197 protein-coding genes, 8 pseudogenes and 4 riboswitches (2 of these 209 cut by a window edge) are annotated in these 230,686 nt (G+C 36.1%); of the genes and pseudogenes, 37 read left to right on the forward strand and 168 right to left on the reverse strand.

From position 1 onward, the window contains the following. The 24 genes and pseudogenes from COB47_RS07675 to ylxM all read right to left on the reverse strand — a co-directional run. Window positions 1–358, reverse strand: the 5' portion of a protein-coding gene (locus COB47_RS07675; RefSeq protein ID WP_013290812.1) for a regulatory protein RecX. It extends 245 nt beyond the left edge of the window; 358 of the gene's 603 nt are visible here — the first part of the coding sequence; its start codon is at window positions 356–358; its stop codon lies beyond the left edge, outside the window. Next, window positions 342–1,412: a recombinase RecA gene (gene recA / locus COB47_RS07680; protein WP_013290813.1), complete on the reverse strand. Its 1,071-nt coding sequence runs from the start codon at window positions 1,410–1,412 to the stop codon at window positions 342–344. The genes COB47_RS07675 and recA overlap by 17 nt, the downstream gene beginning before the upstream one ends. Before the next feature lie 62 nt (window positions 1,413–1,474). Further along, window positions 1,475–2,710, reverse strand: coding sequence for a competence/damage-inducible protein A (locus COB47_RS07685; RefSeq protein WP_013290814.1), 1,236 nt, complete (start codon window positions 2,708–2,710; stop codon window positions 1,475–1,477). A gap of 10 nt (window positions 2,711–2,720) precedes the next feature. Further along, the gene (gene pgsA / locus COB47_RS07690; protein WP_013290815.1) at window positions 2,721–3,269 is read right to left on the reverse strand and encodes a CDP-diacylglycerol--glycerol-3-phosphate 3-phosphatidyltransferase; all 549 of its coding nucleotides are present in this window, start codon (window positions 3,267–3,269) and stop codon (window positions 2,721–2,723) included. Continuing rightward, the gene (gene rimO / locus COB47_RS07695) at window positions 3,266–4,591 is read right to left on the reverse strand and encodes a 30S ribosomal protein S12 methylthiotransferase RimO (RefSeq protein WP_013290816.1); all 1,326 of its coding nucleotides are present in this window, start codon (window positions 4,589–4,591) and stop codon (window positions 3,266–3,268) included. The genes pgsA and rimO overlap by 4 nt, the downstream gene beginning before the upstream one ends. 14 nt (window positions 4,592–4,605) lie before the next feature. Continuing rightward, on the reverse strand, window positions 4,606–5,475 hold the full coding sequence (folD, locus tag COB47_RS07700; RefSeq protein WP_013290817.1) for a bifunctional methylenetetrahydrofolate dehydrogenase/methenyltetrahydrofolate cyclohydrolase FolD: 870 nt from the start codon (window positions 5,473–5,475) through the stop codon (window positions 4,606–4,608). After that, window positions 5,423–7,291, reverse strand: a complete 1,869-nt coding sequence (locus COB47_RS07705) for a YgiQ family radical SAM protein (protein ID WP_013290818.1) — start codon at window positions 7,289–7,291, stop codon at window positions 5,423–5,425. Before COB47_RS07705 ends, folD begins: the two co-directional genes overlap by 53 nt. A gap of 9 nt (window positions 7,292–7,300) precedes the next feature. Further along, the gene (locus COB47_RS07710) at window positions 7,301–9,484 is read right to left on the reverse strand and encodes an FtsK/SpoIIIE family DNA translocase (protein WP_013290819.1); all 2,184 of its coding nucleotides are present in this window, start codon (window positions 9,482–9,484) and stop codon (window positions 7,301–7,303) included. Between the two features lie 78 nt (window positions 9,485–9,562). Then, window positions 9,563–10,177 (reverse strand): dipicolinate synthase subunit B, encoded by a 615-nt coding sequence (locus tag COB47_RS07715; protein WP_013290820.1) that lies wholly within the window; start codon window positions 10,175–10,177, stop codon window positions 9,563–9,565. Between the two features lie 4 nt (window positions 10,178–10,181). Beyond that, window positions 10,182–11,060, reverse strand: coding sequence for a dipicolinate synthase subunit DpsA (gene dpsA, locus COB47_RS07720; protein ID WP_013290821.1), 879 nt, complete (start codon window positions 11,058–11,060; stop codon window positions 10,182–10,184). A gap of 126 nt (window positions 11,061–11,186) precedes the next feature. Continuing rightward, window positions 11,187–11,546, reverse strand: a complete 360-nt coding sequence (locus COB47_RS07725; RefSeq protein ID WP_013290822.1) for a YraN family protein — start codon at window positions 11,544–11,546, stop codon at window positions 11,187–11,189. Between the two features lie 3 nt (window positions 11,547–11,549). Beyond that, window positions 11,550–11,828, reverse strand: a complete 279-nt coding sequence (locus COB47_RS07730) for an EscU/YscU/HrcU family type III secretion system export apparatus switch protein (RefSeq protein ID WP_013290823.1) — start codon at window positions 11,826–11,828, stop codon at window positions 11,550–11,552. 4 nt (window positions 11,829–11,832) lie between these two features. Next, entirely contained in the window at window positions 11,833–13,245 is a 1,413-nt protein-coding gene (locus COB47_RS07735) for a hypothetical protein (RefSeq protein WP_013290824.1), read from the reverse strand. Window positions 13,246–13,255: 10 nt separating this feature from the next. Next, window positions 13,256–13,876 carry a ribonuclease HII gene (locus COB47_RS07740; protein ID WP_013290825.1) on the reverse strand — a complete coding sequence of 207 codons (621 nt, stop codon included), beginning with the start codon at window positions 13,874–13,876 and terminating at the stop codon, window positions 13,256–13,258. After that, the gene (gene ylqF, locus COB47_RS07745) at window positions 13,857–14,705 is read right to left on the reverse strand and encodes a ribosome biogenesis GTPase YlqF (protein WP_013290826.1); all 849 of its coding nucleotides are present in this window, start codon (window positions 14,703–14,705) and stop codon (window positions 13,857–13,859) included. Before ylqF ends, COB47_RS07740 begins: the two co-directional genes overlap by 20 nt. A gap of 52 nt (window positions 14,706–14,757) precedes the next feature. Continuing rightward, window positions 14,758–15,147 carry a 50S ribosomal protein L19 gene (gene rplS, locus COB47_RS07750; RefSeq protein ID WP_013290827.1) on the reverse strand — a complete coding sequence of 130 codons (390 nt, stop codon included), beginning with the start codon at window positions 15,145–15,147 and terminating at the stop codon, window positions 14,758–14,760. 107 nt (window positions 15,148–15,254) lie between these two features. Then, the gene (gene trmD / locus COB47_RS07755; RefSeq protein WP_013290828.1) at window positions 15,255–15,992 is read right to left on the reverse strand and encodes a tRNA (guanosine(37)-N1)-methyltransferase TrmD; all 738 of its coding nucleotides are present in this window, start codon (window positions 15,990–15,992) and stop codon (window positions 15,255–15,257) included. A 2-nt stretch (window positions 15,993–15,994) separates the two neighbouring features. Beyond that, entirely contained in the window at window positions 15,995–16,504 is a 510-nt protein-coding gene (gene rimM / locus COB47_RS07760) for a ribosome maturation factor RimM (RefSeq protein ID WP_013290829.1), read from the reverse strand. Window positions 16,505–16,653: 149 nt separating this feature from the next. Further along, window positions 16,654–18,117, reverse strand: coding sequence for an IS200/IS605 family accessory protein TnpB-related protein (locus COB47_RS07765; protein WP_013290830.1), 1,464 nt, complete (start codon window positions 18,115–18,117; stop codon window positions 16,654–16,656). Between the two features lie 53 nt (window positions 18,118–18,170). Next, window positions 18,171–18,272 (reverse strand): annotated as a pseudogene (locus COB47_RS12130) (IS607 family transposase); the annotation flags it as partial. A gap of 100 nt (window positions 18,273–18,372) precedes the next feature. Beyond that, window positions 18,373–18,606: a KH domain-containing protein gene (locus COB47_RS07770; RefSeq protein ID WP_013290831.1), complete on the reverse strand. Its 234-nt coding sequence runs from the start codon at window positions 18,604–18,606 to the stop codon at window positions 18,373–18,375. A 29-nt stretch (window positions 18,607–18,635) separates the two neighbouring features. Continuing rightward, on the reverse strand, window positions 18,636–18,881 hold the full coding sequence (gene rpsP / locus COB47_RS07775) for a 30S ribosomal protein S16 (protein WP_013290832.1): 246 nt from the start codon (window positions 18,879–18,881) through the stop codon (window positions 18,636–18,638). A 34-nt stretch (window positions 18,882–18,915) separates the two neighbouring features. Further along, on the reverse strand, window positions 18,916–20,247 hold the full coding sequence (ffh, locus tag COB47_RS07780; protein ID WP_013290833.1) for a signal recognition particle protein: 1,332 nt from the start codon (window positions 20,245–20,247) through the stop codon (window positions 18,916–18,918). Beyond that, a complete protein-coding gene (ylxM, locus tag COB47_RS07785; RefSeq protein ID WP_013290834.1) occupies window positions 20,240–20,590 on the reverse strand; it encodes a YlxM family DNA-binding protein in 351 nt (116 codons plus the stop codon). The genes ffh and ylxM overlap by 8 nt, the downstream gene beginning before the upstream one ends. A 208-nt stretch (window positions 20,591–20,798) precedes the next feature. Here ylxM and gltX point away from each other — a divergent pair, with 208 nt between their 5' ends. After that, window positions 20,799–22,241 (forward strand): glutamate--tRNA ligase, encoded by a 1,443-nt coding sequence (gltX, locus tag COB47_RS07790; protein ID WP_013290835.1) that lies wholly within the window; start codon window positions 20,799–20,801, stop codon window positions 22,239–22,241. Between the two features lie 63 nt (window positions 22,242–22,304). On the opposite strand, the gene galE is transcribed toward gltX, so the two are convergent. The 7 genes from galE to lon all read right to left on the reverse strand — a co-directional run bounded on the left by galE (window position 22,305) and on the right by lon (window position 29,845). Further along, window positions 22,305–23,288, reverse strand: coding sequence for a UDP-glucose 4-epimerase GalE (gene galE, locus COB47_RS07795; RefSeq protein WP_013290836.1), 984 nt, complete (start codon window positions 23,286–23,288; stop codon window positions 22,305–22,307). A 33-nt stretch (window positions 23,289–23,321) separates the two neighbouring features. Further along, window positions 23,322–24,491, reverse strand: a complete 1,170-nt coding sequence (locus COB47_RS07800; RefSeq protein WP_013290837.1) for a galactokinase — start codon at window positions 24,489–24,491, stop codon at window positions 23,322–23,324. Further along, window positions 24,488–25,480, reverse strand: a complete 993-nt coding sequence (gene galT / locus COB47_RS07805) for a galactose-1-phosphate uridylyltransferase (RefSeq protein WP_013290838.1) — start codon at window positions 25,478–25,480, stop codon at window positions 24,488–24,490. The genes COB47_RS07800 and galT overlap by 4 nt, the downstream gene beginning before the upstream one ends. A 92-nt stretch (window positions 25,481–25,572) precedes the next feature. Then, complete coding sequence (locus COB47_RS07810; protein WP_013290839.1) at window positions 25,573–26,448, reverse strand: PocR ligand-binding domain-containing protein; 876 nt, start codon at window positions 26,446–26,448, stop codon at window positions 25,573–25,575. Window positions 26,449–26,472: 24 nt separating this feature from the next. Then, window positions 26,473–26,889, reverse strand: coding sequence for a DUF523 domain-containing protein (locus COB47_RS07815; protein WP_013290840.1), 417 nt, complete (start codon window positions 26,887–26,889; stop codon window positions 26,473–26,475). Beyond that, window positions 26,886–27,500, reverse strand: coding sequence for a ribosome biogenesis GTP-binding protein YihA/YsxC (yihA, locus tag COB47_RS07820; RefSeq protein ID WP_013290841.1), 615 nt, complete (start codon window positions 27,498–27,500; stop codon window positions 26,886–26,888). Before yihA ends, COB47_RS07815 begins: the two co-directional genes overlap by 4 nt. Before the next feature lie 17 nt (window positions 27,501–27,517). Beyond that, window positions 27,518–29,845, reverse strand: a complete 2,328-nt coding sequence (gene lon / locus COB47_RS07825) for an endopeptidase La (RefSeq protein WP_013290842.1) — start codon at window positions 29,843–29,845, stop codon at window positions 27,518–27,520. Between the two features lie 82 nt (window positions 29,846–29,927). Between lon and COB47_RS07830 the strand changes: the two genes are divergently transcribed. Then, window positions 29,928–30,491, forward strand: coding sequence for a glycerol-3-phosphate responsive antiterminator (locus COB47_RS07830; RefSeq protein ID WP_013290843.1), 564 nt, complete (start codon window positions 29,928–29,930; stop codon window positions 30,489–30,491). On the opposite strand, the gene COB47_RS07835 is transcribed toward COB47_RS07830, so the two are convergent. The 4 genes from COB47_RS07835 to COB47_RS12310 form a co-directional block, all read right to left on the reverse strand. Further along, entirely contained in the window at window positions 30,480–30,857 is a 378-nt protein-coding gene (locus COB47_RS07835; RefSeq protein WP_013290844.1) for a DUF1667 domain-containing protein, read from the reverse strand. The two genes, COB47_RS07830 and COB47_RS07835, sit on opposite strands and share 12 nt — an antisense overlap. 27 nt (window positions 30,858–30,884) lie before the next feature. Then, on the reverse strand, window positions 30,885–32,150 hold the full coding sequence (locus COB47_RS07840) for an NAD(P)/FAD-dependent oxidoreductase (RefSeq protein ID WP_013290845.1): 1,266 nt from the start codon (window positions 32,148–32,150) through the stop codon (window positions 30,885–30,887). After that, window positions 32,137–33,591: an NAD(P)/FAD-dependent oxidoreductase gene (locus COB47_RS07845; protein ID WP_013290846.1), complete on the reverse strand. Its 1,455-nt coding sequence runs from the start codon at window positions 33,589–33,591 to the stop codon at window positions 32,137–32,139. The genes COB47_RS07840 and COB47_RS07845 overlap by 14 nt, the downstream gene beginning before the upstream one ends. A gap of 154 nt (window positions 33,592–33,745) precedes the next feature. Then, window positions 33,746–33,916, reverse strand: coding sequence for a hypothetical protein (locus tag COB47_RS12310; protein WP_013290847.1), 171 nt, complete (start codon window positions 33,914–33,916; stop codon window positions 33,746–33,748). A gap of 149 nt (window positions 33,917–34,065) precedes the next feature. Between COB47_RS12310 and COB47_RS07850 the strand changes: the two genes are divergently transcribed. Both COB47_RS07850 and COB47_RS12985 read left to right on the forward strand, forming a co-directional pair. After that, complete coding sequence (locus COB47_RS07850) at window positions 34,066–35,160, forward strand: iron-containing alcohol dehydrogenase family protein (protein WP_013290848.1); 1,095 nt, start codon at window positions 34,066–34,068, stop codon at window positions 35,158–35,160. Window positions 35,161–35,175: 15 nt separating this feature from the next. Next, window positions 35,176–35,398: pseudogene (locus tag COB47_RS12985) on the forward strand (NAD(P)H-dependent oxidoreductase); the annotation flags it as partial. 350 nt (window positions 35,399–35,748) lie between these two features. Here COB47_RS12985 and COB47_RS07860 read toward each other — a convergent pair. The 5 genes from COB47_RS07860 to COB47_RS07880 all read right to left on the reverse strand — a co-directional run bounded on the left by COB47_RS07860 (window position 35,749) and on the right by COB47_RS07880 (window position 41,813). Further along, window positions 35,749–36,954: a hypothetical protein gene (locus COB47_RS07860; protein ID WP_013290849.1), complete on the reverse strand. Its 1,206-nt coding sequence runs from the start codon at window positions 36,952–36,954 to the stop codon at window positions 35,749–35,751. Between the two features lie 147 nt (window positions 36,955–37,101). Next, a complete protein-coding gene (locus COB47_RS07865; RefSeq protein WP_013290850.1) occupies window positions 37,102–38,076 on the reverse strand; it encodes a YncE family protein in 975 nt (324 codons plus the stop codon). A 510-nt stretch (window positions 38,077–38,586) separates the two neighbouring features. Next, the gene (locus tag COB47_RS07870; RefSeq protein WP_013290851.1) at window positions 38,587–39,321 is read right to left on the reverse strand and encodes a hypothetical protein; all 735 of its coding nucleotides are present in this window, start codon (window positions 39,319–39,321) and stop codon (window positions 38,587–38,589) included. A 21-nt stretch (window positions 39,322–39,342) separates the two neighbouring features. Continuing rightward, the gene (locus tag COB47_RS07875) at window positions 39,343–39,813 is read right to left on the reverse strand and encodes a zinc metalloprotease (RefSeq protein ID WP_237698881.1); all 471 of its coding nucleotides are present in this window, start codon (window positions 39,811–39,813) and stop codon (window positions 39,343–39,345) included. Window positions 39,814–40,526: 713 nt separating this feature from the next. Beyond that, on the reverse strand, window positions 40,527–41,813 hold the full coding sequence (locus COB47_RS07880) for an IS110 family RNA-guided transposase (protein WP_013289540.1): 1,287 nt from the start codon (window positions 41,811–41,813) through the stop codon (window positions 40,527–40,529). Window positions 41,814–42,435: 622 nt separating this feature from the next. On the opposite strand from COB47_RS07880, the gene COB47_RS12620 reads away from it, so the two are divergent. Together COB47_RS12620 and COB47_RS07885 are read left to right on the forward strand one after the other, a co-directional pair. Beyond that, window positions 42,436–42,675, forward strand: a complete 240-nt coding sequence (locus COB47_RS12620; protein ID WP_237698882.1) for a hypothetical protein — start codon at window positions 42,436–42,438, stop codon at window positions 42,673–42,675. Continuing rightward, window positions 42,587–43,732, forward strand: coding sequence for an IS110 family RNA-guided transposase (locus COB47_RS07885; protein ID WP_237698883.1), 1,146 nt, complete (start codon window positions 42,587–42,589; stop codon window positions 43,730–43,732). The genes COB47_RS12620 and COB47_RS07885 overlap by 89 nt, the downstream gene beginning before the upstream one ends. A gap of 532 nt (window positions 43,733–44,264) precedes the next feature. Here COB47_RS07885 and COB47_RS07895 read toward each other — a convergent pair. The 3 genes and pseudogenes from COB47_RS07895 to COB47_RS12000 all read right to left on the reverse strand — a co-directional run. Next, entirely contained in the window at window positions 44,265–45,869 is a 1,605-nt protein-coding gene (locus COB47_RS07895) for an ATP-binding cassette domain-containing protein (RefSeq protein WP_013290854.1), read from the reverse strand. A gap of 17 nt (window positions 45,870–45,886) precedes the next feature. After that, complete coding sequence (locus COB47_RS07900) at window positions 45,887–47,494, reverse strand: ATP-binding cassette domain-containing protein (RefSeq protein ID WP_013290855.1); 1,608 nt, start codon at window positions 47,492–47,494, stop codon at window positions 45,887–45,889. An 851-nt stretch (window positions 47,495–48,345) separates the two neighbouring features. Next, a pseudogene (locus COB47_RS12000) lies at window positions 48,346–48,624 on the reverse strand (MMPL family transporter); the annotation flags it as partial. Between COB47_RS12000 and COB47_RS12135 the strand changes: the two are divergent. Then, window positions 48,613–48,748: pseudogene (locus COB47_RS12135) on the forward strand (IS256 family transposase); the annotation flags it as partial. The pseudogenes COB47_RS12000 and COB47_RS12135 sit on opposite strands and share 12 nt — an antisense overlap. Here COB47_RS12135 and COB47_RS07910 read toward each other — a convergent pair. The 32 genes from COB47_RS07910 to COB47_RS08065 all read right to left on the reverse strand — a co-directional run bounded on the left by COB47_RS07910 (window position 48,690) and on the right by COB47_RS08065 (window position 77,074). After that, complete coding sequence (locus tag COB47_RS07910) at window positions 48,690–48,923, reverse strand: hypothetical protein (protein ID WP_237698885.1); 234 nt, start codon at window positions 48,921–48,923, stop codon at window positions 48,690–48,692. The pseudogene COB47_RS12135 and the gene COB47_RS07910 sit on opposite strands and share 59 nt — an antisense overlap. Before the next feature lie 49 nt (window positions 48,924–48,972). Further along, on the reverse strand, window positions 48,973–50,088 hold the full coding sequence (locus COB47_RS07915) for a THUMP domain-containing class I SAM-dependent RNA methyltransferase (RefSeq protein WP_013290856.1): 1,116 nt from the start codon (window positions 50,086–50,088) through the stop codon (window positions 48,973–48,975). Next, complete coding sequence (locus tag COB47_RS07920; protein WP_013290857.1) at window positions 50,085–50,396, reverse strand: YerC/YecD family TrpR-related protein; 312 nt, start codon at window positions 50,394–50,396, stop codon at window positions 50,085–50,087. The genes COB47_RS07915 and COB47_RS07920 overlap by 4 nt, the downstream gene beginning before the upstream one ends. 103 nt (window positions 50,397–50,499) lie before the next feature. Further along, on the reverse strand, window positions 50,500–51,396 hold the full coding sequence (ytxC, locus tag COB47_RS07925) for a putative sporulation protein YtxC (protein WP_013290858.1): 897 nt from the start codon (window positions 51,394–51,396) through the stop codon (window positions 50,500–50,502). An 88-nt stretch (window positions 51,397–51,484) separates the two neighbouring features. Then, window positions 51,485–52,237: a DUF6873 family GME fold protein gene (locus tag COB47_RS07930; protein ID WP_013290859.1), complete on the reverse strand. Its 753-nt coding sequence runs from the start codon at window positions 52,235–52,237 to the stop codon at window positions 51,485–51,487. After that, on the reverse strand, window positions 52,234–52,785 hold the full coding sequence (locus COB47_RS07935) for an ECF transporter S component (protein ID WP_013290860.1): 552 nt from the start codon (window positions 52,783–52,785) through the stop codon (window positions 52,234–52,236). The genes COB47_RS07930 and COB47_RS07935 overlap by 4 nt, the downstream gene beginning before the upstream one ends. A gap of 144 nt (window positions 52,786–52,929) precedes the next feature. Beyond that, complete coding sequence (locus COB47_RS07940; protein WP_013290861.1) at window positions 52,930–54,480, reverse strand: methyl-accepting chemotaxis protein; 1,551 nt, start codon at window positions 54,478–54,480, stop codon at window positions 52,930–52,932. 30 nt (window positions 54,481–54,510) lie between these two features. Beyond that, window positions 54,511–54,993 (reverse strand): chemotaxis protein CheW, encoded by a 483-nt coding sequence (locus tag COB47_RS07945; protein WP_013290862.1) that lies wholly within the window; start codon window positions 54,991–54,993, stop codon window positions 54,511–54,513. A 9-nt stretch (window positions 54,994–55,002) separates the two neighbouring features. Further along, a complete protein-coding gene (locus tag COB47_RS07950; protein ID WP_013290863.1) occupies window positions 55,003–56,904 on the reverse strand; it encodes a chemotaxis protein CheA in 1,902 nt (633 codons plus the stop codon). Between the two features lie 20 nt (window positions 56,905–56,924). Beyond that, window positions 56,925–57,278 carry a response regulator gene (locus tag COB47_RS07955; RefSeq protein WP_013290864.1) on the reverse strand — a complete coding sequence of 118 codons (354 nt, stop codon included), beginning with the start codon at window positions 57,276–57,278 and terminating at the stop codon, window positions 56,925–56,927. A gap of 138 nt (window positions 57,279–57,416) precedes the next feature. Continuing rightward, window positions 57,417–58,235, reverse strand: coding sequence for a purine-nucleoside phosphorylase (locus COB47_RS07960; protein ID WP_013290865.1), 819 nt, complete (start codon window positions 58,233–58,235; stop codon window positions 57,417–57,419). 17 nt (window positions 58,236–58,252) lie between these two features. Next, window positions 58,253–59,425 (reverse strand): phosphopentomutase, encoded by a 1,173-nt coding sequence (locus COB47_RS07965; protein WP_013290866.1) that lies wholly within the window; start codon window positions 59,423–59,425, stop codon window positions 58,253–58,255. Between the two features lie 44 nt (window positions 59,426–59,469). Then, window positions 59,470–60,132, reverse strand: coding sequence for a deoxyribose-phosphate aldolase (gene deoC / locus COB47_RS07970; RefSeq protein ID WP_013290867.1), 663 nt, complete (start codon window positions 60,130–60,132; stop codon window positions 59,470–59,472). A 20-nt stretch (window positions 60,133–60,152) separates the two neighbouring features. Next, entirely contained in the window at window positions 60,153–61,478 is a 1,326-nt protein-coding gene (locus COB47_RS07975; protein WP_013290868.1) for a pyrimidine-nucleoside phosphorylase, read from the reverse strand. An 18-nt stretch (window positions 61,479–61,496) separates the two neighbouring features. Continuing rightward, a complete protein-coding gene (locus COB47_RS07980; RefSeq protein WP_013290869.1) occupies window positions 61,497–61,667 on the reverse strand; it encodes a XapX domain-containing protein in 171 nt (56 codons plus the stop codon). Between the two features lie 28 nt (window positions 61,668–61,695). Continuing rightward, window positions 61,696–62,112, reverse strand: a complete 417-nt coding sequence (locus COB47_RS07985) for a cytidine deaminase (protein ID WP_013290870.1) — start codon at window positions 62,110–62,112, stop codon at window positions 61,696–61,698. Between the two features lie 3 nt (window positions 62,113–62,115). Further along, window positions 62,116–62,847, reverse strand: a complete 732-nt coding sequence (locus COB47_RS07990; protein WP_013290871.1) for a GntR family transcriptional regulator — start codon at window positions 62,845–62,847, stop codon at window positions 62,116–62,118. A 24-nt stretch (window positions 62,848–62,871) separates the two neighbouring features. Then, a complete protein-coding gene (locus COB47_RS07995) occupies window positions 62,872–63,801 on the reverse strand; it encodes an ABC transporter permease (RefSeq protein ID WP_013290872.1) in 930 nt (309 codons plus the stop codon). A 1-nt stretch (window position 63,802) separates the two neighbouring features. Beyond that, window positions 63,803–64,876 carry an ABC transporter permease gene (locus COB47_RS08000; protein WP_013290873.1) on the reverse strand — a complete coding sequence of 358 codons (1,074 nt, stop codon included), beginning with the start codon at window positions 64,874–64,876 and terminating at the stop codon, window positions 63,803–63,805. Window positions 64,877–64,882: 6 nt separating this feature from the next. After that, window positions 64,883–66,394, reverse strand: coding sequence for an ABC transporter ATP-binding protein (locus tag COB47_RS08005; RefSeq protein ID WP_013290874.1), 1,512 nt, complete (start codon window positions 66,392–66,394; stop codon window positions 64,883–64,885). Window positions 66,395–66,413: 19 nt separating this feature from the next. Then, complete coding sequence (locus COB47_RS08010) at window positions 66,414–67,148, reverse strand: S-methyl-5'-thioadenosine phosphorylase (RefSeq protein WP_013290875.1); 735 nt, start codon at window positions 67,146–67,148, stop codon at window positions 66,414–66,416. 112 nt (window positions 67,149–67,260) lie between these two features. Next, on the reverse strand, window positions 67,261–68,283 hold the full coding sequence (locus COB47_RS08015; protein ID WP_013290876.1) for a BMP family lipoprotein: 1,023 nt from the start codon (window positions 68,281–68,283) through the stop codon (window positions 67,261–67,263). A gap of 171 nt (window positions 68,284–68,454) precedes the next feature. After that, on the reverse strand, window positions 68,455–69,183 hold the full coding sequence (locus tag COB47_RS08020; RefSeq protein WP_013290877.1) for a type 1 glutamine amidotransferase: 729 nt from the start codon (window positions 69,181–69,183) through the stop codon (window positions 68,455–68,457). Between the two features lie 2 nt (window positions 69,184–69,185). Next, window positions 69,186–70,526 carry a Mur ligase family protein gene (locus tag COB47_RS08025; protein WP_013290878.1) on the reverse strand — a complete coding sequence of 447 codons (1,341 nt, stop codon included), beginning with the start codon at window positions 70,524–70,526 and terminating at the stop codon, window positions 69,186–69,188. Between the two features lie 92 nt (window positions 70,527–70,618). Beyond that, complete coding sequence (xerD, locus tag COB47_RS08030; protein WP_013290879.1) at window positions 70,619–71,494, reverse strand: site-specific tyrosine recombinase XerD; 876 nt, start codon at window positions 71,492–71,494, stop codon at window positions 70,619–70,621. A gap of 54 nt (window positions 71,495–71,548) precedes the next feature. Then, the gene (locus tag COB47_RS08035) at window positions 71,549–72,025 is read right to left on the reverse strand and encodes a hypothetical protein (protein ID WP_013290880.1); all 477 of its coding nucleotides are present in this window, start codon (window positions 72,023–72,025) and stop codon (window positions 71,549–71,551) included. A 139-nt stretch (window positions 72,026–72,164) separates the two neighbouring features. Further along, window positions 72,165–72,479 carry a hypothetical protein gene (locus COB47_RS08040; RefSeq protein ID WP_237698886.1) on the reverse strand — a complete coding sequence of 105 codons (315 nt, stop codon included), beginning with the start codon at window positions 72,477–72,479 and terminating at the stop codon, window positions 72,165–72,167. 8 nt (window positions 72,480–72,487) lie between these two features. Further along, window positions 72,488–73,618 (reverse strand): stage II sporulation protein P, encoded by a 1,131-nt coding sequence (spoIIP, locus tag COB47_RS08045; protein ID WP_013290882.1) that lies wholly within the window; start codon window positions 73,616–73,618, stop codon window positions 72,488–72,490. 97 nt (window positions 73,619–73,715) lie between these two features. Next, window positions 73,716–74,699: a GPR endopeptidase gene (gpr, locus tag COB47_RS08050; protein ID WP_013290883.1), complete on the reverse strand. Its 984-nt coding sequence runs from the start codon at window positions 74,697–74,699 to the stop codon at window positions 73,716–73,718. Between the two features lie 135 nt (window positions 74,700–74,834). Then, window positions 74,835–75,008, reverse strand: coding sequence for a small, acid-soluble spore protein, alpha/beta type (locus COB47_RS08055; protein WP_013290884.1), 174 nt, complete (start codon window positions 75,006–75,008; stop codon window positions 74,835–74,837). A gap of 78 nt (window positions 75,009–75,086) precedes the next feature. Beyond that, on the reverse strand, window positions 75,087–76,487 hold the full coding sequence (gene ypeB / locus COB47_RS08060; protein ID WP_013290885.1) for a germination protein YpeB: 1,401 nt from the start codon (window positions 76,485–76,487) through the stop codon (window positions 75,087–75,089). A 29-nt stretch (window positions 76,488–76,516) separates the two neighbouring features. After that, window positions 76,517–77,074, reverse strand: a complete 558-nt coding sequence (locus COB47_RS08065; protein ID WP_013290886.1) for a cell wall hydrolase — start codon at window positions 77,072–77,074, stop codon at window positions 76,517–76,519. Window positions 77,075–77,190: 116 nt separating this feature from the next. Here COB47_RS08065 and COB47_RS08070 point away from each other — a divergent pair, with 116 nt between their 5' ends. Next, window positions 77,191–78,303, forward strand: coding sequence for an MGDG synthase family glycosyltransferase (locus tag COB47_RS08070; RefSeq protein ID WP_013290887.1), 1,113 nt, complete (start codon window positions 77,191–77,193; stop codon window positions 78,301–78,303). A gap of 23 nt (window positions 78,304–78,326) precedes the next feature. Here COB47_RS08070 and COB47_RS08075 read toward each other — a convergent pair whose 3' ends face one another. Continuing rightward, entirely contained in the window at window positions 78,327–79,226 is a 900-nt protein-coding gene (locus tag COB47_RS08075; protein ID WP_013290888.1) for a M23 family metallopeptidase, read from the reverse strand. 153 nt (window positions 79,227–79,379) lie between these two features. On the opposite strand from COB47_RS08075, the gene COB47_RS08080 reads away from it, so the two are divergent. Further along, window positions 79,380–79,652 (forward strand): hypothetical protein, encoded by a 273-nt coding sequence (locus COB47_RS08080; protein WP_013290889.1) that lies wholly within the window; start codon window positions 79,380–79,382, stop codon window positions 79,650–79,652. 44 nt (window positions 79,653–79,696) lie between these two features. On the opposite strand, the gene COB47_RS08085 is transcribed toward COB47_RS08080, so the two are convergent. From COB47_RS08085 to COB47_RS08190, 22 genes are all read right to left on the reverse strand, one after another. Beyond that, window positions 79,697–80,968: a PDZ domain-containing protein gene (locus tag COB47_RS08085; protein WP_013290890.1), complete on the reverse strand. Its 1,272-nt coding sequence runs from the start codon at window positions 80,966–80,968 to the stop codon at window positions 79,697–79,699. A gap of 17 nt (window positions 80,969–80,985) precedes the next feature. Beyond that, window positions 80,986–82,179 (reverse strand): S41 family peptidase, encoded by a 1,194-nt coding sequence (locus COB47_RS08090; protein WP_013290891.1) that lies wholly within the window; start codon window positions 82,177–82,179, stop codon window positions 80,986–80,988. A gap of 15 nt (window positions 82,180–82,194) precedes the next feature. Beyond that, on the reverse strand, window positions 82,195–83,334 hold the full coding sequence (locus tag COB47_RS08095; RefSeq protein ID WP_013290892.1) for a murein hydrolase activator EnvC family protein: 1,140 nt from the start codon (window positions 83,332–83,334) through the stop codon (window positions 82,195–82,197). Between the two features lie 44 nt (window positions 83,335–83,378). Continuing rightward, the gene (gene ftsX / locus COB47_RS08100) at window positions 83,379–84,263 is read right to left on the reverse strand and encodes a permease-like cell division protein FtsX (RefSeq protein WP_013290893.1); all 885 of its coding nucleotides are present in this window, start codon (window positions 84,261–84,263) and stop codon (window positions 83,379–83,381) included. Continuing rightward, complete coding sequence (ftsE, locus tag COB47_RS08105; protein WP_013290894.1) at window positions 84,220–84,939, reverse strand: cell division ATP-binding protein FtsE; 720 nt, start codon at window positions 84,937–84,939, stop codon at window positions 84,220–84,222. Before ftsE ends, ftsX begins: the two co-directional genes overlap by 44 nt. 23 nt (window positions 84,940–84,962) lie before the next feature. Beyond that, the gene (locus COB47_RS08110) at window positions 84,963–86,057 is read right to left on the reverse strand and encodes a PucR family transcriptional regulator (RefSeq protein ID WP_013290895.1); all 1,095 of its coding nucleotides are present in this window, start codon (window positions 86,055–86,057) and stop codon (window positions 84,963–84,965) included. A 136-nt stretch (window positions 86,058–86,193) separates the two neighbouring features. Next, window positions 86,194–87,306 carry an ABC transporter ATP-binding protein gene (locus COB47_RS08115; RefSeq protein WP_013290896.1) on the reverse strand — a complete coding sequence of 371 codons (1,113 nt, stop codon included), beginning with the start codon at window positions 87,304–87,306 and terminating at the stop codon, window positions 86,194–86,196. Window positions 87,307–87,503: 197 nt separating this feature from the next. Beyond that, the gene (locus COB47_RS08120; protein ID WP_013290897.1) at window positions 87,504–87,779 is read right to left on the reverse strand and encodes a GlsB/YeaQ/YmgE family stress response membrane protein; all 276 of its coding nucleotides are present in this window, start codon (window positions 87,777–87,779) and stop codon (window positions 87,504–87,506) included. Window positions 87,780–87,840: 61 nt separating this feature from the next. Continuing rightward, window positions 87,841–88,476 carry a thiamine diphosphokinase gene (locus tag COB47_RS08125; protein ID WP_013290898.1) on the reverse strand — a complete coding sequence of 212 codons (636 nt, stop codon included), beginning with the start codon at window positions 88,474–88,476 and terminating at the stop codon, window positions 87,841–87,843. A 30-nt stretch (window positions 88,477–88,506) separates the two neighbouring features. Next, on the reverse strand, window positions 88,507–92,715 hold the full coding sequence (locus COB47_RS08130; RefSeq protein WP_013290899.1) for a PolC-type DNA polymerase III: 4,209 nt from the start codon (window positions 92,713–92,715) through the stop codon (window positions 88,507–88,509). Next, window positions 92,712–93,380, reverse strand: a complete 669-nt coding sequence (locus COB47_RS08135; protein WP_013290900.1) for a glycosyltransferase family 2 protein — start codon at window positions 93,378–93,380, stop codon at window positions 92,712–92,714. The genes COB47_RS08130 and COB47_RS08135 overlap by 4 nt, the downstream gene beginning before the upstream one ends. Before the next feature lie 20 nt (window positions 93,381–93,400). After that, entirely contained in the window at window positions 93,401–94,447 is a 1,047-nt protein-coding gene (gene ispG / locus COB47_RS08140) for a flavodoxin-dependent (E)-4-hydroxy-3-methylbut-2-enyl-diphosphate synthase (RefSeq protein ID WP_013290901.1), read from the reverse strand. Then, entirely contained in the window at window positions 94,444–95,493 is a 1,050-nt protein-coding gene (locus COB47_RS08145; RefSeq protein ID WP_013290902.1) for a M50 family metallopeptidase, read from the reverse strand. Before COB47_RS08145 ends, ispG begins: the two co-directional genes overlap by 4 nt. After that, window positions 95,493–96,659 (reverse strand): 1-deoxy-D-xylulose-5-phosphate reductoisomerase, encoded by a 1,167-nt coding sequence (locus COB47_RS08150; RefSeq protein ID WP_013290903.1) that lies wholly within the window; start codon window positions 96,657–96,659, stop codon window positions 95,493–95,495. The genes COB47_RS08145 and COB47_RS08150 overlap by 1 nt, the downstream gene beginning before the upstream one ends. A 26-nt stretch (window positions 96,660–96,685) precedes the next feature. Then, on the reverse strand, window positions 96,686–97,471 hold the full coding sequence (locus tag COB47_RS08155; protein ID WP_013290904.1) for a phosphatidate cytidylyltransferase: 786 nt from the start codon (window positions 97,469–97,471) through the stop codon (window positions 96,686–96,688). Between the two features lie 19 nt (window positions 97,472–97,490). Beyond that, window positions 97,491–98,237, reverse strand: coding sequence for an isoprenyl transferase (locus COB47_RS08160; protein WP_013290905.1), 747 nt, complete (start codon window positions 98,235–98,237; stop codon window positions 97,491–97,493). 98 nt (window positions 98,238–98,335) lie between these two features. Next, window positions 98,336–98,890, reverse strand: a complete 555-nt coding sequence (gene frr, locus COB47_RS08165) for a ribosome recycling factor (RefSeq protein WP_013290906.1) — start codon at window positions 98,888–98,890, stop codon at window positions 98,336–98,338. A gap of 1 nt (window position 98,891) precedes the next feature. Next, entirely contained in the window at window positions 98,892–99,611 is a 720-nt protein-coding gene (pyrH, locus tag COB47_RS08170) for a UMP kinase (RefSeq protein WP_013290907.1), read from the reverse strand. Window positions 99,612–99,742: 131 nt separating this feature from the next. Beyond that, on the reverse strand, window positions 99,743–100,357 hold the full coding sequence (tsf, locus tag COB47_RS08175) for a translation elongation factor Ts (RefSeq protein WP_013290908.1): 615 nt from the start codon (window positions 100,355–100,357) through the stop codon (window positions 99,743–99,745). A gap of 37 nt (window positions 100,358–100,394) precedes the next feature. Next, window positions 100,395–101,171, reverse strand: coding sequence for a 30S ribosomal protein S2 (gene rpsB, locus COB47_RS08180; protein ID WP_013290909.1), 777 nt, complete (start codon window positions 101,169–101,171; stop codon window positions 100,395–100,397). A 259-nt stretch (window positions 101,172–101,430) separates the two neighbouring features. After that, window positions 101,431–102,711, reverse strand: a complete 1,281-nt coding sequence (locus tag COB47_RS08185; protein ID WP_013290910.1) for a nucleotide sugar dehydrogenase — start codon at window positions 102,709–102,711, stop codon at window positions 101,431–101,433. Next, window positions 102,704–103,870: a glycosyltransferase gene (locus COB47_RS08190; RefSeq protein ID WP_013290911.1), complete on the reverse strand. Its 1,167-nt coding sequence runs from the start codon at window positions 103,868–103,870 to the stop codon at window positions 102,704–102,706. Before COB47_RS08190 ends, COB47_RS08185 begins: the two co-directional genes overlap by 8 nt. Before the next feature lie 166 nt (window positions 103,871–104,036). On the opposite strand from COB47_RS08190, the gene COB47_RS08195 reads away from it, so the two are divergent. The 4 genes from COB47_RS08195 (at window position 104,037) to COB47_RS08215 (ending at window position 109,557) form a co-directional block, all read left to right on the forward strand. Then, a complete protein-coding gene (locus COB47_RS08195) occupies window positions 104,037–104,555 on the forward strand; it encodes a DUF4330 domain-containing protein (protein WP_013290912.1) in 519 nt (172 codons plus the stop codon). 550 nt (window positions 104,556–105,105) lie between these two features. Then, a complete protein-coding gene (locus COB47_RS08205) occupies window positions 105,106–106,491 on the forward strand; it encodes an O-antigen ligase family protein (RefSeq protein ID WP_013290914.1) in 1,386 nt (461 codons plus the stop codon). Window positions 106,492–106,494: 3 nt separating this feature from the next. Further along, window positions 106,495–108,252 carry an Rqc2 family fibronectin-binding protein gene (locus COB47_RS08210; protein ID WP_013290915.1) on the forward strand — a complete coding sequence of 586 codons (1,758 nt, stop codon included), beginning with the start codon at window positions 106,495–106,497 and terminating at the stop codon, window positions 108,250–108,252. A gap of 57 nt (window positions 108,253–108,309) precedes the next feature. After that, window positions 108,310–109,557 carry a 6-phosphofructokinase gene (locus COB47_RS08215; RefSeq protein ID WP_013290916.1) on the forward strand — a complete coding sequence of 416 codons (1,248 nt, stop codon included), beginning with the start codon at window positions 108,310–108,312 and terminating at the stop codon, window positions 109,555–109,557. A 52-nt stretch (window positions 109,558–109,609) separates the two neighbouring features. On the opposite strand, the gene COB47_RS08220 is transcribed toward COB47_RS08215, so the two are convergent. Genes COB47_RS08220 through COB47_RS08235 form a run of 4 tightly spaced genes read right to left on the reverse strand, consistent with a single transcriptional unit; the run spans window position 109,610 to window position 114,124 of the window. Then, on the reverse strand, window positions 109,610–112,099 hold the full coding sequence (locus COB47_RS08220; RefSeq protein WP_013290917.1) for an ATP-dependent Clp protease ATP-binding subunit: 2,490 nt from the start codon (window positions 112,097–112,099) through the stop codon (window positions 109,610–109,612). Window positions 112,100–112,113: 14 nt separating this feature from the next. Then, entirely contained in the window at window positions 112,114–113,100 is a 987-nt protein-coding gene (locus COB47_RS08225) for a protein arginine kinase (protein ID WP_013290918.1), read from the reverse strand. 9 nt (window positions 113,101–113,109) lie between these two features. After that, window positions 113,110–113,622, reverse strand: coding sequence for a UvrB/UvrC motif-containing protein (locus COB47_RS08230; protein WP_013290919.1), 513 nt, complete (start codon window positions 113,620–113,622; stop codon window positions 113,110–113,112). Between the two features lie 43 nt (window positions 113,623–113,665). Next, window positions 113,666–114,124 carry a CtsR family transcriptional regulator gene (locus COB47_RS08235; protein WP_013290920.1) on the reverse strand — a complete coding sequence of 153 codons (459 nt, stop codon included), beginning with the start codon at window positions 114,122–114,124 and terminating at the stop codon, window positions 113,666–113,668. A 169-nt stretch (window positions 114,125–114,293) separates the two neighbouring features. Between COB47_RS08235 and COB47_RS08240 the strand changes: the two genes are divergently transcribed. Continuing rightward, on the forward strand, window positions 114,294–115,196 hold the full coding sequence (locus tag COB47_RS08240; RefSeq protein WP_013290921.1) for a polysaccharide deacetylase family protein: 903 nt from the start codon (window positions 114,294–114,296) through the stop codon (window positions 115,194–115,196). 42 nt (window positions 115,197–115,238) lie between these two features. On the opposite strand, the gene COB47_RS08245 is transcribed toward COB47_RS08240, so the two are convergent. Together COB47_RS08245 and fusA are read right to left on the reverse strand one after the other, a co-directional pair. Continuing rightward, window positions 115,239–115,535, reverse strand: coding sequence for a zinc-ribbon domain containing protein (locus COB47_RS08245; RefSeq protein WP_013290922.1), 297 nt, complete (start codon window positions 115,533–115,535; stop codon window positions 115,239–115,241). Between the two features lie 127 nt (window positions 115,536–115,662). Next, on the reverse strand, window positions 115,663–117,747 hold the full coding sequence (gene fusA / locus COB47_RS08250; RefSeq protein WP_013290923.1) for an elongation factor G: 2,085 nt from the start codon (window positions 117,745–117,747) through the stop codon (window positions 115,663–115,665). A gap of 262 nt (window positions 117,748–118,009) precedes the next feature. On the opposite strand from fusA, the gene COB47_RS08255 reads away from it, so the two are divergent. Continuing rightward, window positions 118,010–119,062 (forward strand): HD-GYP domain-containing protein, encoded by a 1,053-nt coding sequence (locus tag COB47_RS08255; RefSeq protein WP_013290924.1) that lies wholly within the window; start codon window positions 118,010–118,012, stop codon window positions 119,060–119,062. On the opposite strand, the gene tsaD is transcribed toward COB47_RS08255, so the two are convergent. Then, on the reverse strand, window positions 119,059–120,069 hold the full coding sequence (gene tsaD, locus COB47_RS08260) for a tRNA (adenosine(37)-N6)-threonylcarbamoyltransferase complex transferase subunit TsaD (RefSeq protein ID WP_013290925.1): 1,011 nt from the start codon (window positions 120,067–120,069) through the stop codon (window positions 119,059–119,061). The two genes, COB47_RS08255 and tsaD, sit on opposite strands and share 4 nt — an antisense overlap. 134 nt (window positions 120,070–120,203) lie before the next feature. Here tsaD and uppP point away from each other — a divergent pair, with 134 nt between their 5' ends. Further along, window positions 120,204–121,001 (forward strand): undecaprenyl-diphosphatase UppP, encoded by a 798-nt coding sequence (uppP, locus tag COB47_RS08265; protein ID WP_013290926.1) that lies wholly within the window; start codon window positions 120,204–120,206, stop codon window positions 120,999–121,001. Here the strand turns inward: uppP and COB47_RS08270 are convergent. Next, window positions 120,967–121,947 (reverse strand): hypothetical protein, encoded by a 981-nt coding sequence (locus COB47_RS08270; protein ID WP_013290927.1) that lies wholly within the window; start codon window positions 121,945–121,947, stop codon window positions 120,967–120,969. The genes uppP and COB47_RS08270 overlap by 35 nt on opposite strands. Before the next feature lie 93 nt (window positions 121,948–122,040). Between COB47_RS08270 and COB47_RS08275 the strand changes: the two genes are divergently transcribed. From COB47_RS08275 to COB47_RS08285, 3 genes are read left to right on the forward strand one after another with little or no spacing between them, the layout of a single operon-like run. Next, window positions 122,041–122,667: a DedA family protein gene (locus COB47_RS08275; RefSeq protein ID WP_013290928.1), complete on the forward strand. Its 627-nt coding sequence runs from the start codon at window positions 122,041–122,043 to the stop codon at window positions 122,665–122,667. Between the two features lie 53 nt (window positions 122,668–122,720). Next, window positions 122,721–123,926: an aspartate aminotransferase family protein gene (locus tag COB47_RS08280; protein WP_013290929.1), complete on the forward strand. Its 1,206-nt coding sequence runs from the start codon at window positions 122,721–122,723 to the stop codon at window positions 123,924–123,926. Continuing rightward, window positions 123,904–124,461 carry a uracil-DNA glycosylase gene (locus COB47_RS08285; RefSeq protein WP_013290930.1) on the forward strand — a complete coding sequence of 186 codons (558 nt, stop codon included), beginning with the start codon at window positions 123,904–123,906 and terminating at the stop codon, window positions 124,459–124,461. The genes COB47_RS08280 and COB47_RS08285 overlap by 23 nt, the downstream gene beginning before the upstream one ends. Before the next feature lie 65 nt (window positions 124,462–124,526). Here the strand turns inward: COB47_RS08285 and COB47_RS08290 are convergent, their stop codons facing one another. Then, window positions 124,527–126,254 carry an S-layer homology domain-containing protein gene (locus COB47_RS08290; protein ID WP_013290931.1) on the reverse strand — a complete coding sequence of 576 codons (1,728 nt, stop codon included), beginning with the start codon at window positions 126,252–126,254 and terminating at the stop codon, window positions 124,527–124,529. Between the two features lie 189 nt (window positions 126,255–126,443). On the opposite strand from COB47_RS08290, the gene COB47_RS08295 reads away from it, so the two are divergent. From COB47_RS08295 to COB47_RS08305, 3 genes are read left to right on the forward strand one after another with little or no spacing between them, the layout of a single operon-like run. Continuing rightward, on the forward strand, window positions 126,444–127,610 hold the full coding sequence (locus tag COB47_RS08295; RefSeq protein ID WP_013290932.1) for a GAF domain-containing protein: 1,167 nt from the start codon (window positions 126,444–126,446) through the stop codon (window positions 127,608–127,610). Further along, window positions 127,610–128,326 (forward strand): MBL fold metallo-hydrolase, encoded by a 717-nt coding sequence (locus COB47_RS08300; RefSeq protein WP_013290933.1) that lies wholly within the window; start codon window positions 127,610–127,612, stop codon window positions 128,324–128,326. Before COB47_RS08295 ends, COB47_RS08300 begins: the two co-directional genes overlap by 1 nt. Window positions 128,327–128,341: 15 nt before the next feature. After that, entirely contained in the window at window positions 128,342–129,550 is a 1,209-nt protein-coding gene (locus COB47_RS08305; protein WP_013290934.1) for a sensor domain-containing diguanylate cyclase, read from the forward strand. Between the two features lie 60 nt (window positions 129,551–129,610). Here COB47_RS08305 and COB47_RS08310 read toward each other — a convergent pair whose 3' ends face one another. After that, entirely contained in the window at window positions 129,611–130,030 is a 420-nt protein-coding gene (locus tag COB47_RS08310; RefSeq protein WP_013290935.1) for a hypothetical protein, read from the reverse strand. A gap of 131 nt (window positions 130,031–130,161) precedes the next feature. Continuing rightward, window positions 130,162–130,252: riboswitch (cyclic di-GMP riboswitch) on the reverse strand. A 126-nt stretch (window positions 130,253–130,378) separates the two neighbouring features. Here COB47_RS08310 and COB47_RS08315 point away from each other — a divergent pair. Together COB47_RS08315 and istA (COB47_RS08320) are read left to right on the forward strand one after the other, a co-directional pair. Then, window positions 130,379–133,858, forward strand: a complete 3,480-nt coding sequence (locus tag COB47_RS08315) for an adenylate/guanylate cyclase domain-containing protein (protein ID WP_013290936.1) — start codon at window positions 130,379–130,381, stop codon at window positions 133,856–133,858. Between the two features lie 591 nt (window positions 133,859–134,449). Further along, window positions 134,450–135,355, forward strand: a pseudogene (gene istA / locus COB47_RS08320) (IS21 family transposase); the annotation flags it as partial. Window positions 135,356–135,416: 61 nt separating this feature from the next. On the opposite strand, the gene istB (COB47_RS08325) reads toward istA (COB47_RS08320), so the two are convergent. Both istB (COB47_RS08325) and istA (COB47_RS08330) read right to left on the reverse strand, forming a co-directional pair. Next, entirely contained in the window at window positions 135,417–136,181 is a 765-nt protein-coding gene (istB, locus tag COB47_RS08325) for an IS21-like element ISCbe3 family helper ATPase IstB (RefSeq protein WP_013290938.1), read from the reverse strand. A 20-nt stretch (window positions 136,182–136,201) separates the two neighbouring features. After that, window positions 136,202–137,404: an IS21 family transposase gene (gene istA, locus COB47_RS08330; protein WP_013290939.1), complete on the reverse strand. Its 1,203-nt coding sequence runs from the start codon at window positions 137,402–137,404 to the stop codon at window positions 136,202–136,204. 98 nt (window positions 137,405–137,502) lie between these two features. Here istA (COB47_RS08330) and istB (COB47_RS08335) point away from each other — a divergent pair. Further along, window positions 137,503–138,066, forward strand: a pseudogene (gene istB / locus COB47_RS08335) (IS21-like element helper ATPase IstB); the annotation flags it as partial. Between the two features lie 69 nt (window positions 138,067–138,135). Here the strand turns inward: istB (COB47_RS08335) and COB47_RS12990 are convergent. The 9 genes and pseudogenes from COB47_RS12990 to COB47_RS12005 form a co-directional block, all read right to left on the reverse strand. Beyond that, window positions 138,136–138,633: pseudogene (locus COB47_RS12990) on the reverse strand (transposase); the annotation flags it as partial. A 618-nt stretch (window positions 138,634–139,251) separates the two neighbouring features. Beyond that, the gene (locus tag COB47_RS08345; protein WP_013290940.1) at window positions 139,252–140,583 is read right to left on the reverse strand and encodes a pectate lyase; all 1,332 of its coding nucleotides are present in this window, start codon (window positions 140,581–140,583) and stop codon (window positions 139,252–139,254) included. Window positions 140,584–140,938: 355 nt separating this feature from the next. Next, window positions 140,939–143,125 carry a helix-turn-helix domain-containing protein gene (locus tag COB47_RS08350; protein WP_237698887.1) on the reverse strand — a complete coding sequence of 729 codons (2,187 nt, stop codon included), beginning with the start codon at window positions 143,123–143,125 and terminating at the stop codon, window positions 140,939–140,941. A gap of 633 nt (window positions 143,126–143,758) precedes the next feature. Further along, a complete protein-coding gene (locus tag COB47_RS08355) occupies window positions 143,759–149,452 on the reverse strand; it encodes a glycoside hydrolase family 48 protein (protein ID WP_013290942.1) in 5,694 nt (1,897 codons plus the stop codon). Window positions 149,453–149,724: 272 nt separating this feature from the next. Then, window positions 149,725–150,720 (reverse strand): peptidylprolyl isomerase, encoded by a 996-nt coding sequence (locus COB47_RS08360; RefSeq protein ID WP_013290943.1) that lies wholly within the window; start codon window positions 150,718–150,720, stop codon window positions 149,725–149,727. Window positions 150,721–150,818: 98 nt separating this feature from the next. After that, complete coding sequence (locus COB47_RS08365; RefSeq protein WP_013290944.1) at window positions 150,819–152,357, reverse strand: WG repeat-containing protein; 1,539 nt, start codon at window positions 152,355–152,357, stop codon at window positions 150,819–150,821. Between the two features lie 15 nt (window positions 152,358–152,372). After that, a complete protein-coding gene (locus COB47_RS08370) occupies window positions 152,373–153,866 on the reverse strand; it encodes a hypothetical protein (protein WP_013290945.1) in 1,494 nt (497 codons plus the stop codon). Between the two features lie 28 nt (window positions 153,867–153,894). Then, a complete protein-coding gene (locus tag COB47_RS08375) occupies window positions 153,895–155,457 on the reverse strand; it encodes a phospholipid carrier-dependent glycosyltransferase (protein WP_237698888.1) in 1,563 nt (520 codons plus the stop codon). Window positions 155,458–156,021: 564 nt separating this feature from the next. Next, window positions 156,022–160,203 carry a glycoside hydrolase family 9 protein gene (locus tag COB47_RS12005; protein ID WP_013290947.1) on the reverse strand — a complete coding sequence of 1,394 codons (4,182 nt, stop codon included), beginning with the start codon at window positions 160,201–160,203 and terminating at the stop codon, window positions 156,022–156,024. A 456-nt stretch (window positions 160,204–160,659) separates the two neighbouring features. On the opposite strand from COB47_RS12005, the gene COB47_RS12795 reads away from it, so the two are divergent. Together COB47_RS12795 and COB47_RS13015 are read left to right on the forward strand one after the other, a co-directional pair. Next, the gene (locus COB47_RS12795; protein ID WP_272941020.1) at window positions 160,660–160,788 is read left to right on the forward strand and encodes a hypothetical protein; all 129 of its coding nucleotides are present in this window, start codon (window positions 160,660–160,662) and stop codon (window positions 160,786–160,788) included. Between the two features lie 63 nt (window positions 160,789–160,851). Beyond that, window positions 160,852–162,100, forward strand: a pseudogene (locus tag COB47_RS13015) (IS110 family RNA-guided transposase). Window positions 162,101–162,347: 247 nt separating this feature from the next. Here the strand turns inward: COB47_RS13015 and COB47_RS11810 are convergent. Together COB47_RS11810 and COB47_RS08395 are read right to left on the reverse strand one after the other, a co-directional pair. Further along, window positions 162,348–166,145: an endo-1,4-beta-xylanase gene (locus tag COB47_RS11810; RefSeq protein WP_013290948.1), complete on the reverse strand. Its 3,798-nt coding sequence runs from the start codon at window positions 166,143–166,145 to the stop codon at window positions 162,348–162,350. Between the two features lie 392 nt (window positions 166,146–166,537). After that, window positions 166,538–171,799 carry a glycoside hydrolase family 48 protein gene (locus tag COB47_RS08395; protein ID WP_013290950.1) on the reverse strand — a complete coding sequence of 1,754 codons (5,262 nt, stop codon included), beginning with the start codon at window positions 171,797–171,799 and terminating at the stop codon, window positions 166,538–166,540. 607 nt (window positions 171,800–172,406) lie between these two features. Then, window positions 172,407–172,496: riboswitch (cyclic di-GMP riboswitch) on the reverse strand. 269 nt (window positions 172,497–172,765) lie between these two features. Between COB47_RS08395 and COB47_RS08400 the strand changes: the two genes are divergently transcribed. Beyond that, window positions 172,766–173,908, forward strand: a complete 1,143-nt coding sequence (locus COB47_RS08400) for a helix-turn-helix domain-containing protein (protein WP_013290951.1) — start codon at window positions 172,766–172,768, stop codon at window positions 173,906–173,908. A 15-nt stretch (window positions 173,909–173,923) separates the two neighbouring features. Here COB47_RS08400 and COB47_RS08405 read toward each other — a convergent pair whose 3' ends face one another. Both COB47_RS08405 and COB47_RS08410 read right to left on the reverse strand, forming a co-directional pair. Beyond that, window positions 173,924–175,873: a tapirin gene (locus COB47_RS08405; protein ID WP_013290952.1), complete on the reverse strand. Its 1,950-nt coding sequence runs from the start codon at window positions 175,871–175,873 to the stop codon at window positions 173,924–173,926. Between the two features lie 200 nt (window positions 175,874–176,073). Further along, a riboswitch (cyclic di-GMP riboswitch) is annotated at window positions 176,074–176,163 on the reverse strand. Window positions 176,164–176,289: 126 nt separating this feature from the next. Beyond that, window positions 176,290–177,669 (reverse strand): transposase, encoded by a 1,380-nt coding sequence (locus COB47_RS08410; protein ID WP_013290953.1) that lies wholly within the window; start codon window positions 177,667–177,669, stop codon window positions 176,290–176,292. A 409-nt stretch (window positions 177,670–178,078) separates the two neighbouring features. On the opposite strand from COB47_RS08410, the gene COB47_RS08415 reads away from it, so the two are divergent. Further along, window positions 178,079–179,794 (forward strand): IS1634 family transposase, encoded by a 1,716-nt coding sequence (locus COB47_RS08415; protein WP_013290954.1) that lies wholly within the window; start codon window positions 178,079–178,081, stop codon window positions 179,792–179,794. Window positions 179,795–180,068: 274 nt separating this feature from the next. Here COB47_RS08415 and COB47_RS08420 read toward each other — a convergent pair whose 3' ends face one another. The 16 genes from COB47_RS08420 to COB47_RS08495 all read right to left on the reverse strand — a co-directional run bounded on the left by COB47_RS08420 (window position 180,069) and on the right by COB47_RS08495 (window position 195,893). Continuing rightward, the gene (locus tag COB47_RS08420; protein WP_013290955.1) at window positions 180,069–181,997 is read right to left on the reverse strand and encodes a tapirin; all 1,929 of its coding nucleotides are present in this window, start codon (window positions 181,995–181,997) and stop codon (window positions 180,069–180,071) included. Window positions 181,998–182,004: 7 nt separating this feature from the next. After that, window positions 182,005–182,853 carry a PulJ/GspJ family protein gene (locus COB47_RS08425; protein WP_013290956.1) on the reverse strand — a complete coding sequence of 283 codons (849 nt, stop codon included), beginning with the start codon at window positions 182,851–182,853 and terminating at the stop codon, window positions 182,005–182,007. Window positions 182,854–182,864: 11 nt separating this feature from the next. Then, a complete protein-coding gene (locus COB47_RS08430) occupies window positions 182,865–183,509 on the reverse strand; it encodes a hypothetical protein (protein WP_013290957.1) in 645 nt (214 codons plus the stop codon). Window positions 183,510–183,560: 51 nt separating this feature from the next. After that, window positions 183,561–184,094: a PilN domain-containing protein gene (locus tag COB47_RS08435; protein ID WP_013290958.1), complete on the reverse strand. Its 534-nt coding sequence runs from the start codon at window positions 184,092–184,094 to the stop codon at window positions 183,561–183,563. A gap of 40 nt (window positions 184,095–184,134) precedes the next feature. Beyond that, complete coding sequence (gene pilM / locus COB47_RS08440) at window positions 184,135–185,097, reverse strand: type IV pilus biogenesis protein PilM (RefSeq protein WP_013290959.1); 963 nt, start codon at window positions 185,095–185,097, stop codon at window positions 184,135–184,137. Between the two features lie 56 nt (window positions 185,098–185,153). After that, the gene (locus COB47_RS08445; RefSeq protein ID WP_013290960.1) at window positions 185,154–185,726 is read right to left on the reverse strand and encodes a prepilin-type N-terminal cleavage/methylation domain-containing protein; all 573 of its coding nucleotides are present in this window, start codon (window positions 185,724–185,726) and stop codon (window positions 185,154–185,156) included. Beyond that, a complete protein-coding gene (locus COB47_RS08450; RefSeq protein WP_013290961.1) occupies window positions 185,723–186,277 on the reverse strand; it encodes a prepilin-type N-terminal cleavage/methylation domain-containing protein in 555 nt (184 codons plus the stop codon). The genes COB47_RS08445 and COB47_RS08450 overlap by 4 nt, the downstream gene beginning before the upstream one ends. Further along, window positions 186,267–186,557 carry a late competence development ComFB family protein gene (locus COB47_RS08455; protein ID WP_013290962.1) on the reverse strand — a complete coding sequence of 97 codons (291 nt, stop codon included), beginning with the start codon at window positions 186,555–186,557 and terminating at the stop codon, window positions 186,267–186,269. The genes COB47_RS08450 and COB47_RS08455 overlap by 11 nt, the downstream gene beginning before the upstream one ends. Before the next feature lie 7 nt (window positions 186,558–186,564). After that, window positions 186,565–187,341, reverse strand: a complete 777-nt coding sequence (locus tag COB47_RS08460) for a prepilin peptidase (protein ID WP_013290963.1) — start codon at window positions 187,339–187,341, stop codon at window positions 186,565–186,567. 52 nt (window positions 187,342–187,393) lie between these two features. Next, on the reverse strand, window positions 187,394–187,831 hold the full coding sequence (locus COB47_RS08465) for a type II secretion system protein (RefSeq protein ID WP_013290964.1): 438 nt from the start codon (window positions 187,829–187,831) through the stop codon (window positions 187,394–187,396). A 35-nt stretch (window positions 187,832–187,866) separates the two neighbouring features. Continuing rightward, window positions 187,867–188,283 carry a type II secretion system protein gene (locus COB47_RS08470; protein ID WP_013290965.1) on the reverse strand — a complete coding sequence of 139 codons (417 nt, stop codon included), beginning with the start codon at window positions 188,281–188,283 and terminating at the stop codon, window positions 187,867–187,869. A 38-nt stretch (window positions 188,284–188,321) separates the two neighbouring features. After that, on the reverse strand, window positions 188,322–189,533 hold the full coding sequence (locus COB47_RS08475; protein ID WP_013290966.1) for a type II secretion system F family protein: 1,212 nt from the start codon (window positions 189,531–189,533) through the stop codon (window positions 188,322–188,324). 70 nt (window positions 189,534–189,603) lie between these two features. After that, window positions 189,604–190,659, reverse strand: a complete 1,056-nt coding sequence (locus COB47_RS08480) for a type IV pilus twitching motility protein PilT (RefSeq protein WP_013290967.1) — start codon at window positions 190,657–190,659, stop codon at window positions 189,604–189,606. Between the two features lie 53 nt (window positions 190,660–190,712). Then, window positions 190,713–192,425, reverse strand: a complete 1,713-nt coding sequence (locus COB47_RS08485) for a GspE/PulE family protein (protein WP_013290968.1) — start codon at window positions 192,423–192,425, stop codon at window positions 190,713–190,715. A 27-nt stretch (window positions 192,426–192,452) separates the two neighbouring features. Beyond that, window positions 192,453–195,650, reverse strand: coding sequence for a response regulator (locus tag COB47_RS08490; RefSeq protein ID WP_013290969.1), 3,198 nt, complete (start codon window positions 195,648–195,650; stop codon window positions 192,453–192,455). A 39-nt stretch (window positions 195,651–195,689) separates the two neighbouring features. After that, on the reverse strand, window positions 195,690–195,893 hold the full coding sequence (locus tag COB47_RS08495) for a DUF2273 domain-containing protein (RefSeq protein WP_013290970.1): 204 nt from the start codon (window positions 195,891–195,893) through the stop codon (window positions 195,690–195,692). A 747-nt stretch (window positions 195,894–196,640) separates the two neighbouring features. On the opposite strand from COB47_RS08495, the gene COB47_RS08500 reads away from it, so the two are divergent. Both COB47_RS08500 and COB47_RS08505 read left to right on the forward strand, forming a co-directional pair. Next, window positions 196,641–197,594, forward strand: a complete 954-nt coding sequence (locus COB47_RS08500) for a glycosyltransferase family 2 protein (protein WP_013290971.1) — start codon at window positions 196,641–196,643, stop codon at window positions 197,592–197,594. Further along, window positions 197,581–198,060 carry a GtrA family protein gene (locus tag COB47_RS08505; RefSeq protein WP_013290972.1) on the forward strand — a complete coding sequence of 160 codons (480 nt, stop codon included), beginning with the start codon at window positions 197,581–197,583 and terminating at the stop codon, window positions 198,058–198,060. Before COB47_RS08500 ends, COB47_RS08505 begins: the two co-directional genes overlap by 14 nt. A 324-nt stretch (window positions 198,061–198,384) precedes the next feature. Here COB47_RS08505 and aroE read toward each other — a convergent pair whose 3' ends face one another. After that, window positions 198,385–199,224 carry a shikimate dehydrogenase gene (gene aroE / locus COB47_RS08515; protein WP_013290973.1) on the reverse strand — a complete coding sequence of 280 codons (840 nt, stop codon included), beginning with the start codon at window positions 199,222–199,224 and terminating at the stop codon, window positions 198,385–198,387. Continuing rightward, window positions 199,221–199,730: a YqeG family HAD IIIA-type phosphatase gene (locus COB47_RS08520; RefSeq protein WP_013290974.1), complete on the reverse strand. Its 510-nt coding sequence runs from the start codon at window positions 199,728–199,730 to the stop codon at window positions 199,221–199,223. The genes aroE and COB47_RS08520 overlap by 4 nt, the downstream gene beginning before the upstream one ends. A gap of 173 nt (window positions 199,731–199,903) precedes the next feature. Here COB47_RS08520 and COB47_RS08525 point away from each other — a divergent pair, with 173 nt between their 5' ends. Continuing rightward, a complete protein-coding gene (locus tag COB47_RS08525; RefSeq protein ID WP_013290975.1) occupies window positions 199,904–200,803 on the forward strand; it encodes a hypothetical protein in 900 nt (299 codons plus the stop codon). Window positions 200,804–200,868: 65 nt separating this feature from the next. On the opposite strand, the gene COB47_RS08530 is transcribed toward COB47_RS08525, so the two are convergent. The 15 genes from COB47_RS08530 to acpS form a co-directional block, all read right to left on the reverse strand. Beyond that, a complete protein-coding gene (locus COB47_RS08530) occupies window positions 200,869–201,825 on the reverse strand; it encodes a C40 family peptidase (RefSeq protein ID WP_013290976.1) in 957 nt (318 codons plus the stop codon). A 4-nt stretch (window positions 201,826–201,829) separates the two neighbouring features. Then, window positions 201,830–201,992, reverse strand: a riboswitch (cyclic di-AMP (ydaO/yuaA leader). Window positions 201,993–202,093: 101 nt separating this feature from the next. Then, window positions 202,094–202,735, reverse strand: coding sequence for a lactate utilization protein (locus COB47_RS08535; protein WP_013290977.1), 642 nt, complete (start codon window positions 202,733–202,735; stop codon window positions 202,094–202,096). Beyond that, a complete protein-coding gene (locus COB47_RS08540) occupies window positions 202,732–203,982 on the reverse strand; it encodes an ABC transporter ATP-binding protein (RefSeq protein WP_013290978.1) in 1,251 nt (416 codons plus the stop codon). Before COB47_RS08540 ends, COB47_RS08535 begins: the two co-directional genes overlap by 4 nt. A gap of 4 nt (window positions 203,983–203,986) precedes the next feature. After that, complete coding sequence (locus COB47_RS08545) at window positions 203,987–204,997, reverse strand: FecCD family ABC transporter permease (RefSeq protein ID WP_013290979.1); 1,011 nt, start codon at window positions 204,995–204,997, stop codon at window positions 203,987–203,989. 23 nt (window positions 204,998–205,020) lie between these two features. Then, a complete protein-coding gene (locus COB47_RS08550; RefSeq protein ID WP_013290980.1) occupies window positions 205,021–205,971 on the reverse strand; it encodes an ABC transporter substrate-binding protein in 951 nt (316 codons plus the stop codon). 42 nt (window positions 205,972–206,013) lie between these two features. Next, window positions 206,014–206,334 (reverse strand): glycine cleavage system protein H, encoded by a 321-nt coding sequence (locus tag COB47_RS08555; protein ID WP_013290981.1) that lies wholly within the window; start codon window positions 206,332–206,334, stop codon window positions 206,014–206,016. Between the two features lie 29 nt (window positions 206,335–206,363). After that, window positions 206,364–206,861, reverse strand: coding sequence for a TlpA family protein disulfide reductase (locus tag COB47_RS08560; RefSeq protein ID WP_013290982.1), 498 nt, complete (start codon window positions 206,859–206,861; stop codon window positions 206,364–206,366). Window positions 206,862–206,895: 34 nt separating this feature from the next. Further along, a complete protein-coding gene (locus COB47_RS08565; protein WP_013290983.1) occupies window positions 206,896–207,543 on the reverse strand; it encodes a cytochrome c biogenesis CcdA family protein in 648 nt (215 codons plus the stop codon). A 17-nt stretch (window positions 207,544–207,560) separates the two neighbouring features. Then, on the reverse strand, window positions 207,561–208,211 hold the full coding sequence (locus COB47_RS08570; protein WP_013290984.1) for a hypothetical protein: 651 nt from the start codon (window positions 208,209–208,211) through the stop codon (window positions 207,561–207,563). Beyond that, window positions 208,172–208,615 (reverse strand): type II toxin-antitoxin system PemK/MazF family toxin, encoded by a 444-nt coding sequence (locus tag COB47_RS08575; RefSeq protein WP_013290985.1) that lies wholly within the window; start codon window positions 208,613–208,615, stop codon window positions 208,172–208,174. The genes COB47_RS08570 and COB47_RS08575 overlap by 40 nt, the downstream gene beginning before the upstream one ends. Further along, window positions 208,572–208,886 carry a hypothetical protein gene (locus COB47_RS08580; RefSeq protein WP_013290986.1) on the reverse strand — a complete coding sequence of 105 codons (315 nt, stop codon included), beginning with the start codon at window positions 208,884–208,886 and terminating at the stop codon, window positions 208,572–208,574. The genes COB47_RS08575 and COB47_RS08580 overlap by 44 nt, the downstream gene beginning before the upstream one ends. A gap of 115 nt (window positions 208,887–209,001) precedes the next feature. Next, window positions 209,002–210,174 carry an alanine racemase gene (gene alr, locus COB47_RS08585; RefSeq protein ID WP_013290987.1) on the reverse strand — a complete coding sequence of 391 codons (1,173 nt, stop codon included), beginning with the start codon at window positions 210,172–210,174 and terminating at the stop codon, window positions 209,002–209,004. Further along, window positions 210,171–210,692 carry a hypothetical protein gene (locus tag COB47_RS08590; protein WP_013290988.1) on the reverse strand — a complete coding sequence of 174 codons (522 nt, stop codon included), beginning with the start codon at window positions 210,690–210,692 and terminating at the stop codon, window positions 210,171–210,173. Before COB47_RS08590 ends, alr begins: the two co-directional genes overlap by 4 nt. Before the next feature lie 9 nt (window positions 210,693–210,701). Continuing rightward, window positions 210,702–212,237 carry a bifunctional ADP-dependent NAD(P)H-hydrate dehydratase/NAD(P)H-hydrate epimerase gene (locus tag COB47_RS08595; protein WP_013290989.1) on the reverse strand — a complete coding sequence of 512 codons (1,536 nt, stop codon included), beginning with the start codon at window positions 212,235–212,237 and terminating at the stop codon, window positions 210,702–210,704. An 18-nt stretch (window positions 212,238–212,255) separates the two neighbouring features. Continuing rightward, window positions 212,256–212,621, reverse strand: coding sequence for a holo-ACP synthase (gene acpS, locus COB47_RS08600; RefSeq protein WP_013290990.1), 366 nt, complete (start codon window positions 212,619–212,621; stop codon window positions 212,256–212,258). An 85-nt stretch (window positions 212,622–212,706) separates the two neighbouring features. On the opposite strand from acpS, the gene COB47_RS12325 reads away from it, so the two are divergent. Further along, entirely contained in the window at window positions 212,707–212,871 is a 165-nt protein-coding gene (locus tag COB47_RS12325; protein ID WP_013290991.1) for a hypothetical protein, read from the forward strand. A 2-nt stretch (window positions 212,872–212,873) separates the two neighbouring features. On the opposite strand, the gene pdxT is transcribed toward COB47_RS12325, so the two are convergent. Continuing rightward, the gene (gene pdxT / locus COB47_RS08605) at window positions 212,874–213,440 is read right to left on the reverse strand and encodes a pyridoxal 5'-phosphate synthase glutaminase subunit PdxT (RefSeq protein ID WP_013290992.1); all 567 of its coding nucleotides are present in this window, start codon (window positions 213,438–213,440) and stop codon (window positions 212,874–212,876) included. 3 nt (window positions 213,441–213,443) lie between these two features. Next, complete coding sequence (pdxS, locus tag COB47_RS08610; RefSeq protein WP_013290993.1) at window positions 213,444–214,334, reverse strand: pyridoxal 5'-phosphate synthase lyase subunit PdxS; 891 nt, start codon at window positions 214,332–214,334, stop codon at window positions 213,444–213,446. Window positions 214,335–214,426: 92 nt separating this feature from the next. On the opposite strand from pdxS, the gene COB47_RS08615 reads away from it, so the two are divergent. Further along, on the forward strand, window positions 214,427–215,815 hold the full coding sequence (locus tag COB47_RS08615; RefSeq protein ID WP_013290994.1) for an aminotransferase-like domain-containing protein: 1,389 nt from the start codon (window positions 214,427–214,429) through the stop codon (window positions 215,813–215,815). Between the two features lie 3 nt (window positions 215,816–215,818). Beyond that, a complete protein-coding gene (locus COB47_RS08620; RefSeq protein WP_013290995.1) occupies window positions 215,819–216,955 on the forward strand; it encodes a M20 family metallopeptidase in 1,137 nt (378 codons plus the stop codon). On the opposite strand, the gene COB47_RS08625 is transcribed toward COB47_RS08620, so the two are convergent. The 6 genes from COB47_RS08625 to COB47_RS08650 form a co-directional block, all read right to left on the reverse strand. Then, a complete protein-coding gene (locus COB47_RS08625; protein ID WP_013290996.1) occupies window positions 216,932–217,525 on the reverse strand; it encodes a type 2 periplasmic-binding domain-containing protein in 594 nt (197 codons plus the stop codon). The two genes, COB47_RS08620 and COB47_RS08625, sit on opposite strands and share 24 nt — an antisense overlap. 103 nt (window positions 217,526–217,628) lie before the next feature. Then, window positions 217,629–219,236 carry a peptide ABC transporter substrate-binding protein gene (locus COB47_RS08630; protein WP_013290997.1) on the reverse strand — a complete coding sequence of 536 codons (1,608 nt, stop codon included), beginning with the start codon at window positions 219,234–219,236 and terminating at the stop codon, window positions 217,629–217,631. Window positions 219,237–219,292: 56 nt separating this feature from the next. After that, complete coding sequence (locus COB47_RS08635; RefSeq protein ID WP_013290998.1) at window positions 219,293–220,258, reverse strand: ABC transporter ATP-binding protein; 966 nt, start codon at window positions 220,256–220,258, stop codon at window positions 219,293–219,295. 30 nt (window positions 220,259–220,288) lie between these two features. Next, a complete protein-coding gene (locus COB47_RS08640) occupies window positions 220,289–221,305 on the reverse strand; it encodes an ABC transporter ATP-binding protein (protein WP_013290999.1) in 1,017 nt (338 codons plus the stop codon). Between the two features lie 43 nt (window positions 221,306–221,348). Further along, window positions 221,349–222,326: an ABC transporter permease gene (locus COB47_RS08645; protein WP_013291000.1), complete on the reverse strand. Its 978-nt coding sequence runs from the start codon at window positions 222,324–222,326 to the stop codon at window positions 221,349–221,351. 22 nt (window positions 222,327–222,348) lie between these two features. Next, window positions 222,349–223,269, reverse strand: a complete 921-nt coding sequence (locus COB47_RS08650; protein ID WP_013291001.1) for an ABC transporter permease — start codon at window positions 223,267–223,269, stop codon at window positions 222,349–222,351. A 411-nt stretch (window positions 223,270–223,680) separates the two neighbouring features. Between COB47_RS08650 and COB47_RS08655 the strand changes: the two genes are divergently transcribed. Both COB47_RS08655 and rpsT read left to right on the forward strand, forming a co-directional pair. After that, window positions 223,681–224,625 carry an L-lactate dehydrogenase gene (locus tag COB47_RS08655; protein WP_013291002.1) on the forward strand — a complete coding sequence of 315 codons (945 nt, stop codon included), beginning with the start codon at window positions 223,681–223,683 and terminating at the stop codon, window positions 224,623–224,625. 122 nt (window positions 224,626–224,747) lie between these two features. After that, entirely contained in the window at window positions 224,748–225,047 is a 300-nt protein-coding gene (rpsT, locus tag COB47_RS08660; RefSeq protein ID WP_013291003.1) for a 30S ribosomal protein S20, read from the forward strand. A 48-nt stretch (window positions 225,048–225,095) separates the two neighbouring features. On the opposite strand, the gene holA is transcribed toward rpsT, so the two are convergent. The 4 genes from holA to COB47_RS08680 form a co-directional block, all read right to left on the reverse strand. Beyond that, on the reverse strand, window positions 225,096–226,103 hold the full coding sequence (gene holA, locus COB47_RS08665; protein WP_013291004.1) for a DNA polymerase III subunit delta: 1,008 nt from the start codon (window positions 226,101–226,103) through the stop codon (window positions 225,096–225,098). A gap of 7 nt (window positions 226,104–226,110) precedes the next feature. Beyond that, window positions 226,111–228,369: a DNA internalization-related competence protein ComEC/Rec2 gene (locus tag COB47_RS08670; protein WP_013291005.1), complete on the reverse strand. Its 2,259-nt coding sequence runs from the start codon at window positions 228,367–228,369 to the stop codon at window positions 226,111–226,113. Continuing rightward, entirely contained in the window at window positions 228,366–229,205 is an 840-nt protein-coding gene (locus COB47_RS08675; protein WP_013291006.1) for a PHP domain-containing protein, read from the reverse strand. Before COB47_RS08675 ends, COB47_RS08670 begins: the two co-directional genes overlap by 4 nt. A gap of 111 nt (window positions 229,206–229,316) precedes the next feature. Continuing rightward, window positions 229,317–230,686, reverse strand: partial view of an NAD(P)/FAD-dependent oxidoreductase gene (locus COB47_RS08680; RefSeq protein ID WP_013291007.1) — the 3' portion only. 19 nt of this gene lie beyond the right edge of the window; 1,370 of the gene's 1,389 nt are visible here — the last part of the coding sequence; the start codon falls outside the window, past its right edge — the gene reads right to left on this strand; it ends in the stop codon at window positions 229,317–229,319.

Genomic DNA, 230,686 nt, shown 5'->3' on the forward strand with positions numbered 1-230,686 from the left:
TCTTTTGATACTTATTTACAAGCTTTTTGGCAGCCTCCAGCTCATCAATGTATCCGCTGTTAACAAAATAAGCTACCGCTTTCAAAGCAGTAGCCGAATCATACCCGCGGGAAAGCAAATATTTGTAATATCCATATTCAGATTTGAGTGGATACCTTTGAATGTAGCTTACCAGCAACTTTTTTGCACTTTTAAGACCACTTTCAAATAAAACCTCTTCCAATTCTTTTTGGTCTATCTCATCTTTTGCATACAATTTTCTTTCAAGATAGACCTCTCTGTCTATCTCAACTTCTTTACCATCGTCAAAAACAAGCAAAGCTCTATTTCCAACTATCTTTTTATCCAATATCCTCATTAATTTCACCACTCAACAGCAAATCCTCATCAGAAATCTCTGCTGTTGTCTTTATCTTCTCAAATGCAAGGTTTGCATTCTGCCTTATCTTTTCAATTATCTCCTGCATTATATCAGGATTTTCTTTCAAAAACTGTTTTGCATTCTCTCTACCCTGACCAATCTTCTGACCGTTGTAGGTATACCACGCCCCACTCTTTTGAATAACATCGATGTTAACTGCAACATCTAAAACATTTCCTTCTTTTGAGATTCCTTCTCCATAAATCAAATCAAACTCAGCCTCTTTAAACGGTGGTGCAACCTTATTCTTAACAACCTTAACCTTTACCTTACTGCCTATCGGTTGCCCTTGAGACTTGATAATTTCACCTTTTCTAACCTCTAATCTGACAGATGCATAGAACTTAAGCGCTCTACCACCTGGTGTTGTCTCAGGATTACCAAACATTACACCAACCTTTTCACGAAGCTGGTTTATGAATATGACTGTAGTCTTTGTCTTACTTGTAATTCCAGCAAGCTTTCTGAGCGCCTGTGACATGAGCCTTGCTTGAAGCCCAACATGCGCCTCTCCCATTTCACCATCAATTTCCGCCTGAGGTACAAGCGCTGCAACAGAATCAATTACAATAACATCTATTGCATTACTTCTAACAAGTGCCTCCACAATCTCCAAAGCTTGCTCGCCACTGTCTGGCTGGGAAACAATAAGATTGTTTATGTCAACACCAAGCTTTTTAGCATAAAATGGATCAAGCGCATGCTCAGCGTCAATAAATGCTGCCTCACCACCCATTTTCTGCGCCTCTGCAATTATGTGAAGCGCAATGGTGGTCTTCCCAGATGACTCTGCACCATAAATCTCTACAATCCTGCCTCGCGGAACTCCTCCAACACCAAGCGCAATGTCCAACGAAAGCGCACCTGTAGGTATAACATCAATATTTTCTTTTGCCATCTCGCCAAGCTTCATTATAGCGCCTTTACCGTAAGCCTTCTCAATTTCCATAATAACCTTGTCTAAAGCTTTTTTCCTATCTAAGTTTTCCATTTTTAACCCCCATCTTTTCGAACATATGTTTAGAATTATTATATACTTTTGTCTCTAACATTTCAATAATCAATTATCTTTTTTCTCAAAATGTTGAGGGCAGCCTTTGAAGTCATATCTTTTATCCTTAATCTGTCACCTGAAAACCTAAATTCAAAACTCTCACAATTATCTTTTGTTGCAATACCAATATATACAAGCCCAACAGGTTTTGTTTCACTTCCACCGCCTGGACCTGCAATTCCCGTCACAGACAGAGCAATGTGTGCAAGAGAGTTTGAAAGTGCTCCCTGTGCCATATATTTTGCCGTTTGAGAACTTACCGCTCCGTACTCTTTCAAAACTTGTTCTGGAACACCAAGCAGTTTCATCTTAGCTTCATTTGAATATACTATGAATCCTCTGTCAAATACTTCGGATGCACCTGGAACGTTGGTAATTTTGTTACAGATAAGCCCTCCCGTGCATGACTCGGCAATGCTAACCTTTAATCTCTTTTCTGCAAGTAAACTTACCACAACTTCTTCCAATAGCTGCCCATCAACACCATAAATATACTCTCCTAAACGCTCTCTTATTCTATCTTCCATCGATTGAAGAAGTGATTTTGCTATTTCTTCACTCTCTTTTTTTGTTGTAATTCTCAGCTCAACTTCAAACGGCTTTGCATAAAGAGCTAAAGTCGGATCTGTCTGAGAGAGAATTAAATCCTTCAGAGCCTCTTCAATAGAAGATTCACCTATTCCTACAAATTTTAAAACTCTTGAGTAAATCTTTTGTTTTGAAAATCTCTCTAAATAAGGCAAGACTTGTTCTTCAAACATGGGCTGCATCTCAAAAGGAGGTCCAGGAAGTAAAATCGCAATCTTGCCGTCTTTTTCAATGATAAGTCCAGGTGCCGTACCATTTTTGTTGTGAAGAACTTTTGCACCTTCGGGAACGTATGCCTGTTTTTTATTAATTTCGGGCATATTTACCTGTCTGCGTTCGAAAAACTTTTCAATTCTTCTTAATACATCTTCATCCAGCACAAGCGTCAAACCAAAATAATCTGCTACTGCTTCTTTTGTAATGTCATCAGATGTTGGACCAAGCCCTCCTGTAAAAATCAATATATCAGCTCTTTTTACAGCTGTATCAATCGCTATTTTGAGCCTTTCCATATTATCTCCAACAGTTGTCTGAAAATAAAGATCAATACCAAGTTCAGCTAATTTCTGAGCAAGATATTGGCTATTTGTATTTAAAATCTGACCAAGTAACAGTTCTGTACCAACACTTATTACTTCAGATATCATGAATTTCTCCTCACTTTTTTGTAAAATCTATTACTTTCCAGTTAGTTTTTATATAATCAAAACCTGAATAAATTGTTAAAATTACTGCAATATATAACATTATTTTGTCAAAAGGAAATCCCATAAGAACAAAGGGATAATTGTCAATCAAAAGAAGCACAACTGCTATAATCTGACTTATCGTCTTGAGTTTCCCCCATACATTAGCAGAAATAACCATCCCTTCAGCTGCTGCAACCATTCTAAGACCTGTTACAATAAACTCTCTTCCAATTATAATCATAGCAACCCAGGAAGAAACCTTTTGTAGCTCCACCAAGCATACAAGTGCTGCTGTTATTAATAGTTTATCTGCAAGAGGGTCTAAGAATTTACCAAAATTTGTTACGATTTTTCTTGTTCTTGCTATATACCCGTCTAAACTGTCAGTAATTGCTGCTACTATAAATATAACTGCTGCAATCACCTTAGAATATGGTACACTACTGTAAAGCAAAAAAAACATAAACACAGGGATTAAAAATATTCTTACACTTGTTAGAATATTTGCAACATTCATAAAATTATCTCTCCTACTAAATCATACTCAAACGCATCTAGTATTTTTACCTTGACAAACTGACCAGCTGTCAATCTGTTTTTGGAAAATACTAAAACTTTCCCGTCAACCTCCGGGGCTTCAAACTGACTCCTACCAATGTAAAAGTTATTTCTATCTTTTGCTTCGATAACCACTTCGTATTCTTTCCCAATTCGTTTTCTGTTTTGTTTCTTAGAAATTTTTCTTTGGATATTTAAAACCTTTTCATATCTTCTCTGTTTTATATCTTCGTCAACCTGAGGAAGCTGCGAAGCAAGCGTCCCTTCCTCTTGAGAATACATAAAAGCACCAAGCCTGTCAAACTCTGCCCATTTTAAAAAACTGCAAAGCTCTTCAAACTCTTCGTCAGTTTCTGTGGGAAATCCGACTAAAATTGTTGTTCTTATGACAACCTCATCAAAACTTTCTCTTATTTTTTCTATCAGTCTTCTTATACTTTCCTTTGTTGATTTTCTGTTCATAAGTTTTAATATTCTATCGTTTACATGCTGAACTGGAATGTCAAAATAATTAACCACTTTAGAAGAAAATTTTACTACATTTACGAAATTTTCGTCTAAATCCTCAGGATAAGAGTACAAAAATCTTATCCATTTTATTTTTTCAATCTTTTCAAGCTCTTCAAGCAAAGCAGGCAACATTTTTTTACCATATATGTCTGTGCCATACTTTGTAGTATCCTGAGCCGTGAGAATAATCTCCTTATATCCTCTTTCTGCTAATTCTTTTGCCTCTCTTACTATATCTTCAATAGGTCTGCTTGTATATTTGCCCCTGATAAGCGGTATGGAGCAATAAGAGCATCTGTTGTTGCACCCTTCTGCAATTTTTATGTATGCATAATAACTGGGTGTTGCAATTACTCTTGGCATTGAACTAGAATATACAAACGATGATGCATCATTGAACACTTTTATCCTCTGCTTACCTTCATATAAATCTTTTATTACATCGGGTAGCTTCAACATTTCTTTTACACCAAGTATTGCATCAATCTCTGGCATCTGCTCTAATATTTCATCTTTGTATCTTTGCGTCAAACATCCTGTTACTATCAAAAATTTGCATTTTTTGTTCTTATATTCAGCCATGTCTAATATGGTGTCTATGGATTCCTGTTTTGCATCATTTATAAAACCACATGTATTTACAACAATAACATCAGCATCCTCTGCATTGGAGGTTATTTCAAATCCTGCCTCTACACATGCACCCATCATTATTTCACTATCAACAAGATTTTTGTTACATCCCAACGAGACAAATCCAATCTTTACCAACCCTTGGCACTCCTTTATATTAGATTGTTTTGAAGCATGGTAGCAAAAAGCGTGTTTTTCATAAGCATAGCAACTGTCATTGGTCCTACACCACCGGGAACAGGTGTAATAAACGATGCCACTTTTTCTACTGTTTCAAAGTCAACATCACCAACAAGTTTCTGGGTAGCATCGTCCCTGTTTATTCCAACGTCAATTACAACTGCTCCTTCTTTTACCATTTCAGATGTGACAAACCTTGGCTTTCCAACTGCAGCAACAAGGATATCTGCCTGTTTGCAAATCTCTTTTAAATCTTTTGTATATGAATGACAAATGGTAACTGTTGCGTTTTCTCTCAAAAGAAGCAAAGCCAAGGGCTTCCCAACAATATTGCTTCTTCCTATCACAACAGCATGTTTCCCTTTTATCTCTATATTTTCTCTTTTTAAAAGCTCAATAATCCCAAATGGTGTGCACGGTTTGATTGCTCTTTCAAACTCTATGCCAGTTGCAACCATTCCAACATTGAGCGGATGAAACCCGTCAACATCCTTGTGTGGAAGGATTTTTGTGCAAATCCTTTTCTCATCAAGTCCATTTGGCAACGGAAGCTGAACCAATATGCCGTTTATTTTCTCATCCCTGTTTAGTCTGTCAATTAAGCTCTCAAGCTCTTCTTGAGTTGTGTCTTTGCTCAGGGCAAACTCCACAGAATTTATTCCAACCTCGCTACATGCTTTTTTCTTGGAATTCACGTAGCTTCTGGATGCCGGGTCATCTCCCACAATCACAACAGCCAGCGTTGGCTCTATTCCTCTTTGTTTTAGTTTTTTAACCTCAATCTTTACTTCATTTTTTATTTCTTGCGCTATTTTTTTTCCGTCTATTATCTTTGCTGACACTTTTATTACCTCCATCTTCTGGTTTTGGTGGAATCAAGCAATCTTTACCATATCCTATCAAATCTTCTCTTTTTGCTATCTTCAAAGCCTCATACACTAAATCATAATTTTTTGGGTTGTGAAAATGCAAAAGAGCTCTTTGCATCATCTTTTCTTTTAATGTCTTTGGAACATAGACCTTTTCTAAGGTAAATGGATCTAATTCGGTGTAATACATTGTAGTTGATACAGTTCCGGGTGTTGGATAAAAGTCCTGAACTTGTTCTGGTACAAACCCATTTCTTTTTAGAAACACTGCAAGCTCAATTGCATCTTCAAGGGTTGTTCCCGGATGTCCTGACATAAGATAAGGAATGATATACTGTTTTTTATTCAGTCTTTTATTTGTCTCAAAATATTCTCTCACAAACTTTTCATACACCTCTTTAGGAGGCTTACCCATATATTTTAACACATTATTGGAGATATGTTCAGGTGCTATTTTTAACTGACCAGAAATATAGTACATGCAGAGCTTTTCCAAAAACTTTCTGTAGTTTTTGTCAAGTAAAAGGTAGTCATACCTTATCCCCGACCTTATAAATACCTTCTTCACACCTTTTATCTTTCTTATCTTCTCTAAAAGTTCAAAATATTCGCTGTGGTCAACTTCCAAATTTTTGCACGGCTGTGGAAAAAGACACTGCCTATTTTTGCAAGCACCTCTTTCAAATTGGAGACTGCACGCAGAATTTCTGAAATTTGCAGTAGGTCCACCAACATCGTGAATATATCCCTTAAAATCGGGAAGTTTTGTTAGCTTTTTTACTTCCTCTAAGATTGACTTCTGGCTCCTTTTTTGAATGATCCTTCCCTGATGAAAGTGAAGAGCACAGAAATTACAGCCTCCAAAGCACCCTCTGTGAGATACAATGCTGAACTTGACCTCTTCCAGTGCTTTTATACCGCCTTCTTTTTCATAAATGGGATGATAGTTTCGCTCATATGGCAGAGAATAAACATAGTCCATCTCTTCCACTGTCAAAGGCTTTGCTGGCGGATTTTGAACCACATATAAATTTTTATGTGGCTGAACAATTATCTTTCCTGTGTACGGGTTTTGTTCCCTGTACTGAATAGCAAAAGCACGGGCATACGCCATCTTGTCTTCTTTCACTTTTTCATAGCTGTCAATGATGATGTAGTCTTTTCCCTCAAGATGCTGAATATCCTTTGTTACATAACACGTCCCTTGAACATCTCTTATCTCTTTTATGTTCTCTCCTTTTTTGAGCCTTGGTAGAATCTCAAACAATGGCTTTTCACCCATTCCGTATATCAAAAGGTCAGCACTGCTGTCTATTAATATCGAAGCTCTCACTTTATCCGACCAGTAATCATAATGAGCAAACCTTCGCAAAGAAGCCTCTATACCGCCAATTATGATGGGAATATCACCATACTCTCTTCTTATCAAATTACAATAAACAATTGTTGCTCTGTTTGGTCTTTTTCCCCTTTTCATACCAGGCGAATAATAATCCTCGCTCCGTGGTTTTTTAAATGAAGTGTAATGTGCAACCATGGAGTCAAGGTTCCCTGCCGATACCAAAAAAGCAATCCGCGGTCTTCCCAACACTGTTATGCTTTTTGAGTCTTTCCAGTCAGGTTGAGGAATTATTCCAATTCTAAAACCATAATCTTCTATTATTCGTGATATTATTGCATGGCCAAAAGATGGATGGTCAACATACGCATCTCCGCACACAAATACAAAGTCAAGCTCGTCCCATCCACGCTTTTTCATGTCTTCCCTGCAAATAGGTAAAAAAGCCATTCTACTTCCTCACTCCATATTCATAAGCATCTCGTCAAACTGCTCTTTGGTTATTAAAACCTGGCGCTTGCCGGTAGAATCCATTTTGCTAATTATTCCTCTTTCCTCCATCTGGTCAATTAGCCTTGCCGCCCTTGAATAACCAATTCTGAGTTTTCTTTGTAAAAATGAGGTTGAAACATTCTGCGCTTCCACCACAAGCTGAATAGCCTTGATCAAAAGCTCATCAACCTTATCATCTTTAACATCTAAAACCTTGCTGTTTATCTCTTCAATCACTTCCTGATTGTACTCAATGTTAAAGTTCTGTTTTAAAAACTCCACAACCTTCTCAACTTCGCTTTCAGAAACATACGCACCTTGAACTCTCAGAGGTTTTGCCAAACCTATTGGAAGATATAGCATATCACCTCTTCCCAAAAGCTTTTCAGCTCCCGCCTGGTCTAAAATTGTGCGTGAGTCAACTTGGGATGATACAGCAAAGGCTATTCGCGACGGAATATTTGCCTTAATAAGACCAGTGATGACATCTACAGAAGGTCTCTGGGTCGCAACAACAAGATGCATACCCGCTGCTCGTGCCATCTGCGCAAGCCTGCATATACTGTCTTCAACCTCGGCAGGTGATACCATCATAAGGTCGGCAAGTTCATCTATAATAATTACAATATATGGAAGTTTTTCTTGTCCATTTTCCTCACACCACTTGTTATAACCTATAACATCTCTTACACCCGCTGCAGCAAAAAGTTTGTACCTGTTTGCCATCTCTTGAACTGCCCAACTAAGTGCGTTTGCAGCTTTTTTGGCATCTGTTACAACCGGTATTAAAAGATGAGGTATACCATTGTACAAACTCAGCTCAACAACCTTCGGGTCAATTAAAATCAGTTTTACCTCATCAGGCATGCACCTGTAAAGAATGCTTATTATAAGCGAATTTATACACACACTCTTCCCCGACCCTGTTGCACCTGCAATCAAAAGGTGAGGCATTTTTGTTATATCTGCTATCACAGGACTTCCTGCAACGTCTTTACCTATGGCAAATGGTATCTTGTACTGCAGTGTGTAAAAATCTGGACTTTCAATCAACTCTCTTATATAAACAGGTTTTGGTTCTCTGTTTGGAATTTCTATTCCTATTGCAGACTTGTTTGGAATTGGTGCCTCAATTCTAACAGATGGTGCTGCCAGTGCAAGCGCAATGTCATCAGAAAGATTGACAATTCTGCTGACCTTTACCCCCTGTCCCGGTTGCAGCTCATATCTTGTAATTGTGGGTCCAACATTTACTTCTGTCACCTGAGCTTCAATACCAAAGTTTTTTAACGTCTCTTCCAGCTTTCTTATATTTTCATTTATATCTTTTCTTGAAACCTGCAAATTATCATTTTGTTTTTTAAGATAGTCAATGGGAGGATACAAATATTGACTGCTTGATCGTAATGTTTGCTTTTTGGCTACAACCTTATTACTTTCCTTAGATTTTTTGGGTATATTTACAATGACCTCTTCACTTTTTTTTTCTTCTTCTATATCAGCATCAAGATTGAAGTTGTAAAATCCATTACTTTTTATCTTTATATCCTTTTCAGTTTCTTCTACCCTTTTTTCATTTTGCTGGTTATTTTTAAGCTTTCTCTGTTTTAAAAAATCCCTTATCGAAAAGCTGAAAACAATCATACTCATGATTATAAGCGTGGAAAAACAAATTATGAGCGTGCCTGTAAAACCAAACAACGATACAAAAGGGTATGTAATAGCCCAGCCGAAAACACCAAATCCCTTGAAGTTCAAACCATCAAAGTATGCATCTTTTAAAACTTTTATAAATGAACCAAAAGTTTTTATATTTGTTTGCATAAAGGTGGTAAAAATCATGAATATAAGAAGTATATAAGTAAATACAATTATATCCCTTTTGTCAAACACCCTTGGTCTTCTTAAAATTGAATCAAGCGACACATAGAGCATGAAAGCAAGGATTAAGAAAACACCTACTCCAAAACATCCTAACAAGGTTTTCTTGACAAAATCGCCAACTATTCCTACTTTATCTGTTGAGACTGAAAAAACAAGAAATAGAAAGACAAAAAGCAAAAAAGTCCCGTACACCTCAGCATTTAACCTGTCAAAAACCTCTTTTTTTATTTTATATCTCTTCTTTTTCGAAACTGCCTTTGCTCTCATAAATCCCTTCACTTCTTCTGTGCTTATTTTTCTAAGAATATTATAGCCTTTTTCCAAAAAAATAAAACCCCAAAATATCTATTTGCGGGGGTCTTCATCATTTTTTGTCCTGGGACAAAGCAAAAGTGGCTGAATTTGCTTGCCAGATACTGCTTCAATTATTGTAGGAATGAGAAGAGAGTATTCTGCAACAAGTGAATTTGGCTTTGCCAAAGGATCATCCTGCCTAAATGGGACAAAGTAAATATTTTTTGTGTTTAGAAGAAGGGCAATATTTTTGCAGTTAAGACCAAGCGCATCGTTAGTAGATATCGCAACAACCACCGGTCTTTGATTTCTAAGATGCGCTTTTGCGCACATAACAGGGGTTTCATCAACAATTCCATTTGCAAGCTTGGCTATAAAGTTCCCTGTTGCAGGTGCAACAACCAGTACATCAAACAGTTTTTTAGGACCGACAGGTTCTGCTTCCACAATATTTGTTATTGGCGGGTTTCCACAAATAGAAACTATTCTCTTCACAACTTCGTCCGCTTTTCCATAGCGTGTATCAGTTGTCTGTACTTTTTCACTGAATATTGGCGTTATGATTGCACCTTGTTTTTTGAGTTCTTCAATCACAGGTATTATTTGGTCAATTGTGCAGAACGAGCCTGTAATAGCAAACCCTATTTTCAGATTGTTCAAGCTCACTCTATCACCCCCAGATTTCTTCCAGCAAACTCAACAGTACTTCAGATATATATTTGGCAGCTGTAACTGGTGCCACCTTGCCAGGAAGAGAAAGCGCATGTACCACTTCAATATCCTTTTCCCTTGCATATTCAAAGTCTACTCCACCTGGTTTTGAGGCAAGGTCAATTACAAGAGTATCGGCTCTCATCCTATCTATCACTTCTTTCGTAACAACCACAGCAGGAATGGTATTAATAATCAAATCCATTTTATTTACATACTCTGCTATATCACAGAGGCGGACCGGTAGAAAACCAAATGCTTTGCACCATGTAAGATCTGAACTTTTCCTTGAAGCCACATATATGTTTGCTTCAAATCCTCTCAAGACCTTTGCAAGGACTTTGCCTATTCTTCCATATCCAAGTATTAAGATGTTCGAAGAGTGAAGGGTAATTGGCATCTTCTCAATTGCAATCATCAAACAGCCTTCAACAGTAGGAATTGCGTTCAGTATCGCAAGCTCTTCTTTTTCATAAAGGTCAAAAAATTTTATATTTTTCTCTCTGCAAAGATTCTTCACACTTTCAGGAATTACGCTTGCAATGAGCACAATATCTCTACAAGATAGCTTTTCTATTAAACTTTGTATCTCTACAGACTGCTGTGAAAGAGGTGCAAATATATACTTTCCATCCTGTGTGAAGGGAATTGGTCCTATTAATACCTTAGACTTTTCAATAACCTCATCCAAAGTCTCTGCAAAATTTATATTTGGACTATTGAACACCTTGCTTTTATCTGTTGCCCATAGCAAAACATCAAATCCTTTATCAGCCAAGCTTTTCGCCAAAATCAAAATCCTCTGGTCCCCACCAATAACACCTATATGTTTTTCCATCATTACCCCTCTTTTTTTGTTCTTGCTGTAAAGCTAATATAATCTATGTTTTAAGTTCAAAAAAGGTGCTTGGACAAAAAATAAAAGCCACTTTTATTAGTGGCTTTCTACCTCTTTCAACCTTCCTTAAAATGCATCTTTGATAAGATTTATTTTTGTCACATCATTTTTGCCATTTATAAATATCTCCACAACATCAAATCTGTACAAATACTTGCCCTGCGAAAGATGGTATGCAATGAAATACTCAGCAACCCTTTTTATGTGAAGCTGTTTTTTGAAGTTGACAGATTCTGAAGGCAAACCAAATTTCAAACTTTTCCTTGTTTTTACCTCAACAAATACAATAGTCTTGCCTTCTTTTGCTATTATGTCAATTTCACCAAGCCTACATCGAAAATTGATTCTCAAAATCTCATATCCTTGTTTTCTTAAAAAATCAACCGCTAGATCCTCACCAAATCTTCCCACCTGCTTTAAATTCATCTTTTACTTTTCCCCGTTCCTATTAATTTTATCAAGATACCCAATGAAAACTAATATCTGCGCAACAACCTCATACAAGTCCTCCGGAATATACTCCTGAAGCTCTAAATTAAACAGCTTTTCTGCCACGTTTTGGTCTTTATATACAGGAATGTTTTCCTGTTTTGCCTTTTCAATAATCTTTTCTGCAACATAACCTTTTCCTTTCGCAACAACTTTCGGTGCTATGTCTTTAAGATCATATTTTATAGCCACAGCTTTTTTTATCTTTTTCTTATTCATTATCTCACACCTTCAAATCAAGCCTGCTTAAGGTATTATCAAATATTAAATAGTCAACTGCAAGAGAAGAATTAGAGGTGTTATCAATTCTGTATTCAATATCAAGTTTATACCTATTTTCTTTTAGAAGCTCTAAGAGCTTCTGCTGGTTTTCTCTTATCAAATTCAAAGTTGACAGCCTTTCACAAACTATGATTGATTTGAAACTACCGTGGAAAACCTTTTTAACATAAATGCCTATTGTCCCAATGTTCTGCGTTGTCAGTTTTAGCATAATGGAATTTGCTTTAAAGTTTGAAACACCCTTTTTCTTGTTAACAAAAACTGAAATTTCATATTGGTGATTATTAAGCTCATACTTGAGATTAAAAATATTCATGTAAAAGGTATCAAAATCAAGTGTGATTTGCTGGCTTTGATTTGAGTTTATCTTCTCCAGCAGCTGTAACACCTTTTGTCCTGAAAACTCTGTGCGAGACCCAGCTATCTTGAAAAGTAAAAATTCATCTTTTTTATTCAAAGCAATATCTTGAATTTTTACTGCTTCTTTATTCTGAAATCTTTCAAAAAACTCCTTAATCTTTTCCCCAAACCTTATAAATTCACTTTTTTCTTTTATAAATTCCTCTTTTGACAAAGGCTTTTTAGAAAAAATCAAGCCCAAAAAAGCAAATAAGTCATTTTCATTATCTATTTTAATATCAAAATTTCTTATATGATCATTTAACATACTTTTAAAAAAATCCTTCATGAAATTCTTCTGAGGAACAAAAATCAATCCTTTCCCTTTTTCAAATACCACTATAAAACTCTCACTTTTGTAGTCAGAAAATTTCAGCTTTTCCAATATCCCATTTTCATTTTGACTTCCCAAAAAAACCTCTTTTTTAAATTCAAAGGTTTTATCAGACAACTTCAAAAAGACATTTTCATCTTTATCAATTTCCAAAGAAGCAACGAACATCTTTTCTTTCTCTGCAAACTCCAAAAATTCAGTTGCAAACTTATCTTCAGGAATGGTAAAAATCTCTTCTTTCTCTCTTTCTACAAGGTCAAATACGCTATTTAACTTCACAGCATCGAGGGTTTTAAATAAAGTCTCTTCTTGTAGTTTACCTCCAAAGTAAGATATACTATTAAAATCTTCTTGTTTAGAAACAACGTCCATTATCTTGAATGTAAGCTTGCCATCTTTCCAAACAGGATTTGCAAGACGCACCTTGTCACCTGGATTAAAAGAAAATGAGGAGCCATTTTGAGCTAAAATTATCTTTGAACCTACATTCAGAATAAGCCTATCTCCTTCAACTCCGACAACCTGAGCATCAAATTCTTTTGCTTGACTATCAAAAAGGTTCAGTATCTCTTTTATGTTATTTTGTGTTAAGAAAGTTACAAGATTATTTACTTGATTCATATTTTTCACCTTAAAGAGATAGAATATTTTTCAAAAACGAAATCCTGTGAATTTCGCATGGACCATATTTTTGCAAAATCTCTATGTGCTCTTTTGTGCCATATCCTTTGTGTTTTTCAAATTTATAGAGTGGGTACTTTGAAGAAATCTCTACTATATATCTATCCCTTGAAACCTTTGCTAAAATGGACGCACAGGCAATTGAATAGGATTTTCTGTCACCTTTTATGATAGCCCTTTGATTAAAGTTCAGGTTCGGAATTTCATAACCATCCACTAACACTATGTCGGGCTCAATTTTTAAGTTTTCTATAGCATTTTTCATGACCAAAAAAGTTGCATTGTTTATGTTTATCTCATCTATGATTTTGCTATCCACCATAGCAACAGAATAGGCTATGCTCCCTTTTATTATCTCTTCAAAGAGTTTTTCTCTCTTTTTAGGAGTCAGCTTTTTTGAGTCTCTCACACCTTCAATTATCCTTTTTCTGTCCATTACAACTGCTGCAGCAAAAACAGGTCCTGCCAAAGGTCCTCTTCCTGCTTCATCAACACCGCAGATAAATCTGTAACCTTCATTCAAAAGCTTTTCCTCTATTTCAAAATAGTTTTCATCTTCTGACAACCTCATCAAGTGTTATCCTCCCAATCTTTCCTTTTCTCAAATCATCCAAAAACATGGTTGCTGCTTTAAGAGTATCAATTTTTCCTTCTTTAAGTATACACCCTCTCTTCTTCCCAATTTCTATTAAGTACTCTTCCTCAGAAAGGGTAGAAAAATCTATTGAATACTTGGCTTTCAATAAATGAGAATATTCTTCTTTTATCATCCCAATTGTCTTCTTTGCAACAAATTCTTTATCAAAAAGTTCCTCCTTAACACTGCCTATAGCACAAAGCTTTATAGCAACAGTATCATCTTCAAGCTTTGGTATAAGTATCCCTGGTGTGTCAAGCATCTCAAAATAGTCGTTGATTTTTATCCACTGCTTTGCTCTTGTAACACCAGGCTTGTCACCTGTTCTTGCCTTGGCTGAATTTGTTATCTTGTTTATAAGTGTCGACTTTCCGACATTTGGTATGCCAAGAACAGCAAATCTTATAATTTTTCTTCGACCTCTTTGTTTTGCCTCTTCAATCTTGTCTTTTAATAAATTTTCGGCTATTTTCAATATACTCTTTACATTTGTTCCTTTTAAAGAGTCAATACATACAGCAACTTGGTTATTTTTCTGGAAATATTTTGCAAATTCGTGATTTTTCGTCTCATCGGCTAAATCTGATTTGTTCAAAACATAAATCTTAGGTTTATCTTTTATCAAAACTTCGAGCTGTTCGTTTCTGGAACTCAAAGGTGCTCTTGCATCAAGCAAAATTAGATACAAATCAATATACTTGTTTAGCTCTAAAATTTCTCTTTTCGCCTTTTGCATATGGCCAGGGTACCACTGAACGATCAAAGTAAAAATCCTCCTCTTTTTGTTGTAAATATAAAAAAGAGACTAAGCTTTTTTAAGCATTAGTCTCTTCGGTATTGTTATTCTCTTTATTGTTTGGCTGCTGAACAAGCTCTTTAATCTTTGCAGCCTTACCTATCTTTTCTCTGATGTAATAGAGTTTTGCTCTTCTTACTTTACCTCTTCTTATAACTTCAATCTTCTCAAGTCTTGGTGAGTGAAGAGGGAATACTCTTTCAACACCAATACCATATGAAATTCTTCTGACTGTGAAAGTTTCCGAAAGCCCTTTTCCTCTTCTTTTTATGACAAGCCCTTCGAAAGCTTGCACTCTTTCTCTTCCACCTTCAATGACCTTAAAGTAAACTCTTACTGTGTCACCAGGTTTGAAATCAGGAATATCTTTTCTTAACATTTCGCTTTCAATCTCTCTGATTATATCCATCTTCCACTTTCCCTCCTTCCAGCAATAAGGATGTTCTTGCAAACCATGTTTGCAGAGGACCATGTACTTTATTTACAAGAAAAAAGCTCAAAAATGAACATGTGTAATTATAACACAATTTTTTGCGTCTCACAATATTTTATTAAAAATTCTCTGTCTTCGTCGGTCAGCTCAAAATCTTTGAGCAAATCAGGTCTGTTTTTTATTGTTTTCAGTAAGCTCTGATACCTTCTCCACTTTCTTATTTTTTTATGGTCTCCGCACAAAAGTATCTCAGGAACTTTTTTGCCTCTGAACTCAAGCGGTCTTGTATACTGCGGATATTCCAAAAGCCCTGTTGAAAAACTCTCTTCTTGAGCTGACTTTTCTTCAATGACTCCTTTTACAAGCCGCGAAACTGAGTCGATCACCACAAGTGCAGCATACTCTCCTCCAGTTAAAACATAGTCGCCTATAGAAATCTCATCTGTTACAATCATGTCAATTACTCTCTGGTCAATTCCTTCATAGTGCCCACATATTATTATAATCTCTTTTTCTTGTGACAGCTGCTCGGCATACCGCTGAGTGTATGTTTTGCCTTGAGGTGTAAGATAAATAACTCTGTGAGGTTTGGTTGGTTTTACACTCTCATATGCATCAATTATCGGCTGGGCAGTCATAACCATTCCAAACCCGCCGCCGTATGGATAGTCATCTGTCCTCTTGTGTTTATCAAGTGTAAAATCTCGTATATTAATTGCCTCTATCTTTATCAGCCCTTTTTGCTGAGCTCTTTTTAAGATGCTGTAGTTTGTTGCAGACAAAATCACTTCTGGAAATAAAGTTAGAACTTTGAATATCATCTTCAATCCAACAACCCTTCAACAACCTTTATTTTCATATATCCCCCTTCGATATTGACCTCTTTTACAATGTCTTTCAAAGCAGGAATCAGTATGTCTTTCTTTCCTATATAGCTGTCGCAAATGTACACATCATTGCTGCCAGTTTTTAAAACATCCTTTATTCTACCCAGTTTTCTGCCATCTAAATCATACACTTCAAGCCCAATAATATCGCATATAAAATAAGTGTCCTTTGGCAGTTTTTTGGCTCTTTCTCTTTCTATCACTATATACCTGTTTTTCAGCTTTTGTGCTTCATCTATGCTGGAAATTTCTTTGAACTTGATTATCACAATATTATCTTTTACTCTATATCTTTCAATTGTGAGCTTTGTTGAAAGGTTATCTTCCAAAAAAACATATTCAAGCTCAGAAAACCTGTCAACCTCATCTGTAAGAGGTATTACTTTCACTTCTCCTTTGAGCCCAAATGTGTTCACAATCTTGCCAACCTGGAGGTACTTATACATAATCTACCTGGTCAACCGAACTGTGCATACTAGCACGAGTTCAGCAGCTGGGGTATTTATATTCCGCCTTTCAAGCTTTCCCAGCCCCAGCAGGCGGTATTTGGGAAAGCCATAGCCCCTGCCCTAAGAAGCAGGAACTTGCGCCCTTTTTAGCCGGGTCTCCCCACTTGCCCTGAAACCAAAAATGACTTCAGGACAAACATGTCCCGCAGAACTCTGCCAGGAGAGAGTGGTGTTACCACCGCTACCCTGAGAACTCGCCAGAGATTGCAGACTTTACCGCAGACATCAGAACTTGTTCCGTCCAGAGGTTCTGATGCCATCTCTGATTCACTCTCAGGGCTTTGTAAAAACTTTTTTACTCTTTCTATCTCTTTGAGTTGCTTTTTCCTTAAGCATGTGTTCTTAACTACCTTCTGTACGTATTCCTTCAGCTTATCCAGTTCATTTTCATCAAGCCTGCCAAGAAGTTGCATATAATTGTGCGGTATCCTTTCTCTCAACCCAAGCCCTCTTCTTGCTATCACATACGCTGCCCCAACGTCTTTGCTCACCATATACTGCGGTGCATACTTCAACATCCCTATCACTGAAGTGTATGCAGGGTCCACTTCTACAACTTCTATCCCTTCTCGCTTTGCTAAAAGTTTTACCTTCTCCAAAAGCAACCTGTATCCAAAATAGTGCCTTATCCGCCTCGATTTTCTCCCTGAAAAATCTCCTCTTCTGCCCCTGTCCTGTATGCTAAGGTTCTCTATCACTATGGCTTTTTGCTTTCCTTTTGCCATCTGTACTATCATGTGAGCATACTGCCACCTGTAATACTCTTTTTTGCTTAAGCTTCCGCTCTCAAGCTCTGGCATCGGTATCCTACCGTAACTCAAAAACTGTCCGTTCTCATCCGTTTCTACCCATGCTATGTGTCTTGGATATGCGTTAGTGTCTATACCTATAACTCCATTTGCTCTCGTTATCCCGGGCTTTGGAAAAACCTCTTCAACAGTAAAATAGGCATATACTACACCATTTTTTAGTTTCAACTCTACAGAATAAGGCTCTCCTGAGCTGCTTATTGCCTGCAGAAGTTGATTCCTGTCTGTGTACGTTTTTCCTTTTGTCTTCCATCCAGATTGTATCGTCGCATATACGTACTTCCTTTCCCCCACGTTGATTCTGAGCCTGGTAAAAACCCCATCTGTCTCAATCCTTGTGTTAAGATTCCCCTTCTTGCTCCTGTCTCCTCTTGAGTACAGATTCCCTTTCCTCTTCTCCTGCCACTTTCGTTGAAGTTCCCTGTACGCCCTACCATTTATGTGCCTCTTCTTGAGCTTTTCAAACAATTCTCTACCACCAAAGACAACCTTTTCTGGGTTTTCTCCTCTCTCTTCACAGGATTTTTTAATGCTTTCGGCTTTCATTATCGCATCATCAACATATCGGGAGTTCAGGTTGAAAACTCCCTGCAGGTCCCTTTTGAGTTCTTTCCTCTCATGCCCTTCCAGCAGTCTCTTATATGCATACCTCATACAAGACGACCATCTTCTCATTAGCTCTAATACTCTTTGCTTATCTTCGCTGCTATCAAAAGTTAGCTTGGCTTGAACTGTTACCATGTCTTTTAGCACCTCTTTGCCCATAAATCCTTGCTGCAAAAGATGTATAGTAGAGGTGTCCTGAGAGGTGTTATTAATCCTTCCTTTTCCCAGTTTATTAGTATTCTTCGGCAGATAGCATATATCTCTTTAACTTTTTGAATACTTAACAACATTTAACATCGCCTGGTCGGAATTATATCTTTTGGCATTGTTATTTTCAACTGTTGTGACCTCCTTTTTAAAAAAGAGTTAGGCAAGATACGCCTAACTCTTTTATTGTAAAATCTCAACTATAACTCTCTTGTTGTCTTTGTTTGCTGCAGCTCTGACAACTGTTCTTATAGCTCTTGCTATTCGTCCCTGCTTGCCAATGACCTTTCCCATATCTTCAGGAGCAACTTTAAGCTCAATAATTACTGACTGCTCACCGTGGATTTCACTAACCTTTACTTGGTCTGGATTGTCAACAAGAGATTTTGCTATGACTTCAACTAAATCTTTTAGCATGACAAACTACCCCTCCTTCTACATATGTTTTATTCAATCACACCAGCTTTTTTAAGTAGAATTTTAACTGTATCTGTTGGCTGAGCCCCGTATGATAACCATTTTTTTGCCTTTTCAACATCAACTTTGATGTCAGCAGGATTCTTCAAAGGATTGTAATAGCCAATTTCGTCAATTGTTTTTCCATCTCTCGGTGTGCGTGAATCTGCAACAACAATTCTATAAAAAGGATTGTTTTTGGCACCCATTCTCTTGAGCCTTATTCTTACTGCCACTTACATCACCTCCTCTTTTAAATGTTTTGATGTATTACATGAAAGGAAATTTAAATTTTCCTTTCTTGGCAAAGCTGGGATTTGAAAATTGCTTCATCATCCTTTTCATGTCTTCAAACTGTTTCAAAAGCCTGTTTACATCTTGAACAGTGGTGCCTGACCCCATCGCAATTCGTCTTTTTCTGCTGGAATTAATAATGCTTGGGTCTTGGCGTTCTTCTTTTGTCATGGAATTTATGATTGCTTCTATCTTCTTAAGTTCCTTCTCACCAGCATCAAAATCCACATCACCCTTTAGTTTAATGCCGGGTATCATGGAAATAATCTGAGATAAAGGCCCCATCTTCTTTATTTGCTTTAGCTGATCTAAAAAATCTTCAAGAGTAAACTGCATGCTTCTGAGCTTTTTTTCAAGCTCCTCAGCCTTTTTCTGGTCAATTGCCTCCTGAGCTTTCTCTATTAATGTCAAAACATCTCCCATTCCAAGTATTCTTGATGCCATCCTGTCAGGATGAAAAACCTCTAAATCTTCCATCTTCTCACCAACACCGGCAAACTTTATAGGCTTGCCAGTTATTGCCTTGACAGAAAGTGCAGCTCCGCCTCGTGTGTCACCGTCAAGCTTTGTCATAATAATTCCGTCTATGCCAAGTTGATCATTGAAAGCTTCTGCAACATTCACAGCATCTTGACCTGTCATAGCATCTACTACAAGCAAAATTTCTGTGGGTTTCACAGCATTTTTGATATTTTTAAGCTCATCCATAAGTTCCTGATTTATATGAAGTCTTCCTGCTGTATCTATTATAACAACATCAGACCTGTTTGATTTTGCAAACTCAATGCCATCTTTTGCTATCTTGACAGCATCTTGACTTGTATAATCTGCATAGCATTTTACACCAACCTTTTGTGCAACAACTTCTAATTGCTTTATTGCAGCAGGTCTGTAAATATCACATGCAACAAGCGAAGGATTTTTCCCCTGTTTTTTCAAAAGCCCTGCAAGCTTACCAGCTGTAGTTGTCTTACCAGAACCCTGAAGTCCTACCATCATATAGATTGAAAACCCGCTTGGTGAAAATGTAAGTTTAGTGTCACTACCACCAAGAAGGTTTACCATCTCGTCGTACACAATTTTTATCACCTGCTGAGCAGGAGTCAGGCTTTCCAAAACTTCTTCTCCCACAGCCTTTTGTGTCACAGTGTTAATAAAATCTTTTACCACCTTATAGTTGACATCAGCTTCTAAAAGGGCAAGCTTCACCTCTTTCATAGCTTCTTTGATATCCTTTTCTGTTAGCTTGCCCTTTCCTCTCAACTTTTTAAAGACATCCTGTAATTTTTCAGAAAGACTGCTAAACATTTTCTTGCCACTCCTGAATACTATTTATTATACTCATAATTTCTTCGTCTTTATATCTATCGTATATTCTCCTCAGTTTTTGCAATACTTCATCAATTAAACTTATGTTTTTATAATACCTATCCGCAAGCCTGAGCTTTTCCTCATATTTTTTCAAGACCATTTCTGCTTTTCTGAATGCATCAAAAACACCTTGTCGTGATATACCAAGTTCTTTTGATATTTCTCCCAAGGTTAAATCTTCATTTACATACAGCTCAATAATCTTTTTTTGTCTTTCGGTTAAAAAATCTTTATAAAAATCATAAAGAAGACTTAAATATACCTTACTTTCTTGTTGCATTTTCAATTTCATCTCTCTGTAAAGCTTAAAAACTTGACACTTATATATAATAATTGATCTATAATGTTTTGTCAAAAATTTTTTAAAGATTCATTTTAAAAAATCAAAACTCTCTCAACAGTATTTTGTGTTATAATACAATCTGTTATAAATAAAACAACTTATAATTCCAATCCAAAGCACAACTTAGCACGAAAGGAGTAAAAAGATGGTAAGAGTTAGATTTGCACCAAGTCCGACCGGTCAGCTTCACATAGGCGGTGCAAGAACAGCACTTTTTAACTACCTATTTGCCAAAAAACACAATGGAAAATTTATTTTGCGTATAGAAGACACCGATTTAGAAAGGTCAAGGGAAGAATGGGCAGAAGGTATTATGAGAAGCTTGAGATGGCTTGGAATTGAATGGGATGAAGGTCCTGATATTGGCGGTGAATTTGGCCCGTACTTTCAATCTCAGAGAAAGGAAATTTATCTTGAGTACATTCAAAAGCTTTTAGAAGAAGGAAAGGCTTATTACTGTTTTTGTACACAGGAAGAGATAGAAAGAGAAAGAGAAATTGCAAGGCAGCAAAAGATACCGTACAAGTACAGCAAAAAGTGCAGGAACATCAGTTTAGAAGAAGCAAAAAAGAGAATCGAAAACGGTGAAAAGGCAGTTGTTAGAATAAAAGCACCGGTAGAAGGAACAACAGTTGTGCATGATATCATTCGTGGAGATGTTGAATTTTCAAATGACCAGTTAGATGACTTTATAATCTTAAAGTCTGATGGAAATCCAACATACAACTTTGTTTGTGTAATTGATGATTATCTTATGAAAATATCGCATGTTATAAGGGCTGAAGAGCATCTTTCGAACACCCCAAAACAGCTAATAATATATGAAGCTTTAAATATTCAGCCACCGCAGTTTGCACATGTTCCCATGATTCTGGCACCTGACAGAAGCAAGCTGAGCAAAAGACACGGTGCAACTTCAGTTGAAGAGTTTTTCGAGAATGGATACTTAAAAGAAGCAATTGTCAATTATCTTTTACTTCTTGGTTGGTCGCCTGGAGAAGACAAAACTATCATAAGTCTTGACGAAGCAATACAGAAATTTGAACTTGAAAAGATTTCAAAAAATGCAGCTATTTATGATATAAATAAGCTGACATGGATAAATGGATATTACCTGAAAGAAATAGATATTGACGACTTATATGAAAGAATGAAATATTTTTATTCAAAAGTGGGAATTGAAATAACTTCGTTTGATAAAGAATATGTAAAGTCTGTTTTAAAGCTTGTGCGTGAAAAAGTCAAAACACTTGTTGAGGTAGTTAGTGCAAGCATTTACTTTTTTGATTCTAATTATGAATACGAACAAAAGGGTGTGGAAAAATACTTCACTCCTGATAACCTTAAAAATCTTCAACTTCTTCTTGATGACCTGAAAAATATAAAGCCTTTCTCAGCAGAAGAAATTGAAAAGCTTGTGAGAAGAAAGGCTGAAGAGCTGAACACAAAAGCTGCAAATATAATTCATACAATAAGAATGTGCATAAGCGGAAGAACTGTAACACCTGGTCTTTTCGAGATGATGGAAGTTCTCGGTAAAGATGAAGTAATAAATAGAATAGAAAAAACACTTAAAATATTTTCATAAACATCTAAAAAAAGGGTTGGAAGAAAAAATTCAAAAGCACTGCTTCCAACCCTTTTTCTTTGTTTATTCTTCATATCCATGGGGATGAGTTGAATGCCATTTCCACGCTGTAGAAATTATTGTCTCCAAACTATTATATTTCTGCTGCCACCCAAGAAGTTCCTGAGCCTTCTGTGATGATGCAACCAAAATTGAAGGATCGCCTGCTCGTCTTGGTCCAATTTCATATGGGATTTTCTTGCCAACAACTTCGCTTGCCTTTTCGATTACTTCCATTACAGAAAATCCCATCCCATTTCCCAGATTAAATATCCCACTTTTATCGTACTTCTCTAAATACTCCATAGCCTTTAGATGCGCATCGCAAAGGTCAACAACATGGATGTAGTCCCTTATACAAGTGCCATCTTTGGTATTGTAATCATTGCCATATACAATAACCTTTTCACGAATACCAAGCGCTGTTTGAAGTACTATGGGAATAAGGTGTGTCTCAGGATTATGGTCTTCTCCAATAATCCCGTCGGGGTGGCTACCTGCAACATTGAAATACCTCAGGGACACAAATTTTAGCCCATAGGCAACATCCATCCATTTTAACATTTTTTCAATTGCAAGTTTTGTCTCACCATAAGGGTTTGTAGGCTCTGTTTTGTCCTCTTCAAGTATAGGGATGTTCTCTGGTTCTCCATAGACGGCTGCTGTTGAAGAAAACACCAGTTTTTTTACATTGTGTTTTATCATTGTTTCAACAAGATTTAGAGTACCATAAACGTTGTTGTAGTAATACTTTATAGGATTCTGAACGCTCTCTCCCACCAAAGAAGAGGCAGCAAAATGGATGACTGCTGAGATGTCATTTTCCGCAAACACATTTTCCAAAAACTCTTTGTCTTTAAGATCACCACTATAGAACTTTCCACCTAAAACTGCTTTCCTGTGACCTTTTTCAAGATTGTCAACAACCACCACATCATATCCTTTTTCAAGCAAAAGCCAAACCATATGGCTTCCAATGTACCCTGCTCCACCTGTAACCAAAATCATCTTTCTATCAACCCTTCCCTTATAAAAGAATTTTTAAATCTCTATTTCCCTTGCCCCATCGTCAATTTCAAATGTATAAAAATCTGCCACAAGCCCTGTTTTTGTATAGTAATTTTCCCCTACTTTTCTTACAAACTCTTCTATAGCATCTTTATGAACAATTGAGACTGTGCAGCCACCAAAACCAGCACCTGTCATTCTTGAGCCAATTACCCCTTCTATCTTTAAAGCCTCATCAAAAAGTGTGTCAAGCTCAAGTCCTGTTACCTCATAGTCATCTCTTAGCGATATATGAGATTGTATCATAAGCTTGCCAAAAGCTTCAAGGTCTCCTTTTTGCAAAACGTCAATGGATTTTAAAACTCTGTCGTCTTCGTATACAACATGTCTTACCCTTTTTAGAATTATTTCATCATCAATCAAATTTTTATATTTTTCAAACGTCTCAACGTCAAGCTCACCAAGGCACGAAATGCTAAGTTCTTTTTTCAAAAGTTCAAGCCCTTTTTCGCACTCTAGTCTTCTTTCATTGTATTTTGAGTCTGCAAGACTTCTTTTCTTGTTAGTGTTGCTGATCACAATCTTGTAATCACCAAGTTTTAAAGGTACATACTTGTACTCCATAGTGCGTGTGTTGAGAAAAATGGCATGGTCTTTTTTCCCAAGACTTGAAGCAAACTGGTCCATAATACCACAGTTTACCCCCACAAACCTGTTCTCAGCCTTCTGACATATAAAGCTAAGTTCAATTTTGTTAAGTGGCTTGCTATTGAAGAGTGAGTAAACTGCAATTCCAGTTGCACACTCAATCGCAGCAGATGATGAAAGCCCTGCTCCGTGCGGTACAGTGTCGTGAAAGAGCATGTCAAGACCTCCAACTTCATATCCTGCCTCTTTTAGCTCTTTTATAACACCAAGCTGATAGTTTCCCCACCTGATATTTTTATACTCATCAATCTTATCGATGTCTGTTTCAACAAGCTCTTTTAGGTCTGTTGCATACAAGCAAATTTTTTTGTCGTTTCTTTTTCGGGCAAGAACAGTGGTACCAACATTGAGTGCTGCAGGGAAAACATACCCGCCGTTGTAGTCTGTGTGCTCACCAATTAGGTTTACTCTTCCGCTTGAAAAAAAGCACCTGATAGGCTCTTTGCCTTCACCATAAACCTCCTTGAATATCTTCAAAAGCTCTTCAATCTTCATTTCCTGTCTCCTCCTTGCATCTTTTCCATAAATCTTTTATAAGCCTGTCTCAGCTCTTCTGCCTTTTCCTCGGGTGAGGTGGTGTTACACGGTGCCCATGCCCCTGTTTCACTCGATGCATTGAACTTTTGCTTGTCTTTTGACCGCATGGGCGGGTAAAACTCTACATGAAAATGGTAAAATTTAGAATAGTCCTCATCGACATTGACAGGGAGCTGATGCATACACATCATGTACGGGAATTGATAGTCAAAAAGACTGTCCAGCGTTCCTGTAGTCTCTTTTAACATCTTTGCAAAGCTGTCTTTTTCTTCTTCTGTAAGGTCAGAAATAACACCAACATGTCGCTTTGGAGATATAAATACACCATAAGGGTATTCAGTAAAGAAAGGCAGGTATGTTACAAAATGGTCGTTTTCTATAATTATTCTCTTTTTAAACTCCTTCTCTTCCCTGTCAATCCTGCAGATTAAACACTCACCATGCTGCTCATAGTGCATCTTAGCACTTTCAAGTTCACGCAAGATTTTTAGTGGTATCCATGAATATCCATATATCTGACCATGTGGATGCGGCATTGTAACACCCACTACCTCGCCTCTGTTTTCAAAGATGAATATAAACTTTATGTTTTTATCTTTCTTTAGAGTTTCAAATCTCTCAACCCACAGGTCCACAAGCTTTCTTATATGAGAGACCTCAAGCTCGGGCAGTGTTATCGTGTGATTTGGAGAGTATAAAATCACCTCACACTTGCCGTACGCAGGTGCAACCTTATAAAAAGATGTTGTAACATCATCTGGCTGTGGCGGATTTTGCATAAGGGCTGGAAAGTCGTTGTCATACTCTAAAACATCATAATTATCTGGAACTTTTCCAGAGCCAGGACAAAACGGGCACCAGTCTTTGGGCATCTGAGGTCTTTCCTGTCTGTGCGATGCAATCATTACCCAGTCACGCAAAAGAGGATTCCATCTGAGTTCTGCCATTTTTTCTCCCCCACATCAAATAAAATTTTTTCTCCTTTCTTCCTAATTTTCATTCTAAAAAAAAAGAAGTGCAATTTGAATGCACTTCTTTTCTATGTATTAGCATTTTTTTTAGATGTATCGTAAATATATTTATCTTTCTTGTAATTCATCGGAGACACTCCATATTTTCTTTTAAAAAGCCTACTAAAATAGTTCTGGTCTTCTATCCCTACCAGTTTTGATATCTCTCCAATCGGAAGGTCTGTTGTTTCTATTAGCTCCTTAGATTTTTTTAGCCTTATATTGATGAGGTATTCCTTGAACGTCACACCAAGCTGCTTTTTAAAAAGATAACTCAAGTAAGTTGGTGACAAGTACACCATTTTAGCCAAATCATCAAGTGTTATCTCTTCCATGTAATGATTCTTGATGTATTCAATTATTCTTTCAATTGAAGAAAGTGAAGAAATTCTTATCATCTCAGAATCTATAATATATTTCGCTACAATATGCATCATATCAAGTACACTTTTAAGTTTTTCCTGGTCGATGAAGGTAAGCTTGAAAAAGCTCTCTCTTGCTCTTTGTATATCAACTGGCTGACCATCTAATTTTTTTGCAATTTGTTCCCACATCTTTTCTGATGGCGGCTCTAAAAGAATCTGACCAATAAAAAGTGAACCTATATAGCTTGTGTTGAAAAACAGAGGAATAACAGCCTCAATAAGCCCCATGTGACATCTGTAAACATGTATGCCCTTTTTCTTTTGAGCAGTCTGTGCACCGTTCAAATCAGATTCCCTGCACGCTTCACCATTTTTGTAATAGTTTTTCATGATGGTGCAGAACTCGCACGTGCCTTTCTTTTTATTCTCAACCCATTTGTTGTCAGCTGTCAAAAAGTTTGCTGAGATTCCTGTGATGTAAGAAAAGTTGTCTAAAACCGAAATCAAATCGTCGTACTTGATAATCTCTTTAAAATCCATATCCTTTTTACACCCTCTATAATCTTAATCAATACAGACCACTTTGATACCATTTTGCATGAAAATAGCTGCTGTGATGCCGCTTCCTTCAACCAGTTTTCCTGAAAAGCTTCCATCATAGATTTTGCCACAACCACAAGAAGGACTTTTAGACTTCAAAAATGCAATCTCTGCACCGAAAAACTTTGCAAGCTTTAAAGCCTCTATAGCACCTTTATAAAAATTATCGGTAAAATCCCTACCTGTTGTATCTATAACCCTGCCATCTTTTATCTCACATGGATTTCGTGGTGTTGGAAGTCCACCAAGCTGTTCAGGACAAATGGGAATAAGAATGTACTCATTTTTCAATCTTTCAACAACTTCTTCTCTCAAATTGTTTGTCCCATTATATTTTGTGTTAAGACCTATAAGGCAGCTGCTGATAAGTGCATACATCATTTTTTACCCTTCTCCTGCAATATTGCCTCTTCCATAAACTTAATTATGGCATACTGGACCTGCTTTACTCCCATGCCAGACTTAGCAGAAAATTGGTAAAACAGTTCCTTTTCAATCCCTAGTTCTTTTGAAATAAGTTCTGTATTTTTTGTAAGTTCATTATTTGAAAGTTTATCACACTTTGTTAGTACAATCATGATAGGAATTTCTTTTTTGTCAAAAAAGCTTAGCATTATTTTATCATCTTCTGTAGGAAGATGTCTTGAATCTAAAAGCAAAACAGAAAGTTTTAGTTCCTGCCTTTCAAGCAGGTACTCTTCAATCATTTTTCTCCATCTTCGTTTTTCTTCTTTCGAAACCTCAGCATAACCATAACCTGGAAGATCCACAACCCTGAACTTATCGTCTATATTGAAAAAATTGATTGTTCGGGTTTTACCCGGTGTTGACCCAACCTTTGCAAGTTTGTCTTTGAACACGGCATTTATAAAAGAAGATTTCCCCACGTTTGATCTTCCGCATATGCACATCTCTGGCATTTTAATCGGCGGATAGTCTTCTTTTTTCACAGCAACCTTTTCAAGCCTTGCATTGGAAAGATTGATTTTCAAATTAGCTTTCACCCCCTTTACTTTACAATTGCAATATCAAATACCTCATCAATTGTCTTTACAAATATAAAGTTCATATCTTTCTTCACATAGTCTTCAAGTTCATCCACATCCTTTTTGTTTTCAAAAGGCAGGATAACATTTTTAATACCCACTCTTTTTGCTGCTAAAACCTTCTCTTTTACCCCGCCAATTGGAAGTACTCTGCCGCTCAAAGTAATCTCACCTGTCATAGCAACGTCGTACCTTACTTTTCTCTGTGACAGTGCTGAAACCATTGCAGTTGCCATTGTCACTCCAGCAGACGGCCCATCTTTTGGAATAGCACCTTCCGGAACATGAATGTGAATATCGCAGTCTTTATAAAAGTTCTCGTCAATCCCAAGCTCCTTGGCCCTTGACCTTATAATGCTCACAGCGGCCTTTGCCGACTCTTTCATAATATCTCCAAGCTGGCCTGTGAGCTCTAATTTGCCGGACCCTGGCATCACAAGCGCTTCGACATAGAGCGTCTCACCGCCAAAAGGCGTCCATGCAAGACCTGTTACAATTCCTACCCTGTCTTGTTCAATCAACTCATCTCTTCTGTACTTTCGCGCACCCAAATACTTTTCCAAATTCTTTTTAGTGACTCTTACCATCTTCTTATTTTCTTCTAAGATTTCTTTTGCAACACGTCGGCAAAGCCTTGCAATTTCTCTTTCTAAATTTCTCACACCAGATTCTCTCGTGTAAAATGTTATGATATCTTTAATAGCTTCCGGGTCGCATCTTAACTGAGATTTTTTAAGCCCGTTTTGTTCCATTTGCTTTGGCAAAAGATATCTCTTTGCTATTTCAAGCTTTTCTTCTTCAGTATACCCTGTAATCTCTATCACTTCAAGCCTGTCAAGTAGAGGTCTTGGAATTGTCTCAAGTGTGTTTGCTGTTGCAATGAACATTACCTCAGACAAATCAAACGGAATTTCAATATAATGGTCGCGGAATGCAAAGTTCTGTTCACTGTCCAAGACCTCTAAAAGTGCAGATGCAGGGTCCCCTCTAAAATCGTGCGACATCTTGTCAATCTCATCCAAAAGTATAAGAGGGTTTTTTGTCTTTGCCTGACGAAGAGCATAAATTATTCTTCCTGGCATTGCACCAACATAGGTTTTCCTGTGTCCTCGTATTTCTGCTTCATCCCGAAGACCCCCAAGCGAAATTCTTACATAATTTCTGTTAAGTGCACGTGCTATCGACTTTGCAATTGATGTCTTCCCAACACCAGGTGGTCCTACCAGACATAAAATAGGTCCTTTCATGTCGTTTTTTAGTTTCCTTACAGCAATATACTCAAGTATCCTTTCTTTTACTTTTGTAAGCCCATAGTGGTCCTCATCAAGCACATTTTTGACCACATTTATATCAATCTTCTCATCACTTCTTACATTCCATGGAAGATCAACAACCCAGTCAAGATATGTTCTTATAACCCCCACCTCGGGCGAGTTTGGAGGCAATTTCTCAAGCCTGTCTATTTCTTTGAACACCTTTTGAAGACTTTCCTCACTTAGTCCTAACTTTTTTATCTGTTCTCTATATTCCTGGGCTTCAGAAAAAAGGCTGTCTTTTTCCCCAAGTTCGCTCTGGATTGCCTTTAATTGCTCTCTCAAATAATATTCTTTTTGGGTTTTATCAATCTGTTTTTTTACTTTGATAGCAATCTTTCTCTCAATTTCAATTATTTCTTTTTCTTTTAATATCATCTCATATAGCTTTACAAGTCTTTCTTTCAAATCTACCTTTTCAAGCAAAAGCTGTTTATCTTCAAGTTTCACAATAACATTTGCAGCTATAACATCTGCAAGCTGGTCAGGGCTTTGAATTGTAGTGACAGACAAAATAGCATCAGGGGGAATTTTGTTTGTAAGTCTTGCAAACTCTTCAAATGCTCCAACCACATTCCTTATAAGCGCCTCTAATTCAGGGTCATCTTCTAATTTGGCTTCACTTTCTTTATATTCTTCAACCTCAACTAAAAAATAGGGGTCTGTTGACAAATATCTTAATACCCGTGCTCTGTAGAGACCTTCAACAAGTATTCTTGAGGTCTCCCCTGGAAGTTTTAGCATTTGTTTAATCTTTACAATTGTTCCAAATTGATGCATGTCATCTGGCTCTGGTTCTTCCTGTTTGGGATCTTTCTGGGCAACAAGCAAAACAAGCTGATCATTCTCCATCGCCTGTTCGAGGGCTTTGAGAGAAATCTGTCTCCCAACATCAAAGTGAAGCATCATGTATGGAAAAACTACAAGTCCACGCAGAGGAATCACTGGTATTGTCCTTGTAGATACTGTGCTGCTCAAATTTTATCTGCCTCCGTTTTTATAATTTTACTTCTGGGTGTATAATTATATTAAAAACTCTTCAAAGGAGTTAGTTGCTATGATGGAAAACTTGATAGACAAACTTATTCAAAATCCTATTATACCAGCTATAAGAGACAAAGCAATACTCGAATATGCAATAAATTCTGAGTGCAAAATCATTTTTCTTCTTCACTCTTCTATTTTAACCATAAAAGATGAAATTAATATGATAAAACAGAAAAACAAAATAGTTTTCGTCCATATAGACCTAATTGAGGGTGTTGGAAAAGACGAAAAAGGGATTGAATTTATAATAAACTGCGGTGCTGATGGTATTATATCAACAAGACAAAACTTAATCAACTATGCTGCTTTTCTTTCTGTACCTTGCGTTCAAAGAATATTTTTGATAGACTCGCAGTCCATAACCTCCGGTCTTAAAATAATAGAAAATTCCAAACCCACACTAATCGAAGTTTTACCTGGTGTAATACCAAAAGCAATACAAAGGTTGGCTATTTCAACCACAGTTCCAATCATTGCAGGAGGTATGATTGAGACAAAAGAAGAGATAATCCATGCTCTGTCTTCAGGTGCTGTAGCAATCTCAACAAGCAAACCTGAGCTTTTTTCAATCATCTGACGAGTTTTTTTTGCTAACCCTTCTTGTTGCAATAACATCAGCACCAGTATCAAGAATATTTTTCATAATCACACTCTCTATTTCAACTGGTGCTGATATCTCTATGTTTTTTAAAATCAAAATGGCTTCAAAAATTTTATCTTTTGGAATGGGAATTTTAGTTCTAACAGGCACAAACTCTACCTCACCATCTTTAACATGGACTGTGGTTGTAAGAATTCTTTTAGGGTTTGTAAACTCCTCTTTTGCCCATTCAAGTCCTTTTTTACACCCAAAACCATTTAATTCAATTTTCTCACCTTGTACATTTCTTTCAATCGTGCAACCTCTTGGACAAAGAATGCATGTGACTTTATTTTTCTGCATCTTTGCTTCTTCTCTCCTTTTTAGTTTTCAAATGTTTTGCAAGCTTACCACAATATCATTAGAAAAATCCAGCTGAGAGAGAATCTTTTGTGAAATTTCTATGCTTTCCATCTCACCGGGTGTTAGAATGCTTTTTTTGATCTCAATAAGAATTTTGCCTGCATTGGAAATAGTCACAACAGCATCTTTATAAAAATTATCTACCCTAAACCTGAGAACAAAGGGCTGGACAAAATTTTTGTTTAGTTTTTGCGGCACAACATATCTTATACCATCTTTTGCCACTATATTTATATGAATGTTATCCTCAAAAAGCTCAGGGTGCTGAGAATATATTGCAGCATACCTTCCTGCTATCTGTGCTTCTTTCGTCACATTGTCCACAAGGTCATGAACATGAAGAACATTTCCACAGGCAAATATACCTTTTTGCGAGGTTGAAAATGTATTGTCAACAACTGGACCTCCTGTTCTCATATCAAGAACAATTCCAGCTTTTTTACTCAGTTCATTTTCAGGTATCAGCCCAACAGAAAATAGCACTGTATCACATTCGATAAACCTTTCTGTTGACGGAATTTCTTGCAGCTGAGAGTCCACCCTTGCAATTGTAACACCTTCAACTCTGTATTTCCCGTGAATTTTGACAAGCTTATGAGACAAAAGAAGAGGTATCCCAAAATCATCTAAGCACTGAACAATGTTTCTCCTTAACCCTGTAGAGTAAGGCATTATCTCTACTACTGCCTTTACCTCTATTCCTTCTAAAGTAAGACGTCTTGCCATGATAAGACCTATGTCACCAGAACCAACAATTACTGCTTTTTTGCCAATCCTGTAGCCTTCAATGTTTATAAACCTTTGGGCCTGACCTGCTGTGAAAATACCTGCAGGTCTTGTTCCAGGTATTATTATAGCACCTCTTGTTCTCTCTCTACATCCCATAGCAAGCACAATTGAATCTGCTTTTATCCTCTTAAGCCCTTTTTTATTGACAGCTACTATCTCTTTTTCTGGGGTTATATCTATCACATGAGTTTCGGTAAGATACTCTATCCGATTTTCTACTACCTGCTCAATAAATCTGTGGGCATACTCAGGTCCCGTCAGCTCTTCATTAAAATAGTGAAGTCCAAAACCAGGATGAATGCACTGGTTTAAAATCCCACCTAAAAACTTGTCTCTTTCTATAATTAGAACTTTTTTATCGCCTTTTAAATTTTTAAAACTCTCTAACGCTGCTGCAAGCCCGGCTGGACCACCACCTATTACAACTACTTTATATTTTTCCATTTTTATCTTCCCACCTTTTCTCGGTCAGAATATAAGAATTTTTCCCAAACTTTGTTATTTGAGTTTTGTCAATTTTTAGCTCCCTTGAAAGTATATCCATCACACGAGGTAGACAAAATCCTCCCTGGCATCTTCCCATCCCAGCTCTTGTTCTTCTTTTTATTCCATCTACAGTCGTTGCACCTCTTTTTATTGCTTCAATAATTTCATATTCAGACACAAGCTCACACCTGCATACAATGTTACCAAATCTTGGATTAAGCTTTATCATTTCTTCTCTTTCTTTATTAGAAAGCTTTGAAAACCTTTTTATATCTTCTCTATAAGGATTAAAATCAAGATTTCTTTTCGCGTTTAGCTTATCGCTAACCAGTTCAGCAACATACTTTCCTATTGCCATTGATGAGGTAAGACCAGGTGACTCAATTCCCGCAACGTTTATGAAGTTTTTGACATCTTCGTCTTCTTCAATGATAAAGTCATGAGTATCCGGCGTTGCTCTGATTCCAGAAAAGATTGTTATTACATCTCTCTTGCTCAGGCTTGGCAATACTTTCCTTGCCTTTTCAAATACCTCATCAAGCCCTTCTTGAGTTGTTGATGTATCATCTTTTGAATCCACATACTCAGAATTTGGACCAACAAGAACATTTCCGTCTACAGTCGGGGTTACTAAGATTCCTTTCCCTTTCTCTGTTGGTACCTGAAATATTACTCTGTTTACTGGTAACTTTTTTGGCTTGTCTAAGATATAATATTGACCTCTTCTTGGATATATCTTAAAGTTTCTTGCACCTGCCATTCTACTTATTTCATCTGCGTATACACCAGCACAGTTTATCAAAATCCTGGCTCTTACAACCCGATCGTCGGCTGAACGAACTATAAAGAAATCATCATCTTTTTCTATCCTGCAAACCTCAAAACCAAAAATAACCTCTGCACCATTTTGAATAGCATTTTCAAAAAGGGCGACTGTTAACTTATACGGATTTGTAATTCCAGAGTATGGTGCAAAAAGCGCAGCTTTTATGTTTCTGCTCAAATTCGGCTCATTTGCTAAAACCCACTCTTGACTTTTTATCTCAAGTCCTTTAACACCATTTCTCCTTCCTCTTTGTAAAAGCTCTTCCAATACATTTATCTCATAATCATCAAATGCAACCACAAGCGAACCAATCATCTTATACTCAACATCAAGTTCATTACAAACATCCGCAAATATATTGTTCCCCTCAACATTGAATCTTGCCTTTTTAGTTCCCTCAATTGGGTCATAACCTGCGTGCACTATTCCAGAGTTTGCTTTGGACGCACCTTCTGCAACATCTTCCATTTTTTCGAGGCTACATATTTTTAATCTGTAACGTGTTAGCTCTCTTAAAATTGACATGCCAATAACTCCTGCTCCTATTACAGCAACATCATAAATTCTGCTCATATTATCACCCTTTTCAAAATATGGTAAATAAAAAGCCTGCAAATAGCCCCTCTTTAAAAGAAGCTATTTGCAGGCTCTCCACATCTCTTGCCAAGCTTTATTTTAAGACAATTCAATCAAAAAATCAATAAAAATTTTTGACCCATTACAAACTCTATGTCTGGTCCATGCTGGTCAGAACGTTATCAAAATAGTTTATATTGCACTTTTTCCCGTCCCAGTGAATGCAGACATCACATCTTTCATCACCTTTGTGAGAGTAACCACCATCGTTAAACTCCGGACACAATTTTGCAACTGCTCTTTGCTGTTCTTTGCTTGACATATTCTGATCACCCCTGTTGCATATAAAATATAGTTTTTTTCTATAATTAATTTTCCTGTGAAGGTGAGATTTTATACATCTTTTGTAGAAATTATGTGCTATAATTTATTTTAAAGTACAAACAGCAATTTTGAAGGAGGCCTCAAAAAGTGAGCAAATTTTTTCTCCCCACAAAAGTAATATTCGAAAAAGAAGGTGTTCTGAAGAATAAAGAACTTTTCAACCTTGGAAAAAGAGCTTTCATCGTGACATCTCCATCTTCTCTGATGAACGGTTCTTTAGAAGATGTAACAACTGTATTAGAAAAGCTTTCTATTGAATATTCAATATATAGCAAAATTGCTCAAAACCCAAGTGTAGAACAAATAGACGAGGTTTCAAAACTGGCAAGAGAGTTTTCACCAGACTTTATAATTGGAATTGGTGGAGGTTCTCCTCTTGATTCATCAAAGGCAGTGGCAGTGCTGTGTGCTGAAAAAAATCTAAAAGCTCAGGACCTTTTCGACTCAAAATTTGAAAAGTGTTTACCTATAGTTGCAATTCCAACAACATGTGGTACAGGAAGTGAGGTTACTCCATATTCAATTTTGACATTGAAAACAATTGAAAATAAGAAAAGTTTTACATCAGAATTAATTTTTCCGAAAATAGCAATTGTGGATTACAAATACCTTTTAACATTGCCATATAACGTTATTGTAAATACCCTTTTTGATGCTCTTTCTCACGTAATAGAAGGTTACCTTTCTAAAGCGTCTGATAACATAATTGAAGCTTATGCTAAAAAAGCCCTGGAGCTATTTGAAAGCTCAAAAGATAATCTAAAAGAAAACGCTTTAAAAGAAGCTGATCTTGAAAAGTTTGCATGGATATCATTGATTGGTGGAATTATAATTGCACAGACAGGTACTCTTATTGTTCATCCTTTAGGATACAACTTTACTTATTACCATGACATCCCACATGGAAGAGCAAATGCAATCTTACTTTCAAGCTTCTTGAAACTTGAAAACAAATATTTAAAAGAGGAAGTAAACTTTGTTCTAAATTGCATGGGGTTTGATAGCATAGATGAGTTTTCTGAGTTTGTAAGATTTTTTGTTAATGATTCTATTCCAAATCTGACAAGCGACAGAATTGAATATTATGCAAAAAGAGCGCTTGAGTCCAAAAATGTGGCAAACTTAAGACATTCAATCTCGCTTGAAGAAATGATAGATGTTTTAAAAGGTTCGGTTGAGTAATTCAAAATAAATTCAGGAATTCATTTTCTCACTGCAGAAGATATCAACGATATATTTGCTCCAAAGACTGAGTTTTCTAAAAATCATCCTAATTTTAAAATATGCTTATCAGTTTGCTGAAGCTGACAAATACACAGTTGCAGCACCTATGTGGAATTTGAGCATTCCTCCAATCTTTAAGGCATATATAGACTACATTACAGTCTCTGGAATAACATTTAAATACACAGAACAAGGGTTTAAAAAAGAAAATTTTGGGGACAAATTAAAACAGGGGCTGTCAAGGAAATATTTTGATAGCCCCTGTTTTGAAATAAACAAACAGAACCTGCAACCACTTGAAAATAAAGGATTACGGGTCATTTAAGGTTAAAAGTCATCTTTTAGCAAAAGTATACTTTTATTACTCTGAAATTTTTGTTTTTTACCTCGAAGTTTTTCTATCGCCTTTTTACAGGTTCTTTTCTCCAATCAAAAGAGTCTTTAAAAATGTCTAATCTGTGACCATTAATTATAACTACATGTCCTAATTGCTTTTTAATCTTTCGGAGCATCAAAATAGTTGTTATACTGTAATTTTTTTAATTCTCAATGAATACTTGAAATTACATCATAACTTACAATACCGCCCTTTATTTGAAATAATAGCTCAACCTTTTTATTTTTTAGTCTATAAATATTGGTGTCAAAAATTTTATTAGGTACAAATGACTGATAGTTCCTGTCAATAAAATAAATTGCTTTATTGTTTCCATATATCGGCCAATAGGCATTAATGTCTTTGGGCACATCATTAACAATCTCCAGCTTTCCAGTATTAAGGTGAAGAATAACCGGCTTTGATCTAAACGGATCAATAATAGAAGAATAATCCCCAAATCCTTTGTATTCCGGTTCTCCCTGTGCAAACATGTATTTATCATTTGAAATAAAGAAACCTGGCGAGTTGCATAAACCCGTATTTTTAGAAAATTCTCTTACAGCTCCACTTTTTAAGTTCACAGCCACTAAATATACATATGGTGGAGATGCCGACGAGGAGGTACTAATTACAGCCCACTTATTATCCTCGCTTATAGCAGTAGAAAATATCAATCTGTAATCTTGTGTCAATGGTAGATTACCTATTTTTTCAGAGAAAATCTTTTTCTTTGTATTACTCTGCAAATCAATCAAAACAAATGATGTAGCTGAATAGTTTTCTTTATTGTTATTTTCCCCGCAAACTATATATCTGCTATCACAAGAAAGAGATGGCCAGCAAAATTTGCCTTCTGCTACGCGTTCCAATATAAATAAAGATTTTTTCTCATTACCCTGTTTTTTCTGATATTTCAATACATACAGTGCTTTTTCAGTGGCTATTACAAATTCTTCTTTTTCTCTATTTACATTAATAAACTCAATCCTCTCATTTAGTCCCTGTCTAAATACTTCTTTTCTGGTTTTATAATCAACCAGAATAACTTCTTTGAGATTCTGTGTATATGCCACATAATTTTTTCCCCATGCAAAAAATCGACGTGGAAATAGTGTAAAATTCTTGTCAACCTCAGCATCGGTTGTTTTAAATTTGAACAACAAATGGTCATTCCCACGACTGTCAACAAGTCTTCCCTCAAACTCTCTCCCATACAATAAATCTTGATTTTTGTTATTTAATACTTTTACATATCCTATTTTTTCAATACCTGATTGAAAATATGCATACAAAAATCCAAGTAAAACTATTGCAAATAATATCAGCCCAGCAAAAAGAAGTTTTTTTATAACAACTTTGTTATCTAACCTCATTATTCATATCCTTTCTTTTCCGATATAAAAGTTTAATTAATTTGACTTTAATACCAATTTCCTCGATATCTTTGTACTAAATTTTATTAAATTCTTAAATCTAATAATTTAAACTTAAATCGTATTGTCTTGCTTTTTGCTCACAAGTTAATTAGACTCTGTGTACTTCATATATTGTGCACTTGTCATCCATGAATCCACTTGTAATACATACACATTCTTTTCACACGGCAACAATACAAAGACATCACCATCTTCAAGTATAACATCGCGCACTGGAAAATAATATTTACCATCTGGAATCTTAACAAGTCCTTCAATATTCTGTGTTTTTGAATTTAATTTAACTATCCACTCACCGTAATCGTTAGTTATCTTCCAGAATTGAATAAAACCTCTCTTACCAATATAATCATAAGCACAATCTTCATTAATAAGCCATCTTGGAAATTCAAAAGTATCACTTGCATCTACGCTCGCTTTACAATCAGAAGCTTTTACTTCACTCACGCTTCCATCAGACGAAAATATTCCTTCTCTTTCTTCCGCTACATACAACTTATTTTTGTTGATATCCTTAGCTAAAAAAATTGTTTTCATTTTGCTTCCAGAAAGCACAACAAATGGGCCCTTATCATTTACCTCAAATTTATAAAACGGTTCCAATCTCAGTTCTTGATTTGTTGAGATATCAACTGCTCCCTTATTTATTGCAATTAAAGTATTTGTACCAGCATTAAACAAATATATTTTGCCCTCTTTATCTACTGCCATACCATGAATCCACTGTTCATCTGGTATATTAACCTTTTCAATCAAATTACCATCTCTCTTGCTGTATATAAGTACTCTGTGATGAACATTATCCAGAACGTAAACCTTATCACCTTTTACATCAAAAGCATTAGGACCTTCATGAGAACCATATCCAACCATTCCAGTATATTCGATACCATCTTTTGAAACAGGAATATTTACTATAGTTTTGAAGTTTAGAAAGTTAGTTTTTTGAATAGCAGAAGCTGAAATTGCAGCAGTTTTATGAGTTGAAAAATAGAAAATGCTTACTATCATTAAAGTAAGTATAATTGAAAATGCTAAAATCTTTTTTGGGATTTTCATTTTCCCATTCCTCCTACCTATTTTATTTTGCATCCTCTCATGAGCGCCCATGAAAAGTTGATGCCATTATAAGCTATAACCTCTCAAGAAATAATTTTAATCATATACAGGTTTAATACCAAATAGCAAATCAACCTGTTGGTATATAAACTATATTATTTTGATAAGACAATGTATAAATTGTTATATCTATTAATATCAACCTTACTATTTCTACCTAAACTTTACATTAGTAATTTTATTTTGTCAAACGCATTTTTGCTTTATTTAAATCAATTTTTTAGCAATTTTTATCTATCAGCTTTCTCTTTCTTCAAATATCTCTAAATTTTTTAAATTTTCTCATGTCTTTTCGCAAATAAAAAGCTCCCCCTTTCCTGGAGGTAGCTTTTACATTCTCTCAAAGATGCTTTTTTTAGACTATATTCCTTTTTATCCTCACCAGTACCCTTCACTTTTTACCTTCAAAATTTTATTAACCCTTTAGTTACTTGTGTTATGTCAATTTTCTTACTTCCTTATTAATTCCTCATACATCGTTTGCGATGCGTTTGGCGGCAATTTCTCAAACATAGGTGGATTCTTCACCTTTTCTGCTTCTTTAATTTCCTCTGCTAACTGTTCTATAGTAATATTCAAAAATCTTTTCCTGCTTTTTTCATCATACCACCAGCAAGCTGGATATACCGTGTTGTCATCGTTAACCTTGAAAATAAATCTTCGATCAGTGCTATGCCACCATATACCAGGTTTATCTGACTCCTCTAAAATAAAGACAAATCTTTCTCCTGGGTTCATTTTGAAGAGATCTTTATTGTTGTCACAAATCTTACTAAATTCAAGGATTAGTCGTTTATCGGCTTTTCCTTTAAGAAACTTTTCAACTTCAATTGTAACATAAAATCTTGGTATTTGAATAATTACAGGAAAATTTAAAGAGGGGTCTTTATTCATTATTTTTGATAATACTGCATGCTCGGGTGTTCCAGGTTTAGCTTCTATATCTTCAAGTTTTTTGTATTTATTAATAACTTTTCCAACAACTATTACTTTTGCATTTTGGACTCCATATTCAAATGTTAGTGGAATTGTTAAGCCAACTCTTGTTACTGCACCTGTGAAGAAAGGTTTTTCATAGGATTTCATTTTAATAGCATTTTTAACATAATGAACAAAGATGATAGATATACTCACAATCATAGTAAAGCTAAAAATCAAAGCTATAATTTTAGTTTTCTTTTTCATTCGATTTGCCCCCTTCATTTTCTACTTCCAATTTCGACAAGAAAAACCATACATTATTTCCACATCATATATATCATGTAGAGTTAGAAATTGGGCTAAGTAATTATAAGTCATAACACTTCTACCTGGTACTGTATAAGGTGGGTAAGGATTTAAAAAGTCATCGTAGTCTGTATGACCAAGTCCTATAATATGTCCCATTTCATGCATTAGGATATACGTTCTCTCAAATTCGCTTGTACTTGCAGTTATATATGGACTTACGAAAATAGAACCAGCACCAATGTTTCTGTTGTTAATTCCTATAACATTACTTTCTGTAATTTGAATCCCATCTGTATTTGTTATGAAAGCAAGTCCCGCAATATTCCCATTATTTCCAACGGTAGCTTTCCACCATTCTTTTGTCGGTGTCGCAAAGAACAGTTTAGCTGAATTGAAAGAAGTATTTTCAAACTTCACATGTGAGTATGTGTGTATTTTTAGGTTCAAGGATCTTGCAAAGCTATGATGATGAATTTAAGCTCCAAGCATTGTTCCAGTTGTTTAGTGCATTGTTGTATACCTCAACAAACGGTGATTTCAAATAATCGCTATTAGTTTTAATATAAAGCTCTTAGTAACTCCTCCTCTCTCAATATACCTTTGATTTTCTCAAAATATCTTTCGTTTTCTTCAAATTTCGTAGTTATAAAAATTTATTTAGTGCTTGTTATTTCTATTATTGCTTTATTCTACCACATGAAGATTAGATTCAACCTGCTTTTTGTATTAATTTAGATATTATACCATATTGCGGCGGGTATCCGTCCACAATAACCATGGTGTTTACCCTCTCATGTCTCTCAGGGTCTTTCTTACCTTGCCCTCAATTCCCTCGTCCCATCTACCATGGCGTGGATGTCGGTTATGCTCGTATGCAGGGTCTTCGCCCTTATGGTGATTGTACTCCGACTAACCCGCTCTCATTTTCCAATCGTCCTATAAAAATTCATTTAATTTAATCTAATTCTTCTTCCCTTCTATTCTTAACCTTAACATACTTTCTATGATTTGAATCCCTAATAAAAGGGGCGCTTTGCTACTCGACATGTCTTAACTCTTCTCGCAAAGCTAAGAAACTTTTACCCCCTCAAGATGTGTATTCTGCTAATCTTTCGCTCCTACTTTAAACTAAAATTTCTTAACTTATTTTTTTATTTCTTTTACGCTGTTGTTGCTAAAGCCTCTCTCTTTATATCGCTCAACATCTTGTTCCCATCATATTTTATCCCTTTTTTTAAAATCGCGTAAAATATCCTTATCAACTTACAGCAAAGCGCTATCAGTGATTGCTTCTTCTTCAATGGATTGTTCTGCCGCATAGTGTAATACATATGCAACTTCTTAAATTCTTCATTCTTTGCTACTATTGTAATCATAGCCTTAAATAAACTACTTCGAAGCCTCCCACGCCCTCTTTTGCTTATACACGTCTGTCCCTTATGCTTGCCAGAACTATTCTCAACTATATTCAGTCCCGCTAATTTCTGTATCTGCTTAGCATCTTCATATCTCATTATATCCCCAACCTCAGATATAAAACCAACTGCTGTCTTTACTCCAACACCTTTTATCTCAAGCAGCTTTTCTCCATTCGGAACATCTTTCAAAAGTTTTGCCATTTCATCTTCTATTCCTTCCAGCTGCTTTCTTAAAAGCTCATATTCTTCAAGCAAATATCTCATCTCTTGCCTTGCCAGCTTCCTACCTTCTTTCTTACCTATACTCCTTTTAGCAGCTTCCACTAATTCCATAGCCCTTTTGCGACTTATCGCTCGCTTGTCTACTTTGTCACGCCAACATTCTATAATCCCTTCCACTCCCTTTTCTACTACATCACAAGGCAATGGCATCTCTTTTAAAGTCAGTAGCGCTACCTTGCCTTCCCAATCAGAAAATACTTCTAAAAACTCTGGAAAATAGATATCCAGCCAGTTGATTATTTGATTTTTTAAAACACTCAAGCGCTTTTGTAGCCTTTCATATATGTTCATCGCTACTCTCATCTCAGCATATATACCCGCGGGTATATTTGGCTCTGTATATCTTCCATCCTTCACAAGCATCGCTATTGTTTTCGGATCCTTTATATCGCTCTTTGTTGGTGTATTATCATCAAGCTCCTTGCTCCTCTTCACGTGAAAAGGATTCACTAAAACCACTTTTATGCCATTCTCTCTTAAGTACTGCTCAAAGCACAGCCAGTAATGCCCTGTAGGCTCTATCCCTACTATCACGTTCTCTTTGCCATGGGCTTTCATTATCTTATTTGCCCAATCCAAAAATTTTCCCATACCTTCTTTTCTATTCTCAAACTCTATTCTCTTGCCAAGCTCCACTCCTCTAAAATCAAATGCTCTGCCAACATGTATCTCCTTTGCTATGTCTACTCCTACAACTAAAGTTTTCTCTGTCACTTGTAATATCTTCTCATTTTGTGTATACTTCAAAGAGGGTACCTCCTTTGTTGTGTTTTGTCGTAAGTTGTACAACTTACATTCTATATTTTATCAGGAGGTACCTTTTCTTTTCAAATCTCATTTCTCGTCATTTTCGCTCATTTTCGTTCATTACAGGAATGCTTGTATAATTATTTTCGTAAGGCACATCAAAAAAATTCTAATAAAATAACAACCAAAGGTTTGGTTAACATAAGATTTTGAGTCTCATCAATTAAAGTAACATTTCAAATACTTCCTCTTTGAGAGGAAAGCAGCCTAAAATCACTTCCTGCTGCTTGTGCCTTCTAATCTTTAGCCACTTTTAAAAGCATTATTTTTAACGCTGGCCTCTTGCCAGCCATGCTAACTTTGATATAATTCTTTCTATCTGGGCATGGAATTTATCTGCACTCGCCTCCTGGGAGCGGAAGCTTCCTTCCGTATACCCGCACAAAAGACTATTATTCCATTCCAGGTAAGTCTAAACTATTTGTGGCTAAAGGCCAGCTTAAATCTTAGTTTAAGCTGGTTCCTCTATCTACTGCCCAAGGTTGTATACTTACCTTCGCTCGGAATGGAAAACTCATGCCCTAATTCAATTTTAAAATCACTTGCGAGGAGGTCTTATGCTATGAATTTAAAACCTATTGCCGGGATTGATGTCTCCAAATATTTCAGTGAAATGGTGGTTATCTCTCCTGGAAATGAAATACTCGCTCGCTTGACTATCCGTCACAACAATCCCTCTGACTTTGATAGGGCTATTGAAATCCTTAAAAAAGTTGAAGAGGATTTCGCGGCTCGCCCTACCATCGTCATCTCAAGCCACAGGGCATTACCACAAAATCCTCTCCCGCTTCTTTACTTCTAATGGCTGGGATGTTGCAATTATCAATCCCATCCAATTCTCACCTCTATCAAAAATGCGGGAGGAAGTCAAAGTGAAAAATGATAAAATCGATGCCCTGTGGATTGCCTTAACCTTCAGGCTTACTAACTCTGCTATAGCACAACCTTCATCTGAAACCCTCGATTGCTTGAAAAACTTATGCCGTCAGTATTACAACCTCAGCGATGAGTTAACCTCTTACAAATACAGACTTATATCAACCGTTGACCAAATTATGCTCAATTTCAAAGAGGTCTTCCCTGACATTTGCTCTAAAACTGCTTTGACTGTACTTGAAAACTATCCTACTCCAAACGATATCCTAAGCGCTGACAGTGAAAAACTTATTTCCATCATTCAACAAACTTCTAAAAAAAGCTACCAATGGGCTAAAGAAAAATATGATCTACTCATCGCAAAAGCTAAAGAATTTAAGCCTTTTTCTATATCTGACTTGGCAAATGTTACTATGCTTAAAGTCTACATTAACATGGTCTTGACTTTGCAACAAAACATCGACAAAATTTTTGAAGCCATACATCAGCTTGTTCAGCAGTCTTCACAGACTCAACCTTCAATATCCGAAAATATTAACCTTCTTCAATCTATCCCCGGCATAGGTTTTCTCACTGCTGCAACTATCCTTGCTGAAATAGGTGATTTCAAAAAATTTTCAAAACCCAACAAACTTGTTGCTTTCTTTGGCATTGATCCTTCCGTAAATCAATCTGGGCAATTTGTTTCTACATCCAACAAAATGTCTAAACGTGGCTCTAAAATCTTGCGAAGAATCTTATTTACAATTGCTCTTGCCAATATCAGAACCAAAAGAGACTCTAAGCCTTGTAACCCTGTACTCTTCGAATACTATCAGAAAAAGTGCCAACAAAAGCCCAAAAAAGTTCTATTTTGTGCTGTTATGAGAAAGCTCATATGCATTATCTTTGCTGTTATGCGTGATAAAAAGCCTTTTGAACTTAGAACTCCTGAAGAACATATTCAAAAATGTTTTAACAAGACTGCTGTTTGTTGCGTATAAATAATTGTTTTATTAACAAAACATTGGTTAACCATAATATGCGCTCAGCCTCCATATATTATGTCAACTTCTAATAGAGGGCTTACCTTCTTATACCCTTTTAAAAGAATTTTTTACCATAAAATGTTATCAAAAATTTTTTAAAAAACTCTTGACTTTAATTAGCTGGTCTTTAGGAAATATTTCTGAAATTAACTTTAATGCAAATAGAACTTCACCTACTATATTTAGTTTTTCGGCATTTTTTAATATCTCCTTCCAAACAATCTTATTTCTATACTTATTCTCAAAAAGTAAAATATCTATAAGTAGTAATAATCTTAAGTATGGCTCCTTCCCTTCTGTTAACATAGAATAATAATCCAAGATAAAATCCTTTGAAAAATGATATAAAATAAATATAAAAATTATTGTTAACATCTAACCGATAGAAAATTTTCCCTTTAATTTTATATTGTTCTGCTTTGTTTATCAAGTAACTATATAAAACCTCACATACTTTCATTATACCATTCTCCTCCTAAAATAAAATTTAATTGAAATCAATTTGATAAATTTTATTAAAATATCCCAATAAGTTTTTTTCATGAGTAACCATAATAACAGTAGTGTTTGGATCTTCTAGTAGACTGGAAATAACTTTTTCCCCCTCTTCATCTAAATTTGCAGTTACTTCATCAAACAAATAAAATTGCTTCCCTTTGAGCATTGCTCTTCCAAGAGAAATTCGTTGTTTTTGCCCACCTGATAAATAAATCCCATTATCACCCGCACGTTTGTCTTTTATTTCTTCCAACATTAGTTTTTTCATAACGCTCTCTAAAGTATTTATTTCTTTGTTGAATTTCATCATCTTAATATTATCTTCCACTGAAAAGTTAAATATAAATGGCTGTTGAGAACAATACGCAATACTTTCTCTTAAACTCTCTAAATTTATTTCCTTGAGTTCAATCCCATTAATGTAAACTTCACCTTCATAGTCCTCATAAAAACCTAAAAGAATTTTTAAAAAAGTAGTCTTTCCAGACCCATTTTCACCTATTATTGCTACTTTATCTCCTTTTTTTATGTCAAGAGAAATATTCTTGAAAATATAATCTTTATCAAACCTATATCCTATATTTTTTATCTCTACAATTTCTATATCCTTTGTTAGTACTTTTCCTCCATATCTCTCTGGAGAGTTTATTAAATCTAATATCCTCTTTGAGAATATTTTAAGTTTATAAAACTGGTTAATCGTATTAATGATGTAATTTATCATTCCCTTTATCAAAATTGAATATCCAGTTATTTTTATAAAATCTCCCAAGGAAATTTCATTCCTTAACATAAAATAACTGCCCAAAATATACATAAATAACATTGAAATCTGAGAGAAAGTATCATCCATTGTCTTTAAAATAACTGAAGTTTTGATCTTCTCTTTTACATACTTTTCAATAAAGTCTTGGTAGCACTTTTTTATCATTTCCTCTATTTCCTTTTCTAATGAATGAACTTTAATATACAAAAAACTTTGAACAACTTGATTTTCTAATTCTCTTAATTCATCTTTCCTCTCCTGACCATATTTTGTAATTCTCTGGTTTTGTTTTTTTGTGATTAGAGGAATTATTATAGGAATTAAAACTAATATAAAAGATAATATTGAATAAAAAATTTCTATTTTTATCATTACATATAGTACGTAAAGTATGAATGTACAAGAAAACAAAATTTCAACAACATCCAAAATTGCAAATCTAAATAATCTTATATCATCATTAAATCTTGTCAGCACTTCCCCAACTGTCAATTTATTTAATTTCAAAAGCTTTTGACGCAAAAATTTTTTGTAGATATTAGTATCATGTAGGACTACTACCTTCCCAAATAATAAAGCTCTATATATAGAAGATATGCACGGCAAAACAAAAATAACAATACACAGAATAAATAGAAGACTAATTATGTTGTTTTTCAATAAATAAAAATCTCTTTCTAATGCTGCATCCATATAAACTCCTAATTTTGATACCAAACATATGTCTACAATATTTTGTAGAGAGAAAATAATTATATCACACAACAATACATACCAATATTTAACCAAAAAATCTTTAACTAATTTATTTTTTTCTTTAATCACCATAAAATACTACCTCACTGTTAATAAATTTCAGCAATTTCGTTTACTGATTGGTTTTCGATTCTCCAAATTCTATTTACACAACTTGCCAATTCAATATTATGTGAAACAATTATTATTGTTTTTTCACTTTTACAAAGAATATCTTTCAAAATTTCTATACTTTTAGTATCAAGATAATTAGTCGGTTCATCAATTATTAAGATTGAAGACTTTTTCAACAAGCCTCTTATTATTGATATTTTCTGTTTTTGCCCATCTGAAAGTTGATTAATTTTTTTTGATAAAATATCATCTAAACCAAACAAATGCAGTAAACTTCTTTTTCTATCTTCCAAATTATCTTGAATCATCATATTAAGGTTATTATCTATATCCTGTGTAAAGAAAGTAAAATTTTGAGGAATAAAAGAAATGTGTTTATTGAAACTCTTAAAATCTACTTTTGAAAGTGGTACACCATTAATAAGAATATCACCTTTAAAAGATTCATAAAGTCCCATTATAAGCTTCAAAAGAGTAGTTTTTCCACTTCCATTAGAACCCATAATCAATATTTTATCTCCTTTGTTGATACGAAAATTTATTTTGTTGAAGATACTCTTAGAATTTTCATAGGAAAACGAAACATTTTTAAACACAATATTTTCAATTTCATTTATTTGTATCATATTCTCATATTGATTTTCTATATCAAAATTTAGTATTTCACTAATTCTTTCAAAAGAACTTTTTTCAACCCTCAAATTTTGAAAACCTTTTGCTGCTACTTTAAAATTATCAATTACAATAGGAAAAAGTGATATGAACACTACAACCAAATCAGGAGTTATTAATTTTTTATATAAAAATAAACCTAACATGATATATGTACCAATTTTTGCTATATTGTTGCATAAATTGTAAAGTATATCTTCAATTGTTCCTACTTTTTCCATTTCATTTGCACATTTTTTGCTGACTTCTTCCAAGGAAAGAAATCTTAAAGAGACCCATTCATAAAGATTATAAGCTTTTATTACCTCAATTCCTTCAAAAGACTGTTTAATAAAACCTGTTAACTCATCATCTGCACGATGACTTTCCTCAACTATTTTATTCATATATTTTATTGTAAAAAACAGTGGAAATATAGGTAAAATCCAAAGACCAAAAAAAATAACTGAAAGAAAAAAATTTTTTAGACCCAAAAAAATAAAATAACCTGCTAAACATATTAAGGCTGAAAAAACTGAAGAATAATGAACATAAAAACACTTTACTATATCATTAAAGTCCTGCTCTAATCTATTTAAAATCTCACCTTGTCCATATTTTTCTATTAATGAATATTTGTTATTCAAGAACAACATAAATAACTTTTTCTTTAGTTCAATAATTCTATTCTCTTTAAAAAATTCAATTAACAATGAAAAAAATAATTTGCCAGAAATAATAATAAGATAAATTAAAAGAAAGGTAACTACATTACACATAAAAACCTCCATATCTTTTTGGATAGCTAATGAAAATAATTTAGCAAAGGTATTAGAAATATATATGTTTATGATACCCTCAATTAAATTTATAAAAACAATGAAAATAGTAGGTAATAATAATACTATTCTTACATAGTATTTAAAATTCATCCTTTTGCACCCTTTCCCAATAAATATAAGCTTATTCAATAATTCTACTCTGTATTGTTATATAAATTATCTAATAACCAATTACATGTTACTTTTGAATCAATCACCTTTTCTTCTAAATTCCAATCTGGCAAAAGTAATCTGTAATAGGTACATTTATTAGAAAGCTTCTCAAATAACTCAAGTGGAATGTACAAATCAACAATTCGTTTGTTAGGATTAATTTTATTCTTCAAAAAAAATATAACGCTTCTTTCCTATTTAATCTTTTTATTTTCGGTTCACTTTATTGGCACTTTTTCTATAAATATAACATAATCAATCTTTGAAAAAGCAATAAATTTATCTCCCAAAACCTCTCTTGCTTTATAATATGTTTGACAATTATCACAATATAATGGTTTATGATTATTCGTTAACAAAGACCAATAATTATACAATAAAACTTATTATTTCTATCAACCCTCAATCCTATGCTTTCATCAATACAATATCCAGTTATATCATTTGATATTATTAAGCAAATAAGATCATTTGATAACAGTTTGCCCCCCTCTCTCAATATACCTTGTATACCATCCTATTTGCATATAAACTATCTCATTTGCAAGAGGCAATATGCAAATTGCTATATTTATTAATATTCTCTTTGGAATTTTCACTTCAATTTTACTTTATTAATTTTCATCCTGTCAAACTCGTTTTTTTTAGTTAATTTTTTGCAATTTTTAGCTATCAGCTTTCTCTTTCTTCAAATATCTCTAAATTTCTTAAATTTTCTCTTGTTTTTTCACAAACAAAAAGCTGCCCCCTTCTCTGGAGGCAGCTTTCAAATTTTTTCGAAGTTCCTTTTATATTATATCCCTTTTTATTCTCATCAAAATATTGTACAAAAATGGAAGCAGGAAAAATGCAAGCAGAACAAGACCTATCACAACGCAGATGGAAACCTGCATAAGCGTCAGTATCCCAGATGGCAGCATTGCCGCAAATGTGCCAGCTAAAATTATCACTGCCGATGTCACAACATGCCCAATGTTTGCTGAGGTTAGCCTGAGCGCCTCGTTTATCTCCAAGTCTTTATACTCATAAAATCTTATTAGCAAAAATACACTGTAATCAATATTTACTTACAGCAAGAGAACTTACGCCGTACAAAATGGAAAAATGGAGTTCCCAGTATTAGAAAAATGCATCAATAACATAACCCAACTTTACAACTTACGTTATAAATTGGAAACACAAAATTCTTGACAAGTCTCACTTTAACCTCAAGGCTGGTAAGTCTCTTCTCTAAACCGTCCATTCTTTTTTCCATACTGTCAAGTCTTTTTTCAATACTTTCTATCTTTTCATTCATAGCTTCCATTGAACTGCTGAGAGCCTTGAGTGAAGAAACTACAAGCTCTAAGATATTATTTTCACTCATTTTAAATTCAAACTCCTTATTATGTTACTTTTGTTTTTAACTCATTTTATCATAACGTGAAATAGAAATAAAGATAGGTTTTTATCTTTCCATTATAAATCTTCCTGTTTTTATCTGCTTTTCTGCCAAATGCTTTTTCAATTTTGTTATAAGCAGATAACATAAAAAATCGCCAGTTATCAAAAGTTTTAAGACATCTGCCAAAATCCCTGTAAAGCTTAAATATATCCATATCGTCAATTCTCTCTCCATATGGCGGGTTTGTCACAATTATGCCTTTCTCTGATGGTTTTTTAATTTTCCTTGCATCTGCCCTGAAAAATCTTATGTCTTTATCTACACCAATCTCCTTTGCGTTTGCTTTTGCAATGTATATCATACTTTCGTCAATATCAGAAGATAGTATCTCAAACTTTTTTTGGTAATCAATCCTCTCAATTGCCTCAAGCCTTGTTTTTTTCCATTCCTGTTGTGAAATAAATCCATTTTTTTCAGCCAGAAAAGTTCTGTTAATGCCGGGAGCTATGTTTCTGGCAACCATTGCTGCTTCAATTGCTATGGTTCCAGAACCGCAAAATGGGTCCCAAAATACTTCTTCAGTGTCTTGCCATTTGGCAAGCAGGACTAAGGTTGCTGCTATGTTTTCTTTCAAAGGCGCTTTAGAAATAAGTTTTCGATAACCTCTTTTGTGAAGAGAATCACCTGTTGTGTCAAAAAGCAGATAAGCCCAGTCATTTATCATGGCAATTTCTATCTTGAAAAGTTCTCCACTCTCTTCAAGAAAGCCTACATTGTATTTTGATTTTAGTTTCTCAACTATTGCTTTTTTAGTTATAGACTGGCACGCTCTTATACTAAACAACTTGGACTTTTCTGTCCTGCCAGTTACCAAAATCTTTGCATCTTTGGGCAGTATTTCGTGCCAAGAGTAGCTGTATACGCCATCAAATAGTTCATCAAAAGTCTGAGCTTTGAACTTGTTTAAGATAGCAAAAATTCTATTTGACGTTCTTAAATTTATATTGAGTTTTGGAATGTCTTCAAGCTTAGCTGACACAAGAATCCTTCCATTTTCAACTTTTAGATTTTTATATCCCAGCCTTATCAGCTCTTCCTTTGCAACCGACTCTGTACCTAAAGGCGTGGCAATAAAAAGTTCTATCACTTTTCATCATCCAATCTTGATTTTTGTTTAAGTCTAGTAAGCACAGTTTTATAACCGTCAGCTCCATAGTTTAGACACCTGTTTACTCTGCTAATTGTAGCAGGAGATGCGCCAGTTCTTTTTGTAATGTCACTGTACTTTGCACCCTCAAATAGAAGCTTTGCAACCTCAAATCTTTGAGAAAGCTCCTGAATCTCTCTTACGGTGCACAAATCTTCAAAAAAATTATAACACTCCTCTATTGTTCTCAGTTCAAGTATTGCTTCAAAAAGATGGTCTGTCATCTCATTCTTGAGTTTCTCATTCATATTCCTTTATACACCTCTTTTAAGGCTCAGCTACTTCTATTTTTCTTTAAGATTATATCACTTTAAATAACTGAAGTAAATAGTGCAAAATAAGAGTGAGGAACTATTCCTCACTCTTGGACGAAAAACTCTCTGCATATTTTATATTACAAGAAGTACAAAATTTAATTTTTTTATCAAATACAAGAGAAAGAATTTCAAGTACATCCGCGGGAACAGTTATACCCTGGTGCTTGTGAAAAACAATATCTTGAGGGGAGAGCGAAATTAGTCTGCTTAAAAGTATATCTTCTTTTGAAAGACTTAACTTAAAATTTTTTGATAAAAGCTCATAAAACTCGTCTTTTATTTCATTTCCTTCTCTGTCAAGGAGCAAATACATTTTAGCAGTCGGGATAACATCTACATGTTCTATCTTTGATTCTTGAATGTCTGTAAAATATCTCAGAAGGTTTATAAACTGAAAGTACTCTCTTTCTAGAAGATATTTATTTGTAACATCTTCTACAATATCTTGAATTGTTTTTATATAATCTTTTAATCTGAAGGTCAAAAAACCTTCAAAATTAAATTCAAAGTTAGAGTCTAAAAAATCAAGCACTTTTTTTATTATTTCAAACTTAACCTTTGAAAAACTCTGAGCACTTGTTAGTTCATTCAACCTTTTCTGACTTTCTTGAAATATCTTTTTTGCTTCTATTTCATCTAAAAAATAATAATCTTCTTTTATCAGCTTAAAAAGAAATTTTTCTCTGGTGTACTCAATTATCACATTTGCTATTGCATCAGCAACAAAATATTTTACTCTGTCATATGCATTCAAATCAAAATTTTTCTTAAGTTCATCATCACTTAAAAAAATACCGTAAAACGTGATAGTGCCACATTGATTTGGCTCAATGGAAAGTCCTTTTATACTTTCATTCTTATCCAGCTGCCTTTTCAACCTCTCATATACAAAAACAGGGTCGTCTGCCACTCCCAAACTCAATATTTGCATTTTCTTCACATCCCTGAATATAAGCTTTAACTTTTTAGCACAATAATAAATATACCCTCAAATGCTCTTTTTCAATATGCTCTTTTTTCTACTCCTGACACAATGGAATGATAGAACCTATATCTGAAAGCTGCAAACCCGCAACATTCAAGATTTCAATATTATACTTTTTAAGAAAATTCTTTATACTCAAATAATCTGGATGCATTGAAATATCACCATTAAAAACCATCAGGTTTTTGCTGATTAACCCTCCACAGCCACCAATAAAACCATAGCTAAGCCCTTCCAATTTAATAAAGCCTGGCGATATAAGTAAGCTATCTATTCCATTTTCAATTGCCTTTTTGTTAATTCCTTTATCAGAGGTAATAATTGCATTTGAATTTACAATCAAGATTGAACATTTAGTATACCCCTGTTTTACATGAATCCTTTGAAGGTTATCTTCTTCTATTTTTTTTGCTACTATTCTATCAGTAAATTTAAAATTGTGAAAGACTTTTGTCCCAACTTTTGCGATATTATACTTTACATCCTCAGGATATTTTCCCAGAACAGCTTTCTCTCCAAATATTATATTAAATCCAAGTTTTTTCAGTTCCGCTGTTGTTTTTCTTGGCGAGTTGGGAGCGGCAAAGATTAAGTTGTCTTCATAGTGAAAATAAAATATATCAGGGTGAGAAGATATCGCAGGATAAAGGTCATCACAGCTTTCACATATCACTATTTTTATACCCAAATCTTCTAACGCATAGATAAACTTATCGTACGCTCTTTTGTCAAGTAAAACACAAGTAGCTTTACTTTCTGGTATATATGGTAATTTTAAGTATCTCAAGTTCTCATCTTCCCGATAAACTTATTATTATAAAGAGGTACAACCAATATTATGGAAATTATTGCTGACAAAATACCCTGCAGCAAATTAAAAGGCAAATTCGCAAGAGCAACTTTAAGTCCAAATTGTAAGTTTCTATTAATATTTAATGCCGATGATAGATATTTTAACACACAAGCTTCTGACAAAAAATACCCCATTGCCATAAAAATGCCACTGAGCATTGTCGAAATAATAAAAGATGCCCACTTCTTCTTTCTTTCTAATTTTTCGAAAATCAGACCACAGATAAAACCTTCAAGTCCTTTGATGACAAAAGTAAAAGGAGCATAAATGGTATAACCAGAAGCAATATCCGCAATGGCAGAACCAAAACTTCCGCTCATAAACCCTATGCTTTTGCCGAATAAAATAGAAGAAAGCATTATTACAACATCACCAATGTTAAAATACCCTGCCATGAGCGGTATCTTTATTGTAAATGTTAAAACAAATACAAGAGCAATCATTACCCCAGAAAATACCCAAAACTTTACTTTGTTTTTCATAAAACCACCTCTTTAAAAATATCTCTACTTGCCTAATTCTACACAAAAAGATTCAAAAATCAAATCTTAAAATCAAAACTGTATCGATACAAAAAATAAAAGGAGCTGGTTTCCCCAGCCCCAATTAGCTTTTTATGATTTTTATCAGCTTCTTGTTTTAAATCTTTCAACAAGGTTTTTAAGAACATCTGCCTGGCTGTAAAGTTCTTCTGAAGCGGCAGCTGTCTCTTGAGAGTTTGCTGAATTGCTCTGCACCACATTTGCAACCTGGTTTATTCCCTCTGTAATCTGTGCTATTGCTTCAGACTGTTCTTTTGAAGAATACATTATATCATTCATAATCATGGCCATTTTATCAATATTCTTTGTAATTCTATCTAACGAGGTGTATGTCTGCTTTGCAATACTATCTCCCACTTCAATCTTTTTGATGGTAGATTCAATAAGACTACTTGTCTCTTTTGCAGCATTTGCGCTCCTTGTTGCTAAGTTCCTGACCTCTTCGGCTACTACCGCAAATCCTTTTCCATAACTTCCCGCCCGTGCTGCCTCAACTGCAGCGTTAAGCGCCAATATATTTGTCTGAAAAGCTATTTCGTCTATGGTCTTTATAATCTTTGAGATATTTGCAGATGCCATATTTATCTCTTCCATGGCTTTCATCATATCTTCCATCTGCTGCATACCAACTCTTGCTTCATCCTTTATCTGATTAGCAAAATTTGTAGCTTCCTCAACATTTTTGCTGTTCTGTTTTGTCTGAGCAGACACCTCTTCAACAGAGGCATTTAGCTCTTCAATTGCGCTTGCTTGGTCTGTCGCACCCTGGGCCAAGCTCTGGCTTGCATCTGCAAGCTGCTTTGCTCCAAGCGCAACTTGCTCTGCAGAAGATTTTACTGAAAAAATCAGTTGAGAAAGCGAATCAATCATCTTCGAAAATGCCTCAGATAAAGTTCCAACTTCATCTTTTGAGTCATAGCTCACATCAACTGTTAAATCCCCTTCTGCAATCTTCTGGGCAGCAGAAACCATTTTAGAAAGAGGTCTGCTAATTGCAGAAGAAATAACCAGACCCAAAAAGAAAGAAATTGCTATGCACAGAATAATTATTATCATCATTGATGTTACTGTACTTTTTGCAAGGGCATTATTTTGAACGTTTAACTTTTCGATGTACTTTTTTTCAAGCTCATAGAGGGTATTTATTGAGTTTCGAACATCAGTTACAAGCTGAGCTAAACTTGGTTTGAATAAAAGTTCAGTAGCCGCTTTTTTATCACTTTTTGCAAGTTCAATTATTTGATTTGTTAGCCTATCATATTCATCAAATAAAGAAATCAACTTTTGATACTCTTGCTTTATGTCCTCTTCATTTATCAGTCTTGAAAATTCTTCAAGGTTTGTTTTATAAAAATTATTTATCTCATCGGTCTTCTGAAGATACGAATTCATCTCTGTGGCATTTCTCGCAAGCAAAATATTTCTGTAGTTAACACGCTGTCTTTCAAAACCTTCAAGCACATTGCCGATCGTAATAAATGCTTTTACATTAGTCTGATAAACCTTTGTATAGGCATTGTTTATTCTGTTGATGTTTGTAACAGCTATTATACCCATGAAGAGTATCAAAATCAAAACAATTCCAAATCCTGCCAAAATCTTAGCAGAAATCTTAAAATTATTAAAGAACTTCATAAACCACCTATCCCCTTTCATTTGTATTTTTTAGAGATTTATCCTATCAGGCTTGACAAAAGTTTCACAATCAAGTATCAATATAAGTCTTTCATTTAAGCTTGCAACACCTCTGAAAAACCTTTCATTTATCTTTTCATATGTTTGTGGCAAAGAACTAATTTGGTCCTTGTTTATCACAGCAACCTCGCTCACATGGTCAACAATAATGCCAGCCAAAAAATCATCTATGCTTGTGACAATTACACAGGTCCTTTCGTTGTACTCCTTTTGAGGCTTTGAAAGCCTCATTCTTGCATCAATCACAGGAATGATTTTGCCCCTCAAATTAATTATTCCTTTAACATATTCTTCTTGATTTGGCACATAGGTTATGGGCAAAAGACCTATAATCTCTATGACATACTTAATCTCTATTCCATAGAACTGGTCATCCACTTTGAATATAAGGTACATATCTTTCATAGCTTCTTCAAACTCATCCACTTTGCTGCTGAGCAATTCTTCCTGCACTTTTCTCACCTACCTTTCAAGCAAAGCATCAATATCCAAAATAAATGCTATATTCCCACTTCCAAGAAGTGTACACCCTGAAATGCCTCTTACCTGCTTTAAAATAGCAGGCAGAGTTTTTATAACTATCTGTTGCTGGGAAATCATATTGTCCACAAGCAAAACACCATTCTTCTCACCATTTGTAACAAGTATACCCAGATAAAAAGGTCTTCCTTTGGCAAGCATGTCCTTTCCATAAAACATCTTGTTCAAATCAATTACACTAAAACATATGCCTCTTCTGTACACAAACGGAGTTTCGTTTTCCAATACTATCTGCTGTTTTTCAAGTTTAAATGTCTCTACAATTGAGCTCAAAGGTACAACAAAGACATTGCCGTCAACATCAATTAACATTCCGTCAATTATTGCCAAAGTGAGAGGTATTCTAATTGTAAATCTTGTGCCCCTGTCCTTTTCAGACTCAACAAAAATTCTTCCACCAATTTTTTGAACGCTATTTTTCACAATGTCAAGCCCCACACCTCTTCCTGAGTATTCTGTCGTTTCTTCTTTTGTAGAAAATCCTGGCTGAAATATTAACTCCAAAATCTCATCTTCTCCAATATCATCAGGTGAGGTTATAAGGCCTCTTTCTAAAGCTCTTTGTAAGATTTTCTCTTTATTCAGACCTCTGCCATCATCCTCAATGCTAATAACTACTTCAGACCCGCTATTTTTAGCACTGATATACACATTACCAGTTGTACCTTTACCTTTTTTTAACCTTTCTTCTTTGTCTTCTATTCCGTGGTCCACAGCATTTCTAACTATATGAATCAGTGGATCTGTTAAGTGTTCTATCAAAACCTTGTCGAGTTCTGTCTCCTCCCCGGTGATATGAACATCAACGTGTTTTTGAAGTTTTGCAGACATCTCGATAATGGTCCTTTTTAGCCTTTGAAATGTGGAAGAAAGCGGTAGCATACGCATTGACATTGCAACTTCTTGAAGTTCTCTTATTAGCTTTGACATCTGGAGTGTTAAATTTTTGAAACTGCTATTCTCATCAGTTTTTATTTCTTGATGTTGAACAATCATGGAAAAGGTTATTACCACCTCTCCAATGAGGTCTATTAGTTTATCAACTTTTTCAATATTAACGTTTATTAGTTTATTGGTAGAGTGTATGGCATTTTGCCATGAACTTATCTCCTTGGTTAGGGAAGCTTTCTCAGATACCTCTTCAACCTTGATATCTCTTACCCATGCAAAACTTTCAAAAAGTTTTACCACATCCTCTTTTTTAAGTAGAGTTTCAATTGAAATAAAAAAACCCTCTTTTTTGATTTTTTCTGAAGATGCCATATTACTCTCAATATCAGAAGGTAAGTATTCCAGAACCTTCACATACTGTTTCAAATTTTGGATAATTAAAAAAGCCCTTAAATTCTCCATTTCCCAGCCTTCTTCAAAAAGCAGCCTTATATGATATCTTTTCTCATTTTCAGCTTGCATCTTATCATTTTCTGCCAAGCTCATTTCAACCTTTTCTAAAACCTCTTCGATATTTTCTGCATCTTGAGGCTGCTGTGAGTTTTCTATACGATTTATCTGGATGGTTAAAAAATCTATTAAATTTAACATGTCTAAAATAAAGGTATCTAAGCTGGTTGGTAGTTTACCTTCATCTCTCATACAAACAAAGATGTCTTCAACCCTGTGACAAACTTTGGATATGTCATCAAACCCCATCATCGCTGAGGAACCTTTTAATGTATGGAAAAATCTCAAAGCTTCTGCCACTGCTACATCAAAGTTTCTGTTTCCTTCTTTGAGTTCAATAAAAATCCTCTCAAGTGAACTTACTATCTCTTTTGCTTCACTGACAAATATTTCAAACACGGGGTCTTTTTGTGCCTCATTCACAGTCTCACCTTCTCATCTTTTTATAAAGAAGCCAAGACCTTTACTAAATGTTCTTCCTTGTACGGTTTTACAATAAACCCTTTTGCCCCATTTAATACTGCCTCTTTTACCTTTTCCTCTTGCCCTAAAGCAGTTATCATGACAACTTTTGCATTTTTGTCAATCTCCATAATCTTTTTCAAAACCTCTATACCATTCATCTCTGGCATCGTAATATCAAGAGTCACTATGTCTGGGTGAAGCTGCTGAAAAAGTTTTATACAGCTTTTACCATCACAAGCCTCACCTACAACCTCAAACCCATATTTTTCTAACGTTTGCCTCAAAGAATACCTGACAAATGCAGCATCATCTACAATCAACACCTTTTTCATACAGCATTTTTCCCTCCCTGCAGGAAAAATAATATCCTAAATTTATTTTTACCCGCTTTTTTTGTATAATAAACAAAAAATCCTACACCGCACAAAAACTTTGCAGTGTAGGATTTATAAGTATTTACTTTTCTTTTTTTAAATAATCTCTATTAAATCCTTAATTATTTTTATAAACTTTTCCTCAACCATCTTTGAAACTTCTATGACTTCTTCATGTGAAAGTTTTTTCTCAAGAATTCCTGCTGCCATGTTTGTAATACAAGAAATTCCAAAAACTCTTATGTTCATCTGCCGAGCCGCAATAACTTCTGGAACTGTTGACATTCCAACTGCATCAGCACCAAGGATTTTTAGCATCCTTATCTCCGAAGGTGTTTCATACGAAGGTCCTTTTAAAAATGCATATACACCTTCTTTATAATCAACGCCATTTTTCTTATAAACATCTTTTGCTTTTTCAATTATCTCTCTGTCATATGCATATGTCATATCAAAAAACCTTTCACCAAATCTTTCCGCTTCTGGCCCAATTGCCGGGTTTTCACCTGAAAGATTTATATGATCCCTTATAACCATTAAATCTCCAGGGGCAAGTAGTGGAGAAATTCCACCCGCAGCGTTTGTAACAATCAGTTTTTTCACTTCCAAAATTCCTGCTGCCCTCACACCAAATACAACCTCTTCAATCTTATACCCTTCATAAAGATGAAATCTTCCTTGAAAGGCCAAAACCTCTCTCCCTTTTACTTTTCCAAAAACCAAGTTGCCTTTGTGTCCCTTGACAGTAGACACAGGAAAATGAGGTATCTCTGAATATTTGATTTCAATTTTATCTTCCATTGTATCCGCAAAACCACCAAGCCCACTTCCCAGAATAATAGCAATCTCTGGCACACTTGGAATCTTACTTTTTATAAATTCTGATGCTTCTTTTACCTTTTGATAATATGACATAAAAATCACCTCAGTAGCTATTTTATCGCAATTTCTTTTAAAAAACTCTCTCCAAACTTTAAAGGTTTAACATTCAAATACTCTGCTATTGTCTGACCAATGTCAGAAAAACTTTTTCTTGTTCCAAGGTCATATCCTTTTTTGATATTCTCACCATACACCAAGATTGGCACATGTTCACGCGAATGATCTGTTGAAGGTGTTGTCGGGTCACAACCATGGTCTGCAGTGATTATTAAAATATCATCCTTTTTCAGCTTTTCCATGATTTCGGGAAGCCTTGTGTCAAAGTCTATCAAAGCCTTTGCGTAACCATGAGGGTCATTTCTGTGACCATACAGCATATCATAATCAACAAGGTTTGTAAAAATTAGTCCTTTGTCAACTTCATCCATCACCTTCAAGGTTTTGTCAACCCCGTCCATGTTTCCTTCTGTGTGAATACTCTTTGTCAGTCCTCTTTTGGCAAAAATATCCTCTATTTTACCTATCCCTACACACTCATAACCTGCCTCTTTAATATTGTCAAGCAGCGTATTATAAGGTGGCTCAACTGCAAAATCTCTTCTGTTATAAGTTCTAACAAAACTGTTTCTATCTTTCCCCACAAATGGTCTTGCAATTACTCTTGCAACAAGATACTTCCCAACAAGAAGTTGCCTTGCTATTTGGCATATCCTGTAAAGTTCTTCAAGAGGAATAACCTCCTCGTGAGCAGCTATTTGAAATACAGAGTCAGCAGAAGTATAAACAATTGGATAGCCGGTTTTTATATGCTCCTCACCAAGCTCTTTTATTATCTCTGTACCAGATGCAACTTTGTTGCCAAGAACTTTTCTCCCAATCCTTTTTTCAAATTCCTGAATCAAATCTTCAGGAAAACCATTTGGAAATGTCTTGAAAGGCTCTTCTAACACAACACCTGCTATCTCCCAGTGACCGGTTATAGTATCCTTGCCCTTTGACATTTCCTTGCTTTTACCAAAAACTCCAATAGGATTAGGATTTGGCGGTGTACCTTTTATGCTTGTTATGTTTCCTATCCCAAGCTTGTACATATTCTTAAGTTCAAGTCCACCAACTGCGTAAGATATATTCGAAAGAGTATTGCTCCCTTCATCGCCGTAAAGATTTGCATCCTCCAGTGCACCAACACCCACACTGTCAAGTACAATCAATATAATTCTCATTTTAGACATCTTACCTCCAAATACGAAGACTTAAAAGTTATTTTTTATTCGCCACCCACAATTGCAACACCATTGCTTGTGCCGATTCTGCTTGCGCCTGCTTGTATCATCAAAAGAGCATCCTCAAACGTTCTGATGCCACCCGACGCTTTAATTTTGACCTTGCTACCGACAGCCTTTCTCATAAGAAGTATATCTTCATACTTTGCACCGCTTTTAGAAAAACCTGTTGAAGTTTTCACATAATCAGCGCCTGCTGCGGCTGCAATTTTGCATGCTTCTATCTTCTTTTCATTGTCAAGTTCAGACGTCTCAATTATTACCTTTACTATTTTATTTGAATACTCTTTTGCAACATCAACAATGCTTTTTATCTCTTCGTAAACATAATCCGTGTCACCACTTAGCATAGCTCCAATATTTATAACCATATCTATCTCATCAGCACCGTTTTCAAAAGCTTCTTTTGCTTCAAACACCTTTGTTTTAAGAGTGTTTGCGCCAAGTGGAAACCCTATCACAGTTGCCACTTTGACATTTGACTCTTTCAAATATTCCTTACACAATTTTACATAATAAGGATTCACACAAACTGAAGCAAAAGAATATTTTAATGCCTCATCGCAAATCTTTTTTATATCTGCAGGTGTTGCAGAGGACCTTAAAAGTGTGTGGTCAATAAACTTTGCAATCTCTTCTCTGGTCATCATGTTCCCCTCCACGTAATTTAAAATTCAAAAACATTGTCTTTTGTTATCTTTGCAAATATTACTTTTCTTTTTGGAACAGGCCTCTTAGAAAACTCAAATGCAGTTTTCACATCTGAGATGGCTTCTTCAAGCCTTTTTTCATCATTTGCATAGATTTTAGCATATGGCATATTCTTGGCTATTTTATCTCCTATTTTACCAAAAAGTTGAATTCCAACCGCATAGTCAATTTTGTCTTCTTTTCTTTGTCTTCCTGCTCCAAGTTTTAATGCGCAAAGTCCAAGTTTGAGTGCATCAATATCTTTTATATACATATCTTCATCGCATTTTAGTTCATAAGTATATTTGGCTTGTGGCAGCAAAGAATAATTGTCAACTATTTCAGGGTTTCCACCTTGGTTTTTTATAATTTCTTTAAACTTTTCAAGAGCATGTCCTTTTTCAATGCTCTCAATTGCTCTTTCTTGTGCTAATTTTTTCTCCTTTTCAACTCCAGCCATAATTATCATCTCAGATGCAAATTCAATACAGAGATTCTTCAAATCTTCATGTCCTCTGCCTTTCAAAACTTCTATTGCTTCAATAACCTCAAGAGCGTTGCCAATCATAAGGCCAAGCGGCTGGTTCATATCTGTAACATAAGCGATGGTTTCTCTTCCTGCCAAAGTTCCAATCTCAACCATAGTATTAGCAAGCTCTTTTGCCTTTTCATACTCTTTCATGAAAGCACCTTTGCCAAACTTGACATCAAGTATTATTTTGTCGCTCCCAGCTGCAATCTTTTTGCTCATGATAGAAGATGCAATAAGTGGTATAGATTCAACTGTAGCTGTGACATCTCTCAAAGCATATATCTTTTTGTCTGCAGGAACAAGGCTTTCTGACTGCCCAACAATTGCTGCACCAACTTTATTTACAGCTTCTATAAACTCATCTTCTGAAAGCTCAGTTTTAAAACCTGGGATTGACTCCAACTTGTCAATTGTCCCACCTGTGTGAGAAAGCCCTCGTCCTGACATCTTTGCAACCTTTACACCGCAAGATGCTGCCAGTGGTATTAAAACCAAGGTGGTTGTGTCAGCAATACCACCACTTGAGTGTTTGTCAACCTTGATACCATCTATACTGCTCAGGTCTACCATCTTGCCTGATTTTGCCATGAGCATGGTAAGTGCTACAAGCTCTTCTTTTGACATCCCTCTAAAATATATAGCCATCAAGAAAGCAGACATCTGATAGTCTGGAATTTCACCTTTTACAAACCCGTTTACAATAAATTCAAGTTCTTCTTTGTTTAAGATATCTCCATCTCTTTTTTTCCTAATAATCTCTGTCACCAGCACGCCTTTCACCTTCTTGTTTTACTTTGCTAACAACTTGAGAATTTGCTCAACAAAAACAGCTCCCAAAAATATTCCAAATATACCCATTATACCTGCAAGTGCATTTGGGGCAGGAATTGGAAGCTTTAGAAGTTTAAATATAGCACCGACAATAAATCCTGTGATAAGAGAAAGAAATACTACTTTCACCTTGGATAATCTCCCTCCCACCTTAATTTCATCTTTCTTTCAAGTCAAATCCGTATGGCAAAAGCTCTTTGCTATTAGTCTCTATTACTTTTGTCATATCACAATTTGAAAGATAAATGGTGCTATTTCTTGCAAGTTCAAATATCACCTGTCTGCACGCACCACACGGCGATATAGGCTCATTCTCAGGACCGATTATATAAAGAGCTTTTATTTCACTTTCACCTTCTGATATCGCTTTAAAAATTGCAATCCTTTCTGCACACATGGAAAGTGGATATGAAGCATTTTCGACGTTGCACCCTGTGTACACTTTGCTACTGTTTCCAACAGCTGCTGCCCCAACCTTGAAACAGGAATACGGTGCATATGCCTTTTTTTGAGCTTCTTTGGCTAAGGTCAAAAAATATATAATTGTATCATCAACATTGTCCAAGTACTTCATTTTTTAAACCCTCTTTCTTACAATATAGAACCTGAATTTTTTAGGTGAAAAATAATTCGATGAATACAAAATAGGAACATCATTTTGGTCGAAGTGAATCTGGTCAAGTAAAAGAACAACATCGTTCTTTTCAAGCTCAAGCTTTTTATACACATTATTTTTCTCAGCAAGCATAGGAATGATATCAGAGATTGCATATGCAATATATATTCCCATGGTATCATTCAAATAGTCAAACAACGACTCTCCTACAAATTTAAAATCAAATGGAAACAACTTTGCAGGAAGTCTATCAACACAATAAACAACAGGAATATTCTCTGCAAGTCGAACTCTTTCTATTTTGATAATCTCTTCAGTTGTTGATATTCTAAGCATATGAGCTTCCTTTGCATTTGGATATGTTTTAGTAACAACTATATCCTTTGTGTGGGGTTTATACCCTTGCTTTTCCATTAGCTTCGTTATACTCTGGAGCTCTTCCATCCCAGATTGTAAAATTGGTCGTGATGATACAAAAGTTCCTACACCATGTTTTCTTACAACATATCCTTCTTCTTCTAATATTCTTAAAGCCTCTCTGAGCGTTGCTCTGCTCACGCCAAAAAGCTTTGCAAGTTCCAGCTCAGAAGGAAGCTTGTCACCTTCTTTAAATTTTTCTTCAATGAGTTGCTTTAACCTCTTTAATACAAGTTCATACCTCTGGGGATATCCTACTAATTCAAAACTTTCCATTGAGAGCGCACCTCACTCTCTTTTCTATTTTTTAGGCCTGTAGGGAATACCGTCGGCAGCAGGTGCAACGCTCTTGCCACCTATTCCAATCAATGCTAATATTGTAACTACATATGGTAGCATCATGATAATGTTTTTTGAAATTGAAGATTCTTGCAATGTATAGCTCAGAGCTGTTGCAAAACCAAACAAAAGTGATGCTAAAAATGAGCCAACCGGTGTCCATTTACCAAAAATCATGGCAGCTAAAGCTATATAACCTCTTCCTGACGACATCTCAGGTGAAAAACTGTTCAAAACACCAATTGATAGATAAGCACCACCAAGTGCTGAAAATGCCCCGCCCAGAATAACGCCTAAGTATTTCATCTTTACAACATCGATACCTGCTGTCTCGGCAGCTTCTGGATTTTCGCCCACAGCTCTAAGCCTCAAACCTATGGTTGTCTTGAACAAGAACCACTGGCTAAGTATTATCAAAACAAACATTATATAAACCATCACATTTTGTCCGCTCAATATCTGTCCAATTACAGGGATTTTATCTATCGCAGGTATTCTAACATCAGGAAGTTTGGGTGTGTCAAAAGGTGTTCCTTCAGGACCATATATAACATTAAAAAGATAAGCAGTGATACCAGATGCAAATATATTAAAAGCCATACCAAGGACTATCTGGTTTGCATACATTTTTGCAGCTGCCCATGCAAACACATATGCTACTAAAATACCAGAGATTACTCCCGCTAAAAGTCCAAGCCATGCATTGTGAAAGTATGCTGAAAATGCAACAGAAACAAATGCCGAAATTAGCATTATCCCTTCCATAGAAATATTGACAACGCCAGCTCGTTCTGAAAAAGTACCGCCAATTGCCGGAAGTGCAAGCGGTACTGCCATTGCAATGGTTGACGCCCACAAATATGGGTTTGTAAAAATACTGAGTATATTCATCTTATTCTTGCCCTCCTACCGGTTGTAACTTTGTTTTTCCGGTTCTAATCTTTTCCATAATAATCCTATAAAGCTCTTCAATTGCAATGAAGAATATTATAAGTCCCACAACAACATCGGCAAGCTGACCAGAGATATTTGTTTGCATCTGCATTTCCTGTGCACCTGTTGAAAGTCCTGCCAGGAAAAGTGCTGCTATTACAACACCTATAGGATTGTTGTTTGCAAGAAGTGCAACAACTATAGCAGTATAACCATACCCTGATGTAAAGCTATCATATAGTCTGTACTGAACACCCATTATCTGAACAGCACCAGCAAGACCAGCAAACGCGCCCGAAAGCCCCATAGCCAAAACAAGTTTTTGTGCAACGTTCATGCCAGCATACTTTGCAGCTTTGATATTAAACCCTACTGCTCTGAGTTCATAACCTAATGTTGTTTTGTACATGAGAATATAAACCACCACAACTGCCAGAATTGCAATGAAAAGTCCACTTGACAGCTGTGTATTTGGTACCAAAGTACTTAGCTTTGCACTGTTTTGAATCACTGGTGATTGTGGTATTGTTCCTTTATCCATCATTGGCCCGCCTTCTAATAGATAGTGGCTAAAATAGATAGCTATATAGCTCATCATCATAGTTGTGATAACCTCATGAGCACCAGTGTAAACCTTTGCAAGCCCAGGAACAAGCCCACCCCACAGTGCACCTGCTATCATAGCGCACACAATTATTAGGGGAATGTGTAAAAACCACGGAAGACCCTTTATCTGATATCCAAGATAAGTTGCAACAATTGCGCCTATCCAAAACTGTCCTTCAGCACCAATATTAAAAAGCCCTGAAGAAAATGCTATTGCAACCCCAAGCCCAGTTATTATGAGCGGTATTGCGTTTGTCAGGGTTGTTGCAAAGTTCATTAAGTTCCCATATGCTCCACTAAAAAGAGCGATGTATGCATAAATAGGATTTTGTTTTGCTGTGATTAATATTACTATCCCACCTACAATCATGGATATAAAAATAGCAATAAGTGGCATCAAAATACTTTGCAAAACCTTTTTTACCATCACCGTTTAGGCCTCCTTCTTTTTCTTGCCTATCATCAAAAGTCCTATTTGTTCTCTTGTTGCGTTTTTGCTGTCTATAATATCCATAATTTCTCCAGAATACATTACAGCAATCCTGTCAGACAGGTTCAAAATCTCATCAAGCTCTAATGAAACAAGCAATATAGCTTTGCCACTGTCTCGAAGTTCAATCAGTTTTCTATGGATGTACTCTATAGCTCCCACATCCATTCCTCTTGTTGGCTGAACGGCAATTAAAAGGTCCGGACTGCTTGAAAACTCTCTTGCCAAGATTACCTTTTGCTGATTGCCACCTGAAAGGTTCTTTGCAAACAGTTTGTAATCAGGAGGACGCACATCAAATTCATGTATAAGCTTATCAGCCTCTGAGATTATTGCTTTATAATTTAAAAAACCCCTATTAGAATATGGTTTTTTATAATACCTTTTAAGGACAATGTTTTCTGCCACTGTAAAGTTCAAGACAAGCCCATCCTGCTGTCTATCTGCAGGAATATAAGCAATCCCTTTTTCGTAACGTTTGCGGGTGGGAAGATTTTGAATCTCTTGCCCGTTGAAAATTATTCTCCCTGTTGATGAAATAAGGCCAACAATAGCTTCTACAAGCTCATTTTGACCATTTCCATCAACACCCGCTATACCTAAAATTTCTCCTCTTCTTACTTCAAAACTTACATCTTTGACCTTTTCAACACCGTTTTTTAATTTAACCGAAAGGTTTTCAACTTTTAGTACAGTCTCACCTAACCGTGGTTTATTCTTTTCAACAACAAGTTTAACTTCTCTTCCAACCATCAAGTTTGCAAGTTCCTGTTCGCTAGTTTCTTTGGTGTTCAGGGTCTTTATTGTTTTTCCTCTTCTCATAACAGTCACTCTATCTGAAATTTCCATAACCTCATCAAGTTTATGGCTTATAAACAGTATTGATATTCCCTGGGCTTTAAGGTTATTTATAATTTTAAAAAGCTCTCTTGTCTCTTGAGGTGTTAACATTGCTGTTGGCTCATCAAGTATTAAAAGTCTTGCATCTCTATAAAAAGCCTTTAATATCTCCACTCTTTGTTGCATACCAACGCTCAAATCTCCGACCTTGGCCTTCGGATCAATTTCCAAATTATATTTTTTCGAAATTTCAAGAATTTTCTTCTCAGCCTCCTGAACATTAAATCTAAAACCTTTTGGCTCAAATCCCAAAACAATATTTTCAGCCACCGTAAACACAGGTATTAGCATAAAATGCTGATGAACCATTCCTATTCCTTTTTCAATTACTTCATGAGGACCTTTGACCTCAAGTTTTTGCCCCTCAAAATATATCTCTCCAGAATCAGGAGTGTAAAGACCATAGATGATATTCATTAAAGTAGACTTTCCAGCACCATTTTCCCCAAGTATGGCATGTACCTCACCTTTTTTGACATCCAAACACACATTATCATTTGCTTGAATATTACCAAATCTCTTAGAAATACCTTTAACCCGTAAAATGTACTCCATATTCATGTCCCACCTGTCTTTATATTCTTTTTATTATTTCAATGATAACTTTTTTTAGCTTTTCTATATTTTCAGAAAACACTCTTAAAACCTCTTCATGTGAAACAGGTTTTATATTCGGGTCATCTTCTAAGCCAGCATCATAGTCTGTTACAAGAGTTATATTTAAATACTTTATTCCAAGCTCATTTGCCAAAGCTACCTCAGGATACTGAGTCATTCCGATAACGTCAAACCCCATCTTGGAATACCATCTGCTTTCAGCCAACGTTGAAAATCGCGGTCCCTGAATAACCACACATGTACCTTTTTTGTGAAATCTAAAACCAAGTTCTTCTAAAACCTTGATTGCAATCTCTCTCATCTCTGGGTCATATGGGTGAGCCATCGAAGTATGTCTTACACTCCCAATATCTGAAAATGTGTCATCACGTCCCCACGTTCTGTCAACAAATTGGTCAACAATTACAAAATCACCTGGTGAAATTTCTTTTTTTAGACTCCCACAAGCTGTTGAGGAAATAATTCTTTCAACGCCAAGCTGTTTTAATGCATATACGTTTGCTTTATATGGCACTTTATGAGGAGGATAAATATGTTTTTTACCATGTCTTGGTATAAAGGCAACTTCTTTCTCTCCCACCTTTGAAATTGCTATTCTATCACTTGGTTTACCATAAGGTGTTTCAATTTCTATCTCTTTAACATTTTCCAAAAAAGAGTAAAATCCAGAACCACCTATTATTCCTATCATATGGATTAGAACTCCTTTCTGTTTAACTCCCTATTCAGTATATTACTGAAAGGCCTGCTGTAAGATTATTCCCTGCCCAGCAGGCCTTTGAAAGTTACACAATATTACAATATTATTTTACTTCTGTTGGTATCTTTATCTTACCAGCTTTTATATCAGCAATTACTTTATTTATCTTGTCGCTCACACTCTTTGGGACACCTTTCATAAATGGAGCAAGTCCAACACCGTTGTTCTTAAGTTCAAAATAAACAATACCACTCTTAAACTTACCGTTCAATGTATCTTTTATAATGCTATATGTTGCAACGTCAACTCTCTTCATCGCAGAGGTCACAACAGTATTTGGTGCAACATAGCTTTGGTCTGAGTCAACACCGATTGCATAAACTCCCTTTTCTTTTGCAGCCTGGATAACACCAAGACCTGTCTGTCCTGCAACTTGAAATACAAAATCTGCACCTTGTGCTATCTCAGAAAGAGCAACCTGTTTACCTGATGCTGGGTCGTCAAACTTGCCAGTGTATTTGATTATAACTTTTGCATTTGGAATCTCGCTCAAAACACCAGCTTTAAACCCTGCAATGTACCTGTCAACCGGTGGAATTTTCATACCTCCTACAACGCCAAACACGTTCTTTCCAGTTGTCTTTGCAAACTTTGTCTTTTCAAGCGAAGCAACAGCAACACCTGCCAAATACCCAGCTTGTTCTTCCCTGAACATTGCCGAAACCACATTTGGAAGATCTGAAATTTCAGAGTCGATAATCAGGAACTTTGTCTTTGGAAACTGTTTCGCAACTGTAACAACTGCATCGTGCATCATAAAACCAACTGCAACGACCAAGTTATAATTCGCTTTCGCAAGCTTTTGTAGATTCGGAATGTAGTCTGTCATCTGCTTTGACTGAATAAGAGTTGTTTTGATTTTGAGTTCTTTCTCGGCCTTTTTCATTCCCTCATATGCCGATTGGTTAAAACTTCTGTCATTGACACCACCAACGTCTGTAACAAGCCCTACCTTGAAATTTGCATTTGACGTTGAACCACTTGCCTTGTTCCATGAAACATTTAAGCTCAACAAAAGCGCTGCAATTACAACCAGACTCAAAACCACATATAACTTTTTCTTCATAAAAACAAACCTCCTTTTTAATTTTTAGATGTCAGACATCTAATATCTGACATCTGACATTACTATTTTATAATCTTTGTTCAAAAAAGTCAATATGAAAATTTATAAAATTGTGAATTATAATTATAAAAGGCTGCCTCTGAATAGCAGCCTTTTGCCATAATTATTGTTTTACATATACAATTCTTTTACCTTGTTATGAGCCATATACTCTAATGTATCATTTAATCTCTGAAATTCTGAGCTATCTAAAGCATACTTTCTTTCAAGAACTTTTTTGAGCATAAGGTCTGCAATATGCGGATTCTTAGGAAGAAGAGGTCCGTGCAGATAGGTGCCTATCACGTTTTTATAAATCAGCCCTTCAAACCTATCCTTCCCGTTGTTACCATAACCTTTTAAGACCTTGCCAAAAGGCTGATAATCATGATAGGTTCTCCCACCATGATTTTCATATCCCACAACTGTTTTTGGAAACACATCTAAGCTTGTTTCAATTATAATATTACCAATAAGTCTTTTCCCTTCAGCCTTTGTTATAAAATCCAGGATGTGAAGACCTTTTATTGTTCTGCCACTCGAATCAACATAAGCCTCTCCTAAAAGCTGATACCCTCCACAGATTGCAAGGAGGCAAACTCCATCTTCAATAAGACTCTTTATAAGTTCTTTTAAATTCAAAAGATGTGAATACACAATAGATTGTTCCCTGTCCGACGCACCACCAAGCAAGATTATATCTGCATTTTTCAGGATTTCCTGGTTTGAGTCTAGATTGTATTCAAAAATGTTTACTTTTATACCTCTCCAGACACATCTTTTCTGTAGACAGATAATATTGCCTCTATCCCCATACAGGTTTAAAACTTCTGGAAACATATTTACAATATTTATCTCCATTTTCATCCCATCCTTTTTGAAAGCTCATCCACTATTTTCTTTACTTCAAAAAGAGCAGTGTATGTTGGAAGAATATAAACCTTCTTAATATCTTTTAGCTCAAAAACCTTGTCCAATTCTTTTTTGTAGTCAATAAATTCAAAATTAGCAAGCATATATTCACTATATTTTACTCTCAAAGCCATATCTTCTTTTCTCTTGCCACCAAAGTATAAAGCTTTGATGTTTTCTATCCTGCACAAGATATCAAAATCAGCATCCCAAATCCAAGAGATATCCTTGCCATCTGCAGCATTGTCGTTGAGGATAAACACAATTGCCTTAGGATCGGGGTCCTGGCTAATTACGCTAAGTGTCTCGCTCATGCCTATAGGATTTTTTACAAGTGATATTATTACTTTTTTGCCGCCAACTTCTTTCTTCTCTAACCTCCCAAGCTTATTTTCAAATGTTTCTATTCCTTCCTTTATTCTTTTCTCTTCAACACCAATTAAAACTGCTACCGAGATTGCTGCACAGACATTGTACAGATTATAAACGCCACCCATTTTCCATCTAATGTTCTCAATATGTATACCTGTTTCCCTGTCAACAAAGTCAAAAACAAACCCTGCCAAATCTTTTCTTATGTTTGTAATGACAAACCTGCTTTCAGGATTTTTATAACCACACACTAAGCATTTATACTTACCAAGATGTCCAACATTATAAAACAAATATTCAAGCTTGGTATTGCACATGGGACAGAAACGTGAATCTAATGTGACATTGGTTCTTCGGCTAAGCACGTTTTCATCAACACTATAAAACACCTTTTTTTCACCGCTAAAACTTGCCAAGTTTGGGTCGTCTGCATTTATTATAGCCAAAGCTTGTCCAATATGGCTTAAAATCAGCTCTTTTACTCTGTCAAGCTCACCGTATCTGTCAAGCTGGTCCCTGAACACATTAGTTGTAACAAATATATCTGGTTTTAAATATCTTGTTACAACTGGCAGTGAACCTTCGTCAACTTCAAAACATGCAATATCATAACTTGACCTGAAATTATTAATAAAAGAGCTCACGATGCCATTTGCCATATTTGAACCTTTTAAATTAGAAAGTACAATTTTATCATTACCAATTAGCCAGTTTATTATATTGTTTGTAGTTGTCTTGCCATTTGTGCCCGAGATAAGTATCTTCAGTTTGCTTCTTTTATCAATTTCTTTCATAATCCCTGGATAAATCTTCAGGGCAATCTTACCCGGAGCGCTTGTCGCATCTTTGCCAAAAAGCTTCAGCATAAGCTTAACAATCATCCCCAGCAAAATAGCAATGTAAAGTCTTATATTTTCCAATTATCTCATCTCCTACTTTCTGAAAAGATTTGCAAATATACAAAAAAGCAAGGCACTGCCTTGCCCCACATATTTTCGAAATAAAACTCCTATTATGCACGTGGATGAGTTTTTTGATACACCTCTTTTAGCTTAACATTTGCAACTTGAAGATATCTCTGTGTTGTGGAAATATCAGCATGCCCAAGCATTTGTTGAACAGCTCTCACATCTGCCCCATTTTCAATAAGGTGTATGGCAAAAGAGTGTCTTAGCACATGCGGTGTTATTTCCTTATCAATTCCAGCACTTTGTGCATAGAACTTTACTATCTTCCAAAATCCCTGTCTTGTCATTCTCTCACCGTTGAAGTTCAAAAACAGAGCTTCTTCATTTTTACTTTTTGCAAGGTAAGGCCGCGAATGACGTAGATACTTTTCCACTGCCGAAATGGCATATGAACCAATAGGAATTACCCTGTCTCTTTTCTTGTTTTTGCAGATGATATATCCGTGCTCAAGGTTTATATCATCAAGATTGAGGTTTATAAGCTCGCTTACCCTGATACCTGTTGCATATAAAACTTCAAGCATTGCTTTGTCTCTTATTCCCTTAATATCCTCTTCCTTTGGACATGAAAGAAGTTTTTCCACCTCGTCTCTAGTAAGTATCTGAGGTGGATTCTTTTCAAGCTTGGGAGGTTCAATCTCAATTTTCCCAATATCGATAATTTTTTGAGTTTTCAAAAAATCGTAAAATACCTTGAGTGAAACAATTGCTCTTGCAATTGTACTGTTTGATTTCCCACTCTTTTGCATACTGATAATATATGCTATCAAGGTTGCCTGAGAAGTATTTTCAAGTTTTATCTTCATGTTGTCCAAAAATTCTATGTATTTTTTAGCATCCCGCAAATATGAGCTTATGGTATTTTGTGAAAACCTATTCTGTTTTTGAAGATGATCACAAAAAGCTTCTATAATACTCATCTATCTTCAAATCCCCTCTTATTGGTAAGTTCCTGTATACAACTTATGGCAATCTCATATTAATCTACATGCAAGTTTTGCCACTATATTGTCAACCAACAATATCCCGCATACTAAAAGTAATATAACCAATCCTACCACAGCGGTTGACCTTTTATCTATTTTTACCATTCTGTCTTTAAAGAATAACATTATAAATGAATACAGAATAAGTATAATCAAAAATATGAAAACAATCAATTCTTTTAATAGTATATAAGACAAGAAGAATGCAAGCCCATGTATATTATACACATAAAAAAATATAGAGGTGGTAAGCCCAAAAGCAAATCCTTTAAATATTACAATTCCTATGTTCAAAAACTGCATGTACCTGTGAAGGTTGGAAAGTCCCCATATACACAGGCAGACCAATATTACCCCTGCTGAGGAAATCAAAACATTTTTCCAATAGGCATCTCTGTCCTGTTTAGCCATATTCATTGAAAGTGAAACAAAACTCGAAAGCTGGTTTTTCTGGTTTAAATCCATTCCTAAAAAAACTTTATGCCGAAAAATATACTAAGTACGTACAAAAGGAAAATAGATACAATTAAAAGTTTTATTTTTGTCCTCATTGTTAGCTTCTCTTTTGCAAGAGTTTATAGTAAAATAATATGTCAATCTCATTTTAATTATTCCCTACCAGAGAAAATAGATACCCTTTTGATTTAAAAATGAGATAGTTTGTCTTTTTATAGAAGCGGTTTGGCAAATTTTTGCTAATCTTGATTGAAAACCTTCCACCTGCGAATTTCAAATTAACGTTATCGTAGCTGAAAAGTATTTTGAGGATGTACTCATCGTGTGGCAGCAGTTTTTGCTTGCTCAGCTCAACTATAAAGAGCATAATCAAAAAGAAAACCACTACCAAAATCAGCCCTCTTCTTATCCTTTCGATAAAATTTTTATATTCACAATACCTTTTGTATCTACTTCTTCTCAAACCAACATTCACCTTCCCATGATGGTATTATCCAATGCATTTGCAATAATCTGACAACTTCTTAAAGCTTCTTCCAATGTATTGCCATTGCTACCAACTTCAATGATTATCGCATATGGTGATACATGTTGATTGTACCGCGCAGCAGAAAGGTTTATAGGTCTTGTAATCTGAGGGCATATTTTGCTGAGATTTTTTTGAAGATGTACAGCAAACAAAAGGTTTTGTCGCCAAAATGGATGAAAAAGACCAAGTTTGTCTGTCCCCACAACAAGCATAACTTTTGCAACCTCATATCCAAACACAACTGTTGAAACCTTCATCTTCTTTGAACCACTTCCAATAGCATCTCTGTGCAAATCTATAAAGACTTTTATATCAGGATGTTCACTTTTATATTTCTCTATTACCTTCAATGACCTTGAATAAGAACCCTTGTATTCTGGATAATCATTTATTTCCTTGCTGTGATAAACCTTATAACCATACTGTTTTTCCAAGATCTTCTTCAGCTCTTCCCCTACTCTCACAACATTGTAGTTAAAATCAAGCGTTCTGTCTGTTGACCCGGGTGTGTATACAAGGCTTTGGGAAAAAGTATTATAGCTTTCTGTTGTGTGAGTATGGTAAATCAAAATTGATGGTTTTTTACCATTGAAGATTTTGAAGCTCGTTTTCAAAAGAGTATCAACATCAACCTTATAATCTGTTTGGTTCATGACCTCTATGTTGTAAAATCCACTTTTTTGAGTGCTGTTTTCGAAGTATTTCTGAAATTCAATGTACTCATTTTGGCTTTCAATCTGGCCATTTTTTTGTGCTTTCTGAACATCCTGGTTATAATCTATTACAATGGCATCATCTTCATACGTAGGCGAATCCTCAATCTCTTGAACGCTTGTAGCTGCAAACAAAGGATAAGAAAATCTTATTAGGTTTTCAATCTTAAAAACTTCATTTGCGGAACCGTCAGATAAAATGGGCAAATTAAAAGAAATTATCTCTTTTGAATACCTGAAAATCACTGCTCTTGCTGTTTGGTTGAAAAAGATTAACCTTTCAACTAAAAAGCCAGTGCCCAGTATAAAGAATATAGTAGCTACCAATACTATCTTTTTAAAATCAACAACCTTAACCATTTAAGTTATTCAAAACTCCTTTTAAAACCTTTGCTTTCTTCTTAAAACTTTCTTCTAAAATTCTTATTCTTCAAGCCCCCCATTTATTACAATTCCATCAATTTACATATCTATACTCATCATTTTCTTTTACTTCTGGGTGAATTGCCATATTTATTCCGTCTGCAATCACAGTTGAAATGTTCTCAACAATCCTGTCGATGTCTTTTGGTGTCACAAAGAGATTACCATAGTAAGGGAATATAACCTCTTTGATAAGATTAAACCTGTCCTCTTCAGGAATACTCTCCAAAAGCATATAAAGCGGCGATGATCTGTCTGTTTCGTTTTTCAGCCTTTCAATCAGAAGGTCTATAGCATCATTTGCAATAATTGCTGCGTCAACAACCATAGGAACACCAATTGCCACCACCGGAACACCAACTGAATCTTTTGTAATACCCTTTCGTTCATTTCCAATACCTGAGCCGGGAACAATACCTGTATCTGCAATCTGGATAGCAGTTGATATCCTCTCAAGCCTTCTTGAAGCAAGTGCATCAATTGCAATTATTAAATCAGGATGTATCTTTTGAACAATACCGCTTATTATCTCGCTGGTCTCAATTCCAGTTATACCTAGAACACCTGGCGATATTGCGCAAACAGAGCGTATTCGCCTGTCTTGGACTTTTTCTGGCACAAACTCAAACAAATGACGTGTTATCAACACCTTTGACACCACTTTTGGCCCTAAAGAGTCGGGCGTAACATTCCAGTTGCCAAGTCCAACAACAAGCACAGTAGATTTTTGTGACACATTTATTAAGCTTTCAAGCTCGTTTGCCAGTATCTTTGAAACTTTTTCCTGGACCTCAAAATCTTCATCGCGCAGCCCATCAGCTTCGATTGTGATATAATTGCCCATAGGCTTTTGCAAAATTGCCTCACCCTTTATAGAGTTTATCTTGACCTTTGTGATCTTTATTTTATCGTCAAATTCTTTTCTCTCTTCGACCTCAACACCTTCTATCTCTCTTCCAATTCCTTTTTGGACAAGTTCTCTCGTCTCAAGAGCAAGGTCTGTGTGAATCTTGAACATTAGATTCCCCACCTTTTTTTAAAACTTTTCCCTACAAATTATTGTTTGCACTTTTGAGTTTATTTAACCAAAAAGCATGTTAAAAGGGAACTGCAAGATTATATTCTTGCAGCCCCCTCCATTTATAAAAGGGGGTTATTGCCTTTCTTTCAAGGCTCTTTCTGCCATCTCGATCGCTTTTCTGACAATGTTACCACAGTCGCGCGATTTTACTTCTCCCCAACCGTACTTCGATACTGTGTCGTACACTCCAAGTTCTTTTGCTATTTCCATTTTGAGCTCCTCTGACATGATCTTTTGCCTTGCCAGGTTAATCGCCCCCTTTGCGGTTTTATCACCGCATATCTTAGTTTGTTCAAAAACAATTCAATTTATTATTCCATTTACTTACATTGACAAAATTCCATTAGGGTCTTTAATTATCTCCAAGATATTTTCTTCCTTCCCAGTGGTTGCATTTATATAATCAGCAAAATATTTGCCATCGTATTTGCCTAAAAATTCATATGTGAAGACTTCTTTTCCAGAATCAAGTGGAATTATAGCAAGTGATACGCTTTGCACATCAAAATTTTTGCTAATAAAGTTTCTTGCCTGTTTTTCAGATATTGCAGGTTTAGGAATCTTCCTTGAAGTGTGGGACATATAATATGCTGTTGCATCAAACCCTACTATTTGTCCCGTGTCAAGAGCAACTCTAACTTTCACCATATCGGGGTATATCTTAACACCATTTTGCTGATAGATATAATTTATCAGGGCAGTGTTGTCCTGTTTTAGATAAAAGGTGTCAATCACGTTAGCAAAACCTTTTTCAATTAAAAACTTTTTAGCATTTTCCTTTGCTTTCGCAACACCTATTTTTGGGGAAGAGGAAGCCCTGTTGTCAATCATCCAAATTACTTTGCCGCCTTTTTTAGAAATAGCTATTGTAATTGACCTGTCGCGAATTCTTCTGTCAGGGATTATCTCAAAAGTATAAACCTTTATTCTATCTCCAGAAAGTCCTAAATAGTTGATTATATCAGCTCTTTTAAGATTTAAAAAGTTAAGTGCAATCTTCTTGGCTTGTTCTTTGTTTATAAGCTTTTCTGGAAGCCCTTTTGGAGTTTGGCGACTGATGTGGTCAGAAAAAGGTCCGTCATATATCAAAGTTGGGTAGTCTTTAAACCCTGCCTCAACTGCCAGCATCCTGCTGCTTGTAACATTCTGGGCAATCCTTTTGAATCTTGACGTCCCAACTACCCTGACTTCTCCCCATCTCAGTCTTCCCTGACTTATCTCAATTGCAAGCTCGTTCAGGTTGTTGCTGAGTTTATCTGCATATGTTCGAAGTTTTTTGAGCTGTTGTCTTTGAAGCAATGTCTCTTTTTTGCCGCTCATAAGCTGTTTTGAAAGTGAAAAACTAAGATCTCCAACTTGGGTAAGATACTTTGCTGTCTTTTCTAAGGCGACATTATTCTCAATAGGAAGCTGAGAAAGATTCTCCTGGGCTGCAAAAGCGTTTCGCCACACCTCGGTATACAAAACTGCTCTTTGCCTGTCATCGCCTGACACTTCAGCTTTTGAAAGAAGCGCTTGGATGTTTTGAACATAACCTACCATGTCGAAAAATGCTCTGTGCCACATATTGGTAAGATAGTTATGATAATTTGCTTTCCCTTTATACTGGTTTACTCCCCAAAGCGCTACAATAACTAAAATACCAAGTGTGATTGCCATCACGCTCCAGAGCCTAACACTTTTTAGTCTTTCCCTAAATTCTTTATATCCACCTAAAATGCTCAAGTTAATCTCACCTCTCTAGTTTATCGATTTTATTTTGCAAACCTGTGCTTGCCAATGACAAGCATAACTTTCCTACTCCAAATCCATTTGTTTGTTGTCTTTGCAGGATTGTAGTAATATATACAACCATTTGTCGGGTCCCATCCATTTAACGCGTCCCTTGCAGCTTTTAGCGCTGTTGGTTCAAGCTTTGCATTAATTTGACCGTCGGATACACAAGTAAAGGCACCCGGCTGATAGATAACACCGCTGATTGTCTTTGGAAATCCGGGGTGTTTTGTCCTGTTTATAATCACAGCCCCGATTGCAACCTGGCCTATATAAGGTTCTCCTCTTGCTTCACCATTTATAACTCTGGCCAGAAGATATAAATCTTTATTCTGGTAGCTTGTTGACCCCTGAGTTTCAACAGATTCTTTTAAAACCTCTTTGTCAGTGCTGTCTAATGCTTTTTCAAGCTTTCTCTCAATATTCTCATAGTTTGCTCTTTTTATATCGTAAATAAGCTTTGCAGAAAGAATACTTAGGATAAAGCTCATAAAAAGAAGCAGGATAAAAAGTGAATATCTTTTTAAGAGTTTACCCATACTGCAAACCCCCAAATATGAATTTTTCTAAAATTATTTTTTGTAAGCTCATTTTTATTATTCAAAATTAGCGGTAAAATAAACTTAAAGACTTGTAAGGGTGGAGGAAAAAACAAATGAAGGTTTTGATATTAAGTCTTGATGCAGGTGGAGGACATTTTGCTGCTTCAAATGCATTGAAAACTGCCATTTTACAAAAATACCCTGACTCACATGTGGAAATTGTGGATACCCTAAAAATTATAAGTCCCATACTGGACAAGCTTGCCGTAGGAACATATCTGAGGGCAATTAAATCAGTACCGTTTATCTACGGCCTTGTATATGACTCTACAGACAAAGAACCACCAACTCGTTTCAGCAAAACACTGTATGAAAAGTTCTATTTTGCCTTTTATAAACTCTACAATATTATCTCAGAGCTGAAACCTGATATAATAATTGGTACTCATCCATCACCTGTTGACATGGTTGCCCAGCTCAAAAAAAGAGGTAACATAAGCGTACCAGTAATAAGCATCGTCACTGATTTTACCATTCATCCATACTGGATAAACGATTTCGCCGATTATATTATTGTTCATCACCAAAACTTGGTGTATGAAGCGGTCAAAAAAGGTGCCCAACAAAACAAAGTAGTGCCACTTGGAATTCCTATAAACCCGTCATTTGCTCAGAAATATGACAGAAAACAAGTTGTCGAAAATTTGAATCTGGAAGATAGACCAACAATACTTATAATGGGCGGAAGTTTAGGGCTTGGAAACATAGAAGAGATTGTCGAAAAGGCCTGCACAATATGTGATAAAAACTATCAAATAATTGTTGTTGCAGGAAAAAATAAGGCTCTCAAAAATGCTTTGGAAGAAAAAAATTTTGGAAGAAAGATAATAGTATTCGGGTTTATTGATTTCATAGACAAGCTCATGGCAATAAGTGATATTCTCATCACAAAACCTGGGGGACTCACATGCGCAGAAGCACTATCTCGCAAACTTCCCATGATATTAATCTCGCCTATTCCTGGACAAGAAGAAAGAAATACTTTTTATCTTATAAACAACGGAGCTGCTGCGTACGTAAAAAATACTGAAAATTTTGATATAGTATTTAGCCAGATAATAAATAACCCTCAACGTTTAGAGCATATGAAACTTGCCTGCTCGTTTTTGGGAAAACCAAACTCGTCACTTGACATTGCGGAATTTATAAGGGGAATGGCAGGATAACTGCTCATTCCCCTCGCTTTTGTTCAATTTGTTTGAGGTAAAAATTTCAGCGGATTTTGATTTTCGCCATTGTAAAGTATCTCAAAGTGAAGATGTGGCGGGTCCATATACTCTATGTTAGAGCTTGTACCAACCTCTCCTATTTTCTCTCCTTGCCTTACAATGTCTCCTATCTGAATATCCTTTAAGTCTTTGAGATTGTAGTACTTTGAGATATACCCATCTCCGTGGTCAATCACAATATATTTGCCATAAAGAGGATCTTCTCCTAAATCAATAACTGTACCGTCAAAACAAGCTTTTACATCGCTACCTTCTTTGGCTTCTATGTCAATTCCAGGGTGTTCTGTCCACTCATCAAGAGTTTTTGAATATACAAGCGACTGGTCAGAAAACTCTCTTATTACCTTTCCAATGGTAGGAAAGATTGGCTTGAAGTCAACAGGGTTTATAATCTCAACATCATTCTGGCTTGTACCAGTTCCAATCTGGATGTTTGAATCCATCTTTTTGTTATCTTGTTTCTTAGAGAAGGCAGAAGAACTTTTGTTTTTATTATTGCTATTTTTAGAATTATTTTTTGATTGTGTAGGGCGGATAGTAGAATTTGAATTACTACTATTTTTATTATCTTCTCTTTTCTCTTTTGAACTTATAGATATAGAACCCTCTTTTTTCAAATCATCCTGTTTTGTTACCTCTGTAGAACTTTCCTGCAGCTTAGGTATCTCGGACAATTTAACCTGTTTGTTTAAAGACTGCTGGTTTTCTTGATTTTGTTCTACCTCGTATTTTGTAAAATCTGTAGTGGCAATGGTATAAACCGAAAATCCGATTACCAGCAAACATACAGCCACAATAATATAAAAACCTTTGGTATCAAAAAAATCTAAAAGCCTATCTTTCCAGTTTTTCTTGTTCACAGTTCTGCACCTCCTTCTATAAAAGTATTTTTGCCATCCATTGCTTTGGTTATACATAAATAGAAATTGATATCCATAAATTTTCTTTGAATATCTTCTTTGAGTTTGATATCATAACATTACAAAACAAGATTCCAAAGAAGGTGCAGAGAGATGGAAAAGGAAAGGGAAAAGGAAAAGAGCAGGAAAAGATTTTTGCAAAAAATCTCTACCTATTCAAAACAAATCTTGCTTATAATAAGCCTTATTTCCATTGTGATGGCACTGATAGGAATAAAGTTTTATATTTTGTCATTGCACTATGTATCAGATAAAGTAGACCTGAAAGTCTTGGCCCAAGGATTTTTGCAAAATTCAGTCTACATATTCATTGAAGGACTTGGTGCAGCAATCTTGGTGGACTTTCTTGCAAAAACAAAAAATTAAAGGGCAAAGACTTAAAGTCCTCGCCCTTTAATTTTTGCTGGATTTCAACTTTTGTTGAACAAAAAATTTTTTACTCTTCTTGCAATATTTTTTATAAATACAAAGTATCCATCAGAATCAAGTTGATAATTCGCATTTACACTTTTGGTAATAACTATTATTCCTAGATTTTTTATTCCATTCTCATAGTCCTGATAATATAGCTCTTTCATCTTTCCTCTTTTGTCCACAGCTTTTACCCACAGGTAAATCTGAGCGTCAGAAAATATTCTTTCTATATCCTCCTCCTTTTGAACTTGAATACCATTTATAGAAAGAATAACATCACCCGGTTTTATACCCATCTTGGCTGCTACACTGTTTTCTTCGACATATAACACCTTTATTTTATTTTCCTCTGCTTCAAATATTGAATCTCCTTCTTTTTGTCTCTTCTGCTGATACAGAATAATCCCTTCATGAGCAATGGGAGCAAACAAAGCCGCCACCCACTTAAAAGCATAGACTTTGTATGAAAGTGCGCTCATAGCAAACAAAATAACGCTGAAAATGCTTAAAATCCCTGCGCTTTTCCTGCTAATCACAGCTGGTTCATCTTCTACCGCCAAATCCCCGTATCCAAGTGCAGCAACAATAGGAGTCATAAGAAGCATAGCATTTGGCAAAAGATTCTGTGGTTTAAAAAGAGGCCACCATGAGGGTTCAAACAGCTCAATTTTTACAACCTGCGCGGTGGTCTGATAGTTATACGCAATTATTACCATCGGTATAGCCCAGAACCTTTGCATAAGGTAAGCACCAGAAGTTGAAAAAATACCTTCTTTTTTCCTTATTTCAATTACAATAGGTATTGCGCCACGAAAACCGTCCAAGAAAATTAAAAGACTTTCAACAAAATGAAGTATTGCCACAATCACCAGTATCCCTGAGATATCAACAGCTGGTCTTTTGAAGATGAGAGATATCACCGAAATAATTCCCGCCGCATACGAAAAACAAAGATATCTTGGATTTATTAGTGCAAGAATCAAAGCAATATACCAAAGATACATAAAACTATCCACATCCACTACTATGCCAAAAAACAAAGTAATTAAACTTACTATATAACCTCCTACAAGTCCTGCGATAGAAGACTCCACAACCTTGTAAAGAAGGCTGACTCGGTTGTGCCCGAGCACAGCCTGTTCAAATTCCTGTTCTCTTCTGTACAAAAAAGAAATCAAGATTATTACCACCCAGAAGTTCCAGCTAAAAAGAAGCCGAAATATGCTCAGTCCTGTCAGTTCAAATATTTGCCAGAAAAACTTTAACATCACATGCACCTCAAATTTTAAATCTTTCTCTTCGAAATCTCAGCCTTTAAAATCTCAATAGCTTTCTTCAACTGCAAGTCTTTACTCATTGGAACATTCATTTTGTCCTGATACTCTTTGGGCTGGGCTACTTTGACGTCTGGTTCTATACCCTTTTTGTGTATATACGCTCCGCTTGGCAAAAGATACTGGCTTACTGTTATTTTTATTGCAGAACCATCTCCCAGGTCAAATACCTGTTGAACAACACCTTTGCCAAAAGTCTTCTCACCAACAATTTTTGCTCTTTTATGGTCTTTTAAACACCCGGCTAATATCTCTGAAGCTGACGCCGAATATCTGTTTGTAAGGACAACAAGGGGTGTTACCGTGTCCCCATTTTTGTATGACTTGAAATACTCTTTATGATTGTATCTATCTTTAAGATAGACTATAAGCTGTCCTTTCTTGAGAAAATTGCTTGCAACATCAACAACAGACTCTAAAAGCCCGCCAGGGTTAAACCTCAGGTCAATGATAAGTCCACGGCAGCCAGAGCTTTTGAGTTTGTCATAGCTATTGTAAAAATCCTGAGGAGTATTTTCATCAAAGTTGGTAATCTTGATATAACCTATATCGTTTTCCAAAATGGAAGAAGACACTGTCTTTATTTTTATCTCATCTCTAACAATCTTAAAGTCGATAGGCTTTGAACTGCCATTGCGCAAAATTGTAACTGTCACGCTTGTTCCTTTTGGTCCTCTCATCAAACTTACTGCCTTTTCTATATCTTTGGAAGTCAAATTTATCCCGTTTACTCTTATAATCTTATCTCCAGGTTTTATACCTGCCTTGTACGCGGGAGAACCTTCAAACGGTGTTACAACCTCAATATAACTTTCACCTGGCTCTATTGTTACGCCTATTCCAAAATACGTGCCTTTGCTCTGTATCATAAACTCCTCAAATTCTTTTTTTGTAAAATACTCTGTGTATGGGTCATTTACGCTTGCGGCAATTCCATCTATGGCACCGTCTAAAATTTTCTGATCACTGATATCCTTAGGCTCATAATAGTACTCTTTTAAAAGCCTTATAACTTTAGACAACTTGGGATTAGTTACTAATTTGTTTGCATATATAGGACTTCCAAAATAGATATAAGTGGTCACAATATATGTGACAATTGCAGTAATTAGAATTATTGCAAAAGTTTGAAGTCTTTTTTTCATGCTCTTTTCAGCTCCTTACCTTAGGAAATTGAGCGGGTCAGTAACATCTCCGTTTATTCTAACCTCAAAATGAAGGTGCGGACCGGTAGCATACCCAGTTGCACCAACATTGCCGATACTTTCGCCTTTTTTCACTTTCTGTCCCACCGCTACGTTGATTGAAGAAAGATGAGCGTAGAGGGTTGAAATACCACTACCATTATCTATAATGATAGTCTTACCATAACCAGACACCCATCCGGCTAAAATCACATCGCCGTCTGCTGCTGCTAAAACACTTGCTCCATATGGCGCTGCAATGTCTATCCCTGTGTGCATTTTGTTCTTCTTCAAAATTGGATGAAACCTCATGCCAAAATATGATGTTATCTCATAATATCCCTCAAGCGGCCACAAGAGCTTGCCACCTTTATATATGCGTTTTGTCTTCTGTCTTGCCAAAATCTCCTTTATTTTCTTGGAAAGCTCATTTGAAATCTCCTCTAAACTATCCAGCATCTTTTCCAATTTGTCTTGCTCTTTTTCAAGTTCCGACAAAAGCTTCTTCTTTTCATTTTGCTCTGCCAAAAGAGAAGCTTGGTAGTTTTCAAGCTCCCTCTTTTCTCTACTCAAGTTTTCCTTTAGCAGAACAAGTTCTTCTTTCTTATTTTTGATAGTCTCAATGCTCTTTGTGTACTCATTTAGTATTTGCTTATCATATTCAATTATATCGTTAAAAAGATACATTCTTGTAAAAAAATCTGAAAGGTTTTGAGAGTCAAGCAGCATTTCAATATACGATACAGAGACAGTATTTAGCTCATAAATACATCTTATTCTCTCTTTGAACTTTTCATAATACATTTCTTTTCTTTTTTCTTCTTCTTTGAGCTCAGCCTCTGTCTGCAAAATCTTGTTTTCAACAGATGCAATGTTTGCTTTTAAACTTCTTATTTTTCCTTCCACATCATCAATCTTCTTATCAAGCCCATCTATTTGTGATAAAATTTGCTGCTGTTGTTTTTTAACCTCTACTATCTTCTGCTGTGTTCTTTGTTTATTCTTTTCAATAGATTTCAGCTTGTTTTGATATTCTTTTAAAGTGCTTGATACAGCAGTTTCAAAAAAGATAACAAATACAAGCAAAATAGAAAAAATTTTTAGTCTAATTTTCAACAGCCAAACCCCCTCTTTTACAAAAGACAAAAGAGGCTTGATTTTTAGGCTTTTAAGTATCTTCTTAGAGAAATTAAGCTTCCCAGTATACCTACCATGCTTCCTGTGAGTATAAACACTCCTAATATTTTGTACTTGTAAATAGAAATATTGACAAAATCAATAAACGTAATGGTCTGTGAAAGATATCTTATTGCATAGTGATAAAATAGCAAAACAATAGCATATGCCAAAATCGAACCCAAAATACCTATAATAAAGCCTTCAACAACAAAAGGTCCGCTTATAAACCTGTTAGTTGCACCAATATATCTCATAATTGAGATTTCTCTGCGCCTTGCAAAGAGGGTTATTTTGATAGTATTGGCAATTATAAATATAGCAACTATGTAAAGACCCAAAATCAAAAGTATGCAAAAAAGATTTATTATCTTTAAAATCCTTCTCAATTTGTCCACTGTCTCCGAAGGAAAATAGACCTGAGCAACACCATCTAAACTCTCCAATTCTTCAGCAAGTTCTTTAGTATATTCAATTTTTACAGGCTTTACTACAAAGTATCCCCGCAGAGGATTGTCCTTTTCAAGTCCTTCAAGCAAAAATGAGTTTTTACCAAGCTTGTTTTTCAAATCTTGAAGAGCCATCTGCGGACTTATGTATTTAAACTCTCGAACCAAAGCGTTTTTCCTCAAATACTCCTCAATTACAACCGCTTTTTCTTCCTGACCTTTTTGTAGAATCACTCTTATATCAACCGTCTTTTCTATCTGCTGTGAGATATACTCAAGATTAATCCCGATTGCAATAAATATCCCAACCACAGTTAAGGCTGCCACCACTATAGAGATAGAAGCAGCAGCCATGGTCTTATTTAAAAAAATGTTTTTAAACCCGTCTTTGCAAAAGTACTTGATTGTCTGAAGACTCATAGCTGTAAACTCCTTTAGGTTGATCTTTCACAATTCTGCCACAGTCAATTGCCACAACCCTTTTTCTCATGCTATCAACAATCTCTTTAGCATGTGTTGCAACAAGCACAGTTGTCCCTCTTCTGTTAATATCTTCTAAAAGTTTCATTATCTCCCATGATGTGTCAGGGTCTAAGTTACCTGTTGGCTCGTCAGCCACAAGCAAGTTGGGCTTGTTTACAATTGCTCGCGCCAAGGCAACCCGCTGCTGCTCACCGCCTGAAAGCTCGTGCGGGTAACATTTTGCCTTGTGCGCAAGCCCTACCAAAGACAGAACATAAGGAACCTGTCTTCTGATGATTTTTGCAGGTGCTCCTGTTATTTGCATAGCAAACTCCACATTTTCATATACTGTTTTGTTGGGGAGAAGTCTAAAATCCTGAAATACAATTCCAATCTTTCTTCTGTAATATGGTATTTCCTTTTTTGGAAGCTGTGTAAGCTTGTACTCACCAACAATAATCTCTCCCTCGGTCGGGTCAATCTCTTTCAAAAGAAGCTTTACAATTGTAGATTTTCCTGCCCCGCTTGAACCAACCAAAAATACAAATTCACCTTTTTCAATGGTCAAATTAATATTTGTGAGCGCAAGCACCCCGTTTGGATACCTTTTGCTCACATTTATAAACTTTACCATTCTTTGTTCACCTGCAATGCTTTTTAAAATGTAATGTTACCCTTTGTATACTCTAAATACTGATTTACAAGCATAGCCATTTTGAAGATAATAGCATCTTCGAACTTTCTGAGGTCAAGGCCAATCATTCTCTCTATCTTGTCAAGTCTGTAAACCAAGGTGTTTCTGTGAATATAAAGCTGTCTTGCTGTCTCTGAGACGTTCAAGTTGCATTCAAAGAACATCTCAACAGTCTGTATTAGCTCGGGGTCAAAATCAGAAAGTTTTACATCCTTGAAGACCTCTTCCAAGAACATCTCACAAAGTTTTGTTGGCATCTGATATATAAGTCTTCCAAGGCCAAGCTTGTGATAGCTCACAATATACTTGTCCTTCTCAAAGATGTAACCTATTTTGAGCGCTGCTTCTGCCTCCTTATAAGACATCGAAAGTTCTTTTATGTCATCAACAACAGAGCCAATTCCAATATATGCTTTGAGCAACAGCTCTGAGTTGAGTGTGTCAAGTATAATCCTTGCAACCTTGTATGCATCCTCATCATTTGAACCCGGTTTTAGTTCTTTTATGAAAACCAGGATATTGTTGTCAAGCTGGATAATAAAATCTTTTGTGCTCTTTGGGAATATGCTTGTCAAAATCTCACCGATATTCACATCTTTAATCTCTTTTGCATTTGGAATATAGATAGCAAACACAACTCTTGTTGCACCTGTTGCGATGTGAAGTTCTCTTGCCTTTGTGTAGATTTCCCCCGGCAGGATGTTGTCATACAAAAGATTTTTTATAAACAGCTTTTTATCATACGCAGAAGCCGGCTCTTTTGCCTTCATCACAACAAGGTTTAACATGTCCAAAAGCTTTTCAGCATGAGGTTCTGTGTTGTTTATATAAAGAACATAGGTGTCTGTCTGGCTTCTGTAAACCTTGTATGTGCGGCCTTCAAATATCTCAAGGTCCGTATCAGTTTTTATCATGTCAATTGCAACTGTGTTTATTCTGTTTTGAGAAAGAGGATTTGAGCTGTAGATAACTCTACCATCAGCTTCAATATATCCAAATTCATCGTCGATGATGTCTTTTGCCTGCTCTAACACATCAATAACCTTTTGTGTCATCATACCTCAATACCTCACCCTTTTTCATAGTATTTTATAAATCTATTATACTTTTTTTCTTTGCAGTTGTAAAAGGTTTTTGAAAACAAAAAGCCCCTGCCACAGTTTTACCCCATGGCAAGGGCTCATCTTTTTTTGTTTAGTGGACAATAGCCTTCTCTGTTTCTTTGTCAAACAGGTGAATTCTGTTGACATCAAATGCAAGTTTGATCTTGTCGCCAGCTTTTGCTTTTGACCTTGGATCAACTCTTGCAATGAGGTTAAGACCATCAACAACTACATAGAGAAGTGTTTCAGAACCAAGCATCTCAACAACATCAACATTTGCATCAACAACAGCATCCTGAGCTGTCTGCAGGAATATCTCTTCATCGTGCAAATCCTCTGGTCTTATACCCATTATAACTTCCTTTCCAACATAGCCGAGCTCTTCAACTTTCTTTGCCTTTCCTTCTGGAAGTTTTATTGCGTTGTTTCCAAATACAACATATAAGTTCTTATCCTTTTGTTCAATCCTTGATTCAATGAAGTTCATCTGTGGCGAACCAATGAAACCTGCAACAAACAGGTTCGCAGGTTGTTCATACAGAACCTGTGGTGTATCTACCTGTTGGATAAATCCATCTTTCATAACAACAATTCTTGTACCCATTGTCATAGCTTCTGTCTGGTCGTGTGTAACGTAGATGAATGTTGTTCCAAGTCTCTTATGAAGTTTAGATAGCTCCGTTCTCATCTGGACTCTCAGCTTTGCGTCCAAGTTTGAAAGAGGCTCATCCATCAAAAATACCTTTGGCTCTCTGACAATAGCACGACCTAAAGCCACTCTCTGTCTCTGACCACCGGACAGAGCTTTTGGTTTTCTGTCAAGTAAGTGCTCAATTCCCAAAATCTTAGCTGCTTCATGTACACGTCTTTTTATTTCATCTTTTGGAAACTTTCTAAGTTTGAGACCAAATGCCATGTTCTCAAAAACAGTCATGTGAGGATACAAAGCATAGTTCTGGAAAACCATCGCAATGTCTCTGTCCTTTGGTGGAACGTCGTTTACCAGCTTGTCCCCTATGTAGATTTCGCCTTCTGTTACCTCTTCAAGACCTGCTATCATTCTCAGTGTTGTTGTCTTACCACAACCGGATGGTCCTACCAAAACTACGAATTCCTTATCTTCGATATCCAAGTTAAAGTCAGAAACAGCTGTAACACCACCAGGATATCTCTTGTAAACACCTTTTAATCTTACACTTGCCACTTTTCTTTTACCTCCTACACAGTATTGTATATAAACTTGCAAAAAATCTTCTTCTAATATAGACTATACAATTATTTGCGATTAAAAACTATTGATTTTTTAAACAAACTTTTCAAAAACCTTTTAGATAACATGTCTAAACTATCTTACCAAAAACAAAGGCTGATAAGGAGTTGTACCTTATCAGCCAAATCTTACTACTGCTGTTGTTTTGTTGCCTCTTCGGCGCCTTTTCTGAACAGTCCCAGTACAAATATAAATATTGCCGCACCGAGGATGGTTGGAATAATAGGAATACCAGCAATCACAGGACCAAGTTTCCTGAAAAACGGAATATATGCTCCAATCCAAGACCCGACAAGCCCTGCAATCATAGCTCCAATAAACCCGCCTGGCATCTTGTATTTAGTCAGTGCATCGCCTATATACCCTGCAATTGCTGCAACAATCAGGGTCATTATAAAACCAAGCATAAGCTTTGACCCCCTTTTTTAAAGGAGCATCTATTCATTAGTATGATTACTTTTATCAAATTTAATCACGTGATAATATTACCAACAATACCCCATCTTTTACCTCAACAATTGCTTCATCTTCAATAATAACATTTGACACACCATAAGGGTTGCCAAACTCCATCACACCATCCTCTAAAGGATAATATAAACCTTTGGTATAAATACCACTCACAGTTTGTGTGTATGGAAGTAAAGAGAGCAAATGGCCTTTTTTCCCATGGATTTTTATTTTGTTTCTTGTCATCATGATTACATTATTTTCATCTACTATTGCGCCCTTTATATCGTGCTCAAGCAGATAATACAAAAGACTTATGTTGGCAAGAACATGGTCAAGTCTTTGACCTGTACAAGAAAGCATTACCACCTCATCAAATCCATTTTTTGCCAAATACTCAATGGCAATCTGTGTATCTGTTTTATCCTTTTCACAGGGAAATTCCATTATTTGTATGCCGTTAATTTTGAAATATTCTAAAACCTCTTTGTCTACAGAGTCAAAGTCGCCTATTATCAAGTTTGGCACAAAACCATATTTGTATGCTACGTTTGCTCCACCGTCACAGCAAATTATAAAATCAGCATCTTTTATATGTTCATCATAAAATGATTTACTTGCAACCTTACCACTGGAGATTACAACACCTTTCATGTCTTCTGTCCCTTTCCTGACAATAAATTTTTAGAAAAAGCTCAGCTGACTTGTTTGAGGCAAGTCTTTTAACACTTTATACTGAGTCAAAATCTCTATAACCTGCTTGTTTAGCTTTGCTCTTCTTTGAAGGTCATCCACAGACAAAAACCTTCCTTCTTTTCGCGCCTCCACAATGCTTTTTGCAGCTGCCACCCCAACATTTGGCAGAGCATTAAAGGGTATTAAAAGCCCTCCATCTTTTATGATGAATCTCTCTGCATCAGACTCATTCAAATCAACAGGGTAAAACTTTAAACCTCGTGCTAACATCTCATTTGCAATCTCAAGCACTGTCAGAAGGTTTTTGTCTTTCTGAGAAAGGCTACTTATCCTGTTTTCCAAATCTCTTATTTTCTGTCTTATAGCATCTCTTCCCTTGAGGATTGTTGCATAATCAAAGTCGTCTGCTCTGACTGTAAAATATGTTGCATAGAAAGCCTCCTTATAATGCACCTTGAAATAAGCAATCCTGAAAGCCATCATTACATACGCTGCAGCATGTGCTTTTGGAAACATGTACGTTATCTTTTTACAGCTCTCTATATACCAGTCTGGAACATTGTGAGCTCTTAGAAGTTGCTCATCCTCCGGCTTTAATCCTTTACCTTTTCTAACATCTTCCATGATTCTGAAACTGTCTTTTGGTGGAACACCCTTTTGAATTAAATATAACATAATATCGTCTCTTGTAGAAATTACCTCTTTGAGCGTTGCAATTCCATTTCTTACTAAATCCTGAGCATTATTTGTCCACACATTTGTGCCGTGCGAAAGTCCCGAAATTCGCACAAGTTCAGCAAACGTCTTTGGCTTTGTCTCAATTAACATCTGTCTTACAAACCTTGTCCCAAACTCAGGTATACCAAAAGTCCCTACTTCACAATCTATGTCCTCAGGAGAAATTCCAAGAGCTTCTGTGCTTGTAAAAATTGACATCGTATCTTTGTCATCAAGAGGAATTGAACGCGGGTCAACTCCCGTCAAGTCCTGAAGCATTCGTATGACAGTCGGGTCGTCGTGTCCAAGAATATCAAGTTTCAAAAGCCTTCCTGAGATAGCATGGTAATCAAAATGCGTTGTGATAACACTTTTGTCCTCGCTATCTGCTGGATGCTGGATTGGTGTAAAATCAAATATCTCTCTGTCTCTTGGAACAATCATAAGCCCGCCGGGATGCTGGCCTGTTGTTCTTTTTACCCCTGTGCAACCTTGAGAAAGTCTCAAAATCTCTGCTGGATGAAGACTCAAACCCTTTTCCTCAGCATATTTTGTTACAAACCCGTGCGCAGTCTTTTCAGCAACTGTTGAGATTGTACCTGCTCTGAAAACATAGCCTTGTCCAAACAGCTCCTCTGTAAACTTGTGTGCAATTGGCTGGTAATCACCAGAAAAGTTAAGGTCAATATCTGGTTCTTTATCACCATCAAATCCTAAGAAGGTCTCAAACGGTATATCATGCCCATCTTTTCTAAGTTTTTCTCCACAGCGTGGACAGTTTTTGTCTTCTAAATCATAACCACATCCAACAGAACCATCTGTTATAAACTCAGAATATTTGCAATTTGGACAAACATAATGCGGAGGCAGAGGATTTACTTCTGTTATCCCACACATTGTTGCAACAAGAGAAGAACCAACAGACCCTCGCGAACCAACAAGATAACCGTCTGACAAAGATTTAGATACAAGTTTTTGGGCAATCAAATACATCACTGCAAAACCATTCTTGATTATCGAATTCAGTTCCTTTTCAAGCCGTGCTCTTACAATTTCCGGAAGAGGGTCTCCATATATTTCGTGAGCTTTCTTCATTGTCATGTTGTATATTTCTTCCTCAGCGCCCTCAATCTTGGGTGGGAAAGTCTCATCGGGTATTGGTTTTACATCTTCTATCATATCGGCAATCTTATTGGTATTTTCTACAACAACTTCATAACAAGCATCTCTGCCCAGATATTCAAATTCTTTGAGCATCTCATCTGTTGTCCTGAAATAAAGCTGCGGATCATTTTCAACATCATCGTACCCTTGGTTATGTTTTAAAATCTGGCGCAACACTCTCTGGTGTGGATGACAATAGTGCGCATCAGATGTTGCAACAACAAGCTTGCCAAGTTTCTTGCCAAGCTGATAAATCTTTTTATTAATCTCTCTTAGGCTTTCTTCATCTTTTAAGTATCCTTCTCTAATTAAAAAAGAATTATTCTCAACCGGCATTATCTCAAGAAAATCATAAAATGCTGCTATCTTCTCTATCTCTTCCTCACTTTTCCCTTCCAAAAATGCCCTGAAAATTTCACCAGACTCACATGCGCTTCCTATCAGAAGTCCATCTCTCAATTGTATTAAAAGACTCTTAGGTATCCTTGGTCTTTTGTAGAAGTATTCTAAATGGGAATATGATACCAGTTTGTAAAGATTTTTTAAGCCTTGCTGGTTCTTTACAAGTATAGTTGCATGATAGCTGTGAGATTTGAGGTCTGCTTTTGCGTTTGACTCAATTGAATTAAGTTCTTTTAACCATTTGTATCCTCTTGCTTTTAACCTTTCCACAAGTGATATAAAGATATTAGCTGTTGTCTCTGCATCAGAATCAGCTCTGTGATGGTGTTTTAACTCTACATTTAAAAACTCTGCAACTTTGTTTAACTTATGAGAAGACAGATCTGTCAAAAGCCTTCTTGAAAGCTCCAGTGTATCTATATATGTATAGTCGAATATAATTCCACATTCCTGATACGCCTTTTTCAAAAATCCAATATCAAACTGAGCGTTATGCGCAACAAGAACACTACCACTTGCAAATCTTTCAAATTCCAAAATGGCATCACTCAGCTTTGGGGCTTTATCAACCATATCTTGGTATATGCCTGTTAGCTCTGATATCCTGACAGGGATTTTGCCTTCGGGGTCAACAAATGTAGAAAATCTCTCTGTTATTTGACCATTTTCTATCTTCACAGCACCAATTTCTATTATTCTATCTCTTTGACTGTCAAACCCTGTTGTTTCAATGTCAACAACCACAAAGGTAGAGTCAAATCCTTGTCCTTCCTTAGGATTGTAAACAACTGGCGCGCCATCATCAATAAGATAGCACTCCATCCCATAGATGACTTTGATATTATAGCTTTTGCTTGCTTCCTGTGCTTCCGGAAACGCCTGAACAACTCCATGGTCTGTTATTGCAACTGCTTTGTGTCCCATTGAAGCTGCCAATTTTATAATCTCCTCTGCAGAGCACACAGCATCCATAGCAGACATTTTGGTGTGAGCATGAAGTTCTACTCTCTTGTTATCGCTTGTATCAAGTCGCTGAGGTTTTTGACTTTTGTTTATGTTTTTAGCATTCACCACAACCGCTTTTTCAAAATCGTCAAATTCCACTCTGCCTTCAACCTTAACATAATCTCCAATAGAAATTGAAGTAGGAATTTTATCTTTCTTAGCAACAATTTTTACAAAGGTTGAATTTAAATAGTCCGTGATGTAAAGCTTGTATACGAGCACATTCTTGTTTTTAGTCTCTTTTATCTCAAGATTAAAAATTTCACCTTCGATCACGCAATCAGTGCCAACTTTGACAAAAGAAATAGGAGTTACTTCTTTCTTTTCATCTATCTTTTTGCCAAATATAATGGTTGGGTCTGTCTCAACCTCACTTTTTTCAATTGTAATTTTTTCAGTTTCTTCTTCCTTTTCCTCGCTAAGTCTGAGATATTTTTCTACTTCTTGGTTTGTATCAAACTGGATAAAAAAGTCTTTAATCTTAAAATCCACGTCGCATACTATTCCAAACTCTTCAGACAGTATTTGCTTTACAAGCACATCTACTTTTCTTTCAAAAAGAATATCTCTGATACCATTTGGAACCAAAAAATCTAAGCCGCTTGAACTTTGCACAATCTCGCATTCTCTCAAAAAATGGCTAAGACCGTTACATTTTTTTGAAATTTTATAAAACAAAAACCACCTATATTTTTTCAAAAGTTCGTCCAACGCCAGGTTTCTGCTTTTGAAAAGTTTTATCTCAACATCCCTGCAACTTTCTAAAAGAGACTTGAATCTTTGCTCAATTTCAATGAGGTCAATATCTTTCAGGTTATCAAGGCTCTCAACATAAACCTTAAGATCCATACTTGATTTGTCAAACTCAATCTTGACAGGTTTTACTGGCAAAAATAGAGCCTCACTCATTGCCCATCCCTACTTTTTTTGAGATTAACATAACCTTTTATTATATCTGAATACATCTTCATCCTGTGCTGAGCACCTTTTATAAACCCAAGCTTCTCTTCCTTCATCACATGCGAAACCTTTGGCAGTGGTACTGTCAATACTCTTAAGTTAAACTTTTTGGCATACTCAGTTAAAATAATCTCTATTGCATACCCCAAATCTTTTATATCCTCGCGCGACTCTAAAATTTTTTCAAAAACCCATCTTTTTATCCCTCTCTGGCCTGACAAAAAAGGCGAAATCTTCTGGGCAAGGTCGGTGGAAAACCTGCCGTCAGAAAAAATTCCAATTGTCATGTCAGCTCTGTCTTCAATCAAAGGTCTAATTAAATTTTCAACATCTTCAACCTTGAGATTTACAAGGTCTGCATCAAGCATCAATATTATATCTCCCTCTGTATTCTCCACACCGTAAAAAATAGCATAGCTCTTTCCCCTGTTTTTTTCAAGTCTTAAGACACTCACACCATTTTTTGCTGCTACTTCAGCTGTTTTGTCTTCCGAACCATCGTCAATTACAAAAATCTCATCTACAAGACTACATTTCTTTACAACACTAAGCACAGCACCTATTCTCTTTTCTTCGTTGTAAGCAGGAATAAGACAAACCACCTTCTTACACATATTTTCACCTCATCAAAAAATTAAGAAAGAGAATAGATTTCCTTTACAAGCTCATCCACAATCTCATTCTCTTTCACTTTCCTTATAATCTTGCCTTTCTTAAACAGAAGTCCTTCACCAACTCCACATGCCACACCTACATCAGCTTCTTTTGCCTCACCAGGGCCGTTTACTGCACAGCCCATTATCGCAACCGAAATGTCCAAGTCCAAATTTTGTATTCTTTTTTCAACATCATCTGCAATCTTTAAAAGATCAACATTACATCTTGCACAGGTGGGACATGATACTATCTTCACACCTTTTCTGAGTTTTAAACTTTTTAAAATCTCCTTTGCCACAATAACCTCTTTCTCTGGCTCATCGGTAAGAGAAACCCTTATTGTATCACCAATTCCCCTCAAGAGAAGATAGCCAATTGCAATACTGGACTTCACAGTACCTGCAACAAAAGTCCCTGCTTCGGTAAGACCAACATGAAGAGGATAGCTAAGTTTTTGGGATAATATTTCATAGCTCTTAATTGTAGTTAAAACATCTGAAGATTTTACAGATACAACAATATTGTCAAACCCAAATCTTTCAAGAAGTTTTACCTGATAAATGGCAGCTTCAACTATCGCATCTGGAGATGGAGATTTATATTTCTGTAAAATATCTTTGGGCAGTGACCCAGAGTTTGCCCCAACTCTGATGGCAATCCCATATCTTTTGGCCTCTTTTGCTATTTCCTGAACTTTTCTTTCATCTCCAATGTTCCCAGGATTTATTCTAATCTTGTCAGCGCCATTGTATATAGCTTCAAGCGCAAGCTTGTAGTCAAAATGAATGTCAGCAACAAGTGGAATGTGGATTCTTGACTTTATCTTACTTATGGCCTTAGCACTATCTAAATCAGGAACAGCAACCCTTATAATCTCACAGCCTAAACTCTCAAGCCTGAGTATCTGCTCAACTGTAGCTTCAACATCCTTTGTCTTTGTGTTTGTCATTGACTGAATTTTAATATCTTCCCCGCCACCGATATAGATATTCCCTATTCTAACCTTTTTTGTCAATAACTTCACCTTCCAGGCATTATAATATTTTTTATGTCATTGAAGGTAACAATTACAAGCAAAAACAGAAGAAGTACAAAACCAATTGTGTGAATCAGTGCTTCTTTTTCTCTATTAAAAGGTTTTCTTGCCACAGCTTCGTACAAATAAAACACAAGCCTGCTGCCATCTAAAGCAGGAAATGGGATGAGATTTATAACTCCCAAGTTTACTGAAATTAACTGCATAAGCCACAGAATATTCAAAAGCCCACTCAGCACGCTCTGTTTAAATCCGGCATTTGCAGCCTCGCCAATTGTCTTTACCATACCAACAGGTCCCATAATCTCAGATGCCGATACCCTTCCTGTTATCATCAGCACAACACTATATATGGTCTCTTTTATCTCTGCATATGTCCCAAATAGTCCATAATAGATGCTATCAAATAAATTTTTACGTGATATCTTTGATGAAACGCCTATTCTTTTTGTTTTTGTATTCGGATCATACTTTGGCATAACCCTGAAAATATATTGTTTACCATTTCTTAAAACCTTTATCTCTACTTCTCTGTCTTTGTAGAGCATATTGTGAACAGCCAAATAAAAGCTTACCTGGTCCCAGACATAAACTCTATTTTTGTCAAGCGCAACAATCCTGTCACCACTTCTTATCCCAGCCTCATATGCAGGCATGTTTGGCTCCACCCTACCAATGGTGTTGGTCCCAAAACCAATAAAATAACCAATCCCCATCATGATTATTATGGCAAGAACAAAGTTCATAACAGGTCCCATCAAAACCATCAAAATTCTTTTGTGAACCTTTGCGTTATTGAGTGCTCGTGGGTGGTCAATATCCTTATCTTCACCAAGAGGCTTTACATACCCTCCTATTAAAAAAGCTCTCACAGAATACTCTGTCTCTTTTCCTTTTATGCTAAAAAGTTTGGGACCAAAACCAATGGCAAACTCTTCAACAAGTACACCTGAAAGTTTACATACAATAAAATGTCCAAATTCATGAACAAGTATCACTATTGTCAGCACAATTAAAGCCAGTATAAGATTCATTAGCTTTTCTCACCTTCCACAAGATTTTTAAACTTCTGCCTTGCCTCTGCGTCGATTTCCAAAATGTCCTGAATGGATTCCACTTTTTGCCCCCTATGACTTTCAATAATTTTAGCCACATAGTTCATAATATCAACAAAGCCAATTTTCCCTTCCAAGAAATGTTTTACAGCCTCTTCATTGGCAGCATTGAGCACAATCGGGTAACTTTCTCCTTTTTTTGCACACTCATATGCAATTTTGAGCAAAAAGAATGTATCAAAATCAGGCTCTTCAAATGTAAGGTTTTTTATCTTTGCAAGGTCAAGTGGCATAGCTACTTCCCTGCCTCTTTCGGGAAAAGTAAGCGCATACTCAATCGGAAGACGCATATCAGGATAAGATAGCTGTGCTTTTATAGCTCCATCAACAAATTCAACCATTGAATGAATAATACTCTGAGGATGTATAACAACATCAATCTCATCACATCTTTTATCAAAGAAAAACATGGCTTCTATCACTTCAAATCCTTTGTTTATAAGCGTTGCAGAGTCAACTGTGATTTTTTTGCCCATGTTCCATGTAGGATGCTTCAGCACATCTTCTACACTGACATTTTGCAAGTCTTTGAGTTTTTTCCCTCTGAAAGGTCCTCCCGATGCTGTGAGAATTATCTTTTTTACATTTTTTTTGTCTTCACCTACAAGGCACTGAAAAATAGCACTGTGCTCTGAATCAACAGGAATAAGAAGAGGGAGAGAATCTTTTGCTTGTTTTTGGGAAAGAATCCTTTTTATAATCTTTCCACCTGTCACAAGGGTCTCTTTGTTGGCAAGAGCAACTCTTTTACCTGCCAAAATAGCCTCAACTGTTGGCACCAACCCAGATATACCAACAAGAGCATTTACAATCAAATCTGCTGCTGGATATGTTGCAACATTAGTTAGTCCTTCCTGACCTGCTACAACTATCTTATCAGGAAAATTTTCTTTTAATACAGTATAGTACTTTTCATCTACAATACATAAAATGTCAGGGTTAAGCTCTCTTGCTTGCTTAATCAAAAGATCTACATTTTTGTTCGCTGAAAGACCCACAACTCTAATTCCAAGTTTTTTTGCAACATCTATTGTCTGAACACCTATGGACCCGGTTGACCCTAAGATGCATATCTTTTTTGTCATTTACTTCGCCCCTTTAAAAGCAATAATTAAAATAGCCCAAATTTTGCAAGAAAATAGATTATTGGTGTGACCATAATTAAGCTATCAAACCTGTCAAGCACACCACCGTGACCTGGTAAAATAGAGCCAAAATCCTTTTTCTGCTGCTGTCTTTTTAGCATTGAAGCAAACAAATCGCCTGTGTGTGCAACTATAGATAGCATCATACCTTCTGCTGTGCTTATAAGCAGGATTGATAAATCAAAATTCTTGGCAGAAAGTCCAAACTGATAAAACCAAACAGCAAGCACACCTCCAACTATTGCTCCAAAAAAACCTTCTAAACTTTTCTTAGGACTTATATTACTCCATATTCTCCTTTTGCCAAGTGCAAGACCAGCAAAATACGCAAAAGTATCTGAAAGCCAGCATACAAGATAAGGAAGCCATATTAGCTTTTTCCCATTTCTAAATTCGCCTAAAAGCACTAAAAACAAAATGGGAAAAACTATATAAATGAAAGAGAACGCCACATAAATTATGCTTTGTGAAGCTATCCTGTTTTTAAAGCTTTCTATGAAGGCAAGGAGAAAAAGAAGTATAAATAAAACGAACATTTTGTTACCAATATTAACATCGCTGAGAACAAAAATGCAGCTCAATGTTATGCTCAAATATAGCATATATCTTTCTATCTTAAACAAATTGAAAAATTCATATAAAGCAGCTGCTGCAACAAGAGCACCAAAAATTTTAAGCCAAATACCACCAAGAAAATTTGCCAAAGCTACCAACGCTATTCCCCAGATAGCAGTTATTATTCTCTGTTTCATCCTATTTCCTCCAAAAAGGCTATTTAACTCCTCCAAATCTTCTGTCTCTTTTTTGATAATCTTCGATAGCCTTTAATAGATGCTCCTTTTTGAAGTCTGGCCACAGGACATTTGAAAACCAAAATTCTGTATATGATATCTGCCACAAAAGAAAGTTTGAAACCCTCATCTCTCCGCTTGGTCTTATCAAAAGGTCAGGGTCAGGGATATCCTTTGTGTAAAGGTATTTTTTAAAGAGGTCCTCATCAACATCTTCGATATCAATTTTACCACTCTTTATGTCCAAAGCCAAATTTTTTACCGCATTTATTATTTCCTGTCTTCCACCATAATTGAGGGCTATAACAACACAAAGTCCACGTTTGTCTTTGGTTCTTTCTTCAGCACTTACAATTCTCTCTTGAATATCTTTATCAAGCTTTGAAATATCCCCTATAACCCTGATTCTTATCTGGGTCTTGTTTATGAGGTTTTCTATCTCTGTATCAAAGAATTCTCTCAAAAGATTCATAAGATTTTCAACTTCATCTTTAGGCCTTTTCCAGTTTTCTGTCGAAAAGGCGTAAACTGTAAGGTATTTTAATCCTATTTCATCAGCAAAAAGGACTATCTCTTTTAGCTTCTGCGCACCAAACCTGTGCCCCGCCGAGCGTGGAAGACCTCTTTTTTTTGCCCATCTTCCATTTCCATCCATAATAATTGCAATGTGCTGTGGCATCTTTTCTTTTTCTATTTTTACTTTTTCTTTTTTTAAAAATCCTAACATTCTACTCCATACTCCCCATTTTATTTATATGATTAAAAAAATAACGGGGTTGCTGCCCCGCCAAACCCTTCAAAATTTTTACTATCGTCGCTAAAACTCTATACTTCCATAATCTCCTTTTCCTTTGCACTCAAAAGTTTCTCAATTTGCTCTATGTATTTGTCGTGAAGTTTTTGGACATCCTCTTCGGCATCTTTGAGGTCATCTTCTGTAATCTCATTGTTCTTTTTCATTTTTTTGTACTCATCAAGCGCCTCTCTTCTTATGTTCCTGATTGCCACCTTTGCATCTTCAGCCATCTTTTTGACCTGTTTTACAAGCTCTTTTCTTCTTTCTTCTGTGAGTTCAGGGAAAATAAGTCTTATAACCTTCCCATCATTTGTTGGATTTACTCCAAGGTCAGATTTTTGAATGGCTTTTTCAATTTCTTTGAGCATTCTTGCTTCCCATGGCTGGATAACAATCATTCTCGCTTCGGGAACGGTTATGCTTGCAACCTGGGGAATTGGAGTTGGAACGCCATAATAGTCAACCATCACCTTGTCCAGAATATGAGGATTTGCTCTTCCTGCTCTGACTGTGGCAAACTCCTCTTTTAACGTCTCTATTGCCTTTTTCATCTTCTCCTCTGCAACCTGAATAGGTTCTGCCATTTTACTTTGCCTCCTTTACATTTACAATTGTTCCTATGTTCTCGCCCATAACAGCCTTGAGAATATTTCCTTTTGCAAGCTCAAACACCAAAATAGGAATTTCATTGTCCATGCACATAGATGTTGCTGTTGAGTCCATAACCTCAAGCCGTTGATTGATGACATCTAAGTAAGTGATAAAGTCATACTTTTTAGCATTTGGATTTTTCTTCGGGTCACTGTCATAGACACCATCTACTTTTTTTGCAAGAAGTATTGCCTCTGCGTCAATCTCAGCAGCACGCAAAGCTGCTGCAGTATCTGTTGAGAAGAAAGGATTGCCTGTGCCACATGCGAAAATCACAACCCTGCCTTTTTCCAAGTGGCGAATTGCCCTGCGTCGGATGTACGGTTCTGCAATCTGTCTCATCTCGATTGCGCTCTGGACTCTTGTCGGAATGCCTCTTTTTTCAAGAACGCTCTGAAGTGCAAGTGAATTAATAACAGTTGCAAGCATTCCCATATAGTCTGCTGTTGCCCTGTCTATGTGTTCAGCACTTCTTCCTCTGAAGAAGTTGCCGCCACCAACCACAATAGCAACTTCCACTCCAAGCTCCCTTACTTTTTCAATCTCTTCACAGATGGTTTCAACAACCTGCCAGTCAATTCCAAAACCCTTTTCACCGCCCAAAGCTTCACCACTTAATTTTAATATTACCCTTTTGTACTTTGGCTTAACCATTTTTATCTTCTCCTTCTTTACGATAATATTTTACAAACAAAGATACCCGCATATCAAGAGTTTTTGCTCAAAAAAAGGGAACACCACTTTTCAATAAAATAGTGTTCCCTTCCAATGCCATATTTAAAATTTTAGCATGAAGCAGCCTTTTCAATTCCTTCTCCTCTTTCAAATCTTGCAAATCTTCTTATAACAATATTTTCTCCAATTTTTGCAATTTTTTCTGTGAGCAAGTCTTTTATCTTCATATCAGGGTTTTTAATCCAAGGCTGCTCAAGCAAGCAAACCTCTTCAAAGAACTTTTCAAGCCTACCCTCAACAATTCTGTCAACAACATTTTCTGGCTTTCCTTCATTCAAAGCCTGCTGTCTTAAAATTGCCTTTTCTTTTTCAATTACCTCCGCAGGCACCTCTTCTCTTGAAACATATTTTGGATTTGCTGCTGCAATCTGCATAGCAATATCCTTTGCAAATTGTCTAAACTCCTCATTTCTTGCAACAAAGTCTGTCTCGCAATTTATCTCTACCAAAACACCAATTCTACCATTTCCATGGATATAGCTTTCAACAATACCTTCTGCTGCAACACGTGAAGCCTTCTTTGCAGCCTTTGCAAGTCCTCTTTCTCTCAAAAGTTCTATTGCCTTGTCCATATCGCCGCCTGCATCTTCTAAAGCCTTTTTGCAGTCCATCATACCAGCACCTGTTTTTTCTCTGAGCTCCTTCACCATTTCAGCAGTAATCATGAAAAATCCCTCCTACAATTGTTTGATAAAAAACATATTATTCTTCATCTATGCCATCATCAACTGTTATCTCTACCTGTTCAGACGCTTTATCAGCCTCTTGAGATGAAGTATTAGCAGGTGTAAACTGCTCACCCTCTCTTCCCTCAATCACAGCATCTGCAATTTTAGATGTGATGAGCTTTACAGCACGAATTGCATCATCATTTCCAGGAATTACATAGTCAATCTCGTCAGGGTCGCAGTTTGTATCGACAATCGCAACTATTGGAATCCCAAGCTTTCTTGCCTCAAGCACAGCATTTCTTTCTTTTCGTGGGTCAACAATGTACAAGATGTCAGGAATGCGTGGCATGTTCTGAATACCACCAAGATACTTCAAAAGTCTTTCTTTTTCTTTCCTCAAGAGATTTACTTCTTTCTTGGGCAAAACATCAAATGTTCCATCTTCTTCCATTCGCTGAAGCTCTTTTAACCTTTCTATTCTTGTCTTTATTGTTCTGAAGTTTGTTAAAAGTCCTCCAAGCCATCGTTGATTGATGTAAAACATTCCGCATCTTTCTGCTTCTTCTTTGATTGTCTCTTGAGCTTGCTTTTTTGTTCCAACAAATAGGACAATCTTGCCCTCTGCTACCTGAGACTTTACAAACTCATAAGCTTCGTCCATTTTCTTTACTGTCTTCTGAAGGTCAATAATATAAATCCCATTTCTTTCAGTAAAGATATACTCAGCCATCTTGGGATTCCATCTGCGTGTCTGATGACCAAAATGCACACCTGCTTCAAGAAGCTGTTTCATAGTTAAAACTGGCATTTTTCTTACCTCCTCAATTCGGTTTTTCTTCGAGCCGGATAATAAGAAGGCTTTTTATGCCTTCCACCGAAGATTTCCGACTCTGCTTTTTTTACAAAGCCGACAATATTATAGCATAGGTTTATATTAATCACAAGACAATATTGTTTTTTTGCAAAAATTTTTATATAATCATATCTGCAAAACCCCCCAAATTTTATTTTGAAGGTCTATATCCAAAAAAAGAGGTCGTGGCAAGTTGCCGTGACCTCTTTTTTCTTTATATCTTTTCAAGCACAAATCCTTTTTCTTTTGCATCATTGTAAGAAAACACATTTCGTGTATCAATAATAATTGTCTCAGAAGGAGGAATGTACTCAAAAATTTCTTCAAACTCTATCCCATGCTGCTTTGCCAAAATCAAAACAAGCTGTACATCTTTCAAAGCATCTTGTAAAGTGCTTACCTTAAAATCATATTCAGTCTTCACTGCAGGGTCAAATGCTCTTACTTCAATACCTCGGTCTTTCAAGATTTTAATTATTTCAATAGCTGGGCTGAGCCTGTCGTCAGAAGAATAATCTTTCATCGCAATGCCAAGCACTGCAACCTTTTTTGAACATTTGTGTTTTTCAATAGTTTTCATAACAAGGTCAGAGATATAATAAGGAATACCTTCGTTGAACATTCTTGCCGTTTTAGAAAGCTTAAGCTCAACTCCCAGCTCCTGTGCCTTTGCATCTAAGTAATAAAATGCATTAGGGATGCAAAATCCTCCAACCCCAGGTCCAGGATACAAGAGATTTACCCTTTTGTGAGTATTTGCAACTTTTATTACCTCAAATATATCAAGGTTCATAGCCTTTGTAAATCTCTCAAACTCGTTTACCATCGCAATATTTATATCCCTTTGCAGATTCTCTATCACCTTTGCTGTCTCAACAACTTCAAACGACGATGCAACAATTATCTCTTCCTTACAAATCACCTTAATCAAATCAACAGCTCTTCTTACGCTATTTTCACAAAATCCTGCCAAAGCAGTAGGCATATTTTCAAACTCTTCAAAAGCTTTTCCCTCTGCAATCCTTTCTGAGGCATAGGCTAAATAAAAATCCTTTCCGCACCTCAAGCCATTCTCTTCTAATATTGGGAGAAATATGTTTCTTGTTGTACCCGGAACAACAGTTGAGCGCAAAAGTATTAACTGATTTTTTCTCAAATTTTTGCTTATCTCTTTTGCACATGAAATAAGATAATCAAAGTAAGGTTTCCCTCCATAAACAGGTATTGGAACCGTGACTATTACATCATCTACATTTTTAAGTGCCTGCTTGTAATCTACCGTGGGAATAAAGTTCCCATTTTCAAGCTGCTCCTTTAAAATCTCCTGTATAGTCTTCCCATTGTAACTTTCTAAATGGTGAGTCTCTCCATTTTTTAGTTCCCCTATCAATTTTTCATTGCTATCAACACCAAAGACTTTATAACCCTTCATTGCAAACGAAAGAGCAAGTGGAAGACCAACATATCCAAGTCCAATTACACATACGCTATTCAATGTTTATCCCTTCCCTCTTTAGTATATCAATAATTTGAGCTACTCTGCTATCCCAGGAGGTTTGCTTTGCATACTCTATTCTTTTTTCTATCTTTTCAATATTAGGACATTGTGCCTCCTGCAGAGCTTGAATGCACTTTGCAAGCACATCTTCATAGTTTTTGCCAATATACACAACATCAGAAAATTCCTCTACTTGAAGCATAAAAGTTGAAACAATTGGTTTCCCGGTTGCCAGATATTCATAAAACTTTAGCGGACTTACATTCTCTGATAGCTTGTTTGTTCTGAATAAATTCAAGCACACATCAAATTGAGAAACATACTGAGGAAGATCCCGGTGCTCAACCCTTCCGAGCAAATAGATATTCTTTAGTTTTTTTAAGTTGTCAATGTTCACACCAGCGCCTACAGGTCCTATCAAAACAAATGACCATTCATTTTTTTCTTTTGCTAAATATTCTATAAGCTGAGTATCAATCCATGTATGGATAACACCTACAAAACCAAAAATAGGATGGGGAATATTCTTCATCTCATCGGGTACAGGTAATTTATTTGAAGCTCTGTTAAAATGTTCAAACTCAGCCCCATTTGGCACAAGATATGTGTGAGGATTTAATGGTTTTAGTTTATTATAAAGTCCTTGCGTTGTTGTGAAAACTACACTGCTTTTTTGAGCAAGCTCATCTTCCATGCGCTCAACTAAAGTTTTGTCAATAAAGCCTTGAAACTCTGAATGTTTGTCTATACAGTCGTAAACTAAAAAACTGTAAGAAAGATGTTCAAGAAGATCAACCGTGTTTGGCATGTAAGTCCATATTATAGGAGATTTTAAATTAAAGTTTTGATAGATAATTTCTTTTACAAAATTTGCTATCATTTTTTGATTGAACTTGTTTATAGCTCTTTTTTTGTTATAAAAAGGAATAATTGGTGGTAGAGCAAATACAAAAAGGTTTTCTTTTATTCTTTTTGGAGACTTTCTAAATCTTGTGAGGTAAGGTCTTAAACTTGGATCTTTTAATGGACCTATCAGGGTCACAGGTGGGTCTAAATAAAATATTCTACAGTTTTGTGGCATTCTTTTCATTATCTGCTGCTTACGTGTTGGTATAGGATCCCACGGCGTGGTTGAAAAACAAATTATATCTATCATACTCTCTCAGTCCCTCAGTAATTTTTTTGAAACTCTTTTTACAAATCTTAAGATACAATATTTCTGGTAGCTCAGTCAACAAAAAATTCTAAAATCTCTTGACCAAGCTCAACAATTTGTAATACTATGGTCTTGATAAACTATTGTTGTGGAGGGAGAAACAAACATGAAAATAGTGGACCAAAAGGGAAGACTATTTGGTATCATTAACATTGTTGACCTCATTTTGATAGTGCTAATTGTAGCAATTGCATGGGTAGGGTTTGCCAAAATTTCATCCCATGCAAAATCGTCAGACAATACAGCAGAAAATGAGTTTGTGGAAATCAAGCCCGGTGAAGCGATCATCAATGTAAAAATTCCTCTTGCTGACCCTGTTATGGCTCAGTCTCTTCACAAAAATGATTTTCTGGTAACCGGCGATACTTTGACAAAATCATACATTCAGGACATTCAAATAAAAGATGGAATATATGAAAGAACATCATCAGACGGCAAAGTTATTGTTGCAACCCACCCATACAAAAAAGATATCTATCTTACTATTTATGGATACGTAAGTTTACAAGGTGCAACTATAAAGCTTGACAAGCAAACAGTCAGAGTTGGAAAAACATTTTATGTAAAAACAAGAACAACAGAACTTGTTGGAGTTGTAACTGGAGTGAAAATTGTAAAAGAATAAGGCTGGTGGAAATATGATTAAAGAAAGTTATTCTTATAAATTAGCTTTGCTACTAGCAAGATATCTAAAGGAGAGCAGAATATATGAGCTTGTCTCCAAGCTATTTTATTTTTCAAGATACTCAGCAGTTTTTGAACTTGTCAGAAAAAAGCCAAAAGAAGATTACATACAACAATCTATTTTTTTAAGGGCTCTCTCGAATTTTTATAGCAAAATTATAAAGGGCATAAATCGGGTACTGCTATCCTCAAAAAGTTTGTGGACACATAGTTTTTTGGTTTGTGTTGCCAGACAGCAGACAAGATTTATGACAGAAAAACCTGCCTTTTTTTGTATTTTTTACGCTTTTATCTTTTACACTGGCTTTATAGCTGGAAAAATTGTAAAAGGTGGGCTCTCAATAAAAAGTCTATTGTTGTGGGTCATCTTGCTACTGCTAAATTTCTTCTGCATTCAAGATGCCAAGAGGAAATTTTCAAAAGATAGTATAATTATCAAATTTCTTAGAGATATTTTAGCCTGAAAAATAGATTGTGAAAGGTGAAATAGAATGGTTGAAAAGAAAAGTTTATATATTACCTCTTTTTTGGTATTTTTATTGGGAGTTGTAAGCAGCTTGTTCTCTGCAAAATTTGGCATACTTGCGTTTGGCCTGTTTTTGCTTGTGCTAGCAATAGCAGAAGATCCTTCAAAACTGTTGTGGGGTGTTGTACTTTACGCTTTTGTGGATTTTCTTTTCAGAAAACTTTCTATTTTAAGCGGTTTTGCTTCTGTATGGGATGAAGCGCTATTTTTGATAATTGTCTTTGCGTTCTTATTAAACTCAATTATAAAAAATCAATCAAGCTTAAGACTTTCTCCTTTAGATGTATACATTCTGATCTTTTTACTTGTTTGTGTATTTTTGTTGCTTAAAAATTCTCCTGATTTGAGAATAGCAATAGAAGGGTTTAGAGTATACGCAGAGTATGCCTTATGGTTCTTTGTCGGACTGTGGCTTTTAAAAGATGCAAAGCAGTTTGAAAGGATTATTACAATATTTATCCTGATGATGTTCTTAATATCCATCTATGGCATATACCAGTATATTATTGGTGTTGAAATACCCTCAAGTTGGATTGATAGTAGTAGAGAGACATATATAAGAACAAGGGTATTTTCAATTATAGGAAGCCCAAATGTCCTTGGAAGTCTTTTGGCAATGTCAATCCCGTTTGTACTTCCCTATGTGCTTTATGAGAAAAATATTAAAAAGAGAATTTATTATTCGGCTGTGTTGATTTCAATGATTGCCTGCCTTGGGTTTACATTTTCAAGAGGAGCATGGCTTGCATTTCTGTTTTCAATGCTTCTTTTTGGTTTTTTCATAGACAAAAAAGTTTTGGGTGTTCTCTTTGCCATCTTTGTATCAGTCCCTATTTTAGCACCTTCAATTGTAATGAGAATACTTTATATGCTAAGTTCCGAATATGCCCAAAGCAGCGCAAGGGCAGGCAGAATTGCCCGCTGGACAAAAGCGTACGAAATTTTGACACAGCATCCCCTCTTTGGGGTTGGGTTTGGAAGATTTGGCGGTGCGGTTGCAAAGAGAAATATAGCCAATGCGTTTTACGTGGATAATTTTTATCTTAAAAGTGCTGTTGAAATGGGAATCATTGGAGTAGGTATTATGATTTTGGTGTTTATAGTAGGGCTTTTGCTTGCTGCAAGAACTGTAAAACATCTGCGCTCAAAAGAACTGAAGAATATAGCATGTGGAGTGCTCATTGGTCTTGCAACAGTCTTGCTGCACAATATCGTTGAAAACATCTTTGAAGTTCCAATGATGACAACATATTTCTGGCTGTTTTTGGGATTTTTGTTTGCTCTCAAATCAGCAGAAGACAAAAACCAAATTTTTGAGCAAAGCAATATTTACAACAATGGGGGAAGCTAAAAGATGCCATTTGACGGAGTTGTTCTAAGTGCCCTTAAAAAAGAATTAATTTCGGAGCTTGTAGATGGTAAAGTTGAAAGAATATATCAGCCAAATCAGTTTGAAGTAAACCTTTATATTTACAAGCTCGGCAAAACAAAAAAACTCATTATCTCTGCAAATCCTTCTCTCCCAAGGATGTACATCACAGAAAGACAAAAGAAAAACCCAGAAGTTGCTCCAAATTTCTGCATGATCTTGCGCAAGAACTTGCTTGGAGCAAGGCTTATCGGAATTTATCAGGAAGGGTTAGAAAGAATTTTGAAGATAGAGTTTGAGACAAAGAGTGAACTGGGTGACACAGAAGTAAAGTATATCATATTCGAAATGATGGGAAGGCACAGCAATATATTCCTGGTAGATTCCAATTACAAAATCATTGATGCGATAAAAAGGCTGTCATTTGAAGACTCACCAAGACCAATTCTACCTGGAATTAAATATTCTTTGCCGCCAGTTTTGACAAAGAAAAATCCTATTGAAGTTTCGTTTGATGAATTTGCTTCTTTTTTTAAATCCTCAAACAAAAGTCCAGAAAATATACTGACCGACAATCTTTCAGGAATTAGTAAACAATTTGCTAATGAAGTTATCTTGCGTGCACAAGTTTTTGAAAAAAGTCTTGAAAATGCGGATACAATTAAAAGGATTTTTGATTCTTTAAAAGAATTATTATATTGTATAGTCGAAAAAGGGGAGATACTTCCAACACTCTATACTGAAAAAGGAAATGTAGTTGATTTTTACGTTATTGACCTGAAATGTTTTTCTTCTTTTCCTAAAAAACATTTTTCAAATTTAAATTTGTGTATAGACGAATACTATTTTAAAAAAGAACAATATACAGTATTTATTGAGAAACGTCAATATCTTCAGAAGGTTATAGAACAAAACATAAAGAAGCTGAGCCAAAAATATGAGCACAACATTCAAAAAATACAAGAGGCTAAAAATGCTGAGGTTTACAAAAAATATGGTGACCTAATTTTAGCAAATCTTTACCAGCTTAGAGAAACAAATGAGGATTTTGTTGAGGTTATTGATTATTACAGTGAAGATTTGTCTACTATAAAAATTCCGCTTGAAAAAGACAAAGACCTAAAACAAAATGCCGAGAGATATTATAAGCTTTACAATAAGCTCAAAAAAGCCGAGGAATATGCAAAAGCTGAAATTGCCGAAATTGAGAGAGAACTTGAGTTTCTGCAAAGTTTAGAAGCACTGCTTGAAAAGAGCCAAGAGATAGAAGACCTTTTGAGTATTGAAGAAGAGTTGGAAAAGGAAGGCTATATTAAAACTCAGGCAGAAAATGCAGGTCAGCAAAAGAAAAAAGAAAATCAAAAATCAAAACCTCACCATTTTATCAGTTCAGACGGATTTGATATATATGTGGGCAGAAACAACCTGCAGAATGATTTTCTCACTCTAAGATTTGCATCAAGCCATGACATCTGGCTTCACACCCAAAAGATCCCCGGCTCTCATGTTATAATTCGAACAAACAACAAGGAAGTCCCGCAGACAACCTTGATTGAAGCTGCACTTCTTGCAAGCTACTTTAGCAAAGCCAAGCATTCAACAAAAGTGCCGGTTGACTATACATTTGTAAAGTACGTAAAAAAACCACCCAAAACCAAGCCAGGTTTTGTTATTTATGATAATTTTAAGACTATCATTGTTGACTCGCCTGAAAATATTGATAACTTTAACAAAGTTGAGTAATGGCTTCTATGTTTAACTATTGAAATAAACTAAAAATACAGACGGGAGGGATTTTGAATGCCAAAAGAAGGTAATTGCGTGGTTGCGCAATCAGGCGGACCAACTGCTGTCATCAATGCATCGCTTTTGGGTGTTATTGAAGAAGCTATGAAACAGCATCCGATCCGTGCCATTTATGGTGCTAAAAATGGAATCATCGGTCTTATTGACGAAGAGCTTTATGACCTCAGAATGGAAGATCCTGAAGAGCTAAAACTTTTAAAGACAACTCCATCATCTGCTTTAGGTTCTTGCAGGTATCAGCTCAAGCCTTTTGAACATGATGAAAAGGACTATATTAAGATTTTCAATGTATTTGAGGCACACAACATCCGTTACTTTTTCTATATAGGCGGAAACGATTCAATGGATACAGCTGATAAATTAACACGATACGCGCAAAAGATTGGGTATGACATCTGCATAATCGGAATTCCAAAGACAATCGACAACGACCTTGTGATGACAGACCACTGCCCGGGTTTTGGAAGTGCTGCAAAGTACATTGCAACATCCGTAATGGAAATTGCAAGAGATGCAGTGGTGTACCCAACAAACATTGTTACTATAATTGAAGTGATGGGAAGAAACGCTGGCTGGCTTGCAGCAGCATCTGCACTGGCGTCTAAAGATATAGGGGCACCAGATTTAATATACCTTCCTGAAGTTCCATTTTCAATTGACAAGTTTTTGGATGATGTAAGAAACATTCATAAAAAGACAGGTAAGATTACCATTGTGGTTTCAGAGGGTATAAAAGACAAGGAAGGAAAATATATTGCTGATATGAGCCACAAGTTTGGAATAGACGCGTTTGGACATGTACAGCTTGGCGGAGCAGCATTTGTTTTAGAAAACATCATCCGTGAAGAAGTGGAAAAAAGAGTAAAATCAATTCAATTCAACGTACTGCAGCGCAGTGCTGCTCATATCATGTCCAAAACTGATGTTGAAGAAGCGTACATGGTGGGACGCATGGCAGTAAGGTACGCTGTTGAAGGCGCTTGTGGATACATGGTAGCAATAAAACGCGACAGTGACAATCCTTATTCAAGTTCGACAGAACTTGTTGAGCTGAACAAGGTTGCAAACGCTGAAAAGCTTGTTCCTCTTGCATGGATCTCACATGATGGCAACTATGTAAAAGAAGATGCTCTAAATTATATCCAACCGCTCATTGAAGGTGAAGTTGAAGTCAAGTACGAAAGAGGTCTTCCTCGATATGCAAAGCTCAGAAAGATAATGGTGCCAAAGAAGGTTGTATAAATCACAAAAAAAGCGGGAGCTGGGACCAAAAGTCCTGCTCCCGCCTTAATTTTTACTGTGATTGAGCCTTTTCAGATGAAGATGTAGATGTCTTTTCTTTTTTGACTATTACTGTATTTTCATCAACAAAGTCCACTATAAACTCGTCACCCTGCTTTATCTTCCCTTCCAATATAGCCTCTGAAATCTTGTCTTCCACCATGGTCTGAATTGCACGTTTTAGTGGTCTTGCACCAAATACAGGATCAAATCCTTTTTTGGCAATTGCTTCTATTAATGCTGGGGTAAACTCTGCATAATACTCACTTGCTTTTATTCTCTCCTGCAAGTTTTTCAGCATTATCTCTACAATCTTTTTAACATCCTCTTCGTCAAGTGGATGGAAGACTATTATCTCATCAATTCTGTTCAAAAACTCTGGTCTGAAAGTTTTCTTAAGCTCAGCCATGACATTTTCTTTTATTCTCTCATATGTCTTTTGTTTTTCGTCCTCCGAAGTTGAAAATCCTAACTTTTTAGGGTTTGTAATGAGGTTTGCACCTATGTTAGATGTCATGATAATAACAGTGTTTCTAAAACTTACCGTTCTTCCCTGAGAGTCTGTAAGTCTTCCATCGTCAAGTATCTGCAAAAGCAGGTTGAAAACATCAGGGTGCGCTTTTTCTATCTCGTCAAACAGCACAACAGAGTAAGGTCTTCTTCTAACCTTTTCTGTGAGCTGACCACCTTCTTCATACCCAACATAGCCTGGAGGTGAACCAATGAGCTTTGACACATTGAACTTTTCCATATACTCCGACATATCGATTCTTATCATAGCATCTTCTGTGCCAAACAGTGCCTCTGCCAAAGCCCGTGCAAGCTCTGTTTTACCAACACCAGTAGGTCCAAGGAAGATAAATGAACCAATTGGTCTTTTCGGGTCTTTGAGCCCAACTCTTCCTCGTCTTATAGCTCGTGCAACAGCTTTGACAGCCTCATCCTGACCAACAACTCGTCTGTGCAAAACCTCTTCAAGCTTTAAAAGTCTTTCAGACTCATCTTCGGTAAGTTTATTTACCGGAATTCCTGTCCAGCTTGATACAATGTATGCAATGTCATCTTCTGTAACAATTGGCTGTGTCTTTTGCTGGTCATTTGTCCATGAATTTTTGATCTTTTCAAGTTCCTGACGAAGCTTCATTATTTCATCTCTTATCTTTGCAGCTTTTTCATACTCCTGAAGCCTTATAGCCTCTTCTTTTTCCTTCTCAAGTTTTTCAATCTTCTCTTCAAACTCCTTCACATGCGGTGGCAAAGTGTACATTCTGAGTCTCACTCTTGATGCAGCCTCATCAATAAGGTCAATTGCTTTGTCCGGCAAGTATCTATCTGTAATATATTTCGTAGACAGCTCAACAGCAGCTTTTATAGCCTCATCAGTTATCTTTACTCCATGATGAGCTTCGTATTTGTCTCTAAGCCCTTTTAAAATCTGTATAGCCTCTTCAGGTGTTGGCTCACCTACCAAAATTGGCTGGAATCTTCGCTCCAGTGCAGCGTCCTTTTCTATGTGTTTTCTGTACTCATCAAGAGTTGTTGCACCAATGACCTGTATCTCACCGCGTGCAAGAGCAGGTTTTAAGATGTTTGACGCATCAATTGCACCTTCTGCAGCACCAGCACCAATTATAGTGTGCATCTCATCAATAAACAGAATTACATTTCCTGCTTTTCGAACCTCTTCCATAGCTTTTTTGAGCCTTTCTTCAAACTCTCCTCTGAACTTTGACCCTGCAACCATAGCAGAAAGGTCTAAAGCCACAACCCTTTTATTCCTCAAAAGTTCAGGAACATTTCCTTCAACAATCTTCTGTGCAAGCCCTTCAACAATAGCAGTCTTACCAACACCCGGCTCACCAATCAAGCACGGGTTGTTCTTTGTTCTTCTTGACAAAATCTGGATGACTCTTTCTATCTCCTTTTCACGGCCAATTACAGGGTCAATTTTGCCCTCGAGCGCAAGCTGGGTAAGGTCTCTGCTAAACTGATTCAATGTTGGAGTGTTCTGTGTTTGGAAATTGATCTGCTGCTGAGGAGATACACCACCAACATTTTTTGCATCCTCGTTCAAAAGCTTCATGATCTCTTCAAAAAGTCTCTGCGGGTCAACACCAAGATCCATCAAAATCCTGACAGCAACACTTTCACCTTCTCTCATTATAGCAAGTAGTATATGTTCTGTACTGATATAACTGCTGCCAAGCCTTCGCGCTTCCATGAAGGCAATCTCAAATACTCTTTTTGTCCTCGGGGTAAAACCTGTTGGTGGCTGGGGAAGCTGATAGTCACCCCGTCCAATCAGTTCTTCAATTTCATCAATCACCTTTTCTTCAGTGACACCTTGACTGTGTAAAACCCTTGCTGCAATGCCGCCACCTTCTCTTATAAGTCCCAAAAGCAAGTGCTCTGTTCCAACATAGTTATGGCCAAGCTCGGCAGCAGCCTGCTGCGCAAGCATTATTGCTTTCTCAGCTCTTTCTGTAAACCTTCCTTGAAACATATTAATCTACCTCCCTATTCTAAAATTTTTCTTATGAGTTCTGCTCTTTTTATGTCTCTTTCTTCCGGTGTCATTTCCCTGCCAAAGTAGTCTTGGATAATAGCAGGCTGAATTAAATTCAAAAGCACATCCAGGTTATCGATTGTTGTCTCCTTTATTATCCCCATACTGATACCCATTCTCACATCAGATATGAGTTTTAAAGCTTCGTTTGAAGAGATATTCCTTGCATATTTCAAAATTCCATAAGCTCTGTAGACCTTGTCTTCAACAAAAGCTCTGTTTTCGCTCAAAAGCCTCAACCTTGCTTGCTGTTCCTGCTCTATTATCTGGTTTGTAATTGAAATTACATTTGCTATAATGTCTTCTTCAGGCTGTCCTAAAGTTATCTGATTAGAAATCTGATACAGGTTCCCTGCAGCCTCACTTCCCTCACCATAAAATCCTCTTACTGCAATACCCAGCTTTGTTATTGTATCAATAATTCCTTTCATGTACCCCAGAAGTGTCAGGGCAGGAAGATGAAGCATAAAAGATGCTCTCAAGCCTGTTCCAACATTTGTAGGACATGAAGTAAGATATCCCCATGTTTCATCATAAGCATAAGGAAGATGTTGTTCTAAAAAATCATCAATTCTGTTTGCATCTTCCCATGCTTTTTGTATTTGCTGTCCCCTGTAAAGAACCTGAATCCTCAAATGGTCTTCTTCATTTATCATAATACTGATGTTCTCATTTTGGTCAATTGCTACAGCGCTTTTTATTTTTGAGGACGCAAGTGCAGGAGATATCAAATGCTTTTCTATCAATACCTGACGTTTTATAAGAGGTAGTTTTTTCATCTCTAAAAAGTCAAAATGATACTGTTTATTTTGCATAATCACATTTCTTACCCTGTCTATAACATTTGCGGCATCATAGTCATTCATCTTTATTGGAAAAGGTATATCAGAAAGATTTCTTGCAAGTCTTATCCTACTTGTAATAACAATATCATTCATCTTAACAAATCACTCCCGTGAAAGCTTTTTTTCAAGCTCTCTTATTTTATCTCTTATTCTTGCAGCCTTTTCATACTCCTCATTCTTTATAGCAACATTGAGCTCTATTTTGAGCCTGTCAATTTCTCTTTTTATTGCTATATCTTCGCCCATCTTTGTAGGGATTTTACCAACATGTTTTGTATTGCCGTGAATTCTGCGGAAAATGGGATAGAGCTTTTCTGAAAAGGAACTATAACACATAGCACAGCCAAACCTGCCAGCTCTTCTGAACTCGTCAAATGTCATCCCACAACCCTTGCATGTAAGAGCAATCTCGAAAGAGGGCTTTAGGACCTGCGCTCCAAAAGCTGGCTCCAGTATTCCTGCCAAAAAGTTTGTTACAGAAAATGGTGCATCAAATTCTATACTGCCTTTTTGCTTTGCACAAACCTCGCAAAGATGCATCTCGGTCTTAACTCCGTTTATAATCTGGGTATAGTGTACAGTTGCCGGTCTTTTCCCACAATTTTCGCAAAGCACGATCTCTCACCGTCCTTTAAAAAGAAAAGCTTTCATTTAAATATTACCCATTCATAAGAGAAATTATCATTGCTTTTAGAATTAACATTCTGAGCGTATCTTTCAATGGCTGATTCACCGGCAATGTTTTATCATTGAGCGCAGCTTTCATTATACTTGCTTCCCTTTTTGATATTGCACCATTTTCAAGTAAGCACTCAACAATTTCGTTTGCCTGGTGCTGACTTACAGGTGAGTTTATATTGTTCAGAATATTTTCAAGCAAGTTAGAAGAATTTTCAAACTTGACTTTTACAATTCTAATAGACCCGCCACCACCACGTTTACTTTCAATGTAATACCCTCTTTCAATAGTAAACCTGGTGGAAAGCACATAATTTATCTGAGATGGTGCACAGTTGAAAAAGTTTGCAAGCTCATTTCTCTGAATTTCAACCTCACCATCTTTTTTTTCAATAAGTTGTTTGATAAACTCCTCAATGATGTCAGAAAGCCTCGGCATAAAAATTCCACCCCGCTTACTACCCAGCTGACTTTGACTATCTTTGACCTTACAAATATATTTTAATATATTTTTCTTTGAAATGCAATACATTTTTTCTTGTTAAGGTGTAAAAAAATATATTATAATCTTTTGTATAAAATGCTCGCATGAAAGGAAAGAAAAAAGGTTGAACCTCAAAAAGGCAGCGTATGTATCTTTTTTAATTGTTTTCGCTTTATCTTTATTTCTTATATCTTGGCATATAAGCAAAAACTTTTTTTCAGCAACAATTTTAAAACAAAATCATACTTACGTTCAAGAAGAAAAGATTAAGAATCTTGAAAAACCAAAAACTTCACAGAACCAAAAATTAGTTAAAAACGATATAAATAAAAATGACAATATGAAAAATATTATCAATTCTCAAAGTAAAGATGTAAAAGCCGAAAAGCAAGAAAAAAATGAAAAAATCATTTATCTTACTATTGATGACGGTCCTTCACCTGTTACACCTTTAATACTTAAAATCCTAGATAAAGAGAAAATTAAAGCCACATTCTTTGTTGTTGGCTCAAATTGTATAAAGTATCCACAATACTTAAAAGAAATCTATCAGAAAGGTCATTTGATAGGAAATCACTCATATTCTCATAATTACAAATATATATATAAAGATTTTAATCATTTTGTTGAAGACTTCAAAAAGGCACAAGATACAATATATAAAATTACAGGAATAAAACCTAAATATTACAGATTCCCCGGTGGGTCATTAAATAGAGTTTCAACTCAAATTAAAAAATTCCTTGACACAAACCAAATTGTTTACATCGACTGGAATGCAATTACTGGAGACTCAAACAAAAATCATGAAAAGCTTTCTCCCAGTCAAATATTAAAAATTACAATCTCCACAGCTCACAAAAGAAATGAAGTTGTTCTACTGATGCATGACAGCTTATCTAAGAAGAACGTCATTGAAGTTCTGCCAAGTATAATTAGAACTTTTAAAAAACAGGGCTATAAATTTGAAACAGTTGATAAAATGCAAAGACCAATTCAATTTAAAATAAAAGCCGCATCACATTGATGCGGCTTTTAACTTCCCCATTTTTATTTAAACCTGCAGTGGTTATCTTGCTGCTTTTATCTTGGAGAAACAATCACTGCAGTATATGGGTCTGTCGTTTCTGGGTCTGAACGGAACCTTTGTCTCTTTTCCACAAGCACTGCATACTGCATCGTAAAGTTCACGTCTCTGTGTTTGTCTACCTTCTCTTCTTTGCATAGCTTTTCTCTGGTCTCTGCACTCTTTGCATCTTGTTGGTTCGTTCTTGAACCCCTTCTGCGCGTAAAATTCCTGTTCACCCGCTGTGAACACAAACTCTCTTCCGCAATCCTTGCAAACTAAAACCTTGTCTTGATACATTCTAAAATTCCCCTCACTTCATGGATTTAGATTTTTCTGACGCCCATTGTTCCCTTGCCGAACAACTAACGTCTTTTTAATTATAACCCCATTTTAGCATTTTGTAAATAGCAAATTAAAAAATTTTTTACTCCTCTTCTTCCTCCTGCATTGAAGCCTTAGCTGCCTCTATTACCTTTTGGGCAATATGGCTCGGCACCTCTTCATACCTTGCAAACTCCATGGAAAAATATCCTCTTCCCTGTGTCATAGACCTGAGATCTGTTGCGTATTTGAACATCTCTGCAAGAGGAACCTCTGCCAAAATCTCTTCTAAGTGATTATCAAGCGGCTGCATACCTAGAACTCTTCCTCTTCGCCTGTTCAAATCCCCCATAATATCACCTGTGTAGTCTTGCGGAACTACAACCTTTACATTCATGATAGGTTCTAAAAGCACCGGGTTTGCCTGCGCAAGACCCTTTTTGAATGCCAATGATGTTGCAACTTTGAACGCAAGCTCTGATGAGTCAACTGGATGATATGATCCGTCAACCAAGGTTGCCTTCAAATTCATAACAGGATAGCCTGCAAGTACACCCTTTTTAATACACTCTCTCAGACCCTTTTCAACAGCAGGAATATATTGCTTTGGGACAGCTCCGCCAAATATCTTCTCTTCAAAAACTAAGTCTTCTTCCGGGCTTGGTTCAAACTCAATAAAAACATGCCCATACTGACCATGCCCACCTGTTTGTTTCTTGTACTTGCCTTCACTTTTTACTTTTTTTCTGATAGTTTCTCGATATGGAACTTTTGGATCAGACAAGACAACTGAAACGCCAAATTTGTTTTTAAGCTTGCTGACGATCACATCTATGTGCATTTCACCAATACCATAGATGATGTTTTGACCAGTCTCATTATTCTTTTCTATCCTGAAAGTGAGGTCCTCTTCCATAAGCCTGTGAAGACCGTTTGAAATCTTTTCCTCATCGCCTTTTGTCTTTGGCTCAATTGCAAGCATAAGCCAGGGACGTGGAAAATCAATTTCTTCTAACATGATAGGTCTTGACTGCTCGCACAGGGTTGAGTTTGTCAGAGTAGATTGGAGCTTTGTCACAACACCAATGTCACCTGCAACAAGCTCTGATACAGGAATCTGTTTTTTGCCTCTTATAATGTATATCTGGGAAATCTTTTCTGGCTTTTCAGACATGGTATTAAACAAGGTCATCTCTGGCTTTAGAACACCGCTTATCACTTTCAGATATGAAATCCTGCCAACAAACGGGTCAGCAACTGTTTTGAACACAAAAGCACAGACAGGCTGGTTTTTGTCAACCTTTATATTTAATTCACTTCCATTTTTCGTATCCTTTGCTTTATACTGCTTTGTATCAGCTGCTGGCAAGAGTTTACAGATGCTGTCCAAAAGTTCTCTTACCCCAAGGTTCTTGGCAGCACAGCCACATAATATGGGAAAGACTGACCTTTGTTTTATCCCTTCGCTAAGTCCCCTGTAAATTTCATCCTCAGAAATTTCTTCTCCTGCAAAATACTTTTCCATAAGATTTTCATCATTTTCAACCGAATCTTCTATTAAAGCATTTCTTATCTCCTCAATTTTATCACTCAACCCGCTCGGAACTTCTATTTCCTTTGCGGTGTTATCTTCATACCTGTAAGCTCTTTTTGAAATCACATCAACAAAGCCAATAAACTTTCCATTTTCCATTATTGGATACTGAATTGGGATTGCTTTTGGTGTTAAAACCTGATTAATTCTATCTACTACCTTTTCAAAATTGGCATTTTCCTCATCCATCTTGTTGACAAATATGAGCACTGGAAGTCCATGCTTTTGAGCAAGCTCCCATGCCTTTTCAGTACCAACCTGCACACCTGTTTTTGCACTGATTACCAACACTGCAGAGTCAGCGACATGCAGCGCTTCGCATACCTCTCCAACAAAGTCAAAGTATCCCGGCGTATCAAGAATGTTTATCTTGCAGTCCCGCCACTCAATAGGTTCTACTGTCATTGAAATTGAGATTCGTCTTTTTATCTCCTCCGGGTCAAAGTCTGAGGTAGTTGTACCATCTTCTATCCTTCCCATTCTGTCAATACACTTTGCGGCAAATAACATACTCTCTGTTAGGATTGTTTTTCCGTCCCCCCCGTGACCAAGTAAAACCACATTTTTTACATACTGTGGCGCATAGTCTTTCATACAGGCATTCCCCCTTGTAAATCAAAAAGATTTTAAATTTATGGATGATAAATAAGATATTCTACAATGATTCTAAAAATCCTTTTACTACTTTACTAATCTTTTCAGAAAAAATTTGAAAAAATTCTTGTATGAGCTTGAGATATGGTATAATAATTACAATTCTTAATTCTTATTGACGTATTAAAAAATATTGCTGTAAAATTTTATTTAGAAGCATTTGTTTATTCTCATCACAAAAACAAAGGAGCTTTAAAAGCACATGAAAAAAGTGACAATTGATCAGCTTGAAGAGGGTATGAAACTCGCTCAGGATGTGTTTACTGAAAGTGGAAAGCTTTTGCTTCCAGAAGGATTTATCATCAAACCCTCACTTATCCAAAAGCTTAAAGAACACAACATCGACAGCGTTTATGTAGAAGATGAAAAAGCTGAAAGTTATGTAAAAGAAGAGGTAATTTACCATGAAACCTTTGTTGCTATTCAAGACCTTATGCTGTCTGCAAAAGCAGGAGAAATTGTTGACCCATTTGTTGCAAAAGAAATTGTAAATGACATTGTGGCGCAAATAATTGAAGAAGAGGATGTGTTCTTGAGAATAGTTGGATTTAGAGATGTTGATAACTATACATATTTCCACTCTGTGGATGTAAGTATTTTTGCTGCTATAATTGGAAAGCTTTTAGAACTTGACAGAAAACAAATAGAAGATTTGTCTTTGGCAGCACTTCTGCACGATTTTGGCAAAATGAAAATCCCCCATGAAATATTAAATAAACCTGCAAAACTTACTGATGAAGAGTTTGAAGAGATGAAAAAACACACTATATATGGATATCAAATTGTAAAAAACATGGATGGTATTTCTGAACAGATAGCAGAAGTAGCACTTTTGCATCATGAAAGACTCGATGGGTCTGGTTATCCTCTTAAACTCAAAGGTGATAAAATACCTTTGTTTGCAAGAATTGTAGCAATTGCAGATGTGTATGATGCTCTGACTGCAGATAGAGTTTACAAAAAGAAAATTGTGCCCACAAAGGCGGCAGATTATTTAACAAAGTATGCTGGTGTTCATTTTGACAAAGATATTGTCCAAAAGTTTTTAAAAATGGTTGTAAAATATCCGGTGGGTTGCTTTGTTATTCTAAATACTGGTGAGATCGCAATTGTGTATGAAGAAAATCCTTTCAACAAGACAAGACCAATTGTAAAAGTTGTTGCAAAAAAAGAAGGTCCACCTGTACTTAAACCTTATTTTGTGGACCTTTCTCAAGATAATAAAAGAGAAATTATTGATGTAATTAATTATTAACTCTTTTTACTTACAAGACTTATATAAGGAACAGCATTTTCGCGGTAAGACGACACTATTCCTTTTTGCAGCTTAAAGTAGCCGCAGGATGCAATCATAGCTGCATTATCTGTACAGTACTTAAATTCAGGTACAAAAAATTCAATGTTGTGCTGTGTACATTTTTCATAAAATTCTTTCCTGAGCCTTGAATTTGCAGCAACGCCACCGGCAACTGCAATTTTTTTTATATCTGTCTCAAGTGAAAGATTGATTGTCTTTTCTACAAGTATGTTCACCACGGTTTTCTGGAAGGAAGCAGCAATATCTTCTATTTTAAATTTCTCACCATTTTGCAAAAGCCCATGAACATGATTTATCACTGCAGATTTCAATCCACTGAAACTAAAATTGTACCCGTCAATATCAGCAACAGGATATTTGTATTTATCCTCATCGCCTAGCTTTGCGACCTTGTCTATGGCAGGTCCACCAGGATATCCAAGCCCTAAATATCTTGCAATCTTGTCAAAAGCCTCTCCTGCTGCGTCATCTCTTGTTTTCCCCACTACCTCATATTCTTCAAAATCTTTTAAAATAATTAAATTTGTATGCCCTCCAGAGACAACCAGAACAATTAGCGGTGGCATAAGCTCAGGGTATGTTATAAAATTAGCATAAATATGCCCTTCAATGTGATTCACAGCAACAAACGGAAGTTTTTTAGAAAAACTTAATGCCTTTGCAAATGAAAGTCCAACAAGAAGCGAACCTACAAGTCCAGGTCCGTACGTTGCAGCAACAGCATCTATATCGTTTACTGTTAAACCCGCCTGCTTGAATGCCATGTCAACAACATATGAAATCTTTTCAACATGTTTACGAGAAGCTATTTCTGGAACAACACCACCAAACTGATGATGGATGTCAATCTGAGAGTATATCACATTTGACAGAACCTTTCTTCCATCTTCTACAATCGCAGCAGAAGTTTCATCGCATGATGTTTCAATTCCAAGTACAAGCATCTTTTAGTTCTCAGCTCCTTATTCAAACTTTAGCACCTTTTATTATACCAAACTCTCATAGAATTTTAATTTTTTCTAACACATATTTTTGATATAATAGATTAGTCTAAAATTTAATAGGGGAGGTCATACGTTTGACAGTATTTCAGGCAATCTTTTTAGGAATACTGCAAGGTCTTGGAGAATTCTTGCCAATTTCAAGCTCTGCACACTTGATAATCTTTCCATGGTTTTTTGGCTGGAAAGAGCACTCCCTTGTATTTGATGTTGCTCTTCATCTTGGAACACTCTTAGCGGTACTTGTATACTTTTGGAAGGATTACTTTGATATTGTAGTGCAAGGAATCTCAAAACCAAAATCTGAAAAAGGAAAATTACTCTGGTTTATTATAGTTGCAACAATTCCCGGCGCTCTTTTCGGATACTTTTTTGAAAATGTTATAGAAAATGTTTTTAGAAAACAATATCTTTTGATTGCAATTGTGCTTGCTGTATTTGGATTTATACTATATTATGTAGATTCAATTGCTAAAAATAAAGTTGAACTTTCACAGATGAATGTTTTTCATGCGGCTTTAATTGGTGTCTCACAGGCATTTGCTCTTTTCCCCGGTATTTCACGGTCTGGCATAACAATGACAACTGGACTTTTACTTGGTCTTAAAAAAGAAGCTGCAGCTAAATTTTCGTTTTTGATGTCAGCACCTATTATACTTGGTGCCGGAGCTGTATCGCTTTTAAAAAACATCAATCATGTTGCTGCAGAGTTTTCAAACTTTGCAATTGGCTTTTTTACATCGGCAATAGTAGGTTTTCTGGCAATTCATTTTTTGCTTAGTATTGTCAAAAAAAGTGGTTTTAAAATCTTTGCATATTACAGATTTTTCTTAGCTGCAGTTATTTTAGCATTCTATCTTTCGAAAGTAGTGTAGATAAACTCAACATTACTATAATGCCAAGACCTATATATCCCATGAGAGAATATAATTTTCTCAGTAATACCTGGAACTGATTAAAGCCCAAAAGAAGTGAAATAATGATAACAAAAAATTCTACTTTTGAGTTTTTGATAGAATAGCAAAGTCCCATGTAGTTTGCAAGAACTGTTGTAAGTATTTCTAAAAATGCACTTGCAACAAGAATAAACTGAAAAAACACACTCTTTTCAGCTTTTAAAAGAGGCATCTGAGAATTTTGAATACTGCTTTTTGAAAGCAAAATGGTATTTATAATGTTCAGAAGCAAAAAAATTAATATTGATGATATTACTATTGATAATTTTATCTCCTCTTTATGAAATCTTTCCTTTAGCCCATTTACTACAGGAAATGCTAACAATGAATTGTAAGCAGAGTAAAGTAGAGGAAAGGTAAGATGCTGGAAAAAATTTTTTGGTAAAGCGTACTTTAAACTTTCAAATTGAAAAATTATCTCATTTTTATGCACAGACCTTAGAAAAATAAAACTAACTGTTATAATTAAAATACTAACAACCACCTTATTTATATTTACAACTGCTAAAAGACCATGCTTGAAAATTGCAATGCTCAAGATAAAACAAAGCAGAGTAAATATATACCTGCTTACTCCCAAAAATTCTTCTCCAAGTTGACCAAATGCAGAAAACATAACTATTAGTGTGATTATAGAAAAGAGCAAGATGTAAGCCCTAAATATATTTAAAATCACTCTACTTTTAATCTTAATATCCATAAGGTAAAGTAAAATGAGAAGTATCAAAATGGAAGAAAGACTAATATAAAAAATGCTTGTTTCTTTGAACTGAGAGAAAAAATAGAAAATTTCCTGACCGGTGGAAAAACCGGCACCTATTATTGAGCCAAGGACGCTTGATATAATTGCAAAAATTCTTCCCATGTGCGATGGTTCTCCTAATACCCTCATATATTTCTCAACTTACATGATATTTAAATTCAAAATACTATATGAAAGAATTCTGGAGGAAGAAAAATGGAATTTATAAAACAAATATTTATATCCATTGCTGAATACCTTTCTCAATTTGGTCACTTGGGAATATTTATAGGAATGACACTTGAGTCTGCCTGCATTCCAATACCCTCTGAGGTCATATTGCCACTTGGTGGATACCTTGTATACAAAGGAATTGGAAGCGTGCTTTCCATGACTATTGTGGCAACCTTAGGATGTTTGGCTGGTTCTATAATAGCATATGTAGTAGGGTACTTTGGCGGAAGACCATTTATACTTAAATATGGTAAATACTTTTTTATATCAAAGCACGATTTCGAAAGAGCAGAAAAATTCTTTCAAAAAAGAGGAGAAATCACTATATTTGTAAGTAGACTTTTGCCTGTAATAAGGACTTTTATCTCACTGCCTGCTGGCATTGCAAAGATGAACTTTGCAAAGTTTTGTATCTATACAATTCTTGGGTCATTTCCATGGTGTTTGCTTTTTGTCTATCTTGGCAAAAAACTTGGAGATAACTGGAAGTCAATTGAAGAGCATTTAAAAGGGTTGGACTACCTTATATTTATTCTAATAATTTTTGCAATTGTAGGCTATGTTGTCTATAAAGTCTTCAAAGGCAAAAAATCAGTCGAGGTTGAATAAATATAAATTTTAATGTATAATTATTAAAAATCTTAAAGTGAGGGGCTAAGATTATGAAAATAGATGAAATAATCTCTTATGATTCACAGTACTATGTCAACGTATTTGGCAGTCGAATTCCAATTGCTTTTGAAAAAGGAGAAGGATGTATTCTTTATGACAGTCAGAACAAAGAATACCTTGATTTTATCTCTGGAATTTCTGTGTGCAATTTAGGGCACAGCCACCCAAAATTTGTGACTGCCTTAAAAGACCAAATTGAAAAGCTCATACACACATCAAGCCTGTTTTATATTGAACCTCAAGCACTGCTGGCAAAAAGACTTGCTGAAGTTTCTAAATTTGATAAAGTATTTTTCTGTAATTCCGGGGCTGAGGCAAATGAGGCTGCAATAAAGCTTGTGAGAAATTATTTTTATAAAAAAGGGCTTTCTAAATATAAAATCATTACACTTGAAAATTCATTCCATGGAAGAACACTTGCAACAACTGCTGCAACAGGTCAAAAAAAGTATCAAAAACCCTTTGAGCCAATGCCAGAAGGATTTATAAACGTTGAGGCAGACATTGAAAAAATAAAAAGTGTTATAGATGACAAAACAGCAGCAGTCATGATTGAGCTTGTCCAGGCAGAAGGTGGAATAAAGGTGCTTTCAAAAGAGTTTGTACAAAAACTTTTTGCTTTTTGTAAAGAACATGGGCTTTTGTTTGTAATTGACGAGGTTCAAACAGGTATCGGAAGGTGTGGTAGTCTTTTTTGTTTTGAGCAATATGATGTAACTCCTGATATAATTACTCTCGCAAAAGGGCTTGGAAATGGCGTGCCAATTGGAGCTATGCTTTGCAAAAAAGAGGTTGCCACATTTGAACCAGGTGAACATGGCTCAACTTTCGGGGGAAATTTGCTTGCAACAAGAGCAGCTCTTGAGGTGTTGAGAATAATTGAAGAAGAAAATATAATTGAAAATGTAAACAAAATGGGGGATTATTTAAAGCAAAAGCTTCTTGAGCTAAAAGAACAATTCGATTTTATGGTGGATGTCAGAGGTTTGGGTCTTTTAATAGGTGTTGAATTTTCTTTCCCTGTGAAAGAACTTGTAAAAGAGTTAGCTTTAGCCGGGCTTTTGACAAGCAGCTGCGGAGGTGGAAACGTCATAAGATTTGCTCCTCCTTTGATTGTTCAAAAAACTCACATAGATAAAGCCTTGGAAATCTTCAAAGACGTGGTGAAAAGGTATGCTGACATGGGAAGAGCTTGAAAATGCGTGTATTTCATGTGAAAAATGCCCTATTTCTAAAAATCGCACAAACGTTGTAGTAGGTGATGGAAATAAAAATGCAAAGCTTGTGTTTGTAGGTGAAGCTCCGGGTGAGGAAGAAGACAAGCAAGGAAAACCGTTTGTAGGAAGAGCAGGAAAGTTTTTAGACTTAGCTTTGACTTCTCTGGAGCTTTCAAGAGAAAAAGATTTTTATATCTGCAACATTTTAAAGTGTAGACCCCCAAACAACCGCGTTCCAACAGAGGTGGAGGCTCAAAACTGCTTGCCTTTTTTGAAAGCCCAAATAAAACTTATCTCCCCAAAAATAATTGTCTGCCTCGGTGCAACAGCTATGAAATATATTCTTGGCAAAGATCTTAAAATCACTCAAGACAGGGGAAAGTGGTTTGAAAAAGGTGGTTTTTGGATTATGGCTACATACCATCCAGCAGCACTTTTAAGAGACCCAGGTAAAAGAGAGGATTTTTACAGGGATTTGAAAAGTGTAAAGGAAAGGCTGGAGAAGATAAAGTAGTGACTAATAAATAAAAAATAAATTTAAGGAGCAGACCACCAGATGTTGTCTGCTCCTTTGTCTTTTTATGGTATCTTTACTTTAATTACATTGCTACCCACTACTCTATCTGAGTAGATAGCATAAACTGTAAAGTAATAGTAATGTCCTCTCTTGAGTTCCTTATATTCCCCATTGATCAAATACTTATCTTTTGCTTTGACATTTATTGAGGTAATGTTTTTATCTGATATTTCTGCCAGTAAACCGTCTTTATTGAAGTCAGGTGATGAGTTTGTATCAGATATAACAACTCTGTACCCTTGAAGCTTATCATTGTCTATTTTGTCCCATTTTAAGTTAATATACAATTGTCCATGCCATCTTACTATTTTTGCCTGCAACTTTGGTCTTAACTTTGCAATCTCTAAATTAGAGTAATAAATGGCCTTGATGCTATTCCCAGCGATAAATCTATCCTGATACTGAGCTGTTACACTAAAATAATATTCTTCACCATCTTTTAAATACTCGCCAACATCTCCATTTTTATAAGGAATTGTGTTGTCAATAACAATCTGAGTCGTATTTTTGTCATTGATAAAAACAAGATAACCATTGTCCGGATATTTAGGTTCTTTAGTTTTTTTGGATATCACAATCCAATATCCTATAAGTCGGGGATCATCTATCTTTTGCCAGCTTAAAACAAATTTATTATCTTTATATTCATACTTTACAGATGGTTTTTCAAAATAATTTGGTATAACTGGCATTCTCATTTTTATAGCATTACCTTTTACATATATATTCCCTTCATAAATTGCTGTAACACTGAAATAATACTCTTCTCCACTTTTCACATAAACTCCAAAGTCACCACCCTTATATTTTGAATTTACTCCAATCTCTATATAATTAGCGTTTCTGTCAGACAGTATGGTCAGACAACCATCTTGCGGATATCCCGGCTGGCTATTGTTCTTTGAGATAACAACTGCGTATCCTTTCAGTTTTTTGTCATTTATTCTATTCCATATCAGGACAACTCTGTCCCCCTTTGTATAGGCAGTAACATTGGGTACAGGATAAGTATATTGCTGATTAGAACCCGATGAAGAATTATCATCATAGGTAACTTTTTCTTCAGTTGCTTGAGCATTAATAACGTTGTACAACAGCACCGCTGCCTGAGCGCGAGTAAGAATTCCTTGTGGTTCAAATTTATATTGATTAGAATTTGGAACTGGGCTTCCTACCATAATACCTTTTGCAATAGCAATTGCAACATATTTAACAAGGTTCTTCGATATTTGGTCTTTGTCAATGTAGTTGTTCAAAACATTCATATCAACATTTTCATTCTGCAGCCCCTTTGCCTTTACAAGAGCAACTGCCATATCCTCTCTTACGGCATAATCAGATGGTTTAAAGTACTCGCCATTTTGAGTTCTAAAACCTGTTAAATAATATTTTGCAGTTTCTACATAAGGATATGCCCAGTGGTCTTTGGGAACATCTTTAAAGGATGGATTATCTGTCACCTTTATTGGAAGGTTCAGGCTAATTACCATAATCCTTGCAAATTCAGATCTTGTGACTGGATTGTCTGGTCTGAATGTTTTGTCCGGATAACCTGCTATAATTCCTCTTTCTACCATGAATTTTACTGCATTGTATGCCCAATGATTTTGAGGAAGATCAGAAAAAATTGAGTTTGATTGGTCTTGAGAAAATGAAACCATGCTAAAAATAGAAACTATAAAAACTATTACCAACAAACTTGTCAACAGCTTTTTATAACACCATTTCATACTCCTCAAACTCCTTTCTAAAATAAAATGATTTTTACACAATTACATTATATCCAACATTTATATAATTCACATTATGATATTATTACAAATCTATGTAAATTTTATTTTTGTTTTTCACATTGAAACCAGTCCAAATTTTTGAGATAATCTTAATATACACAACAGTAGAATCTCGGTGATTTTGACATGCTTGAAGCATATGAACAGATCACAAAGCTTAAAAATACAATTGAACGTTTTAGCAGTTTTATCATTAATACCTCTTCTGAAAAAGATATGAATGAAATACTTCTTATGACAATTGATTCCTGCTTAGAACTAACAGGAAGCGATGGTGCAACAATCTATCTAAAGGAAACGATAGACCAAGAAGAAAAGCTTGTTATAAGAGCTACAAAAAATCTGTCTGTTAACTTTGAATTTTATTTAGGATATTCCCTACCTATTTCCCCAATTAGCCTTTGCGGATATGCAGCAGTACACCAAAAACCTGTTGTAATAAACGATACTTTGAATTTGCCTGAAAATCACGAATTTAGACAGTTCAAATTCTTTGACAAGAGTTTACATTATGTTACAATTAATACTATAACTGCACCCATATTTGACTTTAGCAACAATCTGTTGGGAGTGTTGCAAGTAATCAATAAAAAAGCAAAACCAAATATAAAATTAGACGAAACCAATGCTACCCTTTTTACTATTAGCTACACTGAGACAGATGTAAAGCTCATATTAGCAATTTCTTCTTTTGTAGGTACTCTTCTTGACAGAGCTAAAGCTTATGAGAAATTTGAAGTATCTATTACTAATACGCAAAAGATGCTGGCTAATATGTTTGATTCTGTAAAAAAGTCTATTTCAGTTTTAAATGATATTTTAATAAGCGGGCAACAAAAATTTATAGAGTCTTTACAAACCAAAAAGAAAGAAAAAATTCTTTTACTTAAAGAAGGAATAGAACTTTTTAAAAAACAATACCAGCTTTCCAAAATTACTGAAACAATCATAAGTATAGCCTATCTGATAACAAGAAACATTGATACAAAGATGATAGATATTTTACACGAAGTTATTTCAACAGAAATCAGACTTTATGATATACCTTTAAAAATAAATGAAAGTGAATATGTTATTTTTCTTCACAATGTCGACATAATAAAAGCACGAATGATTGCCAAAAGAATAGAACGAAAGGTTTTTGAAAAGCTTAAAATCAATGAAATGCTATCTACCTCATTAAAATTTCTATGGAGTTTTTATGAATTAAAACCTGATGAAGAGAAAAATATTGAAGAAGTGCTTAGTTATTTACAAAAAATAGCTAAAGAGAATGAAGGTGAAATTACATAATGAAAACACCTGTATTAAATTTTTTAGGAATAGGAAGTGCCTTTAATCCTTACTTTAACAATACTTCTGCTTACTTTGAATTTGACACAGAATTATTTTTAATCGACTGTGGTGAAGGTATATTTTCAAGTCTTTATAAACTCAAATTACTTGAAAAATACAAAACAATTAACGTTCTTATAACTCATACTCACTCAGACCACATAGCTACTTTGGGACATTTACTTCTTTTTTGTTTCTATGAACTAAACAAAAGAGTTAAAATTTTTTTCCCAGAAGAATCTTTAATTTCTTCTTTGCTCAGTGGTATGGGTGTAGGAAAATATACTTATGAATTAATAAAGTTACAGAACCCATTTATATATAAAGAAATTTTGACGATAATATCAGTAGAACAGATACATGTTAATGAAATTCCTTGTTTTGGCTATTTAATTAAAACAAAAGAATGCTGTTTTTTCTATAGTGGTGATTCAAGAACTTTAAATCAGATAATTCTTGAAAAATTTTTGAAAGACGAAATTGACTTTTTGTACCAAGACACCTGTTTTGAAAACACAACTGAAAATCATCCTCATCTTTCATTATCAGAACTTTGTTATTTAATTCCACCAGAAAAAAGAAAACACGTTTATTGTATTCATCTTGACAGAAATTTTAATTTTAGCTATGCAAGAAATTTAGGTTTTAATATTCCTGAACAAATAAAAACCTGAAAGAAGGATAAAATCATGAATGAGCAAACAGTTTCTAAAGAACTTAAAGATTTAATAAGAAAGCTAAGTAAGATTGGTATTGCAATTTCACGTGAAAAAAATATTGATTCTATCTTAGAGATGATACTAATTGAGAGTATTGATATTACAAACAGTGATGGTGGAACTTTATACACTATTAAAGAAATCGATGGTCAGAAATATCTTGTTATAACCTTTGCAAAAAACTATTCTGTTAATTTTCAATTTATAGGTTACAAATTCCCATTAGATGAAAAAAGCATTGCAGGGTTTGTTGCCAAAAATGCTGTACCGGTTACAATAAACAACGTACCATCTGCTCAAAATTCTCATCTGCAACAATTTAAATTTTTTGATAAAACATTAGGATATACAACAATAAATGTAATGGCAGTTCCTATGATTGATTATCAAGGAAATGTCATTGGGGTTCTTCAGGTTTTGAACAAAAAGAAAAGCAAGGAAATAAAACTTACACCAGAAAACATAATTCAAAGCACTGTCGATTATACCAAAGAAGACGAAGAAATTGTTCTTTCTCTTGCATCCCAAGCATCGCTTTTAATTGAAAGAATTCATCTTTATCAGCGAATAGAAAAAAATATTGCAAACACGCGCTATGCTTTAATAAGTTTATTCAACTCCATGAAGCAGGTAATAGCCAATTTGAGCGAAGATATTCTCCTTGAACAGGAGGAATTCAAAAAATTTGCAACGCTTGATAGCCTTACAGGTCTTTTAACGAGAAATGAAGGAATGGTTTATTTAGAAAAACAAATCCAGCTTTCAAAGATGAATGAGTCACATTTCGTAGTGTGCTTTGTTGACGTTGATGGTCTGAAAGGAGTAAACGATACATATGGTCATCAGACAGGCGATGAACTTTTAAAAAATTTTTCACAGATTTTAAAGGAAAGCATAAGAAGTTATGACATTGCGTTCAGATACGGCGGAGATGAATTTGTTGTGATTCTCTCGAAAGCCACTTTAAAAGAAGCAAATATTGTTTTTTCAAGAATTCAAGATAAGATTAACAAATTTAATATTTCGTCTTCAAATACATATAAAATAGATATAAGCTACGGATTTGCTGAATTCTCCCCTGAATCAAATTTTACGGCTGAAGACTTAATAAAGATAGCGGACGAAAATATGTATAAAATGAAAAAAGAGAAAAAGGAAAAAAAAAGTTGCCCCTCTTGAAATTCTAAGAGGGGCAAAAATCTATTTTTAGGAGTTCGAGGGGTTATGAGGATAGAGGGATTATCTCGCCCAAATAAAGCGTGAAAAATGATCTGTTTTTAATTGCTGTTTTTTAATCTTTACAAAAATATTAATCCCCGCAGACCTGTCATAAATGTAACCTTCATATCCTAAACATCTAAGATGAACATCTTTTTTAAATTTAGCATCTGGTGAAAATTCAATATATACATCACCGTTTTCTGCATAGATTTGAGCATTGAATGTAATTGAGTCTATACCATCAGGTAGAGAATTTTTCTTGAAATCAATCTCCACAAAACCTACCTGGAATTTTCCTCCTTCATTTGTAACTGTAAAACTACCATTGAATAGCATAGGATTTTCGTTCTCAGCCAGCACAAAAGAAGTTGTTATTAACGAAAATACTAACACCACAATAGCTACTAAGACAATTTTCTTAACTCCCCGCCGCTTCATAATCTTCCACCTCCTTTTTTTACAGGCTAAGACTTCTATAACGCCCGTAAACAAAGACCTTCTAAAAACTCAAAGGCACCTGGTCATGCCAGGTGCCTTTATGCCAAAGATAATATATCTTCAGCACATGTTTCGGCAGCCTGGCAACCATAGGAAGTTTTCTCTTCCGACAGGCCCATGGCTTTGCGCCCCTGCCTTTCGACAGGTTTGCCTTTGTCGACATATGCTACTGTTTTTATTCTTTTGATTTTGATATAATTGATAATAAGTGCTCTCAGTAAAATTATCTCACACTATTTCTTTTTTTGCAATATTTTTTTATTTCTATTTATGGAATAAAAAGGTGTGATGGAATTGTTCTGTTTCAATTGTGGAAGTAAGCTGCAAGAAAAGTTTACCCAAAGGTGTGTTGTATGCGGAATTAAATTCAATAAGTTTTGTCAAAATTGCAGTTTCCCTATACCTTCTTTTGCAAATTTTTGTCCTAACTGTGGCAGCTACATCACAAAATCAAGCGAATATTTTAGAATGGAAGAACTCAAGAAAGTAGCTGTTATGTTTGCCGACGTCTCCGGCTTTACAAAATTTTCTGAAAATTTATCACCTGACGAAGTTAGAAAGGTGATAAATGAATTTTTTGAGTTTATTTTAAGACCCGTTTACAACTTAAACGGAACAGTAGATAAATTTATAGGTGATTGCGCCCTCATTCTTTTTGGATTAAAAAGTACTCAAATGGATGCTGCACTGAGAAGTGTTCAATGTGCAATGGAAATGCTAAAACTCTCAAAAGAATTTTCAAAAACAAAAAATATTGAGTTATCCCTTTCAATTGGAATAAACTATGGACTTGTTGCAGTGGGTAAAATTGGGAGTTTTTTTGACAAAGATTATACTGTTATGGGTGATGTTGTAAACACCGCTCAGCGTCTTCAAACAGCAGCACCCCCAGATACTATTTATGTTTCCGAAAGCATTTACAGAGAAACCTGTGAAAACATAGAGTATATTGGTCCTATCGAATTGAATCTAAAAAACAAGTCACAAACGGTGAGGTGCTATATACCAAAAAATATTAATAAACAAATTGATTACAATAAAGTTGTAGAAACCTTGACTGCTAAATACACAACCAATGTTATAAATAGTATAGTTAACAGAAATTCAGATTTTTTAGTGATGGTTTGTCCTGAAGGGTGTGGAAAACAATATATTTTTCAAAACATAATTTTTCAATTAGAAAGAAGTAATTTGAAGTATTATTTTGTTGTTTTGCCAAATAATAATTTTTCAAAACCATTTTACCTATTATCTTTACTAATATTAAAAATACTGAATATTAACTTTGAAGACTCTGTAATTTTGAAGAAGAACAGACTTATTTCTTTTTTAGAGTACCTTTTCAAAGAAGATTATAAAAAGACCGAAAGATGTTTCAACTATATTTCTCTTGTTCTTCAACTAGATTTGAATGAAGACTTTAAACAGTTTCTCTCTTATATGAGCCAAGAAGATATAGAATTTGAAATTTATGAGGCTATTTCCTCTTTCCTTAAAAAAGTTTTCGAGTTAGAATTTGCAACAGTTATAATTGACAACATTAATTTTGCAGATAAAGAATCATTTGATTTTATTCTTGAGTTTTTATCAAAACAATTGCAAAACAAACCATTTTTTATCTTTTCATCAAACTCAGAAATACATAGATTCCCAAAAGAGCTACATCTTAAAATACAAAAACTATCAAATGAAGAAATAAAAACTGCTGTGGAAATTCAATTCAACGCAAAAGACGTTGAAGAAGAATCTTTAAAGCTACTTATGAACATCTCTGAAGGAAAATTAGATTATTTTATAGAAACGTTAAAATGGATAGAAACAAATAAACTTTTCTCTCTTTCAAATAGTGTTTTTAAAATTAATCTTTCTCAGCAAAATATTGAAAGTATTAAAAGAAACATTATACTAGATAAACTTTCAAATATTGAAGATGAGGTATTAGAATTCTTAAAAATTGCAGCTGTGTATGGCTACAGATTTAGCAGCAAGGTTGTTTTGAATATTCTTCAGCCTACAATTGAACATTCTACTCTGATTAGCCAAGCGCAAAAATTAAATTTAATAAGGTTCATTGACACAATCTACAACTCAAATTTCAGCGATAAAATCTATGAATTCGTCGAACCAGAAATTGTAAAAATTCTTCTTGATTTTATCCCTCAGCAAACCAAAAGAATGCTCCACCAGAAGATTGCTACCACAATTGAAAAAATGATTTCTCAGGAAGATTTGCCCATCTACTACGAAACCCTATATTATCATTTCAAGGAAGCAGGGGAAGTTATAAAAGCTGCAAACTACCTTTTTGAGCTGGCAATGCAATACAAAAAGATTCAGCTTGGCAAGTTTGCTGTTAGATTGTTCCATAAATTGCTTGATGAAATAAAAGAAATAAATTCCCTAGATACTTCATCTATTTTTGTCTCTACTTTAGAACAACTTGCATGGTTGGAAAAATCTTTTGGAAACTATGAAAATGCTCTAAAATATTATAAAACACTTCTTAAGTTTGCTAAAACCGATGAAGAAAAGTTCTTTGTTGAAAGTGACATATGTGAATGCTTGATTCTTCAAAATAATTTCAAAAAAGCTGAAGACATTTTAAATAGTCTCCAAAAAAGGCTTTTGGCAAACAACTTAGCTAAAATAAAAGTTGTTTATCTTCAATGTCTTTATAAAAGCTATACAGGCAGTCCTGACTTACTTGTAATGATAAACCAACTTGAAAATATACTTAAAGAAAATAGCAACTTTGAAGATTTAGCTCAAATTTTAAATATAGTTTCTTACTCACTTTATACTTTTTCATTAGACATCAAAAAAGCAAGTCTTTATCTTAAAAAAGCTCTAAACTATGCAAATAAGTCCAAGAATTTGAACTTGAAAGCAAAAATCCTTACCAACCTTGGAATACTAAATTATGAAAATGGGAACTCTCTTGAGGCATTAAAGTTTTTAACCAGTGCTTTTGAATTTGCTAAAATTCTATCTAACCGTCACCTTCAGTTGATTCTGTTAAATAATATTGGAATTATCAATTTTGAAAAAGGACTTTTAAAAAAGGCTTTAGAATATTTTTCTGAAGCTTTTTCGTATGCCCATGAGTGGAAATTAACATACGAAGAATGCATAACCCTTCAGAATATTGCTGAACTATATCTTGAAAAAGGAAATATTATTGAAAGTTACAACTTGTTTTCACAGAGTTTTGATTTAGCAAATAACTTCAATTTCATTTCAGAAAAAGCTTTGTCATTGATAGGAATGGCAAAAGCAATGCTTGAAAAACCTAATCTATCGGGTGCAGAAGAATTTCTGAATGAAGCCTTAAACGCTATGTCAGAAAACAAGGAAAACAGGGTTGAACTGGAATATTTTTTAGCAAAAATCAAACTGCACCTTCTTCAAAATGACATTGAACAAGCTTATATGGCTGCAGAACAAGCAATAAAAATAGTAGAACCACTAAAAAATCCTTTTACCCGTATCAAAACATTTAGAATATATTCACAGGTACTCAAACACAAAAAAGAATTCAATAAAGCATTGGAAATTCTTAATATGTGCGAAAAACTCGCAAGTCAAATAAACTCTTACTTAGAGCTTGCAAAAACTTACTACGAAATAGCAAGTATCCACCTAATTTTGGGAAATAAAAAAGAATTTAAAGAAAGTATAAAATTAGCTTCCATGTGGGCTGAGAAAATAGACGATGAATGTTCTTTAAAATTTTTGATTATGTCTCTTTTAAATGAAGTAAGAGGCTAACTGCACAATTTTAAAAAGTGGCTCTATAATAAATATTGGGATGAGTAGATAGTAAAAAAATACAGCAATTTATTTGAATACCTGCTATAATTAAAATTGTTTTTAGGAATAAAAAACACACGAATAGCCGTTTGCAAAATGGTTGGTGATTGAAGGTAACAGATGCCAATACTAACATGAAATACTATCAAGATAAAAAAAGAAAAGCAAAATGACAACCAAATATTATCAATACCAACAAAAAATAATCAGCAACAAACATATGACAAAAATTCACAAGTTTAAAAAAGACAATAGTATCCTAAACCTTCTAGTTTCTTAGTTTTAGAAGGTTAAGTAAAAAACAAAGCCATAAATTTTTGGTAAGTTAATAATTCAAGAAAAATTGTAGTTTTAAGCGATAAGTTTTTTGAGTTTGTTAAGCTTTTTGATAGTTAATTTAGAACAATTGTTAATGATAAAATAAAATCATCAGAAATGATATAAAAAATTCCCCACCTGCCACTTAAAAAGAAGCCTTCTGTAGTGTAGAATGGGAAGTATGGAAGAACTACAGAAGGAGAAGATATTAAGAAAATGTTGGGGGTTGCAATGCACACAACAATCTACACTCTTTTCAAACAGGGATACAACAAGAGTCAAATAGCAAGGTTGTTAAACGTGGATAGAAAAACTGTTAGAAAAGTAATCCAAGACATTGAACAGAAAGGAGAAGTTGAGAGAAAATCGAAGAATTCAGTATTGGATGATTACAGAGAATTTATTGAAGCAAAAGTTCACAAAGGACTTTCAGCAAAAAGAATACATCAAGACTTGAAAGCGGAATTTGGTTTTGAAGGAAGCTATTCAAATGTAAGAAGATATGTTCATAATGTTAAACAAAAGATAGCAAATTCAAAGGTGTACATGGTTTTAACAACACTGCCTGCCGAAGAAGCTCAAGTGGATTTTGGATATATAGGCAAGATAAAAATTGATGGTAAATTCAAAAAAGCATGGGTATTTACAATGGTTTTAAGCTATTCAAGATATATGTATGCAGAGATAGTATTCGACCAGACAGTTGAAACATTTATGCAGTGTCATAAGAATGCATTTAAATATTTTGGTGGAGTAGTAGAAGTTGTGAAGATAGACAATTTAAAAGCAGGTGTATTGGATGTTGATTTTTATGAGGCGCAGATACAAAAGGACTATGCAAGTTTTGCAAGCCACTGTGGATTTTTACCTCAGCCTTGCAGGGTATATACACCGACTGATAAAGGCAAGGTAGAATCGGCAGTTAAGTATGTTAAGCGGAACTGTTTTGCTGGGGAAGAATTTAAGGATATTGATGAGGCGAGGGAGCATTTAAAAAACTGGCTTGACAACATTTCGAATGTGAGAGTACATGGCACAACCAAGAAAGTTCCCAAAGAAGTTTTCCTCTCAGAAGAGAAAGAAAAGTTAATAGCTCTTCCTATTGAGGAATACCACATATCAAGAATTTCAATTCACATGTAAATGTCAATATCAAAATGAACAAAAAATCGAAAATAAAAATGTACAAAAAATAAACTTAGCTTTGCTGGTTTGTGTTGCTAAAATATGCTGTTTTTGACTGCAATCTGTATGAAGGTCCTTTTATGAAAATCACGAAAGAATGATGGAGTAGCCTGTCTAAAATTGCATTTGCTATCGTCGCTCCACCAAATATTTCTCCCCACTCTGAAAATACAACATTAGTTATTATTATTGTGCTGCTCTTCTCATATCTGCTCGATATAAGTTGAAAAAATAAATTCGCTCCATCATTATCTATAGGCAAATAACCTATCTCGTCTATTATTAAAATTCTATATTTTGAAAAATGCTTAAGCCTGTATTCTAATCTGTTCTCCAACAGTGCCTTTTTTAGCTGGGCTATTAATTCTTGAAAATGTATGAAATATGTGGAATACCTCCGTTTTGCACACTCTATTCCTATTGCTGTGGCTAAATGCGTTTTCCCTACTCCTGGTGTTCCTACAAACAGTATATTTTCATTCCCTTCTAAAAATCTTAAACTCATTAAATCCATTATTTGTTGCTTGTTTATACTTGGCTGAAATGAAAAATCAAAATCTTCTATGCCTTTTATAAATGGGAAATTTGCCACCCTCACACATCCTAATATAGCTCTTTCTTCTTTTGCTTTTATCTCTAAGTTACTAAGTTCATACAATGCATCTGTCATACTTTTTTCTCCGCTTGCCACTAAATCTAAGTATTTGTCAAGATTATTCTTTATGTTGTGAAGTCCTAACTCTTCTAAGTTGTTAAGTAGTTTCACATAATTGCTCATTTTTAGATTTTCTCCTTTCTTTAAGTCTTCAACAGATTATCAAATTTCTTGAGGTTCTCCTCACATATCTTGTCAAGTTCTTCTTTTTGACCAACTCTTCTTAGCATTAGCTGTTTGTAGTCTTCATCGTGATAATTGATACTTTTTTCATCAATAATATGTATCCTTAACAGGTCTGTGTTATAATAAATATAAATTTTGTTTTCCACCTCCTTTACTCTAACTGTCTTTCCTATGTAATCGGGTGGAACAGAGTATCTACTTCCCTTGTAGTAAATCAGAGAGTCCTTTTGGACTTTTACTGATTTGTGAGAATCCAAGTAACTCTCTATTAACCTTTTATCTGGCAAGGGTAGTAAATACTCTTTTTCTTTTTGAAACAGAAGAGCAGGTGGGACTTGAGTTGTTTGATTTGGTTGTGTGTTAACCTTTGCGTTTATCTCTTTTATTATCCTTACTAAATCCTCTTCTGTTTCAAATTCACCCTGATATGGCAGTATCCAATCTATAAACTTGTTTGCTGCTTCAACTTTTCCTTTTGTGTACGAATGTCTGGGTTTGCAAAGTTTTATTTCAAATCCAAAGTCTTTCGCAAAGCTTTTAAATCTTGAATTTACTTTAATTTTCTCACCTGTTATATCAACAATTGCTGCTGCATTGTCAAATAAAATCTCTTTTGGTACTCCGCCTATATCTTTAAATATTTTAATTAGAGTTTCTATTAATTCTTCTTGAGTTTTTGTCCTGTTTATCTCAAAGCAGCAGTATCTTGAATAACCTAATTTAAAATCAAGAACATTAATGACAAATTCTTCTCCGCTTTTTGATACAAGCTTTATATTTTCTTTCCAATCAACCTGTGCTTGCTCACCTGGACCGGTCTTAAATCTTGGATGTCCTTTTACTTTCTTCTCTGGCTTCAGCCCTTTTTTCTTGATATACTTATTAAAATTTGAGTATGTCCCTATGTTCTTATCTTTTGATTTTAAATATTCATAAACACCCTTGACTGTAACTCCTTTGATAGCAAGCTTTGATTTTATCTCATCATAGTATTTGTCCAATTTGCTTGGTTTATTTCTATTCTTAGGTTTTCCTTCATAGCCTTCATAGTATTTCTTCACGGTTCTTCTATCAACTCCATATGTTCTTGCAAGTTCTGAAAAGTTAGGTTTCATTTTCATCGCCCTTATCATGTTTAAATGTGCTGTTAGGTTCTTCATTTGATATCCCTCCTCACTATGAGAAAGGATATCATATCAATGTACAATTTTGTACATTCTTATATTCCACTTTCAGTACATTTTTATTTTATCATCAACATCAACCTTCGATAAATAAGAGGTTTATATACAATTTGGCGACCTGTGAATTTGTCCGCAAGAAAGAGAATGTGGCCTTCATAGGACCGCCAGGGACAGGGAAAACACATCTTGCAATAGCGATAGGACTTAAAGCTGTAGCACTTGGATATAGAGTTTTGTTTACCACAGCAAACGAGATGTTAGAAGAGATGTATATTTCAAGGGCTGATAATTCGTATCAACAAAAGTTAAAAAACTATGTTAATGTGGACCTTTTGATAATAGACGAACTGGGTTTGCGGAAATTTAATCAAAGCAGTGTAGATGATTTGTATGAGATAATATCGAAGAGGTATGAGAGAGGAGCGATAATAATAACTACAAACAAGGTATTTGAAGAGTGGCCGAGGATATTTTATGATCCAGTTTTAGCGACAGCGATTTTAGATAGATTTGTACATCACTGTCATTTTGTAGTTATCAAAGGTGAAAGTTATAGGATGAAGCAAAGAGAGGGTGCCATAAAAGCTTTAACAGATGATTCCAAGAATGAGTCAAATCAGTTAGATAATGATAATTAAATTTTTTTGAAAACAGGTGGGGAAAAAATATTATCAAAAGTGGGGAAAAGGTATTGACAATAACACTTAGTCGATACCGAGGCAGGCATTGCAAGTAGCAAATTTGCTCTTACAATTACCTTAACTTCACTTTTGAATAACCATCGATGATAAGAGCAAACGCACTTGCAGGTAAGTTCTCTTTGTCTGGGAAACTCAAGCTCATTTTTAAGGTCTTCTTTGATTTTTAGTATTTCATTTTCGGAATATAGAAGATTCAAAGCCTTCAAAGTTTGAACAAGGGAATACTCAAGAATAACCATTGATATACTTGCAACATAAACAGATAAGTAGAAAACTATCAACTCTTTTGTAGGGGGAAGAAGAGGATAGAAGGTCGGAAATTAAAAGTAGTGTGTGCGAGGGACAGAGATTTCAAGACTTGAGGCAGGTGTTGCAAGTTTTACTTCAATAAAAACCATTGCTTTTGTCATTGTCATCTTTAGCAAGGCTACTTATCTTTCCGATAACATAAAGCAATCAAGCAAGTTTTACTTTAAGTTGCTTTATGGCTGGGCGGTTAGGATCATTCACAGGAAGTAAAAATCCTATATGGGCTTCGATGTCATCTGTACTTATGACCATATTTCTGTCTTCTCTGATTTTTTTACTTTCTGCAATTACTTACTCACTTTTGTTTATCCTTGCTCACAATGTCAAACTCTAATACTTTAAATTAACTATCAAAAAGCTTAACAAACTCAAAAAACTTATCGCTTAAAACTACAATTTTTCTTAAATTATTAATCTACCAAAAATCTATGGCTTTGTTTTTTACTTAACCTTCTAAAGCCAAGAAGCTAGAAGGTTTAGGATACTACTGTCTTTTTTAAGCTCGCAAATTTTTGTTATATATTTGTTGCTAATTATTTTTTGTTGTTATTGATAATATTTGGTTATCACTTTGCTTTTCTTTTTGTATTTTGATTGTATTTCATGTTATTATTGGCATCTCTTGCTTTCAATCACCACCCATTTTATAAATGCCTATTTTTTCTTTATCATCAATTGTAATAATTTACAAAAGACTCATCCAAAAAAATAGCGTGTGATAAATATAAATATTAAATTCATCACACGCCCTCTTACCTATTTTTCCTTTTTTTACTCACTAAAACGCCATTCCCCCTTTCTTAAAATGAACAACTAGTATTGGTGTATCTGCGATTTGGATGGAAATTCAAATAATGTTTTGCAATTATTTACATTCAAGTTGCGATACCACAGTTCTGATATTGGACTATCAGATTTTGCAACACAGCTTTTTACATTGTTTACTGTTATATCTTCAAGATAAATAACTACTTTGAAAGTAGTACCACCATTTTGTCTTACAAGTTTTCCTATATTTGTAGCTGTAAAGTTTTTCACTTTGAAAGTACATGGAGCATTAAGCTGAAAGACCTTGTCAGCTGCTTCCTTTGCTGAGCCACCAATAACTTCAACCACTCCTTCACCTCTGACGGTCAACGCATCCTCTCCAACATCTTCCCACACAACATTTTCAACTACATTATCACCATAACAATGTACACCGTCACAACCTGGCGCTCCAATTATTACATTTTTTAATTTTGCACCTTTTTCAAGTTTAAATATAGGTTTTTGATTTTCAGATTGACTTCCATCGCCCATTCCTTTAGCTATTATTTTTACTCCTTTACCATCATATGTCTGTCCAGCTTTAACAACTATTGTATCTGTTATAATTAATACACCACCAACATTTGGGGTTGGGGTTGGCGTAGGTGTTACTGTTGGAGTCTGTGTTGGTGCAGGTGTCGTAGTTGGAGCCGGTGTTTTGGTTGGCGTTGGTGTTGCTGTCGGTGCCGAAGTTGGCGTTGGAGTAGGTGTTGTGTTACCCAAACTTGAACTCACAACAACATTATCAAACTCAGCAACACACCTGTCGGCTATTAAACCTGCTTTACCACTCTCAATCGATGAATCACTCACATTCAATACTTGACTCCCATTAACATACCCAACTAACTTGCTCCCATTTACTTCTAATTTCACATTATACCAGGTATCCTGATTCAACGTAAACGACTTGAACGCCAATATACTTCTACTACCGTTTGCCTTCTTCACTATCTCTATCTTTGAATTTCTTAATACCAACGCATAAAAGTTACCTGAGTCCTTATATCTTACTATCACTCCCGCTCCTGAACTCGAATCCTTCACACCCAATACCTTAACTTTCGCTTCAACTGTATAATCACTCCAATCAGACGAACCAGTATACGCTCTCGCCTCAGATCCTGTGCTACTCTGCTTTAAAACCTTGCTCCCATCCACTACTACACTCCAACTACCGTTCGATGTCGACCATCCATCCCTGTTGCCATCTTCAAAATCATCTGTCAAAAGTGTCGCCGCCTTCGCAACTTCATTACGCAACCCAACCCCTGTAAACAATGATACAACCATTATCAAACTGACTATAATGGCTAAAATCTTCTTGTTACTCATCACTCAAACCTCCCTCTTTTTTTGTTAAAATAATTTGTGGCTTTGCACCAATTAAAGTTGTTGAAAAAAAGTCCTTTAATTGATTTTTATAAAAAATGTGTCAACAATTTTATCCCTCCCTTGCCATATTGTTATTTTTGATATTATTTTTTAGTGAGAAGAAATCTTTTCGTTCGATTCCCACCACTCCCTTGTGAGTATAAATATATGAATTTGATTTCTTTATTTCAAGGGACACTTTTTTAGTTTAATAACGGCTAAATAATATTTTATTTAACTGGTTTGTTTACTTTAAACAAAGAAAATTTTAATCTCTTTGGATTATATTAAGGCAGGTTTCAATATATTTAGGCATCTACGTATCTTCCTCATTTATGTTAAACATTTCACTTGGTAAATATCCTTTTACCCTTTTGAAGGCTCTTCTGAAGGTTTTAATATTTGTAAATCCTACCATTTTGCTTATTTCTTCTAAATTCCACTTTTTTAGCTTTATCAATTTACATGCTTCCTCTATTCTAAGCTTTTCAACATAATCACTAAACTTTACACCAACTGCCTCTTTAAAAATATGGGAAAAATAAGAATCACATAAATTAAACCTTTCAGCAACAAAAGATATACCCATGTTTGGATTAAATGCGTTTTTATTTATAAACTCTAATATCTCCTCTATCAACTTTTCTTTAGAAGCCTTCCTATTGCTCCTGATCTTCTCAGCTATATTAATAAATACTTGCTTTATATCTTCAAATAATCTGTCGATGATATTCTCTTCTATTACAAAACAAAGTTTTTTAACGTCACATAAATTCTCGATATTTAGTTTTGACCTTTTTGCAATTTTAACTATTGTTCCAATCAACTCAGTAATTAATAGATACTTCATACTCAATGATATATTCTTTTCTGCAAAGTTTTTATAATACAATAAGTTTAAAATTTCTTCTATTTCAGATGTTTTCCCTAAATTCGCTAATGACATTAATTTCTCTTCAATTTCTATTGGATACCAAATATCATTTTTCTCTTCAGTATCATAATACCAGACTACTCCTTTTTCTATATTTCCTGTTTTAGTAAATTTGTATAATTCAATAAGTTCTTTTGCATCTAAAAATGAAAGTTTACACTCGCTGAGGGTATCGAAAATTCGACCAACTGTCATTATACATTTTCCACACACTTCAATTTCTAACTTGCCCCCTATTGATTTTAACAACAGATCTACACTTTGTTTTACCTTTTCCTCATCATCCTCATCAAATGCCATAATTATAGCAAAATCATTATCTGTAAGTTGGTAAACATAATAAAACACTAAACTAATCCTCGCATCAATTTCAATATCTTTAAAGTCTTTTTTTATTATATCTTTGAGCCTAACTTGTTGGTTATAAGATAGCACTCTAATTATAGCAACCAGATATTTTTTCCCTCTTACTTTTAAGCCTACACTTTGGATATTTCTCTCCATTGTCTCTTCATTATGGAACCAACCATAAACAAGCTTTTCTATTATCATATCGTTTAATACTTCTTGTTGAAGGTTTATTATATTAATGATTTCACTATTGGTAGACTTATGATTTGATATCTCGTGTTCTTTTTCCTCTATCTCATTTAATTTTTCAAAGAAAATTGTTTTATTTTCATTTTCCATATTTACATTTTTTAAACTGGAAGTTAACTGTTTTATTAATCCTTTGCCTTTTTTGAGGTAAATAATGAACAAACCCATAAGTATTATGTAAAATGTAAATCCAGTTTGATATAATCTATAAATAGCTTTACTGCTGTATATTTCATTTTCTAAATTGTTGTACGGTACAAGGTAAATATAATCCCATTCACATACATTTGAAGTCAATCGTAAAAATACATACCTAATATTTTGGATTACCACTACATCATATGGGTTAGAACCTGAATTTTTCGCCACGTTTAAAATTTTTATAATGCTATTCTTTATTTTGTTAACGTCTGCTCTATTTGAAGCTAATATTTTCTTCTCACCTTTATCGTAAATAAAAATCGCTGAACCTTGCCTGCTTAATTCGTTCTCACTTAGCAACTTTTGAAACTTATTAATATCAATAATTACTTGAAGAATTCCTAAAAGATTGTCAGAATTATTAGAGGGAATGTCGAATGTTGTATACAATGCCGATATCTTCTTTCCATTAATTTGAAATTCATGTGACTTTAATTTGTTTTTGGATTTATCATTACTTTTATTAAATACTTCATTGTACCAAACACGGAAGTCCATTCTATAGGGTGAAAAGTAATTATAAAAATTTTTAAATCCAAAGGTAAAGAAAGAACCAAATTCTTCGGAAGTAAAATATATTATTTCTCCCTTGCGTAAAAAAAGTATCACGATAGGTTTTAGTTCTCCATTAATCCAATTAATGCATTCAAAGTGTTTATAATATTCAAAGTATTCCCATAAATCTGATGAATTTTCTCTTAAATCCCATAGATTCCCTACCCAAATTAATTTACCATTGGTGAGAACACGAGTAACTATCTCATTCATTTCTTTAAGCTCGTAGTCTACTTTGTCTCGAAGTTTATTTAGTAAAATTAAATTATTATTAATTTTGTCTTTTATAAGAAGACTTTTAGACAAATCTAATAAGAAAACTGACAGTAGAAAAGGAAGTACAAAAATCATAATTGATAAAAAGAACAATACCACATTTACATTTTTTTTAGAGCATAGAAAGCATTTCATTCTTCCACGTAAACCCCCTAACCCACCATATACTAAAAACTGTGTTGTTTACATGATTTCTAAATATTGTAATAAATAAACATATCAATTTTATTTGCTTCCGCCACTTATAATAAAACTTTATCAAGTAAATCGTCACAGAGTAAACAAGAAAGTTTTATTTCAGCTAGGAAAATTTTAAGCTTGTTTCTCATTTATAAAATATTAGCCCTCTATTTCATTGCGGTAATTTTGTTTATTAATAATATCTTTTACTAATTGAGTAATCTCTTTTCTTACAATTACGTTAATTAAAACATTTTCCATACTTAATCACTTTATCCGGACTATTTCACACAAACTTTTTAATTTTTCAAAATTATATATCTAAGTAAAAAGGGTAGCACACCATACCTATAGATGTGCTACCCCGCTAAATTTTCATTTACCTACTTATTATTGATTGCCAAACAGTATTTCATATGTTGCATTAGCTATTGCTATGTCGCACTGTGCCCAGAACCTGTGATATCTGAACTCCGGTACCTGCCCTGACTTGTATGCCGCCTCTAACTTCGGCCAATCAGGATCTTGTTTGTACTTGCTCCTTATGTCTATAAACTTAACTCCACTCTTTATTACATCTCCATTCGGCATCTTCCCTGTCCATCCTGCCGGTATATATACCTCTTGCTCAAAGAACCTCTTGTAGTCCGCTCTCTTCTCTGGCGCTGATAAACCTTTGTTATCCCTGTACAACTTCCACATCCTGTCCAGCAATTCCTTCGCTAAATTCTTTGCTTCCTCATCAAATACCCCATACTTCTTCGTCCCTGCACTATAGTACAACAACGCATTCGCTAGCGACGCTGTTATACCTAAATCTGTACCATAATCAACTACCTTAACGTGCAAATTCGGATTCCCTGTATATGTCCCCTTCCATGTATCAGGTTGTCCGCTCCAATCAAGCGTCGACGGTATCGCAAATGTCCCATCACTATTCAACTTCACTACACTCTTAATCCAGCTTACCCACTTCTCAAGCAGTGCACCTGCATCCTTATCTCCTGTCACATAGTAATACTCCGCTACCCTCTGCATCGACCATGCCTGGAATCCAAACCATGTGTTGCTGCCAGGATCTCGATATACCGGGTTCGGTTCATACGCCATTCCATAAAATGTCGCTGTACCTGCCGGATATTTCTCGTACCTGCCATTCCATGAATTTGTCGCGCCTCCTGCTATCGCTCCCTCCGCTGACTGCAACCACCTGTAAAATTCTATCTGCCTCTTCAAACTCTTCGCCCAGTCGTTCGCTCCGGTCGGCGACTTCGGCTTCATATCACTATCATTCGCTAATGCCCATGCCGCCATCGGATTCTGATATCCAAAGTGCGCATGGCTGCACCCTATCTTCCATGACCATGCTCCATCCAATGCTCCGCCCCATGCATAATACCATGACAGCAGATAATGTGCACTGTCATACCCTGTTCCTCCAGCCGCATTCTTGTCCTGACATCCTAATGGCTTGAAATACTTGTCAAACATCGCATACCTCAAATAGTCACCCATCTTCGCCGCCTTCGCTACATAGCTGCTTATCTCATTAAACTTACCTTGCTCCTTCGCCCATACCTTCGCCCAATATGTTGCTTGAATCGCTCTTGCATCCGCATCAGGTGCATCCGTGTATCTCCACTGCTTCGAATAGTTCTGATCCTTAATAAACAGGTCTAAAAATCCATTCGGTCCGCCCCACTTGAATTCCTCCCAGCTCGGATGCGGCACCGTCTCCCATACAGACTCCTCTGGTCCTCTCTGGAACGTATTGATAAATGATGCCCGGCTCACTCCGTCCCCTCTCTTGCCATATCCATACCAGTTGTCTACGTCCATCAACCAGTGCATACCATACATCAATGTGCTACCATATGTGCTCACAAGTTCATTATGCAACGGGTCTTTGCCAACAGGTACATTAAACTCCAACGGCGATGGATACTTGTCCGGTGTCTCCCACTCTCCTGCATATGTCGCTGGCTTGTTAGGATCATATGACCTTATCGGCTGATCTTCCGCTGACGGTATCATATACTTCTCTAATGTGTCCCATGCTGTCTTAAATTTGCTCCAATCCCCCGTCAACTTCCCATACACTGCCTCCAACCATACATAGTACGAAAATGCCTCACTCGTGGTCAAATGACCATAATCAGGTGCTTCGCATATCAGTGTCTCCACCGAATGATATGGTATCCCATCCTGGTTAAAATACCCGTTCGCAGGATCATGGATCTTGTTCCACAACCACATAAACCTCTGCCCATATTCGCCAAGCCCGCTCGGTGTGCTGCTAGGTGTCGGTGTAGGCGCAACTGTCACCGTCGGCGTTGGTGTTGGGGTTGGTGTTGAAGTAGGTGTTAGTGTTGACGTTGGTGTTGGGGCCGGGGTTGGAGTTGGTGTTGGGGTTGGTGTTGCTGTAGGTGCTGGCGTAGGTGTTGGTGTCGCTACTGGGGCTGCAGTCGCTCCACTCGGCTCCTGACCCCATACCAGCACTCCATCTATATACGCCGTTACCTTCACATTCTCTCCATAACTCGTCATGCTCTGTGCCCATGACCAGTCATTTCCCTGATTGTAATTGCTCCAGTCACTCTTGTTAAACCTTATCTGTATCTCCCCTGTGTCCTTCCCAGGCTGCAACTGACCCGCTCCACTCTTAAATCCTATCTCTAAATAATAGTCCGCTCCACTTACGCTACCACTCAGCTTCACAAACTTGAATGTCACATTGCTTGCTCCTATCTGTGCCCAGTCGCTTACCGCACTCTGTGTCTTGTCTCCATCTACCGTGTACCAGTACCTTATCGTTACCCTGCTCAAATCTATCGCACTGCTACCACTATTTACTACCTTCAACCACGGCCTTATCGTGTTCGTCGTAGCATTTGTCTCCATGTTCTTATACAATACCTTTATCTGCCCACCTGTTGCCGGACTGCTGCTCGGTGTTGGCGTCGGTGCCACCGTCACTGTCGGTGTCGGCGTCGGTGTTGGAGTAGCAGTTGGTGTTGGTGTGGGTGTGGGTGTGGGTGTTGGTGTTGGCGTTATTGTCACTGTTGGGGTTGGCGTTACTGTTGGTGTCGCAGTTGGTTTCGGTGTTACTGTTGGGGCTGGTGTCGCTCCACTCGGCTCCTGACCCCATACCAGCACTCCATCTATATACGCCGTTACCTTCACATTCTCTCCATAACTCGTCATGCTCTGTGCCCATGACCAGTCATTTCCCTGATTGTAATTGCTCCAGTCACTCTTGTTAAACCTTATCTGTATCTCCCCTGTGTCCTTCCCAGGCTGCAACTGACCCGCTCCACTCTTAAATCCTATCTCTAAATAATAGTCCGCTCCACTTACGCTACTACTCAGCTTCACAAACTTGAATGTCACATTGCTTGCTCCTATCTGTGCCCAGTCACTTATCGCACTCTGTGCCTTGTCTCCATCTACCGTGTACCAGTACCTTATCGTTACCCTGCTCAAATCTATCGCACTGCTACCACTATTTACTACCTTCAACCACGGCCTTATCGTGTTCGTCGTAGCATTTGTCTCCATGTTCTTATACAATACCTTTATCTGCCCACCTGTTGCCGGACTGCTGCTCGGCACTGGTGTCGGTGTCGCTGTAACAGTTGGCGTTGGTGTCACTGTTGGGGTTGGTGTTGTCGTTTGTGTAGGTGTAGGTGTAGGTGTAACACTCGCAGTTGGTGTTGGGGTTGGGGTGGATGTTACTGTTGGAGTCGGTGTTGGAGTAGGTGACGCAGTTGTTGATACCGGCGTTGATGTTGGAATTGTAGCACTATCAGCAATTTCACCCCATTTTATTCCTAAACCATTAGTAGCAACGAATACTCTTCCATATACTCTTGGATCTCCAGTAATGTCTGCATTAGCACAACCAAATTGATTATTATCATCATTTATTCTTACCCAACTTGCACCTGCATCATCAGATCTAAATATTCCTCTGATTCCATTTATCTTTGCATAAGTGTAGATTGCCGGATATGTTTTTCCCTCTGCAGGTTTACCAAACCCAATACTTGCTGCTTCCTCTACATTTGCAATTTTTGTAAATGTATAACCACCATCAACCGAATGCCACATTCCATTATTGCCGACTAACCATATATCACCTTCACGACCAGGAACAGCCTTAAAGTTCCCGCTTGTTGGCAAGCCAGAAGGTGGTGATTGAACAAAGGTTTTTCCTTTGTCACTACTAATGTAGAATTTCCCATCTTTAAAAGCATAAAACTTGTTTGGATTAACTCTATCAGAGTATACAATCGCTCCGGAAGGTACATTAGCACACTCATACCATGTATTACCATTATCTGTGGAATAGGATACAGGTGCACCTTTTGGTGCCCACACAACTACACTAGCATCAGCAGCTGCAGCAACTGTTCCACCTTCTGTCATTCCTTGAGGTTCTTGATTACCTTGGAACCATGATTTCCCACCATCATATGAAAAACCAATTCTGTTTGTGTTTGGATTCCATGTTTTGTCAACGTTCCCTACACGCACCATAAAGTTTGGATTCAATTCAGCGTAATCTATATCAGTAGTCGAACCCATATTGGGTTGAGTATATGTCCAGTTGGGTGCTTTCTCCAAATCATCATGTCTAAACCCTGCGATATCGTATATTGCACTAAATAAATGTGGTCCGATTGGTGGGCTCACTAATGCTGCAACTGATGTTTCTTCTATTCCAATTCCTTTTACTTTAATTGTTATCTTTTCACCTTTGTCCCATTTAGTTAAATCATCACACCCATATAACGTAGCACCTGTCCCATATAACATTCTATCAGAGTTAAATGGATCAATCTCAAGGGCTGCAACCATCCAACCAAGCTTTGGACTTGTCTCGGGAGGAATTGGATTCGTAATACCAAAATTCAACCATGGAGCTGCAGAAATATCCATAGTGTAGTGAAGCGTTCTGTTAGGATATCCAGCCCATTCCCATATACACTTCCATGTTTCACCACCATCTGTACTACGCCAAATATAAGTATCGGGCCACCATGAACTCAAAGCTGCTACCATTACCACTTTTGGATTTTGAGCGTCAACAGCTAATCCTCCATATCCAAAATAAGTATCTTTTGCTGGCATTGGACTTATGTTTTTCCATTCGCCAGTTTTAGTATTATATCTCCATACTTCTCCATCGTCACCGTTGTAAGGGCCCTGCGTATTGCTATATGTTATATACAGCATCCCATCTGAACTTAACTTTGCATGTTGTGGAAGTAAACCCGTAGGTTGTCCTGGCAATGCCTCCCATGTTTGCCCACCATCTTTTGTATAGTATATGCTTGTATTTTTATCGGCTACCCCTACATAAATCACTTTGCTTCCTTCTCCGGGTTTACCGCTCGTTGGATCAAATACAACCCATACTATACCTGTGATATGATTCAAATAATCATAAGGACAATTCGGATCTTCAACATATGTTCCTGGGTTCGGGAAGTTCTCTACTTTTTTCCATGTAACGCCATAATCAGTACTTTTCCATAGTCCATTTCCTTCGCGTGTACCTAAATATAAGATACTATTGTTATTCGGATCAATAGCTAATCTCTCTCCCATATTTCGACCGGGCATATTACCGCCCAATTTGAATGGTAAAGGAGTTCGTTCAAATGTATTACCTTTATCTTTTGAACGTAAAAGAACCCCATTCATATTTGTCCAACTATTTGTATAGGTACCTGCAGCAATATACAGTCGATTTGGATCAACAGGGTCAGTGGCAATACTCTCCACACCTAACAAATTCCACTCATCATAGCTTACCCAATTCATAAGCTGAGTCCATGTATTCCCACCATCTGTACTTCTATAAGCGCCACCAATATCTGTTCTTACATAAACTAGGTTCTTTTCTTTAGGATTGAAAACTATTCCTGTAATAAAACCGCCACCACCCTCAATCTTTACATTTTTCCAAATGTACTTTTGAGTAGTGACTACACTCTCCGCCCTAACTGGAATGATTAAGCCATACATAGTTGTGCATAAAAAGATAATTGCAATAAATAACGCTATACCCCTTCGCATCTTAACCCCCTCTTTTCAGTTATGGATTTAATAGTCTGAGTTAGGTAATTGAAAATTATACTTTATCTTGAGTTTCTATCACCTCACTTCTGTCTTTCGTATTGTATTAAATTTTATACACGCTTCCTATCATGTATCATTTTATATTTTTAAGGCAAATTAATTCTATCATTATTTTGCAAATAATTATTACAATATTGCTCTTTTTTATATTAACAATTGTTGCATTTTTCCTAAACTTCTATGCAAGTAGAATCAATTTAAATTTTTGCTTAAAGATCTTTTGTTCTATCCTTATAAACATTGATTTTAGATGACTTCTTTAAATTTTCAATGTATAACCTAAAAACTTGGTCTTTCTTTTGTTTCATCAACTTTGATTGAATTTCTCCTTTTACTTCATCAAGAGGCATGTATTTTTCATCAAGTACTTTTACTATATGATAGCCTTTTATAGTCTTTATTATATTACTGACTTGTCCAACGGCTAATTTAAACACTTCCTCTTCAAAAACACTACCATACTCTGCTTCTTTTTCGCCTTTCCTAAAGTAATCAATTATTCCTTTTGTTATCCCTACACTTTCATCCTCTGTGTACTTTTTGACTAACTTTTCAAAATCCTCTCCCTTTTTTAATTCAGATACTATCTTATTTGCAATTTCTCTTTTTTGAACATCCTCCTCCTCATTCTCCACCTTTAGAAAAATGTCCATGATTTTTATCTTCTTAAACTGATTTTTATTAGTATTATAGTAATTAACTATCTCTGAGTCACTAACAGTTGTTTTGCTTGTAATAGAACTGTAAAGTTTATTAATGATTCTAGTCTTATGCAAGTCTCTGTAAAAATGATTTTCATCTGAACCTATTTTTCGGAGATACTGGTTAAAGTAACTCCTCATTTCCTCGTTTGCCTTTAGTTCTTCAATATATTTTTTTATTTCTTCTTCTTCTTGCTTTGTGAGATAAATATTTCTTCTTCTGGCATCCTGTAAGCACAGCAATTCTTCTGTTAAAATCGTAAACAACTCATCTTTCAATAACTCTCTATATGTTTTTCCGTTAAACACTTGATCCAAGATGTCTGCACGTGAAGAAAATTGAATTGCATTCTCTTTCAGGGTATTAAACCTTATTTTGTACTCTCTTTTGGTAACTTGTTCTCCATTTACTTCTAACACTACCTTGTGATCATCAATTATCCTTGCAATTTTACCCTTAAAAATAAACAACGACAAGATGATTGAAATAAGCAATATACCCATTACCAAAAATAGATTTTTTTATTCATAATAAACCTCCTCAATTTAAAATTTTTTGCTTACTCATTTTTTGTGGGTTAATCATTATAACTATTTCATAATTATTTCTTTAGAATAATAACTTTCATGCCTTTCTTTGTAGTATATGCCCAAATATTGTCATTAATTCTCATCATAGAAAACGTTTTGAATCTGTAAAAGTATTTTTTATTATTCTTAATTACTATGAGAAACCAGGTATCATTTTGTCTTGCAAATATATAATTCCTTGTATGAAGTGTAATTTGGTCAAATTTCGGTTTCAGCAGTATCTTGCCCGTCTTTAGCAGCACACCCCATTTGCCATTTTTTAGAAATGCTACGTATCCATCTTTTACTTCGCCTATTAAATCATAGTTCAGTGGTGTTAAAGCTCCCCCGTTCATTTTCGCTAACCCCCACTTTCCATTGAGATAAACTACAATTATGTCTTTGTCTGCTATCCAGATAGAATCATACTTTGGCTTAATAACAAACTTCCCATTTTCTGCAATCAACCCCCACTTGTCTTTAACCTTGACTGCCGCAAAACCATTGTTAAATACTGTTATATCATGTGCTTTTATATCTATCGTCTTTCGTGAATCAAGATTTACTAAGGTTATGACTCCATTATTTTGTTTTATTGAAATCGTTTTGTTTGAAGAAACAACTAGCGAATCCCTTTTAAAAGCTTTAGCTAACATTTTACCGTCAGAAAACATAATGTACAACTTTTTATCTTTTTTAAGCTCCAACCAGCCTTCATTGTGGACCCATATTTCATCATAAATCGCCGGATAAACTTCTGATAATGTTTCAAGATTTAAAATGCCCCACTTATTGTTTCTCATAACAGGTAACATTTTCCCAATGTTTAATGAAAAGTTGCTATAGTTGTCTTTACTTTCCTTTTTGTTTGTGATCGATATTACTTTGTAACTATCTTTTTCTTTAGCAACAATGACACCCTTGTAATTCAAAATTTGTATCTCTTTGTATTTTAATGGTACAATTTGATTTCCTTTTTCATCGATAATTCCCCATTTATTATACTTTTTGGCTTGAATCATTTTGCTTGGATGTATAATTATGTCTTGATACTGAGGCTTTAAAGTATATTTACCTGACTTATCTATAATTCCCCACCTGTTGTTCACACACACAGCTGCAAGCTGGTTTGTAAATGCAGTTACATTGTCAAATTGTGGTTTTAGCTTAACTTTCCCATAGATATCAATAAAGCCCCATTTATTTTTAAGCTTGACTGGAATCATTCCCTCACTTTCTAATAGTATCCTTTCATATGTTGGCTTTACTATAATATTTCCCTTTATATCCATTATCCCCCATTTATCATTCTTTTCAAACATAACTAATTTACTATTGAGATATGCTACATTTTGATAACTTTCATCTGAGACTGAAAAAAATTGGTTAGCAATATTTTTTTTGATTACAATTGTTGTTGTGCTATATATTGTTGTTATCAATAAGGATAAAATTAATATGATTATAAAACTTTTTACAATAGGCAACCTCAAAAGTTCTTTGAACTGAATTTTCGTTTGCTGTTTTTTTTGCTTACCTTTTTGTCTTTTGTTTCTCTTTTTACTCTTCATTCTTTACCACCCCTCCTAAAGTATTTTCTTTTGTTTTCGTGTATTCATGCTATCATACCTACACATTTTTTTGTGCTTTAGCAGGCTGCTAGTAATAATATAAAGTGACACAATGAGAATGACAATATTCGCTATTGCCACTAAAAAATTTGAAAATTCTCTTTGAACAAAATAAACGTTTGACAGAGAAAGATTCAAAACCTTCGATATATTCATAAAGGTCAACAAGGAAATAATCATTGATATCCTTAACCATCTTATGTCATTAATCAGTACATATACCATTAGACAAAATAACCATGCAAATATCGAATATCTTTCATGCATACCTGTCATAAGGTTATAAGAAAGTAAGCCAATTACAAAACCACCTTGCAGGAGATACCTTAGTTGGATTAAATGATCATTTGTTTTTTTTAATCCAATGCCAATTAGCACCAACACCAAAATGTATGCAATTGCCAAAATAATTATATTTATGCAATTGTACATACCTCCTGTTTTGACCCAATTTAAGCCTCCTGCGTAATAGATATTAAATGCATTTACTGTGTAATAAGGATATTCTCCTGCTATTTTTATAAAGAACTTTGGAAGCCATAAAATCTCCTTATGAGGCATGAAAAGAAAATACAATCCGCCGCTTACAATGCTAAAAGAAATTATTTGTTTTATTATGTCCACTGTTCTATTTCTAAGCCAAAGATTGTATACCCAGTATAGTACTATTAGCGGAAAATATAGGATAAATTGAGGTTTTGTGAACAATAAATAGGCTGCTACACATCCAACTAAAATATGGGCATTGTAAACTAAGCTAACAAATAGCATAACCAACAACATGGATACAAAGCTGTCACTCTGTCCCCACATTGATGAGAGCAAAATTAGTGCGGGATTAAACAAAATTATTGTACTTTCCTCACGAGTTGGTCGACTTCCACACTTTTGCTTAAGGCCTAACACCATTACTCCAATGGCAATGTCAGCTAAGATGTTCGGTAATTTAATAAGTAGGTCATCTGAAATGGTACTGTGGACTATCGAAGCAATGTTTTTAAATAATTCTAAGATGATTAAATATCCTGGCAGGTAGTCAATAAAAACGTTCTTCTCATAAATGTTGAACATATCAGTTGAAGCAATGTTCATCCATGCCTTGAAACAATTTACATCTATCGGATGTCCTGATATTGCACCACCTAAAGCCAATCTTACAAAAAATGCGGTGAATAGCATCCATATGAATTCTATTCTTGAAATCTGCGATTTGTTGCAAAAGTTTAAATAGTAGCTGTAAAAAATAATTCCAATTATTGTTATAATACTCACTATTATTCTATTCGGCTGCCTGCTTTTAAACATCACTTCACCGAAATTAGCCATCCACCAGCCTAACGGCAATATTGTAATTAGTATACTGTATGTTATTATTGCTACAACTTTTTTATTTGCAACGTCAAGCTTCTTTACTGCTTCATACTTTCTATTTGACATCTTGTTTTCCATTCTCCCCTTCTCTATTTACACAACTTTGTTAGAATATCCAACTCTTCATTATCTTTAGCATATCAATGTATTTTGCTGACACAGTCAAACCGCTCACAGCAGGATAGTATATGATAAGCATAATCAGAGCTAAACTACTTACTGTCATTGCGACTTTTTCTTTTAATCCTTGCTTTAGATTTAGATTATCAATTGCCATAGCTATCGCTATGTAAAGCCAAGGTAATGCGAGGTAATAATGATATATGAACTTGATTCTACCTATAAACATCCATGGAACAATTGAAGATATATAGCTTGCAATTACTATAAAAGAACTCAAATTGTTTTTGGGATTTTTCAGAGCCACTATCAATAAATATGCCAGCGCTAACAATCCTAGACCCCACATAACTGGATTCCCTAAATATGCAATAGTCGAACGTAAATTACTTGGCAACGAATTGTCATAATAAGCCCATAGTGGTTTTGTTGACAATAGCCATTGATACCACTCAGAAGAAAATGGATGCGTTGCCACTAATGTCGAATGGTATTTCCAAATATGGTTTTGTAACATTACAAAATCACTTATGACTGCCCCTGGCAGGTTATGATATGGATATTTTATTGTTATTGGCAGGTATGTGAGATAATAAGGTATTATAAAAGCTATGATGGATAATAATCCATTCTTGATTGTCTTTATAACCCAATTTTTGTCATTACTTTTTATAAGATTATACACTCTATATGCGAATGAAATTGTTAAAATAGGTGTAATTGAATACAAAGCATTCCATTTACATGCAAATGCTAATCCTCCAGTTGAAAATGACAAAAAGTACGCTAAATTCGTTTTGGATAATTTTTCTTTCCTGTTTAGTATACTACTTATGTACGACATTCCAAAAATTGAACATAAAAGAATAAAAAACAAACTGAATGTATCGAGGTTCGCTGTTCTCGACAAGCTATTATGCAAAAAGTCACTTGCCATCAATATTATAACTGCTATTCCGCACCAAAATGAGGGTTTGTGTAGCTTAGTGAATAAAATTAGTATAAGAACCAACGCAATTGAACCAAAAATTAAATTAACAATTCTCCATCCAAATGGATTTACCCCCCATATTGCCATTCCAACTGATATTAACCATTTACCTAAGGGTGGATGAACTAAATCATAAGGCGGCAACCCCTTTAACAGTTCGTAGGCTGTTCTTGCATGATATATCTCATCAAAATATGAACTGTAACGGTAACTTACTATACTTTTCATTTTGGTTTGCTCATCAACTAAATTATAAGGATTTCCTGAATAGTTGAAGCCTTTTAAAATACCAATTGCTGCGTTTGAAAAATCTATAAACTGTTTGTCATCTTTTTTTGCTGCAATTTCTCTAATCTCAAGACCATTTCCATGTGTCACGATAAGCACTTTGTCAACGACGTTATTAACTGATATTACCTTACCTTGAAAAAAGGCTGATTGGACAGATTGTTGGAATATTACAGAGTTATCGTTCAAAAATTGTATATCAACTTTCCCATCTCCGTAACCAAAATAGATAAAGAAGTCCTTTATAAACATCTTGGGTGAAATTCTCACTTCAATTGTACTGCCCTCTTCTTTGGATGCCCAATATGTCGTTGGTATTTCTCTTGAGCCAATGGAAATAACCTGGAGAATAAAGTATCCCGTGGCAATCAGAATTGAGAGTAATAATAATACATTTTTGTTTTTCATTAATTTTTCACTCCTTTGCTTTTATTGTATATGTTGACAGCCAAACACTGCTTAGAAATTTTTTTAATTGTTTTATTTTTTTAATTGTTTTAGTAATTAAAAAAATATAACATTGGTTGCGTAGAGTTCTTCTGATGACTTTCTAATAATTATACACTTAACACTCTTCAATGCAACATTTTTAACAATCGATAATGCATAAAATTTTTATAGGATGGGTATTCTGGACAAATACGAGTATAAAGCATTCTATTCAGTTGTGATTAAGTTAATGGTTCAAATTTTTGATATTTTTTTGCATAACGTGTGTTTCATAAAATCAACAGGGCGGGCGTATAGAAGACCCACCCTGTCATTTGACTAAATAATTCATATATTAGTGCTAATTGGACTATCATATCTTTCAAATAATTTTCGCACTTCACTTTATTTAGCACCAATCGCATTAGTTTTATACCATTGTCCCCATGGAGTTGGATTATTGGGATCCCAATTGTTTACCATGTCCAAATAACCTACATAGCTCGAATTGCCACACCAAGACCAGCTAAAAAGTCCTATCTTGTATTGTTTTGCATACCTGACAATAGCTTCCTCGTCAGGATCACCATCTGTATGCTGATGCCCAAACTCCCCAATAACTAATGGCAGCCCTTTCTCCACAAATGACTTGATATATTCTTCTACCTTGCTTGCTGTATTGTATACACCGTACATATGAATCGAAAATACCAAATTGCGCAGCGGATCTGCTTCCATTATGCTCTGGGCATTGTCTCTCATAGTATTAGACCAATCCTGCCCCCAGTTCGGCGCATCCACCATTATCGTGTGTTTGAATCCTGCATCCCTTAGCGCTTTTATAGCATTCTTCGTGTCATTAACCCAGTTTTGATAGTTATTGTTCCCATACGGCTCATTACCAATGTTTATTATAACAAAATCCTCATTACCTTCTAACACACTCTTTATCTCTTTCCAGTATTCTACTGCTTGTGCCAATGAACATGCTGCCCCGTCCTCACCATATCCTGTCGTGTCGTGAACTTCTAATACAATAGCTCTGAACCCAAGACTTCTTGACAATGATATAATATTTGCCACTTCGCTTGCTGGTATCTTCGTCCATCGGTAGCCATTACTCAGCACTACCCTCACAGAGTTCATACCCCATGACCTTATTCCTCGCAATGCCGTCTCCAGTTTATCTCTGTACCAGCAATGTGCGTGATTGGTTCCTATTAATGTGCTAGTATCTATTCTCACTATCCCACTGCTCGGCGTTGGTGTAGGTGTCGGTGTAACTGTCACCGTCGGCGTTGGGGTTAACGTTGGGGTTGGTGTTGGAGTAGGCGTTGTTGTCACTGTTGGGGTTGGCGTTACTGTTGGTGTCGCAGTTGGTTTCGGTGTTACTGTTGGGGCTGGTGTCGCTCCACTCGGCTCCTGACCCCATACCAGCACTCCATCTATATACGCCGTTACCTTCACATTCTCTCCATAACTCGTCATGCTCTGTGCCCATGACCAGTCATTTCCCTGATTGTAATTGCTCCAGTCACTCTTGTTAAACCTTATCTGTATCTCCCCTGTGTCCTTCCCAGGCTGCAACTGACCCGCTCCACTCTTAAATCCTATCTCTAAATAATAGTCCGCTCCACTTACGCTACTACTCAGCTTCACAAACTTGAATGTCACATTGCTTGCTCCTATCTGTGCCCAGTCACTTACCGCACTCTGTGCCTTGTCTCCATCTACCGTGTACCAGTACCTTATCGTTACCCTGCTCAAATCTATCGCACTGCTACCACTATTTACTACCTTCAACCACGGTCTTATCGTGTTCGTCGTAGCATTTGTCTCCATGTTCTTATACAATACCTTTATCTGCCCACCTGTTGCCGGACTGCTGCTCGGTGTTGGCGTCGGTGCCACCGTCACTGTCGGTGTCGGCGTCGGTGTTGGAGTAGCAGTTGGTGTTGGTGTGGGTGTGGGTGTGGGTGTTGGTGTTGGCGTTGTTGTCACTGTTGGGGTTGGCGTTACTGTTGGTGTCGCAGTTGGTTTCGGTGTTACTGTTGGGGCTGGTGTCGCTCCACTCGGCTCCTGACCCCATACCAGCACTCCATCTATATACGCCGTTACCTTCACATTCTCTCCATAACTCGTCATGCTCTGTGCCCATGACCAGTCATTTCCCTGATTGTAATTGCTCCAGTCACTCTTGTTAAACCTTATCTGTATCTCCCCTGTGTCCTTCCCAGGCTGCAACTGACCCGCTCCACTCTTAAATCCTATCTCTAAATAATAGTCCGCTCCACTTACGCTACTACTCAGCTTCACAAACTTGAATGTCACATTGCTTGCTCCTATCTGTGCCCAGTCACTTACCGCACTCTGTGCCTTGTCTCCATCTACCGTGTACCAGTACCTTATCGTTACCCTGCTCAAATCTATCGCACTGCTACCACTATTTACTACCTTCAACCACGGTCTTATCGTGTTCGTCGTAGCATTTGTCTCCATGTTCTTATACAATACCTTTATCTGCCCACCTGTTGCCGGACTGCTGCTCGGTGTTGGCGTCGGTGCCACCGTCACTGTCGGTGTCGGCGTCGGTGTTGGAGTAGCAGTTGGTGTTGGTGTGGGTGTGGGTGTGGATGTCACGGTTGACGTCGGAGCTGGGATGGAACCTGCTGAACCGCCTGGTTCTTGTCCCCATACCAAGGTATCACCCTCATAAGCTGCTATGAATTTATTCTTGCTTAAATCTCTAGTTAATCCTGCATAAGATGGATCATTTGTTGGATCCCAAGGAACACCTTGAGGTACAGATATCTTAAATTGCGCTTGTTTCTTGTGTTCTACTTCTCCACCTGGATATATTTTTGTTCCTGTAAAGTCCACCAGTATATAATAAAGGTTTTTCGACGCGTTCCAAACATAAGGACCCGATATTTTAGCCCCTTCTGCATAATAAGTGTCTACTTTAACAACGTCAGCACTATACCCTGCATTGATTAGCTCACTAAGATCGATGAAGTATTTGAACTTTAAATTTTCTGTTACACGTGGAGGCCATCCTGTTCGATTGTAGATATATGAAATTATTTCCGTATAATTTGCACCTTGCGAATTACCAAATTTAGATTCAACAAAAATTTCATCGTTAGTTGGTGTCTCTATTGCTTTAAAATTAGGTATGGGTTCTCCTCCATACATAAGGTACATCTTTGCCAATGCACCAACAATGCCGGCATTGTAATCGCAAGCAACCTCGTTTTGTACGTAGTCTGTAATGTCGTCATTATAGCTGTCATCTGAGCCTGGGCCTCCCACTAAAGCACCATAAAGTATATGACGATGATATTCTGGTATTCGCATACTATTAGCCCATGAGCTATGAGCATTTCTATGATGTGGATGTTGTGGATAATTATGGCCAAATCCTACTAAAAAGCTTCTACCTGTTGAACCTAATGCATAGTTAATCTGACTCTCACCAAATTTTAGATAAGCTGTTCGCTTATATTCTGGACATCCCGACCAATCTGCATAAACAAACGCTAAGAAAGCAGCAGTTGTAGCATACCTAAGTGAGCCCCACCCTGTTAACCATGCAAGACCCTTAGGTGTATATGTTATGTTATATGTCCAATGATTAAGATTTCTTTCAACAGCACCTTTATATATGTCTTTATTAGTAATTTTTGCTAAAAGTAATATTGCTCCGTATCTTACATCGTCCCAGCACTGTGTCCATGTATTTGTGCCACCGGCATATTCTGCCATAAGCGCCTCAGCTTTATCTAAATATGATTTGTCATTTGTCGCAAGATATAACCACACTGCCGCCCAACCAAGATCATCTATGAAACCACCTGATGTATAAAAGCCCGTTGCTGCTATGTACCCTGTATCGCTGCGAGTTCTGTCTGCAAAATCAAAAAGATCTATCGCATGCTGTAAATATATGTCCGCTTTCTGTTTATTTCTCTCACGTATTACAATTGATGCAGCTGCTAAAGATGCTGCTGTCTCAGCAACAACTGAACTAGCAGGGTTATTCAAATCACACTTGTATGCAGGTCGTTTCATTTGCATTACTTCTGCCGGACCCCAGAAATTGTGGTCTTCAATTGGATCACCAACTTGATAATAGTATACATACTTTAATGGATGACATTTTACAAAGTAGTCGTTTACCCATTCTATCTGATTGAGTATATGTTCAAGCTGCCCGCTCTTCTCAAATGCTGTTCTGTACTCATAAACCGCCCATGCAAGCATTGATGCGCTATATGACATTGGAAGATTAAACTTTACATGATCACCTGCATCATGCCAACCACCAGTGAGGTCCAAACCAACATCTTTACCATCATTCAGACCTGAATCTCCACGCCAGTTGTTACGAACCCATGACGGTAGTTTACCCGACATTTGGAATTCGTAAAACATAATCGCCTTTTGAAGAGCTTCACCATAGTTAAATGTTGTTGCCGCTTTAGCCTTGTTGTAATTATTTCCATGAAAGAAAAGAATGACTTGTAGGAGAAACACTACAATTAAGGATACGGTTAACCCTCTTAGCACTTTTTTAGTTCCCCTCATTTTTACTTCTAACCCCCTCTTCTTTCTTTTCTAATAAATCTTTCTTTCTAATAAATTTCTTTGATTTTGATTTGACTTAAACTGTTTGTCATACTCTCTTCAATGTAAATTATTAGTAATTACTAATGATTTTGAACGCTTCACCTCCTCGTATCATATAATTATCAAATCACTTAAAACTTCATATCTCAATTGGTACATTAAATTATTAGTACCAATTGATTACTGGAAACTCACCTTTATAGCAAAGCTTTTCTTAAAACACTCACTTCTCAAAAATTGAATATTAAAATTGACTGCTACAACTTAAATTTGCCCTTTATCTTTGGTAAACTAAAATCAGAAAAAGTTTAAGCCTGATTTAGTTTATTTGGATATTTTTTGACCACCTCCTGCTGGACGTGCTTTGATATCTGCACGTCACAGCTCGCGGAAGACTGAACCCCAAAGGATTACATGAGTAATGTTTACTCGTTTGCTGTGCACGGTCAGTTTTCCACATCTGATTTGAGCATGTCAGATGTGTGCTACAGCATAAACTGCTCAAGTAGCTCTAATATCGGCGAGGCTGCTATTGTCATGTAATCCCCAGGGATAAAGGGCTTAATACTTTTTCTTACCACTACTTGCAAAAAGGAGGTCTTCAAATTGCCAAATACTTTAATCGTGGGCATTGATATCAGTAGTCAGTCAAATTCCATCTTCTTCATCGATGATGCCGGTAACCACTTGATTAAAAAACCTTTTTCCTTGCCTAACCATCAAGAAGGTGCTAACGAATTAATCAAAAGAGTTATTGACTGCCTCAGCCAGTATAATCTATCCTACGTTAAATTCGGCATGGAAGCAACTTGCTATTTCGCTTGGCATCTGCACTTGTTTCTTGCTTCTTCATCTGAACTGCTGCCATATAAACCAACTTTTTATGTCCTCAACCCAAGCGTTGTCAAAGGCTTTAAAAAAATCTACACTTTCTTGCCTAAAACAGATAACATCGATGCAATTATCATCGCTGAATGTGTCAGGTTCAGTAAGCTAAATCCAACACCTTTACCAGATTTCAAATATGCTGCACTACAACGCCTTACCAGAATGCACTACCACCTTGTTCATAATCTAACTCGTGAAAAAAAACAGAGCTCTAAATCTCATATACCTTAAATTCTCCACTTTCTCTCAAGATTGTCCTTTTTCCAATATCTTCGGTAAGGCATCTTGTGCTATCATCGAAAACTTTACACCTGACGACATTGCCTCCATGCCACAAGAAAGATTTAATTAAGTTCGTATCCGATAACGGCAACAATAGACTCTCAGATGTCAACAAAATCGCTGAAATACTTAAAACCGAGGCTCAAGCGTTCATACAGATTACATCCTATGTTGGCTGAGGCAAATGACTTAGCTTTGTCTATGACCCTTGAAAACATTAGATTTATGCAAGAACAACTTAAAAAACTCGACAAAGAAATCTCAAAACTTCTTAAAGCTTTCTCTCAAACCCTGACTACCATTCCTGGCATAGGTGATGTTCTTGCAGCTGCTATCTGCGCTGAAATCGGTGATATCAAGCGCTTCAAAAATGAAGCTGCTTTAGCTAAATACTCCGGCCTGGTCTGGACTCAATATCAATCAGGCAATTTCAATGCCCAAGATGTATCATTGGCTAAGTGTGGTAACCAATATCTGAGATACTATCTTGTTGAGGCTGCTAACTGTGTGCTGTAGCACACAGTACGTTACAAAGCTTTCTACAACAAGAAGTTCTCAGAGGTTACCAAACACCAGCATAAACGTGCCCTCGTCCTAACCGCAAGACGTTTGATTCCTCTGATCTTTGCCATGCTCTAGCCTTGGTCAAATATATCAAGAAAGAGGTGATGTTTACAATACTTAGTTAGTCCCAATTTTTTAATTTAATAATCTTCTCTAAACAAGCTGCCAGTTAAATTTTTCCATGCTGAGTGGCTCGGTATTCTATTGTCTTTTTTGCCCTAATTATCTAAAAAATTTTTTTAAAAACCCCCTTGACATTATACCGTTTGTCTCTCTTCTTTCATTTCTTTGCCCAATGTTTTGAATTTGTGGTAGCTTTACCTTCTTATTTTTCCTTGAATATACGTTACGATTGTTATATTTTTCCCTTATTTTGTGACCGGTACTGGTGCCGGTTCATTGTTATTATAGTATATTGTAACGTTAATATTCTTTCCATTCGTACCTAGAGGTCGCTTGTGATCTAATCCAACAAATCTACCTTGGCTGTCTTGCCACAGAGCAGGTTTTAAGAATGTGTATTTACTCTCATCCCATGTTGTGAAATCATACTCTACCAATCCGCCTGTATCACCTGAATTTGCGTTAAAGCACCAGAATGTATGATGTATATGATTTTCTATAATATAGTCACGCAAACATTTCATCCACTTTTCATTATCTCCTCCATCAAGGTATCCACCCCATTCTCCAATCAACAAGGGTGCTATATTTTCTTCCATAATGTATACCCAATTTGGACGCCAGCAGTCTTGAAGCAATGTTTCTTTCGTGAAGCCTGGATAGAACCACGGTTGTTGGTAAACAGACGGCCCATAATCATGAGGTGAATATACCACTTTGTTTTGATATTTACCAAGGTTAATTGGATATTTCCTTACACCTCGCAGGTTTCCACCCCACCACGTCGAGTAGTAATCGCTTGAGGATTTAGAAGTCCATGTCACATCATCTTTCGGATATGCTTCAATTCCCTCTATTACGATGAGAAGATTTGGATTTATGTTGAGTATTCCTTTCGCACACGTCTCAGCCGCATACTTCCAATTATTTATATCTGTTGAATCATCCCATTTTGCAAAAGTCGCATCTTGCCAAGGTTTGCCATGTGGCTCATTTTTTAGGTCGAAGGCAATTATTGTATCGTCATTTTTATATCTATTCGTAATCCATTCGCAAGCTTTGTAGAAATCTTCTGGGGTGTATTTGTCATCATACCATACTGGATATATATGTCCCATCGCATCTGTTTTTATGCTATGGATGTCCAACATAATTTTCAATCCGACCTCTTTACATGTCTGCACAACAATATCAAATACTTCAAGACTATTTTTACCCTCAAGCTCTGGATTTACATAGTAGTTTATGTTGGGCTTTGGATAAATACCTTGTGACCAGTTCAGAATCAACTCTGCAGAGATTGGTACTCTCAATAAGTTAAATCCTCTATTTGCTATTTCTGCAAGAGTACTTTTAAGATTACAACTCCAAACACCATCGAATACATTCGTTCCTGTATTGTAACCGAACCAGTTCACACCTGTTAGCCAAACAGGTCTGCCGTCTTTATCAACAATCTTGTTGCCGCTTACATAGAGCCAGTCATCATTCGTATCGTCCGAATATGCCGGTGTGGATGTTGGAGCGGGAGTTGGAGTCGGGGTAGCTGTGATTGTTGGAGTTGGCGTGATTGTTGGAGCAGCTGTTGGTGTTGCTGTCGCTGTCGGTGTTGGAGTTGCTGTAGGTGCTGGCGTAGGTGTTGGTGTCGCTACTGGGGCTGGTGTCGCTCCACTCGGCTCCTGACCCCATACCAGCACTCCATCTATATACGCCGTTACCTTCACATTCTCTCCATAACTCGTCATGCTCTGTGCCCATGACCAGTCATTTCCCTGATTGTAATTGCTCCAGTCACTCTTGTTAAACCTTATCTGTATCTCCCCTGTGTCCTTCCCAGGCTGCAACTGACCCGCTCCACTCTTAAATCCTATCTCTAAATAATAGTCCGCTCCACTTACGCTACCACTCAGCTTCACAAACTTGAATGTCACATTGCTTGCTCCTATCTGTGCCCAGTCGCTTACCGCACTCTGTGTCTTGTCTCCATCTACCGTGTACCAGTACCTTATCGTTACCCTGCTCAAATCTATCGCACTGCTACCACTATTTACTACCTTCAACCACGGTCTTATCGTGTTCGTCGTAGCATTTGTCTCCATGTTCTTATACAATACCTTTATCTGCCCACCTGTTGCCGGACTGCTGCTCGGTGTTGGCGTCGGTGCCACCGTCACTGTCGGTGTCGGCGTCGGTGTTGGAGTAGCAGTTGGTGTTGGTGTGGGTGTGGGTGTGGGTGTTGGTGTTGGCGTTGTTGTCACTGTTGGGGTTGGCGTTACTGTTGGTGTCGCAGTTGGTTTCGGTGTTACTGTTGGGGCTGGTGTCGCTCCACTCGGCTCCTGACCCCATACCAGCACTCCATCTATATACGCCGTTACCTTCACATTCTCTCCATAACTCGTCATGCTCTGTGCCCATGACCAGTCATTTCCCTGATTGTAATTGCTCCAGTCACTCTTGTTAAACCTTATCTGTATCTCCCCTGTGTCCTTCCCAGGCTGCAACTGACCCGCTCCACTCTTAAATCCTATCTCTAAATAATAGTCCGCTCCACTTACGCTACTACTCAGCTTCACAAACTTGAATGTCACATTGCTTGCTCCTATCTGTGCCCAGTCGCTTACCGCACTCTGTGTCTTGTCTCCATCTACCGTGTACCAGTACCTTATCGTTACCCTGCTCAAATCTATCGCACTGCTACCACTATTTACTACCTTCAACCACGGTCTTATCGTGTTCGTCGTAGCATTTGTCTCCATGTTCTTATACAATACCTTTATCTGCCCACCTGTTGCCGGACTGCTGCTCGGTGTTGGCGTCGGTGCCACCGTCACTGTCGGTGTCGGCGTCGGTGTTGGAGTAGCAGTTGGTGTAGGTGTTGGGGTTGGCGTAATAGTTGTAGTTGGAGCTGGTGTTGTTGATGCCCCTGATGCTTCTATTACTGCCCAATAAGCTGGTTTTGCACTGTAATCCTCAAAAAACAATAATGGCCAATCATTCTTGCCATTAAAAGATCTTAACCATGAATAATCATCTTTTAATCCCCAAAAAGTTACACTTTTTACAACATCCTTATACTTCTTCAACATTGTAAATAATTCTTTGTACTTCTGAGCTTGCTTCTGAAGCAAGTCCTGCGGTGGTGTCGAATAGTTTTCGCTTGATCCGTAATTGTATAAACTCATATCAAGCTCTGTTATATGAATTTCTATGCCTGGTATTGAACTGAATAACTTTATGCTATTCTCTATTTCGCTAACTGATGGCCAGTTAACATTTATATGGCATTGCATTCCAATACCATGTATTGGTATTCCTTTTGATTTTAAATTTTTAACCATGTTGTATATGAAATCTCTTTTCTTGGAAATCTCAGTATTATAGTCATTATAAAATAGCTTTGCGTTGGGATCTGCTTCATGTGCCCATATAAATGCTTTCTCAATGTATTCTGGTCCACAAATCTCATACCATGTCGAACGCCTATAACCATCAGACTGATTCTCATCAATAGCTTCATTTACAACGTCCCATGCGTATACTTTTCCCTTATACCTTCCTACAACATCATATATATATTGCTTCAATCTTGCTAACAACGCATCCTTGGTTAACCTTTGTCCACTGCTGTCTTTAAAAAACCAATCAGGCGTCTGGCTGTGCCACACTAAAGTATGTCCTCTAATTCCTATATTGTTCGTATTCGCAAAGTCTACAAAGGCATCAGCAGTGCTAAATCTATAATTTAAGCCTGTACTTGTTTGCCCAGCTAATAAACTTTCTGGCTTCATTTCATTCTCCGCTGTTAGACTGTTAAAATGTTTCAATACCATCCTTCTGTCTGTATCGTTGCTCAAACATTTTGCAGGTATTGCTACACCTATCCTAAAATCATTCTTATAACTCTCATATAAACTTGGAATGCTCCAGTCAGGTGCTGCTTTGGTTTCAATTGGATAATAACTCATTGTACCAAACAAACAAATACTTGCTATAAATATAATCAATGTCAAGCGAGCTACAATTTTAACTAATTTTTTCTTCATATTATCTACTAACCCCCTCTTTTTATTTTACCTTTTATTTTACATTTAGATGAAAAATATTCTAACAACACAATATCTACCGTTATATACAATCATTATGAAATAATATTCCTTACGTCCCAATAATAGCTACAATTCTGCGCTATAACTAAAGCCTGTAAAACCTAAGCTCTGGTGCCTGCCAAGATTCACACGTCAACTCTAACCATCTCTTTCCTATTTTTGTTTTTACTCTCATCATAAAACCTAACCCCCTCTTTTTTATGCATTTTTTCCATTATACCTCTTTATTTTTTGTACTATTTTTTGAACACCTCTATACAGGATTTTAGCGAGGTAGCACACCATACCTATAGATGTGCTACCCCGCTAAATTTTCATTTACCTACTTATTATTGATTGCCAAACAGTATTTCATATGTTGCATTAGCTATTGCTATGTCGCACTGTGCCCAGAACCTGTGATATCTGAACTCCGGTACCTGCCCTGACTTGTATGCCGCCTCTAACTTCGGCCAATCAGGATCTTGTTTGTACTTGCTCCTTATGTCTATAAACTTAACTCCACTCTTTATTACATCTCCATTCGGCATCTTCCCTGTCCATCCTGCCGGTATATATACCTCTTGCTCAAAGAACCTCTTGTAGTCCGCTCTCTTCTCTGGCGCTGATAAACCTTTGTTATCCCTGTACAACTTCCACATCCTGTCCAGCAATTCCTTCGCTAAATTCTTTGCTTCCTCATCAAATACCCCATACTTCTTCGTCCCTGCACTATAGTACAACAACGCATTCGCTAGCGACGCTGTTATACCTAAATCTGTACCATAATCAACTACCTTAACGTGCAAATTCGGATTCCCTGTATATGTCCCCTTCCATGTATCAGGTTGTCCGCTCCAATCAAGCGTCGACGGTATCGCAAATGTCCCATCACTATTCAACTTCACTACACTCTTAATCCAGCTTACCCACTTCTCAAGCAGTGCACCTGCATCCTTATCTCCTGTCACATAGTAATACTCCGCTACCCTCTGCATCGACCATGCCTGGAATCCAAACCATGTGTTGCTGCCAGGATCTCGATATACCGGGTTCGGTTCATACGCCATTCCATAAAATGTCGCTGTACCTGCCGGATATTTCTCGTACCTGCCATTCCATGAATTTGTCGCGCCTCCTGCTATCGCTCCCTCCGCTGACTGCAACCACCTGTAAAATTCTATCTGCCTCTTCAAACTCTTCGCCCAGTCGTTCGCTCCGGTCGGCGACTTCGGCTTCATATCACTATCATTCGCTAATGCCCATGCCGCCATCGGATTCTGATATCCAAAGTGCGCATGGCTGCACCCTATCTTCCATGACCATGCTCCATCCAATGCTCCGCCCCATGCATAATACCATGACAGCAGATAATGTGCACTGTCATACCCTGTTCCTCCAGCCGCATTCTTGTCCTGACATCCTAATGGCTTGAAATACTTGTCAAACATCGCATACCTCAAATAGTCACCCATCTTCGCCGCCTTCGCTACATAGCTGCTTATCTCATTAAACTTACCTTGCTCCTTCGCCCATACCTTCGCCCAATATGTTGCTTGAATCGCTCTTGCATCCGCATCAGGTGCATCCGTGTATCTCCACTGCTTCGAATAGTTCTGATCCTTAATAAACAGGTCTAAAAATCCATTCGGTCCGCCCCACTTGAATTCCTCCCAGCTCGGATGCGGCACCGTCTCCCATACAGACTCCTCTGGTCCTCTCTGGAACGTATTGATAAATGATGCCCGGCTCACTCCGTCCCCTCTCTTGCCATATCCATACCAGTTGTCTACGTCCATCAACCAGTGCATACCATACATCAATGTGCTACCATATGTGCTCACAAGTTCATTATGCAACGGGTCTTTGCCAACAGGTACATTAAACTCCAACGGCGATGGATACTTGTCCGGTGTCTCCCACTCTCCTGCATATGTCGCTGGCTTGTTAGGATCATATGACCTTATCGGCTGATCTTCCGCTGACGGTATCATATACTTCTCTAATGTGTCCCATGCTGTCTTAAATTTGCTCCAATCCCCCGTCAACTTCCCATACACTGCCTCCAACCATACATAGTACGAAAATGCCTCACTCGTGGTCAAATGACCATAATCAGGTGCTTCGCATATCAGTGTCTCCACCGAATGATATGGTATCCCATCCTGGTTAAAATACCCGTTCGCAGGATCATGGATCTTGTTCCACAACCACATAAACCTCTGCCCATATTCGCCAAGCCCGCTCGGTGTGCTGCTAGGTGTCGGTGTAGGCGCAACTGTCACCGTCGGCGTTGGTGTTGGGGTTGGTGTTGAAGTAGGTGTTAGTGTTGACGTTGGTGTTGGGGCCGGGGTTGGAGTTGGTGTTGGGGTTGGTGTTGCTGTAGGTGCTGGCGTAGGTGTTGGTGTCGCTACTGGGGCTGCAGTCGCTCCACTCGGCTCCTGACCCCATACCAGCACTCCATCTATATACGCCGTTACCTTCACATTCTCTCCATAACTCGTCATGCTCTGTGCCCATGACCAGTCATTTCCCTGATTGTAATTGCTCCAGTCACTCTTGTTAAACCTTATCTGTATCTCCCCTGTGTCCTTCCCAGGCTGCAACTGACCCGCTCCACTCTTAAATCCTATCTCTAAATAATAGTCCGCTCCACTTACGCTACTACTCAGCTTCACAAACTTGAATGTCACATTGCTTGCTCCTATCTGTGCCCAGTCACTTATCGCACTCTGTGCCTTGTCTCCATCTACCGTGTACCAGTACCTTATCGTTACCCTGCTCAAATCTATCGCACTGCTACCACTATTTACTACCTTCAACCACGGCCTTATCGTGTTCGTCGTAGCATTTGTCTCCATGTTCTTATACAATACCTTTATCTGCCCACCTGTTGCCGGACTGCTGCTCGGCACTGGTGTCGGTGTCGCTGTAACAGTTGGCGTTGGTGTCACTGTTGGGGTTGGCGTTACTGTTGGTGTCGCAGTTGGGGTCGGTGTTACTGTTGGGGCTGGTGTCGCTCCACTCGGCTCCTGACCCCATACCAGCACTCCATCTATATACGCCGTTACCTTCACATTCTCTCCATAACTCGTCATGCTCTGTGCCCATGACCAGTCATTTCCCTGATTGTAATTGCTCCAGTCACTCTTGTTAAACCTTATCTGTATCTCCCCTGTGTCCTTCCCAGGCTGCAACTGACCCGCTCCACTCTTAAATCCTATCTCTAAATAATAGTCCGCTCCACTTACGCTACTACTCAGCTTCACAAACTTGAATGTCACATTGCTTGCTCCTATCTGTGCCCAGTCGCTTACCGCACTCTGTGCCTTGTCTCCATCTACCGTGTACCAGTACCTTATCGTTACCCTGCTCAAATCTATCGCACTGCTACCACTATTTACTACCTCCAACCACGGCCTTATCGTGTTCGTCGTAGCATTTGTCTCCATGTTCTTATACAATACCTTTATCTGCCCACCTGTTGCCGGACTGCTGCTCGGCACTGGTGTCGGTGTCGCTGTAACAGTTGGCGTTGGTGTCACTGTTGGGGTTGGGGTTGGGGTTGGTGTTGTCGTTTGTGTAGGTGTAGGTGTAGGTGTAACACTCGCAGTTGGTGTTGGGGTCGGTGTAGCAGTTACTGTTGGTGTTGGTGTTGGTGTTGCTCCAGAAGTTCCTGGTTCCTCACCCCATACTTTTACATCTCCATCATAAAGTGGAATATATTTAGTTTTAACAACTGAACCACTTGAAACTCCCTTTATATCCTGGAATGAATAGTCGTTAGAATTATCCCACTGTACATTCTGTGGCGCTGCAATTCTAAATTGAACTTCTTTCTTATATTTGTCTTGGCCACCTGGATAAATCAATGTGCCAGTAAAGTCTACTAAAATGTAGTATATATTCTTGCTTGCATCCCATACATAAGGTCCACTTACTTTTGCACCTTGATTATAATTGGTACTCAAGGTTAATTGATTTGGTGAATATCCTGCTTTAATTAATTCGCTCAGGTCAACAAAATATCTAAATTTAAGCTTATCTGTTGCTCTGGCAGGCCAACCACTTTGGTTATTAACTATCGCTTTAATTTCAATAAAGTTAGTTCCGGATGCATTTATACCAGCTTCAACAAAGAATTCGTCGTTTGTTGGGGTTTCAATAGCTTTGAAGTTTGGTATTGGATTGCCACCATACAACAGATACATCTTTGCTAATGCACCCACAAACCCTGCATTATAATCACATGCAACCTCGTTGTTCACATAGTTGCTTATATCATCTGTGTAGCTATCATCAGAGCCCGGACCGCCTACAAGTGCTCCATACAATGTATGTCTATGGTATGATGGTATACTCTGACTGTCTGCCCACGAACTATGTGCAGTTCTGTGATGTGGTCTCTTGGGTGGATTTGTACCAAATCCTACAACAAAACTTCTTCCGGCTGAACCCAATGCATAATCTATCTGGCTTTCTCCAAATTTTCTATATGTTTCTTTTTTGGTGCTTGGACAGCCAGCCCAATCGCTATAAACAAATGCCAAAAATGCTGTAGTTGTTGCATATCTCAACGAACCCCACTGATCAAGCCATGCCAACCCTTTTGGAGTATACTTAATTCTTTCCCCATTGTAACCTGTTGTCCAATAATCTAAGTGCATCTCAATAATTTGTTTGTAAGTATCTTTTCCAGTAATTTTCGCTAACAACAATGCCGCACCATTATGAACGTCATCCCAGCAATGAGCCCACTTGTAGTCGATTGTATTGCTGCCTGAAATTTTGGGCCAGTTTTGAACGTATGATTCTGCCTTTGTTAAGTACGTTGAATCATTTGTTGCCAAATACAACCATACCGCTGCCCATGACAGTTCATCATAGAAACCGCTCCATGAATTATAATATCCATTTGCAGCTGTGTAACCCGAATCGCTTTTTGTAACTTCCGCAAACTCGTATAAATCTTTTGCATGTTGCAAATATGTCGCTGCTTTAGTGGGATTTCTGTCTTTCAAAACAATTGAGGCCGCTGCTAAAGAAGCTGCCGTCTCTGCTACTACAGTAGAACCTGGACTGCTTTGTGTAACTTTAAATGAAGGCCTTTCCATTTGCATAACCTCAGCAGGACCCCACCATGCATGGTCCTTGCTGCCATCTCCAACCTGGTAGTAGTATACATATTTGCTTGGATGGCATTTTACAAAATAGTCATTAACCCATTCGATTTGGTTTAAGATATGTTCCAATTGACCACTCTTGACAAATGCATCTTTGTATTCATACACTGCCCATGACAACATTGTACCAGTGTATGACATTGGAAGGTTAAACTTGACGTGATCACCTGCGTCAAACCAACCACCTGTCAAATCAAGTCCATTGTCTTGACCATCTTTTAATGCTGAGTCGCCACGCCAGTTGTTGCGTACCCAACTTGGAAGTTTACCAGACATTTGAAATTCGTAGAACATAATAGCTTTTTGTAAAGCTTCCCCATAGTTAAATGAACCAGCCCGAACCTCCTGCCATGGTTTAACCCCATATACCACTCCTAAAATAAATATGAAGGTTACAACCATTGCAATAATTCTTCTGTAACGCTGCATGAAATTCTAACCTCCTTATTCAGTTTACTATAATTTTTGATTTTATTATATACCAAAAATACTTGCATGCCAATTGATTTTTTTGTCTAATTTGTTTATTTAATTGTCAAAAACGCAATACGCTATTTCTATTTTTCATTCCTTATACACACTTTTATTCTTTATGCTCTTTTTATTACAAAATTATAACACATATGTTTCTAATATTTTGCATTATTTTGCTCTATGGAGGTCAAAAAAATGCAACAAAATAATTTGGTATTAAACGGAATTCATATGGATATGATCCGGTTAAGAAAAGATAGTTATATTCTTTTGAATAGCTTTATGATGTGGTAGAAACTTTTTTCAGTAGCTAAACAAAGTTAATATTGGCTGCCTCTGCACGGCAGCCAATATATATATAAGTATATATTGTAAAGAGGGGGTTAGGGGATAGCTTCTTTCAGCGTTACAGAAGAATCTATCTAAATTTTAGATTACTATCTTTATTTATACTTTAACATATGCCTATGAACCATTCTTTAATTTCATCCCAAAAATAAAACGGCGTCGCGCCAGACGCCGTTTTAACCTTTTCTCAACCCTCTATTAAGCCCGAGTAGGTTTCGGCAGCCTGGCAACCATAGGAAGTTTTTCTTCCGACAGGCCCATGGCTTTGCGCCCCTGCCTTTCGACAGGTTTGCCCTTTCGACCACTTACTTCATATTTAATTTTTTAATTTCTTTATTTCACATTTTAATAATATTGTAATACTAACACCAATGATTTGTCAACTACTTTTTCATTTTAGGACTCGAATAGGTGTAAAGATATTTACCACAGCGAAAGAATGTACGAAAACAATAATGAAAAGCCCATAAAAAGAATTGTGGCTGCCTCCCTCCTGTTTGATATAATAAAAAAGTGTAATATTCCATTCAAAAGAAACATCAAAAAACTACCAGGATGGGAGGGCAGCCTACTATGAATATTATACCATATCATGAACTCAGAAAAATATCTCCTGAAAAGGCCAGAGAATTAATTCGAAAAGTATTTGAGGCAAATAACAAAAACATATCAAAAACTGCTAAAATATTAGGTGTATCAAGACACACTGTAAGAAGAGCAGTATATGGTCCTGTTGAGGATAAGTCTAGAAAGCCTAAAACTTGCCCTAAAAAACTTTCTTCTGAGCTTGAAAATCTCATTATCCAAGAGGCTAAAAAAACAGGATTCAGATACAGACGTCTTTCTCTTTATTTATTCAGAAAATATGGCGTTAAAATAAGTGAAAACACGATAAAATCTATTCTCAAAAGAAATAGTGTGCCGAGAAAGACAAGAAAGACGAAAAAGGGAGAAAGAAGTCTTTACGATTATGAGTCTCTCATCCCATTTTCTGAATTTCAGCTTGATACGAAACATCTTTTAGACAAAGAAAGCCTCCCAAAAGAAGTATATGAGCACATGATAAAATACAATCTACCGTGTTATGAGTGGAACATGATAGATGTTGCTACAAGGACAAGATTTACAGCTTATTCATATGAGCTTTCATCTACTTTTGGTTTTATGTTCATAACATTAGTAGTTTTATGGCTTAGGACACATAATGTAAGAAACCCAATAAGGATAAGATTAGATAATGGAGCAGAGTTTTGTGGTGGGAGCGAAAAAAAGCTAAAGGAGTGGAATGAGATGTTGTCATTTTTGGGAGTAGAGCTAAATCCTATTCCACCAAAAGCAAAACACTTGATGGGTATAATTGAAAATTCACATAGAGCAGATGATGAATATTTTTTGATGATTCATGCTGAAAGATGCATAACAAAAGACGAATTTATGACAAGAGCTCAAAAATGGCAGGATACGTGGAATTTTTATAGACCTCACAATGGTAAAGGAATGAATGGGAGGACACCTTTCGAAAAGTTTAGAGATTCAAAAATTCTGGTCTCCTCCCATGTATTTCAATTTCCTACTTTACTTCTTGAAGACTTATTAAAGAAAGTGGGGACTTTTTATTCTCTGTTCTGTAATAAATTAGGTGGTAAATATGTCTTCACCACGTGCCTTTTTCATTTTAGGATAGTAGAAAAAACCTTTACATATCCGTGTTACTAAGGTTTTTCATAAATATTATCTTACAATAATATTTCTTCTTCTTACACTATATAAAGTATCATTTTGAATTGCATTTGTTTGGTTATATATTGTTGCCGGTGGAACATACCCAGTAGTATTTGTTACCTGATTCTGAATGAGTGAACTCGGCGAACCATATATTAATGTTACACCATCAAATGGACTCCCGCCTGAACTATTTATATTAAGAGTATTACCTAACGCAATCAATTGACCATTTAATATTCTCGTTCCCACTGAAATAGTAATGTTGTTCCTTGCAAAAACATGCAATTGGAGTGGACTTGGAACTGGCGAAACGCCCATGCTTGCTAACCTGTTTTGAATCTCAACTTCAATTTCACCTGCATTACAATTTTCTCCAATAACAACAACTTGCGGAGGTGATTTAGAAATATCTGCAGCACTGTCAATTGAGGCTGGTGGAACTGGATCATGGGGTGTTATCGATGGTATACTTGTACTATTAGGAAAACTAAAATTTCTTATCTCATTTAAAATTTGTGGCAAGGGCGGATACGGAACTGAAGACACTACATTTATAACCCCACCTGAATTAACAATCCGACTATAGTCAGGCGGCATCCTCGTCACAATGGTTGCGCCATTTTCTATTACTAACGTAGTTGGATTGTTCAAAAACTGAATCGAATCGCAATATACTACCGCACCAGATTTTATTGTAACTGTCCCTTGATCCTGTATTCTTAACGCACCCCTGATTACTCCTATTTTCTTTATTACAACATCTACCGCATTTGCTGTACTACCTTTAACTATGACATTCCCATCGCAGTATAACTCATCAAACTCATATCTCCCTCTACCATATAATTCCGCATTTCCCCCCACGTACGTTATACCCATCTGCAAGCTAATATTTCTATCTCCAACACCCGTTCTTCTCAAATTTGACCTAATATAAGTTACATTGTTCACTTTTACATTGTCTTCGCGAACTTGTGGATTACCGTTCACACCCAGTGATAACTCACCCATTACCACCAAATTATTAATGTCAGTTTGCAAACCGCCGTGTGATTGTATGTCACCGCCTGTATGTATATTCCCGCCTATTATGGTAAAGTTAACATTTGCCACGAAGCTTCCATTTGTGTATAATGCATAATCAAACAAGTTAAATACTGAGGATGCAGCAGTAGTAGTTGCACTCGATACGCTACTTTCCAGCCCATTAGGCTTGGTTGCAAGTATTTCAACATCTAACCGCAATGTTCTCTTTATCTCTTTATCTGACGAAGTTCCTGCTCTCTTTTTAGATACATCAATGTAAATTGTATATCCATCAGGAAGAGACCCACTTGTCGTACCTGACCATGCATTAACTGTAATATCATCAAGTTCATACCCAGTCAGGCTCTCATAATGTGGCTTTATATACAACTCTACTAAGTCAGATAACTTCTTAAACTCCGGCAGCGACAGAGATTCAACCTTTATGGAAGCATCACTACCCACGTCATTCATAAACCGGCTTACCTCATCCCTTATAATCGCTTTCATACCCTCATACACTTTATCTTCAGCTACATCTCGACTTATCCTCCCATGTCGCAAATCATCCAATATCTTCCCCGGCTCATAGCTCTCATCTCCCAATAACCATCTCACTCGACCAGGACATATATCTTTTAGTGTCCCATCTCCCTTGTAATAATAACCATACGCTATATTCTTTGCATCCTCTAACAGTTGATTAAAATAATACAAAAACTCCTCTGCTGCACTTTCAGCTCCATAGCCTGTTGCAGATTTCTGATATATAGATGTGCTCTGGTTCAGCGATGCTAACACAGCCGACATCGCTCCCAGTAAGACTGTGCTTAAAATAGCAATTATTATTATCACAATAATTAAAGCACTTCCACTCAAATTTATTTTGAATACTTTTTTACTAAAGGTCTTCCAATTTGTTCTCAACATTTCACACACTTCCTTAAACTCTTAACTATAGTTAAATACAACGCTAACAATAATTTTCCCTCTTAACTCTCTCCGTACTTCCCACTTGTTCATTAATTCTTTGCTACTAAAACAACAATGGATATAAAAATAAAAGCATCTGGCTGTCGCCAGATGCCATTTGCCAATGATTAAATATATCACTCATCTCTTGGCATATTTTCGGCAGCCTGGCAACCATAGGAAGTTTTACTTCCGACAAGCCCATGGCTTTGCGCCCCTGCCTTTCGACAGGTTTGCCCTTTCGATATATGCCTTTACTCTTTTGACAATCACAATCCTCTGTATATTATTATCTCACAAAACTTAGAGTTTTTCAAGCACATTTTTCAGCTCCAACTGCAATTCGGAATTTGAACAACAACTCCTTTTTCATGTTATACTTTACCCAGAATCGAATCTAAGCGCTGCTTCACTTCTGCGTTGCATGACGCATACAACTGAATAAACTCCAGAAATCCAAAGATACCAAAGTACTGTCCAGCATATACAATAACCGATTTTGGCCCCTCTTCCACATACTTCTTTGCTGCTACAGGCAAACTTTTTCCCTCACATCTCTTCCCTTCTTCCATATCTCTGTATAGCTGGAAGAACAAATATCCTATCAGTACCATCACAATATGAAATGCTATAAAATTGTACTTCGTGCTCTTAAAATCTTCAATCTTCCAAAAATCCTTGATCTGTCGGTAATCTTCCTCAATCTCAGGCCTTAATTCATATGTCTTGATTATTTGTTTTGCTGTCTTCCCAAGATCTGTAGTCACAATTACAAAATATTCATCCGTCTTTGTGTCATGTACTACACACCCATTTATCTGTACGTCATCTTCAGGCTTGGCACTCCTCCAATAACTACCCAGTGATTCTACAAAAGCAATCTCCTGCCTCTTCCTTTTTTTGTTCGGGTGAGCTTCCCACTTGTTTTCTTCTTTTGCTATCATTACTGCCTGCTCATATGCCTCCATATTGCTTTTCAAAGGAATGTACGTATCCACTCCTCTCTTTTGTTTTAACTGGTTCATAAGCTCCCTCGAAATAAATCCACGGTCATTAATTAAAATGTCCCCAAATTTTAACATTTTGCTTTTTAGTACCATCTCTCGGCTTAATTCAAGGTCATGTACGTTAATACTACCTATTTTGATTTCTTCCAGTATACCATTATCACCTGTAATACCTCGTAGTGTAGACATCTTATATCCTCTACGCATTCCATCTTTATCTCTTACCACTTCTGAACCTTCATAATTGCTATTCTCCAGTAATACTTCAAGCTCAGTACAATCAAGAATATGAATATCAGGTACTATCTCCTTCTTCGGAAATACATACTCTTGAACATATGTATTATATCCTTGTATTAACTCTTCCACCGTGTATTTCTTTACTATGTTACGAAGGGTACCTTCGTCCATCAGCCCTTCTTTCAACCCTCTCTTATTGTCCCATATGTTCCAGCCAATTTCTGATAATGTCTCCGCATTGCTTATAGCAAAGGGTATATCTGTCAAACTGGTCTTTAGCTTCATCTTCGCTGTAATGGCTAATGTCAGCAATATGTGAAAAGGTATATTCTTATTTGCTGATCGTTTGTCCAAAAACGCATGCTCTAATAGCTCTATTATCCCTTCTCGTTTCATTTTAAGAATTATTGCATCTATCAAATTAGGAAAGCTTAAATCCGCTGCATCTATTGCACCTTTTCTAATAGCTTCTAATACTCTTTCTTTGTCTTTTTTACTTATTACCATATAATGAAACCTCGAAATATTATTCTTAAGAATTATCTTAATACTATATTCCTATATTGTCCAGTTATGCTATCCCTAATTACTTCTAATATGCTTAAAATAGCAGCTTTAAGCTCTCATTTCCTTTATTTAACTCCAAATTCCGAATTGAAGTTCAGCTCCTGTATTCAAGTGTAATTAAATTTATTAATTTAAAGCTGCAAAGACTACCTCCACAACCATCTAACTGAGCATTATAATTAACCACATTCCCGAGTTTTGCAGCAAAAAATTATTATCAAATTTTAAACAACTTGATTTTACTGAGATAGAAGGTCAAAAAATTTTTAAAATTTTAGCAAATTTTTATGGCGTTTTCTGGCGAAATGTGGTATAATACTCTTAAAATATTAATTACGAGGTTGCTAAATTGTATCTTAAAAAAAGTACAAACCGTAAAACTGGTAGAACTTATCTGTCAATCGTAAACAGCTACTATGACAAAGAAACTAAACAATCTCGAACAGCTACCGTCCGCTCCTTAGGTTATCTTGACGAACTTCAAAAACAATATGATGACCCTATCGCATTTTTCACCGAAGAAGTTCGTAAAATGAACGAAGAATTGAATAAAGAAAATTCTGAGCTCAATCTCAAAATTTCATTAAATGAAACTATGCCTTTAAATTATAGTGCTCGAAAAAATTTTGGTTATGCAGCTTTAAGTAAAATCTATCATGAGCTTGAAATAGACAAGTTCATAAAAAATAAACAGCGCTACTCACAAGAAGAATACGATGCTAATAGTATTTTAAAACTTTTGGTATACTCTCGCTTGCTTTTCCCCGCATCAAAAAAGAAAACTTTTGAAAATAAAGATATTTTCTTTGAAAAATTTGATTTTTCATTAGACGACGTATATCGAAGTTTATCTTTTTTCAATAGACATTGCGAGCAACTTTTACTTTGGATTCATGAACATATAAAAAAGCTTTATAACCGTAATACAGAGCTTGTTTACTATGATGTCACAAACTATTATTTTGAGATTGACAAACAAGATGAACTAAGGAGAAAAGGCGTATCAAAAGAACATCGTCCAGATCCTATTGTACAGATGGGATTGTTTATGGATACAAATGGCATACCTATTACATACAAACTTTTTCCTGGAAATGCGCCTGATAAAACAACTTTAATTCCTGCCTTGCGAACAATTCAAAAAGAATATTCCTTAGGCAGAATAATTGTAGTAGCAGATAGAGGACTAACAACCGGAGATAATATTTGGTATATTTTATCTGCCAAAAATGGATATATACTAAGTTATTCTATCAGAGGTGCTGACAGAGATTTTCAGAAGTATGTACTTGATGAAAAAGGATATGTTGAAAAATCCAATGGATTTAAAATAAAGTCAAGACTTTATCCAAGAGAGATTCAAATAACAACGGCAAGTGGGAAGAAGATGAAAAAAGTAGTAGATGAACTTCAAATAGTCTTTTACAGTCCGGAATATGCAGCAAAAGAAAAACAAGAGAGAGAAGCAGCTTTGATAAAAGCGATGGATTTGATTAAAAATCCAGGGAAATACAACAAAGCCACAGCTTATGGTGCAGCCAAGTATGTAAAGAATCTTGCATTTGACCCTAATACAGGTGAGATATTGGCAAGTGCTCAGAGGAAGCTATCTTTGGATGAAGAGAAATTAAAAGAAGAAGAAAAATTTGATGGATACTATGCTATTGTTACAAGCGAGTACAAAGAATCACCGGAGAAGATAATAAACATATATAAAGGACTTTGGAAGATAGAAGAAGCATTCAAGATAACAAAGAACGAGATAGAAAGTAGACCTGTTTATTTATCCTTAGAAGAACACATAAATGCTCATTTTTTGACCTGTTTTATATCATTAGTAATTGCAAAAATATTGGAATACAGGTTACAATGGAAATACTGTGTTACAGAGATTTTGGAGAGTTTGAGGAAAGCATCATGTAGCCATATTAAAGAAAACTATTATGTATTTGATTTTTTTGATGAAGTACTTGAGGAAATTGGAAAAGATTTAAACATAGATTTTAGTAAAAAATTTATGAGATTGAAGGAAATAAAAAAAGTTTTAGGTGAGACAAAAAAGTGATTTTTCACTATAACTTTTTGATAAAACTTAAATAGCCTACAATCCTTTATTCCCAATGGATTGCAGGCTATTTTTATTCCAATCATCTGCAAAAGTCAGGTTATTATCTCACAAAACTTAGAGTTTTTCAAGCACATTTTTCAGCTCCTGTATTCAAGTGTAATTAAATTTATTAATTTAAAGCTGCAAAGACTACCTCCACAACCATCTAACTGAGCATTATAATTAACCACACTCGTCATTGTTTTAAATAAACTTATTATCCTCACATTTACTACTTTATGACAATGTTTCGTCTTAAAATGTTATATAAAGTTTTTCTTCCAACTGCATCAGCCTCCGTATATATTATTTGAGATGGTTGAATACCTGTATTATTCTCAATGTCTTGTTGTATGGAAGGACTTGGCGTTTGATACTTTAGCGTAAGCCCAGCATATGGATTCTCCAAGCAGTTTACATCTAATGCATTACCAAGCGAGATTATCGAACCATTTAAAATAGTCATACCACCACCCACGAATGTAATGTTGCCCCGTGAAATTAAATGCAGCTGGAGTGTTGAGAAATCAACAGTGGGTAAACTTAATCTACCCAATATTTCTAACCTTGCTTCATTATCGTTAATAAAGGATTCACCATATATTACTATCTGCGGGGGTGTTTGAGTTATGTCTGCAGTGCTGCCAAGCTGAGGACTACCAACACTATCAGCTGGCAATGGTGTTATTAGCAAACCACTGGTATAATCCCGATTTCTTATTTCATCTATCTCAGCTGGCGTAGGTGGATATGAAAAAGAAGAAGAATACGAAATTGTCCCACCATTATTTTGTATGGATATTATCGTGGATGCATCGGGAGTTGTTGCTACATATAATTTTGCTCCATTTTCAAGAATCAAGCGGGAACCATTGCGTACTACCAATGAATTGCAGTAAACCGCACTGTTGCTTTTTAACGTTACTGTTGCTCCATCAATAACCTCAAGTGTCCCTCTTATACTTGCTAACGCTGAAACTTCCATGTTCACACCCGGTCCAGCTAGCTTTACATTGCTATCAGAAAACAATTGTACAAACTTATAGCTACCGGCCCCATATAATTGCATTTCCTGACCAACATAAATTGTTTTTGCATCAATATTAGTTGAGCGTGGGGATATCCTATTTGCTTTCAAACTTTTTTCTACATAAATTATATTCCTTACAACTATATTGTTGTCACGACATCGCGAGTCACTATCTTGATTTATCATCATCTCACCTTTTGATATCAAATTGTCAATATTAAACACCGCACCACCGTGTATCGTTAGGTCACCACCTGAATACACACTTCCATTTTCGACAGTAAGGTTTTTGTTAGTATTAAGAGCACCCTTTGAAAATATTGCATAATCAAGCGGTGATGAAGGAACAGGCGTTGGTGATGGATTCAAAATTAAGTTCACTGAACTTCCACTGTCATCAGCTATTCTAACATCTAATCGCAATGCTCTCTTTACCTCTTTATCTGACGAAGTTCCTGCTCTCTTTTTAGATACATCAATGTAAATTGTATATCCATCAGGAAGAGACCCACTTGTCGTACCTGACCATGCATTAACTGTGATATCATCAAGTTCATACCCAGTCAGGCTCTCATAATGTGGCTTTATATACAACTCTACTAAGTCAGATAACTTCTTAAACTCCGGCAGCGACAGAGATTCAACCTTTATGGAAGCATCACTACCCACGTCATTCATAAACCGGCTTACCTCATCCCTTATAATCGCTTTCATACCCTCATACACTTTGTCTTCAGCTACATCTCGACTTATCCTCCCATGTCGCAAATCATCCAATATCTTCCCCGGCTCATAGCTCTCATCTCCCAATAACCATCTCACTCGACCAGGACATATATCTTTTAGTGTCCCATCTCCCTTGTAATAATAACCATACGCTATATTCTTTGCATCCTCTAACAGTTGATTAAAATAATACAAAAACTCCTCTGCTGCACTTTCAGCTCCATAGCCTGTTGCAGATTTCTGATATATAGATGTGCTCTGGTTCAGCGATGCTAACACAGCCGACATCGTCCCCAGCAATATTGTGCTCAGAACAGCAATAACTATTATCACAACAATCAAAACAGATCCGTCAACCTTTTTAATAAACATCCTGTCTTTTAAACAACTAATTTTTTCCAGCATCCCCTTTTTACCCCCTCATAAAAAATTTGTACTCCCTCACTTTTCTATTCTTTTGTTCGTTCCAAATTTCCATGGTTACCTCAAAAAGCTGATGGTAAAATTTTGAATTGGTGTACGAAATAAATTTCACTGTGGACCTTTGTGTGGTAAAATTACCAGCCGGACTTGCTGTCGGACTTGGTGTAGGAGATGCCGCAGAACCTACTGTAAAGCTTTTAGACCATACTTCTAACAGTTGAGTGGTGTAATTTGATGTACGAATTCCCCCGTTCATTTCAAAGACACCATCAATATTACAATTTACAGTAGAAGTATTGTCAATAAAGTAAATTTTAAAATTGGGATTAGTAACTATTAATGGTATATTGTTGAATCTGTACTCAGCCCGGTCTATTCCGCTTATTTCCTTATAAACTTCTATATTTACCACTCCACTTAAACTCGGAGGAATAGATAAACTAAGGTCATATTTCACACCACCATAAGTTGCATCGTACACTTTTTGGTATACTGACACTGTATTTGAAGCATTAGCTACAAGTATTAAATCGAAATCACAATCAATCCTTTTTACAGTATATTTTACTTTATATTTGTCATTGCCAAATTCCAGTTCACTACCACTATAGTCTGGTAATGAATATACTACATCCGCAAAATGACTATCATCATTTCCCATATCAGCGTACATTTTTTCCATTGCTTTGTTCAAAACCTGAGCAATATCCATATTCTCTTTTGACTTTGAGGTTACCCTCATCGATTGGTTAAACGCAATTCCAATTGGAATCAAAATTATAGCAAATATAGCAACAGCAACTATAACCTCTACCAACGAAAAACCTTTTAACTTCATTTCAACTCACCTTATTTAAACAAATTACTTTTTCCAGTCGGACTAATTTTAATTGTCTTATTCAAAACAAACTCACGCGCTGGACTTTGCGGGTCGTTAAATCCATAAAATTTTATCACTGCATTTACCGTTAACTTGTTTTCTGCCTTTGTCATGTTCAGCGAATCAATTGTAAATAAAGGTGCAAAATTCGGTTGTGTATCAAGAATTGTGTGTATTTTTTCATATTCACAATTCCAGGTTTGGCGTGATAATAGATAATATGGATAAAACTGGTCGCCCATATCTTTTGTATTTCCAAGCTCAATTTTCTGTGAAGGCTCAAACATATATGAAGAAGTACTAATCTTCACTGTTTCTAAGAGTCTTTTTAAATCTACAACACAAAACAAAGCATTCTGATTTGGCGGAATAATATCTTTTAATTTAGCATACTCTTTTTTCACATTTTCTATTTCTGCCTTGTGTGCGTTATAATTGCTTATTATCATATTCAACCTTGAAAGCTCTGCAGTAAGGGTTTCATACTGTGTTTTTAAATTCTCTAATCTTTGAGACAAGTTACTATATATAAATGAATAAAAAACCACTCCAATTATCACTATTAACCCAATAATCAGTAAATTTTTTTCTCTACTGCTCAGTTTATAACCCATTGCTACCTTTCCCCACCTTCATTAAACTGATCTTAAAATTCTTAAAACTTCTTATCTTATATCAGCACTCACATCAGCTTTTTTGATACCTTCCACATCATTTGCACCATTAAATACTACATTTGCAAAGTGTGGATCATTAGATAGACTGTAAACAAACTGAACTACACTCTCAACATTCTTGCTTGCCACTCTGCAATTAAGTTTATTATTTTCTATCTGCAGCATCTCAAATGTCAGATTTTGGGGAGTTAGTTTCTCAAGAGTAGTAAGCAATTCCTTTAACTTTCGGTTTTCATTTTTCTTTTGATTAACAAACCCAATTTTTATATCATATGCCTCTTTTATCTTTAAATCTCTCTGTATCTTGTTCACAATTGTCCTCTTCGAGTTTATTTCTGTCGTAGTACTGCTGATTTTCATGGAATAGGAAATTATCTGAACAAACATAAGTACAGATACCAATATACACACACCAATTACTGATATTAGAGCAATTATTAATGCACCGCTTGCCTTCTCTTCGCTCACTTTATATTGCTTACTGTATGCCTCTAACAAATTTATATCCTTTAAAACTGGCACTACCTCCTGCCTCCTTTGCCCTCCAATATCACTGTGTCTTCTAAATCAACCCACTGAAAGCTGTTGCATATGCAAACATCACACTTTTTTCCTGTGATTCAATCTTTCTGACAGACTTAAAATCGCTCACAAGTTCTACATCCATATTCAGTCTTCTTCTCAAAAGACTACTAATATCAATATGTTGACATACCTCTCCTGTTAAGTATATTTTCTTTATGTTTGTTATAGGTTCTTCCCTTGTTCGTACAAAGTCATAAAACTTAATTACGCTTTCAGAAATAAGATCTTCAATTAAGCTAAATTCATAATCATAAGATTGCTCAGAATTTTCTTTAAACATCTCTTCAAGCTGAACAAGCGAAAATAGCTTTGTGGCACAAAGTTCATTGTTCGCAACAACAGAAGTAGAAACTCCATTTCGGGTGATATTCACTATCATGTATGAGTTATCATCTTCTTGTTTGTTCAGCTTTCTTTCGTTTTTGAATAGTTTAACAATTGAATTTGGCTCAATATCAATCTTAGATATTTTTATTCCTGCATTTTTAAAGGCATTTATTACACCTTCTATTAAAAATCTATGTACACCAACAATAAGTATCTTTTGCTTTTTAATCTTCCCTTCGTCAAATATTTTAAGTTGCTTATAATCAAGTATATAACTATCTATGTTTATTGGGAAATATTGTCTTGCCTCATGGCGTATCATGTTGTATATTTTATCATCGGCAACGTAAGGCATTTCTAATTCTCTTATCAAAATGTTTGAAATCCCTGAAAATATAACATTAACATTTTTCTTGCCAACCTTATTTTGATTGAAAAGGCTTCTAAGTTCTATCTGCAAAAGAACATCGTCAACCTTAATATCCTCTTTGATTATGTTATCATCGAGATTTTTTTCAAAAAATCTATTGATTTCTATGCTGCTATTTTGAAACTTACCTTCGGCCACTCTTATGTAGTTTTTTCCTATTTCCACAACTACTTTTTCACTCATCAGATTCACCTCGAATAAATTTCAAAAAATTTCTGCCTGTATATTCTTTCGTTACATCAAAAGGTGCGAAAAACATGTTCTATTTTGTATACTCTTGTTATTAGGTTAGAACCACGCTTGTTTATAACAACCTCATATTCAATTACTATCTTTGAACCCGAAACAAAAATACAATCAAATCTGGTAACCAGCCCATCTAAAAAGGTGAAGGCTATAGGTGATGGGACAGTGGGACTACTTGAAGATGCCAGAAATATCTTCTCAATACTAATTTTTTTAGAACCACTATCATACACAAGCTTTATTCTAAAATCAGGTCGGGCAGTTGGTGCTGGCAAGTCGCTTTGATATACATCCATTGTTATTACTTTTGTTGTGCCAACAACCGAATACTGAATACTGGCCTGGTCAGACATAGACAGCCACTGCTTTACCTGATCGTTTAATCTTTTTGCTTCACCCTCAATCCTGGCTATGTTAATGTTCTCCTGTGCAACTTTGAAGTTCTGAATAAAAAAGGAATAAATTGCGCCAAGGATTATTGCAACAATTGCAACAACTACTATCAGCTCAACAAGCGTCAAACCTTTTAATTTAAAATCACTTTTTATTTTCAAATTACATCTCATTTAACTTCAACACTCCCTGGTGGCATTACCCTGACAATAACCTTTTTTTGATAACCGCCTGTTATCCCTCTTATTCTTACAACAAACACCTTATTTGCATTTGGAAAATAACTTTCATTGCTCCTCCCACCCGGTGAACCTGAAAAACGCCACAATATTCCTTTATTGTCATAATATAGATAGGTTGCAATTGGTCCAGCTCCTGTAACTATCACGTCAGAGTCTAACTCAGCGCTCTTGCTTTTTAGTTCCTTTAATACCTTTTCCGTTCCACTTTCATATTTTACAAGCTGGATCTGTAAATACGTCTCACCTGTTACCGGATCTGGCACAATATGGTTATTGATTTTGACAAAGTATTTATCAAATACTACTTCTTTGTCTTCATACTCGTAGAGCATTGACAGCATATCAGCAAGCCCATTGGCAACGTTTTTGACTTCTGCCCGGCGAACAGATGCCAGATAAGCCGGTATCCCAATTGCTAACAATATTGCAATTATCGCAATGACAATTATCATTTCGCTTAGGGAAAATCCCTTACATTTCATTCTTACAATCCCTTTCTTCATGCCTTATATTATTTTTAACTATATACGCCGCTGCTGCCAGCGCAGCAATTATGTCAACCTCAAACTGAATTTCTAACTCTTTTAATTTAACATACATCTTACCTTCTTCTGTCACGCAATATCGAGGTGGAAGTCTATTCAGTGCCAACGCCATAACGTCAGCTTTGCACTTTTCGCACCTGCAAACATCCAATTCATCAATTATTTTCTCATAGTATTTTTGAACAACCTCTTCCATCAGATTTTTTACAACATACATCAAATACCTACCTCACTATTATTAGCTGATAGTAAAGATCAGCAATCCTTTCACCTGCCACTGTTGACACAAATATGCCAATTGATATGAACGGACCAAACGGAATCTCCCTCTTTTTCTCGTTTCCCTTTAAAATGCTTTGAACAAGCTTCAAACCTAAAACATATAAAAATGCTACCAAAAATGCCACGAAATTGCACACAATTGCCTGTCTTACTGTAAATCCTACACCTCCTGCCATCAAAAGCAAAACATCCCCTAACCCCATTGCATTGCCCCGGGTAATTAAGTATATAAGCCCTACCAGAAGAGCATTTAAAATTGGTCCAAGCACCACAAACGTCATTGAGGTTTTTAAAACCCCTTTTAAACTCACCTCAAACCCAAACTTTAAAATGGCAAGCAAAAGAATACTTGTTACGCTCATCTCGTAAGTTTTGAAATCTACAACTGAAATGTATATCAGGATACAGCCAATCAAAAATAATAAAAAAGCTGATACACTCAAACCATACACTCTTGTGCTTGCTATTGCAAGCAAACAACACACAGCTTCAACAGCCGGGTATAAAGGTGAAATTGGGCTTTTGCAATATCTGCACTTTCCTTTCAAGATAATAAAGCTTAAGATGGGAATTAAATCAAACCATCTTATCTTTCTTCCACAATTTGGACAATGACTCGAGGGGAATATAATTGATTCCCCTCGAGGTATTCTATATATGCATACATTCAGGAAGCTACCAAACACCAATCCCAACGCTCCTACTATTGTCTCTAACATCTTTGGTATACTCCTTCAAAATGAAATAAGAATACCAACTAATTCACATACATTACTTGTAGTTTGGATCTGGAGACGGATAGAGCTCCACAATATTACCAGCAGAATTTTCAGCACCTATTTTCAATACTTGATTATTCGCATCATATGTGTAATAAAAATCCCCATTTTTTAACTTCGTCTTTGGAAGTCCACTACCCAAGTAATCTACTATACCGTTACCAGTGTTAACAGGAACGTTATTTTCTATTTTCACCCAGCTAGCTGTATTATTCAACACATTTCCCTCTGAAACCCACTGCTGAATAGCTGTTGCAATATTCTTTGCATTTGCCTTATCAGCCTCAATTTTTGACTTGTTTATCTGTTTTAATACTTGAGGTACCGCAATTGCAATCAAGATTGCAATTATTGCAACAACTATAACCATCTCAATTAATGTAAAACCTTTGTGCTTTCTGTTAACCTGCTTTACAAGCCAAGCCATCATCTTTCAAATCGCCCCCTCTTAGTTTTCTAAAATTTTTAGTAACCTGGATCTACATTTGGAAAAAGTTCGTAAAAGTTAGTTCCATCTCCACTATAAACCTTCAAAACACTATCAAGTTTATAGTAGAAGTAGTAGGAACGTCGGTAAACTGGCTTTGGCACGCTTCCTGAAATATAATCGCTGAGCTTAAAACTATATTGAGGACTTAAACTTACAACATCTGAGTCAATTTTGTGAAAATTGTTATCAGGTATCAGCACATTTAAACTTTTCCCGCTATCTTCCTCGAAAAGGTAAAACGCATATGCAATATGCCTTGCATTTTGTATATCAGCTGACTTTCTTGCCTTATTTATATTCTTTAAAACCTGGGGAACGGCTATAGCAATAATCACACCCAGGATAGCAACCACTACCACCAGCTCAATCAAGGTAAATCCTTTTCTTTTCAATTTAATTTTCCCCGCCTTTTTATACATCTTTGAGTTTTTTACGCACCAACACTTCCATACAATTTGAATATCGGCAAGATTATTGACGCCAGCAAGAAACCAACCATGATAGCAAGCAACACAATCATTATCGGCTCAAATACCGATGTGAGCCTTGTCACCTGATTTTCAACCTCATTCTCATAGTAATCTGCTGCTTTGTTGAGCATATATTCCAAATTACCACTTTCTTCACCGGTTCTTATCATAATTTCAACAAGCCTTGGGAAAATCCCCACATCAGCAATAGGATAGCTCAAACCCTCTCCCTTCTGCACCCTTTCAATAACCTCTTCAAACTTCTTCTCCACAAATACATTTGTCATGACATTTTTTGTGGTCTCAAGAGCTATCACTATACTAACACCTGCCGCTGTCATCGTGCCAAGCGTTCTTGTAAACCTTGTTACAATTTGTCCAAGGGTAATCTTACCTATGACTGGAATTTGAAGTTTGAACTTATCTATATAAAATCCACCTTTGTCTGTTTTTCTAATTACCTTGTAAGCTACCACTAATAAAATGCATACTATAATTATTAAAATAAAATTGTTTCTCATAAAATTGGAGCTAGAGATTATGAACCTTGTGGTTGCAGGCAGCTCAACATTAAGCTCGCTAAAAATCCCTACAAAAGTCGGTACAACAAATGTGAGCATTATTATTAATACACCTATTGCAACAAGAATAACAATTGCCGGGTATATCAAGGCATTTATAATTTTCTGGCGTAATTTTAACTCCTTTTCAAAGTGGGTAGCCATCCTATCAAGTGCCTGATCAACAGAACCTGACATCTCACCAGCTTCAATCATATTTATCAATATTGTTGGAAAACACTCAGCCTTTTCTGCTAAAGCTCTCGACAACATCGACCCACTTTGCACTTTCTTATGTATATCCTCTAATACCTTTCCGAAATATCTGCCTTTGAACTGCTCAGCAATGACATCTAACGCACTTACCATTGGTATACCCGCCATAAGCATTGTTGCAAACTGGCGACAAAACACTGCTAAGTCTTTTATAGGTATCTTTTTTCGCAACTGAACTGAAATATCTTTCTGCCATACTCCTTTTTCCCGCAAGTCTATTATATACAACTGACGCCTCTTCAGGCTTTCTGCTGCAAGCTCAATTGTATCTGCCAATATTGTCCCCTCAACATTTTTCCCACTGCTATCTACCGCTTTGTAAACAAACTCCGGCATACCCCACTACTCTCCTTAACATCCCAAATTTATTCGTCACACCACCAAACCCAAAAAGCATTTGAAAAGCTTATGCACTGAGCAGTCTTTGCATAAAATCAAAGTCAGTAGCATAGTTGAACGCATCTTCACGACTGATAAGTCCTCTTTTGTACAAGTCTATGAGTGACTGTTCCATTGTTATCATGCCCTGTCGCTGATGCGTCTGAATAATTGATTGAATCTGATACGTTTTAGCCTCCCTAATGAGGTTTCTTATGGCCGGATTTACTATCATTACCTCTGTTGCAACAACCCTGCCTTTACCATCACGACGGGTCAAAAGCTGCTGAGACACAACTCCCTGCAAAACTGTTGATAGCTGAATTCTTATCTGCTGCTGTTGATGCGGTGGAAAAACGTCAATGATACGGTCTATTGTCTTTGCCGCTCCAATTGTGTGAAGTGTGGAAAACACCAGGTGTCCTGTTTCAGCAGCCGTTAAAGCTATCGCAATTGTCTCCAAATCCCTCATCTCACCAACCAGGATTACATCAGGATCTTCTCTCAAAGCCGCCCTCAGCGCGTCTGCAAAGCTGAGTGTGTCACTACCTATCTCTCTTTGATTGATAATACTCTTGTTGTGCCTGTGCAAATACTCTATGGGGTCCTCTAATGTGATTATATGTACATCTCTTTCTTTGTTGATTATGTCAATCAGCGATGCCAGTGTTGTTGACTTACCCGAACCAGTTGGACCTGTAACTAAAACAAGCCCTTTATTCAATTTTGTAAATTCTTTCAAAACTGGTGGAAGGCCAAGTGTTTCAAACGGTGGTATATTTACAGGAATTATTCTAAAAGCTATAGAATACGAACCTCTTTGTCTGTAAACATTTACCCTGAATCTACTTACTCCCTTTATACTGTACGAAAAGTCTATCTCTCCTTTCTGCTCAAGAATTTTAAACTGGTTTTCGTTTGTGATCTGTCGCACAAACTCCTCCACCATCTCAGGTGTCAGAATTGAATCATCTGTCCGTACTAATCTGCCGTGTATTCGATAAATTGGAGGAACACCTGGCGTAATATGTATATCTGAAGCCTCCTTGAGAAATGCTTCTTTGAGAATTGAATTAATATCCATGAGTATTTGCTTCCTCCTTCCCCTAATCTCCCCTCTTGTACTTACTCATAATACTATTCAAGTGCATAAGTAATCTTCAGATATTCTTCAACTGATGTAATTCCATTCAAAACTCTCTCTTTGCAAGCTTGTCGCAGTGTCTTCATCCCCTGTTTGACAGCAAGTTCCTTTATCTCCTCACTGCTGACATCTTTTTTGTTTATAAGTTTTCTCAACTCTTTTGTCACAATCAGAATTTCATATACACCTGTTCTACCATAGTAACCTTTTTTATCACATATATGACATCCTCTCTTTCTGTATAATTTTACATTCTCATCTTGCTTTATGTCAAGAAGAATTTTTTCTTCCTCTGATGGCTCATAAGGCTCTTTACAGTGTGGACATAGTTTTCTTATCAATCTCTGTGATATTACTCCTACCAACGACGAGCTTATCAAAAAGTTTTCTATCCCCATGTCAACCAACCTTGTAATTGCACTTGCTGCATCATTTGTATGAATGGTTGACAACACTAAATGCCCTGTAATAGCAGCCCTGATTGCCATGTCAGCTGTCTCTCTGTCTCGGATCTCACCAATCATTATTATGTCTGGGTCCTGTCGCAAGATTGATCTCAGCGCCGCTGCAAATGTTAACCCTGCTTTGGTATTGACCTCAACTTGATTAATACCTTCTATAGTACTTTCAACAGGATCCTCAACGGTTATTATGTTGCGCGTTCCAGTGTTAAGTTCGTTTAAAATAGTATAAAGCGTAGTAGACTTACCACTACCGGTAGGACCACAGACCAAGATTATCCCATGTGGCGCAGCAATCAGCTTGTTATATTTCTCTTCGTCTTCTTCAGTCAAGCCAAGCTCAGTTTTAGAACGCACAAATGCACTTTTGTCTATCACACGCACAACAATCTTTTCGCCATACACACAAGGCAAAGATGAGATTCTCATGTCATAAATCTTATCCGAAAAAATGTAAGTTGTTCGTCCATCCTGTGGTATCCTCTTTTCTGCAATGTCCATATTACCTACAATCTTAATTCTGGCCACCAGTGATGGCAATATCCCAATATCTAACTTCAAGACATTATACAATACACCATCAATTCTGTATCTAACTTTTATCTCGTTTTCAAACGGTTCAATGTGAATATCACTCGCACGTGATGTAATAGCTTGTTCAAAAATGGAATTGACAAGTCTTACAATAGGTCCTTCTGTTCCATCTTCCAAACCAAGCTGGAATCGAGGCGTAACAGTAGCTCTTTTGGCTTGGTTGTCCTTTTCGCTACTTTCTTTTTGCAACTCTTCAACTGCTTTTAAAGCTTCTTGCTTACCATAGAATCTTTCAATCGCACGTTTAATATCGGATGCCTTGGCAATTCGTGGCCGCACTCTTCTGCCTGAATAAATCTCAATATCCTCCATTGCAAATATATTAAGCGGGTCCGCCATTGCCACAATCAGGCTTCCATCTTCAGCAAAACTTACCGGCAAAACGGTATGCCTTCGTGCAATCGACTCAGAAATCGTTTCAACTGCCTTAGGATCAATCGGATATACATCTAATTTTATGTGCGGTATCCCTAACTGAAACTCTAAAATCTCTATTAACTCATCTTCTGTTATATAACCTTTCTCAACCAGTATCTCTCCCAATTTTTTATTGGTCTGCTTTTGAATTTTAAGTGCTTCTTCTAGTTGCTGAGGTGTAATTATCTTTGCCTCTACTAAAACATCTCCAATTCTCTTTCTTTCTCTAGGCAAAACAATCTCCCCTCTTTTCCCTTATTTCTATGTTCCTAATTCACTCTCAGCAAAATTGTTTTTTTTCGCGGTTATTTTTATCATTACGTCATTATTGTCAATTTCTGACTCAAACATCATGTTTGGTTTATATAATACGTAAACTTTCCATTCTGTTTGATTTATATCTTGCTCAATTGCAGAATACAAAACATTATTTGAAGCTAGTTTGAGAGAATTAGAAGTTACAAAAGCTGCGCTTTGTGGAATTATAGTAATTAGCAAACCATTATCTTCAAATTTCAAGATTTGCACTTTATTGCTTTCAACATTTTGTATTTTGATATATTCATCCTCAACCAAGATTTCACAATGTTTCACTTCAAAAATAAGTTTTATAACATTGTTCTCTACTACTACTTGCCAAAATGCATAACCATGCTCTATGGACAAAATAAGTACTTTTTCGCTGCTTATATAATCTATACTTTTAACAACTTTCCTTGATTTGGTATTCCACACAATATCTTTTTCTTTAGTTAATACCTCTCCTAACAAGATGTTAAGCTTTCCATCTTCTTTTTCAACCTTCTGTGGTTTAATTTCACCTCTGTTGAAATGCAACTCAACATGCACCAGCTCTTCGTTAACTTCTTTAACTTCAACCTTTTCAAGAACAGGGCATTTTTCAACTGTCAAAAATATTTTACCTTCTTTCTTTTCTACAGAGTATCTGACTTCGTCAGCAGTATCAATCAACAGTTTATAACCATTTTCCTGAGCTACCTGATATCTTTTGACAACCTTGCTTTGCAAATATTTGATTCCTTTTTCAATGTATATATCCCTTCTTCTTATTTTTACGATTAACATATTATTTTCATCGTCTTTTATAACTTCTACATCATCGTAATCTATCCGGGACAGTTCAAATACCACCATATCGTCTTCAATAACTGGATTAACTGTTACAACTTGTGCTTCAAACTCAACAATTATGTTTGAATTCTCTAATCTTACATTAAAGTCTTCCACTTTGCTATAAATGTTTATTATCACATCTTCCTCTTGCTCATAGAACTCTACCCGTTCAATACAGCCTTCTCTGAATTCAACTATTGGTTGCTCGATATTACATAAAGAAGCAGTTAAAACTTTAATAGTAACAGCACCCTTTTCTTTGTCTCTTTCTGCTAAATACTTTATTTCTCCCTCACCCTTGAGAGTTAAAGATGCTTTTGGACCATTTTCTTCATATTCAAATGCTTTGATTTTATTCAACTTTCTATATGGTATTATAAATAGGTTTGTCGACGTCCTATCTTTTGACAGCGCAACCTCGATTTTGCTTTTATTTTTAAGAACAATTGTTCCGCTGTATCCCTTTCCCACTCTTTCTATCTCAATAGAACTGAATGCTTCAAATTGCTCACTGTTTAAAATAGGGTCTTTCAACAAATTTACATATTTGTTATTTATATGAAACTCAATTGTGTTTTGAATTTGGTTATGGTTAATTTCAATCTCTTCAGGAAGTATATTTTGAAATACAATGCATTCCTGGAATAAATTGTAGAGCACAAAAGCTTTGTTAGGTTTTATTGAAATAAACGTTCTGCCTTTTTCTTTTACAACCGAAATCCTTTTTACTGGTGAGCAGATAACAAGATACGACTGACCTTTTTCCCTAACTTCAACTATTTTAAGACTTTCAAGATACTCCTCTTCGAATTCAAAGCTTCTCTCAAGCAACGTTTTTGCCACAATATAACCATGCAAATAGGCGTATGCAACCCCGTTCTCGGTATCATGCTCCAATACTACAGGCACAGAACTTGAGTTTGTTACAAGTTCTATTAGTGTTTCCTCGTCAGAATGATGTATTAAGACATCTTTCAAAATATTTACTTCCACAAATTTTATTCCAACCGATGTTCTTCCTTCAATAATTTCATATCTTGCTTCCTTGTATAAAATAACTTTTACATCATATCCCTTTTCACTCTTTTCTACTATATATCTGTCTACTATTAAATCCTCTATTTTAGTTTCTCCCTCATTAAATACTATGTCATTGGTAAAAATCCTGATGATATATTCTTTCTCGGAGATAGCATCAACTTGAATACTGGAAGGCACCACATTATCTATCATTATGAATTTATTATTTTTATTGTAGGAAATAACTCCCTTGCTTTTTCTGAGAACTATTGATATTTTCCCTTCTCTTTCACGAATATCAAACTTTTTAGCTTTTGTTAGAACCATAATATATACATTTCCATTTATTTCTTTTACTTCTACTTTCTCAACAAGACTATTCTCAAATGTATACTCATGTTTGACACTTGATGCTACAAAGCACTCCTCGATAGTAACTATTACTCCATTCCCTAATTTCATTCTCCCCACATTGTAAGCTATTTCTTTGTTTGTACAAATTGAAAGGATATCTTCTCCACCTTTCTGCTCAAATTCAATATTAGTCACAATACCAACGTCTATCTCCTCACCTTTGTCTTCGTCGTAAAAAACACTTGTAGTACTTCCTTCTTTTTCTTTTTCATCCTCAAGAAACTCATCTGACACACCCATCTTTGTCTCTATCAAATCTGAAACTTTTTCGCTGATTTCTTGCTGATTATTTGTTTCATTTCTTTTTTCTGAGAGATCTTGGGTCAATTCTGGAGCATCTGAAATTTCAGTTGTATCAACTTTACTTTTACCTTCCTCACCTTCAACTTTTACGAATTCATCAATTTTAGCAACTTCCTCGTTTTTGCTTTCATTCTCCACACTAGGTGTTTCAATTGTCGCTTGACTTAATTCTTTCTGACATATACTTTCCTCGTTTGTTATATTTCTTTCAATCTGAGACAATGCTTGAATATTTTTCTCTACTTTTTTCAGAACCTCTTCAACTTTTTCTCGGGAAAACGGTTTGGTGATATAATTTGTGGCTCCAACTTTCATCGCCTCTTTTACAACCTCATGATTGCTAATTGCTGTAATCATTACAACCTGCGTAGAGGATGAAATTTCTTTTATTTTTCTTAAAAGCTCTAAGCCGCTCATATCTGGCAAAGTAATGTCTAAAGTCACTACATCAGGTCTGTATTCCTTAACCATTCTTAAAGCTTCGTTTCCACTTGAAGCTTCTCCCACTACTTCTTCTCCTAATTCTTGTAATATTCCCTTTAAAACCTTTCGTATAAAAACAGCATCATCTACAATTAAGATTTTCACTCTGATACACCTACCCCTCTATTTGAACTTTCGGTTATTTTAATTCTTATCTTTCAGAAGTTCTTTTATTTTATCATACGTTATAAACTTTTTACCTAATATTATTCCAACAATGACAACTACTGTTATCAGGATAGCTTTGACAATTCCAACTTCTAAAATAAACAGAATCAAAATAAGAGCTAAAGCTCCGCCTACCAACATTCCCACATTTTCTTTTATGAATTTTTCTAATTTATTCAATCACCCACACCCCCTCGAATATTTTTCATATATTTTTGTGAACCTTTTGCAAATAAATTTACACATTTTCTTACTTTTTATTATACTACGCTTAAATTAATTGCGCAATTTAAAAAATTTTTGGATAGTGCTAAACGTTGTTAGTTACTTTTTTATTGAAAACTGCCTCTATCTAAGAAATTACAACACCATAGAGATTCTAAAGTTTTACAGAAGCTGGCAATTCTTTCCATTACTTTTTTTATATTATTTGTTTAATTACTTCACTTTTCGTGCTCCCCTCTTTATACGCTGTTCTAAAATCAGGAAGATTAACCATTGAGCGAATTCCTTGTTATGTTAAAATACATATAAATAGTCCCAGAAAGGAATTAAGTATTATTCGCTCTAACAATGCTGTCAAATCTTTAACCTCTAATTTGCTTTTTGAAATTTTCTTTTTCATTCTGTTACTAAGAAAGAAAATTTTTTAATGTCTAACATCCGGAAGTGGTATTGATACTTTTAATTACTTGGTTACATGGAAGTAGTCTGCTGAGTTTTTATTTTTTTATTACCAAAAAGGTTGAGAAATTCCTGCATTATTCTTACAGAAGATAAAGTATTAATGATTATTCCGAATAATTGGTTATTTCTGAAATTTTATATCCATTAAACAGAATAGTTTTCTTTCAATAATTATAAGTTGAAGTTCTGAAAAAGGTGAGATATAATTTAATAAAAATTCACGAAGAAAGGATTTATACCATGCTACCAAAAGTATATTTTGTAATCCCATGCTACAACGAAGAAGAGATGCTTCCTTATACAATTGAGAAGATGCTGCAAAAGTTTGACGATCTTTTGAAAAAGGGACTAATATCCGAAAACAGCAGAATTGTCTTTGTGGATGATGGGAGCAAAGACAAAACTTGGCAGCTAATAAAAGAGGCAACAAAAGACATAAAGTTTGTTGGTGTAAAACTTTCGAGAAACTGTGGCCATCAAAATGCTTTGATGGCTGGAATGAGCTATGCTCTGAAGTTTTGTGACTGTGTAATTACATTGGATGCTGATTTGCAGGATGATATAAACGTGATTGACGAGTTTATCAAAAAGTTTGAAGAAGGCTATGATGTTGTGTATGGTGTTCGAAGCAACAGAAAAACTGATACATTTTTCAAAAGGTTTACAGCACAGAGTTTTTATAAGCTGATGCGGGTATTTGGAGTTGAAATTGTGTATAACCATGCTGATTACAGGCTTTTGAGTAAAAAAGCCTTGGAGTTTTTGATGCAGTTTGAAGAGAGAAATTTGTTCTTAAGGGGGCTAATCCCACTGATTGGGCTCAAATCAACAATTGTGTATTATGAAAGACAAGAAAGAATTGCAGGTAAGACAAAATATCCACTCAAAAAGATGCTTTCTTTTGCCTTTGAAGGAATAACCTCATTTTCTGTAAAGCCAATAAAATATATAACTTTTGCAGGCTTTTTGATGTTTTTACTCAGCATTGCAATTTTGATATATGCAATAGTTCAGAAGATAAGAGGACAAGCCATTGCAGGTTGGACCTCTTTAACCATTTCAATTTGGTTTATAGGCGGGCTTCAGCTTGTTGCACTGGGATTGATTGGTGAGTATATAGGGAAGATTTATAAAGAGGTAAAGAGACGACCGCTATATTTTATTGAGGAGATAGCAAAAGATGAACATGAGTAATGTATCCCTCAAAAGAAAGTTTATTTTAAAAATTCATTCAAAGGTCAATCAATTACTTGAACTTGTCAAATTTTCAATTGTAGGGGTTATAAACACAACAATTGATTTTGCAGTCTTTTTTGTTTGCTATTCTATTTTGCATTTTAATTCTTCTTTCAGTCAGGTTTTTGGCTACACGGCTGGTATGGTCAACAGTTTTTTGATGAACAAAAAGTGGACATTTGAAGATAGCACAAAAGGACGTATAATAATACTAAAAGTAGTAAAGTTTGCCTTTACAAATATTATCTCATTGCTACTCTCAATTGTAATGATAAAACTTTCAAGGCTATATCTGTCAAACTCAATTTTAATTGCAAAAATACTTGCAACTTTATGTGCTCAAGGGGTAAACTATATTTTATATAAGTTCTGGGTGTTTACTAAAATGGAGACAAATAATGAGAGTATTCAAAAAAACATGTAAAAAGATTTTTGAGTACATTGTCGCTTTATTGCTGGTATTTCTCTTTTTGTTATCCTAATTACTATAGATTTTTGCTCTAACAAGAAAAAGTTTTAGGATATAGTTCCCGAAAGTGTTAATATTCTGTGTTTTCGAGGGATGTAATAGCTTGTTGAACAAATGATTTTCCATTAATATAAAGGTTATTGCAAATTGTATTAGCATATTTGGGAGAAATTTGAGACTTATCGTTTTTTGGTACATACCTCTCTTAAATGAGCAACCCACCTCCAATCTACATGCCTCTTGTATGTCTTAATACCCTATAACCTTATATTTTCCAAGCTATATTTTTTTCTCGCACTCCTTTAGGATTTCAAGTAAAAAACTTGGAGAAAGATTTACTATATCAAACCAAATCTTTTCAGCTTCAACTGCCTGGTACACAAGCATCTTAAGACCATTTTCAGTTTTTGACCCTTTCTTTTCGGCTTTTTCCAAAAAAGTGGTCTTAGGAGGATTGTATATCATATCATATACAAAAACTGGTATGCCAGCCACATAGTTTTCAAAGTCAAAAGGACTGCTTTCAATATTCGGATACATTCCCACAGATGTTGTGTTAATAATTATATCGTATTTAAACTCATATCTTCTTAGCCATTCTACTGGAAGGATTTTCAAAATGTCTTGAAAAACCTCTCTTAACCTTTCTGCCTTCTCATATGTCCTGTTTGCAACAAACACCTCTTTTGCACCCATCCTGTAAAGTCCATAGATGCAGGCTTTTGCTGCACCACCGCTACCGAGCACCAATATTTTTTTGTCTTTTACGTCAACCCCTATATCCTCCAAGCTTTTTTTAAACCCTATCCAATCGGTATTGTAAGCCAAAAGCTTCCCTTCCTCTTTCTTCACTGTGTTTGCCGCTTTTATTATTCTGACATCTTCTGAGACTTCATCACAAAACTCCAAAATATCTTCCTTGTAAGGAATTGTTATGTTAAATCCAATAACATCCTTATCTTTTCTCACCATCTCAACAAATTCTTTTAGTTTTACAAAATCAGAGAGTTCGACATTTGAATAAACCGCGTCAATGCCCAATTCAGACAAAATTTTGTTATGAACAAAAGGTGAAATTGAGTGTTTTAAGCTCTTACCAATCAAAAAAAGCTTTTTCATTCCCTCTCATCCTTTTCGTAGTACTTTAATATTTTCTTTTCAAAAATCCTGTTTATCCTTGTTACAAAAAACTCCTTTTCTTTTAATGGTCGGACCAATATCACAAAGAGTTTTAACCTTTTTGCGCCTATAACATCTGTGAAGAACTGATCACCTATCACAGCTGTTTGATGATTTTTCTTGCCTTGATGAAGCAACTGCGATGCTTTCAAAAATCCAGACTTTAAAGGTTTTTTAGCATTATAGATGGCAGGAATTCCAAGCATGCTTTCTATTTTTTTGACTCTATCTTTCTGGTTGTTCGAAACAAGGCAAATTTTAAATCCCATCTTTTGAGCCTTTTTAAGCCACTCAATAATCTCGTCTCTTACATCAAACTCTCCCCATGCAACTATTGTGTTGTCTATGTCGATAATTAGATAGTTTATTCCTCTTTTTATAAGACTTTCAAGATCAATATTCAATATACTTTGACATATCATATCAGGTTTGAACTTTTTTAGCATCTCTATACCCTTTCTCTCCCTTTTGCCATCTAAAAATTGTCAAACAAAAAATGAATCTACACAACTTTTTTGTTTTTTGATTTGTGAAAATACAACCTGATAAGGTATAATTTAATTATATTCTAAGCCTTTATATTTTTCAAAATAAATTGAAAAGGGGGAAGAGATTAAAAATGGTTGAGGTAAAGAAAGTTGAGTATATGGGCTGGGAAAACTGCTACAAAATTTCTAATGGAAAAATCGAAGCAGTTGTCACAACAGACGTGGGACCAAGAATAATTCATTTTGGATTTGAAGGTGGCAAGAACGTATTCTGCGTGGTGGAAGACCAGGCAGGAAAAGTTGGTGGCGATGAGTGGAGAATATATGGTGGAACAAGACTGTGGCACAGTCCCGAAGCTATGCCACGCTCTTATTTTCCTGACAATCATAAAATAGACTTTGAAATTGTGGAAAATGGCATTGTACTGAAACAGCCCACCGAAACTACAACTTTTTTGCAAAAGACAATTGAACTGAAGTTTCACCCAACAGAAGCGGAGGCTTATGTAACATACAAAATCAAGAACAAAGGTCTTTTTGAAGTCAAGTTCGCAATCTGGGCACTTTCTGTAATGGCACCTGGTGGAGTTGAAGTTATGCCAATTCCAAAGATTGATACAGGACTTTTACCAAGCTATCCTTTGGTCATGTGGCCATATACAAAACTTAACGACCATAGAGTCTTGTGGGGTGAAGATTTTATTATCCTAAGACAGGATAAAAACTGCAAGCCACCGTTTAAGATTGGATATCCAAATTTAGACGGCTGGGCTTGCTATTTAAACGATGGAAACTTATTTATAAAACAATACAAACATATAGATGGTGCAGAGTACCCTGACTTTGGATGTTCTTACGAAACATATACAACCGATTTCATGCTTGAGATGGAAACTCTAAGTCCACTTTACACTGTCGCTCCGGGCAAAGAGATTTCTCATCTTGAGGTTTGGCAGCTCAAGAAAGTTGATGCTACTATTGAAAATGAAGAAGATGTCAAAAACCTGATTTTGCCTTTGATAAAAAAGTAAAAAGCATTTTTAAACTTGAAAGGGGCTTTTTCCTCTATTTTTCAGGAAAAAGCCCCCTTTTACTTTCATCTTATGACCCTTTTTGCCATCATAAAAAATCTTCCATAATATGAATTCAGGTCAGTCTCTGTTACACATCCCCTTGCACTCGATGCATGAATGAACTTGCCACCGCCTAAATATATGCCAACATGATTTATATAATTTTTCCCGCCATCTGTGTCAAAGAAAAGCAAATCTCCCGGTTCAATTTCACTATACGAAATTCTCACACCATTTGTCCTTGCCATGTCAGCTGCTGTTCTTTCCAAATGTATTCCAAAGTTCTTAAACACAAACTGAACAAATCCTGAACAGTCAAAACCTGTTGATGGCGATGTTCCACCATATGAGTATCTTATACCACGAAATCTTTGAGCAAACTCTAAAATTCTCTGTGCCAGGCTAAGATTAAAAGTTTCTGCTTGAGTTCTTTCAAAACCACCACGTGACACTGTTTTTGATGCAAGCTCAAATGGCATCTTCAAAAGATAATAAGCCATATATCCTACTGTCCCATCAAGCGTCTTTACCTTTACCCAGCCATTTTGCTCTCTTGACAGGACATAGACTTTGCTGCCACTTTTTAATGTCTTTAATACCTTTGATGAGGTTGACATATCACTTCTCAAACGCGCATTGTCTTTTAAAACTGTAGCTTGCGCAGCTTTAGCAGTCGTTTTTTCTGTACTTGCCCTTGAAGTATTTGAAACTGTGCTCTTTTTTTCATTTGTAATAGTTATGTAATCAGACTTTACATACCCAACAATTCCATCATACGAAATCTTTACCCACCCGCCTGCATTTGACAAAACTTGAGCTTCAAACCCTTTGGGGAAAACCCCTAAAATCTTACTATTTGTTGAAGGTGCACTTCTTATATTTATTGTGGAATTCGCCTGGGCTGACTGGGCAAAAGCTTTTGCAGAAAAAAACATCAGAAAAATTCCAAGAATTATAGCTATTAAACATCTAAAATTCATACAAAAACTCCCTTCTTGAGGCTTACGGGATTAGCTGACGGGTTCGGGACAAGAAGGCTATCCCTACGGCAAGTTCTTTCTTGCCGATTCACCCCAATGGCTACTGTGGGTCTCCCGCTGTCTGAGCAATTTTTACAATTTGCTCAGACATTCAGCCTATTAAGTTTATCATTTTGATGTTATTATTTTATTACAAGTCACTTTATTCTGTCAACCCTTTTTTACAGAATTGTTACGCCAATATTTCTAAAATATTACAACCCCTTCTTTAAAAGCCCAAGTCTTCTTTGACCAGCACAACCTTAATCCTGCCCTTTGCTGGAGACCTTCTTGTTACAACAATATGGCTGCAGATGCTATCGCTACTTAAACAATCATGGCATTTTCCGTCCTGGGTGCAAGGCGTATTTTTTGAAAGTCTTTTTGAGTTCATGGGAGATGCAATATTTCTTACCCTCAGCAAACCTTGCTCCTCGTTTAAAACAAGCTTGTTCTTGCCGGCAATCACTATTACATTTTTAGGACCAAAAAGAAGCGCTGCAAGCCTGTTGCCGTTTCCATCTATGTTTATGAGCTTTCCGTCAAGTGTTATTGCGTTTGTTGACATAAGATAGTAGTCAGCCCAGAAAGATTTTCTGTAAATCTCACCAAGCTCCTCAGGCGTTATTCCTTCTTTGTATCTGTCCAAAAAGCTGTAATTGCCATTTCTCAGAAAATCTATCACACCACACTCAAAAAGTGTCATTGACCCACCGCATGATACCACACTGCCTTTTGAAATGAGCTTTTCTAAAAGAGGCACAACATCTTCTTTTTTCTCGACAACAAAACATTCAAAGTTTCTTGCTTCCAAGTTTTTCTTTACAGTTTCAAAGTTTGTATCTATCCACCATGCCTTGTTTGGATTCATTTTAAATCACCCCTTGACATTTTATCGTTTGTCTCTTTTAAGATATAATCTTTCAAGCTCTCAATGTTTGAAACAACTAACGCTTTTTCTTTCAACTCATTGTAAAGATTTGTTGCCAAACCGCCTGTAAAATCGCGCTTTGAAATATCCTCCTCTTCAATTATGCAAAGCTTATTAGCATATCTCAGCGCCTCCAAGTTTTTCAGGTTCTGAACACCAAACGGGATGTTGCACAGCACACACAGGTCTGCTTTCCTTATAAGTTGGACATTTTCAATGTACTCTTTTTCTCCAATTGGCATAAAAGGTTTTGTAAAAACTGTATAGATGGAAAAAAGCTGAGCTGTTTCAAAGTCTGTGTCATTTGTAGAAAGAACACCTGTTGTCACCATGCATCCCATTTCAACCAGCATCCTGTAAAGAAGTTGTGCGCTCCCACCTCCTGCAACAACATGAATGTGCAAAGCTTTTGGGTCTTCTCTCTGGATAAGTTCTATATCAAATATTCCGAAAGGATTTTTGTAAACTATTGCATCAACACCATACACCCTCTTTATGTTTTCCCTATTTAGAACTTCATCTGGTCTTCCAATATCTACTATCTTGCCGTCTTTCATTATAACAATACTGTCGCATACTTTTGTTGCAATTTTTAGATTGTGAATTGCCATTATGACAACCTTGCCATCCAACGCTTCTTGTTTTGCAATCCTTAAAATCTTTTCCTGGTGAGAAATATCAAGATTTGAATTTGGCTCATCCAAAAGCAAAACTTTGCTACTTTGAGCAAGCACACGTGCAAAGGAAGTCCTTTGTCTTTCACCACCTGAAATCTTCAATATATTCGAAAGTTTTTTGCTGGAAAGTTCAACTTGCTCTATTTTCTCCTCTGCAATTTTTTTGCTCTCGTAGGTAGCAAAGAACCTGCTCTTTTCATAGGGAAATCTTCCCATCATCACAACATCAAGAACTGTAAACGGAAAGCTTGAAAAGATGTGCTGTGGCATGTACGAAATAAGCTTTGCTCTTTCTATGTCAGAAAACTTGCTTATCTGCACATCACCAAAACAAATCTTGCCTTCAAAAATTTTGACAAGCCCTGCTAAAGCCTTTATAAGTGTACTTTTACCACTTCCATTTGGCCCAACAAATCCATAGACTTTTCCTTCTTCGAACTTAAGCCTTCCATCTATCTCAACAATGGGATAAGAGTAACCGCATTTAAGGTTTTCAACAAAAAGAGGCATTATTCTATACACTCACCTCATTTTCACGCTTTTTCAGAAGGTACAAAAAGTATGGTACCCCTACTAAAGAGGTTATAATCCCAACCTTTACTTCAACCGGTGAAAACAATGCTCTTGCAATTGTATCACACACAATTAAAAATATTCCACCACTTAAGATTGAAGCAGGTATTAGCCTTCTATAATCGCTTCCAACAATGAATCTTAGCATGTGGGGGACAATTAGCCCAACAAAACTAATCGGTCCTGAGACCGAAACTGATATCCCTGTTATAAGCGAAACAAGAAAAAGCAAACTTCTTTTTAACTTTTCTGGATTTACCCCAATTGTAAAGCTTTCTTCTTCTCCAAGTATCAAAATGTTTATCCTCTTTGCAAAAAGCAAAGAATACAGTATTAATATACAAAGAGGAACAAAGCTAATCTTCACATGTACCCAGCTTCGACCGTCTAAACTACCGAGCATCCAAAATATATATTCGCTTACCTGATACTGATTTATGTTTGAAAGAATCAAAGAGTTTATGGAAGACACAAAAGTTGAAACTGCAATACCAATTAAAATGAGGTTTGTAATGGGCGTTTTGTTGTTCTTGGTTGAAAGCCTATACACTAAAAACGAAATCAAAAGCGCACCTGCAAAAGCAAACAATGGTAAATAAAATATATTTATGGTGTTGAGCGAAAAGGCTATACATAATATGGCACCTAAACTTGCCCCGCTTGACGTTCCAATAATTCCTGGGTCTGCCATAGGATTTCTGTAAAGTCCTTGAACAAGCGCACCTGCTAAGGCCAAGCTCATCCCAACAATCATAGCAATTATTATTCTTGGAAGTCTTATTTGCCCGACAATTGTCAAATCCGTATCATTCACCCAACCTAAATTGATACCTATGAGCGATAAAAGTGCCTTTAAAACACGAAGGGGAGGGATAAAAACACTTCCCACCCCTATGGATATTATAAACACTGTCAAAAGCAGAAAGAATAAAATAATCAAAACCTTTTTCAACTGCACCACCACTTATAAAAGCCTTATTTGAAAAGATATGGATACGCAGCTTTTGCCAAGTCATAAATACCTTCAACAATATAGTGCGAAACTGTTTGAACATGCCTATCATCAAGAATAATTACACTGTTGTTCTTCACAGCTTTCAGGTTTTTGAAAGCAGGGTCTTTTTTGAACTCCTCTACGTACTGCTGAGAAGTCTTTTTTGGATTGTACGACGCAGATGGAATAACAATGATGTCAGGGTCCCACTCCAAAATTTGTTCTTTTGAGATAGTTGGCCAGCCTTTCAATCCCGCAACAGCTGCTATATTTATAACTCCTGCATACTTTGCTATCTCATGCTGGGTTGTATTTTTGCCATATGTTGAGTTGAAATAGTATGTGTAAAAGAGCACATACTTCTTTTTTCTCAAGTATTTTACCTTTTTTTGCACAAAGTTAATTTTATCGTCCATGTACTTTATAAGAACCTGGCCTTTCTGGATTTCACCAGTTAGCTTTGAAAGATTTATTATCTCTTGTTTGATATTTGCAATCGAATTTGGATTTAAGCTGACATATATAGGACACTTAAGACCTTTCTTCAAAAGGTCGTACTTTGACTTGTCAATGTAATAAGGCACTATCACAAGGTCAGGGTTTGCCGCAATTATCTTTTCAATGTCGTTGCTCGAATATCTGCCTTTTACATTCTTAGCAAGATTTACGACATTCGAATTGTTCTTGTCATCAGCAAATATAGAAAGCCCAACGATTCTGTTAGCAGACACCATATTGAGCAAAATCTCATCTGTCTGAAGCGCAAGCGACAAAATCCTTTGAGGTTTCTGTTTTACAGTTATGCTATACCCCTTTCCATCCTTGACTGTGACAGGAAAGTCAGCAGCATGAGAATAAAATGGAATTAAAGCTACCGCAAATGCAATTAAAACAACTATTGCAACTAACTTTTTAGAAAACTTCATCAGCATATTCAACCCCTTTGTATGTAATAATTTGCTTGCATTATTATATCACACAAGTTGCTGGATGTCTATACTAATTATTTCTGTTTCTTCTGGTAATAAATTTAATAAAGTAGGATCAAAAGGTAATTCGCGATTTACCCACCTTATATAACCACTGACAGGAGACTTTAAAGTGTATGTCTTATAGATTGACTCAATTCTTGCAAACTCCTCTCCTTCTTGGATATATCCTGATGTCTTGAAGAATTCAAATATAACAATGTCACCAAGTTCCATCTCCAAATTCTTAGTTATACCTACCGAAGCAACCGAACCATTAACTTCAACCCATATGTCTCCAAAAAGAAGCCTCTCTCCATACAGCATCTTTTTTCTTCCTCTTCCTTGAAGTATTTTCATTTACCAGCAAATTTTTTAAGCTGCTCATAAGTCATCATACCAACGTTTTTGGCAACTATCTTGCCATTTTTGTCAATCAAAAATGTTGTGGGTATTCCTTCAATCCCAAATTGTGCAGAAACCTTCCCATCCCTGTCAAGAAGTACTGGGTACGTAACTCCCATTGAACTTAAGAATTCCTCAACTGTTGCTTTATCCTCTTGAATGTTAATGCCAATCAAAACAACATCTTTGTTTTCGCGATGGAATCTTTCAAAATCGGGTATCTCAGCCCTGCAGGGTGGACACCATGTTGCAAAAAAATTGAGCAAAACCTTTTTGCCCCTAAAATCTAATAATGAATACTCTTTACCATCTACTGCTAAAAGCCTAAAATCAACTCCATCTGTAGCAGCTTTCTCTTTTGAGTGCGACATAATCTGGTATACTAAAAGCCCAATCAAAATGGCGCTTATCAATATAAAGATAACACTTTTGCTTCTATTATTCAACATAAAATATTCACCTCTTCTTGAATTTTTTTATCTTTCATCTGAAGAAATTTATCTTGTCAAAAAACGCAAGCATGCCAAATGCAATCAAAAGGGTTCCTGTAAAATACTCTACTGCCCTGCTATACCTATTCAACATACCAAAAAAAGCTTTTAGCCTGTCTATTAAAAAGCTTGAGATCAAAAACGGCACGGCAAAACCCATCGAATAGATAAAAAGCAGCATCGCTCCTTTTAAAAACGTCTCAGATAGTGCCGCCATGCTCAAAATAGACGTCAAAACTGGTCCTATACAGGGTGTCCAGCTTATACTCAAAACCATTCCTAAAATTAGCGGTGAAACATTAATATCTAAATTACCTTTACCTTGTATTGGTATAAAAAACTTTTTTAAAAAATCTGGTGACAAGTCAAGCATCACCAGACCCATCAAAACAATAATCATTGCTGCTATCTTCTTCAATAGAAAACTGTACCCAGAAAATACGCTACCTACCGCAGCCGCAACCACTCCAAGTACAACAAAGACAATTGAAAATCCCAAAACAAACAAAAGGCTACTTTTCAACTTGCTACCCTTTTGAGAAAAAAGATATAAGATATACACAGGAATAAGTGGCAAAATACAGGGTGAGAAAAAAGACAAAAAACCGGCTATCGCCGCCGCTAAAATATCTATTTTCATTATTTTCTGCCCCTTTGCTATTTGATTTTGTACCCTCCATTTACAATTACCCACACGTCATCAACTGCTTTGAATCCTCTGCCATCGCTTCTTGCTACTAAATAAAAATGGTTAAATAAAAGTTGCTGGTTTGCCCCCACATCTTTTGCGCTTGTCAAATCAATAATTGTTGCCCCTTTTGGCACAACAGAAATAGCTTTTCCAACCCGCACAACAAACTCTGTTGACGCATCAAACAAAATGGTCTTGCTTTTGGGAACTTTAATAACCTCATAACCTTTGGTGTATATAAAATCACCTTTTTTTACTCCTGAAGAACTTGATATATCTTTTAATTTGGCATCAAGCTGTGCAGTTTGCAATTTTAACTTTTCAATCTCAGAAGACAAATTTGCAACTTGGCTCTGCAGCTTTGAAATATCCTGTGCTTGCCCTGCAGAAACATTTGCATCTTTTATCTTCTTATCCAGCTCATTTATTTTATTGTCTATGTACATCTTTAACTGGTCAACCTGCTTTTTAAAAAAACCATATGTGACAAGTGCGCTACTGTCAATCGATGTAGAAGAGGCAAATATAACCCCTATGCTCAGTACTCCTGCGGCCAGAACAACAAGTATCAAAAAATTTACGCCTTTTTTAAACCTGCGCCTTCTTTCTTTTTCCAATCATATCCCTCCGCTGTCCATTCTATTAGCCCAAGGCTTATCAGAATTGCCTGGTTTACTTTTTCCATGACCTCATCAGAAAGCTTGCCAACTTTATTTTTGAGACGCACTTTATCAATTGTTCTTATTTGCTCAAGTAAAATGACAGAATCACGCGAAAGACCAAACTCACCTGCACGAATCTCAACATGCGTTGGAAATTTAGCTTTGCCAATCTGTGAAGTTATCGCAGCCACAATCACAGTTGGGCTGTATTTGTTCCCTATATCATTTTGAATTACCAGAACTGGTCTTATGCCGCCCTGCTCAGAACCAACATGTGGAGCAAGGTCAGCATAAAATATGTCTCCCCTTTTGATTTCAAGTGGTGGTTGATTTTGATTTTGCTGTATCACTTTCTCCACTCTCCGCTATCCTACTTTCTTCTATTCTATAAAAATCATACCCAAAATCATCGTAAATTATATTCTCATATTTTAAAAGTCCTTCAAAGTCAAGTGCAAGCCATTCGTTTGCAATGTTTCTATTTAGCTCTGCATACTTTTTATAACAACTTTCGAGATCTCTTTCAATCTTTTTCAGCCTTCTTTTTTCAATAACTGTCCTCATAAAACCGTCATCATAAGAATTACTTTTATACTGCAAAAGGAATTTCACAAATCGTATTTGCGGCATCTCATTTCCCCCTTGCAAAACAAAATATAAAAAATAAAATTTAAAGCGTAGGAATGAGCGGATGAGCTTATTATCATTATACGGTCTTTGAAAAGAATAAATCAATGTAAATTTTTCATAAGATATAGTTTAATATTTTGACAACTCGCCCATCCTTGATAAAAACCCGTGGAATTCGCTTGCTAAACGAACACACAACCTCATAGTTTATAGTGCCAATCTGCTCAGCCAAATGATCAGCCAAAATCTCATTTTTCCCTTGTTTCCCTATAATGACAACCTCATCACCAATCTTCACATCCTCGATATCGGTCACATCTACCATGCACTGGTCCATACATATACTCCCAACAACTTTGGCAAACTCACCTTTTATGAGAACATGCCTTTGACTACTTCCAACACGCGTAAAACCGTCTGCATAACCGATAGGTATTGTAGCGATTTTACTTTTGCGTGTGGTTATATATCTTCTGTTGTAACTTATTGGGAAGCCTTCTGGCACCTCCTTTACATTGATAACTCTTGCTTTGACAGACATTACAGGTTTTAAGTTTATATGTTCTTTCAAACTGCTGTTTGGATAAAGCCCGTATAGAATAAGACCAAGTCTTACAACATCAAGTTGATACTGGGGGAAACGGATTGCCGCACTGCTATTTGCAATGTGCTTATATTTAAAGTATACCCCATTTTTATTGAGTTCTTTCACAAAGTTTTCAAATTTTATAAACTGCTCATGCGTAAAATCATCCGAATCTGGGTCGTCTGCAGATGAAAAATGAGAGAATATCCCCTCAAGTTCGATGTTTGGCAGCTTAGCAATATTTAATATGGTGTTTACGCTCTGTTCACAGCATAAAAATCCTATTCTTCCCATTCCAGTATCAACTTTGATATGTATCTTGGCTTTTTTACCTATTTTTTGGGCTGCCTTGCTAAGATAATATGCCTGCTCATACGTATAAACTGTTTGGCTTATCTCGTTTTCAACAACCTGTTCGGACAGTTCAAAAGGAGTAAAACCCAAAATTAAAATTGGAACATCAAAATTGAAATGTCTCAGCTGCAATGCCTCGTCAATTATTGCCACAGCGAGCATACTAACACCATTTTTTACAAGTACTCTTGAAATTTCAACCGCTCCGTGTCCATATGCATCAGCCTTCACAACGGCCATTATTTTTGTTTGTGGTAAAATCTTTTTCTTGATATTTTCAAGGTTGTACAGTAAATTGTCAAGATTTATTTCTGCCCATACCCTGTTGTAGAGCGACAATTTGGTCATCCCTTTCTATACTTTTTATATTCAGTCAAGTAAATGGTTTTCATAAATCTTTTATCTTGGTATATTACTCCTATCTTTTTCAGCTCTCCATTTGCAAAGTAGAAGTGAAGGTACCTTATATCACCTTTCAGCTCCAATGTGACAATTGTTTGATTCTGCTGAGCTACAATTGAGTACTTTTCGGCATTTATCAGCTTATCTATATAGTAGTCCAAAAATATGTCCTGGGCAATACTTTTTATGTTTTTGCCATCCATCAAAACATTTCCGTCCTCTTTTGTCAATCTTATTTTTCTTGTGCCTTTTACAAACTCCGCCTCAACCCTCCCATTAATTCTCTTTTCTAAAAATGAGTACTTTGAAACACCATCTCTTGAAGAGATTTCTACATAGCCTTTTGCAATATAGTTGGTAAAAACCTTCAAAGAAGGACTTTGGACCATCCTTTTACAACCAGAAAGTTCAAAAAGCAGCATAACTACTATACACAGCCAGAGTTTTTTGGACAAAAACTTCATCCTTTATATTTAACCTTCAATTAGTCTCCTAATAGCACTGTCCAACCCCTCTATAACATCTGAGGGCAAAATTGTCTGCATTGTCTTTTTTTCAAGCAAGATATCTGCTGAAAGAGAATGAAGATATACCGAAATTTTTGCCGCCTCAAAAGCAGAATACCCTTGAGCAATCATAGACAAAATAATACCTGTGAGAACATCTCCGCTTCCGCCTTTTGCCATGCCAGGATTGCCAAGAACATTTATAAAAACCTCATCTCCGTCTGTTATTATTGTTCTTGAACCTTTTAGTACGCATATAGACTTAAATTCTCTTGCAATCTTTTTGGCAGCATCAATTGGATTTTTAGCAACATCTTTTACATCAACGCCAAGAAGCCTTGCAGCTTCCATATAATGCGGAGTTAAAACTTTTTGAGATTTATAGATTGCCAAGAGATTTTTTGCTTTTTGGCTTGATGCCAAAACATTTAGTCCATCTGCATCTATTACAATAGGTATTTGGAAATTCTCCAAAATATGAATCAATATCTTTTCAACTTCTTCATTCTTCGTAAGCCCACAGCCAAATCCTAAAACGTCAAGCTTAGCAAAGTATTCCTTAAATTTCACAAAACCATCAAAAGATATAACACCTTCTTTACTTTCAACTGGCAAAACTATTATCTCCGGTTTTCTTAAACTCTGAAAATAAAGTGTTTCTTGGGGAGTTATCAAGTAGCAAAGTCCACAGCCGCTTTTAATAGCAGCATTGCTGCACAGAACCGCCGCACCAGGATAATACTTTGACCCGGCAACTATTCCCACCTTGCCATAATCGCCCTTGTGAGAGTCAGGATATCTGTAAAATTTGGATACTTCTAAATCCTCAGCCGTTAAAATCTTTACCTTGATATCTTTGATAATCTTCTCAGGAATACCTATGTCTTTCACAATGACTTTACCACAATAATAGCTACCAGGATACAAGATATGACCTACTTTGGGGTAAACAAAGGTTACTGTCTTGGAAGCACGTACAGCACAGCCTTTAACCTGAGCTGTATCAGAACAAACACCACTTGGAATGTCAACTGAATATACATCAGCGTCGCTACTATTTATATACTCAATTGCCTTTTTGTAAAGTCCGTCAATGTCTTTTGAAAGACCTATTCCAAAAATTGCGTCAACTATTATGTCAAATCTCTGGGTTTGGAGGGATAATAATAGTTCTTCTGACAAAATGCTAACATCGACTTCCAGCCTTTTCAATATATCAAGGAAAACTTTGGATGTCAAAGTCACATTTTCATCGAATAAAAATACCTTTACATTTGGACAAACCTGGGCAAGATACCTTGCAACAACAAAGCCATCGCCGCCATTGTTGCCTTTTCCGCAAAAAACTGCAATGTTTTTATCTTTTAGCACCCTAAAATCCTTCTTTATCTCTTCAAAAACACAAAAACCAGCATTCTCCATCAACACAACTTCAGGTATCCCTATTTCCTGCGAAGCTTTCCTGTCAATTTCCCTCATCTGGGATGAAGTCAAAACAAACATTTATCATCCCTTCTTTTTTTATTTTTCAGCAATGGCAACTGCAACTGCAACCGATTTTTGGTGAGATATACTCACCACAATATTTTTAATTCCAAGCTCAAAACAAAGAGTCTCAGCCCTGTTATAAAGCTTTACCATTGGACAGCCAGTTTTCCCTTTTTGTATTTCTATGTCTTTGAAGCAAAAAACAATTCCTGTTGAAAGTGCTTTGGCAACTGCTTCTTTTGCAGCAAAATACCCCGCTATTGTCTCTGGGTTATATCGCCTTTCTTTTATATATTCAAGCTCATTGAAAGTAAATATTCTTTTTAAAAACTGGTCGAATCTTTTCATATTTTTGAACCTATCAACTTCAACAATATCAATTCCAATATTAAATATCATAAATTATTTTCCCCTTCTGAGTTAAATATTACATAATTTTTGCTTGAAAAACAGCAAAAAATATAAATGAAAGGAGGGACTAAACATGAGTTTTATAAGCTGCTGGTATCCCTGCAAATATCAAAAAGATGGATACTGTTTAAAAACCCACGTTTGTCCACCCTCAAAATACTGTACTGAATTTTGCCTATTCTTTGAACCGGGAAAAAATGTCAAGGGAAAAAAAGAGAAAGAAAAAGAAAACCTTTAGAATTATTTTACCACATTCTCCACAAAGAAAGAATGCCAATAATTTTGAGATGTAAGCTCAGGATGAAATGTTGTAGCTAAGATATTTTTCTGCAAAACTGCAATTGGAGTTTCAAGCTCTGCTAAAACCTCAACAGTTTCTGCTACCTCAACAATTTTCGGTGCTCTTATAAAAACACACTCTGTAGTTATGTTGAACCTCGGAACAAAAACTTCTTTTTTAAAACTGTCAAGCTGGCTTCCATAGGCATTTCTTTCTATCATTATGCTAAGTAGAGGAAGCACACCACTTCCCTGGTTTTTGATATTTTTAGAAAGCAAAATTGCACCGGCACATGTTCCCCAAACTGGCATACCTTCATATATCAAGTTTAAAATATGGTCTTTTAAGTCTGTTTCAATCAAAAATTTTCCAATTGTAGTGCTTTCTCCCCCAGGCAAAATCAAACCATCAAGTCCTTTCAAGTCCTCTTCTTTTTTGACAAGCTGAGGCTTTGCCCCAAGTTCTTCTATCTTTTTCACATGTTCTATAACTCCGCCTTGAAACGCCAAAACTCCTATTGTCTTCAATTTTTAATTCCCCCTAAACTGCAAAAGTTCATGCTCAGAAAGATTTCTCAAATCTATACCTTCCATCTCTTCGCCAAGGTCATATGATATTTCTGCCAGTATTTTGGGATCATTGTAATATGTGGTTGCCATCACAATTGCCCTTGCTCTTTTCTCAGGATTTTTGCTCTTGAAAATAGCAGAACCGACAAACACACCATCTGCTCCAAGCTGCATCATTAATGCTGCATCAGCCGGTGTTGCAATTCCGCCTGCTGCAAAGTTGACAACAGGAAGACGTTTGAGCTCGGCTGTTTTTTTCAAAAGTTCATATGATACTCCAAGTTCCTTTGCATATGCATAAAGCTCATCGTCACTTAATGATGCAGCATAACTAATTTGCTTGTTTATTCTGCGAAGGTGTCTTACCGCTTCAACAACATTTCCTGTCCCAGCCTCACCTTTTGTTCTTATCATGGAAGCACCTTCTTGAATTCTTCTCAAAGCCTCACCCAAATCTCTTACGCCACACACGAACGCAGCTTTGAACTTCCACTTATCAATGTGATGCTCCTCATCAGCAGGTGTCAAGACCTCGCTTTCATCAATATAGTCTATGCCAAGTGCTTCTAAAATTTGAGCTTCAACAAAATGTCCGATTCTTACCTTTGCCATAACAGGTATTGAAACAGCACTTTTAATTTCCAATATTATTTTCGGGTCAGCCATCCTCGCAACCTTGCCTTCTTTTCTAAGGTCTGCCGGAACTTTTTGAAGAGCCATAACAGCAACAGCACCTGCTTTTTCAGCAATCTCAGCCTCTTTTGGAGATGTCACATCCATGATGACACCGCCTTTTAACATCTGTGCAAGGCTTTTGTTAAGTTCATATCTTTCATTTACAATCTCGCTCATAATTTAGCACCTCCGTATCGATATAATTTGTTGAAGTCTTTTGTCGACTTTATTATAATTAAAATAAACTGTGTGTAAAGACGGGATGAACGATGAGTGCATCGATACAGATTGACAAGGGCTCAAAAAAGCCTCTTTACCTTCAGCTTTATGAAGACATAAAGCAAAAGATTTTGTCAGGTGAGATTAATTATATGCAGAAGCTTCCATCTGTGAGAAATCTTTGCAAGATGTTAAATGTGAATCTTTCCACTGTGACAAAGGCTCTGAGCAAGCTTGAAAATGAAGGCTATATTAAAGCAACCCCTGGAAGCGGCTATTACGTTGTATACAGTGAGTATCAGGATAAAATCATTTTTGAGGAAGAAAACCTTATAGATGCTGAGGGGTACATTAATTTGGCTTCATCAAAGCTTCCATATAGCCTATACCCCATCGAATGGTTCAAAGATTCTTTAAACTGTGCAATTGAAGAGTATTCACCGCAGATTTTTGATTATATCGAACATTTTAAAAATCCTCTAAAGGAGTACTTGGTAGAGACATATCTTAAAAAGCTTGGGATTGTTACAAGCCCTCAAGATCTCACAGTCGTATCAGGTGCTCAGCAGGGAATTGAGATTACAACAAAAAGTTTTTTAAAGCCCGGCGATACAATATTTTTAGAAAATCCTTCGTACCTTGGTGCATATCATATCTTTAGCAATATGCACCTGAACATTGTCGGAATTGATATTGACCAGATGCAAAACATAGAAGATTACATTAAAAAATTTTCACCAAAGGCCATATACATTATTCCTTTTTCGCAAAATCCAACCGGGGTTTCGTACAGCAAAGAGTACAAGGAGTATCTGTGTGAAATTTCACAAAAATACGATTTTTACATCATTGAAGATGATTTTTTAAGTGATATAGTTGTGGATGAAGGAATTTTACCAATCAAGGCATATGACAAATACGACAGGGTGTTTTACATAAAGAGCTTTTCAACTGTTACAATGCCTGCCTTGAGAATTGGATTTGTTTTAGCACCAAGGCACTTTAGCGAAGAGGTGGCATATTATAAGTCAATGGCAGATATCTCAACATCGCTTTTGATACAGGTATCTTTTTATTATTTTTTGAAAAACTTCTTTGACAAGCACATAGAAAACTTGAAAACATACATAAACCAAAGACAAAAGCTATTTTTAAGATTGGCAAAAGACTTGCAAATAGACAACAGGCTGCTTACTCAAAATGTTCAGGGAATATTTGTTTCTTTCTACCTTCCACCAAATATATCATCTGCCACTATTTATAACAAACTCAAAACACAAAGGGTTTTAGTTCAGCCCCATACATGTTTTTATCATAAACCTGCCTCTACAAACTTTTTCAGAATAAGTTTCTTAGATTGTACAGAAGATGAACTTCAAATTGCTATGCAGAAAATTCAAAATGTTTTGAATTCAGCTTACCAAAAAGAGGAGGTATGAAAAGTGGAATTTTGTACTGAAAAACTTAAAGATACTATCAGAAAAAATATGGAACTTTTCATTAACATCAGAAGAGATTTAAATAAACTTGCCGAACTTTCATATGAAGAGTATAAGACACAAAAATATATCACAGAAAGACTTTCAGAGTGGGGCATTGAAAACTTTCCAATAGCAAAAACAGGTGTGATTGGAATTATAAATAGGTCTGAGGAATGTATTGGAATAAGAAGCGACATGGACGCAATTTTAGTGGAAGGTCAGCCAAGACACTGCTGCGGTCACGATTTTCACATGGCAGTGGTACTTGGAACAGCAAAGGTCCTTGTTGACATTGGCTTTGAAGGGTGTGTCAAGTTTATATTTCAGCCTGCTGAGGAAGGTCCGGGAGGGGCAAAAAGAGTAATTGAAGAAAGCGGACTTGAAAATCCAAAAGTGACAAGGCTTTTGGGATTTCACGTGTGGCCAGGTGTTGATGTTGGAACAATTGAAGTTTCAAGTGGTGCTATCATGGCAAGTGTAGACGACTTTGAAATTGAGTTTATTGGAAAAGGTGGACATGCTGCAATGCCAGAAGTAACCAAAAATCCAATTTATCCTGCCACCGATTTTATTCAGAGCGCAAACAACTTTTTTTGCGCGTTCTCAAATAAATTATTGCCTTTTCATCTCTCTTTCTCATCCATCAGCAGTGGACAGACTTTCAATGTAATTTCAGAGAGGTGCAAAATAAGAGGAACTGTAAGAACGTTTGATAGCAGTCTTCAAGAATTTATTTATAATAATATAAAAAAACTTACAAAACTTTCTGCTCAAAAATATAATTGCCATGTAAATATAAATTATTATTTTCAATATCCACCTTTGATAAATAGTTATCAAGCTACCGAAGAGTTTCTTGATGTAGCAAAAAAACTTCTTGGTCCTGAAAATGTAAAAAAGGCTATCCCAAGCTTTACAGCAGAAGACTTTGCATTTTACTGCCAAAAGGTTCCCTCAGTATATTTTAGACTTGGTATAAAAGAAAAAGGCAAAGGAGAAAATCCTTTGCACTCACCATATTTTGATGCATCAGAAAACAGCATATTTTACGGTATACTTATCTTAGCAGGATATTTAATTGCTGTTCAAAAGAGCTAACAAAACTTTTTGTGCACGGGAGAACTTATTGCTTCTGATATATATTGCAATATATTTATTTTCTGTATCAAATCCGTATTTTTTGAGTATAGAGACACTGTCTGCTTTAATGCCATATAAATCTGTTTTCGATTTGTCTTTTTCTTTCACATAACATGTATTATCTACAAATTTATCCAGTTTATTTTTGCTCACAAAAGACTTTAAAGAATAAAATGCTCCACTTTGGGCATAGTTTGTAAATAATTTTTTATCAAGTATATAAATATCTCCTTCTCCTGCTGCAAGCATTACCATAAGTTTTTGCATAAATGCAAATTCTTGTTCGGATTTTGGTTTATCGCCCGTGTAAAGTATCTGGTCAACGTAAATTTGGTCACCTGATTTTTTTTCAAGTTCTGAAATCAATTTTTGAGCATTTTCATCACCAATGAAATTGCCAACAAGCACAATCCTTACTTTTTTATTTATATCATCTTGACTGCTTGAACACCCTGTTAAAATAAACATTAAAAAACTCGCAAGGCTAAGTACTATTAAAACTTTTTTAAATCTCAATGCAAATTTCATTGCTCATCTCACCTGCCCGAAATTCTTAATTTTTAAAATCAAAAAAGGGAAGAGCAAAAAAATCAATTTCTGCCCTTCCCTTATTATTTTACTCCATTCTAATTTACTTTACAATCTTAGCATACATGAAGTAATTAAATCCAAGCGGAGAAATGTAATAGTTCTTTACGTAATCTTTCAAAAGATATACTTTTGTATAGAAATAAATTGGAATTATTGCATAATCCTGCATCAATATTTTCTCTGCTTGTATCATATATTGCATTCTCTTCTTAGTATCAACTTCTTTTTTGGCTTTTTCTATCAAAGAGTCATATTGCTTGTTACTCCAATTTGTGTTGTTATTACCACTATATGAAGTAAATAAATCCAAGAAAGTCATAGGATCATTGTAATCGCCAACCCATCCATCTCTTGCTACCATATAGTCTTTTTTCTGTCTTCTTTCAAGCAATACTTTCCATTCCATATTAGAAAGCTTTACATTTATACCGAGCTGTTTCCACATATTTTGAATTGCTTCAGCAACCTTTTTATGACCTTCGTCAGTGTTATAAATAATTTCTATCTCTGGCATACCTTTACCGTTTGGATATCCTGCTTCAGCCAACAATTTCTTTGCTTTTGCCAAATCAGCAGTAACTGGCAAGAAGTTGCCCGACTCTTCTCTGAAATCCTTAGAAATTCCCTTAATACCATACGGAACAAAACCTGTTGCAGGTTTTTGCTCAGCTTTTAAAAGATTAACAATACGTGTTCTATCAATAGCAAGAGACAAAGCTTCTCTTACTCTCTTGTCAGTAAAAGGTGGTTTTTTGCAATTAACAAGATAATAATATGTCCCTATTAAAGGTGCTATCTTAATCTTTCCTTCTCTTTTTAGCCTTGGAATTTCTTCAGTAGGTATACCTTCAGCACCATCAACTTGCCCAGCAGTAAAAGCCATCAAGTTGGCATTGTTGTCATTAGATAACTTTAAGATCATCTTTTGTAAAGTTATAGATTTCGCATCCCAGTAATTATTGTTCTTTTCGAGTTCGATATATGAGTTATGAACCCACTTTGTCATTTTAAACGGACCATTACCAATATATGTCTTTGGATCTGTTGCCCATTTATCCCCATATTTTTGCACAATATCTTTTCTTACCGGGAAGTATGTCGGGAAGTTTGTAAGATCAATAAAATATGGAGTTGGTGCTTCCAATGTAACCTGTAAAGTTGTACTATTTAAAGCCTTGACACCAACATCAGATGCTTTTGCTTTACCTTCGTAAAATTTTTGACCATTCTTGATATAGAAAAGCTGATAAGCATATTCTGAACCTGTGTTTGGATCTAATGCTCTTTTCCAAGCATATTCAAAATCATATGCAGTAACAGGTTTACCATCTGACCACTTCGCATTTTTTCTTATATAAAAGGTATAAGTAAGTCCATCTTTTGATACAGTCCATTTTTCTGCCATTCCAGGCACAGTTCTACCTTTAGCGTCAACTCTTGTTAAACCTTCAAAAACATTGATAATTATGTTTGCAGCATCAAGAGCAGTATTTAGACCGGGGTCAAGATATCTTGGTTCAGAGCCATTGATATAAGTAAATACTTGCCTTGATGATGCAACCGCTGCATTTTTAAAATTAACGCCTAAAAATAACCCCGTCACAAGAAAAGCAACCAGAATAAAAGTAGCTACAATACGCTTTTTCATAAATAAATCTCCTCCTCACATAAAAATTTTTATTTTTTATCTTTACGTGACCTGCCTTATTTTTTATCCATCAAGTGGCAGGCCACGTAATGACCACTACCAACATCCCTAAACTTGGGCTCCTCTTCCTTACACCTGTCAAACGCATACTTGCATCTTGTTCTAAACCTGCAACCGGTTGGCGGATTGAGAGGGCTTGGAACGTCTCCTTCCAATATAATTCTTGTCCTTTCTTTAGAGATTTTCGGGTCAGGTATTGGTATTGCAGAAAGCAGTGCCTGTGTGTACGGATGCAAAGGATTGCTGTAAAGCTCGTTACTTTCTGCAAGTTCCACAAGCTTTCCTAAATACATTACACCTACCCTGCTGCTTATATGCTTTACCATTGACAGGTCATGAGCAATAAAAAGGTAGGTAAGGGAAAACTTTTGCTGCAAATCTTCCAGCATATTCACAATCTGAGCCTGTATCGACACATCAAGCGCTGATATTGGCTCATCGCATATGATAAATTCAGGCTCAACTGCTAAAGCCCTTGCAATACCAATTCGCTGTCTCTGACCACCAGAAAACTCGTGCGGGTACCTGTTTGCATGCTCGCTGCTGAGTCCCACAAGTCTTAAAAGTTCTTGAACTCTTTCTTTTTTTTCATTGCCCTTTGCAATGTTGTGTATCTCAAGCGGCTCACCTATAATATCACCAACTGTCATCCTGGGATTAAGTGAGGCATACGGATCCTGGAAAATCATCTGCATGGATTTTCTATAAGGAAGCATGTCTCTTTTTGTTATATCTTCTCCTTTGAATATAATCTGCCCGCTTGTTGGCTCATAAAGCCTTATGATGGTTCTTCCTGTTGTAGATTTTCCACAGCCGCTTTCACCAACAAGTCCCAATGTTTCTCCTTTTTTTATGAAAAAGCTCACATCATCCACCGCTTTTATATATGCTTTTTTCCCCAGTCCCATCTTTACTGGAAAATACTTTTTTAGATTTTTTACTTCAATCAAAACCTCATTCAACTTCTCCACCTGCCTCTGTTTACTACTTACTTATTCGTTTGCAGTTTTCACCTTTTCTAATAAACTCTGTGGAGCATACTGGTGATTCAGCCAGCACCTTGACCTGTGCCCGTCTCCAACTTCGAAAAGTGGTGGTCTTACTTGTAAGCAAACTCTCATTGCATATTCGCACCTTGGCGCAAACGGACACCCTTTTGGCGGCTTTAGAAGATCTGGCGGCTGACCTTCTATTGGCACAAGCCTTTTCTTAAGACCTAAATGCATCTTTGGCACAGACCTCAAAAGCCCCCATGTATAAGGATGCTTGGGGTTGTAAAATATATCATCAACAGTGCCTTCCTCAACAATGATTCCACCATACATTACAATTACTTTTTGACATATATCTGCCACAACACCAAGGTCATGAGTAATAAGTATAATTGACATCTTAAGCTGCTGTTGAAGTTTTTTCAAAAGGTCTAATATCTGAGCCTGGATGGTAACGTCAAGTGCAGTTGTTGGCTCATCTGCAATTAAAAGCTTGGGGTTGCACGAAAGAGCCATAGCTATCATAACTCTCTGACGCATACCACCCGAAAACTCGTGAGGGTACTGCGAAAGTCTTCGCTCAGGGCTTGGAATGCCAACAAGCTTTAACATTTCAATAGCTCTTTTTTTAGCCTGAGCTTTCGAAACTTTATTGTGAATTTTTATAGCTTCAATTAGTTGATTTCCAATTGTAAAAACAGGATTTAAAGATGTCATTGGGTCCTGAAATATCATACTGATTTTGTTTCCTCTAATATCTCTCATTTCTTTCTCAGAAAGCTTTAGTATATCCTTACCTTCAAATATAATCTGACCGTCAACTATTTTTCCAGGCGGTGCAATAAGTCTCATGATGGACATTGAGGTCACACTTTTACCGCTTCCAGATTCACCTACAATACCCACAGTCTGTCCTTCATATACGTCAAACGAAACATCATTTACTGCCTTTACTTCTCCAACATGTGTAAAAAATGATGTTTTCAGATTCTTTACTTCTAACAATTTTTCAGCCAATTCTTTTCACCTCAAATTCTGGAAAAATTATGTTTGAAAAAATTTATTTTCTCATTCTCGGATCAAGTGCATCTCTGAGTCCATCTCCAAACAGGTTAAATGTAAGTATTATTAAACATAATAAAAGCGATGGGAAAAATAGCCTATAAGGGTATGATATAAATCCATTCAAAGCATCTGAAGCTAAAGAACCCAGTGACGGAACCGGTGCATCAACCCCAAGACCAATAAAACTCAAGAAAGACTCAGTAAAAATAGCACTTGGAATCTGCAGTGTAGCAGTGACTATAATTGACCCCATGCTGTTTGGAATCAGGTGCCTGAGCAAAATTCTAAAGCCACTTGCACCAATTGTCTTTGCCGCTGTGACATACTCTTGCTGTTTTAAGCTCAATATCTCGCCACGTACAATCCTTGCCATTGAAATCCAGTAAGTAAGTCCCAGTGCAATGTATATGCAAACAAGTGGTGCACCCACTGTCTTAAGCCCGTTCAAAAACGAATATTTGTCAAAAAGTTCCTTCAAATAAGGTTTTAGTGACACTGAAAGAAGAATAACATATATCATTAACGGAATGCTGTACAGAATATCAACTACTCTCATCATAATATTGTCAACTTTGCCGCCCACATAACCCGAAATACCACCATATAAAACACCAATCACAATATTTATAATTGTTGCAATAATACCTATAGAAAGAGAAATACGCATACCATATAAACATCTGACAAAGAGGTCTCTGCCAAGATCATCTGTCCCAAACAAATGAGATAGTGAAGGTGGTAAGCCTTCTTGTCCAACTATTTGCTGATCATACTTATATGGCATAATAATTGGACCAACTACAGCAAGCAATACAAAAAACACTATTGTCCACATTGATACCATTGCTACTTTATTAGATTTGAGTCTTCGCCATGCATCCTGCCAGTAACTCACACTTGGTCTGACAATTGTCTCTTGCTGCCTTTCTTCTTTTGGAACTGGTACAAAAAGTTCTTTTGATATATTCTCCATTATCTTCTTTTCCCCCTTAAAATCAGTCCTCAAGTTTTATACGCGGGTCTATAAATACATAGATAATGTCTACAATAAGATTCATAAATATCAAAAACGCTGCATAAAATATTGTGGTTCCCATTACAAGCGAATAGTCTCTATTTGTTATGCTCTCTACATAAAATCTACCCATTCCTGGAATTGCAAAAATCTTTTCAACCACAAAACTACCAGTGAGTATTCCTGCAATTAAAGGTCCCAAGTAAGTAACAACAGGAATCAGAGAATTCTTCAGCGCATGTTTATAAACAACTATGAAATCTGAAAGTCCTTTCGCCCGTGCAGTTCTTATATAGTCCTGTGATAAACTTTCAAGCATACTGCTTCGAATAAGCCTTGCAATAAAGGATATTGGATAAGCTGCCAGCGTCACAACCGGAAGAATATAACTTCTTGGCTCATCTAACCCCATAATAGGAACAAGCTGAAGCTTTACACCAAAGATATACATCAAAATTACCGCAAGCACAAATCCAGGTATTGTAATGAAAATTGTAGCTATCACCATCGACAAATTGTCTTGCCACTTTCCTTGATGCACGGCTGACCAAATACCAAGAGGTATCCCTATCAAAAGGCTTAGGATTATAGCTAAAATACCTACCTTGGCAGAAACAGGAAATGTCTCTGCAATAATTTCATTGACAGTTCTACCCTGATTTCTCATTGAAATTCCCAAATCGCCGTGCAAAAGGCTATTTAAATACTTAAAGTACTGGATTGCAAGCGGTTTGTTGAGTCCATATTTTTCGTTCAGGTTTCGTAAAATCTCCTCAGGCAAAGTCTTTTCACCAGTGAACGGACCACCTGGTATCATTCTCATGAGAAAAAACGTAACAGTAATTATCACGAATAATGATACAATGGACCACACTATCCTTTTAAGTATGTATCTTGCCACGCATAATCTCTCCTTTGGTAATAAATTTATCAGACAACTAATGCACATTTATGCAATTGTTTGAATATTTATAAAATTGTTTATCTCAAAATTCACGTTGATAATTATAGCACTATATACTTGCATAATCAATACATATATGTGCGTTTAATTTTCTGAAAATATCAATTTTTCGTCAATCGTTTGAATTGTATACATGTATTTGTTTATACTTATTAAAGTCTTTCTCCATTTTTAGGTTTACGAATTGCTCAAAATGAAGGTTAATATCTTAAAGTTTTCATTTTAGTACTTTTTAGTTCATTAATATTTATACTCTTAAATTAGGATAAAAACTTTTGTGTGTTTTGAACCATCTTTTTGAGGGTAAAATTATAGAAGAAAACAAATGAACTTGGGAGGAAAAATTTTATGAGAAAACTGGGTAAAATTGTAATAATTGGAACAGGATTTGTTGGCGCATCCACTGCTTTTGCTCTTGTAGATGCTGGGCTTGCAACAGAACTTGTTCTGATTGACGTAAACCGTGCAAAAGCTGAAGGTGAAGCGATGGATTTAAATCACGGAATATCCTTTGTAAAACCCGTCAAGATATGGGCAGGTGATTATGAGGATTGCAAAGATGCTGATATAATAATAATTACTGCTGGTGCCAATCAAAAGCCTGGTGAAACAAGGCTCGACCTTACTCATAAAAATGCACAGATTACAAAGTCGATAGTGGAAAATATTATCAAATACACGCAGGATGCAATACTTTTAATGGTCACCAATCCTGTTGATGTTCTCACTTACGTAATGTATAAAGTTTCAGGTCTGCCAAAAAATCAGATTATAGGATCTGGGACAGTCTTAGACTCATCGCGATTCAGATACCTCTTGGCACAGCACTGTCAGGTCGACGTGAGAAATGTCCATGCATATATCTTGGGCGAACATGGAGATAGTGAGATTGCTGCATGGTCGCTTACAAACATAGGTGGCGTGAATTTTATGCAAGAGTGTCTTTTGTGCGGGAAAAACTGCTCACCCGAAGTAAAAGAACAAATTTTCAACAAAGTAAAAAACGCTGCATATGAAATAATTGAAAGAAAAGGAGCAACATATTACGCCATTGCATTGGCTGTTAGAAGAATTGTTGAAGCTATAATCAGAGATGAAAATTCTATACTTCCTGTCTCATCAATAGTTGATGACGTATATGGTGTAAAAGACGTTGCAATTTCTCTTCCTGCAATTGTCAACAAAAGCGGAGTTGTAAAGGTATTTGATATACCGCTGACAGATGAGGAAAAAGAAAAGCTCAAAAACTCTGCTCAGGTAATAAAAAGTGTGATAGAGTCTTTAAAATTATAATGAGGCAAGGTAAAAACCTTGCCTTTTGCTTTATTTCATTTGCCACTTTGAGCTGTTGCAATTTTGCTTTTGTCGTGATAAAATAGCAATTAGTCTTAAATTTTGAGTGGAGGTGAAAAGTTTTGGCAAACACAAAGTCTGCTAAAAAGAAGATAAAAGTTATAAGACGTAGAACTATTGAAAATAAGATTCAAAAGTTTAAAATGAAAAAAGCTATAAAAGAGGTCAAAAAAGCACTGCTTAGCGGTGACATCGAAAAGGCAAAAGAACTTTACTCAAAAGCTGCAAAGCTCATTGACCAGACAGCTGCAAAAGGTGTTATACACAAGAACAATGCTTCAAGAAAGAAATCAAGACTTATGAAGCTCATCAACAAGTACGCTGCTCTGTCTTCGCCACAGCCAGAATCAAAAGCTCAATAATAAAAAAGGGCTGTCCAGTCTCTTTTCAATGGATAGCCTTTTTGTATTTTATTTTACAATCTGGTACAAAAGCATTTCAAGTGCTGTCTCATCATCAATTTGCCCTTTTTTTATCATGTACTCATATTCTATGGTTTTTTGGATTATAGATTTTATCTTGTCAAGGGTTAAGCTTTCTGCTTGTTTTTTGTACTTGTCAACAAAGAACTCAAGAATACCAAGCTGTTTTGCAATCTGTTTCTTATTTGTCTCCTGCATCTCTTTTAACATTCCAAGTATCTTAAAATGACGCAAAATCAAAGCCAAAATCTTGCTGACACTCGTCCTGAGCTGATACAGCTCTCTCAGATATTTATAACCACCTTCTGTGTCCTTTGTGGCAAAAGCATCAAGCATCTGGAATATATGGTCTTGTGGATTGTCGGTCAAGGTCTTTAATATATCATCATGCGTAACCTTGCTCCTTTTGCCAAGATATGAAATGAGAACTTGTAAATGGTTGTAGATAAGCATCATATCCTTGTTGTAATGAAGAATAATCTCTTGTGCCATATTTTCAGAGATTGCTTTCCCTTCTTTTGACATTACATTTTGAACCCACTTTACCAAATCGGGCATGGAAGGCTGCACAAACTCTGCAGAATAAGCTATTTGTTTCAGGGCAGAAAAAAACTTGTTTTCTTTCGCTTCGTATTCTTTAAAGATTATATAAGTACTGTCACTTTTAAAATTTTTGAGATTATCTATGATAGCAGAAAGATTTAAGCTGGAGTTTGTAGATGCATACTTGAAAAAGTTTTTGAAGATTAGCACTTTTGGCTCTAAATCAAAAGATATTGAAAACATTTCGTTTATTATATCATTATAATTTGCAGTCTCACCGTCAAACTTTACTATGTTGTTCAAATTCCCACCAACGATGGCATAGCTAAAGCGCCTCGTATATTCGTCAATCAAAAATATTTCTTGTCCATAAAAAAGGTAAATCTTCTTGAAATCCTTTTTCAAGAGCTGCGAATTTAATTCTTTTATAATCTCTTTTGATTTTTCAGCCAACTCATATTCACCTCACAATATAGGGATTTATTATCACTTTATTTCTGTCAACCAATATATCTACGGTTCCATTTGAATCTGTCCTGTAAACCTTTATATTTTTGCTCTTGAGCCTTTGCAAGACCTCATTTGAAGGATGTCCAAATATGTTGCCTTTTCCTACTGAAATCACAGCAACCTTCGGCTTCACACTTTCCAAAAATTCTTCAGATGTTGCGGTGCTGCTTCCATGGTGCCCCACTTTTAAAATGGTCGCTTGTAAATTAAACCTTTTCATGTATTCCATCTCAGACTCATATGAAGCATCACCTGTAAAAAGCATGCTAAAATTGCCAAAGGTCAGCTTCACAACAACAGAACTATTTTCATCTTGTTCTACCGGTGGGATAAAATAGGCTTTTAAATTCTTGTAGCGATAAACTTTAAAGCTATCTACTAACACAACCTTTTGCCCTTTGAACTTTTGAGCATTTTCAAGATAGACCTCTTTTGACGTTACAATCCTGTCAACCTCCATCTCATCAAGCAGATAATCAAAGTCTCCAATGTGGTCCCTGTGCTTATGTGTCAACACCAAAACATCAAGTTTTGACACTCCTCTTTTGAGTATATACGGAAGAACAACTCTTTTCAAGCTGCTGAAATCTTCATACTCAGGTCCTGTATCAATCAGCATTGAAAATCCCTTGTATGTAATAAGGCTACTGTCTCCCTGTCCTACATCTATTACGTTTATGATGAGCCTGTTGTAATTCACGAGCATCTGGAAAATGAATGCCACAAGCAGCCCACCAATGCTCAAATAAATCACATATTTTAGTTGCCTGCTCATAAAGCTTTTAAAAATCAAATAAGCTACAACAGAATAGTAACAAAATATTAGCTTCTCATCCCATAAAATGACCTTCACATGCGAAAACCCTACATGAGATAATCTTGAAAGGAACATTAGCACGTTTACACAGACTTCTAAAAACCATTTAAATGGTAATATATCTATATTGAAGATCAAAAATATAAAATACATCAGCCCACTTGGCACAACAGCACTTGCAACTGGCACAGCAACTATGTTTGTAAAGAATGAAATAACTGAGACCTCAGAAAAATAATAAGCCAACAATGGCAATATTAAAATCTGAGCAGAAATTGAAACTGCAATAAGTGAAGATACACCGCTTGGTATCTTTAACTTTGCAATATACTCATATATCCCTTTATAAAACAGAATTATCGAAAGAACACTCAAAAAAGACAGCTGAAACCCAACATCAAAAAGAAAAAGTGGATTTACAAGTAGCATCAAAACGCTTGATACTGCCAAGCTGTTGAGCGTATCAGAATTTCTGTAAATAATTCTTCCAGCATAGAAGATTGCCGCCATAATTGAGGCTCTAACAACAGATGCTGACATACCTGTGACAATAGCAAAAACAATTATAACACCTATTATTAAAGAGTTTACTCCCTTACCATAAACCTTTAATATTCTTCTGAACAAAATCTCAACAAAAGCGCATAGCACACCTACATTTCCACCAGAGACCGCAAGAAGGTGAGCAAGCCCGCTTCGCTGAAAGTCTTTGTACATATCATCCGGAATTGTGGATTTGTTGCCAAGAATTAGACCTTTCAAAAGTGAAGATATATCATTTTTAAAAGACCTATCTATGAGATTATTTAGCATTGTAGAAAATCTATTGAGAAGACTGAGAACATTTTTGCCTTGAGAGATAACCTCTATGTCTTTTGAGAAAAGTGTATAAATAGCACCTTTGCCTTTCAAATATTCCTTGTAGTCAAATCCAAATCTATTTGTCTTTCCTTTTGGAATTTTAAGTTTTCCAGAAACTTTTACAGTATCTCCATAAAAAATACTTTTTTTAGACTCTGTTGTAACTCTAAGAGTAACAGCCTTTGCGTTTAGATTTGTTTTCAGATAAAAGGAAGTCTTTTTTTCACTTGTCTCGGGAAATGAGCACACACTACCAACAATAGAAACATGTCTCCCATCCAGATTTTTTTGTGGTTCGCAGACATAGAAAATGTAGTGTGTCCTGAAAAGCTGCAGTGTAAGAAAAAGAAAACATAAAATAAACAAAAACTTTTCCTTTTTAAAGTACTGAGGAAAAAAATAGTAGGCAGCACACAGCGCTCCTAAAATTAGCAAAAGGCAAAATACAAGTGTCTCAATTTCTTTTATATTTCTGCCCAGAACAATTCCTATCATCATAAAACCGGCAACAAATATCGCCTTTCTTGTCATCGTTTTAGTACCCTGCTTTCCAACATATAAAAAATTTCATCATCTATTTTTAAATTTCCCTTACCAACACCTATACAAATTTCCGGTTTGTTTTCTCCATGAAAGTCGCTTCCACCGCTGATAGCAAGGTCAAGTTTTTTAGCAATTTCAAGTAGCATACTTGTCTCTATTTGATTGTGGTCTGAGTGGAAAACCTCAATGCCGTCAAGCCCATATTCTTTTAGTTCCAAAAATACGTTTTCGCTTCCCTCTTCCAGATATAAATACTTGTGAGGATGTGCCAAAATAGCAAGTCCGCCTGCCTTTTTTATTGCCTCAATAGCTTCCTGAGGCTTTAATTTTTCCTTCTTTACATAAGCAGGCTTTCCAAAACCTAAAAGCTTTTCAAATACCTCTTTTGTAGTAGAAAAGTACCCTTTTTGAACAAGTACCTTAGCAATATGAGGTCTTCCTATCATCTCACCTAAAGCAAGTTTTTCTACCTCTTCCATTGAGATGTTGTAACCCATTTGTCTGAGCTTTTTAATTATTTGAGGATTTCTTTCTTTTCTGAATTTTTCTAACATTTTAAGTTTTTGCTGTAAGAATTTATTATCAATATCTATAAAAAGCCCTAAAATGTGCATCTCTATCTCAAAATCAGCACTTATCTCAACACCACTGACTACCTTAAGTCCAAGTCTTTCTCCCTCTTCAATAGCATCCTTAACTCCATCTGTTGTATCATGGTCAGTTATTGCAATAGCAAAAAGTCCTTTTTCTTTAGCAAATCTAACAACTTCTTGAGGAGTAAATGTCCCATCAGAAAATGTTGTATGAACATGAAGGTCAATCATCCTTAAAAAGCACTTCCTTTCTTTAATTTATTATATCTTAAACTTAGCAAAACAAAAAGGTGGCCTTTTCTCTCTTTATTAAGACCACCTCAAAAGCTTAAACGAATGAACTTATAATTTATTTGCAATCTCGCGAGCAATCAAAACTCCATTCACGCTCGCCTGCATAAGTCCTCTTGTAATTCCTGCTCCATCGCCACCAAAATAAAGGTTCTGAATTGTTAAACACTCAAAATTGTTCTTGACTTTTACCTCGTTTGAATAAAACTTAACCTCAACACCATAAAGCAGCGTGTCAAACGATGCAACTCCCTGCACTACATAGTCCAAAGCTTCAATCATCTCTTTTATATCAAGCATTATCCTGTATGGCAAAACAAGGCTCAAATCCCCTGCTACTGCATCTTGCAATGTAGGAACCACAGAGTTTCTCCTTATTCTCTCCTCGTTAGACCTTCTTCCTCTAATAAAGTCCCCATAACGTTGCACAAGTACCTTCCCACCCGATAGCATATTGGCAAGTTCTGCAATGTACTTTCCATATTTTATACTGTCTTTGAACGGATCAGTAAAATGTTTTGAGACAAGCAGCGCAAAGTTTGTGTTATCACTTTTGATATTTTTATAACTGTGTCCATTTACAACTGCCAAGTTGTCATAGTGTTCAACCGCAACATATCCGCCAGGGTTCATGCAAAATGTTCTTACTTTGTCGTCAAAGGTTTTTGTATAGTAAATAAATTTACTCTCATATAGATGTTCGGTAATCCCTTTCCAAATGTGATTTGGTGTCTCAACCCTAACACCTATGTCAACTCTATTGTTGTCGCACGGAATATTGTATTTTTCTATAATTTTAGAAAGCCAACTTGCACCCTCACGACCAACACATATAACTACATTTTTTGCACGGTATATACTGCCATCCTCAGCAACAACCCCTGCTGCCTTCCCGTCTTCTACAATCAAGTCTTTTACAGGGGTTTTGAACTTTATCTCAATGTTATTTGCCAAAAGAAAATCCTGGAATCTTTTGTATATCTTTTTTGCCTCTTCGGTGCCAAGATGTCTTATTGGACTTTCAACAAGCATGAGGTTTGCAACAGTTGCCTTCCTTTTTATTTCCTCAATCACCTGGCTATTTGTACCATATACTTTAGTGTCTGCTCCATTTTCAAGGTATATGCTATCTACGTACCTTATTAGCTCTACTGCCTTGCTTTGCCCAACAAATTCTTGAATTCTGCCACCAACGTTTGGTGATAGTGACAACTTCCCATCTGAAAATGCACCTGCACCCGAAAATCCAGTTGTTATATTGCAGGGTTTGCAGCCGCTGCAAACATTTGTAACTCTCTTTGGACACTCTCTTGACTCGATGTCTCTTCCTTTCTCGAATATCACAACGTTTGCCGCAGAAGAAGTTTTTACAAGCTCATACGCCGTGAATATTCCACATGGTCCTGCCCCTACAATAATGA

The organism is Caldicellulosiruptor obsidiansis OB47 (assembly GCF_000145215.1).
GTDB classification, from domain to species: Bacteria; Bacillota; Thermoanaerobacteria; order Caldicellulosiruptorales; family Caldicellulosiruptoraceae; genus Caldicellulosiruptor; species Caldicellulosiruptor obsidiansis.

Coding starts and splice junctions, on each gene's coding strand:
- COB47_RS08530 (WP_013290976.1), bottom strand. CDS start 201,825: ATGAATTTTAGATGTTTAATAGCTATAATTCTTGGAATTTTTCTGATG.
- COB47_RS08475 (WP_013290966.1), bottom strand. CDS start 189,533: ATGCCGGAGTTTGTTTACAAAGCGGTAGATAGCAGTGGGAAAAATGTT.
- COB47_RS08355 (WP_013290942.1), bottom strand. CDS start 149,452: ATGCGAAGGGGTATAGCGTTATTTATTGCAATTATCTTTTTATGCACA.
- COB47_RS08035 (WP_013290880.1), bottom strand. CDS start 72,025: ATGGATTTAAACCAGAAAAACCAGCTTTCGAGTTTTGTTTCACTTTCA.
- COB47_RS08010 (WP_013290875.1), bottom strand. CDS start 67,148: ATGATAGGAATAATAGGTGGTTCTGGATTTTACTCTTTTTTGGAAAAT.
- COB47_RS07860 (WP_013290849.1), bottom strand. CDS start 36,954: ATGAGGTTAGATAACAAAGTTGTTATAAAAAAACTTCTTTTTGCTGGG.
- COB47_RS08275 (WP_013290928.1), top strand. CDS start 122,041: ATGGAATTTATAAAACAAATATTTATATCCATTGCTGAATACCTTTCT.
- COB47_RS07765 (WP_013290830.1), bottom strand. CDS start 18,117: ATGGTAACAGTTCAAGCCAAGCTAACTTTTGATAGCAGCGAAGATAAG.
- COB47_RS07995 (WP_013290872.1), bottom strand. CDS start 63,801: ATGAATATACTCAGTATTTTTACAAACCCATATTTGTGGGCGTCAACC.
- pdxS (WP_013290993.1), bottom strand. CDS start 214,334: ATGAGCGAGATTGTAAATGAAAGATATGAACTTAACAAAAGCCTTGCA.
- acpS (WP_013290990.1), bottom strand. CDS start 212,621: ATGATATTTAATATTGGAATTGATATTGTTGAAGTTGATAGGTTCAAA.
- pgsA (WP_013290815.1), bottom strand. CDS start 3,269: ATGAATGTTGCAAATATTCTAACAAGTGTAAGAATATTTTTAATCCCT.
- COB47_RS08195 (WP_013290912.1), top strand. CDS start 104,037: ATGAAAATAGTGGACCAAAAGGGAAGACTATTTGGTATCATTAACATT.
- COB47_RS08360 (WP_013290943.1), bottom strand. CDS start 150,720: ATGGGTATATTGCTTATTTCAATCATCTTGTCGTTGTTTATTTTTAAG.
- COB47_RS08595 (WP_013290989.1), bottom strand. CDS start 212,237: ATGTTTGTTTTGACTTCATCCCAGATGAGGGAAATTGACAGGAAAGCT.
- ffh (WP_013290833.1), bottom strand. CDS start 20,247: ATGTTTAGCAGTCTTTCTGAAAAATTACAGGATGTCTTTAAAAAGTTG.
- COB47_RS08480 (WP_013290967.1), bottom strand. CDS start 190,659: ATGGATATTAATTCAATTCTCAAAGAAGCATTTCTCAAGGAGGCTTCA.
- tsaD (WP_013290925.1), bottom strand. CDS start 120,069: ATGCTTGTACTTGGAATTGAAACATCATGCGATGAAACTTCTGCTGCG.
- pyrH (WP_013290907.1), bottom strand. CDS start 99,611: ATGGTTAAGCCAAAGTACAAAAGGGTAATATTAAAATTAAGTGGTGAA.
- COB47_RS12620 (WP_237698882.1), top strand. CDS start 42,436: ATGAATTTAAAACCTATTGCCGGGATTGATGTCTCCAAATATTTCAGT.
- COB47_RS08310 (WP_013290935.1), bottom strand. CDS start 130,030: ATGAAGCGGCGGGGAGTTAAGAAAATTGTCTTAGTAGCTATTGTGGTG.
- tsf (WP_013290908.1), bottom strand. CDS start 100,357: ATGATTACTGCTGAAATGGTGAAGGAGCTCAGAGAAAAAACAGGTGCT.
- COB47_RS08615 (WP_013290994.1), top strand. CDS start 214,427: ATGAGTGCATCGATACAGATTGACAAGGGCTCAAAAAAGCCTCTTTAC.
- COB47_RS08295 (WP_013290932.1), top strand. CDS start 126,444: ATGCTTGAAGCATATGAACAGATCACAAAGCTTAAAAATACAATTGAA.
- COB47_RS08020 (WP_013290877.1), bottom strand. CDS start 69,183: ATGGAGATAAATATTGTAAATATGTTTCCAGAAGTTTTAAACCTGTAT.
- COB47_RS07740 (WP_013290825.1), bottom strand. CDS start 13,876: ATGAGGTTGTCAGAAGATGAAAACTATTTTGAAATAGAGGAAAAGCTT.
- COB47_RS08270 (WP_013290927.1), bottom strand. CDS start 121,947: ATGGGAAGAATTTTTGCAATTATATCAAGCGTCCTTGGCTCAATAATA.
- COB47_RS08500 (WP_013290971.1), top strand. CDS start 196,641: ATGCTACCAAAAGTATATTTTGTAATCCCATGCTACAACGAAGAAGAG.
- COB47_RS08625 (WP_013290996.1), bottom strand. CDS start 217,525: ATGAAATTTGCATTGAGATTTAAAAAAGTTTTAATAGTACTTAGCCTT.
- rpsB (WP_013290909.1), bottom strand. CDS start 101,171: ATGCCAGTTTTAACTATGAAACAGCTTCTTGAAGCAGGTGTGCATTTT.
- COB47_RS08290 (WP_013290931.1), bottom strand. CDS start 126,254: ATGAAATGGTGTTATAAAAAGCTGTTGACAAGTTTGTTGGTAATAGTT.
- COB47_RS07900 (WP_013290855.1), bottom strand. CDS start 47,494: ATGAATTTTAAATACTATGTAAGAATAGTATTATTATTACCTACTATT.
- COB47_RS08135 (WP_013290900.1), bottom strand. CDS start 93,380: ATGTGTAAGAAGGTGGTTTGTCTTATTCCTGCTTACAACGAAGAAAAG.
- istB (WP_013290938.1), bottom strand. CDS start 136,181: ATGAGCAATTATGTGAAACTACTTAACAACTTAGAAGAGTTAGGACTT.
- COB47_RS08520 (WP_013290974.1), bottom strand. CDS start 199,730: ATGCTAAAAAAGTTCAAACCTGATATGATATGTCAAAGTATATTGAAT.
- COB47_RS08285 (WP_013290930.1), top strand. CDS start 123,904: ATGCTGACATGGGAAGAGCTTGAAAATGCGTGTATTTCATGTGAAAAA.
- COB47_RS07965 (WP_013290866.1), bottom strand. CDS start 59,425: ATGAGAATTATATTGATTGTACTTGACAGTGTGGGTGTTGGTGCACTG.
- COB47_RS07960 (WP_013290865.1), bottom strand. CDS start 58,235: ATGTCATATTATCAAAAGGTAAAAGAAGCATCAGAATTTATAAAAAGT.
- recA (WP_013290813.1), bottom strand. CDS start 1,412: ATGGAAAACTTAGATAGGAAAAAAGCTTTAGACAAGGTTATTATGGAA.
- COB47_RS07845 (WP_013290846.1), bottom strand. CDS start 33,591: ATGAGCAGAATTTATGATGTTGCTGTAATAGGAGCAGGAGTTATTGGC.
- COB47_RS08400 (WP_013290951.1), top strand. CDS start 172,766: ATGAATATTATACCATATCATGAACTCAGAAAAATATCTCCTGAAAAG.
- COB47_RS08125 (WP_013290898.1), bottom strand. CDS start 88,476: ATGAAAGGTGTTGTAATCTCCAGTGGTAAGGTTGCAAGTAAATCATTT.
- COB47_RS08645 (WP_013291000.1), bottom strand. CDS start 222,326: ATGGAGAATATATCAAAAGAACTTTTTGTACCAGTTCCAAAAGAAGAA.
- COB47_RS07920 (WP_013290857.1), bottom strand. CDS start 50,396: ATGAATGAGAAACTCAAGAATGAGATGACAGACCATCTTTTTGAAGCA.
- COB47_RS07895 (WP_013290854.1), bottom strand. CDS start 45,869: ATGGTGATTAAAGAAAAAAATAAATTAGTTAAAGATTTTTTGGTTAAA.
- COB47_RS08005 (WP_013290874.1), bottom strand. CDS start 66,394: ATGGAGTACATTTTACGGGTTAAAGGTATTTCTAAGAGATTTGGTAAT.
- COB47_RS07770 (WP_013290831.1), bottom strand. CDS start 18,606: ATGCTAAAAGATTTAGTTGAAGTCATAGCAAAATCTCTTGTTGACAAT.
- COB47_RS07830 (WP_013290843.1), top strand. CDS start 29,928: ATGGAAAACTTGATAGACAAACTTATTCAAAATCCTATTATACCAGCT.
- COB47_RS08675 (WP_013291006.1), bottom strand. CDS start 229,205: ATGATTGACCTTCATGTTCATACAACATTTTCTGATGGGACATTTACT.
- COB47_RS08370 (WP_013290945.1), bottom strand. CDS start 153,866: ATGGAAAACAAGATGTCAAATAGAAAGTATGAAGCAGTAAAGAAGCTT.
- COB47_RS08215 (WP_013290916.1), top strand. CDS start 108,310: ATGCCAAAAGAAGGTAATTGCGTGGTTGCGCAATCAGGCGGACCAACT.
- COB47_RS08130 (WP_013290899.1), bottom strand. CDS start 92,715: ATGAGTGAGGCTCTATTTTTGCCAGTAAAACCTGTCAAGATTGAGTTT.
- COB47_RS08210 (WP_013290915.1), top strand. CDS start 106,495: ATGCCATTTGACGGAGTTGTTCTAAGTGCCCTTAAAAAAGAATTAATT.
- COB47_RS08580 (WP_013290986.1), bottom strand. CDS start 208,886: ATGCCGCAAATACGATTTGTGAAATTCCTTTTGCAGTATAAAAGTAAT.
- COB47_RS08080 (WP_013290889.1), top strand. CDS start 79,380: ATGGAAAAGGAAAGGGAAAAGGAAAAGAGCAGGAAAAGATTTTTGCAA.
- COB47_RS08015 (WP_013290876.1), bottom strand. CDS start 68,283: ATGAAGAAAAAGTTATATGTGGTTTTGAGTCTGGTTGTAATTGCAGCG.
- COB47_RS07955 (WP_013290864.1), bottom strand. CDS start 57,278: ATGAAAAAGGTGTTGATTGTAGATGATGCTGCATTTGTCAGGTATTCT.
- galT (WP_013290838.1), bottom strand. CDS start 25,480: ATGGCAGAACTCAGATGGAATCCTCTTTTGCGTGACTGGGTAATGATT.
- COB47_RS07705 (WP_013290818.1), bottom strand. CDS start 7,291: ATGGCTTTTTTACCTATTTGCAGGGAAGACATGAAAAAGCGTGGATGG.
- COB47_RS08090 (WP_013290891.1), bottom strand. CDS start 82,179: ATGAAAAAAAGACTTCAAACTTTTGCAATAATTCTAATTACTGCAATT.
- alr (WP_013290987.1), bottom strand. CDS start 210,174: ATGACCAAATTGTCGCTCTACAACAGGGTATGGGCAGAAATAAATCTT.
- COB47_RS12325 (WP_013290991.1), top strand. CDS start 212,707: ATGAGTTTTATAAGCTGCTGGTATCCCTGCAAATATCAAAAAGATGGA.
- COB47_RS08190 (WP_013290911.1), bottom strand. CDS start 103,870: ATGATAGATATAATTTGTTTTTCAACCACGCCGTGGGATCCTATACCA.
- trmD (WP_013290828.1), bottom strand. CDS start 15,992: ATGATATTCAAAGTTCTAACTTTATTTCCAGAAGTGATTTTGTCTGCA.
- COB47_RS08350 (WP_237698887.1), bottom strand. CDS start 143,125: ATGAATGAGATAGTTACTCGTGTTCTCACCAATGGTAAATTAATTTGG.
- COB47_RS08420 (WP_013290955.1), bottom strand. CDS start 181,997: ATGCTGGAAAAAATTAGTTGTTTAAAAGACAGGATGTTTATTAAAAAG.
- COB47_RS07870 (WP_013290851.1), bottom strand. CDS start 39,321: ATGAAAAAGAAAACTAAAATTATAGCTTTGATTTTTAGCTTTACTATG.
- COB47_RS08445 (WP_013290960.1), bottom strand. CDS start 185,726: ATGAGATGTAATTTGAAAATAAAAAGTGATTTTAAATTAAAAGGTTTG.
- COB47_RS08220 (WP_013290917.1), bottom strand. CDS start 112,099: ATGTTTCAAGGAAGGTTTACAGAAAGAGCTGAGAAAGCAATAATGCTT.
- COB47_RS08450 (WP_013290961.1), bottom strand. CDS start 186,277: ATGAAATGTAAGGGATTTTCCCTAAGCGAAATGATAATTGTCATTGCG.
- COB47_RS08465 (WP_013290964.1), bottom strand. CDS start 187,831: ATGATGGCTTGGCTTGTAAAGCAGGTTAACAGAAAGCACAAAGGTTTT.
- COB47_RS08150 (WP_013290903.1), bottom strand. CDS start 96,659: ATGACAAAAAAGATATGCATCTTAGGGTCAACCGGGTCCATAGGTGTT.
- COB47_RS07940 (WP_013290861.1), bottom strand. CDS start 54,480: ATGAAGTTCTTTAATAATTTTAAGATTTCTGCTAAGATTTTGGCAGGA.
- COB47_RS08245 (WP_013290922.1), bottom strand. CDS start 115,535: ATGTATCAAGACAAGGTTTTAGTTTGCAAGGATTGCGGAAGAGAGTTT.
- COB47_RS08555 (WP_013290981.1), bottom strand. CDS start 206,334: ATGCTGTATGGAGAGAGGCTTCTTTTTGGAGACATATGGGTTGAAGTT.
- COB47_RS08430 (WP_013290957.1), bottom strand. CDS start 183,509: ATGGGTTATAAACTGAGCAGTAGAGAAAAAAATTTACTGATTATTGGG.
- COB47_RS08345 (WP_013290940.1), bottom strand. CDS start 140,583: ATGAGTAACAAGAAGATTTTAGCCATTATAGTCAGTTTGATAATGGTT.
- ytxC (WP_013290858.1), bottom strand. CDS start 51,396: ATGCAAATATTGAGTTTGGGAGTGGCAGACGACCCTGTTTTTGTATAT.
- COB47_RS08505 (WP_013290972.1), top strand. CDS start 197,581: ATGAACATGAGTAATGTATCCCTCAAAAGAAAGTTTATTTTAAAAATT.
- COB47_RS07685 (WP_013290814.1), bottom strand. CDS start 2,710: ATGATATCTGAAGTAATAAGTGTTGGTACAGAACTGTTACTTGGTCAG.
- COB47_RS08670 (WP_013291005.1), bottom strand. CDS start 228,369: ATGACAAGAAAGGCGATATTTGTTGCCGGTTTTATGATGATAGGAATT.
- COB47_RS08565 (WP_013290983.1), bottom strand. CDS start 207,543: ATGAAAATAGATATTTTAGCGGCGGCGATAGCCGGTTTTTTGTCTTTT.
- COB47_RS08550 (WP_013290980.1), bottom strand. CDS start 205,971: ATGCTGATGAAGTTTTCTAAAAAGTTAGTTGCAATAGTTGTTTTAATT.
- COB47_RS07910 (WP_237698885.1), bottom strand. CDS start 48,923: ATGAGTGAAAATAATATCTTAGAGCTTGTAGTTTCTTCACTCAAGGCT.
- COB47_RS07810 (WP_013290839.1), bottom strand. CDS start 26,448: ATGGATTTTAAAGAGATTATCAAGTACGACGATTTGATTTCGGTTTTA.
- aroE (WP_013290973.1), bottom strand. CDS start 199,224: ATGAAAAAGCTTTTTTTGATTGGTAAGAGCTTAAAACACTCAATTTCA.
- COB47_RS08455 (WP_013290962.1), bottom strand. CDS start 186,557: ATGTATGTTGTAAAAAATCTGATGGAAGAGGTTGTTCAAAAATACTAT.
- xerD (WP_013290879.1), bottom strand. CDS start 71,494: ATGAGTATTATAGAAGCTTTTTGTGATCATCTTCAAAAACAGAATAGG.
- COB47_RS08315 (WP_013290936.1), top strand. CDS start 130,379: ATGGAATTGTTCTGTTTCAATTGTGGAAGTAAGCTGCAAGAAAAGTTT.
- COB47_RS08065 (WP_013290886.1), bottom strand. CDS start 77,074: ATGGGTAAACTCTTAAAAAGATATTCACTTTTTATCCTGCTTCTTTTT.
- COB47_RS08560 (WP_013290982.1), bottom strand. CDS start 206,861: ATGTTGAATAATAGAAGCAAAAGTGTTATCTTTATATTGATAAGCGCC.
- COB47_RS07730 (WP_013290823.1), bottom strand. CDS start 11,828: ATGAATAAGAAAAAGATAAAAAAAGCTGTGGCTATAAAATATGATCTT.
- gpr (WP_013290883.1), bottom strand. CDS start 74,699: ATGTTCAAGATTCACACAGACCTTGCTCTTGAGACGAGAGAACTTGTC.
- COB47_RS07710 (WP_013290819.1), bottom strand. CDS start 9,484: ATGAGAGCAAAGGCAGTTTCGAAAAAGAAGAGATATAAAATAAAAAAA.
- COB47_RS12310 (WP_013290847.1), bottom strand. CDS start 33,916: ATGTCAAGCAAAGAACAGCAAAGAGCAGTTGCAAAATTGTGTCCGGAG.
- COB47_RS08305 (WP_013290934.1), top strand. CDS start 128,342: ATGAATGAGCAAACAGTTTCTAAAGAACTTAAAGATTTAATAAGAAAG.
- COB47_RS08395 (WP_013290950.1), bottom strand. CDS start 171,799: ATGCAGCGTTACAGAAGAATTATTGCAATGGTTGTAACCTTCATATTT.
- rimM (WP_013290829.1), bottom strand. CDS start 16,504: ATGTATAAGTACCTCCAGGTTGGCAAGATTGTGAACACATTTGGGCTC.
- COB47_RS08410 (WP_013290953.1), bottom strand. CDS start 177,669: ATGGTAATAAGTAAAAAAGACAAAGAAAGAGTATTAGAAGCTATTAGA.
- COB47_RS08070 (WP_013290887.1), top strand. CDS start 77,191: ATGAAGGTTTTGATATTAAGTCTTGATGCAGGTGGAGGACATTTTGCT.
- dpsA (WP_013290821.1), bottom strand. CDS start 11,060: ATGGAAAAACATATAGGTGTTATTGGTGGGGACCAGAGGATTTTGATT.
- COB47_RS07800 (WP_013290837.1), bottom strand. CDS start 24,491: ATGAAGATTGAAGAGCTTTTGAAGATATTCAAGGAGGTTTATGGTGAA.
- COB47_RS07985 (WP_013290870.1), bottom strand. CDS start 62,112: ATGAAGTACTTGGACAATGTTGATGATACAATTATATATTTTTTGACC.
- COB47_RS07840 (WP_013290845.1), bottom strand. CDS start 32,150: ATGGAAAAATATAAAGTAGTTGTAATAGGTGGTGGTCCAGCCGGGCTT.
- spoIIP (WP_013290882.1), bottom strand. CDS start 73,618: ATGGTTAAGGTTGTTGATTTTAAAAAGATAGTATTGGTAGCTACTATA.
- COB47_RS07835 (WP_013290844.1), bottom strand. CDS start 30,857: ATGCAGAAAAATAAAGTCACATGCATTCTTTGTCCAAGAGGTTGCACG.
- COB47_RS08590 (WP_013290988.1), bottom strand. CDS start 210,692: ATGAAGTTTTTGTCCAAAAAACTCTGGCTGTGTATAGTAGTTATGCTG.
- COB47_RS08365 (WP_013290944.1), bottom strand. CDS start 152,357: ATGAAGAGTAAAAAGAGAAACAAAAGACAAAAAGGTAAGCAAAAAAAA.
- COB47_RS08155 (WP_013290904.1), bottom strand. CDS start 97,471: ATGAAACAGAGAATAATAACTGCTATCTGGGGAATAGCGTTGGTAGCT.
- galE (WP_013290836.1), bottom strand. CDS start 23,288: ATGATTTTGGTTACAGGTGGAGCAGGGTACATTGGAAGCCATATGGTT.
- COB47_RS08525 (WP_013290975.1), top strand. CDS start 199,904: ATGGTTGAGGTAAAGAAAGTTGAGTATATGGGCTGGGAAAACTGCTAC.
- istA (WP_013290939.1), bottom strand. CDS start 137,404: ATGAAGAACCTAACAGCACATTTAAACATGATAAGGGCGATGAAAATG.
- COB47_RS12795 (WP_272941020.1), top strand. CDS start 160,660: ATGAGTAATGTTTACTCGTTTGCTGTGCACGGTCAGTTTTCCACATCT.
- COB47_RS08235 (WP_013290920.1), bottom strand. CDS start 114,124: ATGCCGAGGCTTTCTGACATCATTGAGGAGTTTATCAAACAACTTATT.
- COB47_RS08000 (WP_013290873.1), bottom strand. CDS start 64,876: ATGGTAAAAAAGGTTTTGCAAAGTATTTTGATGCCACTTATTGCTATT.
- deoC (WP_013290867.1), bottom strand. CDS start 60,132: ATGACCAGAGAAGAGATTGCAAAGTTTATTGACCACACACTTTTAAGG.
- gltX (WP_013290835.1), top strand. CDS start 20,799: ATGGTAAGAGTTAGATTTGCACCAAGTCCGACCGGTCAGCTTCACATA.
- COB47_RS08085 (WP_013290890.1), bottom strand. CDS start 80,968: ATGTTAAAGTTTTTCTGGCAAATATTTGAACTGACAGGACTGAGCATA.
- COB47_RS07990 (WP_013290871.1), bottom strand. CDS start 62,847: ATGGAAAGTTTTGAATTAGTAGGATATCCCCAGAGGTATGAACTTGTA.
- COB47_RS08655 (WP_013291002.1), top strand. CDS start 223,681: ATGAGAAAACTGGGTAAAATTGTAATAATTGGAACAGGATTTGTTGGC.
- COB47_RS08535 (WP_013290977.1), bottom strand. CDS start 202,735: ATGAATCCAAACAAGGCATGGTGGATAGATACAAACTTTGAAACTGTA.
- COB47_RS08630 (WP_013290997.1), bottom strand. CDS start 219,236: ATGAAAAAGCGTATTGTAGCTACTTTTATTCTGGTTGCTTTTCTTGTG.
- COB47_RS07815 (WP_013290840.1), bottom strand. CDS start 26,889: ATGATGTATGCACTTATCAGCAGCTGCCTTATAGGTCTTAACACAAAA.
- COB47_RS08145 (WP_013290902.1), bottom strand. CDS start 95,493: ATGAATCTTATACTGGCTTTAATTGTGCTGACAATAGTGATACTTGTT.
- COB47_RS08280 (WP_013290929.1), top strand. CDS start 122,721: ATGAAAATAGATGAAATAATCTCTTATGATTCACAGTACTATGTCAAC.
- COB47_RS12005 (WP_013290947.1), bottom strand. CDS start 160,203: ATGAGGGGAACTAAAAAAGTGCTAAGAGGGTTAACCGTATCCTTAATT.
- COB47_RS08425 (WP_013290956.1), bottom strand. CDS start 182,853: ATGAAGTTAAAAGGTTTTTCGTTGGTAGAGGTTATAGTTGCTGTTGCT.
- COB47_RS08300 (WP_013290933.1), top strand. CDS start 127,610: ATGAAAACACCTGTATTAAATTTTTTAGGAATAGGAAGTGCCTTTAAT.
- COB47_RS08405 (WP_013290952.1), bottom strand. CDS start 175,873: ATGTTGAGAACAAATTGGAAGACCTTTAGTAAAAAAGTATTCAAAATA.
- fusA (WP_013290923.1), bottom strand. CDS start 117,747: ATGAAAGACTATGCGCCACAGTATGTAAAAAATGTGGTTTTACTTGGT.
- pilM (WP_013290959.1), bottom strand. CDS start 185,097: ATGAGTGAAAAAGTAGTTGTGGAAATAGGAAAAAACTACATAAGAGTG.
- COB47_RS08110 (WP_013290895.1), bottom strand. CDS start 86,057: ATGATGACACAAAAGGTTATTGATGTGTTAGAGCAGGCAAAAGACATC.
- COB47_RS08460 (WP_013290963.1), bottom strand. CDS start 187,341: ATGTTAGAGACAATAGTAGGAGCGTTGGGATTGGTGTTTGGTAGCTTC.
- COB47_RS07725 (WP_013290822.1), bottom strand. CDS start 11,546: ATGAATTTAAAGCAGGTGGGAAGATTTGGTGAGGATCTAGCGGTTGAT.
- COB47_RS08120 (WP_013290897.1), bottom strand. CDS start 87,779: ATGCTTGGTTTTATAATGACCCTGATTGTTGCAGCAATTGCAGGGTAT.
- COB47_RS08160 (WP_013290905.1), bottom strand. CDS start 98,237: ATGTTAGGATTTTTAAAAAAAGAAAAAGTAAAAATAGAAAAAGAAAAG.
- rplS (WP_013290827.1), bottom strand. CDS start 15,147: ATGGATATAATCAGAGAGATTGAAAGCGAAATGTTAAGAAAAGATATT.
- COB47_RS08225 (WP_013290918.1), bottom strand. CDS start 113,100: ATGAATGATATTGTTATTACAAGTAGGATAAGACTTGCAAGAAATCTT.
- COB47_RS07865 (WP_013290850.1), bottom strand. CDS start 38,076: ATGAAAATCCCAAAAAAGATTTTAGCATTTTCAATTATACTTACTTTA.
- ftsE (WP_013290894.1), bottom strand. CDS start 84,939: ATGGTAAAGTTTATAAATGTGAGCAAAAGGTATCCAAACGGGGTGCTT.
- COB47_RS08205 (WP_013290914.1), top strand. CDS start 105,106: ATGGTTGAAAAGAAAAGTTTATATATTACCTCTTTTTTGGTATTTTTA.
- COB47_RS07735 (WP_013290824.1), bottom strand. CDS start 13,245: ATGAATCAAGTAAATAATCTTGTAACTTTCTTAACACAAAATAACATA.
- ylxM (WP_013290834.1), bottom strand. CDS start 20,590: ATGCAACAAGAAAGTAAGGTATATTTAAGTCTTCTTTATGATTTTTAT.
- COB47_RS08255 (WP_013290924.1), top strand. CDS start 118,010: ATGAAAAAAGTGACAATTGATCAGCTTGAAGAGGGTATGAAACTCGCT.
- COB47_RS08540 (WP_013290978.1), bottom strand. CDS start 203,982: ATGCCTCTTTTTGTTGAAAACCTTAAATGCGGTTACTCTTATCCCATT.
- COB47_RS07935 (WP_013290860.1), bottom strand. CDS start 52,785: ATGAAAAACAAAGTAAAGTTTTGGGTATTTTCTGGGGTAATGATTGCT.
- COB47_RS11810 (WP_013290948.1), bottom strand. CDS start 166,145: ATGAAGAAAAAATTAGTTAAAATTGTAGCTCGCTTGACATTGATTATA.
- frr (WP_013290906.1), bottom strand. CDS start 98,890: ATGGCAGAACCTATTCAGGTTGCAGAGGAGAAGATGAAAAAGGCAATA.
- ftsX (WP_013290893.1), bottom strand. CDS start 84,263: ATGAGTCTTCAGACAATCAAGTACTTTTGCAAAGACGGGTTTAAAAAC.